Origin of the sequence: Leptolyngbya sp. DQ-M1 (assembly GCF_039962505.1) — a bacterium.
GTDB lineage: Bacteria > Cyanobacteriota > Cyanobacteriia > Leptolyngbyales > Leptolyngbyaceae > Leptolyngbya.
This window is the reverse complement of the sequence record NZ_JAMPLJ010000003.1, coordinates 1-230,686: the sequence shown is the minus strand read 5'-3', so window position 1 is coordinate 230,686 and position 230,686 is coordinate 1. Positions and strand designations below refer to the sequence as shown.

Annotated in this window: 229 protein-coding genes, 1 tRNA gene and 2 pseudogenes (1 of these 232 cut by a window edge); 105 read left to right on the top strand and 127 right to left on the bottom strand. The window is 48.0% G+C overall.

Annotated features, from left to right (window positions below; genetic code table 11):
- Positions 1-1,700: the 3' portion of a single-stranded-DNA-specific exonuclease RecJ gene (gene recJ / locus NC981_RS10885; protein WP_348242849.1), read on the top strand. 598 nt of this gene lie to the left of the window's left edge; 1,700 of the gene's 2,298 nt are visible here — the last part of the coding sequence; the start codon falls outside the window, past its left edge; its stop codon occupies positions 1,698-1,700.
- Here the strand turns inward: recJ and NC981_RS10880 are convergent.
- Entirely contained in the window at positions 1,697-2,116 is a 420-nt protein-coding gene (locus tag NC981_RS10880) for a hypothetical protein (protein ID WP_190377451.1), read from the bottom strand. The two genes, recJ and NC981_RS10880, sit on opposite strands and share 4 nt — an antisense overlap.
- An 80-nt stretch (positions 2,117-2,196) precedes the next feature.
- A complete protein-coding gene (locus tag NC981_RS10875; protein ID WP_348242848.1) occupies positions 2,197-3,939 on the bottom strand; it encodes an N-acetylmuramoyl-L-alanine amidase in 1,743 nt (580 codons plus the stop codon).
- A gap of 195 nt (positions 3,940-4,134) precedes the next feature.
- Here NC981_RS10875 and NC981_RS10870 point away from each other — a divergent pair, with 195 nt between their 5' ends.
- Positions 4,135-4,599, top strand: coding sequence for a hypothetical protein (locus tag NC981_RS10870; RefSeq protein ID WP_348242847.1), 465 nt, complete (start codon positions 4,135-4,137; stop codon positions 4,597-4,599).
- A gap of 6 nt (positions 4,600-4,605) precedes the next feature.
- Positions 4,606-5,157, top strand: a complete 552-nt coding sequence (locus tag NC981_RS10865) for a glutathione S-transferase family protein (protein WP_348242846.1) — start codon at positions 4,606-4,608, stop codon at positions 5,155-5,157.
- Positions 5,158-5,236: 79 nt separating this feature from the next.
- On the opposite strand, the gene NC981_RS10860 is transcribed toward NC981_RS10865, so the two are convergent.
- Positions 5,237-5,374, bottom strand: coding sequence for a photosystem II reaction center protein K (locus tag NC981_RS10860; protein ID WP_190377455.1), 138 nt, complete (start codon positions 5,372-5,374; stop codon positions 5,237-5,239).
- Positions 5,375-5,530: 156 nt separating this feature from the next.
- The gene (tgt, locus tag NC981_RS10855) at positions 5,531-6,649 is read right to left on the bottom strand and encodes a tRNA guanosine(34) transglycosylase Tgt (protein WP_348242845.1); all 1,119 of its coding nucleotides are present in this window, start codon (positions 6,647-6,649) and stop codon (positions 5,531-5,533) included.
- A gap of 220 nt (positions 6,650-6,869) precedes the next feature.
- On the opposite strand from tgt, the gene NC981_RS10850 reads away from it, so the two are divergent.
- Positions 6,870-7,676, top strand: a complete 807-nt coding sequence (locus NC981_RS10850; protein WP_190377457.1) for a metal ABC transporter ATP-binding protein — start codon at positions 6,870-6,872, stop codon at positions 7,674-7,676.
- 2 nt (positions 7,677-7,678) lie between these two features.
- Positions 7,679-8,584 carry a metal ABC transporter permease gene (locus NC981_RS10845; RefSeq protein ID WP_348242844.1) on the top strand — a complete coding sequence of 302 codons (906 nt, stop codon included), beginning with the start codon at positions 7,679-7,681 and terminating at the stop codon, positions 8,582-8,584.
- Here NC981_RS10845 and NC981_RS10840 read toward each other — a convergent pair.
- Entirely contained in the window at positions 8,562-8,855 is a 294-nt protein-coding gene (locus NC981_RS10840) for a hypothetical protein (protein ID WP_190377556.1), read from the bottom strand. The genes NC981_RS10845 and NC981_RS10840 overlap by 23 nt on opposite strands.
- A gap of 161 nt (positions 8,856-9,016) precedes the next feature.
- Between NC981_RS10840 and NC981_RS10835 the strand changes: the two genes are divergently transcribed.
- Positions 9,017-10,495 (top strand): nucleoside transporter C-terminal domain-containing protein, encoded by a 1,479-nt coding sequence (locus NC981_RS10835; RefSeq protein ID WP_348242843.1) that lies wholly within the window; start codon positions 9,017-9,019, stop codon positions 10,493-10,495.
- Positions 10,496-10,636: 141 nt separating this feature from the next.
- Complete coding sequence (locus NC981_RS10830; protein ID WP_277881426.1) at positions 10,637-10,759, top strand: ATP-binding protein; 123 nt, start codon at positions 10,637-10,639, stop codon at positions 10,757-10,759.
- A gap of 74 nt (positions 10,760-10,833) precedes the next feature.
- Here NC981_RS10830 and NC981_RS10825 read toward each other — a convergent pair whose 3' ends face one another.
- The 3 genes from NC981_RS10825 to NC981_RS10815 all read right to left on the bottom strand — a co-directional run bounded on the left by NC981_RS10825 (position 10,834) and on the right by NC981_RS10815 (position 16,009).
- The gene (locus NC981_RS10825) at positions 10,834-13,038 is read right to left on the bottom strand and encodes an ATP-binding protein (RefSeq protein ID WP_348243226.1); all 2,205 of its coding nucleotides are present in this window, start codon (positions 13,036-13,038) and stop codon (positions 10,834-10,836) included.
- 64 nt (positions 13,039-13,102) lie between these two features.
- Positions 13,103-14,299, bottom strand: coding sequence for a chromate efflux transporter (chrA, locus tag NC981_RS10820; RefSeq protein WP_348242842.1), 1,197 nt, complete (start codon positions 14,297-14,299; stop codon positions 13,103-13,105).
- A 75-nt stretch (positions 14,300-14,374) separates the two neighbouring features.
- Positions 14,375-16,009: a CTP synthase gene (locus tag NC981_RS10815; protein WP_348242841.1), complete on the bottom strand. Its 1,635-nt coding sequence runs from the start codon at positions 16,007-16,009 to the stop codon at positions 14,375-14,377.
- 152 nt (positions 16,010-16,161) lie between these two features.
- On the opposite strand from NC981_RS10815, the gene NC981_RS10810 reads away from it, so the two are divergent.
- A complete protein-coding gene (locus tag NC981_RS10810) occupies positions 16,162-16,581 on the top strand; it encodes a XisH family protein (protein WP_348243225.1) in 420 nt (139 codons plus the stop codon).
- The gene (locus NC981_RS10805; protein ID WP_348242840.1) at positions 16,569-16,904 is read left to right on the top strand and encodes a XisI protein; all 336 of its coding nucleotides are present in this window, start codon (positions 16,569-16,571) and stop codon (positions 16,902-16,904) included. The genes NC981_RS10810 and NC981_RS10805 overlap by 13 nt, the downstream gene beginning before the upstream one ends.
- A 590-nt stretch (positions 16,905-17,494) precedes the next feature.
- On the opposite strand, the gene NC981_RS10800 is transcribed toward NC981_RS10805, so the two are convergent.
- The 5 genes from NC981_RS10800 to NC981_RS10780 all read right to left on the bottom strand — a co-directional run bounded on the left by NC981_RS10800 (position 17,495) and on the right by NC981_RS10780 (position 23,659).
- Positions 17,495-19,324, bottom strand: a complete 1,830-nt coding sequence (locus NC981_RS10800; RefSeq protein WP_348242839.1) for a polysaccharide deacetylase family protein — start codon at positions 19,322-19,324, stop codon at positions 17,495-17,497.
- A gap of 125 nt (positions 19,325-19,449) precedes the next feature.
- Positions 19,450-20,127, bottom strand: a complete 678-nt coding sequence (locus tag NC981_RS10795; RefSeq protein WP_348243224.1) for a HEAT repeat domain-containing protein — start codon at positions 20,125-20,127, stop codon at positions 19,450-19,452.
- Between the two features lie 48 nt (positions 20,128-20,175).
- Entirely contained in the window at positions 20,176-21,105 is a 930-nt protein-coding gene (locus NC981_RS10790; RefSeq protein WP_348242838.1) for an NAD-dependent epimerase/dehydratase family protein, read from the bottom strand.
- Between the two features lie 357 nt (positions 21,106-21,462).
- Complete coding sequence (locus tag NC981_RS10785) at positions 21,463-21,777, bottom strand: hypothetical protein (RefSeq protein ID WP_348242837.1); 315 nt, start codon at positions 21,775-21,777, stop codon at positions 21,463-21,465.
- Between the two features lie 103 nt (positions 21,778-21,880).
- On the bottom strand, positions 21,881-23,659 hold the full coding sequence (locus NC981_RS10780; RefSeq protein WP_348242836.1) for an AAA family ATPase: 1,779 nt from the start codon (positions 23,657-23,659) through the stop codon (positions 21,881-21,883).
- A 60-nt stretch (positions 23,660-23,719) separates the two neighbouring features.
- Here NC981_RS10780 and NC981_RS10775 point away from each other — a divergent pair, with 60 nt between their 5' ends.
- The 3 genes from NC981_RS10775 to NC981_RS10765 all read left to right on the top strand — a co-directional run bounded on the left by NC981_RS10775 (position 23,720) and on the right by NC981_RS10765 (position 27,092).
- Entirely contained in the window at positions 23,720-25,537 is a 1,818-nt protein-coding gene (locus NC981_RS10775; RefSeq protein ID WP_348242835.1) for a TRC40/GET3/ArsA family transport-energizing ATPase, read from the top strand.
- 1 nt (position 25,538) lies between these two features.
- The gene (locus NC981_RS10770; RefSeq protein ID WP_348242834.1) at positions 25,539-26,156 is read left to right on the top strand and encodes a Uma2 family endonuclease; all 618 of its coding nucleotides are present in this window, start codon (positions 25,539-25,541) and stop codon (positions 26,154-26,156) included.
- A 66-nt stretch (positions 26,157-26,222) separates the two neighbouring features.
- Entirely contained in the window at positions 26,223-27,092 is an 870-nt protein-coding gene (locus NC981_RS10765) for a 6-carboxytetrahydropterin synthase (protein WP_348242833.1), read from the top strand.
- Between the two features lie 56 nt (positions 27,093-27,148).
- On the opposite strand, the gene phoU is transcribed toward NC981_RS10765, so the two are convergent.
- On the bottom strand, positions 27,149-27,820 hold the full coding sequence (gene phoU, locus NC981_RS10760) for a phosphate signaling complex protein PhoU (protein WP_348242832.1): 672 nt from the start codon (positions 27,818-27,820) through the stop codon (positions 27,149-27,151).
- Between the two features lie 226 nt (positions 27,821-28,046).
- On the opposite strand from phoU, the gene NC981_RS10755 reads away from it, so the two are divergent.
- On the top strand, positions 28,047-28,826 hold the full coding sequence (locus tag NC981_RS10755) for a hypothetical protein (RefSeq protein WP_348242831.1): 780 nt from the start codon (positions 28,047-28,049) through the stop codon (positions 28,824-28,826).
- A 5-nt stretch (positions 28,827-28,831) separates the two neighbouring features.
- Complete coding sequence (locus tag NC981_RS10750) at positions 28,832-29,515, top strand: isochorismatase family cysteine hydrolase (protein WP_348242830.1); 684 nt, start codon at positions 28,832-28,834, stop codon at positions 29,513-29,515.
- Between the two features lie 51 nt (positions 29,516-29,566).
- Here the strand turns inward: NC981_RS10750 and NC981_RS10745 are convergent, their stop codons facing one another.
- The 4 genes from NC981_RS10745 to NC981_RS10730 form a co-directional block, all read right to left on the bottom strand.
- Positions 29,567-29,881, bottom strand: a complete 315-nt coding sequence (locus NC981_RS10745; protein ID WP_348242829.1) for a hypothetical protein — start codon at positions 29,879-29,881, stop codon at positions 29,567-29,569.
- A gap of 127 nt (positions 29,882-30,008) precedes the next feature.
- A complete protein-coding gene (locus tag NC981_RS10740) occupies positions 30,009-32,435 on the bottom strand; it encodes a DUF3656 domain-containing protein (RefSeq protein WP_348243223.1) in 2,427 nt (808 codons plus the stop codon).
- Positions 32,436-32,479: 44 nt separating this feature from the next.
- A complete protein-coding gene (gene cls / locus NC981_RS10735; protein ID WP_348242828.1) occupies positions 32,480-33,922 on the bottom strand; it encodes a cardiolipin synthase in 1,443 nt (480 codons plus the stop codon).
- Positions 33,923-33,930: 8 nt separating this feature from the next.
- Positions 33,931-34,761 carry an endonuclease/exonuclease/phosphatase family protein gene (locus tag NC981_RS10730; RefSeq protein WP_190377473.1) on the bottom strand — a complete coding sequence of 277 codons (831 nt, stop codon included), beginning with the start codon at positions 34,759-34,761 and terminating at the stop codon, positions 33,931-33,933.
- 162 nt (positions 34,762-34,923) lie between these two features.
- Here NC981_RS10730 and NC981_RS10725 point away from each other — a divergent pair, with 162 nt between their 5' ends.
- The 5 genes from NC981_RS10725 (at position 34,924) to NC981_RS10705 (ending at position 38,482) form a co-directional block, all read left to right on the top strand.
- Positions 34,924-36,231: a glutamate-5-semialdehyde dehydrogenase gene (locus NC981_RS10725; RefSeq protein WP_348242827.1), complete on the top strand. Its 1,308-nt coding sequence runs from the start codon at positions 34,924-34,926 to the stop codon at positions 36,229-36,231.
- A complete protein-coding gene (locus NC981_RS10720) occupies positions 36,194-36,484 on the top strand; it encodes a hypothetical protein (protein ID WP_348242826.1) in 291 nt (96 codons plus the stop codon). Before NC981_RS10725 ends, NC981_RS10720 begins: the two co-directional genes overlap by 38 nt.
- On the top strand, positions 36,459-37,376 hold the full coding sequence (locus NC981_RS10715) for a 2-oxoglutarate and iron-dependent oxygenase domain-containing protein (RefSeq protein WP_348242825.1): 918 nt from the start codon (positions 36,459-36,461) through the stop codon (positions 37,374-37,376). The genes NC981_RS10720 and NC981_RS10715 overlap by 26 nt, the downstream gene beginning before the upstream one ends.
- Positions 37,377-37,569: 193 nt before the next feature.
- Positions 37,570-37,917: a hypothetical protein gene (locus NC981_RS10710; protein WP_348242824.1), complete on the top strand. Its 348-nt coding sequence runs from the start codon at positions 37,570-37,572 to the stop codon at positions 37,915-37,917.
- Between the two features lie 7 nt (positions 37,918-37,924).
- Entirely contained in the window at positions 37,925-38,482 is a 558-nt protein-coding gene (locus tag NC981_RS10705) for a DUF1802 family protein (protein WP_348242823.1), read from the top strand.
- Here NC981_RS10705 and NC981_RS10700 read toward each other — a convergent pair whose 3' ends face one another.
- Positions 38,483-39,748, bottom strand: a complete 1,266-nt coding sequence (locus tag NC981_RS10700; RefSeq protein WP_348242822.1) for an HD domain-containing protein — start codon at positions 39,746-39,748, stop codon at positions 38,483-38,485.
- Positions 39,745-40,989 (bottom strand): carboxyl-terminal processing protease CtpA, encoded by a 1,245-nt coding sequence (gene ctpA, locus NC981_RS10695; protein WP_348242821.1) that lies wholly within the window; start codon positions 40,987-40,989, stop codon positions 39,745-39,747. Before ctpA ends, NC981_RS10700 begins: the two co-directional genes overlap by 4 nt.
- A 262-nt stretch (positions 40,990-41,251) precedes the next feature.
- Between ctpA and petB the strand changes: the two genes are divergently transcribed.
- From petB to NC981_RS10675, 4 genes are all read left to right on the top strand, one after another.
- Positions 41,252-41,899, top strand: a complete 648-nt coding sequence (petB, locus tag NC981_RS10690) for a cytochrome b6 (RefSeq protein ID WP_348242820.1) — start codon at positions 41,252-41,254, stop codon at positions 41,897-41,899.
- Positions 41,900-42,004: 105 nt separating this feature from the next.
- Positions 42,005-42,487 (top strand): cytochrome b6-f complex subunit IV, encoded by a 483-nt coding sequence (gene petD, locus NC981_RS10685; protein WP_190377482.1) that lies wholly within the window; start codon positions 42,005-42,007, stop codon positions 42,485-42,487.
- A gap of 78 nt (positions 42,488-42,565) precedes the next feature.
- Positions 42,566-43,186: a Uma2 family endonuclease gene (locus tag NC981_RS10680; protein ID WP_348242819.1), complete on the top strand. Its 621-nt coding sequence runs from the start codon at positions 42,566-42,568 to the stop codon at positions 43,184-43,186.
- Positions 43,187-43,275: 89 nt separating this feature from the next.
- Positions 43,276-44,268 carry an ABC transporter permease gene (locus tag NC981_RS10675; protein WP_348242818.1) on the top strand — a complete coding sequence of 331 codons (993 nt, stop codon included), beginning with the start codon at positions 43,276-43,278 and terminating at the stop codon, positions 44,266-44,268.
- Here the strand turns inward: NC981_RS10675 and NC981_RS10670 are convergent.
- The 3 genes from NC981_RS10670 to NC981_RS10660 form a co-directional block, all read right to left on the bottom strand.
- Entirely contained in the window at positions 44,265-45,443 is a 1,179-nt protein-coding gene (locus tag NC981_RS10670; RefSeq protein WP_348242817.1) for a methyltransferase domain-containing protein, read from the bottom strand. The genes NC981_RS10675 and NC981_RS10670 overlap by 4 nt on opposite strands.
- Before the next feature lie 71 nt (positions 45,444-45,514).
- Positions 45,515-46,603, bottom strand: a complete 1,089-nt coding sequence (hppD, locus tag NC981_RS10665; RefSeq protein ID WP_348242816.1) for a 4-hydroxyphenylpyruvate dioxygenase — start codon at positions 46,601-46,603, stop codon at positions 45,515-45,517.
- Positions 46,604-46,901: 298 nt separating this feature from the next.
- A complete protein-coding gene (locus tag NC981_RS10660) occupies positions 46,902-47,039 on the bottom strand; it encodes a hypothetical protein (RefSeq protein ID WP_348242815.1) in 138 nt (45 codons plus the stop codon).
- 162 nt (positions 47,040-47,201) lie between these two features.
- On the opposite strand from NC981_RS10660, the gene NC981_RS10655 reads away from it, so the two are divergent.
- Positions 47,202-47,459 carry a hypothetical protein gene (locus tag NC981_RS10655; RefSeq protein WP_348242814.1) on the top strand — a complete coding sequence of 86 codons (258 nt, stop codon included), beginning with the start codon at positions 47,202-47,204 and terminating at the stop codon, positions 47,457-47,459.
- On the opposite strand, the gene NC981_RS10650 is transcribed toward NC981_RS10655, so the two are convergent.
- Positions 47,456-48,220 (bottom strand): tetratricopeptide repeat protein, encoded by a 765-nt coding sequence (locus NC981_RS10650; RefSeq protein WP_348242813.1) that lies wholly within the window; start codon positions 48,218-48,220, stop codon positions 47,456-47,458. The two genes, NC981_RS10655 and NC981_RS10650, sit on opposite strands and share 4 nt — an antisense overlap.
- A 678-nt stretch (positions 48,221-48,898) precedes the next feature.
- Between NC981_RS10650 and NC981_RS10645 the strand changes: the two genes are divergently transcribed.
- Positions 48,899-50,074 carry an NDP-sugar synthase gene (locus NC981_RS10645; RefSeq protein WP_190377489.1) on the top strand — a complete coding sequence of 392 codons (1,176 nt, stop codon included), beginning with the start codon at positions 48,899-48,901 and terminating at the stop codon, positions 50,072-50,074.
- Positions 50,075-50,183: 109 nt separating this feature from the next.
- On the opposite strand, the gene NC981_RS10640 is transcribed toward NC981_RS10645, so the two are convergent.
- Positions 50,184-50,972 carry a 2-phosphosulfolactate phosphatase family protein gene (locus NC981_RS10640; RefSeq protein WP_348242812.1) on the bottom strand — a complete coding sequence of 263 codons (789 nt, stop codon included), beginning with the start codon at positions 50,970-50,972 and terminating at the stop codon, positions 50,184-50,186.
- A 290-nt stretch (positions 50,973-51,262) separates the two neighbouring features.
- Here NC981_RS10640 and NC981_RS10635 point away from each other — a divergent pair, with 290 nt between their 5' ends.
- On the top strand, positions 51,263-52,195 hold the full coding sequence (locus tag NC981_RS10635) for a phosphoribulokinase (protein WP_190377491.1): 933 nt from the start codon (positions 51,263-51,265) through the stop codon (positions 52,193-52,195).
- On the opposite strand, the gene NC981_RS10630 is transcribed toward NC981_RS10635, so the two are convergent.
- Entirely contained in the window at positions 52,192-52,386 is a 195-nt protein-coding gene (locus tag NC981_RS10630; protein ID WP_348242811.1) for a hypothetical protein, read from the bottom strand. The two genes, NC981_RS10635 and NC981_RS10630, sit on opposite strands and share 4 nt — an antisense overlap.
- A gap of 110 nt (positions 52,387-52,496) precedes the next feature.
- Positions 52,497-52,997 carry an N-acetyltransferase gene (locus NC981_RS10625; RefSeq protein ID WP_348242810.1) on the bottom strand — a complete coding sequence of 167 codons (501 nt, stop codon included), beginning with the start codon at positions 52,995-52,997 and terminating at the stop codon, positions 52,497-52,499.
- Positions 52,998-53,286: 289 nt separating this feature from the next.
- Between NC981_RS10625 and groES the strand changes: the two genes are divergently transcribed.
- From groES to NC981_RS10600, 5 genes are all read left to right on the top strand, one after another.
- Entirely contained in the window at positions 53,287-53,598 is a 312-nt protein-coding gene (groES, locus tag NC981_RS10620) for a co-chaperone GroES (protein ID WP_348242809.1), read from the top strand.
- A 50-nt stretch (positions 53,599-53,648) separates the two neighbouring features.
- On the top strand, positions 53,649-55,289 hold the full coding sequence (gene groL, locus NC981_RS10615; protein ID WP_348242808.1) for a chaperonin GroEL: 1,641 nt from the start codon (positions 53,649-53,651) through the stop codon (positions 55,287-55,289).
- A 100-nt stretch (positions 55,290-55,389) separates the two neighbouring features.
- Positions 55,390-55,806: a XisH family protein gene (locus tag NC981_RS10610; RefSeq protein ID WP_348242807.1), complete on the top strand. Its 417-nt coding sequence runs from the start codon at positions 55,390-55,392 to the stop codon at positions 55,804-55,806.
- Complete coding sequence (locus NC981_RS10605; RefSeq protein ID WP_348242806.1) at positions 55,794-56,135, top strand: XisI protein; 342 nt, start codon at positions 55,794-55,796, stop codon at positions 56,133-56,135. Before NC981_RS10610 ends, NC981_RS10605 begins: the two co-directional genes overlap by 13 nt.
- A gap of 1,001 nt (positions 56,136-57,136) precedes the next feature.
- Positions 57,137-57,721, top strand: coding sequence for a Uma2 family endonuclease (locus tag NC981_RS10600; RefSeq protein ID WP_348242805.1), 585 nt, complete (start codon positions 57,137-57,139; stop codon positions 57,719-57,721).
- Positions 57,722-57,783: 62 nt separating this feature from the next.
- Here NC981_RS10600 and NC981_RS10595 read toward each other — a convergent pair whose 3' ends face one another.
- The 5 genes from NC981_RS10595 to NC981_RS10575 form a co-directional block, all read right to left on the bottom strand.
- On the bottom strand, positions 57,784-59,046 hold the full coding sequence (locus tag NC981_RS10595) for a SufS family cysteine desulfurase (RefSeq protein WP_348242804.1): 1,263 nt from the start codon (positions 59,044-59,046) through the stop codon (positions 57,784-57,786).
- A gap of 3 nt (positions 59,047-59,049) precedes the next feature.
- Positions 59,050-60,375: a Fe-S cluster assembly protein SufD gene (gene sufD / locus NC981_RS10590; RefSeq protein WP_348242803.1), complete on the bottom strand. Its 1,326-nt coding sequence runs from the start codon at positions 60,373-60,375 to the stop codon at positions 59,050-59,052.
- Positions 60,372-61,154 carry a Fe-S cluster assembly ATPase SufC gene (gene sufC, locus NC981_RS10585; RefSeq protein WP_348242802.1) on the bottom strand — a complete coding sequence of 261 codons (783 nt, stop codon included), beginning with the start codon at positions 61,152-61,154 and terminating at the stop codon, positions 60,372-60,374. Before sufC ends, sufD begins: the two co-directional genes overlap by 4 nt.
- Before the next feature lie 150 nt (positions 61,155-61,304).
- Positions 61,305-62,741 carry a Fe-S cluster assembly protein SufB gene (sufB, locus tag NC981_RS10580; protein WP_348242801.1) on the bottom strand — a complete coding sequence of 479 codons (1,437 nt, stop codon included), beginning with the start codon at positions 62,739-62,741 and terminating at the stop codon, positions 61,305-61,307.
- 51 nt (positions 62,742-62,792) lie between these two features.
- The gene (locus NC981_RS10575; protein WP_190377501.1) at positions 62,793-63,134 is read right to left on the bottom strand and encodes a ferredoxin thioredoxin reductase catalytic beta subunit; all 342 of its coding nucleotides are present in this window, start codon (positions 63,132-63,134) and stop codon (positions 62,793-62,795) included.
- A gap of 281 nt (positions 63,135-63,415) precedes the next feature.
- Here NC981_RS10575 and sufR point away from each other — a divergent pair, with 281 nt between their 5' ends.
- Entirely contained in the window at positions 63,416-64,048 is a 633-nt protein-coding gene (sufR, locus tag NC981_RS10570; RefSeq protein WP_348242800.1) for an iron-sulfur cluster biosynthesis transcriptional regulator SufR, read from the top strand.
- On the opposite strand, the gene NC981_RS10565 is transcribed toward sufR, so the two are convergent.
- The 4 genes from NC981_RS10565 to NC981_RS10550 form a co-directional block, all read right to left on the bottom strand.
- A complete protein-coding gene (locus NC981_RS10565; protein WP_348242799.1) occupies positions 64,036-64,746 on the bottom strand; it encodes a gamma-glutamyl-gamma-aminobutyrate hydrolase family protein in 711 nt (236 codons plus the stop codon). The genes sufR and NC981_RS10565 overlap by 13 nt on opposite strands.
- A 78-nt stretch (positions 64,747-64,824) precedes the next feature.
- Positions 64,825-65,607 carry an ABC transporter permease gene (locus NC981_RS10560; RefSeq protein ID WP_348242798.1) on the bottom strand — a complete coding sequence of 261 codons (783 nt, stop codon included), beginning with the start codon at positions 65,605-65,607 and terminating at the stop codon, positions 64,825-64,827.
- Positions 65,604-66,392, bottom strand: coding sequence for an ABC-2 family transporter protein (locus NC981_RS10555; protein ID WP_348242797.1), 789 nt, complete (start codon positions 66,390-66,392; stop codon positions 65,604-65,606). Before NC981_RS10555 ends, NC981_RS10560 begins: the two co-directional genes overlap by 4 nt.
- Before the next feature lie 45 nt (positions 66,393-66,437).
- Entirely contained in the window at positions 66,438-67,109 is a 672-nt protein-coding gene (locus tag NC981_RS10550) for a GntR family transcriptional regulator (protein ID WP_348242796.1), read from the bottom strand.
- 148 nt (positions 67,110-67,257) lie between these two features.
- On the opposite strand from NC981_RS10550, the gene rnhA reads away from it, so the two are divergent.
- Complete coding sequence (rnhA, locus tag NC981_RS10545) at positions 67,258-68,070, top strand: ribonuclease HI (RefSeq protein ID WP_348242795.1); 813 nt, start codon at positions 67,258-67,260, stop codon at positions 68,068-68,070.
- Positions 68,071-68,124: 54 nt separating this feature from the next.
- Here the strand turns inward: rnhA and NC981_RS10540 are convergent, their stop codons facing one another.
- Both NC981_RS10540 and NC981_RS10535 read right to left on the bottom strand, forming a co-directional pair.
- Entirely contained in the window at positions 68,125-68,526 is a 402-nt protein-coding gene (locus NC981_RS10540; RefSeq protein ID WP_199298585.1) for a ChaB family protein, read from the bottom strand.
- A 118-nt stretch (positions 68,527-68,644) separates the two neighbouring features.
- Positions 68,645-69,508: a DUF6671 family protein gene (locus tag NC981_RS10535; RefSeq protein ID WP_348242794.1), complete on the bottom strand. Its 864-nt coding sequence runs from the start codon at positions 69,506-69,508 to the stop codon at positions 68,645-68,647.
- Between the two features lie 252 nt (positions 69,509-69,760).
- On the opposite strand from NC981_RS10535, the gene NC981_RS10530 reads away from it, so the two are divergent.
- Both NC981_RS10530 and NC981_RS10525 read left to right on the top strand, forming a co-directional pair.
- A complete protein-coding gene (locus NC981_RS10530; RefSeq protein ID WP_190377513.1) occupies positions 69,761-70,774 on the top strand; it encodes a 30S ribosomal protein S1 in 1,014 nt (337 codons plus the stop codon).
- Between the two features lie 74 nt (positions 70,775-70,848).
- The gene (locus NC981_RS10525) at positions 70,849-71,736 is read left to right on the top strand and encodes an HAD family hydrolase (protein WP_348242793.1); all 888 of its coding nucleotides are present in this window, start codon (positions 70,849-70,851) and stop codon (positions 71,734-71,736) included.
- On the opposite strand, the gene NC981_RS10520 is transcribed toward NC981_RS10525, so the two are convergent.
- Positions 71,722-72,111: a response regulator gene (locus NC981_RS10520; RefSeq protein ID WP_348242792.1), complete on the bottom strand. Its 390-nt coding sequence runs from the start codon at positions 72,109-72,111 to the stop codon at positions 71,722-71,724. The two genes, NC981_RS10525 and NC981_RS10520, sit on opposite strands and share 15 nt — an antisense overlap.
- A 303-nt stretch (positions 72,112-72,414) precedes the next feature.
- Here NC981_RS10520 and NC981_RS10515 point away from each other — a divergent pair, with 303 nt between their 5' ends.
- The 3 genes from NC981_RS10515 to NC981_RS10505 all read left to right on the top strand — a co-directional run bounded on the left by NC981_RS10515 (position 72,415) and on the right by NC981_RS10505 (position 75,379).
- Positions 72,415-74,235, top strand: coding sequence for a peptidoglycan DD-metalloendopeptidase family protein (locus NC981_RS10515; protein WP_348242791.1), 1,821 nt, complete (start codon positions 72,415-72,417; stop codon positions 74,233-74,235).
- Positions 74,236-74,617: 382 nt separating this feature from the next.
- The gene (locus NC981_RS10510) at positions 74,618-74,824 is read left to right on the top strand and encodes a chlorophyll a/b-binding protein (protein ID WP_190377516.1); all 207 of its coding nucleotides are present in this window, start codon (positions 74,618-74,620) and stop codon (positions 74,822-74,824) included.
- 237 nt (positions 74,825-75,061) lie between these two features.
- Positions 75,062-75,379, top strand: a complete 318-nt coding sequence (locus NC981_RS10505) for a hypothetical protein (protein WP_190377517.1) — start codon at positions 75,062-75,064, stop codon at positions 75,377-75,379.
- Between the two features lie 52 nt (positions 75,380-75,431).
- Here NC981_RS10505 and NC981_RS10500 read toward each other — a convergent pair whose 3' ends face one another.
- From NC981_RS10500 to cax, 8 genes are all read right to left on the bottom strand, one after another.
- Complete coding sequence (locus tag NC981_RS10500; protein WP_348242790.1) at positions 75,432-76,043, bottom strand: 7-carboxy-7-deazaguanine synthase QueE; 612 nt, start codon at positions 76,041-76,043, stop codon at positions 75,432-75,434.
- Positions 76,044-76,045: 2 nt separating this feature from the next.
- Positions 76,046-76,435: a 6-carboxytetrahydropterin synthase gene (locus NC981_RS10495; protein ID WP_190377519.1), complete on the bottom strand. Its 390-nt coding sequence runs from the start codon at positions 76,433-76,435 to the stop codon at positions 76,046-76,048.
- Between the two features lie 100 nt (positions 76,436-76,535).
- The gene (locus NC981_RS10490) at positions 76,536-77,849 is read right to left on the bottom strand and encodes an APC family permease (protein WP_348242789.1); all 1,314 of its coding nucleotides are present in this window, start codon (positions 77,847-77,849) and stop codon (positions 76,536-76,538) included.
- Between the two features lie 64 nt (positions 77,850-77,913).
- Complete coding sequence (locus tag NC981_RS10485; RefSeq protein WP_348242788.1) at positions 77,914-78,408, bottom strand: DUF427 domain-containing protein; 495 nt, start codon at positions 78,406-78,408, stop codon at positions 77,914-77,916.
- A 20-nt stretch (positions 78,409-78,428) separates the two neighbouring features.
- Positions 78,429-79,304 (bottom strand): peptide chain release factor N(5)-glutamine methyltransferase, encoded by an 876-nt coding sequence (gene prmC / locus NC981_RS10480; protein ID WP_348242787.1) that lies wholly within the window; start codon positions 79,302-79,304, stop codon positions 78,429-78,431.
- 12 nt (positions 79,305-79,316) lie between these two features.
- Entirely contained in the window at positions 79,317-80,096 is a 780-nt protein-coding gene (locus NC981_RS10475; RefSeq protein WP_348242786.1) for a Tic22 family protein, read from the bottom strand.
- A 709-nt stretch (positions 80,097-80,805) separates the two neighbouring features.
- Positions 80,806-81,000, bottom strand: coding sequence for a hypothetical protein (locus NC981_RS10470; RefSeq protein ID WP_190377525.1), 195 nt, complete (start codon positions 80,998-81,000; stop codon positions 80,806-80,808).
- A 111-nt stretch (positions 81,001-81,111) separates the two neighbouring features.
- Complete coding sequence (gene cax, locus NC981_RS10465) at positions 81,112-82,185, bottom strand: calcium/proton exchanger (protein ID WP_348243222.1); 1,074 nt, start codon at positions 82,183-82,185, stop codon at positions 81,112-81,114.
- 349 nt (positions 82,186-82,534) lie between these two features.
- Between cax and NC981_RS10460 the strand changes: the two genes are divergently transcribed.
- From NC981_RS10460 to NC981_RS10445, 4 genes are all read left to right on the top strand, one after another.
- On the top strand, positions 82,535-83,038 hold the full coding sequence (locus NC981_RS10460; protein ID WP_348242785.1) for an HMA2 domain-containing protein: 504 nt from the start codon (positions 82,535-82,537) through the stop codon (positions 83,036-83,038).
- Positions 83,039-83,375: 337 nt separating this feature from the next.
- The gene (locus NC981_RS10455) at positions 83,376-83,747 is read left to right on the top strand and encodes a hypothetical protein (protein ID WP_348242784.1); all 372 of its coding nucleotides are present in this window, start codon (positions 83,376-83,378) and stop codon (positions 83,745-83,747) included.
- 201 nt (positions 83,748-83,948) lie between these two features.
- On the top strand, positions 83,949-85,202 hold the full coding sequence (locus NC981_RS10450) for an FtsX-like permease family protein (RefSeq protein WP_190377565.1): 1,254 nt from the start codon (positions 83,949-83,951) through the stop codon (positions 85,200-85,202).
- A gap of 344 nt (positions 85,203-85,546) precedes the next feature.
- Positions 85,547-86,344, top strand: a complete 798-nt coding sequence (locus tag NC981_RS10445) for an ABC transporter ATP-binding protein (RefSeq protein WP_190377528.1) — start codon at positions 85,547-85,549, stop codon at positions 86,342-86,344.
- Positions 86,345-86,647: 303 nt separating this feature from the next.
- Here NC981_RS10445 and NC981_RS10440 read toward each other — a convergent pair whose 3' ends face one another.
- Both NC981_RS10440 and NC981_RS10435 read right to left on the bottom strand, forming a co-directional pair.
- Positions 86,648-87,271 carry a methyltransferase domain-containing protein gene (locus tag NC981_RS10440; RefSeq protein ID WP_348242783.1) on the bottom strand — a complete coding sequence of 208 codons (624 nt, stop codon included), beginning with the start codon at positions 87,269-87,271 and terminating at the stop codon, positions 86,648-86,650.
- Position 87,272: 1 nt separating this feature from the next.
- Entirely contained in the window at positions 87,273-88,430 is a 1,158-nt protein-coding gene (locus tag NC981_RS10435; protein WP_348242782.1) for a site-specific integrase, read from the bottom strand.
- 220 nt (positions 88,431-88,650) lie between these two features.
- On the opposite strand from NC981_RS10435, the gene hemH reads away from it, so the two are divergent.
- The gene (hemH, locus tag NC981_RS10430; RefSeq protein ID WP_348242781.1) at positions 88,651-89,817 is read left to right on the top strand and encodes a ferrochelatase; all 1,167 of its coding nucleotides are present in this window, start codon (positions 88,651-88,653) and stop codon (positions 89,815-89,817) included.
- Between the two features lie 39 nt (positions 89,818-89,856).
- Here the strand turns inward: hemH and NC981_RS10425 are convergent, their stop codons facing one another.
- The 11 genes from NC981_RS10425 to gvpA all read right to left on the bottom strand — a co-directional run bounded on the left by NC981_RS10425 (position 89,857) and on the right by gvpA (position 97,834).
- Positions 89,857-91,158 carry an ATP-binding protein gene (locus NC981_RS10425; protein ID WP_348242780.1) on the bottom strand — a complete coding sequence of 434 codons (1,302 nt, stop codon included), beginning with the start codon at positions 91,156-91,158 and terminating at the stop codon, positions 89,857-89,859.
- Between the two features lie 186 nt (positions 91,159-91,344).
- Entirely contained in the window at positions 91,345-92,475 is a 1,131-nt protein-coding gene (gene dprA, locus NC981_RS10420; RefSeq protein WP_348242779.1) for a DNA-processing protein DprA, read from the bottom strand.
- An 88-nt stretch (positions 92,476-92,563) separates the two neighbouring features.
- Positions 92,564-93,205, bottom strand: coding sequence for a DUF2301 domain-containing membrane protein (locus NC981_RS10415; RefSeq protein ID WP_348242778.1), 642 nt, complete (start codon positions 93,203-93,205; stop codon positions 92,564-92,566).
- Positions 93,206-93,235: 30 nt separating this feature from the next.
- Positions 93,236-93,463 (bottom strand): gas vesicle protein GvpG, encoded by a 228-nt coding sequence (locus NC981_RS10410; protein ID WP_190377535.1) that lies wholly within the window; start codon positions 93,461-93,463, stop codon positions 93,236-93,238.
- A gap of 3 nt (positions 93,464-93,466) precedes the next feature.
- Positions 93,467-94,204, bottom strand: coding sequence for a GvpL/GvpF family gas vesicle protein (locus NC981_RS10405; protein WP_348242777.1), 738 nt, complete (start codon positions 94,202-94,204; stop codon positions 93,467-93,469).
- A 13-nt stretch (positions 94,205-94,217) separates the two neighbouring features.
- A complete protein-coding gene (locus tag NC981_RS10400; RefSeq protein ID WP_348242776.1) occupies positions 94,218-94,661 on the bottom strand; it encodes a gas vesicle protein K in 444 nt (147 codons plus the stop codon).
- Between the two features lie 24 nt (positions 94,662-94,685).
- Positions 94,686-95,033 (bottom strand): single-stranded DNA-binding protein, encoded by a 348-nt coding sequence (locus NC981_RS10395; RefSeq protein ID WP_190377538.1) that lies wholly within the window; start codon positions 95,031-95,033, stop codon positions 94,686-94,688.
- 36 nt (positions 95,034-95,069) lie between these two features.
- Positions 95,070-95,429: a gas vesicle protein gene (locus tag NC981_RS10390; protein ID WP_190377539.1), complete on the bottom strand. Its 360-nt coding sequence runs from the start codon at positions 95,427-95,429 to the stop codon at positions 95,070-95,072.
- Positions 95,430-95,453: 24 nt separating this feature from the next.
- A complete protein-coding gene (gene gvpN / locus NC981_RS10385) occupies positions 95,454-96,602 on the bottom strand; it encodes a gas vesicle protein GvpN (protein WP_348242775.1) in 1,149 nt (382 codons plus the stop codon).
- A 20-nt stretch (positions 96,603-96,622) separates the two neighbouring features.
- Positions 96,623-97,513: a hypothetical protein gene (locus NC981_RS10380; protein ID WP_348242774.1), complete on the bottom strand. Its 891-nt coding sequence runs from the start codon at positions 97,511-97,513 to the stop codon at positions 96,623-96,625.
- Between the two features lie 102 nt (positions 97,514-97,615).
- Positions 97,616-97,834, bottom strand: a complete 219-nt coding sequence (gene gvpA / locus NC981_RS10375) for a gas vesicle structural protein GvpA (RefSeq protein ID WP_190377542.1) — start codon at positions 97,832-97,834, stop codon at positions 97,616-97,618.
- A gap of 392 nt (positions 97,835-98,226) precedes the next feature.
- Between gvpA and NC981_RS10370 the strand changes: the two genes are divergently transcribed.
- Positions 98,227-99,384, top strand: coding sequence for a putative N-acetylmannosamine-6-phosphate 2-epimerase (locus NC981_RS10370; protein ID WP_348242773.1), 1,158 nt, complete (start codon positions 98,227-98,229; stop codon positions 99,382-99,384).
- A gap of 115 nt (positions 99,385-99,499) precedes the next feature.
- Here the strand turns inward: NC981_RS10370 and NC981_RS10365 are convergent, their stop codons facing one another.
- Positions 99,500-99,784: a hypothetical protein gene (locus NC981_RS10365; protein ID WP_348242772.1), complete on the bottom strand. Its 285-nt coding sequence runs from the start codon at positions 99,782-99,784 to the stop codon at positions 99,500-99,502.
- A gap of 159 nt (positions 99,785-99,943) precedes the next feature.
- Positions 99,944-101,134, bottom strand: coding sequence for a pentapeptide repeat-containing protein (locus NC981_RS10360; RefSeq protein ID WP_348242771.1), 1,191 nt, complete (start codon positions 101,132-101,134; stop codon positions 99,944-99,946).
- A 594-nt stretch (positions 101,135-101,728) separates the two neighbouring features.
- Here NC981_RS10360 and NC981_RS10355 point away from each other — a divergent pair.
- The gene (locus NC981_RS10355) at positions 101,729-102,049 is read left to right on the top strand and encodes a hypothetical protein (protein ID WP_348242770.1); all 321 of its coding nucleotides are present in this window, start codon (positions 101,729-101,731) and stop codon (positions 102,047-102,049) included.
- Here the strand turns inward: NC981_RS10355 and NC981_RS10350 are convergent.
- Positions 102,038-102,403 carry a hypothetical protein gene (locus NC981_RS10350; protein WP_348242769.1) on the bottom strand — a complete coding sequence of 122 codons (366 nt, stop codon included), beginning with the start codon at positions 102,401-102,403 and terminating at the stop codon, positions 102,038-102,040. The genes NC981_RS10355 and NC981_RS10350 overlap by 12 nt on opposite strands.
- Before the next feature lie 125 nt (positions 102,404-102,528).
- Here NC981_RS10350 and NC981_RS10345 point away from each other — a divergent pair, with 125 nt between their 5' ends.
- Positions 102,529-102,675 (top strand): hypothetical protein, encoded by a 147-nt coding sequence (locus NC981_RS10345; protein WP_348242768.1) that lies wholly within the window; start codon positions 102,529-102,531, stop codon positions 102,673-102,675.
- A gap of 185 nt (positions 102,676-102,860) precedes the next feature.
- On the top strand, positions 102,861-103,520 hold the full coding sequence (locus NC981_RS10340) for an HNH endonuclease (protein ID WP_348242767.1): 660 nt from the start codon (positions 102,861-102,863) through the stop codon (positions 103,518-103,520).
- Between the two features lie 115 nt (positions 103,521-103,635).
- Here NC981_RS10340 and NC981_RS10335 read toward each other — a convergent pair whose 3' ends face one another.
- Positions 103,636-104,499, bottom strand: coding sequence for a hypothetical protein (locus NC981_RS10335; RefSeq protein ID WP_348242766.1), 864 nt, complete (start codon positions 104,497-104,499; stop codon positions 103,636-103,638).
- 363 nt (positions 104,500-104,862) lie between these two features.
- On the opposite strand from NC981_RS10335, the gene NC981_RS10330 reads away from it, so the two are divergent.
- On the top strand, positions 104,863-105,813 hold the full coding sequence (locus NC981_RS10330) for an NmrA/HSCARG family protein (protein WP_348242765.1): 951 nt from the start codon (positions 104,863-104,865) through the stop codon (positions 105,811-105,813).
- 384 nt (positions 105,814-106,197) lie between these two features.
- On the opposite strand, the gene NC981_RS10325 is transcribed toward NC981_RS10330, so the two are convergent.
- A complete protein-coding gene (locus NC981_RS10325; protein WP_348242764.1) occupies positions 106,198-106,338 on the bottom strand; it encodes a hypothetical protein in 141 nt (46 codons plus the stop codon).
- 469 nt (positions 106,339-106,807) lie between these two features.
- Here NC981_RS10325 and NC981_RS10320 point away from each other — a divergent pair, with 469 nt between their 5' ends.
- Positions 106,808-107,338 (top strand): hypothetical protein, encoded by a 531-nt coding sequence (locus NC981_RS10320; protein WP_348242763.1) that lies wholly within the window; start codon positions 106,808-106,810, stop codon positions 107,336-107,338.
- Between the two features lie 539 nt (positions 107,339-107,877).
- Here NC981_RS10320 and NC981_RS10315 read toward each other — a convergent pair.
- The gene (locus tag NC981_RS10315) at positions 107,878-108,591 is read right to left on the bottom strand and encodes a GAF domain-containing protein (RefSeq protein WP_348242762.1); all 714 of its coding nucleotides are present in this window, start codon (positions 108,589-108,591) and stop codon (positions 107,878-107,880) included.
- Positions 108,592-109,124: 533 nt separating this feature from the next.
- Between NC981_RS10315 and NC981_RS10310 the strand changes: the two genes are divergently transcribed.
- The 5 genes from NC981_RS10310 to NC981_RS10290 all read left to right on the top strand — a co-directional run bounded on the left by NC981_RS10310 (position 109,125) and on the right by NC981_RS10290 (position 116,723).
- Entirely contained in the window at positions 109,125-111,401 is a 2,277-nt protein-coding gene (locus NC981_RS10310) for a histidine kinase dimerization/phosphoacceptor domain -containing protein (protein ID WP_348242761.1), read from the top strand.
- A 2-nt stretch (positions 111,402-111,403) separates the two neighbouring features.
- Positions 111,404-112,534 (top strand): ATP-binding protein, encoded by a 1,131-nt coding sequence (locus NC981_RS10305; RefSeq protein ID WP_348242760.1) that lies wholly within the window; start codon positions 111,404-111,406, stop codon positions 112,532-112,534.
- 843 nt (positions 112,535-113,377) lie between these two features.
- The gene (locus NC981_RS10300) at positions 113,378-113,626 is read left to right on the top strand and encodes a helix-turn-helix domain-containing protein (RefSeq protein ID WP_348242759.1); all 249 of its coding nucleotides are present in this window, start codon (positions 113,378-113,380) and stop codon (positions 113,624-113,626) included.
- A complete protein-coding gene (locus NC981_RS10295; RefSeq protein WP_348242758.1) occupies positions 113,619-114,929 on the top strand; it encodes a PAS domain S-box protein in 1,311 nt (436 codons plus the stop codon). The genes NC981_RS10300 and NC981_RS10295 overlap by 8 nt, the downstream gene beginning before the upstream one ends.
- Positions 114,930-114,950: 21 nt before the next feature.
- On the top strand, positions 114,951-116,723 hold the full coding sequence (locus NC981_RS10290; protein WP_348242757.1) for an ATP-binding protein: 1,773 nt from the start codon (positions 114,951-114,953) through the stop codon (positions 116,721-116,723).
- Here the strand turns inward: NC981_RS10290 and NC981_RS10285 are convergent.
- The 5 genes from NC981_RS10285 to NC981_RS10265 form a co-directional block, all read right to left on the bottom strand.
- Positions 116,717-117,118, bottom strand: coding sequence for a hypothetical protein (locus NC981_RS10285; protein WP_348242756.1), 402 nt, complete (start codon positions 117,116-117,118; stop codon positions 116,717-116,719). The genes NC981_RS10290 and NC981_RS10285 overlap by 7 nt on opposite strands.
- A gap of 55 nt (positions 117,119-117,173) precedes the next feature.
- Positions 117,174-117,872 carry a Crp/Fnr family transcriptional regulator gene (locus NC981_RS10280; RefSeq protein WP_348242755.1) on the bottom strand — a complete coding sequence of 233 codons (699 nt, stop codon included), beginning with the start codon at positions 117,870-117,872 and terminating at the stop codon, positions 117,174-117,176.
- An 85-nt stretch (positions 117,873-117,957) separates the two neighbouring features.
- Positions 117,958-118,401 (bottom strand): response regulator, encoded by a 444-nt coding sequence (locus NC981_RS10275; protein WP_348242754.1) that lies wholly within the window; start codon positions 118,399-118,401, stop codon positions 117,958-117,960.
- Between the two features lie 153 nt (positions 118,402-118,554).
- Positions 118,555-118,953 (bottom strand): response regulator, encoded by a 399-nt coding sequence (locus NC981_RS10270; protein ID WP_348242753.1) that lies wholly within the window; start codon positions 118,951-118,953, stop codon positions 118,555-118,557.
- A 29-nt stretch (positions 118,954-118,982) separates the two neighbouring features.
- Positions 118,983-119,696 carry a Crp/Fnr family transcriptional regulator gene (locus NC981_RS10265; RefSeq protein ID WP_348242752.1) on the bottom strand — a complete coding sequence of 238 codons (714 nt, stop codon included), beginning with the start codon at positions 119,694-119,696 and terminating at the stop codon, positions 118,983-118,985.
- 844 nt (positions 119,697-120,540) lie between these two features.
- Between NC981_RS10265 and NC981_RS10260 the strand changes: the two genes are divergently transcribed.
- Positions 120,541-120,675, top strand: a complete 135-nt coding sequence (locus tag NC981_RS10260) for a hypothetical protein (RefSeq protein ID WP_348242751.1) — start codon at positions 120,541-120,543, stop codon at positions 120,673-120,675.
- Here the strand turns inward: NC981_RS10260 and NC981_RS10255 are convergent.
- The 3 genes from NC981_RS10255 to NC981_RS10245 all read right to left on the bottom strand — a co-directional run bounded on the left by NC981_RS10255 (position 120,672) and on the right by NC981_RS10245 (position 123,155).
- Positions 120,672-121,271 (bottom strand): FlxA-like family protein, encoded by a 600-nt coding sequence (locus tag NC981_RS10255; protein ID WP_348242750.1) that lies wholly within the window; start codon positions 121,269-121,271, stop codon positions 120,672-120,674. The genes NC981_RS10260 and NC981_RS10255 overlap by 4 nt on opposite strands.
- A gap of 72 nt (positions 121,272-121,343) precedes the next feature.
- The gene (locus NC981_RS10250; protein WP_348242749.1) at positions 121,344-122,075 is read right to left on the bottom strand and encodes a recombinase family protein; all 732 of its coding nucleotides are present in this window, start codon (positions 122,073-122,075) and stop codon (positions 121,344-121,346) included.
- A 144-nt stretch (positions 122,076-122,219) separates the two neighbouring features.
- Positions 122,220-123,155 (bottom strand): serine hydrolase, encoded by a 936-nt coding sequence (locus NC981_RS10245; RefSeq protein ID WP_348242748.1) that lies wholly within the window; start codon positions 123,153-123,155, stop codon positions 122,220-122,222.
- A 26-nt stretch (positions 123,156-123,181) separates the two neighbouring features.
- Between NC981_RS10245 and NC981_RS10240 the strand changes: the two genes are divergently transcribed.
- Both NC981_RS10240 and NC981_RS10235 read left to right on the top strand, forming a co-directional pair.
- Positions 123,182-123,826, top strand: a complete 645-nt coding sequence (locus tag NC981_RS10240) for a C40 family peptidase (RefSeq protein WP_348242747.1) — start codon at positions 123,182-123,184, stop codon at positions 123,824-123,826.
- A gap of 1 nt (position 123,827) precedes the next feature.
- Positions 123,828-124,967, top strand: coding sequence for an alpha/beta hydrolase (locus tag NC981_RS10235; protein WP_348242746.1), 1,140 nt, complete (start codon positions 123,828-123,830; stop codon positions 124,965-124,967).
- On the opposite strand, the gene NC981_RS10230 is transcribed toward NC981_RS10235, so the two are convergent.
- The 3 genes from NC981_RS10230 to NC981_RS10220 form a co-directional block, all read right to left on the bottom strand.
- Complete coding sequence (locus NC981_RS10230; protein WP_348243221.1) at positions 124,960-125,454, bottom strand: Uma2 family endonuclease; 495 nt, start codon at positions 125,452-125,454, stop codon at positions 124,960-124,962. The two genes, NC981_RS10235 and NC981_RS10230, sit on opposite strands and share 8 nt — an antisense overlap.
- Positions 125,455-125,560: 106 nt before the next feature.
- On the bottom strand, positions 125,561-126,511 hold the full coding sequence (locus NC981_RS10225) for an alpha-E domain-containing protein (RefSeq protein WP_348242745.1): 951 nt from the start codon (positions 126,509-126,511) through the stop codon (positions 125,561-125,563).
- 12 nt (positions 126,512-126,523) lie between these two features.
- Positions 126,524-127,954 carry a circularly permuted type 2 ATP-grasp protein gene (locus tag NC981_RS10220; RefSeq protein ID WP_348242744.1) on the bottom strand — a complete coding sequence of 477 codons (1,431 nt, stop codon included), beginning with the start codon at positions 127,952-127,954 and terminating at the stop codon, positions 126,524-126,526.
- A 157-nt stretch (positions 127,955-128,111) separates the two neighbouring features.
- On the opposite strand from NC981_RS10220, the gene NC981_RS10215 reads away from it, so the two are divergent.
- The gene (locus NC981_RS10215) at positions 128,112-128,645 is read left to right on the top strand and encodes a zinc ribbon domain-containing protein (protein WP_348242743.1); all 534 of its coding nucleotides are present in this window, start codon (positions 128,112-128,114) and stop codon (positions 128,643-128,645) included.
- Between the two features lie 113 nt (positions 128,646-128,758).
- Here NC981_RS10215 and NC981_RS10210 read toward each other — a convergent pair whose 3' ends face one another.
- The 5 genes from NC981_RS10210 to NC981_RS10190 all read right to left on the bottom strand — a co-directional run bounded on the left by NC981_RS10210 (position 128,759) and on the right by NC981_RS10190 (position 130,873).
- On the bottom strand, positions 128,759-129,130 hold the full coding sequence (locus NC981_RS10210; protein WP_190377551.1) for a phage holin family protein: 372 nt from the start codon (positions 129,128-129,130) through the stop codon (positions 128,759-128,761).
- A 43-nt stretch (positions 129,131-129,173) separates the two neighbouring features.
- Positions 129,174-129,365: a YqaE/Pmp3 family membrane protein gene (locus NC981_RS10205; RefSeq protein WP_348242742.1), complete on the bottom strand. Its 192-nt coding sequence runs from the start codon at positions 129,363-129,365 to the stop codon at positions 129,174-129,176.
- Between the two features lie 54 nt (positions 129,366-129,419).
- Positions 129,420-129,977, bottom strand: a complete 558-nt coding sequence (locus tag NC981_RS10200) for a hypothetical protein (protein WP_348242741.1) — start codon at positions 129,975-129,977, stop codon at positions 129,420-129,422.
- A gap of 35 nt (positions 129,978-130,012) precedes the next feature.
- Positions 130,013-130,279, bottom strand: coding sequence for a YkvA family protein (locus NC981_RS10195; protein ID WP_348242740.1), 267 nt, complete (start codon positions 130,277-130,279; stop codon positions 130,013-130,015).
- A gap of 195 nt (positions 130,280-130,474) precedes the next feature.
- Positions 130,475-130,873, bottom strand: coding sequence for a hypothetical protein (locus NC981_RS10190; protein WP_348242739.1), 399 nt, complete (start codon positions 130,871-130,873; stop codon positions 130,475-130,477).
- 470 nt (positions 130,874-131,343) lie between these two features.
- Here NC981_RS10190 and NC981_RS10185 point away from each other — a divergent pair, with 470 nt between their 5' ends.
- Both NC981_RS10185 and NC981_RS10180 read left to right on the top strand, forming a co-directional pair.
- Positions 131,344-135,030 (top strand): alkaline phosphatase, encoded by a 3,687-nt coding sequence (locus NC981_RS10185; RefSeq protein ID WP_348242738.1) that lies wholly within the window; start codon positions 131,344-131,346, stop codon positions 135,028-135,030.
- A gap of 155 nt (positions 135,031-135,185) precedes the next feature.
- The gene (locus tag NC981_RS10180) at positions 135,186-135,554 is read left to right on the top strand and encodes a Dethiobiotin synthetase (RefSeq protein WP_348242737.1); all 369 of its coding nucleotides are present in this window, start codon (positions 135,186-135,188) and stop codon (positions 135,552-135,554) included.
- A gap of 21 nt (positions 135,555-135,575) precedes the next feature.
- On the opposite strand, the gene NC981_RS10175 is transcribed toward NC981_RS10180, so the two are convergent.
- Both NC981_RS10175 and NC981_RS10170 read right to left on the bottom strand, forming a co-directional pair.
- Positions 135,576-136,451 (bottom strand): DUF2267 domain-containing protein, encoded by an 876-nt coding sequence (locus tag NC981_RS10175; protein WP_348242736.1) that lies wholly within the window; start codon positions 136,449-136,451, stop codon positions 135,576-135,578.
- 31 nt (positions 136,452-136,482) lie between these two features.
- Entirely contained in the window at positions 136,483-136,656 is a 174-nt protein-coding gene (locus NC981_RS10170; protein ID WP_348242735.1) for a hypothetical protein, read from the bottom strand.
- Positions 136,657-136,694: 38 nt separating this feature from the next.
- Here NC981_RS10170 and NC981_RS10165 point away from each other — a divergent pair, with 38 nt between their 5' ends.
- Positions 136,695-137,183 carry a YbjN domain-containing protein gene (locus NC981_RS10165; RefSeq protein WP_348242734.1) on the top strand — a complete coding sequence of 163 codons (489 nt, stop codon included), beginning with the start codon at positions 136,695-136,697 and terminating at the stop codon, positions 137,181-137,183.
- Between the two features lie 113 nt (positions 137,184-137,296).
- Here NC981_RS10165 and NC981_RS10160 read toward each other — a convergent pair whose 3' ends face one another.
- Entirely contained in the window at positions 137,297-137,770 is a 474-nt protein-coding gene (locus tag NC981_RS10160) for an orange carotenoid protein N-terminal domain-containing protein (RefSeq protein WP_348242733.1), read from the bottom strand.
- Positions 137,771-137,994: 224 nt separating this feature from the next.
- Here NC981_RS10160 and NC981_RS10155 point away from each other — a divergent pair, with 224 nt between their 5' ends.
- Entirely contained in the window at positions 137,995-138,702 is a 708-nt protein-coding gene (locus NC981_RS10155) for a biotin/lipoate A/B protein ligase family protein (RefSeq protein WP_348242732.1), read from the top strand.
- On the opposite strand, the gene NC981_RS10150 is transcribed toward NC981_RS10155, so the two are convergent.
- The 3 genes from NC981_RS10150 to NC981_RS10140 are packed head-to-tail and all read right to left on the bottom strand — an operon-like array spanning position 138,686 to position 140,496.
- On the bottom strand, positions 138,686-139,246 hold the full coding sequence (locus NC981_RS10150) for a molybdenum cofactor guanylyltransferase (RefSeq protein ID WP_348242731.1): 561 nt from the start codon (positions 139,244-139,246) through the stop codon (positions 138,686-138,688). The genes NC981_RS10155 and NC981_RS10150 overlap by 17 nt on opposite strands.
- Positions 139,246-139,638: a TIGR02588 family protein gene (locus NC981_RS10145; RefSeq protein WP_348242730.1), complete on the bottom strand. Its 393-nt coding sequence runs from the start codon at positions 139,636-139,638 to the stop codon at positions 139,246-139,248. The genes NC981_RS10150 and NC981_RS10145 overlap by 1 nt, the downstream gene beginning before the upstream one ends.
- A gap of 9 nt (positions 139,639-139,647) precedes the next feature.
- Positions 139,648-140,496, bottom strand: coding sequence for a TIGR02587 family membrane protein (locus tag NC981_RS10140; RefSeq protein ID WP_348242729.1), 849 nt, complete (start codon positions 140,494-140,496; stop codon positions 139,648-139,650).
- A gap of 75 nt (positions 140,497-140,571) precedes the next feature.
- On the opposite strand from NC981_RS10140, the gene NC981_RS10135 reads away from it, so the two are divergent.
- Both NC981_RS10135 and NC981_RS10130 read left to right on the top strand, forming a co-directional pair.
- A complete protein-coding gene (locus NC981_RS10135; RefSeq protein WP_190376755.1) occupies positions 140,572-140,889 on the top strand; it encodes a TIGR03792 family protein in 318 nt (105 codons plus the stop codon).
- Between the two features lie 50 nt (positions 140,890-140,939).
- On the top strand, positions 140,940-141,290 hold the full coding sequence (locus tag NC981_RS10130) for a zinc ribbon domain-containing protein (RefSeq protein WP_348242728.1): 351 nt from the start codon (positions 140,940-140,942) through the stop codon (positions 141,288-141,290).
- Positions 141,291-141,292: 2 nt separating this feature from the next.
- Here the strand turns inward: NC981_RS10130 and NC981_RS10125 are convergent, their stop codons facing one another.
- From NC981_RS10125 to purC, 7 genes are all read right to left on the bottom strand, one after another.
- On the bottom strand, positions 141,293-141,970 hold the full coding sequence (locus tag NC981_RS10125) for a GvpL/GvpF family gas vesicle protein (RefSeq protein ID WP_190376753.1): 678 nt from the start codon (positions 141,968-141,970) through the stop codon (positions 141,293-141,295).
- 58 nt (positions 141,971-142,028) lie between these two features.
- Positions 142,029-143,222 (bottom strand): lipid-A-disaccharide synthase, encoded by a 1,194-nt coding sequence (lpxB, locus tag NC981_RS10120; protein WP_348242727.1) that lies wholly within the window; start codon positions 143,220-143,222, stop codon positions 142,029-142,031.
- Positions 143,219-144,028, bottom strand: a complete 810-nt coding sequence (gene lpxA, locus NC981_RS10115; protein ID WP_348242726.1) for an acyl-ACP--UDP-N-acetylglucosamine O-acyltransferase — start codon at positions 144,026-144,028, stop codon at positions 143,219-143,221. The genes lpxB and lpxA overlap by 4 nt, the downstream gene beginning before the upstream one ends.
- Before the next feature lie 53 nt (positions 144,029-144,081).
- Entirely contained in the window at positions 144,082-144,585 is a 504-nt protein-coding gene (gene fabZ / locus NC981_RS10110; RefSeq protein ID WP_348242725.1) for a 3-hydroxyacyl-ACP dehydratase FabZ, read from the bottom strand.
- A gap of 35 nt (positions 144,586-144,620) precedes the next feature.
- The gene (gene lpxC, locus NC981_RS10105; protein WP_348242724.1) at positions 144,621-145,475 is read right to left on the bottom strand and encodes a UDP-3-O-acyl-N-acetylglucosamine deacetylase; all 855 of its coding nucleotides are present in this window, start codon (positions 145,473-145,475) and stop codon (positions 144,621-144,623) included.
- Positions 145,476-147,908, bottom strand: coding sequence for a BamA/TamA family outer membrane protein (locus tag NC981_RS10100; protein ID WP_348242723.1), 2,433 nt, complete (start codon positions 147,906-147,908; stop codon positions 145,476-145,478).
- Positions 147,909-148,063: 155 nt separating this feature from the next.
- Positions 148,064-148,792 carry a phosphoribosylaminoimidazolesuccinocarboxamide synthase gene (gene purC / locus NC981_RS10095; protein ID WP_348242722.1) on the bottom strand — a complete coding sequence of 243 codons (729 nt, stop codon included), beginning with the start codon at positions 148,790-148,792 and terminating at the stop codon, positions 148,064-148,066.
- Positions 148,793-149,019: 227 nt separating this feature from the next.
- Between purC and NC981_RS10090 the strand changes: the two genes are divergently transcribed.
- On the top strand, positions 149,020-149,274 hold the full coding sequence (locus NC981_RS10090) for a hypothetical protein (protein WP_348242721.1): 255 nt from the start codon (positions 149,020-149,022) through the stop codon (positions 149,272-149,274).
- A gap of 205 nt (positions 149,275-149,479) precedes the next feature.
- The gene (locus NC981_RS10085; protein WP_348242720.1) at positions 149,480-150,451 is read left to right on the top strand and encodes an ABC transporter substrate-binding protein; all 972 of its coding nucleotides are present in this window, start codon (positions 149,480-149,482) and stop codon (positions 150,449-150,451) included.
- 180 nt (positions 150,452-150,631) lie between these two features.
- Here NC981_RS10085 and NC981_RS10080 read toward each other — a convergent pair whose 3' ends face one another.
- Genes NC981_RS10080 through NC981_RS10070 form a run of 3 tightly spaced genes read right to left on the bottom strand, consistent with a single transcriptional unit; the run spans position 150,632 to position 152,675 of the window.
- Positions 150,632-151,747, bottom strand: coding sequence for a 5-(carboxyamino)imidazole ribonucleotide synthase (locus NC981_RS10080; protein ID WP_348242719.1), 1,116 nt, complete (start codon positions 151,745-151,747; stop codon positions 150,632-150,634).
- Between the two features lie 9 nt (positions 151,748-151,756).
- Complete coding sequence (locus NC981_RS10075; RefSeq protein ID WP_190376743.1) at positions 151,757-152,281, bottom strand: pentapeptide repeat-containing protein; 525 nt, start codon at positions 152,279-152,281, stop codon at positions 151,757-151,759.
- Complete coding sequence (locus NC981_RS10070; protein WP_348242718.1) at positions 152,232-152,675, bottom strand: cobalamin biosynthesis protein; 444 nt, start codon at positions 152,673-152,675, stop codon at positions 152,232-152,234. Before NC981_RS10070 ends, NC981_RS10075 begins: the two co-directional genes overlap by 50 nt.
- Positions 152,676-152,852: 177 nt before the next feature.
- On the opposite strand from NC981_RS10070, the gene NC981_RS10065 reads away from it, so the two are divergent.
- On the top strand, positions 152,853-153,821 hold the full coding sequence (locus tag NC981_RS10065; RefSeq protein ID WP_348242717.1) for a tetratricopeptide repeat protein: 969 nt from the start codon (positions 152,853-152,855) through the stop codon (positions 153,819-153,821).
- Here the strand turns inward: NC981_RS10065 and NC981_RS10060 are convergent.
- The gene (locus NC981_RS10060) at positions 153,818-154,372 is read right to left on the bottom strand and encodes an FHA domain-containing protein (protein WP_348242716.1); all 555 of its coding nucleotides are present in this window, start codon (positions 154,370-154,372) and stop codon (positions 153,818-153,820) included. The genes NC981_RS10065 and NC981_RS10060 overlap by 4 nt on opposite strands.
- A gap of 441 nt (positions 154,373-154,813) precedes the next feature.
- Here NC981_RS10060 and NC981_RS10055 point away from each other — a divergent pair, with 441 nt between their 5' ends.
- On the top strand, positions 154,814-156,034 hold the full coding sequence (locus NC981_RS10055; RefSeq protein WP_348242715.1) for a M28 family metallopeptidase: 1,221 nt from the start codon (positions 154,814-154,816) through the stop codon (positions 156,032-156,034).
- A 120-nt stretch (positions 156,035-156,154) separates the two neighbouring features.
- Here the strand turns inward: NC981_RS10055 and NC981_RS10050 are convergent, their stop codons facing one another.
- Positions 156,155-158,230: a PA14 domain-containing protein gene (locus NC981_RS10050; protein ID WP_348242714.1), complete on the bottom strand. Its 2,076-nt coding sequence runs from the start codon at positions 158,228-158,230 to the stop codon at positions 156,155-156,157.
- Between the two features lie 661 nt (positions 158,231-158,891).
- Here NC981_RS10050 and NC981_RS10045 point away from each other — a divergent pair.
- The 5 genes from NC981_RS10045 (at position 158,892) to NC981_RS10025 (ending at position 165,771) form a co-directional block, all read left to right on the top strand.
- Complete coding sequence (locus NC981_RS10045; protein ID WP_348242713.1) at positions 158,892-160,679, top strand: ABC transporter ATP-binding protein; 1,788 nt, start codon at positions 158,892-158,894, stop codon at positions 160,677-160,679.
- 104 nt (positions 160,680-160,783) lie between these two features.
- Entirely contained in the window at positions 160,784-161,998 is a 1,215-nt protein-coding gene (locus NC981_RS10040; protein ID WP_348242712.1) for a glycosyltransferase, read from the top strand.
- 5 nt (positions 161,999-162,003) lie between these two features.
- Positions 162,004-163,347, top strand: a complete 1,344-nt coding sequence (locus tag NC981_RS10035) for a glycosyltransferase (RefSeq protein WP_348243220.1) — start codon at positions 162,004-162,006, stop codon at positions 163,345-163,347.
- 269 nt (positions 163,348-163,616) lie between these two features.
- Positions 163,617-164,363 carry a class I SAM-dependent methyltransferase gene (locus NC981_RS10030; protein ID WP_348243219.1) on the top strand — a complete coding sequence of 249 codons (747 nt, stop codon included), beginning with the start codon at positions 163,617-163,619 and terminating at the stop codon, positions 164,361-164,363.
- Positions 164,364-164,373: 10 nt separating this feature from the next.
- A complete protein-coding gene (locus NC981_RS10025) occupies positions 164,374-165,771 on the top strand; it encodes a glycosyltransferase family 4 protein (RefSeq protein ID WP_348242711.1) in 1,398 nt (465 codons plus the stop codon).
- 18 nt (positions 165,772-165,789) lie between these two features.
- Here NC981_RS10025 and NC981_RS10020 read toward each other — a convergent pair.
- Positions 165,790-166,087 (bottom strand): annotated as a pseudogene (locus tag NC981_RS10020) (IS1 family transposase); the annotation flags it as partial.
- A 129-nt stretch (positions 166,088-166,216) separates the two neighbouring features.
- Positions 166,217-168,277: an AAA family ATPase gene (locus NC981_RS10015; RefSeq protein WP_348242710.1), complete on the bottom strand. Its 2,061-nt coding sequence runs from the start codon at positions 168,275-168,277 to the stop codon at positions 166,217-166,219.
- 562 nt (positions 168,278-168,839) lie between these two features.
- Between NC981_RS10015 and NC981_RS10010 the strand changes: the two genes are divergently transcribed.
- Positions 168,840-170,171, top strand: coding sequence for an O-antigen ligase family protein (locus NC981_RS10010; RefSeq protein WP_348242709.1), 1,332 nt, complete (start codon positions 168,840-168,842; stop codon positions 170,169-170,171).
- A 291-nt stretch (positions 170,172-170,462) separates the two neighbouring features.
- Here the strand turns inward: NC981_RS10010 and NC981_RS10005 are convergent, their stop codons facing one another.
- Positions 170,463-171,383 (bottom strand): WecB/TagA/CpsF family glycosyltransferase, encoded by a 921-nt coding sequence (locus tag NC981_RS10005; RefSeq protein ID WP_348242708.1) that lies wholly within the window; start codon positions 171,381-171,383, stop codon positions 170,463-170,465.
- 960 nt (positions 171,384-172,343) lie between these two features.
- On the opposite strand from NC981_RS10005, the gene NC981_RS10000 reads away from it, so the two are divergent.
- The 10 genes from NC981_RS10000 to NC981_RS09955 all read left to right on the top strand — a co-directional run bounded on the left by NC981_RS10000 (position 172,344) and on the right by NC981_RS09955 (position 183,668).
- Positions 172,344-173,027: a sugar transferase gene (locus tag NC981_RS10000; protein ID WP_348242707.1), complete on the top strand. Its 684-nt coding sequence runs from the start codon at positions 172,344-172,346 to the stop codon at positions 173,025-173,027.
- An 86-nt stretch (positions 173,028-173,113) separates the two neighbouring features.
- Positions 173,114-174,100, top strand: a complete 987-nt coding sequence (locus NC981_RS09995; protein ID WP_348242706.1) for a glycosyltransferase family A protein — start codon at positions 173,114-173,116, stop codon at positions 174,098-174,100.
- Positions 174,097-175,530, top strand: coding sequence for a lipopolysaccharide biosynthesis protein (locus tag NC981_RS09990; RefSeq protein ID WP_348242705.1), 1,434 nt, complete (start codon positions 174,097-174,099; stop codon positions 175,528-175,530). The genes NC981_RS09995 and NC981_RS09990 overlap by 4 nt, the downstream gene beginning before the upstream one ends.
- A gap of 54 nt (positions 175,531-175,584) precedes the next feature.
- Positions 175,585-176,502 (top strand): DUF6625 family protein, encoded by a 918-nt coding sequence (locus tag NC981_RS09985; protein WP_348242704.1) that lies wholly within the window; start codon positions 175,585-175,587, stop codon positions 176,500-176,502.
- A gap of 82 nt (positions 176,503-176,584) precedes the next feature.
- Positions 176,585-177,742 (top strand): glycosyltransferase family 4 protein, encoded by a 1,158-nt coding sequence (locus tag NC981_RS09980; RefSeq protein WP_348242703.1) that lies wholly within the window; start codon positions 176,585-176,587, stop codon positions 177,740-177,742.
- Positions 177,743-177,785: 43 nt separating this feature from the next.
- Entirely contained in the window at positions 177,786-178,955 is a 1,170-nt protein-coding gene (locus NC981_RS09975) for a glycosyltransferase family 4 protein (protein ID WP_348242702.1), read from the top strand.
- Between the two features lie 48 nt (positions 178,956-179,003).
- Positions 179,004-179,996: a glycosyltransferase gene (locus tag NC981_RS09970; protein ID WP_348242701.1), complete on the top strand. Its 993-nt coding sequence runs from the start codon at positions 179,004-179,006 to the stop codon at positions 179,994-179,996.
- A 9-nt stretch (positions 179,997-180,005) separates the two neighbouring features.
- Complete coding sequence (locus NC981_RS09965) at positions 180,006-180,959, top strand: glycosyltransferase (protein ID WP_348242700.1); 954 nt, start codon at positions 180,006-180,008, stop codon at positions 180,957-180,959.
- Between the two features lie 53 nt (positions 180,960-181,012).
- Positions 181,013-182,191 (top strand): glycosyltransferase, encoded by a 1,179-nt coding sequence (locus tag NC981_RS09960; RefSeq protein ID WP_348242699.1) that lies wholly within the window; start codon positions 181,013-181,015, stop codon positions 182,189-182,191.
- A 43-nt stretch (positions 182,192-182,234) separates the two neighbouring features.
- Complete coding sequence (locus tag NC981_RS09955) at positions 182,235-183,668, top strand: hypothetical protein (protein WP_348242698.1); 1,434 nt, start codon at positions 182,235-182,237, stop codon at positions 183,666-183,668.
- 136 nt (positions 183,669-183,804) lie between these two features.
- Here the strand turns inward: NC981_RS09955 and NC981_RS09950 are convergent, their stop codons facing one another.
- A complete protein-coding gene (locus NC981_RS09950) occupies positions 183,805-185,607 on the bottom strand; it encodes a M3 family metallopeptidase (protein WP_348242697.1) in 1,803 nt (600 codons plus the stop codon).
- Between the two features lie 112 nt (positions 185,608-185,719).
- Between NC981_RS09950 and NC981_RS09945 the strand changes: the two genes are divergently transcribed.
- On the top strand, positions 185,720-186,259 hold the full coding sequence (locus NC981_RS09945; RefSeq protein ID WP_348242696.1) for an NADPH-dependent FMN reductase: 540 nt from the start codon (positions 185,720-185,722) through the stop codon (positions 186,257-186,259).
- 362 nt (positions 186,260-186,621) lie between these two features.
- Here the strand turns inward: NC981_RS09945 and NC981_RS09940 are convergent, their stop codons facing one another.
- Positions 186,622-187,002, bottom strand: a complete 381-nt coding sequence (locus NC981_RS09940; RefSeq protein WP_348242695.1) for an SMP-30/gluconolactonase/LRE family protein — start codon at positions 187,000-187,002, stop codon at positions 186,622-186,624.
- On the opposite strand from NC981_RS09940, the gene NC981_RS09935 reads away from it, so the two are divergent.
- A complete protein-coding gene (locus NC981_RS09935) occupies positions 186,996-187,340 on the top strand; it encodes a hypothetical protein (RefSeq protein WP_348242694.1) in 345 nt (114 codons plus the stop codon). The two genes, NC981_RS09940 and NC981_RS09935, sit on opposite strands and share 7 nt — an antisense overlap.
- A gap of 358 nt (positions 187,341-187,698) precedes the next feature.
- Here the strand turns inward: NC981_RS09935 and NC981_RS09930 are convergent, their stop codons facing one another.
- Complete coding sequence (locus tag NC981_RS09930; RefSeq protein ID WP_348242693.1) at positions 187,699-188,328, bottom strand: DUF1003 domain-containing protein; 630 nt, start codon at positions 188,326-188,328, stop codon at positions 187,699-187,701.
- Between the two features lie 473 nt (positions 188,329-188,801).
- Here NC981_RS09930 and NC981_RS09925 point away from each other — a divergent pair, with 473 nt between their 5' ends.
- Positions 188,802-189,425, top strand: a complete 624-nt coding sequence (locus NC981_RS09925; protein WP_348242692.1) for a hypothetical protein — start codon at positions 188,802-188,804, stop codon at positions 189,423-189,425.
- A gap of 311 nt (positions 189,426-189,736) precedes the next feature.
- Positions 189,737-190,012 carry a hypothetical protein gene (locus tag NC981_RS09920; protein WP_348242691.1) on the top strand — a complete coding sequence of 92 codons (276 nt, stop codon included), beginning with the start codon at positions 189,737-189,739 and terminating at the stop codon, positions 190,010-190,012.
- A gap of 6 nt (positions 190,013-190,018) precedes the next feature.
- On the opposite strand, the gene NC981_RS09915 is transcribed toward NC981_RS09920, so the two are convergent.
- The 5 genes from NC981_RS09915 to NC981_RS09895 form a co-directional block, all read right to left on the bottom strand.
- Positions 190,019-191,185, bottom strand: a complete 1,167-nt coding sequence (locus NC981_RS09915) for a sulfate ABC transporter substrate-binding protein (protein WP_348242690.1) — start codon at positions 191,183-191,185, stop codon at positions 190,019-190,021.
- A gap of 361 nt (positions 191,186-191,546) precedes the next feature.
- Positions 191,547-192,020 (bottom strand): phosphatase PAP2 family protein, encoded by a 474-nt coding sequence (locus NC981_RS09910; RefSeq protein WP_348242689.1) that lies wholly within the window; start codon positions 192,018-192,020, stop codon positions 191,547-191,549.
- A gap of 14 nt (positions 192,021-192,034) precedes the next feature.
- Complete coding sequence (locus NC981_RS09905; RefSeq protein ID WP_348242688.1) at positions 192,035-192,652, bottom strand: hypothetical protein; 618 nt, start codon at positions 192,650-192,652, stop codon at positions 192,035-192,037.
- A gap of 10 nt (positions 192,653-192,662) precedes the next feature.
- A complete protein-coding gene (locus NC981_RS09900) occupies positions 192,663-193,385 on the bottom strand; it encodes a cadmium resistance transporter (RefSeq protein WP_348242687.1) in 723 nt (240 codons plus the stop codon).
- Positions 193,386-193,387: 2 nt separating this feature from the next.
- Entirely contained in the window at positions 193,388-194,845 is a 1,458-nt protein-coding gene (locus NC981_RS09895) for an APC family permease (RefSeq protein ID WP_348242686.1), read from the bottom strand.
- A gap of 1,170 nt (positions 194,846-196,015) precedes the next feature.
- Here NC981_RS09895 and NC981_RS09890 point away from each other — a divergent pair.
- From NC981_RS09890 to metX, 4 genes are all read left to right on the top strand, one after another.
- Positions 196,016-196,990, top strand: a complete 975-nt coding sequence (locus tag NC981_RS09890; RefSeq protein ID WP_348242685.1) for a sulfurtransferase — start codon at positions 196,016-196,018, stop codon at positions 196,988-196,990.
- Positions 196,991-197,349: 359 nt separating this feature from the next.
- Positions 197,350-197,655 (top strand): hypothetical protein, encoded by a 306-nt coding sequence (locus NC981_RS09885; protein ID WP_348242684.1) that lies wholly within the window; start codon positions 197,350-197,352, stop codon positions 197,653-197,655.
- A gap of 90 nt (positions 197,656-197,745) precedes the next feature.
- Positions 197,746-199,047 (top strand): O-acetylhomoserine aminocarboxypropyltransferase/cysteine synthase, encoded by a 1,302-nt coding sequence (locus tag NC981_RS09880; protein ID WP_348242683.1) that lies wholly within the window; start codon positions 197,746-197,748, stop codon positions 199,045-199,047.
- Positions 199,044-200,144, top strand: a complete 1,101-nt coding sequence (gene metX, locus NC981_RS09875; protein WP_348242682.1) for a homoserine O-acetyltransferase — start codon at positions 199,044-199,046, stop codon at positions 200,142-200,144. Before NC981_RS09880 ends, metX begins: the two co-directional genes overlap by 4 nt.
- A 31-nt stretch (positions 200,145-200,175) precedes the next feature.
- Here the strand turns inward: metX and NC981_RS09870 are convergent, their stop codons facing one another.
- Positions 200,176-200,613: an Rrf2 family transcriptional regulator gene (locus NC981_RS09870; RefSeq protein ID WP_348242681.1), complete on the bottom strand. Its 438-nt coding sequence runs from the start codon at positions 200,611-200,613 to the stop codon at positions 200,176-200,178.
- A gap of 666 nt (positions 200,614-201,279) precedes the next feature.
- Between NC981_RS09870 and NC981_RS09865 the strand changes: the two genes are divergently transcribed.
- Positions 201,280-201,600 (top strand): hypothetical protein, encoded by a 321-nt coding sequence (locus NC981_RS09865; RefSeq protein ID WP_348242680.1) that lies wholly within the window; start codon positions 201,280-201,282, stop codon positions 201,598-201,600.
- A 361-nt stretch (positions 201,601-201,961) separates the two neighbouring features.
- Positions 201,962-202,555 carry a Crp/Fnr family transcriptional regulator gene (locus tag NC981_RS09860; RefSeq protein ID WP_348242679.1) on the top strand — a complete coding sequence of 198 codons (594 nt, stop codon included), beginning with the start codon at positions 201,962-201,964 and terminating at the stop codon, positions 202,553-202,555.
- 4 nt (positions 202,556-202,559) lie between these two features.
- On the opposite strand, the gene NC981_RS09855 is transcribed toward NC981_RS09860, so the two are convergent.
- Positions 202,560-202,829, bottom strand: a complete 270-nt coding sequence (locus NC981_RS09855; RefSeq protein ID WP_348242678.1) for a hypothetical protein — start codon at positions 202,827-202,829, stop codon at positions 202,560-202,562.
- A gap of 229 nt (positions 202,830-203,058) precedes the next feature.
- Positions 203,059-204,441 carry an LLM class flavin-dependent oxidoreductase gene (locus NC981_RS09850; protein WP_348242677.1) on the bottom strand — a complete coding sequence of 461 codons (1,383 nt, stop codon included), beginning with the start codon at positions 204,439-204,441 and terminating at the stop codon, positions 203,059-203,061.
- A gap of 313 nt (positions 204,442-204,754) precedes the next feature.
- Here NC981_RS09850 and NC981_RS09845 point away from each other — a divergent pair, with 313 nt between their 5' ends.
- Positions 204,755-205,621, top strand: coding sequence for a lysophospholipase (locus NC981_RS09845; protein ID WP_348242676.1), 867 nt, complete (start codon positions 204,755-204,757; stop codon positions 205,619-205,621).
- A 305-nt stretch (positions 205,622-205,926) separates the two neighbouring features.
- Positions 205,927-207,183: a tetratricopeptide repeat protein gene (locus tag NC981_RS09840; RefSeq protein WP_348242675.1), complete on the top strand. Its 1,257-nt coding sequence runs from the start codon at positions 205,927-205,929 to the stop codon at positions 207,181-207,183.
- Here the strand turns inward: NC981_RS09840 and NC981_RS09835 are convergent.
- Positions 207,170-207,979, bottom strand: coding sequence for a PhnD/SsuA/transferrin family substrate-binding protein (locus NC981_RS09835; protein ID WP_348242674.1), 810 nt, complete (start codon positions 207,977-207,979; stop codon positions 207,170-207,172). The two genes, NC981_RS09840 and NC981_RS09835, sit on opposite strands and share 14 nt — an antisense overlap.
- A gap of 346 nt (positions 207,980-208,325) precedes the next feature.
- Here NC981_RS09835 and NC981_RS09830 point away from each other — a divergent pair, with 346 nt between their 5' ends.
- Complete coding sequence (locus tag NC981_RS09830; protein WP_348242673.1) at positions 208,326-208,916, top strand: pentapeptide repeat-containing protein; 591 nt, start codon at positions 208,326-208,328, stop codon at positions 208,914-208,916.
- 257 nt (positions 208,917-209,173) lie between these two features.
- Here the strand turns inward: NC981_RS09830 and NC981_RS09825 are convergent, their stop codons facing one another.
- The 6 genes from NC981_RS09825 to NC981_RS09800 form a co-directional block, all read right to left on the bottom strand.
- Positions 209,174-209,389 (bottom strand): hypothetical protein, encoded by a 216-nt coding sequence (locus NC981_RS09825; protein ID WP_348242672.1) that lies wholly within the window; start codon positions 209,387-209,389, stop codon positions 209,174-209,176.
- A gap of 36 nt (positions 209,390-209,425) precedes the next feature.
- Positions 209,426-210,577, bottom strand: coding sequence for an FMNH2-dependent alkanesulfonate monooxygenase (gene ssuD / locus NC981_RS09820; protein ID WP_348242671.1), 1,152 nt, complete (start codon positions 210,575-210,577; stop codon positions 209,426-209,428).
- 19 nt (positions 210,578-210,596) lie between these two features.
- Complete coding sequence (locus NC981_RS09815) at positions 210,597-211,388, bottom strand: ATP-binding cassette domain-containing protein (protein WP_348242670.1); 792 nt, start codon at positions 211,386-211,388, stop codon at positions 210,597-210,599.
- Between the two features lie 13 nt (positions 211,389-211,401).
- Positions 211,402-212,184, bottom strand: a complete 783-nt coding sequence (locus NC981_RS09810) for an ABC transporter permease subunit (RefSeq protein ID WP_348242669.1) — start codon at positions 212,182-212,184, stop codon at positions 211,402-211,404.
- A 6-nt stretch (positions 212,185-212,190) separates the two neighbouring features.
- Positions 212,191-213,102: a sulfonate ABC transporter substrate-binding protein gene (locus NC981_RS09805; protein WP_348243218.1), complete on the bottom strand. Its 912-nt coding sequence runs from the start codon at positions 213,100-213,102 to the stop codon at positions 212,191-212,193.
- Positions 213,103-213,530: 428 nt separating this feature from the next.
- A complete protein-coding gene (locus NC981_RS09800; RefSeq protein ID WP_348242668.1) occupies positions 213,531-213,938 on the bottom strand; it encodes a DUF202 domain-containing protein in 408 nt (135 codons plus the stop codon).
- A 444-nt stretch (positions 213,939-214,382) separates the two neighbouring features.
- Between NC981_RS09800 and ssuE the strand changes: the two genes are divergently transcribed.
- From ssuE to NC981_RS09785, 3 genes and pseudogenes are all read left to right on the top strand, one after another.
- Positions 214,383-214,949, top strand: a complete 567-nt coding sequence (ssuE, locus tag NC981_RS09795) for an NADPH-dependent FMN reductase (protein WP_348242667.1) — start codon at positions 214,383-214,385, stop codon at positions 214,947-214,949.
- Between the two features lie 276 nt (positions 214,950-215,225).
- The gene (locus NC981_RS09790) at positions 215,226-215,357 is read left to right on the top strand and encodes a hypothetical protein (RefSeq protein WP_348242666.1); all 132 of its coding nucleotides are present in this window, start codon (positions 215,226-215,228) and stop codon (positions 215,355-215,357) included.
- Between the two features lie 130 nt (positions 215,358-215,487).
- A pseudogene (locus tag NC981_RS09785) lies at positions 215,488-216,753 on the top strand (FAD-binding protein).
- A gap of 30 nt (positions 216,754-216,783) precedes the next feature.
- Here NC981_RS09785 and NC981_RS09780 read toward each other — a convergent pair.
- A tRNA-Gly gene (locus NC981_RS09780) sits at positions 216,784-216,855 on the bottom strand.
- Between the two features lie 218 nt (positions 216,856-217,073).
- Here NC981_RS09780 and NC981_RS09775 point away from each other — a divergent pair.
- Together NC981_RS09775 and NC981_RS09770 are read left to right on the top strand one after the other, a co-directional pair.
- Positions 217,074-217,571, top strand: a complete 498-nt coding sequence (locus tag NC981_RS09775) for a hypothetical protein (protein ID WP_190375671.1) — start codon at positions 217,074-217,076, stop codon at positions 217,569-217,571.
- Between the two features lie 78 nt (positions 217,572-217,649).
- Positions 217,650-218,543, top strand: coding sequence for an alpha/beta fold hydrolase (locus tag NC981_RS09770; RefSeq protein ID WP_348242665.1), 894 nt, complete (start codon positions 217,650-217,652; stop codon positions 218,541-218,543).
- A 26-nt stretch (positions 218,544-218,569) separates the two neighbouring features.
- Here the strand turns inward: NC981_RS09770 and NC981_RS09765 are convergent, their stop codons facing one another.
- A complete protein-coding gene (locus NC981_RS09765; protein WP_348242664.1) occupies positions 218,570-219,394 on the bottom strand; it encodes an SGNH/GDSL hydrolase family protein in 825 nt (274 codons plus the stop codon).
- A gap of 279 nt (positions 219,395-219,673) precedes the next feature.
- The gene (locus NC981_RS09760) at positions 219,674-220,291 is read right to left on the bottom strand and encodes an NYN domain-containing protein (RefSeq protein WP_348242663.1); all 618 of its coding nucleotides are present in this window, start codon (positions 220,289-220,291) and stop codon (positions 219,674-219,676) included.
- 408 nt (positions 220,292-220,699) lie between these two features.
- Between NC981_RS09760 and NC981_RS09755 the strand changes: the two genes are divergently transcribed.
- Positions 220,700-222,205, top strand: a complete 1,506-nt coding sequence (locus NC981_RS09755; RefSeq protein WP_348242662.1) for a site-2 protease family protein — start codon at positions 220,700-220,702, stop codon at positions 222,203-222,205.
- 568 nt (positions 222,206-222,773) lie between these two features.
- Here NC981_RS09755 and NC981_RS09750 read toward each other — a convergent pair.
- Genes NC981_RS09750 through NC981_RS09740 form a run of 3 tightly spaced genes read right to left on the bottom strand, consistent with a single transcriptional unit; the run spans position 222,774 to position 226,482 of the window.
- On the bottom strand, positions 222,774-224,783 hold the full coding sequence (locus NC981_RS09750) for an iron ABC transporter permease (RefSeq protein ID WP_348242661.1): 2,010 nt from the start codon (positions 224,781-224,783) through the stop codon (positions 222,774-222,776).
- Positions 224,780-225,682, bottom strand: coding sequence for an iron-siderophore ABC transporter substrate-binding protein (locus NC981_RS09745; protein WP_348242660.1), 903 nt, complete (start codon positions 225,680-225,682; stop codon positions 224,780-224,782). The genes NC981_RS09750 and NC981_RS09745 overlap by 4 nt, the downstream gene beginning before the upstream one ends.
- A gap of 11 nt (positions 225,683-225,693) precedes the next feature.
- Complete coding sequence (locus NC981_RS09740; RefSeq protein WP_348242659.1) at positions 225,694-226,482, bottom strand: ABC transporter ATP-binding protein; 789 nt, start codon at positions 226,480-226,482, stop codon at positions 225,694-225,696.
- A 92-nt stretch (positions 226,483-226,574) separates the two neighbouring features.
- On the opposite strand from NC981_RS09740, the gene NC981_RS09735 reads away from it, so the two are divergent.
- Both NC981_RS09735 and NC981_RS09730 read left to right on the top strand, forming a co-directional pair.
- Positions 226,575-227,588 carry an AraC family transcriptional regulator gene (locus NC981_RS09735; RefSeq protein ID WP_348242658.1) on the top strand — a complete coding sequence of 338 codons (1,014 nt, stop codon included), beginning with the start codon at positions 226,575-226,577 and terminating at the stop codon, positions 227,586-227,588.
- Between the two features lie 118 nt (positions 227,589-227,706).
- A complete protein-coding gene (locus NC981_RS09730; RefSeq protein WP_348242657.1) occupies positions 227,707-230,232 on the top strand; it encodes a TonB-dependent receptor in 2,526 nt (841 codons plus the stop codon).
- The last annotated feature ends 454 nt before the right edge of the window (positions 230,233-230,686 follow it).

Below are 230,686 nucleotides of genomic sequence, written 5' to 3'. Positions count from 1 at the left end.
CGTTTGCCTCGCTCTCTGGGGTTGCAGTGGCTTACAAACTGGTTGAAGCACTGTACGAAGCTTTACCGGATGTTCCCGAAAAGCCGATCGAGCAGTTATTAGATTTAGTGGCGATCGGCTTGATTGCTGATCTTGTTGAACTCAAAGGAGACTGTCGCTATCTGGCACAGAAAGGAATCGAGCAACTTCAGAAGCAATCGACTAAAGAAGCGACTCGACCGGGAATCACTCGATTATTGGAATTGTGTAAGCGATCGGGCGATCGACCGACTGATATTTCGTTTGGGTTAGGCCCTCGAATCAATGCAGTCAGCCGAATTCAGGGGGATGCTCATTTCTGTGTGGAACTACTTACCAGTCAGGATGTCCAGCGCTGTCGAGAACTTGCAGAACAAACAGAGCTTGCAAACACTCGTAGAAAAGCGTTGCAGAAAGATGTGTTGCAGCAAGCAAAGGCGAAACTGAGTCAGCTTGATCTTTCAACAACAGGTGTGATTGTGCTGTGGGATGAACAATGGAGCGCGGGTGTCCTTGGATTGGTTGCAGGACAGATTGCTCAAGAATACGGTAAGCCAACGATTTTATTAACTATAGATGGAGAGTTTGCCAGAGGATCGGCACGATCGACCAATCAAATTGATCTCTATCAGTTAGTCAAAGATCAAGAGCATCTTTTACATCGCTTTGGGGGGCATCCGTTTGCAGCAGGATTGAGTTTGGCGATCGACAATTTGGAATTATTCGCTCAAGCTATCAATCAGCGATTATTACAATCGAGTGAGCCTCCGATTCCAACCATTCAAGCAGATTTGTGTGTCACCGTCAGCGAACTGAACTTAGAACTCTACAAGGAAATTCGGCTGATCGAGCCTTGTGGCATGGGTAATCCGATTCCTAAGTTACTGATTCGGAATTGTTGGTTCCAAGCCGGACGAAACACTAAACTTCAAGATTTCCGTGGACGCAAAGTAGAATACATTCGCACTCCTTTCACCATTTGGGATGAGACAGTTGAGAAAGGTTTTCCGGGTATTTGGTGGGGACACTATGCGTATGAGCTGCCATCAGGGCGGTGTGATGCGATCGTTGAACTTGAAAACAATGTTCAGCAGAAACGGTATGAGGTTCGCTTAATTGCGGTGCGTGCTTGTGAGCAAGTGAATGTGGCTGCACAGTCACAATGGCTTTTAGATTGGAGAAGCGATCGGACAACTGAAGATGCGTTGCCTCCGGCACACGGAAACGTGCTCGAACTTAAAACTGCTCCTGCAAATTGGATCGAGTTTCAAACCTGGTTTAGACGCGCAATTCATCAGCAACGTCCTTTAGCGATCGCTTATCCTCCCCCAACTTTGATGCCTGCTGCTGAAATTTGGCAGACCTTGGTGGGAATTGCAAAATATCTCAGTCGGACTGGAAAAACAGCAACCCGACAGCAGTTGTACGATCGCTTACACATCGGTGATGTCGCACTCAAAGCAGGCATTCAAGCACTAGAGCAATTTGGATTTCAGGTGACTTATGCCGATCAGCGCTTTAGGATGACGCTGAAAGACTCTGATCAGTCCGTGAACGCTGCGATCGAGCAATTTTTCACCGCAGTCCGCGAGGAACAGTTCTACAGACAATACTTTGCACAAGTTCCGTTTAGCACCCTGCAAGCGGTCGTCGCTCAGTGGGATATTCCAACAAGGAACTAGGATTTGAAAATCGCCAGTTTCCAGTTGTTTGGCTGCTCTAACTGATTGATCTGTCCTTTTGACATCAACCAAAGCGTCGTCCGAGTTCTAAAGAATGCTGTGACTTGACGATCGCCGTTTGCAGCCGAATGTACCACTACATCTCCGCAGTAGGGGCTTGATCCCTCAAACCTCACTACAGCAAACGGAGTCGGATGATAGCCATCAGGAACGTTGAACGTTGCAAAAACATTGTGCCGCCCCTGCCACGGTTCAACGACAATTTGATCGGGATGAACAAACTCTGTTGCAGCTTCGGTCTGTGTCAGTACCCAATCTGGACAGCCAGAAACAACACCGGGTTTACGGGATTGAAGCTTGTTAAATGCGACACACGCGACTGCTACGAATAGCAGCAGAAATAGCATTAGACCCATTCTTTTCACGATCTACCCTTGTCTCAAACAACACACGCTACTAAGGTAGATCATTTCATTCCAATCTGCCAAAGGTCGATCTATTGAGCCTGAGCAAACCAAGTGGTTATACCATTTGCCAGCGTTACTGCTAGTTTCTTTTGTTCCTGCGGGTTGGTAATCCACTCAAACTCGTAAGGGTTAATCATAAATCCCAGTTCTAACAACACAGAGGGTGTCGTCGTGGGGCGAGTCAGGGCAAGATTGTTCCAGTACACACCATAAGAAGGTCGATCGAGTTCTTTCACCAAGTAGTTGTGCAGAAACATCGCCAAATCATGCGCTTGGGGTTGATACCAAAATGTGCCAACCCCTTTGGTATTGATCGCATCGCCATCATCCGGCAGCGCGTTGTAGTGAACTGAAAGCGCGATCGCAGGCTCAGTGTCGTTAATCCGCTTGATGCGATCTGCAAGTTCTACATCAACGTCTGCTTCACGCGTCATGGCAACGGTTGCACCCCGACTCGTCAATTCATCCCGCAGTAATTTGCTCGTAATCAAGGCGACCGATTTCTCTGGATAGCCGTTTCCACCTCTTGATCCCAGGTCTTCGTTTCCGCCATGTCCTGGATCAATCAGAATTTTGATGCCTGAAAGTGATTTCTGCTTGATTCGGGGCGGATGTTTTAGCGATAAAACTAACGTTGTTCCCTCGTATCGCAATTTATATCCCCATTGCTGCTTCGATTTTAAGTCAAAGCGATATTCAATTCTCTCAGGCTCAACTTGTTGCCAGTTGGCTCTAGCAATCACGGGATCATTATCTAATCGGATTGTGTCTGTTTGTGCAGTGGTGTTATATAGCGTAAGCGTGAATCGATTTTGATCCTGTTGTACGGAGAGCGGCACAGGCGTTTGCAGTGGGAATAAAATTTCTGTCCAGCCTTTTACCTGACGAGAAGTAATGCCGCGAATGATCGATCGTGCTGGTGTCGCTCCAGGAACAATTTTGACATCGCTCGATCGAATCCATCCACCATAATCGAGCCGTATCCAATCACCCTCACGCGCTGTAATCGTGGCTCTCGTTCCTTTCGGTAGTGGAGTCAGACGCGAGAAATTCGTACTTGCGCCTGTTCGCGCAGCGCCTTGATCAGCTGTCACTTCTGCGACTTCTAATCGAGCCGGATCAAGAATCACAAGCTTTCCAGGGGCTTCCTGAGTGACATTGCCTAAAAGATAAGTCACTTTTCCCAAATCTCCGATCAATTGCGGTCGAATACAACCAGCATACTGAGTGGCTTGAGTCGAGAGCGGCTGAACCAAGCCCGTTAATACGCCCGAATTTGCGGGGAGATTCGCGATCGGCGTTTGCGGCATCAATGGGATCAGTTGACCTGCAACCTTTGCATTCACCATCACGTTAGGAGGCGCGATCGCGCTGAGGCAGATTGTTTCTCCGGGCGATCGAGTGAGATCCACATCAGGCATGAGCGAATCTTTGGCAAACGTCATGCCAACGGGTGCGGGCGGTTCGATCGGGCTACGCGTGATTTTAAGTTTGAGTTCTTGATCTTGATAGCGCACTGAAAACTGATTTTCACCCAACTGAAGCGGAAGACTCGGTGCAAAATGACCGCCAGGACTGCGTTGAATTGGCTTGCCATTGATCGTCACTTCACCTTTGGGCGGGGCTGAACCGATAAAGAAAATCTGTTTGGCAGTTGTTTCATGCTGGTTTGGCGGATAAACCACGCCCAGAGAAGGCTTCGACCAAGCTGCACCGACAATCAATCCAGTCGTCAACACTGCCAAAATTAACGCGCCGAGAAATCGCTTCATTGCCGCAGACAAAATAAAGAAAGGATAACGGTATCACATCCCGTCCCGTTGACGTGCAAAATTCTTGGAGGTTGCGGCTCGATCGCTTCAATCGCATCAAGATTAAGATTTACATCGTTCTGAAAGTTCGATTCTAAGCGGTTGATACGATCGCAACTGTGCTAAATCCCTTCAATCTGGCTTTCACCACCGCTTATGACTACTACGATCGCTTATCCTCACACTGATGATCTAACCAGCGCTAATTATCTTGTTGTCGGTTTAGCCACTTGTTTTATCAAAGACGATGACGGAGTTCACGAAGTCCGCGTCGTCGAGCCGATTCCCTCTGCTGCACTCGAAGCGATCGTCAAAGGCATTCCGACCTCTTATGAATCGGCAACCGCAACTACGATCGGGGCTGTGATCTCAGAGGACTCCTTGCATCTGCCTGAAAACTTCCCTACTGATGTGCAGTTTTGCGACGATTTCGCCTTTCGCGCCACCGCATCCGCTCGCACCTACAAAGCCAAATCGAGCGCTCAATCTCACATTCCCGCAGGCACAAGCCGCAACGATTTCAATTTTTCGGTCGATCGCAAGCGCGTTCTCAATTCACAACGCATCGTCAAGACCGAAGATAATGTAAAACAACATCAGTACACTCACGAAGTTCTGTAAGACATCATGCTTAAGCTTTATGGCGGTGCGCGGAGTCGGGCATCGATCGTGCAATGGTACCTCGAAGAATTAGAGGTGCCTTATGAATTTGTGCTGCTGGATATGCAATCCGGAGAGCATCAACAAGCCGCATTTCGCGAAATCAATCCGTTTGCCAAAGTTCCTGCGATCGTCGATGGCGATCTCAAACTTTGGGAGTCGGGCGCAATTCTGCTCTATTTGTTTGACAAGTACGGCGATGGGAATGTAAGCGATCGGGCGATCGCGGCTCAGTGGGTGTTATTTGCAAATGCGACTTTAGGCCCTGGAGTCTTTGTTGAAGCGAGTCGAGAGCGCGAAACGCCGCGGCTCATGCAGCCCTTAGACGAGATCCTTGCAAAACAGGAATTTATTGCGGGCGATCGTTTCACCGTTTCTGATGTCGCAGTGGGTTCAATGTTGGCGTATATTCCCATGATGTTGAAGCTTGATCTCAACGACTATCCGAATGTCGTGAATTACATCAAGCGCATGACAGAACGTCCTGCATTTCAAAAAGCGATCGGCGGACGGAAGTAATTCACAGAAGATTCTGCTTAAACAAAAAAGAGAGGGATCAGCTTTGACCCCTCTCTTTTTTATGTTTTGATTCAGCCGTTTATTTGAAACCGACGGCAGCTTGCCATACAAACGCCAGCAAGAGAAAGAAAACAGGAATCACAGGCAGAACATTAACTAACGGATCAAAAATTGCGTAAGCTTCAGGCAATTTTGCAAGTAGCATTGCTGCTTCCATGACGCGATGACCTCTCCAACACAGGACTCATAATTGATACGGATTTTAACACGATTCGAGGAGCGTCTCTAGTTGCCAATTTTTCAGAGATTCACAGATTAAGGTTGAAAGCCTGGAGCAAGCAGTTCGAGAAAATCACGATCGTAGAATTCCATCTCATTCCACGGGTTGAAGCCATGCAGCAAATTCGCTGTGAAACGTGCCGTTAAAGATTGCGGTGCGAATCCGTTGAGTGAAGCGGATCAGTTCGGTGATGTTATGAATTGAGATGAGCGTATAGGCAAGCAATTCTTGCGATCGCAGCAGATGACTGACATAAGCCCGACTAAAATTCTGACAGGTGTAACACGGGCAGGATTCATCGATCGGCGTAAAATCTTCGCGGAATTTCGCATTCTTCAGATTCCAGCGTTCTCCCTGCACCAAAGCCGCTCCGTGCCGTGCTAATCGAGTCGGAATCACACAGTCGAATAAATCCATTCCCGCCGCGATCGCTCGTGCCATTTCGCGATAGGTTCCCACGCCCATTAAGTAGCGTGGTTTATTTTCGGGTAACAACGGCGTTGTCGCTTGAACGACTCGATCGATAATTTCGGGCGCTTCACCCACACTGACACCCCCGATCGCATATCCCGGTAGATCTAAATCCGCTAAGAGGCGAACCGCTTCGGCTCTGAGGTCTAGAAATTCTCCGCCTTGCACAATTCCAAATAAGGCTTGATCTGATCGTTGGTGCGCCTCAATGCAGCGTTTTAGCCAATCGTAAGTGCGAGAAGTCGCCTTCTCGGTGGCATCGCGTCCCACGCTTGGAGGCGGACATTCATCAAACGCCATAATCACATCTGCACCCAGCGCATTTTGAATCTGGATTGACTTCTCTGGCGTAATTTTGATCATCTGACCATCGCGAGGAGAGCGGAAGGTTACGCCTTCATCAGTGATCGATCGCATCTCGCTGAGGCTAAAGACCTGAAAGCCGCCAGAGTCCGTCAGCATCGGCTTTGACCAATTCATGAAACGATGGACACCGCCTGCTTTTTGAACAATATCCTCCCCCGGCTGCAAGTGCAAATGATAGGTATTCGACAGCACCATCTGTGCGCCCGTGGCTTCGAGCTGATCCGGCGTGATGGTTTTCACGTTCGCTAGCGTTCCCACGGGCATGAAGCGCGGCGTTTCGACAATTCCATGTGGGGTGTGAAAAACTCCAGCGCGGGCGTGAGTGTGTTGACAGCGGGCTTGGCAGTGGAAAGAAAATTGATTCAAGGCAGGCATCCGACTTTTGAAACAGAAGCAGATTCCATGATAAGTGTGTCGCGGGGCGAATGCGATCGTCTGCCCGAATGGTGATTGCACTCGATCGATCGCTGCCTACACTCAGGGATAGGATTGAAGCCCTCCAAAGTTTTTCTTAGCTTTCATAATCCTTTCATTTTTCTGCAATACTTTTAGTAATCACGGTTTTCATTTTTTTTTCATTTTCGGAGAACCCGTTATGCAATCGACTCCCTTTTTCGACGATGCCACTCCTAGGTTTACCGTTCATTCTCAAGCCCATCCCCATCAAGCGACATCGAATCTGGTAGTCGAAGATCTCAGCGTTCGATATCGTGCGATCGAAGCTCTGAGCCAAATTAGCTTCTCCGTCAAGCCGGGGCGCTTAATTGGAATTTTTGGTCCGAATGGAGCTGGAAAAAGTACCCTGATCAAAGCCATGTTGGGTCTAATTCCAAGCATCAGCGGTCAAGTTCTTTATCAAGGAAAACCGCTCGTCAATCAGTTGGATCAAGTCGCGTATGTGCCGCAGCGATCGCAAATTGATTGGACATATCCTGTAACCGTCTGGGATGTCGTAATGATGGGACGCACCAGAAAAACTGGATGGTTTCAGCGCTATTCTTCGATTAGTCGGCGATTGGCAACTCAGGCACTCGAACGAGTTGGAATGATCGAATTTCGCGATCGAGCGATTTCTGATCTGTCCGGTGGTCAACAGCAACGGGTATTCCTCGCAAGAGCATTAGCGCAACAAGCAGAAGTGTTTTGTTTCGATGAACCCTTTGTCGGAATTGATCAAAAAACCCAGTCGATTATGTTCGATGTGTTCAAGGAATTGACCCGCGAGAATAAATTAATCTTGGTGGTGAATCATGACCTGGGTGAATCGATTAGGCACTTTGATGATTTGATTTTGTTGAATAAGTCGCTGGTTGCCAGTGGATCTCGTCAGCAAGTCTTGACGCAAGAGAATCTACAACAGGCTTATGGCGGTAAAGTTGTCTTCTTCTCGGATGCTGCATAACTATGGATGCTTTGATTGAGCCTTTGCAATATGGATTCATGCAGCGATCGCTAATCATTGCGATTTTGGTCGGATTAATTTGCGCGATTGTTGGAAGCTACCTGATTGTGCAGCGATTGGCACTGTTGGGTGATGCGATTAGCCATTCTGTACTGCCAGGACTCGCGATTGCGTTTCTATTCGGATTCAATATCTTTGTGGGCGCCTTTATTGCAGGCGTTCTCAGCACCTTAATTATTGCCTGGATACGAACACGATCGCCCATCAAAGAAGATGCCGCAATGGGCATTGTCTTTAGTGCGTTCTTTGCGTTGGGAATTACGTTAATTACTGTGATTCAAAAAGATAACAAAATTGATTTGAATCATTTTCTATTCGGTAACATCTTAGGTGTTACCGCTAGCGATGTTCGAGATACTGCAATTATTGCTGGGATTATTTTAGCGATCGTCTTTCTTTTTTATAAAGAGCTTCTCTTCTATACCTTTGATTCACTGGGCGCACAAGCAGCAGGACTACCGACGAATCTACTCAATTTAGGCTTAATGGTGCTGATTGCTTTAACGATCGTCGCTAGCATGAAAGCCGTCGGTGTGATTCTCGTGTTATCGCTGCTAATTACACCCGGCTCAACGGCTTATCTACTGGTCAAACGATTGCATCATGTGATGATTTTGGGAGCCGCGATCGGAATTGTTTCTAGCATTAGCGGAATGTACCTCAGCTACTTCTACAATCTGCCCTCTGGCGCGGCGATCGTCATGGTGGCATCGGGCTTATTTTTTCTAGCATTTTTACTTAGTCCGCGACACGGAATTCTCACACAGCCTGGATCAAGGACTATGCGTACATTGCCTCTACTGCGCGAACTTAGAGAATTGATGCCTAAAAGTCGTCAAAAGGGTTAAACGAATCCGATCGGCGGCGGAGATCGTCTTCGCGGTTTCCGAATTCGCTTGGAGGTCGCTCACTGCTCCAAGCCCACCACGCCTGACCACATTGACAGTGATAGAACTCCTGCCATTTTTTGCGGTAGTCCTCGGTAAAGACAGGCGATCGGCGATTAATCCAAACGCGATCGGCTTCGATCGCAGGCTTATGACAGGTCGGACAAGCAAACGAGAAAGAATGAACCGCCGTCTGTGTCCAAGTTGGCGGAGTCGGCTCAAAAGCGTCCATCATTTATGCAGGGTCAGTTAACGCTGCAATCATTATGGCTTGGAATTCGGGTTTCAGGATCATTTAGCCTTAAGCCTGAAAGATTATTGCGCCGAAATCGGGAATCTTATGTATCGTGCTATGAACGATGACTTCTCTAGCGTTCTCGCCCGATTCTACCCATGAGCGTACTCAATCTTGTTTCGTTGGCTGGCATCTTTGGCTTGTGTGCGATCGCGTGGCTGTTCTCTGAGGATCGCACGCCTAAGCTGTTTCCTTGGCGAGTGGTGCTGTCTGGGATTCTGCTGCAACTGGTTCTTGGTGCGATGGTTTTTGTGGTGCCAGGAACTCGTGAAGCACTTCAGATTTTTAGTAATTTGCTCGATGGAGTGTTTCTAGCGGCGGACGCTGGAGCGCGTTTTGTGTTCGGGCGAAATATCGTTCCTGTGCTCGGACAACCGAGCGACGTGAATTTAGGATACATTTTTGCGTTTCGTGCTCTGCCAACGGTGATCTTTTTCTCCGGGTTGATGGCACTATTGCAAAATCTCGGTGTGATTCAGGTGATCACCAACGTATTTGCCAAAGCGTTTTATGCGGTGATGCGATTGAGTGGCGCTGAAGCCTTGAGCGGGGCGGCGAATATTTTTGTTGGGATTGAGGCGGCGATCGTGGTTAAGCCTTATTTGCCGAAAATGACTCGCAGCGAACTCTGCGCAATCTTGTCCTGCTGCTTTGGCACCGCCGCTTCATCGACTTTAGCGATCTATGTCAGCTTTCTACGTCCAGTGTTTCCGAATATTCTGGGTCACTTAGTTTCTGCGTCGATTATTGCAATCCCGGCTTGTTTTGTTCTGTCCAAAATCCTTGTTCCTGAGACCGAAAAGCCGTTAACAATGGGTGGCATTCCCAAAGAGGAAGAATATCTCGCTAAAGATGGCGGAATCGTTCAAGCTAAGGAAGAGCGAGTCAGTCCCCTGGATGCAGCAATTCTGGGGGCACTCGACGGGGTGAAAATGGCAGTGTCGATCGCGGCCGTTCTAATCCTGATTCTGGGCTTGGTTTCACTAATCAATCAAATCTTTGGTGGATTGGCAACGCTTCCAGCGCCGATCGGAGATATCTTCAAAGTCGTCACTTTGGCGAATATTACAGGCGTTTTATTTTTGCCGTTTACGTTTCTGACCGGGGTTTCGCTGGACTGGAATGAGCTTTGGGAATCTTCTGTAATCATCGGACGGCGCTTGCTCGAAACAGCAATTCCTCCCTATCAAGCTTTAGCAGCGGCAGCATCCCGACCGGAAAATCCGATTAGCGATCGCGCCGTTCTCATTATCAGCTATGCGCTTTCGGGCTTTGCTCATTTAGCTTCGGTTGGCATCTTTGTGGGAGGAACGATCGCGCTGATTCCCTCACGCCGCAAAGATATCTCTGAGTTGGGATGGAAAGCTTTATTTGTTGGAACTCTAGCCACGATGATGATCGCTTGTGTGGCAGGAGTTTTTGATACAGGCAATCCAGGAATTTTAGGAGAAAAAGCAGCTCCTCGTGCGATCATCGCGCCCAGCCCAAAACCCAGCGTTGTTCCAGTCCCGTCGGTGCCACCCTTGCCCAAAGCGCTGAAAGCTCCAACTCCGAAGCCCAGTTCAAAGCCTCAATAACGATTGATTGAGTTATCAGTTGAATTTGCAGTGATAGCATCTCATAGGTACTGCTATCACTCGTGCCAAATTACTACAATCAATGAAAGGTGCAACAGAGCGGATTAGAGGGATTAGCACGAACCAGCGGTAGGTAAAGGAATGGGACTCGGACTAACGATCGCCCGTCAAATTGTAGAAGAAAACCATGGCGGTCGTTTAGAGGTTCAGTTCGAGCTAGGTCAGGGAATTGAGTTCATGATCCAGTTGCCTATCCTAGCTTAAATCATTAGAGTTGAACATTGGAGGTCGTGGATCATCCGTGATTTGTCTGCAAGATTGCAAGTGCAATCCTGACCTCAGTGCAATCCGACAAGTCTTCGTGCCTGCGGATTTTCTGGATGCGATTGCTGCTGTAGTGGAATCCGGACGATAAACTCTGTTTCCCCAGCGGTGGAAAAGCACTCCAGCTTGCCGTGATGTTGTTCGGTCACGATTTGATAACTGATTGCCATTCCCATTCCGGTTCCTTTACCTAAAGATTTCGTGGTGAAGAATGGATCAAAAATCCGTTGCTGAACGGCTGGAGGAATACCACATCCATTATCGACGATCGCCACCTCAACCCATGTCCTATCAACAACCGAAGTGCGAATTGTAATTTGACCAAGATTGTTGTCGAACGCTTGTTTTGCAATGTTGTCTTCGATTGCGTCGATCGCATTCACCAGGATATTCATAAACACTTGGTTGATTTGTCCCGCATAACATTCGACGTGCGGTAAGGTTGCGTAGTCTTTGATTACCTTAATCTCCGATCGACGAGAGGTCGCTTTAAGGCGGTGCTGTAAAATCAGCAGTGTACTGTCGATGCCTTCGTGGATATCGACCTCTTTGTACTCGGCTTCATCCATGCGCGAGAAAGTCCGCAAAGACAGCACAATCTGGCGAATGCGATCGGTTCCAAGCTGCATCGAAGACAAGACTTTCGGCAGGTCTTGCTGCAAGAACTCTAGATCAATGTCTTCAGACAGGGTTTGAATTTCAGTGACCGGATCGGGATAATAGTGTTGGTACAACTGCACAAACGCTAATAAATCCTGAGCGTATTCCGCAATATGCTTAAGATTGCCGTGAATAAAGTTGACAGGGTTGTTAATCTCATGTGCAACTCCAGCAACTAATTGCCCCAAGCTCGACATTTTCTCGCTTTGCACCATTTGAGCTTGAGTTCGCTGCAATTCTGCCAACGCATCCTTCAGCTTAGCGGTGCGTTCCTCGACGCGATCTTCTAATTCGTTCTTGCTGTGTTCTAGTGCGGTGAATAGCTCATTTAGCCGTCCTGCCATGTGATTGAAAGAGCTGGACAAAGCATTGAGTTCGTTAATGTTGCTAGATTCCACAGTTTGGTCAAGATGACCAACGGCGATCGCTTCACTCGCTCGATTGAGGCGAAGAATCGGACGAGCAATCCAACGAGTTGTGAAGATTCCCATCAACGAGGCAATCACTAATGCACCAAAACAGAGCGCGATCGTCGTGCGTGTATTGGCGTTGATCTGCGCCATAAAGGTCTGCTCCGGTACGCTCACGACTAACAGCCAGTCTAAGCCGTACTCGTCACGCCAGGGCACAACATTGACAAAATGCTGTTCTCCCTGAATCTCAAGCTCAAGCAAAGAGGATTGAGCTATTGACTGAAATCCTTGGGTGCTTTGGATGTGCTTGGCAACGGTTTGGACAATCGGATCGGGGCTATCGATCGCTTGCAAGCGCTGAATTTTGTCGTTAACGAGGGTGAAGGGCTTTGCTGGACTAGAGTTCGCAATTAAGTTGCCGTCGCGCTCAACAATAAACACCTGCCCCGTGTTTAACTGGCGTAGGAAGTCACTCAGTTTCAAGAGATGGATTTCCGCTGTGATAGCGCCGAGTAAGCGATTTTGCACATCATAGATTGGGCGACCCGCAGCCGCAGCGATATAAGGACCGGTTGGCAGGTTAATTGCAAAAGTTCCTCCCCAAATCGGTTTACCCGCCGCCATTGGATTGGTATACCAAGATTCGCTGAAATTGTCAGCAGTCCAACGGCTCTTAATTCCAATCCGGTTGCCCTGGCGATCCGTCGCGTAGCTGGTCAGATTGTTGAGTGATTTTGCAGTCCATTCGTCAACGGTCACAGTGCCATCAAAACGACCTGATCCCGCTCCCGTACCGTCAGTTAATCCAACGCCAATATAACTGAGGTCATACGCCTGCATTTGATCCCAGAAATACCGTCCCATTGCTTCGCGATTCCTTACATCCAGCGTTCCTCGACGAATGGCTGCCGCATTTACCTGATTGAGCTTTTGGGGAACGGCGAGATAGGAGTCTAGATGTTGATCAACAACATCAGTTGTCCGATCGATCAGTTGTTCTGCTAGTTCGTTAACCGCGCTTTGACCGTTCCGAAACGACAAATATCCCACGAGACCCACGGCTGCAAAAGTTTGGAGCACAAAGGGAACGACAAGAACAATCTGTAATGGAAACGACTTACCTTTGAGGAATCGCTGGGGCTTCATTGCGGGAAAGCTCTGAGTAGTCACAATGCCTATAAGATGCCCACGATACTAATCGGAACAACCGTTATCGAACATAGCCTAAGGTGAAGGCAATCCATCCAATTGCAGCTCCTCCCAATACCAGCCAAGCGGCACTGACTCTAAATTGAAGCGCCAACACTGCACTCAGGAGCGCGATCGCAACCGCTAAACCATCAACATAAGGCGCACTTGATTTGCTGAAGGTTGCGATCGCAAGCTGGATAGTTACAACTGTCATCAGCGCCAACGCACTGGCATTCACCGCATCCAGAAATGCAGATGCCCATTTTGAGCGGCGCAAATACGGAATGATTGGGTTTAAGGCAGCGACAAAGATAAAAGAAGGCAGAAAAATTCCCACAGTTGCGACGATCGCGCCCGGAAATCCAGCCATAACGAAGCCGATAAACGTTGCGGTCGAGAGAATTGGGCCTGGAGTAAACTGTCCGATCGCGATCGCATCTAACAACTGCTGCTGCGTTAACCAGCCGTATCCCTGCACAAACTCACCCTGCACAAACGACAGCAACACATAACCACCCCCAAACAAAATGCTGCCGATTTTCAAAAACGATAAACCTAATTGCCACAGTGAGATCTGCGATGCGGCGGTCATTGCTGCCGTTGCCTTCAAGGTGCTGCTAGTGACAATACTTGCGATTAAAATGTTTGCTTCTTCTTTTGCTTGTTGAGGGCGATCGGGAGATCGCAGCCAAATCATTCCCAGCACCCCGCCGATAAGAAGCGCAATGATTTCGCTGATGTTGCCTAACCAAAGCAGCAAAGCAACGGCGATCGCAATCACAAACAATTTGCGCGTTTTGATTGCCTTTTTCCCCAATCGCCACAGGGCATCAACTACGATCGCCAAAACCACAGGCTTGATGCCATACAGCAAAAATGCAAACTGCGGCACCGCACCCAACGCAACATAAACCCAAGCAAACCCAACCGTGATCAAGACCGCCGGGAAAATGAATGCTACGCCCGCCACAATCAAGCCCAGCCAACCCGCATAAATGTAGCCGATATGAATCGCCATCTCGGTCGAGTTAGGTCCTGGAATCAGGTTTGTTGCTCCAAGCAAATCGAGAAAGTGCTCTCGGCTCAGCCATTGGCGTTTGCCCACGACTTCCGCTTCAATCATGGCGATATGGGCATTGGGGCCTCCAAACCCGATTACCCCCAGCTTGAAGAAAAGGGCAGCGAGTTCTTTTAGTCGATCGAGCGATCGTTCCATAGAGAAGTTGAATGGAAGTCAACCTCCATTCAACCGCAAAACTCTCGTCAAAGCAGGTATCCAGCGAAACTCAACTTATGCTTCGACGGGGACTTTACCTCTTGAAATTTCGATTTCTCGATTTAATGCTGCCTGCATGAATCCTCTGAACAAGGGGTGCGGCGTACTCGGACGAGACTGAAACTCTGGGTGAAACTGGGTTGCAATAAAGAACGGATGCCCTGGAAGCTCGATGATTTCAACCAGCCGACCATCGGGAGAAGTTCCACTCACCACATATCCCGATTCTAAAAATAGATTCCGGTATGCGTTGTTAAATTCATAACGATGGCGATGACGTTCGTAGATCACTTCTTTTCCATAAAGCGATAACGTTAGTGTGTTTGGAGTCAAGCGACAAGGATATAAACCGAGTCGCATCGTTCCACCCAAATCGACGACATCTTGCTGCTCTGGCAGTAAGTTAATGACTGCGTTTTTGGCATCAGGAATAAATTCTGCACTGTGAGCATCGTCGATGTGTGCAACATTTCTCGCCCATTCGATCACCGAACACTGCATTCCCAAGCACAATCCGAGGAATGGAATGTTATGAGTACGGGCATATTCGATCGCCGCAATTTTCCCATCGACCCCGCGAATGCCAAATCCACCCGGAACAACAATTCCATCCACGTTTGCAAGGTAATGTTCGGCTCCTTTTTCTTCGATTTCTTCTGAGTTAATCCAGCGCAGGTTTAAGGCGCTTCCGGTTGCGATCGCCGCGTGTTTTAGCGCTTCGACGACCGATAAGTACGCATCGGATAGACGAACATATTTTCCAACGATCGCAATTTCAAGCTCTTGTGAAGGTTGATAAAGACGTTCAACCAAGGTTTGCCACTGGCTGAGATTGGGAGTGCGTTGTTCAAGCTGAAGCAGATCGATCGCTTGCGTTGCGAGTCCTTCTTTTTCCAGGCGTAAGGGGACTTCATAGATACTGCGGGCATCCTGGCAAGTGATCACGCACTCTGCCGGAACATCGCAGAACTCCGACATTTTTTCTTTCATTCCCAATGGCAAAGGACGATCGCAGCGACAGACGAGAATATCGGGTTGAATGCCGATCGATCGTAACTCTTTCACCGAATGTTGAGTCGGCTTTGTCTTCATTTCGCCTGCTGCTGGAATCCAGGGAATCAGCGTGACGTGCATATACATCACGTTCCGCCGCCCCACTTCTTTACGAAATTGACGAATCGCTTCCAGAAAAGGCAGCGATTCAATATCACCAACTGTTCCGCCAATTTCAGTAATCACTACATCGGGATTTGTGTTTTGAGCGACGCGCAGAATTCGCTCTTTGATTTCATTGGTGATGTGCGGGATGACCTGAACGGTTCCACCGTTGTAATCACCCCGTCGCTCTTTATTAATCACCGCTTGATAGATCGATCCGGTTGTGACGCTATTCAACCGCGACATGGATGTATCAGTAAAGCGCTCATAATGTCCCAAGTCGAGGTCTGTTTCTGCACCATCTTCGGTGACGAACACTTCCCCATGTTGAAACGGACTCATCGTGCCCGGATCAACGTTGATATAAGGATCGAGCTTGAGGATCGACACGGAGTAATCTCGTGACTTGAGTAATCGTCCGAGACTCGCGGCTACAATCCCCTTTCCAATGCTAGAAACAACGCCACCCGTAACGAATACAAATTTAGTCATAAACTTCTGTGTCGACCCCGCCAAAACTGCATCCGGTCTATTCTGCCATAGTTGCGCGGAAGTCTGGGGGGAATGTTTGGAGTTTCTCAAGAAATCGCCGCTCGATCGTCAGCCATTTGATAGCATCGGATAAATATCGCAATGCAAATTTAATGTCCGCGAAAGATCGGTATCACAGTGCAGTCAGAAATGCCCTCGTAAAAGAGCAATGGACAATTACGGATGATCCGCTCAAGCTCAAGTTTGAGGACGAAGATGAAGTCAGAATTGATTTGGGTGCAGAACAGCTTCTCGCCGCAGAGAAAGGGACTGATAAGATTGCAGTTGAAATAAAAAGCTTTTTGAGTGAATCAGCCCTTTTTGATTATCATGCTGCTTTGGGACAATTTCTCAACTACCGATTAGTCCTGGAAACTCTAGAACCAGAGCGCGTACTTTACCTGGCAGTTCCGCTCATTGCTTACGAAGAGTTTTTTCAGCGCCCTTTGGCGATTGCTTCTGTGCGAAAGTATGGAGTTAAATTGTTGGTATACGATCCGTTAGCAGAGGTCATTGTGCGATGGAACGAATAGACCAATATCGGCAGGCAATCCGATCGCTGTTGGAACGTTATGCGGCTGAGGAAAATCGCGATGATCAACTAGAAACGCAGGTTGTTTGCGATTCTGAGCATGATCACTATCAACTGGTGAGTTTAGGCTGGCAAGGACAACGGCGATTTTATAGCTGTCTCATGCACTTGGATATAAAAAACGGCAAGATTTGGATTCAGCGCAATCAAACGGATCAATTGATTGCTCAGGAGCTTGTAAAAATGGGGGTAGCGCGAGAGGATATCGTTTTGGGGCTGCAACCTGCTTATGCTAGACCCGATACAGGCTATGGCGTAGCCTAAAATTCCTGCTTGTTCTTTGGAACTCGATTTAAGCCTGAACGATCAAACTGAGATTGTGCGAGTGTCAGAAGTACGATCTCGATAGAGAATAACTTGAGTCTCCAACGAAGACTTATCCTCAGTTTGCTTCAACAAGCGCGATTGTTTCGGTACGCGACCGAAATAGGGCAACATTCCCTTAGTAAGGAAGCTATTTCCGAGGACGCTCGCGAGAGACAGCAAGCCCGTAGACGGCGGAAAACTCACTGATTTTCGTGTCTCGTGCAAGGATCAAGGCAACGCAGTCAGCATGAGTTTCGAGCTTGCAAATTTTGTGCTCGATCAACCGCACTCACTCAACTTTTCGATCACATATCCAAGACAGCCACCGCTGACTCTTCAATCTCGCATTTCTGTGAAGCCGCATGGCATTGGCGTACATTACGCGCTTAATAATCTAGCCCTGCAACAGATTGCTTTGTTTCTGACGTTAGCTGTGAGTTTTCTGTGCTTTTTGCCAGATCTGTATTGGATTGTATTTCGTAAAAATTCCGCAAGTTAGTGCTTTAAAGATGAATGGAGCGCGATCGCACCGATCGCGCTACCTTTACTTACGGATTTGCAGCAGTCTTACAAGATGAGGAATCGGTCTGCACAGGCGGCATCAGCGCCACAATATGCGGCACCGGACGCGGCGTATAACTCATCATCGATTCACCCTTGTACACCAGTGATGCACTCGCCCCAGAATCCAACATTACCGCTTCTTTGAGTCCCGCTTTTGCCAGCGCTTCACCCAGCGCCACCGAGTTGACGTAATCGCCCGAAACTCCAACTAACGGACGATCGGCTTGATCAATTCCCCAAAACGCTCGATCGCGCTCTGCATCAAAACCAAACAGCCCCCGGAAAGTTTCAGCAGATTGCGGTTGCCCATCTTTCACCAACCATGCCCCAGCCACAAACGCATCTTGAACCCCGTCTAATTCAGAGGCAATGCCTTCGCGGGTATTATGCTTCAGCGGGTCAAACGGAACGTATTTGATCGTGCGATCGCTAATCAAAACGAGCGGTCGTCCTTCCAGCTTTGTCAGCGTCCCTTGAGGTGCGGGCACGAACGTTCCAGCTTGAGAACTCATCACAGGGCCAATCATCTTATTCGAGTTCAGCGCCTCTAATGAAAAGAAGCCACCATCAACACCCGCGATCGCCGGAGTGCCTTTCATGATTTCTCCAACCTGGTAACGGCTGTCTGCATGAATTGTAGTTGGCTTTCCACCTGCCGCCATAATCAGGGGCACTTTGTTGACCGTAGTTTTAATCAACTCCACAGGCGCACTAAAGTTCAGTCCATCTTTAATCAACGCCACGGGTGGGCCACCGTTTGCTGCCTCGATCACTTTCTCGATCTGAGATTGTCCAATTCGCGAGACGTTAAATAGGTTTTCGGATTCAGCGGCAAAAAGGTTTGCCTCATCGCTCATTGTCCAAGCTGCTTGATAGCCGGCCGCGATCGCCGCTTGCTGCACCCGCTCATCGTTCTTGCCTTCGGGATAGACAAAATACTTAATCGGAATGCCGAGTTTTTCCTCTAGCGCCCGCTTCGATTCGGTCATTTCAAACGCTAACTTGGCATCCTCCTTGATTTCGCGTAGATCACGCGGATGATTCACACTATGCGAAGCGATCGTTACCAAAGGATCAGCCGACATCTCCTTGATTTGCTCCCAGGTCATGCCGGGACGACCTCTAGGCTTGTCGATTTTGGCAGGATAGATCGCGAATGCTGCGGGGTAGCCGTACTTTTTCAGCAAGGGATAGACAAACTTGTAGTGACCTAAATATCCATCATCAAAGGTGAGCACGATCGGTTTTGCAGGCAGCGGGATTCCCGTCTTCAGATGCTCAACAAGCTGATCAAAGCTAATCGGAGTGAGATTATTTTTCTGGATCAGCTTTAAGTGCGCCTCAAACTCTTCGGGCGTGACATCAAAGAACACTTCTTTCTGCGCCACAATGTCGTGATACATCATGATCGGCACCTTTGCCAATCGCGCCCGCACATTAATTTGCGGAAAGGGTGCTTCTGCAAACTCGGCTTTCCAGGCTTCAGCGAACTGCTTCGATTCAGCGTTAAACGTGACAGGCTTGAAATCTTGAGGAATCGAAGTCGAAGCTTGATAGCCAATCTGCGCCCCTTGCGTACAAATTGGAGCGATCGCAACGTTAAGGCTCGATTTCAGCGTTGGTGGCTTTTCAATCACCTCCATCAAGGTTGGCGGCGCGATCGTTGCCATTTGAGTCGGAATCATTCCAGCGCAAGCCCCAATCGTCACGGTTGCAGCGAGGGACAAACCAAAAAGCGCGAATCGTTTCCAGTGCGATCGAGGAGCAATTCGTTTAGAAAAGCTCGAAAGGCGTGTCCAAAGCGACAATTTCATGATGAAGATGGGGTTAGGGTCAGTTATTAGATGTACTCGATCGGACTGGCATCCCTAAGTCATGCAACTTACACAATTGAAGGGAAGCTTGTCAATCTTTTCTCCCTAGCCCCTGCCTGATCCGGTTAAACCGCTTCAGACTCGCTCAATCGCTTTAAGGCAAGCCGCGCCGATTCTGCCACGTTGGAATTATTGTCTTTCTCCAAATAGCGCAGAGCAGAACGGCTCTTTTCGCTCGGCAGGTTGCCTAATGCTTCTGCAAGCCGCTGCCGCACAAGCCAATCTTCGGACTGGGCGAATCGCAGGATCGCATCGACGGTATCGACGGCTTTAATTTCTCCCAACGCCGCGATCGCAGCTTGTTGCACCACTACTTCTTCGCTGTCTAATGCCTGCAAGAGCACTTCCCGCGCTCGTGAATCTTTCAGGTTTCCCAGCGCCACCGCCGCACTAAAGCGCACCAGCCAATCTGTATCCTCATAAAAGGCACGCACTAACGGCTCGAAGGCTCTGATATCTTCGAGATATCCTAAAGCACCTGCGGCATCTGCGCGAATGCCATAATCTTTCTCGGTTTCAAGAATATTAAGCAAGATTGGAAAGCATTCGTCAGTTTGCTTAATTCCCAGCGCAAAGACTGCCATCGATCGAATTTGTAAACTCTCGTCGTTCAGCACCTTTTTGATCAGCGGTACGGCATCTTCTGCAGGGACTTCTCGCAGGTTCGCTAAAGCAATCATGCGATCGCGACTGGAGGTGCTTTCGAGGTGTTGGGAAATCTGCTGTAGGCTGAAACTCATAATTTTCACAAATCTTCAAGGTGCTGATCTCATTGTGGCAGAATTACACGATTAGAGGACGTATAGATCCCGATGGGCGGTATACCATTCGACAGTTCTTCTCAAACCTTGCTGTAGAGAGGTTTTTGGCTTCCAGCCTAGCTTTGATATTGATTGTGCAATCTTTGCTGCCCGGACTTGTTCCATCGGTCGATCGGGTAATGCTCCAAATTGAGGTCGAATGCTGGGATTAATTAATTGATTAATCTGCTCGACAAGGGTTGAAATTGGGGTTAAGGTGCTTGACCCTAGCTCGAATGTACAGCCTTCGACACCGGGCGCTTGGGCGGTTGCAATCAAGCCATCGACGAGATCCTCGACATAAATCCAGTCGATTTGTCGCTGACCGCTGCTGAGTTCGGGTGCTTTTCCTTCCAGCATCGAAAGCGTCACATAGGGAATTAACTTTTTGATGTCTTTTTGAGCAGGGCCGTACACCATGAAAATTCGCGCATTGACGATCGGCACTTGGTAAAGCTGATAGAACATTTGCGCATAAGCGCTACTCGACCATTTCGCTGCGGCATAGGGTGATGAAGGAATCGGAGCATCGCCTACATCTGGTTCTTCCAGTGACCCTGCCAAAATGATTCTGCGTCCGCCGGCTTCCGCCATTAGGGTTAATAGATTCACGGTGCTGAGGAGATTGTTTTCGAGAGTCGATCGCACAGCATCGATACTGCGTGAACCCGAAACATAGCTCGCTAAGTGAAAGACAATATCGGGCTTAATGCTCGTAAAAATCTGCTGCATTTCATCAAAGTTTCTGACATCTGCCTGTAACCATTGAATCGAACCATCTTCAGAGAATTGCTTATAGCGAGACACGCCATATACAGTGGCATCACAGTGAATCAAGCGCTGGCAAAGATGAGAGCCTATGAAACCCGTTGCGCCAGTTACTAAAACTTTTTGCCCATCAAACGATTGAGGAGAATACATACGAAGATTAGGGGAATTTTTAACGTTGAGAATGACAAACCCAAACAGCGGTAGCCGTCGTGTCGCATCTAGTCTGGAGAGAAACAATGCTTCAGCAAAAATATTAAATTGCTTGTGTTTCTATGAAGACAGTCAGTAATTTTAAGCAGGCTCTAAATTCAGCAACACTGGACATTAATTGATACTCGTCGCTCTAAGGAATAAACCTAGAGTATTAACATTGATGCCAAATTAGCTCTACAACACTGCAGCCTGTAGAAAATTGACCAACCGAAAGCGGCGAAGGCTTGGATTCATTCTGCCTCTCACCGCCGATTAGTTATTGCACTTCTGGTTACTGCACTTCAAACGAAGCAACTAGCTTGGTAAATCGACGCGATTACCGTTGTTATCTTCGTAGTACATCGGGGGTTCAACTGCAAAATTGTTGATCTGACCAGACTCAGTGATTACATAGCCATCGGTTGTCTTTAGATCTGTGTCAGATTCTGCTTCGACTGCTTCTTCAAGCTGATGAATGTTCTTTTCAACATTGACCCCAGAGGGAATGCGTTCATCCGGAGCATTGACATCAGTCGGCTGTGCGGTTTGAACAGCCCAATGATCGTTTCCTGCTGCACCTCTTCCAGGTTGAGCGGTTTCAGGGGAGGATAAGTCTGGATTATTTGTCATAGGTGTTTACTCTGAATTCATTTCTGGTTTAGACGATAGCTCGATCGACCTTTGTAAGATTCTTCCGATCGAGATAACTTGGTAAACCAGAAGACAGACTCCGCTAACGTCGCTGACTGAGTAAGGCTTGATAGGCGATCGCGAAGTCTTCTCCGGTAATCTGTAAGTCAGTCGGTTCGCTCATGCCTAAAGCGCGATAGCGTCGAACAGCTTGCAGCGCGGCTTGATTACTCAAAAGCGCCAAGTCTGCACCGTTCCAGCCTTCGGTTGAATGGGCGATCACGTCTAGATCAACCTCGGCTAAAGGTCGATCGGCATTATGCACTCGGAGAATTTCCAAACGACTGGATTGATCCGGCAGAGACACTTGAATCTGTAAATCTAATCGTCCTGCCCGAAGTAAAGCTGGATCGAGTTCATCGGGGCGATTCGTTGCTCCGATTAATAGCACTGTGCCACAGTCTTGTAATCCGTCGAGTTCAGTCAGGAGTTGACCGACGACGCGATCGCTCACCCCCGAATCGCCGCTAAACTTACCACGCACAGGTGCTAACGTATCAATTTCATCAATGAACACGACGCAGGGCGAAGCTTGACGCGCTTTGCTGAATAAATCGCGAACTTCTTGTTCTGCGGCTCCGACCCAACGACTCATCAACTCTGCACCATTCACCGCAATAAAGTTTGCTCTGGCTTGAGAGGCAACGGCTTTGGCTAACAAAGTTTTACCTGTTCCGGGCAGTCCCCACAGTAAGATGCCGCGAGGTGCTTTCGCTCCAGTGCGCTGGTACAGTTCAGGATAGAGCATTGCACCTTCGACGGCTTCTTGTAAGGTGCGTTTGATGTCTTCGAGTCCGCCGATCTGCTCCCAAGAAACGTTAGGAGATTCAACTTCAACCGATCGCAGTACCGAGGGTTTGATTTCTTTGAGTGCTTGCAGAAAATCCGTCTGTTCGATCATCAATTCATTCGGAACTGCTTCTAATGAAGGTACTTGTCGTCGCAAGGCGGTATAAGCCGCTTTTTGACAAACTGCTTTAAGATCTGCGCCCACCATTCCGACCGTGAGATCTGCGATCGCATCAAGATCCACAGAATTGAGGGGCATCGATCGCGTCAGAATCTTGAGAATTTCTAAGCGTCCGCTGCGATCGGGCACTCGGAATTGGATTTCGCGATCAAAGCGTCCCGGTCGCCGTAGGGCTGGATCGAGATGATCCGGGCGATTCGTTGCTGCGAGAACAATCACACCTTTCGTTTGCGCGAATCCATCCATTAAGGTGAGCAACTGAGCCACAACGCGCTTTTCGACTTCGCCTTCGACTTTGGCGCGATCGGGCGCAAGGCTGTCAATCTCATCGATAAATACAATGCAGGGAGCTGAAGCCGCCGCTTTCTCGAAAATGCTGCGAAGTCGGGCTTCTGCTTCCCCATAATATTTGCCCATGACTTCGGGAGCGGCGATCGCAATGTAGTTCACGCCCAATTCGTCAGCGAGCGATCGAGCGGTCAAGGTTTTTCCGGTACCAGGTGAACCTGTGAGCAAGACTCCGCGAGGAGGTTCAAGCCCTAGCTTTTCTAAAACTTCTGGTCGCTTCAGCGGCAGTTCGACCAATTCCCGCAACTCTTTCAAGACATCACCCAATCCCCCGATGTTTTGTAGCGACACAGGATTTGCAGGTGGGGGCGTAATCACCACCTCTGGAGCAGAAGGCTGAGCGGGTTGAGGGCGGCTCACGCCGATTCCTGTATTGCGAGGAATGCTGCTAAAAGCTGCCCGATTCACTTGCACATTGGCTTTGATTTCACCTTTTTCTGCTTTTTCTTCGAGCAGTTTGGCAAGTTCTAATAGTTGCTCAAATCCTTTAAATAGCTCACTCATGATTGGTCGGGTTTTGGGGAAGACTATGAGTGATTGTGCCCAAACTCGCCCTTCTGAACGATGAAAACTCTAAACTCCTTTAATTCTCTACATTTAGCAATGTTTAGCGGTAAGGGAGGCGTGGGAAAATCGACGCTCTCCAGTGGATTTGCACGACACTGGGCAAAACAGTTTCCCAAGGAGCGAATTTTGCTCCTTTCAACTGATCCAGCGCATTCATTGGGCGATGTGCTGCAAATAGAAGTGAGCAATACGGCTCAAACGGTTGAGGATTTACCCAATTTGAGCGTCAGGGCATTAGATGCGGGACTGCTGCTGAAGGAGTTTAAGGCGAACTATGGTGAGATTCTGGAACGGTTAGTCGAGCGGGGCAGCTTTGCGGAGAAAGGAGATTTGTCTTCGGTGTGGGATCTGGGCTGGTCGGGACTCGATGAACTGATGGGAATTCTCGAAATTCAGCGGCTTCTGAACGATCGCATCGTCGATCGCATTGTGGTAGATATGGCTCCAAGCGGTCACACCTTAGCGCTGTTTAATCTCATGGACTTTCTCCAAGAGTTTCTATCTGCATTGGAACTCTTTCAGCAAAAACATCGCACCATCAGCGAAACCTTTACCGGACGCTACACTCCCGACGAGGTCGATCGTTTTCTCGAATCGATGCAGCGTGACTTAACAGACGGACGGCAATTGTTGCAAGATCGATCGCGCGCTGCTTGCTTTATTGTAGCGATCGCAGAATGGTTGAGTTTATGTGAATCAGAACGCTTTCTAAAATCTCTGGAAACGCTACAGGTTCCATTCGGGGCACTGTTTCTCAACCAAATTAATTCTGAGAGCGAAATGCTGATTGAGAAGTTTCAATACAGCTTTGAACCTGGGTCTATTATCACAATTCCACAACAGCTCGAAGAACCGATCGGAGCAGGCGCGATCGATCGCTTAATCTTGCAAATTGGTCTTTCAGGTTCACTTTTAACTTCTCACTTCGTTGAACCTTCGACTAAATTCGCAGATTTCATCCTAGAAGGTCGCAAGCTGATTTTAGTCGGCGGTAAAGGCGGAGTTGGAAAAACAACTGTTGCAGCCGCGATCGCGCTCAATCTGGCGCAACAGCATCCCGATAAAAAGATTCGGGTGATTTCGATTGATCCAGCACATTCATTAGGCGATGCCTTCGGCACTCAACTCAGACATCAACCCACCGAAATCTTATCCAACCTCAGCGCTCAGGAAATGGATGCGCGTGAAATGCTCGACGAGTTTCGATCGACCTACCTGTGGGAGTTAGCCGACATGATGAGCGGCACAACTCAAGACGAAACTCTGCAAATTGCCTACACTCCGGAGGCATGGCGCAAAATCATGGCGCAAGCCCTCCCCGGAATCGAAGAAATGCTCTCTCTAATTGAGGTGATGGAACTTTTAGACTCGCAAGCTCAAGACCTGATTATTCTGGATACCGCTCCGACGGGACACCTGTTGCGCTTCCTCGAAATGCCTTCCGTTTTGTCAAACTGGTTAGCTTGGATTTTCAAACTCTGGCTGAAATATCAAGATGTTGCTGGACATACGGAACTCATGAGCCGTTTGAGAACTTTGCGTCAGCGAGTTGTGCAAACCCACAAAAAACTGCAAAATCCTGAACATACAGAGTTTATCGCCGTTGTACAAAACCGATCGACCATCCTCGCCGAAACTGAACGTCTGATCAAATCGCTCGAACAGTTGCAAGTCTATCAGCGCTACATCGTTCACAACCGCGCTGATCATCCACTCGATTCGTTTGGGGGTAAAACGATCGTCACACTGCCTAACATCTCTGCGGAACTCCCGCCATTCGCTCAACTGGAGAAAGTCGCCGAACTGCTGAGATAGAATGAAACAACTCCGATCGACGCGCTTGAACACCATGACTCAGGCTCAAACGAAAAAACTCACTTTTGAGGAGTATCTGGCTTACAACGACGGCACAGATACGCGATACGAACTCGTGGACGGAGAACTAATCGAAATGCCGCCAGAATCACAGCAAAATAACGATGTTGCTAAGCGCATCTTTTTTGAGCTTCTCAAGCATTTTCCGATCGGACTGATTGCCTACAAAGATACTGAGATTGAAGTGTCCGGCAGACAAGCCAGATGCCGACTGCCTGATTTAATTCTTCATACTGAGGAGTCTAAGGCAGCACTAAACCAAGCAACACGAGCAACTATCACCCGTGATATGCCGCCCCCCGCGATCGTCATCGAAGTCGTCTCACCCGGCACAGTGAATCGCGATCGGGATTATCGCCACAAACGCACCGAGTATGCCGCTCGCTGCATTCCCGAATATTGGATTATTGATCCGCAAGAACAGCAAATTACTCTCTGTACCTGGGTAAACGGTCAATACGAAGATCAAGTGCTGAGAGGCGATGAGAAAGTTCCATCGTCGATCGTCCCAATGTTTGATCAAAGCGTGAATCAGATTCTAAACGCCCCACAAATTTAAACGCATTCCCAACCGGGAGAGCTTATCCTAAAGGTGTATGAAGTTTTTTAAACTCCCAACCTTTCTATGAAATGTATCATCGATCGCCGCGCCCAGTTTTCGGCAAGCCATCGGTACTATCTGCCAGAACTGAGCGAGGCGGAAAACGTCGAGCGATTCGGGGCTTGTACGCGCGCTCCCGGACATGGGCATAACTATGTCGTGTACGTCTCAATGCTGGGGGATCTAGACGAATATGGCATGGTACTCAATCTGTCGGATGTCAAGCATGTGATCAAGCGCGAAGTCACCAGTCAGCTTGACTTTTCCTATCTAAATGACGCGTGGACAGAGTTCCAGCAAACCCTTCCCACAACTGAAAATATTGCTCGATCGATCTGGTATCGACTCGCACCGCACTTGCCGATTGTCAAAATCCGACTCTACGAACATCCTGAACTCTGGGCAGATTATCTAGGAAACAACATGGAAGCTTACCTCACCATCAGCACTCACTTTAGCGCTGCTCACCGTCTCGCTCGTCCTGATCTGAGTTTTGAGCAGAACTGCGAAATCTACGGCAAATGCGCCCGCCCCAATGGTCACGGTCACAATTATCACCTTGAAGTCACAATCAAAGGTGAAATGGATCAGCGAACGGGAATGATTGCAGATTTAGTCGCATTCCAGAAAGCGGTTGATGATTACGTTGTAGAACCTTTCGACCACACTTTCTTAAACAAAGATATCCCTTATTTTGAGAAAGTTGTGCCCACCGCAGAAAACATCGCCGTTCACATTCGCGACTTGCTTGAGGAGCCGATTTGTCAAATCGGGGCACAGTTGTACAAAGTGAAATTAATCGAGAGTCCGAATAACTCTTGCGAAGTCTATGGTGCAACTGCGATCGATGCAATTGCACCCCTGATGCGTGAACCTGCACTCGCAAAAGCGTAAAACCAGATTGTTTGCATCGGGCGATTGTTTGATTAGATAGAATCGCCCGGAAAAAATTAGCGTTTGCCCGTGACAATGTACGCCACTCGCTTACCGATATTTGCCGCATGATCTGCCATGCGCTCTAAGTGGCGAATGATCAGCACTTGCAGCACGATCGGTTCGATCATGCCCTTTACATCTTTCTGACGCGCCAATAAGTTATAAAGCGTTTCGTAGTCTGAATCCACGACATCATCACGCTGACGCACATCTAAACCCAATTCAGCGTTGAGATCGGACAGCGACTCTAAACTAAGGGCTAACATTGCCCGACAGCGATCGAACATCTGCTGAATTTTACCCAGGTGCGGCGATTCAGGATACGGAAACAACTGCACTGCGACATCGCCTAAATTCTGAGCATAGTCGCCAATTCGCTCTAGGTCGCGGACAAGCTGCATCAAAGCGCTGAGTAGCCTTAGATCTTGAGCCACCGGGGATTGCAGCGCGATTAGATTGACGCAATCGAGTTCGATCTGTTTGTAGAGACGATCGATTTTCTTATCGAGTTTGCGAATTTGGTCAGCGGCAGCGAGATTGCGATCGAATAGGGCTTCGCGAGCGAGACAGCACGATCGTTCGACCAATGCTCCCATCCGCAATACATCGCGTTGGATGCGTTTAATCTGGCGCTCGAAGTGAACCCGAATCGGTTCTTGACCCTCTGGCACGTTTTTGTAAAACATTGAATTGTCAAAGAAATCTGGGGAAAAGCGGTCAGCTGAAGGCTTCACTATAACAATAGAATTTTTAGATGTCAGGTGCTGTACAAAACGTTTCAATTCTTTTTTATTTTAGAGCGATCGAATTTTCAGATCATCCTGTAACCTATAGACTTCCCGATCAAAGCGCCTATATTGTTTCCCTTCTAAAATAAAGATGATCGCGAACCTTATTTCGACAAATTCCGCTATGTTTTCTTCTGCTGACGACCAGATCGCACAATATTCTCAAGGGCACAGCTTATTTGCCCAACTCAGAAGCCGCTTTCCGCAAGGAGCGCTGATTTCGGAACTGGTTCAAATTCATGATGGACAGTTTGTGGTCAGAGCCATCGTCCAGGTTGGAACCACGACGATGGCTACCGGAATGGCGGCGGCTGAAAAAATCGAAGTTGCAGAAGATCGAGCGCGGGTTCGAGCAATGGAGGTGCTAGGAATTTCGCCAACCGGAGGCGCAACTACATTTGATGTGGCGGCGCGATCGATGGAACCTCCTAAAGAAGTCGAACCGAGTTTTACAGCGGCAATTCCCGATCTTCCATTACCCGCCGTTGAAGCGTTGGTTCCTGAAATTCCCAAGAAAACGGTTCGCAAGAAAAAAGAAGAACCAATCGATGAAGTGGCTCCAGTTCCTGATTTGCTGTCATTTCCGGGCTTAGATATGCCAGAGATTAAATCTGCACTGCCAGAAATCACTCGTGAGCCTGCGAACCCGACGATCGATTTCGCGTCGGATTTTGAAGACGATGAGCCAGAACTGCCTGCACCAGAACCGATCGATCTATCCGATGCGATCGCGCAAATTGGTACAGAAATTGAGCGGATTGGCTGGACAAAGAAACAAGGAAGCACGTATCTTCAAGACACTTACGGTAAAAAAACTCGTGCTGAGCTAGATGAGGATGAATTGATCGAGTTTCTGCACTATCTCAAAGCCTTACCATCTAAGGGACAAGGAATTCCCTTCTAGAACCTATGACATTTATTGCCGCACAGCCTTACGAGTATGAGCTACCGATCGATTCGGAAATCGCGTTGATTGTGATTGATATGCAGCGCGATTTTCTTGAATCGGGTGGATTTGGCGAAGTGTTAGGAAATGACGTCGGGCGATTAACGGCGATCGTTCCGACTGTGAAACGCTTGCTCGAAGGCTGTCGCGCTTTCAATGTCCCGATTTTTCATACCCAAGAAGGGCACCAGCCTGACTTATCTGATTGTCCCAAATCGAAGTTGAAGCGCGGTCGGGGAGAGTTGACGATCGGCGATTCTGGCAAATTGGGGAGAATTCTAGTCTTAGGGGAACCTGGAAATGAAATTATTCCAGAACTTGCACCGATGCCTGGAGAAGTCTTGATTCCAAAACCGGGAAAAGGTGCGTTCTACAATACTGATTTAGAGATGCACTTGATTGCGCGCAACGTTACGCATTTATTGATTGCAGGCGTAACAACAGAAGTTTGTGTTCAAACGACGATGCGTGAGGCGAACGATCGTGGTTATGAATGTTTGTTGGTTGAAGATGCAACCGAGAGCTATTTTGCTGAGTTTAAGCAAGCGACCTTAGAAATGATGCGGGCGCAAGGTGGCATCGTCGGATGGACCGCGACGACCGATCAGGTGTTGGAAGGATTGCGATCGTGGAAAGCAGTAGGCTAAGCGATCGAGTTTGAAAGCTCGATCGCCAATGAGAATTGATGCAGAATCTAATTACTTATCACCAACAACCTTCTCAACTGCCGCTTCTGCCTTTTCGATGATGTTGGCTTGATCAGGATTTTCCTTCTTGAAGATCTTGAGATCTTTCTCATATTCTTTGTCTAAGCCCTTCGGATCGTTTGCAGCTTCCATCGCTTTTTCGTAAGCTTCTTGGCGGCTGGAATACTCTTGTCCATCTGGGCTGATGACTTCTTCACTTCCGGGCGGTTGAAGTGTCACATTTGCATAAGCAGGCATAAAGAAGCCTGTCCATGCCATCAAACCGACCACAAGCACTGCAAAGACACGCGCCATTAAACGTTTCATATAAGTCCTCCGAACATAATAATCAATTTGCGTTCGGGGCAATTTTACGAAATTTACGATCGATCCTCCGTCTACCACAGGACAGAAGCAGAAGATTTCAGGACTTGGAGAAAACTTATCAATTGCATCAACCCAATGTGCCGCGTGTAACTCCAAGCTGATTTTGCAGTTTTAGATCGCGCCAAAGTTGTGCGCCTGTGATTTCTCCGTTTAGGAGTTGACGATAGCGATCGATAGTTTGTGTAATTTGATGACTAGATTCGTTGAGGAATTCGATTCTAAATCGTTGTGCGCCACATTGTTGTAGGTGATGTAAGAACTCTGCTCCGGTTTGTGCGGTTCCGTTGAATACGGTATTACGGCAGCCTGCATCAGCCTGTAAAATGTGTTCGATTCCGGTACGATCGCGCAATTTCACTTCATGCTGTTCACAAGGTCTGCCGCAGTTCGTGAAGTCCGTGCCTTCTGAGAGAAATGCACAGAAGACACAATGCTCCATATGAAACATCGGAATGTGTTGGTGAATGGTGATTTCAAGCCAATCGGAGGGACAGCTTTTAATGAGGTGTGTCAGTTGTTCGATATTGAGGTCATACGAAGCGCTGAGGCGTTCTAGACCGAATTGTTTGAAGTAATCGGCAGTAATAACGTTAGCGACATTGAGCGAGAAGTCACCGATTTTGCGATCGTCCTTGAAGTACTTCAAGTGATCATAGTTGCGGATTAAGTATCCGTCTGCATTTGATTTGCGAACTTGGTCTAAAATCCACTGTTCACCAGGCTTTGTAATTCTCGGTGGTGCCACCCAAATTTCTGCATCTGAAGATTGGCGGGTTAACTCAACTGCTTGCCGATAAGCACGAGGATCTTCAAATTCGCAGTAAACAGTTTGAATTCCTGATTTTAAGACGGTTTCTAGTTGTTTAAGATTGCGGACGAGAACAATTAATTCTGGTGTTTCAGATTGTATTATCGCTTTTGGTAATAAGTCTTTGAGCGATCGCGCCTCATCCAATTGCCATTGTTTCGGCTGAATTCGGAGTTGTTCTAATCGATCGACCATTTCCCGCCGCATTCGATTCAGTTCACTCACTGGAATCATTGCGGCATCAGTTAGGCGATTCTCTAATTTACCGAGCTTGAATGGTGTGTTTCCTAGCCGTCCGAATTGTTCCTGTAATCGCTCTGTTGTTAAAGGTTTTGAATGCGCTTCAACTAATTGCATCTCGGATTCAACGCGGGTAATATGTCCCACTGAATCTCTAGCGATCGCAATCAAAGCCTGCCCGATTTCACCATGAATTTCAATCTCAATAGGGCGCTGAAACTTCGGTTGATCGCCTGCATAAGTTTGGCGAATTTGGCGATCGAGATCCGGATCGCTCGTTTTCCAAATCAAATCGCCGGTACTGATGCGACGCAAATTTAACTGATCGCGTCCGAAGGTGAGAATTGTTTTTCCGTTGTGTTGATCGACTGCATAAATCCGTCCGCCTTCTTCTTTAGCTTCTGGATGTCCCGCATCGAAGACAACGCCATCACCGGGTTTTACTGGGGCTTGTGCGGCGATCGTAATCTGTTCTCGGCGAATATCAACGACTTCACCGAGATAAACGCCGCGCTTCTTGCCAAATCTTGCATGGACGAGTTCTTGATTATTAATTCCGTTAAACCATCCCGTATGCAATCCGCGTGAAAATGCCATTTCTAAGTTGTAGCGTTCAGCATTTACATCAGCGATCGCTTGATCAAGTGCATTTCTATAAACTCTAGTGACATTCGCCACATATTCAGGGGCTTTTAACCGTCCTTCGATTTTGAGACAAGACACGCCCGATCGCACCAGTTCCGGCAGTACATCTAATCCGGCTAAATCTTGAGGACTGAGCAAATACCGTCGATCGCCTAAATTTACCGTTTGCTCGTCTGCAATTAACTCATACGGCATTCGACAGGCTTGAGCGCATTCTCCCCGATTCGCCGATCGGCCCCCCAATGCTTCACTGGTCAAACACTGCCCCGAATACGCTACACATAATGCACCATGTACAAACACTTCAAGTGGTAGCGTGATGTTGTTGTCGTTTAACTGCTTTTGAATCTTGTTGATTTCTTTGATCGAACATTCCCGCGCCAATACGACCAACTGACAACCGAGTGACTTTGCAAACTCGACTCCTGCTGCACTCGTCACCGTCATTTGAGTCGAACCATGAATCGGAAAATCTGGCGATAAGTGGCGAATCAAGCGACAAATTCCAATGTCTTGCACAATCACTGCATCGACACCGGAAGTGATAATCGATCGTAAATATTGTTCTGCTTCAGCTAATTCATTCTGAAAAATCAACGTATTTAGCGTGACGTAACCTTTTACGCCGCGCCAGTGTAAAAACTCCATTAACTCTGGCAGATCCGATTCTGTAAAGTTTTCTGCTCGCATTCGTGCATTGAACCGATCTAACCCAAAGTAAATTGCATCTGCGCCATTCTCGATCGCAGCCTTAGCGCATTCCCAATTTCCAGCAGGTGCAAGCAGTTCTGGAGTTTTCATCACATCAATCAGCAAGAGTGCAGATCGCGATCGTAGCAGGTCGATTACAAGATCGGGGCAAATAATCGCGCAATCCGCGCCACTAACCGAAACCACAATGGACGTTTCTGATAGTCTCCAGGTTCAACTAAGCGACAGAGTTCTAAATCGTCTTGCAGCATTTTCTCAACCGATCGCACAAACTCCTGATTCAGCACAAACACGGTGACTTCAAAATTCAGTTGGAACGATCGGTTATCCAAATTAACTGTGCCAACTCCAGCGATCGCATCATCCACCAAAATGATTTTTTGGTGCATAAATCCAGGCTGATAGCGATAAATCTTCACACCCGCAGTTTGCATCTCGTTGTAATACGAAAACGCGCAGAAATACACCATGAAATGATCTGGACGATTTGGCAGCAAAATTCGCACATCGACTCCACGAATCGCGGCAAGTTTGAGTGCGGTTGCGATCGATTCATCCGGCACAAGATAGGGACTCGCAATCCACAACCGTTGTGTTGCTTGATTGATCACATTCAGGAAAAACAACGTACAAGCGGGAACATGATCCGCAGGTCCCGTCGGAAATACGAGCGCAGTTTGGTTAAACTCTGGTTTCGGATCAATGTTCCATTGCACTTTGGGAAGGCTTCGCGTTGCCCAAAACCAGTCGCCTAAAAAACTTCCCTGTAGACATTTCACCGCAGTTCCTTGCACTCTCATGTGCGTGTCGCGCCACGGACTTAAGGGCGGTTTGTAGCCGAGATACTCATCTGCAATATTCAATCCACCGACAAAGCCGATCGCACCATCGATGATCAAAATCTTGCGGTGATTGCGAAAGTTAATTTGCCAGCGGTTTCCCCGTCCTGTTGTGCTTCTAAAGGGTTTGACTTTCACGCCTGCTCGACGAAGCGATCGGAGATATGATCGAGATAATCCCCGCGTGCCAATTCCATCGTAGAGCAAGTACACTCGGACACCCTGAGACGCTTTCTGAATTAAGGCTTTGCAGAATTCATGCCCAATCTCATCATCATCTAACGTATAAGTTTGCAGCAATATATAATCTTTTGCTGATCCAATTGCAGATAGCATTGCTGCAAAGGTTTCCATTCCATTCAGCAACAATTCAAAATGATTTCCCGTTGTGAATGGAATCGTTGTTAACGTATCTGCTAACTTTTGCAGCGAAGCGAATTCTTTGGGTAATTCCGTTTTGTATTCTAAAGCTTCTTGATAAACCTGTTGAGCCAGCGTGTTGTGTTCGACATAAGCGGCATGAAGCGCTTCCGCATAGCCATAAAATCGATTGCGTCCCAAAACCCAGTAGGCTGGAATCGCTAACCACGGAAACGTCAAGAGTGAAATACTCCAAGCCACCGCCCCACGCGACGATCGCACCGTCATCACGGCGTGACCCGCATTGAGGATTCCTAGAACATGAACAACAATTGCGACAATGCTAAAGATCTGAACGGAACCACCGACATCGACCATAGCTTGACTCAGAGATGAAACTCAACCAGCATCGGTTTATGGTCAGACGATTGAATGTGATCGAGAACACGCGCTGCTAGATAATTCTGTCGCAATCCGCGATAGAAAATATGATCGAGCGGTGGAGACAGCAAAAATCGCTTGATTTTTTGAGCATCGGTTGCTGGAAACTCTGCTCTGATTAAACCGAGCCTGCGCGTCATCTTATCAAGCATCTGCCACCTGGATCGATTCCAAGTATTAAAATCCCCCGAAAAGATGACTGCTCCAGAATGATGCGCGATCGCGCTTTCGATTTCGTGCAGTTGCGCCTTGAACTTCTCTAACTCGACAAAATTAATTAGGTGCGAGTTAATCGTCAGCAAGGTTCCTTCAGCAAACGGATGCTCTGTGACCAGAGAAACCTTTGGAGTATTTGAGACAGGTTCAAAATGCTCAGTGACTAGCGCTCGGTGAGCCACACTGGTCGATTGGGAGCCAGTTAAAACCCCTGCATAAATGTTGTGATACTGGTCGATAAAGTTCGGTGCGAAACTCCAGCTTAATTCTGCCAGCTTAAAATTTTTGGAGTGAGCGCACAAACTGAATTCTTGCAGAAAAACCAGATCGGGACGGTAGCGATCGAGAATCCAATCAAAATCGATTTGCCAAGCACGATCGTCATTATTCTTAGCAATGTTCCAATTCAGCACCCGAACCGCTTTTTCGTTTAATGGTGCAGTTTGGTGATGATGGTGATGAATAACGGTTTCATCGGTGCGGACGAATCGATAAAGGGGCAGCAAGTTTTTGAATGGAACGCTACTTGCAAAGCCAGATTCGGACTCTAACTTGATCATTGTTGATTTCCGGATGCAACCGTTTGTAAATCAATCTTAATCTTGATCGCAGCTTTCAGCTTAGCATGCCGACAAATCTCGCTGGATAAAGGCGAGAACATCCCTGAGACGCTGAGCTAAGAATGTATTACGCTGGAAACTGTCGCGAATCGGATTTTTGTCATGACTGCTTCTGTTGCTTCAGTTTCACTCACCACACTCGCACAGCAAACCCAAAATGCAGCGCGTCAACTTGCGGTGCAGCCAACTGAGAAGCGAAACGAGGCAATTACGAAGATTGCCGATGCGCTCGAAGCGAATGCAGCAGAAATTTTGGCGGCAAATGCGGCGGACTGTGAGGCAGCAAAGGCAGAAGGAATTTCTTCGGCGCTGTATGCGCGGTTGAAGTTGGATGAAGCGAAATTGAAGGGCGCGATCGTGGGGGTGCGCGATGTTGGTAAATTAGCCGATCCGATCGGAGCCGTTCAGATTCATCGTGAACTAGATGAGGGTTTGATTCTCAAGCGGGTGACTTGCCCATTGGGTGTGCTGGGCGTGATCTTTGAGGCGCGACCGGATGCGGTGATGCAGATTTCGAGCCTTGCGATTAAGTCGGGGAATGGGGTCATTCTCAAAGGCGGCAAGGAAGCGATTCGATCGTGTGAAGCATTGGTAAAAGCGATTCATCAGGGATTGGTGAATGCAGGAATTGATCCGGCTGCTGTGCAATTGCTGACAACACGCGAGGAAACACTGGAGTTATTGAAACTCGATCAATATGTGGATCTGATTATTCCACGCGGATCAAATTCGTTCGTGAAATTTGTGCAGGATAATACGCGGATTCCGGTGTTAGGTCATGCTGATGGAATCTGTCATTTGTACGTTGATCGTGCTGCCGATATTGGAAAAGCGATCAACATTGCAGTCGATTCTAAAACGCAATATCCTGCGGCTTGCAATGCGATCGAAACGTTGTTAGTGCATTCTGCGATCGCGTCGGAATTTCTGCTCGAAGCGGTTTCAGCATTTCAAGCCAAGAATGTAGAACTGCGCGGAGATGAACGCACTCGCGAAATTCTGAACATTGCAGCAGCAACCGAGGCAGATTGGTCAACAGAATACAGTGATTTAATTCTGGCGATTAAGATTGTTGATTCAACCGAAGACGCGATCGCACATATCAATACTTACGGATCGAAACATACGGATGCGATCGTGACTGAAGATGTAAAAACTGCACAGTTGTTTATGAATCAAGTTGATGCAGCAGGCGTGTATCACAACTGTTCGACGCGATTTGCCGACGGTTTTCGATATGGGTTTGGAGCAGAAGTTGGAATTAGCACGCAGAAAATGCCGCCGCGAGGTCCGGTTGGACTTGAAGGATTGGTGACTTACAAATATCAATTAGTCGGGGATGGACAAATTGCGGCAACCTATTCGGGCGCAAATGCGAAACCGTTTACGCACCGAGATTTGTCGATTTAATCAACAACAAATTGCTCAACTCAATCACGCAATTGCTCAACTCGATTCAACAGGTGCAAAATCAAGTAACGCAATTGCTCAACTCGATCGCGGAAATTCTGATCTTGATCACGGAATTTCTCAACTTGATGCGGAATTTCTGATCTTGAGCGCAAAATTCCTCAACTTGATTCAGCAAATGCAAAATCAAGTTATGCATTTGCTGAATCAATGGAGAAATTACAACAATGCACCAACCAATTCCGGTCGCTGATCTCCAATCCTTTCTATCCGACGATCCAACTCAGCAACAGAATTTCGTGTTGACGATCGGCAAGGCTTTAGAAGACATTGGCTTTTTTGCATTGATCAATCATGGGGTCGATCGCACCCTGATTCAACGCGCCTATCAACTCGCCGAAGCATTCTTTGAACTACCCGCAGACGTGAAATTACGCTACGAAGATCCGAGCCTGAATGGACAGCGAGGATTTACGCGATTTGGCAAAGAACACGCGAAAGATTATCCTGTCCCGGATCTCAAAGAATTTTGGCACGTTGGACGCGAAAATCATCTCCTGAATCTTGACCCGATCGAAGTTCCTGAGTTTCGCTCAACCATGAATCAGCTATATGCCCAACTCGAACACTGTGCTGTCAAATTGCTCGAAGCTTGCGCCTTGTATTTGGGGGAGCAGCGATCGTTTCTCAGCGATACGACGATCAATGCAGATACGATTCTGCGAATTATTCACTATCCGCCCATTCCAGAGGATGTCGATCCCGCGAGTTTACGATCGGCTCCCCACGAAGACATCAACCTGATTACCTTGCTATGTGAAGCAACCGAAAGCGGGTTAGAACTCTTACAGCGTGACGGAACTTGGAGAGCAATTCCGAATGTCGAAGGTCAAATCATTGTCGATAGCGGTGATATGTTGCAGCAACTCACCAATGGACTACTCAAAAGTACAACTCATCGTGTTGTGAATCCAGGAGATCGATCTCGCCGATTTTCGATGCCATTTTTTGTGCATCCCACCAGCAAAACCGATCTTACGCCGCTTCAGGGCTGCATCGATCGTACAGGCGGCACTATCAAATTCCCTAAAATCACCGCGGGCAAATATCTACAGCAGCGACTTGCCGAAATCGGGCTGAAATAAATTAGCCACCCGCCGCAAACGTTGCCATAATTGCCACAGAAAGCAAAATCCCAGGGATTAGCATCACAACCAGCATCAATAAATCGTGAGGGGTCATTTCTCATCGCTCCGAACTTTTGAGTCATCTTTATTCTAAGAAATGCGATCGTGATGTTTTACTACCCAAAGATTGAGAAACCCTTAAGGTTAGACGATGAGTAACTTTTCCTTTGACGACCTGCAAAAGAAAGATTTGCTGACAGCTCTAGGGCTGTGGCTTGTGGTAGAGGCGGTCAGTTTTGTGCTATTTCCCACGCTTGGATTGATTAATCCGGGCGCTAGACTGAGAACGTGGTTTTTGCTGAGTCTCCCGTTTGGCTTGGGTGGGGCGGCGTTAGTGAGTATGAGTTCTCAGTTTGTGGCACAGGTAGGCGATCAACCCAGAAAAAAGCTATCTTCGCTCATTGGGCAGTTTGGTGGTTGGATTGGACTTGCAGGAATCATGTTTCCGTTTTTCGTGGTGTGCTTAGAGTTTTTCTCAACGCTAGATTTACCGAGATAAAACAGTTATGCAGCAGGCACTCAAGGAATGGTCGATCGCAATTAAAGCTTTGGAGCAGGGAGAAACAATTTTGCTGCTTCGCAAAGGTGGGATTCGCGAGGAGAAGGGACGATTTGAGGTGCCATTTCGTCGAGTGTTACTATATCCAACCTACGAGCATCAAGACCCTGCCTTACTCAAGCAACCGAATTTAGTCGATCGTGTTGAATCTGGTTGGCATCCCGAAACGATTGAGATAAGTTCGATCGCCGACATTACTGATGTGCTTCAAGTGAGTGATGCGGATGTGGTGCGATCGTTGCTGCCATTTCACATCTGGAACGATCGATTTGTCGAAGAGCGATTGAAGTGGAAGCCGCGATCGCCGTTGTATTTACTGTTGCTGCGAGTGTTTCGCTTGCCGCAACCGCAAAAGATTGCATATCAAGAAGCTTATGGTGGATGTCGATCGTGGATTGAAATTGAAGATGTTGCGGTTGATCAGACAATCCCGGTGCTGAGTGAAACGGAATATCAGGAGCGGGTGAGTAAGATTCGATCGATAGTGGAGCGATCAATATCTTAATCAAAGTGACAAGCTCGTTTTCTCTACAAAGTTTTTGACTTTTGTATCAATCTCACGCAGATAAATCAACCAAACGTTTTGAATCGGCTGAGTCAACGTTTGCACCAGTGCCGAAAGCTCTCCAATTTCTCGCAATCCAGCCGTTGTTTGAATATTAATTCCACGATCGTACAGCGTATATCCCCGCTTCACAGCAATTCTTAAACCGCAATAGACTGACGAATCAAATCCCGCCTGATCTGTCCAATATTGCGCCTTTTCTAGCAATAACGCTCGACCGCTCTCCTCCAACTGCGAAATATCCAAAGCCTTCAGCAAATCTCGGTTAAGAAAACGTCGAGACAAATCCGCCAAAATTGCATCCTCGTGCGTTTGCCACTGTTGTAAATGATAGATAAACGTTCCATCATCTGTAGCTAAATATTGCGCTAACCCAATTTGATTACACTCTTGATTTAGCCAAGCTTTTACGTTCTGATCCGCATTCAAGTTACCAAGTTTGAATTGATATCTTGCCTGCTCAAACACCTTCAACAATACCCAAGTTGCCGCCACATTTTTACGATGGTTATACACCTGAGCATACATAAAATAACGCACGATCAAATAATGCTCGATCGCCGCCATTCCCTTACGCGCAACCACTAATTGCTGCGTCACCGGATCGTATCGCAACGCCATCAAAATTCGATCGAGATCAATCCGCCCGTAAGATGCCCCAGTAAAGTAACTATCTCGCATTAGATAATCAATGCGATCGCAATCTAACTGGCTCGAAACTAACTGCCAAATCAACGGCAGCGGATATTTCTTCAGTAAAACTGCTTCAATTTGATCAATAAAATCTGGCGAAACACGATCGAACAATTCCCGAATCGGCTCCGACTCCCGCACAATCCGCCGCGTCCAAACCTCATGATCGCTGCCAAAAATTTCCTCAGCCGTATGGCTAAACGCACCATGACCAATATCATGAAGCAACGCTGCACACAGCAGCACCGTTCGATGCGGCGCAAGCTGTGGATAATCCCGCGCCATGCGGTCGAATGCCCGTCTTGCCACCGCCATTACGCCCAATGAATGCGTAAATCTTGACCCTTCCGCCCCGTGAAACGTCAAACTGGCAGGACCTAACTGCCGAATCCGCCGCAATCGCTGAAACGCAGGAGTATCAATCAATTGAATCAAAAGCGCCTCAGTCGAATCGCTCCAGTTCAGCGCGATCGCTCCATGCAGCGGATCATGATAGACGCGCTCAAAGCTCACTTCGCTCCTGCCACAAGAGAAGTCTCAGACAACATATCGATCGCCGCTTGATACTGCTTATCCAACGGTGTTCCAATCTGCTCGATCGTCATCGACTGATCCAGAGGCACAATGCGATCGGGCTGAATTCCTAAACGGTTAATATCTGTGTGATTAGGTGTCTCATACTTCGCAACCGTCACCGCCAACCCTGCACCATCTGATAAATCAAACAGCGATTGAATCAAGCCCTTGCCAAAGGTCTTTTCACCCAAAATCGTTGCCCGTCCGTTATCTTGCAACGCTCCCGCCAAAATCTCGCTCGCACTGGCAGTCCCTTGATTGACGAGCACGACCAGTGGATCTTGAGTTAAGGCTTTGCCCGTCGCCTCAAAGCTGCCGATCGTCCCTTGGCGATTCACGGTATAAACAATTTCGCCCTCATTCAGCCACAATCGCGCAATTTCAATTCCCGCATTCAGCAGTCCACCCGGATTGTTTCGCAGATCGAGAACATAGCGATCGACTCCATCGCGCTCCAGTTTTGAGATCGCATGAGCCACTTCCATCGTTGCGTTCGCGTTAAACTGACTCAATCGCAAATACCCAATCTTTGATCCATCGGCTTGTGGACGCAACTCTGCAATTACTGGATTCACCTCAATGCGATCGCGCACCAAATCAAACTCGCGCTCACCTCCATTCTCGCGAGCGATCTTCAAAGTGACATGACTCCCCACAACACCGCGCATTCTTTCGGCGGCTTCATCAAGGCTCAATCCTTCGGTGGTCACATCATCAATTTTTAGAATCTTGTCCCCTGCAAGAATCCCGGACTTTGCAGCAGGAGAGCCCACGATCGGCGAAATCACCTTCAGTCGCTTCGTTTCCACATCCAGCGCAATCTGCAATCCGACACCCGTCAACTCACCGGACGTACTCGTTTGCAGACTGCGATACTGATCCGGCTTTAATAGCCTGGTAAACGGGTCATCCAGCACCGCCAGCATCTGCGAAATCGCGCCATACGTTGCTTCTCGATTCGGCATCGATTGCTTCAGAGACTTCTCTCGTAGCGCCCACCAATTCTTATGATTGAACGTCGGATCAACATACGCCCGATCGATAATTCGCCACACTTCGTTAATTAACTTCTGCTCCTCGGTCAGCGCTGTTGCAGGGGCTGCCATCAACAAGAGCGCAGCCGCGATCGACAATCCAATGATTGTCAGTGAGCGAAGCCAAATGAATCGTTTTTCCATAGCGATCGATAGTAGCGCTAAATCCAGCAATTTGAAGGAGCAAAATCCCAGTATGATTCACTTTGCCAGAGAAGACCAAATCCGACAAAAGTTTTGCGAAACGAAATTATTCTTCACAAAGGCTTAAGCTTACCGATCGCTGGTCAAACCCCTACGAAATCGGCAAAAACCCTGATAAATTGCCTCTTCGTGCCAAGAAATCCGCCTTATGGATGTGTTACATTTTTTATGAACAGCAATCATCTTTAGGAACGCTTGCTTTATGGCAAATGTGTATGACTGGTTCGATGAGCGCCTCGAAATTGGAGCGCTTGCCGAAGACGTAACCAGCAAGTACGTGCCTCCCCACGTCAACATCTTCTATTGCTTGGGCGGCATTACGCTGACTTGCTTTTTGATCCAGTTTGCGACTGGATTTGCAATGACTTTCTACTACAAGCCAACCGTTGCCGAAGCATTTTCTTCCGTTCAGTACATCATGAACGAAGTCAACTTTGGCTGGCTCATTCGCTCCATTCACCGCTGGTCTGCCAGCATGATGGTGTTGATGATGATTCTGCACGTGTTCCGCGTATACCTCACCGGTGGCTTCAAAAAGCCGCGTGAGTTGACCTGGGTAACGGGTGTCGTTCTTGCCGTCATTACCGTTTCTTTCGGTGTGACTGGCTACTCGCTGCCTTGGGATCAAGTGGGCTACTGGGCGGTGAAAATCGTGTCGGGTGTGCCTGAAGCGATTCCCGTTGTTGGAACCCTGATTGCAGATTTGCTGCGGGGTGGTGCAAGCGTCGGTCAATCGACCTTAACTCGCTACTACAGCGCTCACACTTTTGTCTTACCTTGGTTGATCGCCGTCTTTATGTTGGCGCACTTCCTGATGATCCGAAAGCAAGGAATTTCAGGTCCGTTGTAAGGAATTTTTGGATTCGGGACTTTAGAATTGCGCTTAAGATAAGTTTAAAGTCTCGAATTCAAAAGTGTTTAGCTGATCTCTAGAGTTAAGGAGAACCTTTGTTAAATGGCAACGATTAAAAAGCCGGATCTTAGCGATCCTCAATTGCGTGCAAAGTTGGCGAAAGGTATGGGTCACAATTACTACGGTGAACCTGCTTGGCCCAACGATTTGCTGTATATTTTCCCGGTCGTGATTTTGGGCACGATCGCCCTGTGCGTGGGTTTAGCAGTGCTTGACCCTGCTATGAACGGTGAGCCTGCAAATCCATTTGCAACGCCGCTCGAAATTCTACCTGAGTGGTATCTGTACCCCGTATTCAACATTCTGCGCCTGGTGCCGAACAAACTCTTGGGTGTTGTGTTGATGGGTTCTGTACCTCTGGGCTTGATCGCCGTTCCGTTTATCGAAAACGTAAACAAGTTCCAAAATCCCTTCCGTCGTCCGGTTGCGATGGCGGTATTTCTGTTTGGAACCTTCGTAACGATGTGGCTCGGAATTGGCGCAATCTTCCCGGTAAGCCAAGGTTTGACCCTCGGATTGTTCTAAATCGATCTGAATCAAAATTTGATGCCTGCTCGATAGTTTGAAGAAATTCAAGCTGTTTGGCAGGCATTCTCTTTAAGCATGAATGGGAAAATTTTTAATGAATCAAGCTATTGCACAAGAACAGCGCTCTACACACCAGAAGAATATTTAGATTTAGAAGCAACTGCTGAATTTAGAAGTGAATACGATAACGGAGTGATTACCACAACGACAGGCGGAACCACAAATCATCATAGAATCTGCCGAAATTTGTGTACTGCTCTGGCCATTGGATTGCAAGGACAGAACTTTGAAGTTTTCATTTCAGATGTGAAGGTTTGGATTCCAAATTCCCAAAAGTTTCGCTATCCCGATCTTATGGTGATTGCTGGAGAGCCTGAATATTCTCTCAATCACAAAACAACTGTGACCAATCCACAAGTCGTTATTGAGGTACTCTCAGATTCGACGGAAGAGTTCGATCGAGAAGATAAATTCAAGCTGTATCAATCGATTCCATCACTTCAAGAGTATCTTCTGATTGATCAGAATCAGATTGCGATCGATCACTTCTACAAAACGCAACCGAAACACTGGCAGATTGATCAATTTGACGATCAAGATACTGAAATTCAACTGCGAACCCTACGGGGAGCGGAGCTACCGGTTGAAGCCACATTGTTAATTGCCGATATCTACGAAAAAGTACAGTTTAGTTAAGTCTGAAAAGAAGCTAAATTTTTTACCTTGCCGACGAGTGACATTTGATAGAGTAAGCAAATCTACGCGGTTTCAAAGCTTTTTTGATTATGGATGCGGCTCAACTAATTCCCATTTTTGCAACAGCGATCGCCACTTCAACGCCTTTAGTCTTTGCTACGCTCGGAGAAACGATCGGAGAGCGAGCGGGAGTAATTAACCTCTCGGCAGAAGGCACAATCTTAATGGGTGCGATGACGGGATTTGCGATCGCGAAAACGCTCGAAGCGACCGGAACGGTTCCAAGCTTAATTATCGGATTTGTGGGAGCGGGATTGGTCGGAGCGGCGATCGCGCTGATTGTGGCATTTGGGTCGCTGACTCTGAAACAGTCTCAAGTGGCGATCGGGTTTGTGTTAACGCTATTGGGTGCGAGTTTGTCGTCGTTTCTTGGAAATCCATTTGTGCGAATTCCGGGGCCAACGGTGCCGAGTTTTCGGTTGCCGCTATTGCAGGATATCCCATTGATGGGGCAGTTGTTTTTTCAGAGTGATTTGCTCGTTTATCTCAGCTATTTGGCGATCGCGCTCGTTTGGATTTATTTCTACCGGACTCGCGCTGGATTGATGTTAAGAGCGATCGGAGAACAACCGAATGCGGCATTTGCGAGAGGAACGAATGTCGTTTTAATGCGCTATATTTACACGCTGATCGGGGGCGCAATGATGGGAATGGCTGGGGCAGCATTCTCGCTAAATTTTAAGGCGGGATGGAGTCAGTTGCATACAGCCGGATATGGATGGATTGCGTTAGCGATCGTCATTTTTGGCGGCTGGAATCCGCTCAGAGTTGCAATTAGCTGTTATTTATTTGGCATTTTGCAATCGCTGGCGGGCGTGGCTCAAAGTACGATTCCAGATGTTCCGACTCAAGTGTTTACCGTTGCACCATTTCTATTGATGATTCTATTGTTGGTTTTTACTTCGAGCGATTGGTTAGAGCGATTGCTAAAACTATTACCTTCCCCGATCGACAACACGGCCTCAGAACTGATTCGGAGTACGCCACCTGCCGCGTTGGGGAAGGTATTTGAACAAGATTAACAGCAGCTTGAAGAGCTACAGTCGCCATTGGATTGGTCGATCGTTTCGCGATAATCTGCACCTTTAGTCACACCCGGATCACGAAAGGTATCGCTAGAGCAATCAAATGGTTTTGCTACCTCGAATGAAACTGAATCACGCGGCGGAATCGGAATGATATCAGAATGATAAGCACCCTTGGAATTGGTGTAGATTTGAAACGTTTTATCGCACACTGCCATGCGTTCACCCCGATAGAGGGTGTGTCCGTCGTCATCTTGCACCGACTTCCAAGGGCCGCGATAAATTACAGCTTGATTGCGCTCCCAACATTCGCCTTGTTTCCCCTTGAACGCTTGAACGGTGAGCGATCGGAACTCCACGCCATCAATGACCTGCCACGGCTCAGTCTGACGCGCCAGAATTTCGATTCCATAAAATCCCGCCTGCTCAAACATTTCGAGAAACTCATTTTCACGGAATGCACCCGCAATACAGCCGCTCCACAGTTCCGGATCGTTCAAAATCTTCTCGGTCGGAGCTTCATCACAAACAATATCTGAGATTACAGCGCGTCCACCACGTTTGAGAACACGAAAAATCTCTTGAAACAATTGTTTTTTATCTTGAGGACGAACAAGATTGAGAACACAATTGGAAATTACAACGTCAACGCTATCTGTTGCAATTAAGGGTTGAGTTTGACGTAAGCGATCGCACTCTGTCTCAAACGCCGCAACCTGGTCTACAGAATGGATTGGATGCTGTTCTAACCACTGTTGTACCAGGTCTAGATTCAGCGCTAGGTCTTGAATTTTGCCTTTCACAAATGCGACATTCTCATAGCCTAGCTTCTCGCTTATTGGTGCAATATATTTGCGTGACAAGCTGAGCATTTCATCGTTCATATCCACACCGATGATTTTTCCGGCTGCGCCGACTTTTTGTGCCAAAATGTAGCAGTTTTTTCCGGCTCCAGAACCCAGATCAACGACCGTTTCGCCGGAGTTTACGTAGCGAGTGGGATCGCCACAGCCATAGTCTTTCTCGATGATTTCTTGCGGCAGAATTTCTAAGTAGCGCTGATCATAACCATCCGTTGGGCAGCAAAGCGAGGCTTGAGGTTGCTGTGCGCCTGCTGCATAGCGCTCTCTTACCGCTTGTTCTACGTCGTAGGAAAGTGTCGTATCGGTCATGCTGGTAGCTCTCAATCACTGGGATCTAGTTTAGAGAATACAATCGACGAAACACCCCCCGATCGCAGTTTCTAAAGATTTCCGCGTAAGGCTTGTTCCCGTTCGATCGCTTCAAACAACGATTTGAAATTTCCTTCCCCGAACCCTTGCGCTCCGTGCCGTTCGATGATTTCAAAAAATAAGGTCGGGCGATCTTGCACAGGGCGGGTGAAAATTTGCAGCAAATAGCCTTCACGATCGCGATCAACTAAAATTCCCAGTTCGGCTAATTGGTCGATCGATTGATCAATCTTGCCAATTCGCGCTTCTAAATCTGCATAGTACGATCGGGGAACGCTGAGAAACTCAATTCCTAGGTTTTTCAGCTTCGTCACCGTATCAACAATGCTGTGAGTGAGATAAGCGACATGCTGAACTCCCGCGCCGTGATTGTATTCTAGAAATTCTTGAATTTGAGATTTTCCTTTGCCGATCGCAGGTTCGTTAATGGGAAGTTTGATCGTACCTGTGGCATTCTGCATTACAGAGGAAGTGAGTGCAGAATACTCGGTTGTAATCGTTTTGTCATCAAACTGTATTAATAGACTTAATCCTAAAACGTTCTCAAAAAACTTTACCCAGCGATTCATTTGTCCTTTCTCAACGTTCCCAACAATGTGGTCAATCTTGATTAATCCAGCATCTGTATGAGATTGAGTTAGACGTGGAACAAATTCTGGAGCAAAAACGCCGTGGTAACGATCGCGTTGCACAAATTTAATCAGCGTATTGCCATATCCATAAATTGCAGCATAGCGATAAGTTCCCATTTCGTCTGATTCTTCGGTCACTGGCACTGCTATCAGAGCGCCCCGTGCCATGCTGGTTGCAAAAGCTCGATCAACATCCATCACCCTCAACGCAATAATCGCAACATGATCGCCGTGCTTAGCAGTTTTAAGCGCGATCGGATGATCTGAATCAAGCGCAGAACTCAACACTAAGCGAATTTCGCCTTGCTGCATGACATAGGAGGCAACATCACGGGTTCCAGTGTCGAGTCCTCGATAGGCGATCGACTGAAAGCCAAAAGCGCGGTCGTAAAACATCGCAGCTTGTTTTGCATTGCCGACATAAAGTTCTAAATGATCGAAAGCTTGAATCGAAACAGCATCACTCATGCACACCGTCACTCATAATTGAAGGCGACATCACAGAATTATAAAAATTCATATCATTCCGCAGCAAATAACCCTAGTTTTTTATCTAAAAATGTAGAACCAGACTGAAAATCAGTCTAGTGGCTTTATCAGGCTATGAGCAAATTTAAGACAATAAATATACCTTTAGAGAGATTGCCAAAGCTTTGTACTATTGTGCAAATTGACGTGAACTAATTTCAACACTCGATAATTCAGCTTCGTATGAAGTTCTTGATAACTTTAAAGTTGATGTTGACAATCGCTTTAGCAATCTCACTTATACAGATTTTGCGTAGGTTTGGAATTCGATCGTTTGTAGCTGTTTCTGGTGCTGTTCTAAACTGAACGCTTTAACTTCTGGTTGAGCTTGCGTCGTTTCACGCTGAGATTGAGTTGCTTCTGCACCATTATTCATAAACAGAATGTCCGTCCGTTGAAAACGATCTTAAAACTACTCAAATCTTGGACACTAAACGCATGCTCAGCACTAGCCACGACGATCGCATTTTCTACTCCACAGTTGTTCTAGAATTCATCGTTCCTAATGGTAACAAAGCAGCGTTTCGCAAATGGAGGGATGATCCAGATAAAACTGTTTTCGACCTATGATTGGTTAAAATCGCTGCAATCGTGGTCACCTGCGGTCGTTACGCTGGTCAACAATATCATCATTTCTTCGCTACTCACCTGGGCAGTGATGCCGCAGATGACAAAACAGGTGAATTTCTGGCTACAGCCTGCCTTCCCCGATTCTGGGCGAAAAACAGACCTGATTGGAACTGAGATCGTCTTTATTGCCTTCGCATTTATGGTTTCGCTATTCAGTCGAATCTAATTCGTCAATTCCTGCATCCAGCGATTGACCTGCATCCGCAATCTCTTTTCCGCAATGTCAGCTTCCGGGATGCGCTCTAGGGCGCGGTAATAATCCGCGATCGCAAAATTCCAGTCGCCTGCTAAATGATGTGCCCGACCCCGCGCTCCGTAGAGATGTGCCTCTAGCACCGAGTGATCATTCAGCGGCGAGGAAAGCAGTTGCGTAATTTGCAGCGCCTGTTCAAAATTCTCAATCGCCTGCGAATACAGTTCGAGATCGCGAAACGTAATTCCCTGATTCAGCCAAGCGCGAATATTGGTCGGATCTAGATCAATTGCTCGATCGTAATCTGTGATCGCTTCGATTAAAAGCCCCTGAGAGGCGTAGTAATTAGCGCGGTTGTTGTAGGCACTCGCAAGTTTAGAATTGAGGCAAATTGCCTTGTTATAGTCTTCGATCGCTGCGTCCAAATGCCCACACTGGAAATGCACCAACCCGCGATTATTGTAGTCGGTTGCATTTTCAGGATTGCGATCGATCAAAATGGTCAAACCTGCAATCGCTTCGAGATAGTGACCTTGTTTCGCATCCGTCAGGGATTGCTGGCGCAGTAAGCGATCCTGAGCAACGGGATCAAGCCAGACCGTTTGCGAACGGGTGGACTTTTTGGGCGATGAGCGATCGGCTTTCAGAGAGCGACGACTCACCGCATTCGCACGACCCACATTCACAGTTCGTTGTTTCGATTGCTTGCCATCTAAAAAAGTCCGACCGTTCATACCATCCTCACCATGTCTATGAACTAAACTTACCGACTTACCCCGCTGATGTTTACTGCCCAAGTGCCATAACTGAATATGTCCACGGTCAGATCTTGCGTTTCTTCTCCGTCTTTGGAGCCATTTCCCTGAGCGGATTCTAAGCCTCAGTAATTCCTACACTGCTGATTGATTCGATTTCTGAAACAGCCAAATCGTTCACGAAATCCTGGCGCTTTACAGAAACTTTGTATTAACTTTGCATGATCTTGAACTTTCCCCCGTATAAACACGAACATGCCAACACTCGAAAGATAATCTGTAGAATGGCGATACTGTCTGCGCTTATGCCAAATTTCAAATTGACCCAGGCGAAGTTGATCGCTCACAAAGTGACAGACTCGATCGCAAAACCAAAGCTCTAAAACATTTGCACTGTTAGAACGCTGGAGCGATCAGCGATAATGCAAGAGAGTTTTCTGAACTCGATCGCGCTTTCAGAACATCTTGGAGAAAAACTGAACTTTCAGACGAATTCAAGATCAAACGGGATACGGTAGGGTTGACATAATCTTTGGGCTTCTAGAGCTTGATCGCGCTCTAGGGGCTTGTGATTGAAGCGAGTTTGGCGCGAAATTGTCCAGTTATAGTGTGCGATCGTATGAACATTGACGGCGTAGGGTTGGAGACAAACAATTTATGAAAGCCATGATTCTGGCGGCTGGGAAAGGCACACGGGTTCGACCAATTACGTACACGATTCCTAAGCCGATGATTCCGATCCTGCAAAAACCAGTGATGGAGTTTTTGCTGGAGTTGCTACGTCAACACGGCTTCGACGAAATCATGGTGAATGTGAGCCATTTGGCGAATGAGATCGAAAGCTATTTCAAAGATGGGCAGCGTTTCGGTGTCCAGATTGGCTATTCGTTTGAGGGTCGGATCGTAGACGGAGATCTTGTGGGCGAGGCAGTCGGCTCAGCAGGCGGGATGAAGCGCATTCAAGACTTCTCCCCCTTCTTTGACGATACGTTTGTGGTACTTTGTGGCGATGCTCTAATCGATTTGGATCTCACAGCAGCAGTGAAGTGGCATCGGGAGAAAGGATCGATCGCGACGGTGATTATGAAAACGGTCGATCGATCAGAAGTTCCAAGCTACGGTGTAGTTGTAACCGACGAAGACGGCAGAATCAAGGCATTTCAGGAAAAACCATCGGTTGAAGAAGCCTTAAGCACGAATATCAATACCGGGATCTACATTTTTGAACCCGAAGTTCTAGACTACATTCCATCCGGTGTTGAGTTTGATATCGGTAGCCAGTTATTTCCGAAGCTAGTGGAAATGAATGCACCGTTCTATGGATTGCCGATGGATTTTGAATGGGTCGATATCGGCAAAGTTCCAGATTATTGGCAAGCCATTCGCGGCGTTCTCAAAGGCGAAATCAAAAATGTTCCGATCCCAGGACGTGAAGTGGCTCCGGGAATTTACACGGGGCTAAATGTGTCAGTCAATTGGGACAAAGTGGATATTCAAGGCCCGGTTTACATTGGCAGCATGACTTGTATCGAGGACGGCGCGAAAATTGTAGGCCCTGCAATGATTGGACATAACTGCTGGATTTGTAGCGGTGCGACCGTGGATAACAGTGTCATTTTTGAATGGTCGCGTTTAGGGCCAGGAGTGCGATTGGTCGATAAGCTGGTCTTCGGGCGGTTCTGTGTAGACAAGACAGGCGCAACGATCGATGTCCAAGCCGCTTCACTCGACTGGCTGATCACCGATGCGCGTCATGAAGTGCCAAGACATCCCGCCGCAGAACATCAAGCGATCGCGGAACTGTTGAATGTCGATACCAAGGTTGCAACTTGAGACCCTTACCCTTAAAATTGCCGCGATCGTGAACGAATTAGCCCCCCTAAATCCTGCAAAATCGGGAATTTAGGGGGGCTAAATGGTTGTTTAGAGATGCTTGAAAGAGTTATCTCGAAGCAGCATTAGAGAGCGTTCGGTCAAGCAGTGGACGCACCAACGCTTGATGCTTTACCAAGGTTCCAATCTCAGCTTGAATCGGCAAAACATCGAGCGAATCGAGCGTTGAACAATATTTCAGATCTTCCATGCAGTTCAGCCGCAGCAATCGCTTACCGTGGCTTGCGTGATACATCAAGCTCAGCAAGTTATCTTGCCACTGTTGGTAAAGCGAAACCGCGCCAACCAGTTCATCATTACCGACCAAATCTTCGAGCGGGCAGCCCAGTTGATCCGCCACGCTTTGCACGATCGCACCCGCACAGACGGTATCTTCGAGCGCGAATGATCCTTCCCAGCCAGCCCCGACGATCCAAACCGTTTCGGGTTGATGCTCGACCAGATATTTCACGACAGCGTGACGATTAATCAATGCCGCTGCCAATACAGTCGGACAAGCTTGAATTTTCTGGAGGGCGCGAGTTCCGTTTGTGGTGCTAATAAACAGTTGTTTTCCGCTCATCAAATCGGGCGTACAGTCGAGCGGCGAGTTACCGAGATCGCAGCCTTCTACCTTACTTCCGCCTCGTTCTCCTGCCCGTAAACGCTTCTCCGGGGGTAGCGCCTCGCTTTCTTGGACGAGCTTCTCCATATCGCTGAAAACATGAACTGCATCCGCTCCAGCAAACAGAGCAGTCGCGATCGTGCTGGTTGCTCGCAGTACATCAATCGCGATCGCACAATCAGCAGCGTTTTGTCCAGGTGTGAGTTCGGGCGTGTGGAATACTGAAAATTTCATAGGGTGTAGAGTGTAGTGACTGCGGCAGGAAAACTTCAGGTGAAGAGGAGTCGCCGCTTTCAGGATACTAAATACAAAGACAGAAGACGAAATATATCTTAGCGGGGTTGTTATAGATTCTACTCAATGATACCTCAAAGTGGCTATTGGAAATATAATATGCAGCATTGCTTTCGTTCGCTCCATTTGCGCTTCGAGGAGTCGTAATGATTCTTGAGCAAAACTAGACTCCCTCACCGCTTAGGATGTTTCTAGAGTCAAACCTAATTCTCGAAGGTGTAGAAGCGATCATGTCACAGCGCCCAATTATTCTTGGTATCGTTGGCGATAGTGCGGCTGGGAAGACGACGCTAACTCGTGGAATTGCTCAAGTGCTGGGTGAAGAGAACGTAACGATCATTTGCACCGATGATTATCACAAGTACGATCGCGCTCAACGCGCTCAGATTGGCATCACTGCCCTGCACCCGGACTGTAATCATCTAGACATTATGCAGCAGCATTTAGCGCTGTTGCGATCGGGTCAGCCCATTCTCAAGCCAAATTACAGCCACAAGACTGGAACGTTTGAAGCCCCCACCTATATCAAGCCGAATCGCTTCATCATTATCGAAGGCTTGCTAGGGTATTCGACTCGTACAGCCCGCGATTGCTATGACGTGAAGGTATACCTTGCGCCGCCAGAATCCCTGAGAGCGCAATGGAAAATTAAACGCGATACGCAAAAACGGGGTTACACCGAAGAGCAAGTTTTAGAAGAGTTACGCAAGCGCGAACCGGATTCAGCCGAGTATATTCGTCCGCAACGGGCTTGGGCGGATATGGTCGTCAGTTTTTGTCCACCGGAGCCGTCTCCGAATGTGAATGGTCACTTAAATGTGAAATTGGTGCTACGTCCTACGATTCCGCATCCGGAGCTGACGCGAGTGGTTGGGGATGACGCACCCACACGATCAGCGATTCGATTGGGACTCGATCGCGATATGAGTAAACCTGTCGATGTGTTGGAGATTGACGGACACGCAACAAAAGATCAGGTTGTGGATCTAGAGCACTTTATTTGCGATGAGCTTCCGGCACTGTCGAATGTGTGCAATCCGACTGGTGATACTGAACTCGGGAAGGTATCGGGAACCACGGGCGAGATGATCCAGAGCTATCCCTTAGCCATGACGCAATTGTTGATTGTGTATCACATGCTCAAGGCAACGAAAGCGCTCTAAGGTTGGCTTTCGACATCAGGCGATAGGCTGACGGGCGGACGTTCGATTTCTCCTTCGCTGTAGCCCAGATCGTAAAAACTGGCGGCTTGTGGGTCATGCTCTGGGGGATTCTTCGATCGACCCGCCCAGGCATCCTCTTTTCCACGATCGAACCAGTCTTGGTCAAGCATAGTATCACTACCACTCAGCATGATTAGATTGCTCCTGATACGAACTTTGACCCAATTTAAATTCTTGCAAGCGTGAATGTATCACCCCAATGGTGAGTTATCGAGAAGCTGACTGAATCCTATTGAGATCATTATTCCAGAGCATTAAACTCCGATCGATATCTCACAATTCCCTCGCAGCTATCTAATACACCGCTTTCTAACTCCAGCACCATAAACGCTTCATCTGGGACTGTGTACTCACATCTCAATCCCTTACGCTTAGCTGGAATAAACCCAAAGCGCGAATAATATTCAGGATGACCTAGCACGACAACCGCTTTGCAGCCTAAGCGATCGCACTCCGTTAAACCCTGTTGAATCAGCAATGTTCCAATGCCTTGTCGCTGATAATTGGGTAGAACTGCGACCGGTGCAAGTCCGAAAATAAATAGAGCAGTGTTGTCGATCGCAACTGGACTAAAGAAGATGTGCCCAACAATTTGATCGGATGCAACTGCAACAAGGGAAAGGGTTGGGGTAATGGGGCGCAATCGATCGACTAAATCTGCCTCTCCCGATCGCCCAAACGCAGCAATATTTATTCGACGGACTGCTTCGATATCTTCCAGTCTTTCCGCTCGAACTTGCATAACACCCTTAAAACAGCAATCTCTCAATCAGAATACCTTGAGCAGCCCGATAATCGTCATCGTTCCTTCCGCAACCCCTTCGTTCGGTAAGCCGTACTCTTTCTAAAGTTGCATTCGATCGCTGGCTTCGCTAAATTAGCACTCAGGGAGCGAGAGTGCTAACTCAAAACTCCAAAAGCCTGTAGACTGGTAAACGTTGAAAAAAACCGACAGGCGACCCGGTTGAATCATGTATTCAGCCGCAAGTATTTGATCGTTTGTTGCTCATCTAGATTGTTGGAGGATTTGTATGGCAGCCATCTCTCTTAGCGTGTCCACCGTAACACCGTTGGGCGATCGCGTATTCGTGAAAGTGAGCGAAGCTGAAGAAAAAACCGCAGGCGGCATCATCTTGCCCGACAACGCTAAAGAAAAGCCCCAAGTTGGCGAAATCGTAGCGGTTGGTAATGGCAAGCTCAACGAGAAGGGCGAACGTCAGCCCATGGAAGTGCAAGTCGGTAATAAAGTGCTGTACTCCAAGTATGCCGGAACCGACATCAAACTCGGTGGCGATGATTACGTTTTGCTGTCTGAAAAAGACATTCTGGCAGTCGTTTCATAGTTTTCTTGACTCTCTCTTTTCTGTAAACCTTACAAAGCTTTCAACACACTATGGCTAAGCGCATCATCTACAACGAAAACGCTCGTCGCGCTCTGGAGCGCGGTATGGACATCCTTGCCGAAGCCGTTGCTGTCACTCTAGGCCCTAAAGGTCGCAACGTGGTTCTGGAGAAGAAGTTCGGCGCACCTCAGATCGTGAACGACGGTGTAACGATCGCCAAAGAAATCGAACTCGAAGATCACGTTGAAAACACGGGCGTTTCCTTGATTCGTCAAGCAGCTTCTAAAACCAATGATGCGGCTGGAGACGGAACCACGACTGCAACCGTTTTGGCACACGCGATCGTCAAAGAAGGAATGCGGAACGTTGCCGCAGGTGCAAACGCAATCCTGCTGAAGCGCGGCATGGACAAAGCAACAACCTTCTTGGTAGACAAGATTGCTGCTCATGCGCGTCCAGTTGAAGACTCAAAAGCGATCGCACAAGTCGGTACAATCTCTGCCGGAAACGATGAAGAAGTCGGTCAAATGATCGCGTCCGCAATGGATAAAGTCGGCAAAGAAGGCGTAATCTCGCTGGAAGAAGGCAAGTCGATGACGACTGAACTCGAAGTCACCGAAGGGATGCGCTTTGACAAAGGTTACATCTCGCCCTACTTCGCAACCGACACCGAGCGGATGGAAGCAGTGATGGATGAGCCGTTCTTGCTGATCACCGATAAGAAGATCACCCTGGTTCAAGACCTCGTTCCGGTGCTCGAACAGGTGGCGCGTGCAGGTCGTCCGCTGATCATCATTGCAGAAGACATCGAGAAAGAAGCACTGGCAACTTTGGTTGTGAACCGTTTGCGCGGTGTGCTGAACGTGGCTGCGGTGAAAGCTCCTGGATTCGGCGATCGTCGTAAGGCAATGCTCGAAGATATCGCAGTTCTCACGGGCGGTCAGTTGATCACTGAAGATGCAGGTCTGAAGCTCGACACCACCAAACTCGATCAGTTGGGTAAAGCGCGTCGTGTCACCATCACTAAAGAAAACACGACGATCGTTGCAGAAGGCAATGAAGCACAAGTGAAAGCTCGCGTTGAGCAAATCCGTCGTCAAATGGACGAAACCGATTCTTCCTACGACAAGGAAAAGCTGCAAGAGCGCTTGGCTAAGTTGGCAGGTGGTGTTGCAGTGATCAAAGTTGGTGCAGCAACCGAAACCGAAATGAAGGATCGTAAGCTCCGCCTTGAAGACGCGATCAACGCAACCAAAGCGGCTGTTGAAGAAGGTATCGTTCCCGGTGGTGGTACAACCTTGGCTCACTTGGCTCCGGATCTTGAATCTTGGGCATCGAGCAGCCTCAGCGGCGAAGAGTTGATCGGCGCACAAATCGTGGCTCGTGCATTGACGGCTCCTCTGAAGAGAATTGCTGAAAACGCAGGTCAAAACGGTGCGGTGATTGCTGAGCGCGTCAAAGAGAAAGAATTCAACGTCGGCTACAACGCTGCAACGGGTGAATTCGTTGACATGCTCGAAGCAGGTATCGTTGACCCTGCTAAGGTGACTCGTTCTGCACTTCAGAATGCGGCTTCGATCGCAGCAATGGTGCTGACGACCGAGTGTATTGTGGTTGACAAGCCTGAACCGAAAGATGGTGCTGCGGCTGGCGCTGGTGCTGGCGGCGGTATGGGCGACTTCGATTACTAATTTGAGTCTCTAAAACTGAAAGCGCGATCGTTCTTGAAAGGGAGCGATCGCGCTTTTTGCTATCAAAAACTTTCTACAAACCAAGAAAAACCTGTAAACCATGCCTGCCAAAGATTTGTATCACGATGCGATGAAAAATGCTTTGAGCAAGGATGGTTGGATAATTACAAAAGATCCGCTGACGATTGAATACGAAGAAATTCAGGTTTATGCAGATATGGCAGCAACAAAGCTATTTGCGGCTGAACGGGATGCTAGGAAAATTGCAGTAGAGGTTAAAAGCTTTATTAGTCCTTCTCCAGTTCGAGATTTAGAACTTGCACTGGGGCAGTACATTATCTATCGTAGTTTTCTCACGCTTACTGATCCTGATCGACAAGTCTATCTCGCAATTCGTGAAGAAGTTTTTAACAGCTTCTTCCAGCTCAAAGCAATTCAAACCATAATTGAGCAGAACCAAATTTTCCTGATCGTGATCGACACTACAAACGAGGTCATTGTGCAATGGACAAACTGATCCAGTACCGGACGATTATTAAACAAGTTTTGACTGGTTATCAGAATCTAGTTCCACATTCTCCCGATGATGAAGTCGAAAGCTTACTGGCATTCGATGAGGAGCGTGATCAGTATCTCTGGTTTCGATCGGGTTGGCAAAACAAAAAAAGAGTTCGACACATCACAATTTACATCCGAATCAAAAACGCTAAGGTTTGGGTTGAAGAAGATTGGACAGATTTATGCGTTGTAGACGATTTACTTACAGCAGGAATTCCGGCGACAGACATTGTGCTTGGATTTCAACCACCGGACGTTCGGCAGTATACAGATTTTGCGATCGCGTAATCTCAGAACGATTGATGTTCGACTGCTGACTTCGATCTCTAAACAATTTTGCAATTAATTTGCGAATCACGAAATTAATTCTGCAAATTTCGGTTAATCTGGCTCTAGATCCAAAGAAAGATCGATGGTTCTGATTACCGGGTGTAGCGTGGTGGATAAACATAAGCCGAAAGATGGCGCTGATAGTGATATGGCTGATTTCGATTTCTAAATAAATTTGCAATTAATTTGCGAATTACAAACCCAATCCCGCAAATTCTGGTTAATCTAGCTCTAGATCGAAAGGAAGGTCGATTTTTCAATTGAATAAGAAGAAGACCTGGTTGGAATAAGCCAGGTCTTTGTCTTTCGAGGGCTGCTTCTGTTTAATATTGGTTTTATGGAGAAAAATGTTTAATAACGAATGCGAGCAAAATTTTATATCAAACAGTACGGAATCAGACTGTAGAAGAAAGTTGAGAACTGCAAAGTTAGCACCAAACAATAGGAGATTAGACCATATGAGAGAAAAATCGAGAACCACAATGAAAAGAAAATTGAAAAATATTTTCATAGCTGCGTCGGTATCAGTTATAGCTTGCGGTGCCTTTACGTTTACGGCAAATATTAATAAAATATTAATAAAAATATTCACAACTCCGAAAACTACTCCAGTAACGTCACTAGAGATAACAATAGTAAAGCTAACAGCAGTGAAACAACTTCAGATAATAGTTCTACCATCATTAATAACAATCAGAAGTACACCTATATTATTAACCAGCCCGAAAGAGATTCCTCTCGCGATAACAAGATTGCTGAAGATTGCCCATGTCAAAGCTCTACATCACAACCTGCTCAGCTAAATAGATGTAGTAAGCTTAAAGGCAGTCTGCCAAGCGAAAAGCAGAAATAAGAGACTAGGTGCGTGCTTGCTTCTCAAGGGGGCGCGCCCTATATTTCTATAAGCAAAATCACGATCGAATCACTTACGATTAATCTAGCAGCGTTCAGCAAGTGCCATGACCTTCACAACGCCTGAAGCTTCGATAAAGTTGACTCTTGCGTTAACAGACGACCAGTTTTTTCAACTGTGCCAAGACAATCGGGATTTGCAGTTTGAGCGCACAGCATTGGGAGAAATCATCATTATGCCGCCGACTGGAAGCGAGTCAGGACGACGCAACACTAAAATTACAACGCAAATAGACAATTGGAATGAGCAAACCCAACTCGGAGAAGTTTTCGATTCCTCCAGCGGGTTTACACTTCCGAATGGCGCAAGTTATGCTCCCGATGCAGCTTGGATTCGACGAGAACGATGGGAAGCCCTAACGCCGGAACAACAGGAAAAATTTGCGCCCATTTGTCCTGATGTGGTGATTGAATTGCGGTCTAGAACTGACTCGTTGCCAAAACTGCAAGCGAAGATGCGCGAATACATTGAAAACGGAGCAAAGTTAGGTTGGTTGCTCGATCGACAAAATCAGTGCGTTGAGGTTTATCGCCCTGAAAGAGAAACAGAGATATTGCAAGCCCCTACAACAATCTCGGCTGACGATATTTTGCCTGGATTCACATTAGACCTACAAAAGATTCTCTATTAGCCACACTAAAAAGCGCGATCGTTCCACTTCAAAAACGATCGCGCTCCCTATCTCACATAAACTTAGCCCAGAATGCCGCCGAAGAAGTCGATCGTCTCTTTCAACGCTTCAATGAATCGATCGATCTCCTCGCGAGTATTGTAGAAATACAAACTAGCGCGAGCAGTCCCCGGAGCCTGCAACAATCGGTGTAATGGCTGAGTGCAGTGATGCCCAGATCGGATCGCAATGCCTTCTTGATCCAGCAAAGTCGAAAGATCATGAGGATGTAATGCCCCGGCTGTAAAAGAAGCTAAAGCGGCTCGCCCTCCACCGTCTGCATCTGGCTTGGGTCCGTAGATTCGCAAATTCGGAACTTCTGAAAGTCGCTGGAATAGATATGCTGTCAACTCTTCTTCGTAAGCTCGAATCTTGTCCATGCCGATATTGGTGAGATAGTCAACCGCAGCACCGAGCGCGATCGCTTCTGCAATCGCCGGAGTCCCCGCTTCAAACTTGTGCGGCAAATCAGCATAAGTCGAATGATCTAAATACACATCGGCAATCATCTCACCACCACCGAAAAACGGAGGCATCGATCGTAAAACGTCCAGCTTGCCGTACAAGAACCCGATTCCGGTCGGAGCGCACATTTTATGACCGGATGCGACGAGCCAATCACAATCGATCGCTTGCACATCTACAGGCATATTTGGCACCGCCTGACACGCATCAATCAGAACCTTCGCCCCAATCTTGTGTGCTTCTGCACAAATCTCACGCACCGGATTAATGCAGCCAAGCGTATTGGAAACATAAACGACTGAGACAAGCTTCGTTTTCTCAGATAACAATGACTTGTAATGCTCAAAGTCAAAGCCTTCCGATTCATTCAACTGAACGTGCTTGATCACAGCCCCTGTTCGCGCTGCAATCAACTGCCAGGGCACCAGATTGCTATGATGCTCCATCACAGACAGAACAATCTCATCGCCTGCCTGCAAATTATTCAACCCCCAAGCATAGGCAACAATATTGATCGCTTCACTCGCATTCCGGGTGTAAACGATCTCCTGCCGTGATGCTGCATTTACAAACGCTGCAACTTTATCCCGCGCTGCTTCGTAAGCATCAGTCGCTCTTGCACTCAAGGTATGTGCGCCGCGATGCACATTGGCATTGTCATGCTCATAATAGTGGCGCAGAGCATCGAGAACCGCGATCGGCTTCTGAGAAGTCGCAGCATTGTCGAGATACACTAGCGGCTTGTCATGAATCCGCTCATTCAGAAGCGGGAAGTCCGATCGCACTTGAGCAGCGAGGGTTTTTTCTTGCAGGAAAGTCATGGCTTAGGTGTGTTGGGAACGAATGAATGCAGAGAGTCGATCACGCAAGGTCGGAACTGGAATCTGGTCAATGATTTCGATCGCAAAGGCATAAGTCAGGAGCTTACGCGCTGAGTCTTGATCAATACCACGACTCTGGAGATAAAACACTTCGTCATCTTCAAGCTGACTGACTGTCGCACCATGAGCGCACTTGACGTTATCTGCAACAATCTCTAACTGAGGCTTGGTATCAACTCGCGCTTTCGGAGATAACAATAAGTTGCGGCTCAATTGTCTCGCGTCGGTTTGCTGTGCGGCTTGAGGAACGAAAACCTTACCATTAAAGATTGCATGGGCACGATCGCTCGCAATGGTCTTATTGACTTGATTGCCCACACCATAGGGCTTACTCAGCGATAGCAAACTGTGTGTATCGCCGATGCGATCGCCATCAATCACGGTCAAACCATTCAGCGTCGTCTCGGTCTGCTCCCCGGTCTGATAGACATCTAGATTGTGTCGAGAAAGTCTGCCGCCGAAATTCACAGCAGTGCAGGAATAACGAGAATCTCTCGCTTGCGAAACAGCAGTCCTACCAATGTGAAAGGCAGCATTGCTATCCCTCTGAACTCTAGTATGACGAACTTCTGCGTTTTCTGCGACCGCAATCTCCGTAACGGTATTGGTGAAATATGCGCCCTCAGTCAAGCTGACAAAATCTTCGATTAGCGTGACTCGACTTCCAGTTTCCGCAATCACACACACACGTGGTTGAACGATCGCTTCCGCTTGAGTTGAGACAAACAGCAAATGAATCGGAACCTCAACATCTTGGTTTCTCGGCACAAAGACGATCGCGCTATCCGTCAAGCTTGCAGTGTTCAAAGCGGTGAAGACTTCATCTTCTCCAGGAAGTTTAGCAATATAGTCTTTCACAGATGGCATTAATTCCAAGACTGTTTCAAGATTACTCACCACTACGCCATCAGGTAGATCGTCGATCGCAGACAAATCCGCCGCAAATACGCCATCAACAAAGACTAATCGCGAATTCGTTGTTTCTGGTAGCAGAAAAGCTTCAATCTGCGGAAAGCTTAAACTCGCAGGTTCAGCAATTTTCAGCGACAGCGATAACAAATCAGAAACGTCTGTAAAACGCCATTCTTCGTCGCGAGTTGAGGGAATGGCTCGATCGTGAACCGATGCCGCCGCACGATCGCGAATGTCTTGGAATTTGGAATTGGGCGATCGTAAATTTAGTAATTGGTTGAAGTAAGTGGCGCGATCAATGGTTGCGATCGTGCCTGAATTTCCAATTTCAGAAACGGCTGAAACTTCTACCATCATGCACCTACCGTTTCACCTTCAACAACCCAGTCATACCCTTTCGCTTCAAGCTCTAGCGCCAGTTCCTTACCGCCACTCAGCAGAATTCGTCCATCTGCCATGACGTGAACAAAATCAGGCGTAATGTAATTCAATAAGCGCTGATAGTGCGTGATCACAAGCGTTGCATTTTCTGATGTCGTAATTGCGTTCACACCATTTGCAACGACTTTCAACGCATCGATATCTAAACCAGAATCGATCTCATCCAAAATGCCTAATTTTGGCTCTAACAATGCCATTTGCAGAATTTCATTCCGCTTCTTCTCGCCACCCGAAAAGCCTTCGTTCACGCTACGAGAAAGAAAGCCTGCATCCATCTTGAGCAACTCTAATTTGGAATGCACCACATCATCAAAATCAAACGCATCCAACTCTTCTAAGCCTTCCTGCTTGCGTTTCGCGTTATATGACACGCGCAAGAAATCTACATTCGTCACGCCCGGAATTTCTAGTGGATATTGGAATGCCAAAAACACACCCGAAGTCGCCCGCTCATGCGGTTCGAGTTCGAGTAGATCCTGCCCATGAAACAAAATCTCTCCGCCTGTCACCGTGTAAGCGGGATGCCCTGCCAGAATCTTAGAAAAGGTACTTTTTCCCGATCCATTCGGGCCCATAATCGCGTGAATCTCACCTGCTTTAATTTCGAGATTCATGCCCTTCAAAATCGGTGTGCTATCAATCTCAGCAGTTAGATTCTTAACTGACAGAATTACTTCACCATTTTCAACAATCATGCGCTCCCTCCTAACTGCTGTGTCCTACTTCAATACTGTCTTGGCGCGATCAAGACTTTTAGATTTCACTTTTAGATTTCATAGTTAAAAGGATTGGAAATCAGCACATCCAATCCTACGGGTGAACTGCCATGTCGATCGCGCTAGTAATTAACCCACACTACCTTCGAGCTTCAGGCTGAGAAGCTTATCCGCTTCGACTGCAAACTCCATCGGCAACTGATTAAACACATCCTGACAGAAACCGCTAATCATCATCGAGATTGCATCTTCTGGAGAAATGCCGCGTTGAGCAAAATAGAACAACTGGTCTTCCCCGATCTTTGAGGTCGAAGCTTCATGCTCCACCTTGCCTTGATTGTTCTGCACCTGAATGTACGGGAAAGTATTCGCTTGAGCACGATCGCCAATCAGCATTGAGTCGCACTGCGAATAGTTCCGCGCACCCTTCGCTTGAGGAGAAATCTTCACCAAGCCGCGATAGCTATTTCTCGACTGACCCGCCGAAATCCCTTTCGAGATAATTGTGCTGCGAGTATTCTTGCCGACGTGAATCATCTTGGTTCCGGTGTCCGCCATTTGATGATTGTTCGTCAGCGCCACCGAGTAGAATTCACCGACGGAATTATCCCCAACCAAGACACAACTCGGATACTTCCAAGTGATCGCTGATCCGGTTTCTACCTGCGTCCAGGAAATCTTAGAATTCACACCTTTGCACATTCCGCGCTTGGTAACGAAATTAAAGATACCGCCCTTGCCTTCTGCATCTCCTGCGTACCAGTTCTGCACGGTCGAATACTTGATGTCAGCATTATCGAGTGCTACCAACTCGACAACCGCAGCATGAAGCTGATTCGAGTCGTACATCGGGGCAGTACAGCCTTCGAGATAGCTCACTTGGGCACCTTCTTCTGCCACGATCAATGTCCGCTCGAACTGGCCCGACTCGCCATTATTGATGCGGAAATAGGTCGAGAGTTCCATCGGGCACTTTACGCCTTTGGGAATGAACACAAACGACCCATCACTAAACACCGCAGAGTTCAAAGCGGCGAAATAGTTATCGGCAGACGGAACCACACTACCCAGATACTTCTGAATCAGATCCGGATGCTCCTTCACCGCCTCAGAGAACGAACAGAAGATCACGCCGTCTTTCGCCAGCTTCTCTTTAAATGTCGTCGCGATCGACACGCTATCAAAAATCGCATCTACGGCAACATTGCTCAAGCGCTTCTGCTCAGACAAAGAAATCCCCAGCTTCTCGAAGGTTTCGAGCAGTTCGGGATCGACTTCATCGAGGCTCTTTTTCTTCTCGCTGACCTTGGGAGCCGAATAGTAAATGATGTTTTGATAATCGATCGGCGCGTAGCCAAACTTCGCCCAATTTGGCTCAGTCATCTTCAACCACTGCCGATACGCCTTTAACCGGAAATCGAGCAACCATTCCGGCTCTTCTTTCTTGGCAGAAATCAAACGAATGACATCCTCGCTGAGTCCACGCGGAATCGTTTCGGACTCGATATTCGTGACGAAGCCATACTTGTACGGCTGATTAACGAGCGTTTGGAAGGTTGATGTCATGGCTAGATGTAGTGTTCTCTGTTAGAGGATGAAGGGAGCGATCAATCGGTCTTAACCAAGATTGGTATGCTTGCGAATCTCGTCGAAGGTGATATCTTGTCTTTCGCCTGCAAAGTCATTGTCGGGGGTGAGGAACAGCATACAGTGACATTCCTTGCGCTCACGCATCGGCACACAAGGGCAATTCCAGTAAGCAGCAGCGACCTCGGCTTCTTTGTCTTCGTAGTGCCGACAAGGGCAGAGCGGCGATCCCAAATCTTCCTTGTGCTTCGCCAAGCCTTCGATTACGACGGCAGTGACACCGGGATCAACACAAAAGTAGGTGCCTGTCCGCTTCGCATATTGCTCGGAGAAGTGGCGCATGGCTTCGAGTTGCTTATCTGAGGCTTGCATAAGTCGTGTCCGTAGGAATGAACTGAAAAGCTGTACATCTAATGGATCTTATTACTAAAGCAACACCGATGTTGCGATAGGATCGAGAAAACCTGGACTTGCTCTCGGCAAGCTATAATTTAAACAACTTTATTGTTGCTTATTTCTATTGTAGATTACTTTAGCAACATGAGGGTTGTCAAAGTGGATCTCTCTATCAGTTTCTCTATTTTTGACGGACGAGAGAACGCTAGAAATTCGAGTAAGCTAACGTTACGAATCGTTGACGTGAGACCCCAACCATGACCACGACTCAGCAGCCTTCGACGAAACAGGATATTCTGCATCACCTTCTGAGGCAGGGTGAATCGACCGCGCAAGAGTTGGCGGAACGGTTGCAGGTCAGTCCGCAAGCGATTCGGCGGCACTTGAAAGACTTAGAAACCGAGGGTTTGATCGTTCACAAAGCGATTCAAGTGGGTATGGGTCGCCCGAATTATCTGTATGAACTAAGTCGTGAAGGTCGATCGCAGTTTCCCGATCGCTACGATGATTTTGCCGTGTCGCTGCTTGGAACTTTAGCGGAAACGGTCAGCAAGGATCAAATGAAGTCGATCTTGCAGAAACAATGGCAGCGAAAAGCGATCGAATATCGGGAGCGCATCGGAACGGGTTCAGTGGCGGAACGGGTGGAGAATTTAGTCAAGCTCCGGGTTTCAGAAGGATACATGGCAGAATGTCATCGGATCGAGCCGAATCAATTCGTGCTGACGGAATATCACTGTGCGATTGCGCAAATCGCAGAGTCGTTTCCCAGTGTGTGTGGACACGAGTTGGAAATGTTCGCGATCGCGCTGCCGGATTGCAAAGTGGAGCGGACTCACTGGCAGGTTAACGGTGAGCATCGCTGTGGATACTTGATTCAAGCAGGGTGACGCTGACAAGCTGAAACGAAAGCTTGAAAGAATCGCTGATGCGCGGGGTCTTCCATTGACAATTCTGGATGCCATTGCAGCGCGATCGCCCAAGGGTGAGATAAATGCTCGATCGCTTCGATCACGCCATCACTCGCTCTTGCTGCTAGTTGCCAATCTGAACTAAATTCAGCGATCGCTTGATGATGCCAAGACACAATATTCAATCGAGATTCTGAGAGCAATTGAAACAAGCGGCTTTCTGGCAGAATTTCGACATGGTGAGGAATCGGGCGGCGTGGCTGATCTAATCGATGATCGATCTCGTCTCCAAACACCTCAGGAATGTGCTGAATTAGATTTCCGCCTGTTGCAACGGTTAGCACTTGCATTCCTCGACAAATTCCCAAAACTGGAATTTCTCGTAGCAGCGCTAATTTTGCCAATGTGATCTCGAAGGTATCGCGATCGTCATCAATTCCATAAATCGTCGGGTGATCTTCTCCGTTGTAGTGAATCGGATGAATATCGCCACCACCAGACAAAATTAATCCGTCCAACACATCGAGCAAGGAGTCAGGATTTGATTGTGTAGGCGGTAGTAGGATGGCATTTCCACCGACCGATCGAACGGCATCAACATAAGTTCCAGGAAGGACAACTTCACCTGCTGTATTTCTGCTGTGGCAGGTAATTCCGATAAGCGGAGTGCGAGTCATGGGTTAAGGGTACGAGCATCGATGGCACTAGCTTAACGAGATTCAAGCCGTTCGATCGAGTACATTCGCTACCTTTTGCTAACTTGATGCACTGGTGTAGAACCGGAGCGCAAATCGCCAGAAAAAGCGCGACACAAATAAAAGCACGATCGCTAAAATCCCCGCCCCGATGATCCAGCCAAACTCGGTGCGTCCTAACATTGCTTCGGCTGGAATCGTGGTAAGAAATGCAACCGGAACAATAAACGTGAAAAAGAATTGATAAGCGATCGGATAAGCTGCCATCGGATATCGTCCTGCTTCGATCAATCCGCGCAATACTTCAGTTACATTGTAGATTTTGACAAACCAAATGCTAGTCGCGCCTAACATGAACCACAAGCTATACAAAATTGCTAATCCAAATACCAATGGAATTAGACTAATTAAGTAAGCGCTGGGTCGAATGCCAAGTTTACCACCCGCATAGAAAATGACGATCGCACCAAACAAAATATCCGGCAATCCCCAAGGCGAAATCGTGTGCCCCGATAACCAAAACTGAGAACTAATTGGTTTAAGCAATACAAAATCGAGTGTCCCTTCTTGCACATGACGGACAATTCGATTCAGATTGGGCGCGAGAAACGTACCAGAAAAGCCCTCTAATAGCGTGAAAATTCCCACCACGATCAAGGCTTCTTCCCATTGCCAGCCTGCAAATGTATAGCCTGTCTGATAAAACAAGAACAATCCGAACAAGCTTCCAACCAGCCCGCCGAGACTGGTAAATGCAGAGATGACGAAGTTAATTCGGTACTCCAATTCAGCCGCGATCGCAGTCTGCCAAAACAATTTCAAAACCTGAAAATACCGTTTCATGCCCCCATCCCCGAATATTGCTTCAAACCTTGCCGCCATAGCCAACGATTCAGCACAAAGAATCCTGCACTCCAACCGATCATGACGAGAAATCCTTGCGTCAAATTCGTCGGCAGTCCTACGAGAATACTGGCAGGAAAGTTAACGAGATAAGGGAATGGCGTAAATAATGCGATCGTTCTCACCACAGGCGGAAACACCTCCAATGGTGCAATCACACCAGAGAGAAATAGATAAAACAGAAACCAAAATTCTTGTAGCGAACTTGCTCGCTCTGTCCAAAACGCTAGTAATGCTAACGTATATTGAATCAAAAAATTCAACGTGAATGCTAATGCGATCGACAATGCGAATAAAATCGCCGCTGGAAAGCTTGGAACCCAGATCGCAGCCGGATACAGGAAGAAAAACAGAACAATCAGTAAAAGTGCGAAGGGAATTCGGGCAAATCGTTCTGCTACATGAGAAAAGACATGATGCCACACCGGATCGATCGGCTGCAATAACCGCAGCGATAATTTACCTTCAACGACTTCGCGCTCAAACTCCCAAATCACCCAAACTACAGTTAATTGCCGTACCAAGAAAACTGCTAAAAAGTACCGCGCAAAATCAGTCGAAGATAATCCAAAATTACTCTGGCCCGCCGCTTGCGTCCACACTCCCATCAAAATAATCGGCAGCGATCCCGAAAGCACCCACAAGAGTAGTTCTGCTCGATATTCCACCATGTAGGCGTAATATACCAGCAGCAAAGTTTTAATCACCCGAAAAAGCCGCTTCATGTCCTTTAAACTTCTTGACTGATACTCATGCTAGTTGGAAAAGTTTTAAGTTTCCTGCTTCAATCGTTCGATTTCGTGAATCACACGATCGCGGCTTGCTAACAGATGCGACACGATCGTATTCACTGCCTGACCGGTGTTACGGGATGAGATCGCGTTGTAAATCTCTCGATGTTCCTGCCGGATCTCTAACACTTGAGGATTGTGCTGTAGTGTTTGAATCCGCAAGAGTGCCATTTGATCAAACACTTGATCAAGTAGCGAAGTCAGCCATTGATTTCCGGAGCTGCGGGCGATCGAGCGATGAAATTGATAATCCAAATTCAGCAACTCCGCATTCGTCGAATGCGATCGCTGTGCTTGTTCTGCGGCAACCACTAACTCGTGCAGCGCTGCAATGTCTTTATCACTTGCATTTTTACAAGCTCCAGCAACCGCAAGCTGCTCTAAAGCAATGCGGCAAGTGTAAAGCTGCTCGGCATCTTGCATCGATAAAGTGGCAACTCTGAGCGTTCCGGCGCTGTCGATCGTGATTAAATTCTCTTGCTGAAGTTGGCGAATCGCTTCTCGAATCGGGGTACGACTAACTTGGAGCTGCTTCGCAAGCTGAGTCTCGACCAATCGCGTTCCAGAAGGGATCTCACCGGATAGAATTGCCGATCGCAGTGCTTGATACGCTTGCACCTGCAAAGATTGCCGACGAGCAAGGGGAGCCATCTGCTCAGATTCGCCGGAGCGTGAAGATCGATCTAATCGTTCATTGCCTGACTGCAAGCTACCCTTCCCTTAACTCGACTGAAACACTTTACTCTGAAATATACATTGAGCGCGAATACGGTAGTCTAGATCAGCTTTGGAATTGACCATGACTTCTCGCACAATTCAGAAAATCTACACCGATGGCGCTTGTTCCGGAAATCCAGGGCCAGGCGGTTGGGGCACAGTCGTTTACTTCACCGATGGAGCCGTGCAGGAACTTGGGGGATACGAGCCGGAAACCACTAACAATCGCATGGAGATGCAAGCCGCGATCGCGGCACTCGACTTTTACCGCGCTTCGGGACAGTCCCAAGTTGTCGCCCTCTACACTGACAGCGAATATGTGAAAAACGGGATTACTAAATGGTTGTCCGGCTGGAAGAAAAAAGGTTGGAAAACCTCGACCGGAAAACCTGTGTTGAATCAGGATCTTTGGGAACAACTCGACGAACTCGACTCCCCTAAAGTGGAGTGGCGCTATGTGCGCGGACATTCGGGAGATCCGGGTAACGAGCGCTGTGATGTCATTGCTCGATCGTTTTCCCTGGGCAAACAGCCCCCCCTTAAAACCCCTGATACCCCACTTCCAACTTCCCCACTCCCCACTTCCCCACTCTCCACTTCCCCAGCGTTAGAAGCTCCTATGACTGATGCCTCACAGCCCATTGATTCACCGGACAACCTTCCCCGCGAAGTCCGAGTCGAGCAGCTTCGCAACTTGGTCGATACGCTGCACATGGCAGATGAAATCGCCAGTAAAGGCTATCTGATTAGTAGCTCAGAGCTTGCAGACTTGATGGACATCAATGCGAATGCTGTTACCAGCCGTGGGGATCACTGGGTTTGGCGCAATTGGGTGGTTTCAAGAGTGCGACGAGAAGGCAATCAGATTCTCTGGCAGCTAGAGCGAGTGGATTAGAAACGCAAAAACTCCGACTTAGACAGCCGGAGTTTGATTGAGGCGCAATCGACTCTAGCTTGCGCTACCACCGACCCCAGAACCGAGGGTGCGATCGCCAGGCTCGCTCTTACGGTGCCAGCTTCCATCTTCACTACGATTGAAGCCCTGCTTAACGCTGCTCCAAGCCACCTGCATTGCAGCTTCACGGCTTAGCCCATCATGCTGAGAGTTCTTAAACGCGGTCATAAAGACTTGATCTGCACCGTCCAAGAGCTGATCAGTCACTTCAGCAGGTAGGCTTTCATTTTCTTCGTCAACGTCGTCACGCTGAGCCGCAATTTTATCGGGCGTAGATTTCGGCGTTGCTAAGTTGGCTTGCTCTTCAGGGGTGTCAACGCTATTAACAGCTTCTAGCTGCATATCTTCGGCACTAATCTGGGGATTAGATTGAGTCCGTTCGCTTCCAGTTGGCATAATGTATAACTCCTAGTTGTTAAATCTGGAATCATCCTAGGGGGATCAATTTCTATTCACATCTTTCAAAAGAAAGTTTGTCTCAGAATTGATCTCTATCTGTCTACGGAGATCGTTGTTACGGATTGCAGTAGGAGCAGTACATTGGTTCGGCAGTTCGTTTTTCATCTGGATAAAGCTTATCTTGCTCAAATCCACATTTCTGGCATTGATAAGTCTTGGCTAAAACTAAATCGGTCGGACTGCCGCACCAATCACAAGGTAAGCCCCGCTTCACTGTCGATGCTGTAAATCCGGGCGTTGAGCAGTTTGGACAGCATTGTTTGAGCTTTTCAACGAGATCACGGGTCGCTTGCCCGATCGCTTTCATGCGCGTGGGATTATGCATCGCTCGCATATCTGTCTCAATGTGGATGCTTCCCGTTTGCGATCGTGCCAACGCAATCGATACTGCTTCTCGTAATTGATCAAACTCTGCAATACTTTTAACAATGTCTGCTCGATCAATTGAATCCTTGCGAACCATAACAACTAATTTATGGTCTGGAAAACCTGCCTTCATCGCAAATTCATACGCTTCTTCAAAACTAGAAATGCTACGGTGATTGAAATTTGTTTCGGTTGAGATCGCCTCTCCAATCACTTCTAAACCGTTTAACTGATCAATCAACACAATCACTTCACGATTGCAAGGCAGCATCGGCAACGCAGGATAAGGGGCAAAACTGCCCTCAGAGGCGATCGCTAAATCCATGCCCGTCTGTTCGAGTGCAGACAGCGCTTTTCTTCTTGCAGCCTCTAATTGATCCCCCGATCGTGTAATTTCTCGCGTAAATGTGCCAAACTGATCAGTATTGAAATTCTTTGGAACATGAATTTTTAAGCCAAGTTCGGGTTCTAGAACAGGCGCGATCGCAACCTCTTTATGGTGCATCGTTGCGAGGACTGCGACTCGATTTTGGAACAGATGAGAAGAAGACATGGGCGAAGAAATCCTAAGCGATGTCGATCGTATCGTGATTATTTTCGCTTAATAAAATCATCAAAGAACTTGAGAAACAGAAGATCCGGTTCACCCCGAATTGGGTTATGATGATGCTTCTGAATACTTAATGCGTCTAAATAGATCGCGGCTGAAAAAATCATCAGCGATCGAAGGTGTCGGCTGCACATCTTGTGTGCGTTGCATCGATAGGAGGCAAATTTTAACGGAGACAACTGGGAAACGTTTAGCATGGTCAATCAGAACACAGTAGCGATGGATGTTGGTTTCACTCACGAGGATTTCGCGGCTTTACTGGATAAATACGACTATCACTTCAGTCCGGGAGATGTCGTCGCGGGAACCGTGTTTAGCTTAGAGCCAAGAGGCGCTTTGATTGACATCGGTGCGAAAACAGCGGCATATATTCCGATCCAGGAAATGTCGATCAATCGCATTGATGCCCCGGAAGAAGTGTTGCAGTCGAACGAAACACGCGAATTTTTCATCCTCGCTGATGAGAATGAAGATGGTCAGTTGACCCTCTCTATTCGACGCATTGAGTATATGCGGGCTTGGGAACGAGTGCGCCAACTTCAAGCCGAAGATGCTACGGTACGATCGCTCGTATTTGCGACCAACCGGGGCGGTGCGCTGGTACGGATTGAGGGCTTACGTGGATTTATTCCCGGTTCTCACATTAGCACTCGGAAGCCGAAGGAAGAATTAGTCGGTGAAGAGTTGCCGCTGAAGTTTTTGGAAGTGGACGAAGAGCGCAACCGTTTGGTTCTGAGCCATCGTCGTGCGCTGGTTGAACGCAAGATGAACCGCTTGGAAGTCGGCGAAGTCGTAATCGGTACGGTACGGGGCATCAAGCCTTACGGTGCGTTTATCGATATCGGCGGAGTCAGCGGTCTATTGCACATTTCCGAAATCTCCCACGATCACATCGATACGCCGCATAGCGTGTTCAATGTGAATGATGAAGTGAAAGTCATGATCATCGATCTTGATGCAGAGCGGGGACGGATTTCGCTTTCAACCAAGCAGCTTGAACCGGAACCCGGCGACATGGTGAAGAACCCGCAAGTGGTTTACGACAAAGCTGAGGAAATGGCAGCGAAGTACCGCGAGAACATGAAGCAGCAGCAAGGCGGTGCAGCCCCTGCGATCGAGATTCCGGTTGCAATTGATGCTCCAGCCGCAACTGAGGAAGAGATTGAGGTTGAGATCGAGGCAATTCCTGAAGCGATCGAAGCTGAATAATTCAGTTACACAATTAACTTAAATGAGAGGGAGCAATCCCTCTTTTTTTATGGAGATATGGCTTTTATCGAGATATGGCAAGCATTGTTTGTAACGGCGTTCGCTTTGATGCGATCAGAGCGGTGATTTTCGATAAAGACGGCACACTTGCAGATTCCCGTCAATATTTGTGGCATTTGGGAGAAAAACGGGCAGATGCGATCGTTCAGGCGCTAAAAACTGCGTCATTTGAAAAATTCTGGCTCCGGCCTGGACGGAATGTGCCCCCTAAATTCCCTAAAACGGGGGACTTCAAACCTGTTCTCGTTCAAAGTCCCCCATTTATGGGGGATTTAGGGGGCGACCCGACTTCACAAACGCAGCAAATCAATTCCATCGACCTCGCCCTAAAAACTGCAATTCTCGAAACGTTCGGATGCAATCAAACCTCGATCGATCCGGCTGGACGATTAGCTGTCGGAACACGCGAGGAAAATGAAATCGCGATTGCATCTCTAATTGCAGAAACAGGATACAACCTGAATCAAGCACGATCGCTTGTTCATGCTGCCTTTCTCGCTGCCGATCAACAACTCCCCCGCAAAGCCCCACTAACCCCTCTCTTTGTAGGTGTAATCGAGCTAGTGAAATCACTGAGTCCTCTGAAACTTGGAATTCTCTCAAGTGACACGGAGGCGAATATTCAAGACTTTGTAGAAACCTATCAATTGTCGCCCTACTTCAGCGCGATCGTCGGTGCTCAGACGGGAATCAGTAAACCTAATCCAAAACTACTGGCACTTGCTTGTGAGGCGTTAAACATTGAGCCAGAAACAGCTTTAGTAATTGGAGATACGAGTGCAGACACAAAACTCACTCCTCGTTCGATCGGGGTGACTTGGGGCGGAAGCACGATCGAACAGCTTGACAATGTGGCTGCGGTCGCTGATCAACCCGCTGACATTCAGTTATGCCGCATTTGAGTGAAAGTTTGTGTAGATTGAGACTTTGTTGAGGAGTTCGTCAAAATCGATCGGCTTGCGGATCAAGTCGTTCGCGCCGATTTCGCGGTAAGGTCTCTGAAAATATTCATCGTGGGCAGTTAACAGCACGATCGGCAACGATGCAAACCGCTCATTTTGTCGAACTTGGCGAGTCACATCGTACCCATTCAGACCGGGCATCATAATGTCGAGTAGAACCAGATCAGGATTAGTTTGCTCGATTTTGTCTAGGGCAGCCCTCCCGCTTAGTGCAGTTTCAACAGTGTAGCCCTCCGCCTCTAGGATCGTCTGTAGCAGAATTAGGTTGTCTGCTACATCATCCACAATTAGAACTCGGTGGTTAGTTGACAGCATGATCAAGGGCGTTTCTCACAAACGGATACAGGCAATATCAGTCGCTTAGTTCACCAGGATACTGCTTTCTGGAATACTATCTGCTCTAACCGTGGATGGATTTTCGCAAGTGAATGGAGTAGAAGACTACTTTTGGGGTAGAAGAACAGCTTTATAGTTTCAGTCAAATTACTAGGTCTTTTGGGCAATTTTATGAAGATCCGATGAAGAAAGCCCTGAGATTAACCGAGCTTGTTCGTTTTTTCCTGAATCTTACGGAGGAATGTGTACTAGCTGGATGTCCCTCCATCGGCTGAATTCTTCATGATAGAACTCATCCCTACGCTGCTGGCTCAACAACCTTTAAAGCAGACAGCTATCCCGGCACAACCGATCGAGCCTAGTTCCCAGATTCAATCTCAATCTGCAACCCCGGCTGTAACTCCAGATTCACCGATCGCAATTCCGGAATCTGTTTTCGTTCCAGTCGTAGCCACTCCCAATCCATCTCCGACTGCCACGTCTGCTTCTCAAGCGGCTCCTGTAACCTCAAAGGTTGCATTACCAAAAGTCCCTCAAGCCCGCACCTCCCGCACAACTGTACAATCCATCCCACCCTCCAACCCGCAACCCCTGAATTCACAGACCGCTCCTAGAAATGAGCCTGTTGCACCAAAAGTTAGTTCAACGGCTCCGGTAAAACCGACGGAAAAGCCTGCTCCAAGTATCCCTTCACCTTCTATTACCGTTGAAACTCCTGCTCCGACTGAACAAGCCAAGCCTAGAACATCCAGCAGCATTGAGATTCCCGTTCCAAAGTCAGCAAACCAAGTTGCGCCAGAAGCTTCTCAATCTAGAGTATCCAGCAGCATCGAGATTCCTGTTCCAAAGTCAGCAAACCAAGTTGCGCCAGAAGCTTCTCAATCTAGAGCATCCAGCAGCATCGAGATTCCTGTTCCAAAGCCAGCAAACCAAGTTGCGCCAGAAGCTTCTCAATCTAGAGCATCCAGCAGCATCGAGATTCCTGTTCCAAAGCCAGCAAACCAAGTTGCGCCAGAAGCCTCTCGATCGGGGACACTCGATCGCATCGAAGTTCCTACTCCAAAACCTGCTGCTCAGACCGCTCCTCAGTCTCCCACCCAAGCGCAGAAACAACTTTTAGAACAGCGCCTTGCAGATATCGTCTCTAAAGATCGATCGGTTAAACAAGCGGCTCAGCGTGACACTTTAGTTGCTCGCGCTTACAGCTATGCAACTCAGCGACGATTTGAACAAGCCAGAAAACTGCTGCAAGACCCAGCCATTCCAGCCGAGGTACGGGAACAAATTTCAAGCAATATCAATTCCCTAGAATCTGCTAGTCGTGCGATCGGAGTTACGCCGATTAAAGTACCCGCCGCTAAACGGAATAACGCAGCGGTGATGAGAAGCTCTTCTACGGTGTCTCAGAGAATCCCGATCCGGGTTCCGCGCCCTCAGCAAGCGATTAGCATTCAAGTTCCAAGAGCAATCGGCTCCCTGCCCATTCAGCAAAGACCTCCTGCAACGGATTTCACGTCTCCGATCGCATCAGATGCTGCTAGCGAATACTCTAGTCAGGTGGTTAACCCAAAGAACCTGCAAGCATTCAATCGCAACTTACCTCGGTTAAATTCGACGAGTCAGATTGTTTACCCCTTACCTGAACCTGTTCCCGTCACTTCTCGATTTGGCTGGCGGCGGCATCCTGTGACCGGAGTTCGACGCTTTCATGCAGGCGTGGATTTGGGTGCAGGGCAGGGAACCCCTGTAATTGCATCGCGGGGCGGAAAAGTGAAAATCGCCGATCGTATGGGGGGCTACGGACTTGCGATCGTGCTACAGCAGTCCAATGGATCGCAAGATACCCTTTACGCCCACCTGTCCCAAATTTTCGTGCGTCCGGGGGAAACGATTCAGCCGGGAGCGATTATCGGGCGGGTTGGCAGTACAGGACTCTCGACAGGCCCACATTTGCATTATGAAGCGCGTCGCAAGACTAATTCTGGATGGGTTGCCGTTGATCCAGGAGGGCAGCTTGAGGCGGCACGCGCTCGATTAGTGCAGGCTCGGCGCATTGAAGTACAGTCCTCAGCGAATCGGGGGAGCCATAGCAATCCTATTTGATTTGTAAAACCTGGTTGATTGGATGAGATTGGGGAGATAGGGGCACTTCTCCCTATCTCCCCAATCTCATCAATGATTTAGGACTGCTTTTAGGACTGCTATAGATGGGCGCGAGGGGATTTGCGCTTCGATTCTGACGGATGTGTGCTTTCTGATGTGTGCTTCCTAAAGTCCCTATGAGCTAGGAGCTTTAAGAGTCGATTCGCATCTGACATCTGTGAAAAGACAGCGATCGTAGTAGATCAGGTCTATCAACAGCAAGAGCATTAGATTAACACCATAGAGATATGGAAAGTTGGGCTGTGCTTTCTAAGATGAAATCACGTTGCAAAACAACGTTACAAAACAAGATTTACAAAACACCTCTCTTGGAGCTACAACTATGCAATCTCGAAACAGCACCGATTTACCTCCTGTTGCAACTGAATATAACGGCAAAGACCGTAACGCTTTTCTCTTCGGCTGGAATCCTCAAGCAGAACTCTGGAATGGTCGCCTTGCAATGATTGGCTTCTTGGCCTATTTGGTTTGGGACTTGGCTGGATTCAGCGTTGTGCGTGACATCCTGCATTTGGTTAGCTATCGCTAAGTTAAAAAAAACGTAAGGCAAGACGGTTTAAAAGCTCCTGATACCGATCGTATCAGGAGCTTTTAGTTGTCATCAGTCTTGAGGCAGAAGATAAAGCTTAAAAGCACAGAGCGACACAAACTGATGATGCAGACATACGTACAAGAATTAACAGAACTTGTTACCTTTTGGCGATAAAAAAGAGACTCAGCATTTACAATATTAGTGAATTATTCGCTTAACAGTCTGAGAACGCAAATGGTGAATAGAAAATCCAATGCAGCAGTCAAAGTAAAAACAATGATGCTCGATCAAGCAGCGTCCTTGTTAGATGACCTGCCTGAAAAGCCCGAAGCAACGGTTTCACTCCGACAAGCGATCGAACTTCTACAAGACGATTTGCGGAGTTCGCTCGATAAAGGCTACGACTACGAAGAGTTGGCGGATGTGCTCGCAGAGCGCGGAATCGAAATTAGCCCTTCGACGCTGAAGCGATATTTGGCGCTGAGCCAAAAGGAGTCGGGTCGCCCCCGGCGGCGACGCACCCGACGGGCGAAAGCCGAAAGCGAAGAGTGAGAAGCGCTAGACCACAGAGAGTTCAAAGAGTCTAAACTGTGGTCTGTCAAGCTTATTGAACGCCCAATAGTTTGTGAGTCTGTAAACTGATTCGCCACTCCGGATGCTGTCTGACGTACTCGAAAATCAAATCCAAGCTTTCTTTGCGGCTCCATTCGGGCTGTAAATATCGTAGAACCCGATCGCGGACGTTCTGCGATTGCTGTTCTGCCCAGTCGAAATCCGCAGCTTCAGAAATCACGATTTTGAGTTCATCGGCATGAGGATAAACGCTTTCATGCGGGGGTTTAGATTGTTTCGGGGAAAGTGTGACCCAATCAAATTCGCCGCTAAATGGATGTGCGCCCGATGTTTCTAAATGTAGCCGTAACCCAGTTTGATGCAGCGTTTTTGTGAGTTGAGTTAGATCGTGCATTAACGGTTCGCCTCCGGTAATGACGACGATCGCCGGATTCGCCACGATCGCGCTCTGGGCTAGTTCGTCGATCGACTGTTGCGGGTGGCGTTTGGCGCTCCAGGATTCTTTGGTATCGCAGAACCAGCAGCCGACATCACACAGCGCTAACCGGATAAAAAAGGCGCTCGTTCCTGTCCAAGCGCCTTCACCCTGAACCGAATGGAAGGTTTCAACGATCGGGAGCGTTTGCTTAAGTTGCATCACCATGACTATTCATCCTCGTACTCTGCCCAAGAATTCGGAGTTTCAGAAACCGCAACTTTGAGCTTGATGTCAGTCGGAAGCTCTTTTTTCGTTTTGTCGTAGATGTACTTTGCGATCATTTCTGCGGTGGTGTCGTATCCTTCTGGCAGCACTTCATTCAGAACACAGTGATCGAGTCCCCCTTTGAAGACATCTTTTTTTGCCCAGCGCAATGTTCTAAAGTCTGCAACCATTACCGGATGCGGACAAAATTCTGAGGCGTGGAGTTGAGCCGCGATCGCGCTAATTCTCACGGTGTAGGTGTGACCGTGCATTCGTCCACAAGGACCGTCGTAATCGCGAATCCAGTGAGCCGCATTAAACGTAAATTCAGTGGATAAAGTCCATTTCGGCATAGGGTTTATGGGGCATATCTTTCTTATCCATGCTAAGAGATCGCGATCGTAAGACTCGGTTCCTGCACCGATTTGATCACGATCGCCGCATAAATGACGCTCAAGAGTCTGAGAGCGTCCCTCTCATGAACACATCCCGCAGCACAATCAGCAGCACTCCAACCGCCATAAATGCGAGTCCCAACCCGCGGCTTTCATTTGAGGCAAAGGCAATTAAACCTAAATTGAGCAACAGCGCTAGAACCGGAACGACGATCGGAACCCGAAATCCTCTAGTCTGCGGATCGCGTCGTTTAATCACAAGCAGCGAAACATTGACCAGACAGAACATCACAAGGATTAAGGTTGCAGTCGCACCCGCCAAGAGTTGAATCGTGCCTGAAACAGCAAGTGCGATCGCCATCGGAACAATCACTAGAAATGTACGGTAGGGGGTCGATCGCTCTGGATGCAATCTGCTAAACCAAGCGGGCAGTAAACCTTCACGCGACATTCCATAAATTAATCGCGACGCGGTCACAAAATTTAATAGCGCTGTATTCAGAACTGCGAACGCAGCAATCACCGTAAAAATAACGGGTGGGAAATTGGGTTGTGCGCGGCGTACTACATCTAGCAAGGGCGCTTTCGAGGCAGCCAACGCTGCTGGATCGAGTACCTGAACCGACAGCCACGAAACCAGAATGTAAACCACACCCGCAATGCTTAACGCAATCACGATCGCCCTTGGCACATCGCGTTCAGGATTTTTGGCTTCTTCCGCAACATTCACCAAATCCTCAAACCCGATAAAGGCATAGAACGCGAGCGCGGCTCCCTGGATTACGGCTGACCAACCGATCGACGGTTGCGCGGTTGCTGAAATTGCTGCCGTCGAATTCCCTCCCAGTAGAAAAGCGGATGTGACCAAGATGACAATGATCAGCCCCGAAACTTCGAGCGTTGTACAAACTACATTCAAGGCTGAAGACTCTTTCATGCCTCGAAAGTTCACGAAGGTCAGACCAGCAAACAGCGCTAGAATAATCAACCAGTCTGGCAATCCGGGCGCGATCGCAATTACATAGCCGGCGAACGCTCTAGAAATGGTTGCCATCGAAATAACGCAGGTGCAAAACATCAACCAGCCCACCAGAGTTGAGAGCCAGTTTGTCCGAAATGCCCGATGTACAAAGTAGGCAACGCCACCACTTTTGGGAAATCGACTACCCATTTCGGCATAGCTGAGTGCGGTAAATGCAGCAACGACCATTGCAAGAACGAACGAAGCCCAAACTAAAGCACCGGATAGTCCTGCAATTCTGCCAACGACTGCATAAATTCCAGCGCCTAGAATGTCTCCCACGCCGTAAATAACAAGCATGGGTAAACTAAACACACGCTTGAGTGAATCCGCTTCTGCATTGGGTTCCATAAGCTTTGCTCTTGTCTATACTTTCCGTAAGTATAGAGGGTTCGATCGACTCCTCTAGAGAGATTTACCAACCCCAAGATCCGGGTTCGCCTTTGAAAGGGCCTACCACATCGCTCGTAATCCAACCACCATAGAACTGTCCGGGTTGCGGTGTCACTTTCTCGCCATCGACATAACACGCATCCATTGGAGCAGCGTAAAAAGCGACATAATTTTGGATGGCGCTGAAGTTTGGAGTCGGAGTGCTGTAGTACCAAGCAACATCGATCGCTGTTTTATCCTCAACTTTGACGCTGTAATAGCTTCCTTGTCCTTTCCATTCGCAGAAAGTCGATCGACTCGATGGAATCAGATACTCTTGCTGAATGTCCTCCGGTGGAATGTAGTAGGTCGGTGGATGGCTGGTTTCAAGAACCCGCATTGCCCGTTCTGTGTCTACGATCGTCACACCGTTAAAAACGATCTGAATTCGCTTATTCGCAGGCTCTAAGCGAGGCGGACGGGGATAATTCCAGACCGATTCTTGTCCGGGCTGTGGCTGAATGGGAGTAGGACACATAGATATTATTTACATAGGTTTTACTTTCGGTAAGCGATCGCGAACCGTTCAATCCCAGCGAGGTCTTTGTGGATTGTAATGCGATCGTAGCTGCCTTGGGCTGAAAGCAGGGCTGCGATCGTATCGGCTTGCCCCATCATCATCTCGATCATCCAAACGCCGCCAGAAATTAAGTAATCTGGAGCCGTTTGAATCAAGTGCCGAATACTTTCCAAGCCATCAGTACCCCCATCTAAAGCTAAATGAGGTTCATGCAGTCTAACTTCTGGTTCGAGCGTTGAAACGGTTTCGGTGGGAATGTAAGGCGGATTGGAAACCACGCCGCTGAGCGAATGTTTTAGATGCGCGATCGGCTCAAACCAATTCCCTTGATAAAACTGAATCTTTGCGTTGAGCGATTCAGCGTTTGATTGTGCGATCGCTAAAGCTTCCTCACTGCGATCGACCGCATGAACTGTCGCACTGGGCAGCGATAACGCCAGTCCGATTGCGATCGCACCGCTCCCTGTTCCCAAGTCTACCCACTGACCCGCTTTGAGCCTGGAATCTTGAGCGATCGCAAAATCAATGAGCAATTCTGTTTCGGGTCGCGGGATCAGCACTCCGGGAGCAACTTTTAACTCAAAATTCCGCCACGGAGCAATACCTGCAAGATATTGAACAGGAGTGCGCTCCGCGATGCGTTGTTGCCATGCACGATCGAGATCGCTGAACGACACATTTGACGGAATCGCCTGATCGGGCTGCAAGCGCAAAAAAAGCCGATCGACTCCTGCCAGTTCTTGCAAGAGCCAATCGACTTCATCCGGGGAAATGTCCTGCGCGATCGACTGATTTTTTGCAGTCGATCGCCAGCGCCAAAGCTGAAGCCCAGGAATCAAGAAGTGATCTTTCATCCAGTGTTTTTTCTAACGTCTGGGCGCAGGTTGCGGTGCGGGTCTTTGCTGCGGTTGTTGGGGTCTTTGTTGTTGTTGCCGTTGCACAAATTCCAGCGTTTCTCTCGGTGGAATCAGCACAATCTTATCGAGTTGCGGATCTTTTTCTTTCTGCATCGCCTGCATCACGCCTTCGAGCGGAAAGACCTGGATATCAACCGTTTTAGCGAGATCCGGCTTTTGTTGCTTAAAGCGCTCGACAAGGGGCTGTAAGTCTTCTTTGCTAAAGAACATGGGGATTACAGACTGATTTCCTTCTTGAATCGTCAGAAATCCTTTGTCTTTACCTGCACGGGCAACAAACAGCGGCGTTCCATTGAACTGCGCCACATTCTGACCGCTCGCTTTGAGAATTGCTACCGCAGAATCAAGCTGTTGCTTGGTCGGGACATAGGCAAAATCAAGCTTGTCGGGCTTGCCTTGGCTGCCTTGATTCAGTTGATACACTTCTGCTAGCGACACGGGGACAACTCTGACATCCTTTGCCAGTGCTGGATTTCTTGTCTTCAAGTTTTCGAGAAAAGCGTTGGCATCTCTTTGGCTGATAAACACACCTGCCACCGGATTTCCTTTCTGACCGTTTGGCGGTTGAGCAACCAGCGGCGCACCTTGGTTATTGGCGATCGTAAACACAGGGACAACCTGTAGCTTTTGCTTAATCTGCTCTGGAGTCAGGGCGAGTGCTTGCAATCCGGCAAGCAGGGTTCCGCCTACCAGTGCCGCAGTTGTACTCCAACGAACCAATGATTTCATGTTTGCTCCTGGGTTCAAAAACGATACGTCAACTGAAATCTGAGGCGTTTACTGTCCCGTCGATTCGACTGCGATCGCCTTGATTCAATCGTTGCATCGAATCGGTTTTGTCTAGTTGTGTGACTCTAACCCTTGCAAATTAGTTTCCACACAAATCATTACAAACGTTCAGAATCCTGAACAATTCGTTAAACAATTCTCGGAAATATTAGCACCGTTTGGTCGGGTTGTGGCGTTCAACCTGAAATCATCGATGATTTAGCAATCGCACTGTCTACGTTCTACGCACTTCAAAGTCGCGAGGTTAGGGTTAGATCGAATACATGCAGGAGAAAATTTGCGGCTGAAAGAAACAATCGCCTAACGTTTTGTTAATTCAGGTTGTTTCATCATTCCCACGGGAAGCGAAGCAGAGAAACGACCCTTATCATGGGTACTTTCAGTGTGATCCGTGGGATTGATGGAATGGCTATGATGCTAACCTGATGCTAACCGCAGTAGGTTTAGCGATCGAGGTTGTCAGTACAGCAGCTTGATCGATTTCAGTGGAGTCAGCGATCATAGACAGCTTCCACGACTTCCACTTTCTTTTCTAGGAAAGCTTCTGCATGAACATGCTCTGAACGAATGCCGAGACTGTTAGCGATTTAGCTGTTAGCGATTTAGCATTGTTGCTCATGACTTAGGAGCCACTGCAAGTGGCTCCTCTTTATCGTTGTGTGCCGCTAAAAAGTTCAGCCAGCCATTGCGTCATCTCTGTCATCAAGGTAGCTAGCCATTCTGCAATGTATGTTTGTGCCATTTCTGCAATCCAGCCAACTACAAATTCAGAGAAGAACTGTGCGATCGTCGCTACAATCACTTCTACAACAAATTCAGTAATCCAAACAATAATACTGCTCACAATTTCACCGGATGAATGGTGTACAAGTCACTAGCTTTCATTCAAGCAGAGATTAGCATTCTAGAGCGTTACAGCTAGGTTTCTCGCTCATCAGATTCAATAGAGCTTAATTTAGGGATGAAAATAGAATGCTGCTCCCACTGCTGCATAAGTTACAAGTAGCATTGCACCTTCGAGCCAGTTGGACTTACCATCGCTGCTAATCGAATTTGTTAACAGCACTGCGATCGCCACCGCTAATACTTCAAAGGTATTGAATTCTAAGTTCATCGGCTGTCCTAGAAACCGCCCAATAATCACTAACAATGGCGCAGCGAACATAGCAATCTGTAAGCTCGAACCCATTGCCACGGCAACAGATAAATCCATCTTGTTCTTAACAGCAAACGTTGCGGCTGTAATGTACTCAACTGCACCCCCAAAGATGGGAATCAAGATGACACCTGTAAACAAATCGGTAAATCCGAGTGTCGAGATTGCCTTCTCTAAACTCGAAACCAGCACCTCAGACACAAACACCAGCGCGATCGTACACCCTAACAACACTCCCACTTGTCGCCATAGCTGCGATTTGTCCTGGCCTTCAAAGACGTGCTCAATTTCAGTATCTGCAATCTGATAGATATGACTGTGCGTTTTCATCGAGAACAACAGCATCAATCCGTAAAAGAGCAGTAGCAAAACGGAAAGAACTAGAGAAAAGTCATTTAGCGTCTTTTCCTGCAAGCCGCTAGAAGTAAGATGAATTGCCGCAGGGGTTAACAAGACAACTAGCGCTAGATTCAGCGATGACGCATTGAGCCGCGCTACCGTTGGCTGAAAGCTTTGTTCTTTGTAGCGAAGACCACCTAGCAGAGTTGCAAGTCCCAGTGCTAGGAGCAAGTTTGCCACGATCGTTCCTGTGATACTGGCTTTAACAACGTCCACTAACCCCGCCCGCAATGCCACGATCGACACAATCAGTTCTGTCGCATTTCCAAAGGTGGAATTGAGCAAGCCCCCAAAGGTTGGGCCAATCACCTCAGCAATGCCCTCAGTCGAATGAGCAATTCGCGCCGCCAGTGGAACGATCGCCAATCCTGATGCAATAAACACCAGTACCGGATTTAGCTCCAGCCGTTCTGCAATTAGCGCGATCGGGATAAATACCAGGAAAGAAAGTAATACCAAATCTTTCTTGGACATCTTTGAGTCTTTCGCCACGGTTGTCATGCTTTTGACCTCTGAATCTGCCATTCTGACTTTTGAATATATTGAGGAATTAGAATCGTTGAATCAAGCTAGGAAGAGATGAAATTCAATCTGAGGTTGGGACGTATCGAGTTGTATCAGAAATTTGTCCTGTCCATTATTACGCAGATTAAATACACAGGCTGGAACTGTTGGTTTCCCTTAACAGATGCCCTGCATAATAGACTTTGGTGAATATTAACTTTGGTAGATATTAATTTTGCAATCAGTGTGTCTGCTCTAGGTTTTTTCTCTAAAAGCAGCAGGCTAAAATGTAGTCAACTGACGTTAGATTACAACTCCTTTGGAACCAGTAAGATATCAAATCGTTCATTCGATCGCTGGACGTATTCGCATTCGAGTGCCCTGGATCGAATCCGATCCACAGGCAAGCAGCGATTATCAACGCTTAATTGAAGAATTGAGCGGAGTTAAAACAGTGCGAATTAGTCCACTAGCGCAGTCGATCATTGTGGAATATAACGCTAGGGCGATCAGTATTTCTAAAATGGCAGAGTTAATGATTGCCTTGATGCAACAAGTGAAGCTAACTCCTCCTGCTGATGCCTCAACTGTTGAGCAGGAGCCGTCTTCTGAATCTGCTACCCCCGAATCTTACGAAGTCAGTGATCCAGAGCCAACCCCTGAAGGCTCAGTCCCACCAGAATCCACCACAAACCACTCGACCCTAAAGCACCCTTTTGTAGATGTAGATATAGAGCAAAGTTCTGCACCACTGCCCTCTGAACCAAAACCAACCTTCATTCCTGAGATTCCTTCACCGTGGGATGAAGACATTTCAGGATAAAGTGCGACATCAACGCCAGAAGAACCAGAACCGACGATCGACACACCTACACCTGCTCCAAGTTGTTCGACTGCCTCACTTGCTAAACGCTTAAAGGTGGCTTCGCAAGCCATCACCCGTCGGTGCACCAAATCAGATTTTGCACAAATCAGATTTTGCACAATGGACACAGGTACAAGACCCAGAAGGGATTGCATAGCACTATGACGAACACGATCGCTCATTTCGTTTAGTCGCATCTACACCCTCACAAATCGAATAGCGAAGTTTTAAGCAGACCACCAGCAAACGTATTTCCAAAGCTACAATCAGTATCTCAGTTTGGATTGAAACTCCTATGTCAACCTTGCTTCCGATCATCAGTATGCCGGGATTGCCAGAAGCGCGAGTTACTTTGGACAATCAAGGCTGGATTCCGCTTCCACAGTTGCAAACTCGTGACACCACTGTTCATGCGTTTTTGTCGGTGAATCCGCCCGCGAATGCAGAGGAAACATTCTGGTTGGCAGTGAGAGAGTGTTTAGTCGCTGCCAGTGCAAGTGCAATCATTGCAGGGACGATGACAGGCGGAATTGCAGCACTCCCCACGTTTATGCGTGTGTTCGGAGTGAAGGCAGCAACCAAAGGACTCGAATTAGTTGGAAACCAATTTCAACTCGTCACGAAAACAACATACGGCGAGTGGAACGCTTATGTTGGCTTATCTTAAGTGAGACTCCAAACCCGCGTGAAACTTCTGTTGCACAACTTTTTGAACTTGATTGCTCCTACTCGCCTAAAGGGAACGGTATAACCAGGAAATTGGTCGTACCATTTACTGTAGATTCTCTGATCCATGACCGTTCAACTCGATCGTTCTGCTTCACGCCGTGTTTGCGCTGTCCGACCCACCCTGCTGCCTCTCCGTCCTATGGCTTCGATCGCCCGCAAAAATCTGTTTGAGGACATTCCGCGCTTCCTAGTTGCTCAAGCTGGCATCGTCTTCGCTGTCAGTCTCGTGACGATTCAGGTTGGAGTGTTGCGCGGATTCGATCGCTCCGTTGCTCGACTGGTGGATCAATCCAACGCCGATCTTTGGGTCGCTTCCAAAGACATCGTGCATCTAGAACTCTCTTCTCCGATGCCTGCCCAACGAGTCCAAGACGCACAAAAAATTCCAGGGATCGATCGTGCCGAAGCCTTGATGATCCGAACGAGCATTTGGCGCGACAGTACTGGCAAGATCAACCCGATTCGGATTTTCGGCTTTGACCCAAACAGCCGCATATTTGCGGGATGGCAAGTGAACCAAGGAAGCCTCTCAGCCCTGAATCAGCCCTACACGGTCATGGTCGATTCTAAGAGCGTGAAAGCATTAGGACTGAATCAGTTAAACGATCGCGCTACGATCGGAGCCTTTAATGCCTTACCTGCACAATTTGTCGGCACCACAGAAGATACGCAGTCGATCGCTTCGAGTTCTTTCATCTACACTTCTTTAGAAAACGCGAATGCGTATGGGATCGGCGGAGCCGATACCGGAGTGACCTGTACTCGTCAGGCAGCGGGCGAAATTGCCTGTTTGAACCAAAACCCAGGATTCAATAATCCAGTTGCCAATCCCGCTTCTCCACGTCGCGTCAACGTTCAAGATCCAATCTCTTTCGTTCTCATTCGCGCCAAACCGGGACAAGATCTCAACCAGCTAAAACAACGACTCGAAGCTACCCTACCGAATACCCGCGCTTTTACTCAGTCCGAAATTGCTAATCTCACCCGCTCTTATTGGACAACGCGTACCGGAGTTGGCTTTATCCTCGGACTCGGTGCCACGGTCGGCTTTATTGTCGGGATGGTGATCGTCGGACAGATCCTCTATTCCTCGGTTTCCGACCATATGCGCGAGTTTGGAACTCTCAAAGCAATGGGCGCGTCAAACTGGGTAATCTACAGCGTGATTCTAGAACAAGCGCTCTGGATGGCAGTCTTAGGATACATTCCCAGTATTGCCCTCTGTCTTGGATTGGGTGCGTGGACACAAGCGGCGCAAGGCATCATGATTTTGATCACGCCTGCGACGGGAGCCGGAATGTTTGTATTAACCGTGGTGATGTGCGTTGGATCAGCCTTGTTTGCAGTACAAAAAGTGACCAGGGTTGATCCAGCGATCGTGTTTAAAGCGTGAAGTGGACGAATTTTCCCTGAAACTACGGGGATCAGCGTAAAATCTTCAATAATCTCTTAGATTCTTAACGGGAAGATGGTACTTCTTTTCATGCACTCTCGACATTTGTACACACAACTGTCACATGAATTCATCCGATCGCGAAATTTGAACTTCTAAAATGTATCTAGAGTCTAAGCCTCTAGAGGATGAAATCTTTGCCTCACCCTAACTATGGTTGGAGTAGAGATTTTCACTTGCCTCAGGCTTAGTGAATTGCCCTCCCTGTCACAATTAGAACGTTTTCGACACCGCTCCCCACACTTTATTTCTTCTCAACTGTTTTCCTACCGTCTGTTAAAAGAATGACTGCAACTTCGATTGATTGGATGTTTCGTACTGAGGAGCGGGCGATCGAATCCCGATCCGGTAGTTTGGAGCGGGCGGATAGCGCGATCGCTGCCTCTGGGGTCGAAATGGTGTACCAGACGGGCGGGGAGCGCTATCAAGCACTTAAACAAGTAGATTTGTCGGTACGGTGCGGTGATATTCAGCTTTTGATGGGGCCATCGGGATCAGGCAAAACTACGCTGCTCTCGATTCTGGCGGGGATCTTGACTCCAACTGCGGGAGCGGTGCGTCTCATGGGTCAGGAGATTACCAAGCTCTCCGGTTCTAAGTTAGCCCAATTCCGCCTGGAGAACATCGGCTTTATTTTCCAGGGGTTCAATCTATTTCCAGCCCTAAGCGCGATCGAGAATGTTGAAGTTGCGCTCAATCTCAAAGGAATTCGAGGTAAAGCAGCCCATCAGCAAGCGATGGAATTGCTTGAGCAGGTTGGACTCGCTGATCGCGCCAATCGCCAACCGCGAGACCTCTCTGGCGGTCAGAAACAGCGCGTCGCGATTGCGCGTGCTCTTGCAGGCAATCCTGCTCTCATCATGGCAGATGAGCCAACCGCCGCGCTCGATTCTCAAAATGGTCATGCCGTAATCGAACTGCTGCGATCGTTGGCAAAAGAGAAAGGACGAACGGTACTCATCGTGACGCATGATCCTCGAATTGCTGATGTTGCTGACCACATTGCTTATCTTGAAGATGGCATTTTGCAAAGTGACGGTCAATCGACCGTCGATTATTTTCGAGAAAGTTTGAGTCGATAACTCAGCATTTATTTTCGAGAAAGTTTGAGTCGATGACTCAGCATTTTGGGCGGGATTTTTCTCCCGCTTTTTCCTTTATTCAATTCGGCAATAACCTATCTTCAGGTAGATCGATTTCGTAGGTCACACGTTGTAGTTTATTCATGTGAGCGAAATGCAAGAAGACCTCTTCCAAAGCATCGAGATCACAAGCTGTTTCTATAATTCCGTCCTATAAGAAAAAGTTGATTTATCGAAAAAGCAATTTGCTTTTTCCTAACCCTATCTAAACCATAAGAGCGCTACCCAACGGTGGCGCTCTTATTATTTCTGCGCTTGGATGACCTGTAAACTTCCCCCTGCATAAAGTTGGTAAAACTGCACGTTGAATCCGATTTCTTGTAACAATTCTTTAAGGTCTAAATTGATTAATTTCCAGGCAGTTTCTGTCTCAAATAACCAGAAAAATAGAGCCAATCCAGGAACAAAAATTGGGTTCGTTGGTGCATGAAAATCAACCATCGTAAAGACACCACCCGGTTTTAGAACCCGATGAACTTCCTGTAAAATTTGGCGTAATTGTAACGGCTCCATTTCGTGCATTGCAGCACTGGTATGAACCAGATCAAACGAACGATCGACGATCGGCATTTTTTCCGCAAATGCTTCTATGTATTCCGCTTCGGGGACGTTTTGCTGGGCGCGACGAATCGATAACGGTGAGGCATCGAGTCCGGTAACTTGGCCCGATCGCTGCACCAAAAACCGCGTGGTCTGACCGCTACCACAGCAGAGATCAAGAATTTTCGTTTCTGGCTTGATCTCAATGCCCGTTAATGCCAACTGCCGAAAACGCGCTTCTCCACCCACGCTCAATGCGGCAACTTTTGAAATTCCGTCATACAGCCACTGATATCGATAGCTTAAATCTCTTAAAATCGTTGCCATTTCAATTCCCTTTGCGTCTTCTCAAAGCGTTATCGACCGCTTGCTGCTGATCCCGCTGCGTAATCCACTGATGATACGTCCGCGTGTGAACGAGTACCGAATGTCCCATCATTTTCGCAGCAACCGTATCGGATAACCCAACGTGAATCGTTCTCACTGCCCAAGCATGACGCAGATCGTAAGGAGAAAAGGGTACTCCGTAGCGGCGAAACTGAGCTGTTACCCGTTGCCCCACCTGACGCAAAGTGGTTTTACTTAAATCGGTTTCAACCTGCGGCAATTGAATGTCTCTCAGGTTAAATGCCTCAATCCACTCTGGATAAAATGCCCACACTTGATGGCTTCCGGTTTTCGTCGTCGGCAGCACTTCGATCGAAGTCTCCCCCCGCTCTAGCCCTTTAAAGTTGCAGTAGAACACCTCATGATTTCTCAACCCAAATGTCGCCATGATGGCGTACACAAACCGCCAAGCTGGATTCGGAATTTTTTCCCAAATTGCCAGAATTTCTTCGTCTGAAGGCAATTGACGCGCTTGGGTCTGACCTGCACCATATCGCCCGGAGAGCGTTTTCAGATCAGTCGGAAGTTTGAGGTTCAGAAATTCAGCAAACGCGCCCAAAGCCGTACAGCAGAGTTGGCGACTGCGCGAATGATTTGCAGTGGAGTGAATCGTTTTATAAAGGACTTCCGTTAGCGATAGGGCGGGAGCATCTACCGCGATCGTTACCAGTTTTTTCAGATAAGGGGCGTATGCACTTGTCCAAGTCGTTTTCGTAGCAGCGGGATTGAGCGATCGTTGCGGCTGCTCGAAAAAATACTGCTCAAACGCATCAATCTGCTGACTTAGAGATTGCTGACTTAAGCGTTTGCCGTCGGTAAAACTGAGATATTCCTGCCAGTCGAATTGATTCTGAATGAGCTGGGCAGCAACAATTTTTGCTTCCTGCTCGATTTGCTTGAGTCCGGCTGGAGTTGCCGGAATTCCTAAGCTGAGTCGCTGTTGGTGTGGACGCAAGCGTGAACTTCCCGGACGCGGTGGCAGCGTTCCCCGCAGCGCCAATCGGATGCCTCGCCTCTCTACCTGAAATCCCAATTGCGCGGCTTTCAGTCGCTGATTGGCTTGAGAAATTTTTGCATCTAGCGCCTCTAAATCTGCCATACCTGAACTATGCTAAGAAATGAGAATCAAAAGAATTTCATGTTAAAGGATTTTCATCTTATGCTGAGCCAATCTAATTGTTAATTAAAGTTGACATTTGTATGGATTACTTAGCAGTTTGAATTTTCCTTTGAGTTTGCTTAGACTTGCTTCAACGGGTAAGGGATTTTATTGTTAAAATCGGTAACAAAGCTGAGAAAAAAAGGGACATAACATAGCTATGGGTCGCGTAGGAGTCTTACTGCTAAATCTTGGAGGGCCGGACAAGATCGAGGATGTGCGTCCCTTTCTTTACAACTTGTTCGCCGATCCGGAAATTATTCGACTACCGTTCCCGTGGCTTCAGAGTCCACTCGCCTGGTTAATTTCGACGCTGCGATCGAAAAAATCCCAACAAAACTATCTCCAAATTGGGGGTGGCTCTCCGCTGCGCCGCATTACCGAAGAACAGGCGCAAGCGCTTCAAGAGCAACTCCGCCAGCGCGGTCAAGAAGTGAGCGTCTACATCGGAATGCGTTACTGGCATCCGTTCACCGAAGAAGCAATTTCCAGAATCAAACGCGACCAAATCGACAAGCTGGTAGTTCTGCCGCTCTATCCTCAGTTTTCGATCAGCACCAGCGGATCGAGCTTCCGGCTCTTAGAGCAACTTTGGGAAGAAGATCCCGCCCTGCAAAAGATTGACTACACCGTTATTCCCACTTGGTACGATCGTCCCGGCTACCTGCAAGCAATGGCAGATTTGATCGCTCAAGAACTCGATCGCTTCGAGCATCCAGACGATGTTCACGTTTTCTTCAGCGCTCACGGTGTTCCGGTGAGCTACGTTGAAGAAGCAGGCGATCCCTATCAGCACGAGATTGAACAGTGTACTGCGCTGATTATGAAGACGCTCGCTCGACCCAACTCCTACACCTTGGCGTATCAAAGCCGGGTCGGCCCGGTGGAGTGGCTCAAACCCTATACCGAAGATGCGCTCGAAGAACTCGCGGAAGAAGGAGTAAAAGATCTCGCAGTTGTGCCGATCAGCTTTGTGTCTGAGCATATCGAGACGCTGCAAGAAATTGACATGGAATATCGCGAAGTTGCGGAAGAAGCAGGCATTGAGCGATTTGAGCGAGTTCCGGCTCTCAATACGCACCCAATCTTTATTGGCGAGTTAGCCACGATGGTTACGGATGCGCTGAATGCGCCGTCTGTCCATTTCTCAGAAGTCGCTCGCCCTCAGAAGCGAGTGAAGATGTATCCCCAGGAAGGGTGGGAATGGGGCATGACCACCTCCGCTGAGGTCTGGAACGGACGAGTCGCGATGATTGGCTTGATTGCCTTGATCATTGAGATGATTCTTGGTCGTGGCCCGCTCCACGCTTTTGGACTGCTCGGCTAAGTTATAACTTAATTCTTCTTAGGCCATGACTTAATTTTTCTATAGGGGAAGCTTGATCGTAAATTCTGTTCCCACACCCGGAGCAGAATTGCATATCAGGCTTCCCCCGTGTTTTTCCACAATGATCTGATAGGCGATCGCGAGTCCCAGTCCTGTTCCTTTACCAACGGGCTTAGTGGTAAACGTTGGCTTGAACATTTCCTGCTGCACCGTTTGGGACATCCCAATGCCGTTATCTCGAATCCGAATGACCACCCGACCCGCCTTTAACTCTGTCACAATCTGAATTTGATGGGGATTCGCGGCGATCTCTGCTGGATCTTTCGCGCGATGGGACTCATCGATCGCATCGATCGCATTTGCCAAAAGATTCATAAAAACTTGATTTAACTGTCCTGGATAACACGGTACAGGCGGAATGTCCGCGTAATTACGAGTCACCTGAATCGCAGGGCGTTGCGAATTCGCTTTTAGGCGATGCTGAAGTAGTAAAAGGGTACTGTCTATCCCCTCCTGAATTTGCAGAGCAATCTCGTTTTCGCTATCGTCACGGGAAAAAACTCGAAGCGACTGGCTAATGTGAGCAATGCGATCGGCAGCAACCTGTAGGGTCTTGAGCAGGTGGATTAAATCGGTTTTGAGATATGGCAGATCGATCGCTTCGGCATCTTGCGCGATCTCAGCTACAGGGTCGGGATAAACCTGGTGATACAGCGCTAGATGATTGAGCAAATCCTGGACATATTGCTGGGCATGGGCAAGGTTTCCAGTGATTGAGTTCAAAGGGTTATTAATCTCATGTCCAATCCCCGACACCAGTTGACCGAGCGCGGACATTTTTTCTTGCTGAATTAGTTGTAGTTGAGCGGTTTGTAATTCATCAAGCGATCGCGAAAGTTGGGCGGTTCTCTCAGTCACACGCTGTTCTAATTGCTCGTTCAGTTCCTTTAGCTGACGGGTTTGCTGTCTCAGCCTGAGATGAGTTCGCACACGAGCGAGAACTTCGGCTTGCTGAAACGGCTTTGTGATGTAATCGACTGCTCCAAGTGTCAGCCCTCTCACTTTATTTTCAGGCTGGGTACAAGCTGTAATAAACATGATCGGAATTTCTTCCGTGGTCTCACTGGATTTGATGCGATAGCAGGTCTCAAATCCATCGATTCCCGGCAGCATTACAGCTAACAAGATCAAATCAGGGACAACCTCGCTTAGTTTGGTGATCGCGTCTTCGCCGCTTTTTGCAGCTAAGGTTTCGTATCCAGCGGTCTCCAAGACCTCCAGCAGAACGCACATATCTGTCGCGTTGCTCTCCACTATTAAAATTAGATTCTGTTCCGTCATGCTGTTAAAGTAGCCCGATGAAGCTATTTAAATCGTTTGGTTATCGCAAACTTCTGCCCATTGTAGGATTTTTTCTACAGCGGCGAGATCAGCTAAACTTCCGTATTTTTGTTTAAAGTTCAGAGAAACTGCCGACTTAAACCAGCAAAAATACGTCAATGAGTCCTTTGTCTCAACGAGCTCTTTCTACGATCGCACTTGATACCGCATTCCAGGAACTTGAGTAACGAGCCCGATTAGCTCTAGCTGTAACAATGAACTGGATACGGTTGCAGTAGACATCGCTGCGGTTTGAACAATGAGATCGAATGGAGCCGAAGCGTAGTTAGATTGCTGAGCGATCGTCGAGATGGCTTGTAATACTTGCGATAATTCAGGCGCGAGATCGAGCAGAGGGGGCTGTGTCGATTCGGGTTCTCTCGTTTGATCGAGCGCTGGAATCGCTCCGATCGCTTCAATCAGTTCTGATTCACCCAAAATGATCTGAGCGCCCTTGCTCATTAGCGCTAAACAGCCGCCCGATCTGGGATTATCAAGACTCCCTGGAAGCGCATATACCTCTCGACCGTACTCGTTTGCCAGGGTTGCTGTGATCAGTGCGCCTGATTTGATCGGGGCTTCCATCACTAAGACTGCACGAGATAAGCCCGCAACGATGCGATTGCGCCGGGGGAAGTGAGCGCGATCGGGCTGGGTTCCAGCAGGATATTCGCTCAGAGCCAGTCCGGTTTCAAGCAGTTGATCATACAGGCGGCGATTTTTGTAGGGGTAAACTACGTCTACGCCTGTTCCAAGAACGGCGATCGTTTGACCCCCTGCTTCGAGGCAACTGCTATGAGCTTCAGCATCAATGCCGTCGGCTAAGCCCGACATCACAATAAATCCGTGCTGCGCTAGAGTTTTGCTGAGTTTGCGAGTCCAGCGTCTGCCATAGTCGGAGGGTTGGCGAGTTCCGACGATCGCAACGGCGCTTTGGCGATCGAGGTCTCGAATTAAGCTCAAATCACCTCGGTAGTAGAGAACCGGGGGCGGATCGGGAATTTCAGCGAGGAGCTGTGGATAATCTGGATCAGCAGGCGTGAGAAAGTCTTGAGTTTCGTGGTCTTGCAGGAGGCGATCGACCTGAATTTGATGACGATGAGCGCAGATGGCGATCGCGCTTTGCTTTCCGATACCTTCAACTTCTGCTAATTCTTCTGGTGTAACCGTCCAAGCGGTACTCAAACTGCCAAAATGAGTTTGAATTCGCTTTTGCAAAACGGCTCCGACTCCTGAAACCTTTGACCAAGCTAACCAAAATGCGCGTTCTTCACTCAAGGAATAATCCTCAAAACCCCAGTTTCAGTATTCCCGTATTCAGAGTGAATAGATTACGAGCTGGGTTGTTCGTCGAGCGTGGCGTTTGTTAATTGCTTTCTCTTTTCTCACTCTGAGTCTTGAGATACTCAAACACACTTTTATCCCCGATATCAGGGGGGATGGATTGAATTGATTTCCGCATCGCAAAAATGACGAATAGAACTGCCCAACCTCCTAATAATGCTTGTTCCCACGAGGTTGGTAGCCATCCGGTTAGATGTCCAAGCAATAGCAGTGGCACGATCGGCGTGAGTAATTTTGTCTCAAAGCGATTAAAGCAAACTGCCTCTTTGAAGAAAATTCCGGTTAACGCTGCGAACGTGAATCCAACTCCAAAAATCCAAATGGGATGCTGATACACATACAATCCCAACGGCTCAGAACTCATGAATAAGAGCGCGATCGAAGCGATTCCGCCGATCGCCCAGAATGCCTGAAGTGCTAGATGCAGGGGTTTGAGATAGATATGAATCGTAAATAAACTGACTCCTAATGCTGCCCAAAAGATGAAATAGAGTGGCGTAATCCAAGCGTAATTTTGGAGAAAAGCGAATCCGGCCGCGATCGCAAAACTCAACGCAGCGATCGCGAGTCCAGTGCGGTAGACAATCACGCCTTGTCGATCGTGATCATCGAGCGTGAACGTTCCGAATTGGCCTTGATATACGATCTGTTCTTGAGTTTGCATAAGAGTATCAATGCGACTCTTCTATGCTACTCAAGAGCAATTCTGATCTTCGAGAGCTTGAATTGCCAGCAACAATTCTTCTTCCTGAACTTCAAATTCTTCCTCCGGAATCTCACCCAGATCAAAGGCAAGCTGTAAAGCCAACAACCGCTTATTCAAGTTCTCGGTCTGATCTAGCTCAGCATCAACTCGCTCTTGGATTTGTTCAGCGATCCAACCCAGCCCAGTCACAGGGGCAAATAACAAACGTAAAACCATGCTTCACCCCCGATCGAACTGTGCGAAATTGTAAGGAGCCGTGAAATCGTTGTAGCGAATCTTCAAACGTCCCTCGAACTGTTGATCGAGCCATTCCACTTTTTGACTAAATTCCGATTCCAAATCCCACGGAATTAAGTAGGCTGCATTGTAGATCATTGCTTCTGTCAGCAATTCGTTTTCGACTGCTTCAAGCGCCATCGAATTAAGCGTGGTTTGAAAGGCAGCGACGATCGATTCGCGTCGATCGTTCATCGCTTGTTCGATCGCTTGCCCAATGTGGACAATCTCATCCATACTGAGCGATTTTCCTTCTAAGCTGTCTCGCTTGGCTCTCAGTGCTGCATCTTGCGCCATCAATGCTTTTAGTTCTTCGGCGCTATCCCAAAATAGTTTGATGCTGACTTCTCGGTGTCCTGACAGCTTTTCAAACAGACGGTGAAGATGATCAGAGTGCGGTGCAGTCAGTTGGTGAGCAACGGTTTCCCAAGTGTCGATCGTTAGCCCAAATTGGAGCGGTAATAAGGTGCGATATCCTGCTCTCATCGCTTGTTCTAATACTTTTTCGTGTCCAAGCAGATTGCGCCGACTTGCAAGATAACGGTCTTGTTTTGCTTCAGAGTACAAAAACGCAAATCCGTCTATGATTTCGGTTTGCACAGGCTTTTGGTCTAGTCCTTGAAGTTCAAGGTTTTGAGGGCCGGGAGCGGGGAAAATGCCGTAGAGATAAAGATTGCTCATCGTGAATCGGGGGCTAAAGGGGCTTGGATGTGAGAACCAGTTGGAGTTTGGCGTGAATTAGATCAATGTCAGCAAGTCCCAAATCGAGATCACCTTGCAGCACTACGCCTGTATTGAGTAATCGATCGAGCAGTTCCAAAATTGTGGGGCTCGCTGATCGTTCACCCGGATAGTAACCTCCAGCTTTTGGTAATAACGTGCCCACTTCGCCCAGATCAATATTCAAATCTGCCGGATCAATCTCAAAAATTTCGCACATCCGCACGACTTGTGCCTCTAGTTGGCGCAAACTTTCCGCCGCTCGATCGAGGTCGCGATCGCTCAGTTGTCCGTTGTCCATGCGTCGGATCACTTGTGCTTCCATCAGTTGACGAATCAGTTCAACGACGGTCAACAGCAAGGGTGCGAGTCCTGATTTGTTTGAGGTGGGGGTGAGCTGGCTTGATTGGGGGGACACGGGGGCTTTACTCCTTATCGATCGCTATCGCAAACTCCGCACAACATAATCGGGGAGAGATTCCGCCTCAGCCGAATCTTTGAATGTAATTAACTTCAGGTAACTGGTCTCATCGCCCTCACCTTTGCCATTTGCGCGAGAAAACCAAATTGCTGCTCCAAACTTGCGGTTTTCGCCACTGCGACGGGTGTAGACATGACCACACCACACCACTTTGGTAACACCATGCTCATCCTGACTAATCGGCGTTGCTCCAATCTTTGACCAATCAAAGTCCTTGTAGTTCTTTAACGGACGTTGCCAATTGGGGGGATTGTTACCTGCCAATACTTTCATGACAAGCAGCAGTTCTTTTAGAGTGTCGTCGTTCATGGCGCTGAGTAGTAATTCTGATCTATAGCCATTATGCTACAAATCCTCAAGCAGTGATTCTAGAGTGTTCGTCTGCGTCAATTTTTTCGGCGCTGAGCGGAGGGCTGCGAGTTCTTTTTCCAGCGTGTCAACGCGATCGAGCAGTCGCTGATTCGTTTCGATTAATTCTTTTGGAGGCGAACTGAAGTGGGGATTGTTTTCCCACCAGTTGATCCCCATTTCTTTGGCTTTATCGACGGAAGCAATTAAAAGCCGAATCCGAATCGTCAGTAGCTCGGTGGTGGCAACGGAAACGGAAATGTCTCCCGCGATCACGATTCCTTTGTCTAGAACGCGCTCTAAGACATCGGCTAACGTTGATCCGGTCGCAGTGGGCATGGATTTCTGACTGCTCATTCTCTGACTGCTCTGGGTTGTGAGTTACGCTTCGGATTGGACAGGTGCAACCGCAAAAAAGCGTCGATCGCGATGAACCACAAGTTCTTGAGTCACTAACGATCGCAGCGCTTCTAAAAGTTCTGTCCGAGCCAGACTAAACTCGCTTTCAAGCTCAGTAAGTCCTGCTCCGTCTGATCGCAGTAGATAGCGATAAATCTGCTGTTCTTGAGTCAAGTGTTCAGTGGGCTGATGTGGCAATCCATCGAGTAGTTCTGCTACTTGCGAGGTCAGCGATGGCGGCTCCACCGCGCCGATCATTTCATTCAGCAGTTCCCAGAGTATTTTAGTTGCATCTTCAAGGGGCAGGCTCGCTCGCGACAGCAAGACATCCGAGCAAATATCCCGAAATTCCGAATCTTCAGGCAGAACAGGAATATTGTGTTCCTGGCAAACTTTCGCAATCACTAATGCCGATCGCAGTCCTGATGCTTTGTCTGCCTTGGTTTTTTGCCGAAACGATCGGATTAATCGCACGATCAGGGCTGCACTGAGCCGCTCAATTTCGGTCTTCTGAATCAGAATCTCTTGCTGGGTGAGTTCATCCGGTTCTGGAATGTTGATCGTCACCAGTCGATCCATTAGCGCATCCTGAGTCGAATGCACACCGCAATACTCTTCCGGGTTTGAGGTCAAAATCGCTCGAAACTGGGGATTGACGCGGATATATTCGGTTTGATTGCTCGTCGGAGGCAGCACTAAAAGCTTTTCTTCTAGGGCGGAGAGCAAGACGTTATTCACTTCGGGGCGCGATCGATTGAATTCGTCGTACACCAGCGTAAAACCTTCTCGACAAGCCAGAGTCAATCGCGAATCGACCCAAGTATGCTTCATCTCGTCTTCGACTTTGACGACGCTGTGAATGTAGTTATCCACCACTTTCTTTCGGGTGTATCCTGCTTGTGCCCCGATGAGATCCGAGCTTTTTGAGTCGTCATCTCCATACATCAGCATGATCGGGCGCGATAACAGGTCTGCTAAATGCAGCGCTAAGGTCGTTTTACCGACTCCGGCACAGCCGCGTAAATGGACAGAAAAACCGGATTGCAAATATCGCAAAGCGCGAGTTGCAATCCGTTCGATCGCAGGGGTACTGACAAAACGGCGGGGGCTAGCTCTTAATACAGTCGTCACGGGGGCAATCCTCTACTGGTTTAAACTGGGGTGGAAATCAAATACATCCGATCGCGCTGCGTAATCTTGCCTTGCTGAATTAGCGATCGTAGTCCTTCAACCACTTGAATTCGGGTCATACTGAGCGCGGACTCAAGCTCAGTGAGACGAACGCTTTGCATGACTTCGATGTATTCGTAAATTTTTTCGTTGATCAGGGTTTTGGGTGAAGTGGGGGAGGTGGGGAGTGGGGAGTGGGGAGTTTCACACAGAGCAGGCTGAAGCGCTTGATCGCCCCACATCGTTTGAGCGAGATTGGCGCGGAATTGTTGAAGCTGCGATCGGAACTCTGCTAATTCAGCGAATAATTGAGTCATTTCAGCTTTGCGATCGTGCTGGGCTTGTAGGGCTTTTTCTTGCCGCTCCAATGCTGCATCCGTGAGAAATGCGGCTACATCAGAGCGCAGTTTCTCCACAAAGCAGGTTAAATCGCGAGTGAGTTGAATTCGTTGTTCAATCCGCGCTTGATGTGCGGCTTCTAAATGCGATCGTGTCTCGGTTTGCAATCTTTGAAGATCGGCTTGAAGGCTCTGTTGAAGCGAGGTTACAGTCTCGGTAAGCGTTGCTCGGAATTGGTGTAAGTCGTGCTTCAACTGCTGCGAAGCTAAGTCACGCTCGGCATGAGCGATCGCAAGAAATTCCTGAGTCTGTTGGTGGAGGGATTCACAGTAGTTTTGCAGGGCTTCGCGCCGTACACGGGCATCGTGCGATAGTGTTTCCCGAAATAAACTCAGATCGCTGCGGAGTTGAGATGCCTGCGCTTGACGCTGCTTCTGCGTATCTTGTAAAAGCAGCGAAACGGCTTGGCGACGTTGCACGACCTGTTGAAGTCGGTACTGCCGTTGCTGTTGCCAGGAGTCTTTAAAAGCCATTGCGTTTAATATGATGAATCGTGCAGTTTGCAAGCCTAGAAAACTGGGGAAGCCCGATCGATCCCCCAGTCAACCAGGATCTAGGAGCGATGAACTCGCATCCTATGCAGCAGGAACCGCTGCTTGAGCAGTCAATCCGACCGCTTCAGCATATTTCAGGTAGGTCTCGACCGAAGCGATTACAACTCGTGCTTCAACCGCCAACAGTTCGATGCCGACGAGTGAAACGCGCACCCAAGCATCGACCACAATTCCTTTGTCGAGGATACGATCGACCACTTCTGCCAAGCTGGATGAGGAGTTTACTTTTTCAACAGCCATGATGTAGTTCCGTGTTGAGTAGGGTTGAATGCGGTAGCCCTGTTAATTCAGACATTAATTCAGCGACTTCCATACTTAAGATGCACAGGAAACAACTGTGGACAACTAAGAACAAATACGGAATCTGCATAATGCAGCGATGCAAGCCTCAGCAGTCATACGGATGAAACAAAGCGCTAAAACGGTATTCGCGCATCGAATCTGCCACTTCTGGTAACAAACCCTGAGAAAAGGGAATCAGTTTAAAGCTGTGACCCCAAGTTTGAGCAGAAGCATGGAGCTTTAGTCATTTGATCAAAAGCGCGACGCAGTTTATATTGATACGCAAGGAATTCTCAGGCTTAAATTTCTTCATCGCAGCAAAATCTATGCGATTAGCACCGATTTAGTTCATGACAAACCGCTTTGCCCAACTGGTCAAAACAATGGAATACGGGCTAATTGTTTCTTGTCAAGCCCCGCCTAAGTCTCCCCTCCGGCACCCCTCGATTATTGCAGCCCTTGCAGAAGCCGCGATCGCTGAGAATGCCGTTGCCGTTCGAGTTGATACACCAGAGCATATTACTGCGGTACGTCAGCGCGTTTCTGCTCCTATGATTGGACTGTGGAAGCAGTCTGTTCCAAACTCTGAAATCTATATTACGCCTCAATTTGAACATGCTTGCGCGATCGCTGAAGCTGGGGCTGATTTGATTGCGATCGATGCGACGCTGCGCGATCGCCCCGAACCGGTCGCCACTTTAATCGATCGCATCCACACTGAATTAGATAAACCTGTGGTGGCTGACGTGGATACCCTGGAAGCGGCGATCGCCGCTGCTGAAGCTGGAGCCGATTTCATCGCAACGACGCTCTATGGCTATACCCCAGCCACTCTACAGCAAACACCCCCAGCGCTTAACCTGGTCAGCCAACTTGCGGAGAAGTTAGACACCCCTATTTTGTGTGAGGGCGGTATTGCATCTCCTCAGATGGCAAGACAAGCGCTTGATCTCGGAGCTTATGCCGTTGTGGTTGGCACTGCAATTACTGGCATCGAAGCACAAGTGCAGGCATTTGATCGAGCATTACGGCATAAACCTCCGGCGCTTTTGATTAAGCATGATGAGCGGTATCATTTTGCGCTGTTCTCGCAAGAACATCCTTCTTATCGCAGCTATGTGCGATCGAAACTGCGGCAATACAACGCAGAAAGTACAATCCGGGATGGATGTTTTGAGCAAGGGGCACTGCGGGGAACGCCGATTGAGATTTTTCTGCTTGACGATCGTCAGAAAATTAGAGCTGGAGTAGTTGGGCTAACTCGGTGGAATTGGTTGCTGATTGAAACGCTTTGGGTCGAGGAGTCGCTGCGTCGTCGGGGATTTGGCAAACAATTAATGCTGATGGCAGAACGAGAAGCAAAGCAGCGCGGCTGCACAGAAGCGATCTTGGATACCTTTAGCTGTCAAGCGAAGGGATTTTACGAAAACCTAGGCTACGAAATGTTTGCTCAGGTCGATGACTATCCATCCGGCTATAGCTTCTTTCAGCTTAAGAAGGAACTCTAACATAGCTCCAAAAGCATAGCCCCAAAAGAGAAATAGCCCCTTGCGGGAGCCGAGTTATGGTGCCAAACAACGGTATCAAGCCCGCAACCCTGAAACCCAGGCTGCGGCGGGGATTTCACCACGGAGGAATGCGATGAACGATAAACGTTCCACCATGTTCATCGGGCACGCCGCGCTGCAAGACGACATAAGAGATTTGTTTGTTCTCCGTCTGAAGCTCATAGGTCGCACCGCCCAGCCCGGTCGCTTCACTCACTTCTTCAGGTACAAATTGCGACTCGATCTCGCCTTCAAGCTCACGTAACTTAGAGCAAAGCGATTTGTAATAATTCAGCGCCGCCTCTGCTTGAATTTGCAAACTGACGTACTGATCTAACATCTCTCTGAACTCTGCATCCATCAAAGCCGCCTCCTGAATTCAACCACCACCACAGTAGTTCAAGCGATCCAGGAAGTACCAGAGTAGCGATCGCGTTAAAAAGCTAACGTAGCCGGGATTACTCTTGCTTCAGGTTAGCTATGCCTGCTCGTCCGCGGGCTTGAGTGTATTGGTAGCGTTTTACGGAGACGGCTGTATTTTTTTAGGAGTAGCTGGGCGCTTCGGCTTCTGAGGTTTGGGGGATTTTTGTACAGAAGGCAAGACGAATACTGTCGGCTGGATTGGTGTTATCCCTAACTGCTTCGAGAAGTCGTCGCTGTAGTAAGCTTCGTTCCAGTTCTTAGCCTGTTTGATTTGCTCTGGAGTAATGTTCTTTGCCTTTTTGAAGTCAGCCTGGGAAAGGTTAGCTCTAGTGAGGTTAGCCCCTTGGAGGTTGGCACTACCATACTCGTCATAAAGACGAGCAGCAGTGAAGTCGGCCCATTGGAAGTTTGCATTAGTGAAGTCTCCCTTCCTAAGATTGGCTCCCTGGAGATCGGCTCCGCTGAAGTCCGCACCTTCAAATTGGCTATGAAGTTGGGCACCGCTAAGGTCGGCATTTACAAAATATGTGCCAAGGACTTTTCCTCCAAGGATTAGGACTCCAGTGAGGTTAGCTCCAATGAGGCTAGCACTGCTGAAATTGGCGTTGACAAAACTAGCCCCGCTTAGATTAGTGTCATCCAAGTCCAGCCGAGTATCCGCTCGATCGTTCTGCACCTCTCGTCTGCCGAGCACTGTTAACGCAGACTGTACGTCTGTAGTCACCCTTGGTAACGGCTTGCGCTCCTCTGGCTTAGCTCGCCTCCATCCCTCCGGCAGCGGGGACTTGTTCCTTATATACGCGGTTAATACCTCCATTACCGTCCCGTGGTCTTTAGGTGAGTCCTTAGCAATGCGTTCCAAAGCGTAGATCGCGCCCAGTCGCACATGGATATCCTGGCTACCTAACTGCTCAACTGCTTTGGCAAAGCGATCGGTTACGAGTCGTTCTGTATTGAGTTGGCGCTCCGCCTGAGAGTTCTGATAAGTCAAATACAGCCCCACTCCTGCAAAGAGGGTTGCAATTACACCGAATGCCGAGATTATCACTTTGACGATATCTAGGGCTTCACCAGGTGTTTTTGCGGTAAAGGATAAACGCAAGAATTGCTTGGTCTTCCATACAAGCGATTGCTCTTGCCTTAGCAGCAAGAATGCCGCTACTGTGTAGTCCTCGGGTGTACCTTCTTGCCCGTACTGCTCCCAAAGCTCCTGGGCTCGCTGGATAATCTGCTCTTTTGTAAAGTTATAGCGTCCATATTTCGCGGCGCGGCTTTTCGGTTTCATCATCGGGCTCTTTATTTCTCACCGCAAATCTAACCTACGTGATTGCTGCCTGAGAAGATCCATTGATCCACTCAGCACCAGAGTAGAGATCGCGTTAAAAAGCTCACTTGTGATCTCAGTCCGCGGGGTTCTGATTGTCTGCTCCTTCCTCTTTGTGCCCAAGTAATGTCGAAAACGCCATTCTGGTAGTGTTGTTCGTGTTTGGTCTCTCTAAAAGCTCCCGTAAGTCTTGTTGAAATCTCTCATCGTCAAAGTTTGGTTGATTTCTCAATATCTGAACAAGAGAAACGACTGTAGCCAGAAGCTCGCCAAGATGCTCTCCCACTTTAGTTGCAAAAATTTCGTTATTTCCGGGTGTATTGTCTGCCTAGAATCCTAAAGGTTTACCGGGAGTGACCGCGACTCAGTTTATCAAAAACTCTGTATCGGATTTTGCTTCATTAGGGATTCCCTCTACCTTGACGCTCGTGGAGAAGTTCGGTACGGCAACGAGTGCAGCAGATGACCTCTGAGCGGGCGCGGCGTCACCTAAATCGCACACCTACAGAATAGGCGCTCTAGATAGCTTTAGAGGGACGTTGTGCCACGCCCTGCCTGATGAAACTCAATCCCGAACAGGTTCAGCAGGCCTTCGCCCGGCTCTCTTCAGAGAACGTTTCAGTCAGGAAAATCGCCAAAGACCTAAAAGTGCAGCCGTCCGCGCTGACTTATCGACTGAAGCGGCAATTCGGTGAATCGTATCTCAGCCTCAGCAAAGGTCTAAACTTCTCGCTCCTAAAATCCTTGAAGCAAGATATCCTACCCGGATTGACCGAATCCGAACAGGTCGAGGTGCAAGCGTGGATGACAGAAAACCTGCACCATCTGTCGATGCCTACTTTAGACTCAGGGCGATCGCTTCTGTACTCATCTACCTGAATTATTCTTGAGCGCTTTCATCTGTGCATCCACAGCATTCATATAACCTTGGTCTTGCAAAATGCTCTGCGGCAATAGATTTGCCTTGATCGCCGCTTGCACCACATCATTTGCCGTTAGAGTTCCTTGGTTACATCCATCCGCAAAGGCTCCATAGCTACGCAAGCCCTGCGCCCGGAGGCGGCCTTGGTATCCAGCATACACTAAGTCATACGGCGTTAGAGACGGAACGGCTGCTGTTGTCGCAATGGGAGCAGTCGTTGCATTGGTCGGGGTTGATTCTGCGCGCACGATCGGCATCGGAAGTAAAACAGTAGTCAGAAGCAGTCCTAGCATGAGTTTCCAATTATTCATGTCCTTTCTCCTAAGCATTCGTTGAGTTAGCGCACGCTTTAGCGAGCCAGTTTTACAGCTTAGAGGATGTCTCAGCAGTTGAAAAGTGGTCAGAACACTAAAGCCATCCTCTCAAGGTTGGAACAATGGAAGAATCTCCAGTCAATCTGATGCTCAACTCTGAACCCGCGATCGCGCCCATGACGATCACAGCGTGGCTAATCTTGGCGTTAATGTTTGGGCTAGTGGCTTGGGGATTTCTGGACGCAGAACTCGATCAGGAAAATCGCTGAGCGTTGGGGCAGCGTTGGGGCTACCGAGCGTAATGCAACACGGTTCAAAGTCGCATTCTCTCGTTCAGTAGAGGTACTAGCAGCAGGTGAACGGAGGCGTTAAGTCGCATATTTTCCCTGCGGGGTATCACCGCAAAGTTTATTGGTGGGCACGATAAGTCTGTGATGTTTCAGGGCGAATAATTATGGTTTCCAACTCCTCAAGCTTAGAGGCTCAACTCCATGAGGAAACGATCGCCATTTACCAACATGTAGGGCGTGAGACAGGGTATTGGGCCCACCGCTACCTGCAACGTGTGAAAAGGGTTGGTGGTTTGCAAGCAGCAAAAGATTGGCTTAAGCCGAAAAGCAATCCAACGAGCGGCTTACAGAAATTAGTTGAGATAAATCGGCTGGACTTATCCCTTGAAGCTTTAGTTCTCCGCCAACCTTGGTCAGCTCTTTTTACTAGCGAGGAATTGTCTGTTGCCCAAAAGCGACTAAATACTGTCTCTAGTGTTCGTCTTTCTGAAGAAGTTTCTGACAATCAGAAGCTGGTTGAGGGTTCAGTCTGCCAGGTTACGATCAATTCCTATGAGCGCAATCCTGAAGCCCGCAGGCGTTGCATTGAGTATTACGGTGTAAGTTGCTGCATTTGTGGCTTTAACTTTGAAGAGAAGTTTGGGTCGGTAGCGCAAGGGTTTATCCATGTACATCACTTAAAACCGCTATCGGAAATTCAGCAGGAGTATGAGGTTGATCCAATTGCTGACCTGCGCCCAGTTTGTCCTAATTGTCATGCCATGATTCATTTAGGTGGCAAGACAAGGAGGATGGAAGAGGTGAAATCGTGGTTACAGCATTAGTGCTTGCGACCTAACACTTCACAGCAGTGGACGGACGAAAGCTGCTGGTGCTGAGTTAAAGGCTGCCTGCTGCCGCTGCGCTTTGACGTTATCATTGAATTCGCTTTGCCAAATGCTAGCTAATTGCTGCGCCTTGCAGGAGTCCCATCCGCGCCAGAATTGGTGCATTCAAATCTGCGGCAATGCCAGCATTCCTGAACTCTAGAATGGCTACAAGATGCGGTAGCCCGAACTTAGAGGTTAGCTCACACTTGTAGCAGCAGCCAGCAGCCCGTCCCTCAGCATCGCAAGCTCTGCATGCGCTCCTATAGCACCACCATACCGTCGGTGCCTCAGACTGGCATGCCGCAGGCTCGGGTGGATCAGCGCGACAGCAGTGGTCTGGAAGTCCACTACATCCCGGAACGTCACGCCGGTCTGCACCGGTCCGACTGCATCCAAATGCTTCAGTCCACGCCCCGCTGCCCACGGTGCTAGCTCCGGCGAGAGGACTCCGATCACGGGTGGGACATGAACACCGAGTGTGAGGAGCAACGCCGGACGTTGGACTCGGAGCTGTTCGAGGAGAAACGCCTGGCAATGCGATACAAATTTTGCGTCGTTTGCGCCTGGGAATACGCCTGTTGTGGCAGTTCCCGCACGGAGTCCCATATAGAGATTTGTGAAAAAGCAGTGCTCTGGCACTACCCCCGGCGGACTCGAACAGCTTCAAGAGGTTGCTCCATGTGGGTAGCGTGAGGCGTTCTCCCCCAAGCCGCCGCGACTCAGCGTAGCCAGTCTCTGAGTGGAAGTCATGGCCGAGCACCATGATGCCGCCTACCGGAAAGGCGGGCATCGGGCACCCCTGCTTCATGCCCCACAGTCCGTATCCGCCAGGAAAAAACGCGAGTCTGCTAATTGGCTCCGGTACAGGTAGGACGCCGATCGGGTAGCCGTCCGATGGGTGGTGGCGTGCCCAGAGTGCTTCGGCAGGATGCATAAGCAGGGGGTTAGTCCAGTGTGAGAACGAAATTATGTTACGGAACTTGCATGGATGTAGTATTCCCAACGGATTACAGTTCTAGCCATTCTCGTGAGCCTAGCATTTAGACTGACTGCTTCCGCCCTGAGGATCACCGGCTCGGATGCACCCACTCCCTCCAGCTACGCGCTGGAACAGGCTTCCTACCTCAGGTAGATGCAAGCTCAGGCACAGTAGTGCGGTTAATGGGATGAATGGAATCCGTTGCTGTTCCGGTGGGGAGGAACTCAGCAGTAAAATTAAATTTCCTGTCAGCTCAGCGCTTCATGGGTTGACCAAAGGGGGAATTGAGAGATCGCTTCACAATAAGGAGAATTCATCATGACAGACAGGAAAACCATCGCCATTATTGGCGCAACAGGTGCCCAGGGCGGCGGTCTGGTTCGTGCCATCTTAAACGATACCAACGGGGGGTTCACCGCCCGTGCCATTACCAGAAACGTGCAGTCAGACAAAGCCACCGCTTTAGTCAACCAGGGAGCCAAAGTCGTTGCCGCTGACTTGGATGACATTGATAGCCTGCAACACGCTTTCTCTGATGCTTACGGTGCCTACTGTGTCACCAACTTCTGGGAACACTTCTCACCGGAAAAAGAGCTGATTCAGGCCCAGAACCTGGCCACCGCAGCAAAGCAAGCAGGGGTACAGCACGTCATCTGGTCTACTCTCGAAGACACGCGCCAGTGGGTGCCTCTCAGCGATGACCGGATGCCCACGCTAATGGACAAATACAAAGTGCCGCACCTTGATGCCAAGGGCGAGGCCAATCACTATTTCACCAATCTGGGCGTGCCCACCACCTTTCTGCTGACCTCATTCTACTGGGACAATTTCATTTACTTCGGTATGGAACCCCAAAAAGGCCCCGACGGCAGGTATGCCATTACCCTCCCTATGAGCGACAAGAAGCTGCCGGGAATCGCTTCCGAAGATATTGGCAGATGCGCTTATGGCGTTTTCCAGAAAGGCTCCGAGTTGATTGGTCAAACGGTCGGTATCGCAGGTGAGCACCTGACAGGCGATGAGATGGCGGCGGCATTCTCGCAAGCCCTCGGTCAAACGGTGGCTTACAACAGCGTTGATCCCGCTGTTTACCGCAGCTTTGGTTTTCCAGGGGCGGCAGACCTGGGCAATATGTTCCAGTTCAAGCGCGACTTCAATGACGACTTTTGCGGCGCACGTGATATCAATGTTGCTCGTTCGCTCAATCCTTTATTGCAAGATTTCGCAACCTGGCTCAACCGCAATAAGGACAGGATTCCACTGAAGTAGCGAAGATAATGGTTGATTGGTGATCGATGAATGCAGCGATCACCCCCGATGGTAAGCAACACTCTAAAGTAAGACTGTGGCATTCCCAGTTCTGTGTCAAGCTGCACAGAACTGGGATTTATCTCGTTGTGGTGTTTCTGCTGAACATTTGTACAGTGACTAATCAAATGACATCGGGACAAATTCGTGTCATCCAACCAACCTGAGCACCGTACACTTCAAGGATTGAAAAACTCTTCGGAATTAGTGCTTAACGGAACGCGAACGAGATACTTCGTTTGTCACTAAAAAGTATTTGCGACATAATCTTTTTTTGTGCCCTATCCGTAAACGAGCCTTTTTTGATAAGGCGGTAAGCACTGGCTGTACCCAGTTGCTATCCGTTTACAGTTCCAGTTCATAAATCTGGGCAATTTCCTCGGCTTGAATACCTAGGTAAGCTAGCGTTTGCTGCTGTGTGGCATGTCCAAAGGCTTTTATCAGCGGCGGAATAGCGGTACCGCGCTCCATATGCTGAATTGGCACGAAAAGCAGTATTAATTTCCAGCACAAATAAACACAGGTTCCGCGGTTGGTCACGCATCAAGAAATGGCTGCGTTCGATCGCCTTCTTATCCGAATCGGTTCAGCATTCTGAAGTTTTTTGTAATAGTTAATGAAATAGAAGGAGCAGGTCAATTGGGTCTTCTCGCTTCACAACGGTCAAACACTATTCCGAAATTACTTAGGACGCTTAGTAAACTGACCCTTCTCCTCCTTAACACCCGCTCCCTCGCTCTATAACAGAAGTATGGAACCAGAGCTAAGAGTCTTCCACCTCCACGCTCATCCGGTTTCTCTTCGCACTCACTCGCTTCCCAGCATTCTGGAGTAGTTCGCACCTCTACCTCGGTCTGCTGGTGATACCCAAGAAGTGGTAAGTCGCTCGATGTTTCTTCTCGCTGCCAAATAAGGCAGAAACTCTCTTTTAACTTTCACAACTCTTCAGGTGACTATGAGATCTCTTCAATCTGTGGCAATGCTTTCGGGTCTCGCTGCCTTAGTTGTTTCGCCGCTGTTCCTCGGTGCTGGCGCTGCTTCGGCTCAAACGGCTCCTCGTTATGATCGCAGTTATGTCGGTGCTGGCATTTCTGGCGGTGTCCTTAGCGGTGGGCGCGGTAATGATGACACGTCTTTTGGTGGCAATGTGCAAGGTCGCTTTGCAATTCCCAATACTCCTGTGTCTGCACGTGGTTCGGTCTTGTTTACGGGCGACAATAGTGCGATCGTTCCAACTGTGACCTACGATGTGCGGTTGAACGACAAATCGAATGTGTATGCGGGAGCGGGCTACTCGTTTGTGCAGAATGGTGGAGTAACCTCGCCGATTGGTAATCAAGATGCACCGGTGCTGACGGTGGGAGTGGAATCCCAAGTGGCGAAAGGTGTCGTGGTGTATAGCGATGCCAAGTATGGCATCAATGCCTACCGAGGCAGTGATGCGGGTGCGCTGAGTCTGCAAGCGGGTGTAGGACTAGAGTTCTAAGCGCGTATCGAGCAGACAAAGTTACAGGCTTGACCAATGACTAAGGGACAGGGTTCTCACGTTAAAGTGGGAGCCTTTTCTTTTATCAGTATCTGGCTGAGCAGAGGTTGGCTGCTGAGATTTGCAGATGCAGTTGGTGATCGCACCTTTATTCATTCAGTCTGCACATAATACAGCCGTGTTACAAATCTTTAAAATTTACTACAGTTGTAGATCGCTAAGAGGCGTGACTTGACCCAATCGCTCTATCTTAACTTGAGATTATTCGTCTCAAAATCTCGCGAGACTAAAATCGGACTGAATGTTCGATTTCTCAGTCGCTGAAACGCCCAAAATTCATGAGACTGCCCCTCCCTTCAACTCGGTTGCTCAATTGCCCTCAACACAGTCACGGTAAAGCTTTTCATCTTGTCTCACTTTTCCGAACTTCTGCTGACCGTGCAGCCTTCCCATTCGGTGCTTGCTCACTTTCGCACAGAAACTATGAAAATAATCTGCTTCAACTCGTCTGGCTGAGCCCAAATGCCCGGTCCTTCAACTTATTGAGGGTCTTCGAGCAAGAGCTTTTTTGCGACCTCGGGGAATTGCTGTTGCAGACATGCGTCGCAAATCCCGTGGGTAAACTGCACGTCTGAATGCTGCTTGATGAACTTTTCAACGCTGGACCAATAGCCTTGGTCATCTCGAATGCTTTTGCAGTAAGAGCAAATGGGAATTAATCCTTCCATCAGATCGATCTGGTGAAGGGCTTCAGTTAAACTCGCCAACACTCGCCGCAACTCGAGCTGGGCAATCACCTGCCGCGCCAGTGCTTCCAGAGCCAGCTTCTGGGGCGTGGATAACGCTCGGGGTCGTCGATCGATGACACAAAGCGAACCAAGCGCATGTCCTTCGGGAGTAATCAGCGGTGCACCGGCATAAAACCGAATCCTTGGATCATCGGTGACGAGTGGATTGTCCATAAACCGTTCGTCCAGCAGGGCATCGTTCACCACTAGGGTTTCGGGACTCAAGATAGTATGTCCACAAAACGCGAGATTCCGATCGGTTTCATCCACCTCTAAGCCCACCTTCGACTTGAACCACTGTCGCTCTGCATCGACGAGGCTAATCAGGGCGATCGGAACCTCGCAGATGAACGAGGCTAGCAAGGTGAAGTCGTCATAGGACTGCTCTGCAGGGGTATCTAAGATGCGGTATTGTCTCAGTGCTTCCAGTCTCGCAGCTTCTTGAGCCGGTTTTCGTACTTTCATCGCATAGACCTCTGTTTGTCCTGCAACCAAGGTTGCTGGCGCCAATAGTATTTTAGTATTTTCTATGCAACCGAACGCTGAGAAAGCTCCTCCTTGCTCGTTCTCAAGCAGAACAGTCACTGACGTTTAATCTCATACTTATTGACCATAGCGATTAAACAAAGAAACACGAGAAAATGTGATAGTGCTTAACATGATATTATGCCCAAGTTCTCTTCGCCTCAAAAGCAGGAAGCTGCAAGCATTGGGTCATGTCATTAGGAACAAACCTGATGCTCCATGTTGAACTCAGGATTGATAAAAGGCTAAAAGCGATGGCGAAGGTTGATACTTAGCGCCTTCACATCTCTCTCTCTATCATCGAGGAATTCTAGCGATTTGTAGGTGCTTAACGAAATGTATTACTTATCGAAAGGATTGAAATAACCAAGCTTACCTGGTTTAGGCTGGCAAATCGTATAAAGCTCCATCAAGCGAAATATTTGCAACGCGGTCGTGATCGCTTATATAAAAGTTAATTCAATCCTCCTGCGTTGAGTGATATTCGCTCTACTCGGCTCAGCGAAACGTCCCTGGTTCGAGTCCTGCTGCTCAACATTCATCGCTTTATGCACCCGCAAAATCCATCTACCCCTTTCCTCGCTTTAGACGCTGCCCTTGATCGCCGTGCCTTGATCGTATCTCCAGACACCTCGTTCAGCGAGGCGATCGCGATGATGAGCAAAGCGCAGAGCAGTTGCGTGCTTCCAGGATTGGAGCTCTCGCTCAACACCACTTTGATGAGCGAAGCTCGTGCAAGTGGGCTTCTGATCGTCGAAGGAACGCAACTGCTGGGCGTATTTGCCGAGCGAGATGCGCTTGAGGCGATTGTGTCAGGACAAGACTTAACCGCAATGACCCTCACGGATGTTGTACAGCGATCGATGATTCGCTGCACTGCATCTGAGGATCAAACGGTTTTTACAGCACTCGATCAATTGCGTCAGCATCAAATTCATCACCTGCCCGTTGTGGATGATCAGGGGCAATGGCTCGGACTCATCACCCCCGCGAGTCTTCGTGCTCTCTTACCGCTCGATGAACTTCTGAAGTCAAAGCCGTTAGCCGAAATCGTTTCTCCGCCTGTGATACAGGCTCCGGCAACTACATCTGTACTTAAGTTAGCTCAACTGATGGTTGAGCATGGCGTGGAATGTGTTGTCCTCACAAGCAGCGAGGAGACAGATGCTCAACCTGCCGGATTACTGCTCAGACGGCACATACTCCAGCTTTGGGCACTGGGGTTGGAGTTGTCGCAGATTCCAGCCCAAACCGTGATGAGTGCTCCATTTTTGTGCCTCCCTGCCTCAGAGTCAGTATTAGTGGCTTACTGGGAGATGCAGCAAGCCAAAGTGCAGCGCTTTGGGGTACGTGACGCTGAAGGAAGCCTGTTAGGGGTCATCTCGCCGACGAGTTTTCTTGAGATGCTGGATCTTAACGAGATGCACAGCGCCGTGGATCAGTTGCAGCGATCGATCGAGCAGTTTGAGGTTTCAAAAAGCAAAGCTGACCAAGACCCGCGACCTGATCTTGATCTTCAGCTACTCGAAAATCCAACCGGCTTGCTGGAGCAGTTGCAGTGCAGCCAAATTCTCGCTGCGATGGCACTCCACATCCGGGAGTCCCTCAACCTAACCGATATTCTGCAAAGAAGCGTCGAAGAAGTCCGACAATTCCTTAAAACAGATCGGGTGATTATCTACCAGTTTCACCCCGACTGGAGCGGTACCGTTGTGGTCGAGTCGGTCGCGGACGGTTGGAGACCTGCGCTGCACAGTAGGATTCACGATACGTGCTTTGCACAAAATTATGCCCAAGCCTATAAACGGGGACGAACCCAAGTTTGCGATGACATTTACACTGCAGGGTTAACTCAGTGTCATATCGACATTTTGGTGATCTACGATGTACGAGCCAGCTTGGTCGTTCCGATTCTACAGGGAGACCATCTGTGGGGATTATTGTGTGCCTATCACTGTGCTGGACCTAGACGATGGCGCGCATTTGAAGTCGAGCTTCTGAAGCAACTCGCCACCCATATCGCGATCGCGATTCAGCAATCGGAGCTGTATCAGCAAGTTCAGACCGAATTACAGGAGCGCCGACGCACCGAGGAGCAGCTCAAGCTATCGCTGAAAGAAAAAGAAGCCTTGCTGAAGGAAATTCATCACCGGGTCAAGAATAATCTCCAGGTGATTTCGAGTGTCTTGCGACTACAATCGGATTACATCAAGGATGACCGGGTTCTCGCCCTGTTCAAGGATAGCCAAAATCGCATCCGCTCGATGGCACTGATTCATGAAAAGCTGCATCAATCGAGTGATCTGCTCAAAATTAACTTTGAGGACTACATTCGGGATTTAGCCGACAACTTGCTGCGCTCCTATGCAGCGAATGTACAGGCAGCCACGTTACAAACTGAAGCAGCAGGGGTTTGGCTCAACATTGATACCGCGATTCCTTGTGGCTTGATCATCAATGAGCTTGTGTCCAATGCCTTGAAACATGCCTTTCCCACTCCAGCCCCCGACAATGAAATCCGGGTTGAAATTGTTCCCACTGCAGATCATCGATTGACCTTAACCGTTCGCGATAATGGGGTTGGTTTTCCACCAGATCTGGACTTTCGCAACACCGATTCCCTCGGCTTGGAATTAGTCTGCGTCTTCACTGAGCAACTCGAGGGCACGATCGATCTGGATCGAACTGTAGAATCGGGAACGACTTTGACAATCACATTTTCAGAACTAGACAATACCGGGAAGGCATAATTATGGCTGCTGAAAAGATTTTAGTTGTGGAGGATGAACGCATCGTTGCTCGCGATATCGAAAAGCGCTTGAAGAAGTTGGGGTATGTCGTTCCCGCCTCGGTTGCCTCTGCGGAAGCAGCGATTGAAAAGGTTGCAGAAGTTCGACCGGATCTAGTTCTAATGGATATCCGGCTCAAAGGTCCGATGGATGGCATCGAAGCAGCAGAGCACATTCGCACCGAGTATGAGACACCCGTTATATATTTAACGGCTTACGCTGATGAGGCGACCTTACAACGTGCAAAAGCGACCGAACCCTTTGGGTACATTGTGAAACCCTTTGATGAGCGGGACTTGCATGTGGCGATCGAAGTCGCCCTCCGCCGCCAATTATCAGAAACTGCCATTCGCGTTGCTTTAGAGAAAGAGAAGGAGTTGAGCGAGTTGAAATCCCGGTTTTGGTCGATGGCGGCGCATGAAATTCGCAACCCGATGACCTCGATCCTGGGATGTGCTCAAATGCTGGAGCGTGAGTCCAATTTGCCCGAGGAGCGACGCCGAGAGTTTTTGTACATGATTCAACAGTCGGTTCGGTCGATGGACCAGTTGTTAAACGATTTATTGGAGATTGGTCGCGTTGAAGGCGGCAGTTTGAAGTTCGAGCCTGCGCCTTTGGATTTGGAGCAGTTCTGTCAGCGCTTGGTGGAGGAAATCCAATTTAGCGCGGGTGCTCATCAGCGCATCGTGTTCCATTATCAAGGGGACTGTGAGCGGGCTTACCTCGATCAAAAGCTTCTGAGACACACGCTCACCAATCTCCTCTCCAACGCCATCAAGTATTCCCTCGGAAGCAGCCTGGTTTATTTAGATCTCGTTTGCACAGATCAACAGGTCACCCTCCAAGTTCGAGACACGGGAATTGGTATTCCCCTGGAGGCACAACGGCATCTATTTGAACCGTTTCAGCGGGCGAGCAACGTAGGAAAGGTTCCGGGTACGGGATTGGGGCTGACGATGGTAAAACGATGCGTGGACTTGCAGGGGGGGCAGATTGCGGTTGAGAGTGAAGTGGGTGCCGGAACCACTTTTATTGTTCAACTCCCCCAGCATGAGCCCGTAAATAGCCAACTGCAAAGAACGGTTTCAGGTTGAGAAGAGGCATTCCCAGGGGGACTTCGCTTGACTTAGATTGAGCCATTAGCCCTTCTATTTAGTCGAGAAATTGCGACGACCCGTTGCTCAAATGGAAGTGAGTATATGTCAATCAAGGATGCACCCTAGTATCAAATCCGCTTGATGCGTTGTTACTATCGAGTGTCAGGCAGACTTGTGCCATCTTCGTTCAATAGCAAGCGCTCAAATAATACTCAGACAAAAGTCAGCAGATTGTTTTTATTGCTAAAACAGCTTCAGCAAAAACCAATTAGTTGAGTGTTAATCTCCGACAAATAAGCATTTCCATTTAAATGTGAATAATAGAAACATTGAAAACAGCTGATAGAGCGCTTTGGAAAGGATTTATAAGAATTTGAGCAAGCATCAAAGTTAACGGACTTCACCTGATTTCCCTTCCAAAAGCTAGAACCTCTGTGCACTGAGCATCAGCGCTTTTTGGCATTGAATTCACTTTTCCAAATCTTGGTTAACTGCTGAACATGCAGAGACTCAGCCACTATCTTTTTAAGTCTTTTGCACAGTAAGCACGGAATATCGAGCTATTACAAAAGTCAGACTAGACGTTGATAGCTATCCTTTGTCGTCGCTACAGCTATATATCAGGGTCTCTTTTGGGTTTGAGGGCAGTTTGTACCGGGCGCAAAGCTTAGAAGTAGCCGTTATCTATCAAGCCAATCGAGCCATCTTAAGCACTGTTCAAGGAAAACGTCCTTAACGGCTTGAATCACCCCAATCGGAACCTGCTTTCAAACTCTTTCTCAGGGTTGTAGGCTGCGTTATCCCGTCTGTCCTAGGGTGATACAAGTAATCGGAGTAGCAATGACCCTGACAACATCCTTGCCCATCCCAGACTTAATCCGTCAGCTGCGGCAGCATCTCAATCTGTCGCAGGAGAAGTTTGCAGCCAAATTGGGCGTGTCTTTCAAAACCGTGAATCGGTGGGAGCGGGGACATAGCCTGCCTTCACCGATGGCTCTGAAGCTGATAGAAGCTCAACTGAAAACACTTGGGGAACCTGGGCAAGTCCTGTTACGCCGGTATTTCTTAGAGGGAGAGTTGGATGCCTGAATCGAGATCGTCCGTTAGTTTGGAGGATATTTTTATTACCGAGGTCTTAGCCCAGAGGCCGTCCAGAACCCCTAACTTACAAGCTGAAACGCAGGCTTTTCACACGCTGGCGCGGCAACTCGCAGAACACCCACAAACGATGCTAAGAACCTTAGTGGCTGTCGCGAAGGAGCTGTGTCAAGCAGGAAGTGCTGGCGTGAGTTTACTCGAGGTGACCGCCGATGGAGAAGAAGTCTTTCGCTGGGTTGCCGTCGCGGGAGCCCTAGCCGATTACGAGGGCGGGACAGCGCCGAGAAACTTTAGTCCTTGTGGCACCTGTCTAGACCGCCAATCACCTCAACTTTATACTCATCCGGAACGCTATTTCCCCGACTTCGAGCAAGCGAACCCTCCAGTCGTTGAAGGGTTGGGTATTCCGTTAATGGGTGCATCTCAACCCTTAGGCGTCATTTGGATCGTGTCCCATAACGCAGCCCGACAGTTTGATGCTGAAGACGTGCGGATTATGACGAGTCTGGCGGACTTTACCGCGGCTGCCCTACACAGTATTCAGTTGCGACAAACGGCAGAAGTTGCCTTGCAGCGGGAGCAATCTGCCCGGCGAGAAGCCGAAGCCACCCGTCAAGCCTTAGATGAATCGGCACAACGCGCGATTGAAATTCTGGAAAGTATTACTGATGCTTTTATCTGTGTTGATCAAGACTGGCGCATTACCTATGCCAATCAAGAGGCTGCCCGGTTAACCAAACTGCACCCTGAGGAAATGATGGGTAAGACGCGCCAAGCGTTGCAGTCTGGAGCAAGACGAAGCAGTTCCCCGCCTGAGGTCATTGCCACGGTGATGGAACAAGCTTATCGTCGGATTGTTGCAGCACCAGAGGAAATCCACTTCGAGACGTTTGATGAAGCTTCGCAGCGGTGGCTAGAGATTCATACTTACCCCTGTAAGGTGGGTTTCAGTCTTTATTTTCGCGACATTACTGAGCGCAAACGAGACAAACTCAAACGTCTGCAAGCAGAGACAGCCTTGCGAGAGAGCGAATCGCGCTTTCGTCTGATTGTCGAGAGTGTAAGAGACTATGCCATCTTTACGTTGGATCTAGATGGGCACATCACCAGTTGGAACCCTGGAGCCGAACGGCTGCTCGGTTACAAAGAGGCAGAAATTATCGGTCAACTCGGTCGCATTATCTTTACCCCCGAGGACAATGAGGCTGGAAAAGCTGATGAGGAACTTCAGACGGCGCTGACTCAAGAACGAGCAGAGGATGACCGCTGGCACGTTCGTAAAGATGGAAGTTGATTCTTCGCTAGTGGTTTCATGATGCAACTGCGGGACGAAGCGGGAAATCTTCAGGGATTGGTCAAGATTCTGAGAGACATCACCGAAGCGCATCAAGCCCAAGAGCGGGAGCAGTTTCTATCCAGAGCGAGCGCCGTCTTAGCTGGGACCCTCGATTACAAAATCACGTTGTTTAACATTGCACAGTTAGTTGTGCCGTTTCTGGCTGATGTATGTTTCTTTGACATTCTCAATTCCAATCACCAGATCGAACGAATGGCATGGCATCACGGTGATCCAACCAAGCGGGATTGGTTTGAGCAGGTGCAACGATATACGCCACCTCAAGACCGTGAGAACCACCCGATCTCCACCGTTGTTGCCACAGGTCATGCCAACCTTGTTTCTCATGTAACTGAAACATGGATGCAAGCCGCAGCAGTCAGTGCCGAGCATCTGCAATTCATCCGCGACTTACAGGTGAGATCGTTGATCACTGTGCCCCTGATTGCTCATGGGCGAACGCTTGGAGCTCTAACGGTTTGCTCCACCGCAGACTCGAATCGCCACTACACTCAGTCCGATTTGGCAGTGGCAGAAGAATTAGGACGACGGGCAGCGTTAGCGCTCGATAACGCCCGGCTCTACCAGCAGGCGCAGGAAGTCAACCGAATGAAGGACGAGTTTTTAGCCGTGCTCTCGCATGAGTTGCGCTCGCCGTTGAACCCAATTCTCGGTTGGCTGCAAATGATCCGTCGGGGAAACATGGATGCAGCCAGAACCGAAAAAGCCTGGAACACGATCGAGCGCAATGCCAAGCTGCAAGCCCAACTGGTTGAGGATCTGCTGGATGTTTCCCGGATTCTCCAAGGCAAACTGAGTTTGAATATGGGTCAGGTCAACTTAGCGGTGACGATTCGCGCTGCCTTAGAAACGGTGCAGTTGGCTGCCCAAGCAAAGTCGATTGCGATCGAGACCAGACTTGATTCTCAAATTCCATCGATCCTAGGAGATGCCACCCGTCTACAACAAGTTGTTTGGAATCTCCTCTCGAACGCGATTAAGTTCACCCCGGAAGGAGGGCAGGTCGAGGTGCACTTAGAACGGTTGGATAACCAGGCTCAGATTCGGGTGAGAGACACAGGTGTGGGGATTCCGCCCAGCTTTGTGCCGCACGTGTTTGACTACTTCCGGCAAGCGGATGGAGCGACAACTCGACAATTTGGCGGACTGGGACTGGGATTAGCGATCGTGCGTCAGATTGTGGAGGCGCATGGGGGAACGGTGTGGGCAGAAAGTCCAGGGGAAGCGCAGGGGGCAACATTTACGGTGAGACTGCCGCTGACGCTGGCTCAATCCACAACCACTCCAGAAAGCCAACCCTCTGAAGCGGCTTGTAGTTTGCACGGGACTCAAATTTTAGTGGTCGATAACGAGCCCGATGCGTTAGAGGTTGCTGCGTTCGTCCTGGAACAAGATGGGGCAACAGTGATCACAGCCACGTCCGCCGAGGAAGCGTTGACCGTGTTCAACGAATCGCAACCGGATATATTACTCAGTGATATCGGGATGCCGGAAATAGATGGCTATATGCTAATGGAGCAAGTACGGTGCTTCGAGGCGTTGCAGCAGGAATCGCTGCCCCCTGAGAAGCGGAGAGCGATTCCTGCCATTGCGCTCACTGCTTATGCTGGGGAGATCAATTATCAGCAGGCGATCGCGGCAGGGTTTCAACGGCATCTGGCTAAACCCGTTGATCCAGGGATGTTAGTCCAGACGATTGCAGAATTGCTGAAGCAAAACCCGCGTCAATAGACGGAGCACAACCGCTGGAGGAGGCGTTTCAACTGTTGTCCGTCTTCGAGATAGCTGACATATTCATGGTCACCGATCTCGATATCTTGCCCCTCAAGGTCTGCCCCATAGCGTTCAGCCATGATAATAATTGGAGCACGGCTGTCTACTCCTGAATTTTGGCGAATCTGCTGCCCAATTGCCCTGCATTCATCGATCGTTTGGTTCATCTGATTAATCAAAATCAGATCAAAGCAGTCTTGCCCTCCCTGGGTGCGCTGAATGGCATCCTCTGCATCAAGCGCCATCATCACCTGCCAGCCCCAGGCTTGCAGATTATGCTTCAGCATCGGTCGGGCGTTATCATCGGGTTCCAGGACGAGGATACGAGCGGTGTTTGTGGTGGTCTGATGCATGTCTTTCACTTCTTCATAATTAACAACTGGATGTCAGCGAACCTGGCTTGCCGCGTTATTGCTCGGCCAGTAATCGCTGGTATTGAGCTTTGATAGTTTTGAAACATTCGCAGCCACTCGCTTCTAACCCTGTCTGATTGAGAATGTGCACATTGCCACGCCGATATTGAATCAACCTTCTTTCTTGAAGACTTTGAGCCGTCTGCGTCACCCCGGGTCGCCGCACGCCGAGCATGATCGAGAGAAACTCCTGCGTCAAAGGCAAATGGCTGGAGTTGAGTTGCCATTGGGCTTCGAGTAGCCACCGGCACAGTCGTTGCTCGAGCGGGTGGAGCGCATTGCAAGCCGCGGTCTGAGAGACCTGTGCCAGAAACACCTGAGTGTAGCGCAGCAGCACATCGCGCAGTTCGTCGTTCCGGTTAAATTCTTGTCGCATCACCTGAGCCTCGATCTTCATGGCGTTCCCTGCAACTTGAACAAAGACATCCGTCTGTGCCGCTTCACGGCTGCCCAAGCAGGCGTGAATGCCGACCACATCCCGACTGCCGGCCATACCGACCTCGGCGACCGCCCCATTTTTCATCGTGATCGTGACTGAGAAGAGACTGTCGATCGGAAAATAAAGATGGGATACAGAGTCGCCAGGTCGGTAGATGACTTTGCCTTGCTCTAAGCTGACTGGCTGGAGATGCGGTGCCAGTCGATCGAACACCTCAGCCGAAAGCGTCGCTAATATTTGATTGTCAGGGGGCATAACAGCCTCAAAAGGTGAGTTGGAGAGGCTCTTCGTAGAACACAGCTCAGCATCAAAGGTCAAAGATTGCCGAAACAGGAATTTGCTAGACCGCTTCAACCTGCTCAGTCACGCTTGCCACGGTCGCAATCAGCTCGTCGAAATCGATCGGCTTGGATAAGTGTCGGGAAAATCCGGCGCTGAGCGCCTGAAGCCGATCGGTTGTTCTGGTATAGACGGTCACAGCGATTGCAGGAATTCGGACGTTGAAAGTTGTCTCAAGCGCTTGCACTTGGCGGATGAGCGCATATCCATCCTCCTGGGGCAGGGCAAGCTCGCTGATTAGGAGATCGGGACGAGTTTGGTGAATCTGCTGAATCGCTTCACGGACACAAGTTGCTGTCGTCGTCTCCACACCATAGGAAGCAAACAAGAGCGTCAGTAGCTCAGATGAATCAGCGTTTGCATCGACGACCAGCACTCGTAAACCATTTGGCAGTAAAGCAGAATGACACATATTCGGGTAGCACACGACAAAGTAAGAAACCATGGAACACAAAGTGAGCAGTCCCTGCTTTCCCCAGAAGCAATGCGGTTGAGTTGCTCAACTGTCTCCATCGTAGCGACTGGCAGGATCGAGTTCAGTACGAAACCGTACCAACGGAAAATGTCCCACCGCGAGGATGGGGAAATGCCAATGTCGCTAAAGCGGGCAAAGGGTGTGGAGAAGATGTTTTAACTGTTGCCCATCCTCAAGATACGTCACGTACTCGCTTTCCCCAACCTGGATATCTTTCCCTTCCAATTCGGGACCATACTTCTCAGCCATCACCACAATTGGAATCCGGCGAGAATGATCGGCGTGTTGACGAATCTGCCGCCCCAGGTCAACCGTTTCGTCGATCGACTGCTTGAACTGATTGATCAGAATCAGATCAAAGGACTCACTGCTATACAGAGTTCGCTGGAGCGCATCTGCGCCATCCAAAGTTACCGTCACAAGATAACCCCACTGGTGCAAGTTGTCTCGAAGAGCGGGACGGACTGCATCGTCCGGCTCAACGAGCAAGATAACTTTTAAGGTTGCTGATCTCTGTCCCATATCCCGCTGACTTTGCCAAACACATCACGTTACGAGGGCCCTCCAGGAGCGAGACCCAGCAAGTGATCGTATTCATCCTTGACCGTTTGAAAACACTCGCAGGAAAAGGCTTCTAGCCTCGATCGATCCAGGATATGAATGTGCCTCCGGTGGTAACGAATCAAATCGCGCTCCTGAAGCGATTGGGCGGTTTGGGTAACACCCGCCCGGCGTACCCCCAGCATATCTGCGATAAATTCCTGGGTCAGATCTAGATCATCCCCCTCAACTCGGTCATGCGCTTCTAAGAGCCAGCGAGCCAAGCGTTGGTCTATCCTATGGAGGCTGTTGCAGGCGGTGGTTTGCGAGATCTGGGCGATAAAGGCTTGAGTGTAGCGCAGCAGCACATCACGCAAGTCTTGATTGCGATCAAACTCTTCTCGCAAAATCCGAGCATCAATCTTCAGAGCGCTACCTGGAATCTGCACAATGTAGGTGGTTTGTGTTGTTTCTCGACCGCCCATAAAGGCATTAATCCCAATCACTTCACGCTGACCGACTACTCCCGTCTCAGCAGTTGTGCCATCCTTCATCGTGGTGGTGATAGAAAGAACACAGTTGAGCGGAAAGTAAAGTGTGTGGATCGGTTCACCGGGATTGTGCAGACGATCTCCTTTTGACAACGCCTTTTGTTTCAAGTGTGGAGCAAGCTTGTCACCTAGAGCTTGAGGCATCGCACTGAGCAAGCGGTTTTGAGCGGTCATAGCGCCCTCACAGTTTGTCTTAGCAGCTTACTTCGTCGCGATAGGGAGTACATCCAACACAAGTTAGAAATCATCTGCTAAGCAAAAGGTTTCTCCCACTCTTACCGGATATCTCCTTGTCATCTACCAACCGTCCCACAATTGGCTGTGAGTATTGCTGATACTAAATTCAGGCAGATTTTGTCGCTCGGGAAAAAGCCTGAAAAAGCCGGATTCGGCTTGAAAGAGCATCAATACCGTTAGAAACTATTGACCACTGATTTCTAATAAATAAGCTTTTCTATTTATTAGAACATAAGTGTTATAAAGGCTGAAAGCTCTTTCCACTCTGTCTTAACGGTAATTTACGAGATTTGAGCAGGCATTAAAATTAACCGATCTCACCTGCTTCCCTCTCCGAAAGCTAGACCCTCTGTGCTTTCCAAGAGCAACAGCACTTTTCGACGACTAGTGTAAATTAAATAAACCCAACTGTTTATAGGGCAGTAGGACTGAGTCATATCGCTTCAAATATTTATTATGGCTCTCAAATCTGTTTATTAAAGCTAAGCACCGAAATAAGCTGTACTGCCTGCTATGCAAAAGCTCTGTCTCGTTAACGGTTTTTTAAATAGCTAATGATATCCCTAAAGGTTGATAACACAGATTTCGCGCCAGATATAGCTTTCGGCTCTGATCATAGGTGTCACGACAATAAAGTATTAGGTAGTGCGATCGAGTGTGATCGATCGTATTTAACCCAGCCGCGCCGAGTCCAATTGCACACTCTCAACCCTTATCTAACCAGTAGAAATAAAGCCGCTCCCGATGGTTGGTGGGCGGCTTTTTCGATCTAATTGAACGTATGACCCTAAACAACGAGAACTACCCTGACTGGTTGCAAGCTCTGATCAACGCCTGTGAGCGCGCTAAAGCTAAAGAAGCGAATCAATCTGAGTCTCAACCCAAGAGCGATCGTAAGGGTGACCGCGCCGCCTAATCCGATAATCTCAAGAATGGACTCGGCTTGACGGTCACCACTTTATTCGGTAAGTCCACTATCACTCGATCAATAAAACGCAGGAAGACCGCCCGCTTCTCAGAATCGGTCATCACTTGCCAGGGCTCCGCTCGCACCAGTAGGCTCAGTTCCTGTCGCAGCGCTTGCTGCTGGGCTTGATTTGGAGTTGTGCTTTGTAGATTGGCAATCTTCTGATGCAGCACCCCGATCTGCTGCTCTAGTAATTTCTCCTCATCTCCCATCTCGAGCTGAAACTTCCTCAACTGCCGGATCTGACCCTCGATCCGCTCAACCTCGGGATTCGGTAGACGCTCCGTCTGCGAGGCTTCACTCGCCCGCTCAATCAAGAGATCCGCCCAATCCATCAGGTGATCAATCACGGCGTCTTCCACGTCATCGAAATGAATCGTCTTGCCACACGACGGGCGGTAACTGGACTTACATCGAATATATCGATAATTCCGCCCGCGCTCCGGTGAGCCGCAGACCATCGGGATCTGACACTGCTCACACCAGACCAGCGCGGTTAGCGTCTTCGGTTCTCGAGAAACGTTCGCGCCTCGATAGCGGGACATCCGACTCAACAACTGCTGAACCCGCTCCCACTCTGCCGGGTTGATGATTGCTTCATCGGGGTGGGTATTGAACTAAATCTCCTTATAGGTTCGTTTAGCCTTATCCCAGCCAATCCCGGTATGACCGCGCCAAACCGGATTCGTCAGTAAATCTCGATATGTCTGCGGACTCATCTGTAAGCCGAGTTCCGACACGGCTCGGGCTCGAAGCCGGGAGATATTCCCGTTCTCTTGAAAGAAGATTTCTTTCAACCGAATTGCCGCCTCGATCCGCGCTGGATCACGTTCGTACCGCCGCTCCGTATTTCTCTGGTAACCGAATGGAACTCGGTACGCGGCTAGACTCATGTGTCGATTGAATTCCCACGCGGCGCTGGTTCGATAAGACAACACCCGAGATTCTTTCTCAGCGGCAACCGCACTGGACGCCCAGAACTCCCAGTCCGCCGGGTCTTTCCAATTGATAAAGTCGCCTTCTAATCCTTTATTGCAGACGAACGCACCGACTTCGGTTCTCTCGAACTGTTTCCCCAGTCGCGCCAAGGCTTCCAGGTCGCGTCCCATCCGATCAACCCGGTTAAAGATCACCACATCGGCTGAGCGGTGCTCTAAATACTCGCTAATAATTTGAAAATTCGGTCGATCATTTTTGCGTCCGCTGATAAGATCGCAGTAAATTCGATCCTCGGGTAACTCCGCGCCGATTCGCTTCGCTGCTTGCTTAACGTTATAAATCTGACGTTCAAGCGAGACCCCGTTATTTTGCTCGGCGCGGCTTAATCGGATATAACCTATTGCTCGCAAAGAGAAAGCTACCAACTTGCTAATAAGATCTTACCGCGACTTGGTAGCTAGTTATGGTGATTTGACTCTAGGACACATCGTAATTTTGACCCGATTCGGGATGAAAATCTGTAGCGATCGTTGCTCAAAAGGGGTGCGATCGTCCTAAATTTCTTTCATCGCTTCGCTAATTTTCTGGGTGACAAACGGCAAAATCGCTTCATTGTTGCTATGAGACTTGCCCTCAGTAAAGATAACGAGCAAAAAAGGCTGTAAGTCGGGAAGTTCAACATAAGCTGCATCGTGGCGCACTCGGCTCATTAGTCCGGCTTTTGACCAAACTTTTGCCGTTTGGGGAACACCGCCGCCGATAAAGCCGACCACTTGGTTTTCGGGATCGGCTTCGAGGTCAGATGGATTGAGCGATCGCTGCATCAGCTCCATCATCGAGCGCGATCGTTCCGGTGTAACGGCAACGCCACCGACGATGCTATGCAATAATCTTGCGGTCGCATTGGTTGTGAGCATGTTGCGATTGTCAAAGTTCTCGCCGTAAAACGATCGCTCTCGTCCGTAAGGGCCATCACACCAAGTTTTTTGATTCACGTTAATCGTAGTGAACTCTGACCAGTTGAGCGACTGAAAATAACGATTGACGATGTTGCGCTGGTATTTCCAGGTTTCAAACGGGGCGGGAGGCAGTTCAGGCCCTCCGGTTGTGCCGCTTAGGACATCAACGACGAGTCCGGTTGCATCATTGCTGGAATCGACAATCATATCGCGCATGGCTCGATCGAGTTCGGCAGAGGGTGGAATCATGCCACGTTCTAGCCATTCATGAGCCGCGACGAGGTAAAACAATTTGACCACACTGGCAGGGTAGATATTTTCAACTCCCCGATAAGCAAAGCCTCTGGGCGATCGTTGCCAAAACTCCTCCGGACGAATTGCGCCGCCAGTATTGACGAACACGGGCGAGTCATACACAATCCAGGTCATTGCAATTTGATTTGGAGCGAGTTCCCGAAACTCTGCCCAAGTCGCTTGCAAGACTCGATCGCCCAAAGTTTCTAACCGTTCGTCTTTGTGGAAAAAAGTCATACCCGTCTGAGTGAAATTTCTGTCTTATGCACTATCGCACGATCGCGAATCTCAATCTCTACGATTCACCGAATTTAACCCGATTGGCAACGCAAGCCGCGATCGGTCGTTATCTCAAAATTTTGTCAGATTCGCCGCTTCAGGTGATGACTTGTGAGGATGATTATCCGGGATGGCTTGATCCGCAGGATTTGAAGTTTTTGGAAGAAGCAGAAACTCCGTATCAATCGCCTGTATGGATGGCTCAGGAGGTTCGCGATCGTATTCCTGAAGTTATTGCCTTTACTCAAGCTGCAATGTCCGTTCCAAACGAATATCTATGGGGCGGAACGGTTGCACCGAACTATGATTGTTCTGGATTGATGCAGGCAGCATTTGCTTCGGTTGGGATTCGCTTACCAAGAGATGCTTATCAACAAGAAGCCTTTTTGCAGCCTGTAGAGGAGTTAATTCCAGGGGATTTCGTGTTTTTTGGTACACCTGAGAAAGCCACTCATGTTGGGCTTTATTTGGGGGACGATCGCTACATTCACAGTTCTGGCAAAGACAAAGGACGCAATGGAATCGGGATTGATCTGCTTTCGGAAGAGGGCGATGCTGTGAGTCGCTATTACTATTCGGTGTATCGAGGAGCAGGAAGAGTGATCTCTAGCTATATTCCCCAGCATTAAGATGAGTGTTCTGATTCTGATTTTCTGTTTCGTTAGCTTTTTTATTTCACTTTGGATTGTCATTCCGGCTCCGATTTTTTCGCTATTGCCGTTGAGTGTGGGCGCACCAGAGATTAGTCATTGGCTGGTGTTGACGAATACGATCGCCGCTTTGCTTGCCTTATTTCGCCTCAAATCTCTACCAATTTTCATTGGAATGCTGCTTGCTCTGAGTTTGAGTCTGCTTCCTGCTGTACAGCTTCCCGCAACAGTACAAAAAGCGACAGCCGCGATCAAAGCCAGTTTAGGGGAAATTCGCGTTCTACCTAACTTTCGCTCTGCGCCTTTTGTTGTATTCGATGCGGTTCGCGGAATTCCTCAATCTGAGATTCGCCGGACTCTGAATATTGCGGTTGCAACCCCGGATAATGTGCCGCTCAGGATGAATGTTTATCGTCCGATGCAGTCTGGGAAAAATCCAGCGATCGTCATGATCTACGGTGGCGCTTGGAGAACCGGATCGCCAAATGCGAATGAACAATTTAGTCAATATATGGCAGCACAAGGATATACAGTTTTAACAATCGATTACCGACACGCGCCCCAATACAAATTTCCAACTCAGATTGAGGATATTAAAACTGGATTGAAATTCATTCAGCAACATGCAGATGAATACGAAGTCGATCTCGATCGTATGGCAATCATGGGACGATCGGCAGGCGGGCATCTAGCGATGTTAACGGCTTACGCGATTGATGCCTTTCCCTTTCGAGCCGTAGTCAACTACTACAGCCCAGTTGATCTCATTGAAGGCTATAACAATCCACCTTTTCCTGACCCGATTGATAGTCGAGGAGTGTTACGCGCCTTTCTGGGTGGAACTCCAGTAGAGCTTTGCGATCTCTATCGCAAAGCTTCACCGTATCAACAGGTACGATCGAACCTTCCCCCCACATTACTCATCTATGGTGGACATGATCATGTGGTGCGATCGAGTTTTGGTCGTAGCCTGTATGAGAAATTGAAGCAAAATGGCAATACTGCAATATTCATTGAAATTCCGTGGTCGGATCATGCTTTTGATGCAGTCTTTAATGGAAGTAGTAATCAATTATCGCTCTACTATACTGAACGGTTTTTAGCAACAATGCTTAAATAGTAAATTCAATGTTCTCGTACAAATCAGCGGTTTTGATTTGAATGTTGAAGACATTAAAAGATATAACAGCATTTAAATCGCTGTATAGAGTGAGTAACCATTGGTGAGCACCCGTTTTAACGTAATGCTCAACCTGAACTTTGTACTGATCAATCAAAAGGTACTCGCGAAAAGATTCGATCGTGCAATATGACACACACTTCTCTCCGCGATCGTAGTCTTGGGTTGATTTCGACAGCACTTCCGCGACAAAACAAGGATTCATAACCGTATCGGTGCGTCCTAGCTGAAGCTGAATTGGCTTTTCCAAAACCATCACATCCGGATAAGTGTACAAAGACGAATCAGGAATCCAAAGCCGTTGATCGGTGGCAAAGACGCGATAGGGTTGTCTTCGTAATTCAGATCTTAAAGATGCGGCAAGCGCGATCTCTAATTCATTGTGATCCGGTGTTCCGCCCGTGATCAGAACAATGTCCCCGTTAATATAAGCGTGTCGCTCACGCGAGTTCAGTTCAAACTCTAGATATTCTTCGGGTGTTTTTTCCCAGTTTGAGCAATCACGATCGCATGACTCCTAAACCCTTTGATTTCTAATTTACAGGCTGCATCGCGAAAAAGGTCTCAGAAAGCTTGATGCCAACTTCGTTCGTGCGGCGCTGTAAATTGTCGAGAAATTCATGCAGCCCGGATTCCATCACATCTGAAATCGTAAGGTAATCTAAGTCCGATCGCAGCTTTCCTAAGTACCGCTCAATTTCGGTATTCCAGGTTCCTTCAGGCGTTCCCGTGATTTGATGCAGCGAGCGTTCGGCTTGGCGAATACAATAGCGAATCGATCGAGGAAACTCGCGATCGAGAACTAAAAATTCTGCAACGGAAGTCGGCGTAATCCGGTGTAAGCCGCGTTTGCGGTACATTTCGTAGGCGCTTGCCGATCGCAGTAACGCGATCCACTGCAACTGATCTAACGTTGTGCCAACATCCTTCACCGAAGGCAGAAGAATAAAATACTTCACATCAACAATTCGACTGGTTTTATCTGCCCGCTCTAACAAGCGACCCATCAGCCCAAAGTGCCACCCGTCGTTATGGGTCATCGTGGCGCTGGCGACTCCAGCAAACAAATGGCTAGCTAACTTAACCTCGCTGAAAAAGGTTTGAAAGTTGAGCGTCTCTTCGTTCGCAGCATCGTTGACAAAGTGATAGAAGGCATTAATTTGCTGCCACATTTCGGAGGAGATAATTTCACGAACTGATCGCGCATTCTCCCGCGCTGCATTCAGGCAGGAAATAATCGAATTCGGATACGCTCGATCGAACGTCAGAAATCGAATTACGTTATCTGCGCTTGCTTCTCCGTATCGTTCTTCAAAAATAGGCAAATCGCCTGTGGTCAGCACTAACGGCTTCCATTGTTGTGAAGTTCCGATCGGTGAATCTAGTAATAACGTCAAATTCACATCCACGAATCGCGCAATGTTCTCTGCACGTTCTACATATCGATTCATCCAGTAGATCGAATCTGCTACTCGACTTAACATCTTTTTAATCTCTCAACTCACAACCCAAGTATCCTTATAGCCGCCACCCTGCGAGGAATTCACCACAAGCGACCCTTTCTTCAGCGCCACACGGGTCAATCCTCCCGGAGTCACATAAATATCCTCACCGTACAGAATGTAGGGGCGCAAATCCACATGACAGCCCTCAAACTCATCCCCCATCAACGCGGGAACTCGCGATAAAGATAAGGTCGGCTGAGCAATATAATTGCGTGGAGCCGCTTTAATTTTTGCTGCAAACGCTTCGCGCTCTGCTTGGGTGGACTGCGTTCCGATTAGCATTCCGTACCCGCCCGATTCACTTGCAGATTTGACCACTAACTGATCCAAATTTGCTAAAACATGATCTAACTGCGATCGCTCCCAGCATAGATACGTGGGCACATTCGAGAGAATCGCATCTTCGCCCAGATAATACCGAATCATCTGCGGCACATAAGCGTAAATCACCTTGTCGTCTGCGACTCCGGTTCCGAGCGCATTTGCCAGTCCCAAACGCCCCGATCGATACACCTCCATCAATCCTGGAACACCCAACAACGAATCTGGACGAAACGCCAACGGATCAATAAATTCATCATCAATCCGCCGATAAATCACATCCACGCGCTTCAAGCCTTTTGTGGTTCGCATCTGAAGATAGCCATCGGACACCACGAGATCGCGCCCTTCCACCAGTTCCACGCCCATCTGCTGCGCCAGATAAGAATGCTCAAAATAAGCAGAGTTATAAATTCCAGGCGTGAGTAAGACTACGGTTGGATTATCAATGTAATCGGGTGCAAGATTCAGCAAAGTTTCGAGCAGGTGGCTCGGATACTCTTCGACGGGCTGAATTTGCATTCGGTTAAATACAAGCGGCAGCGTACTTTTCATAATCCGCCGCCCTTCTAGCACATAAGATACCCCAGACGGGCAGCGCAAATTGTCTTCGAGAATGTACCACTCTCCAGTGCGATCGCGCACCAAATCCACGCCGCTAATGTGCGACCAGATGCCTTTGGGGGGCTTGAGATCCATGCACTGCTTGAGAAAACCTTGCGACGAATACACCACATCTGCCGGAATCACACCATCACGGACAATTTTCTGATCGCCGTAAACATCCGCGAGAAACTGATTCAGGGCATAAATTCGCTGCTTCAGTCCTTTTTCTAGGACTTGCCACTCTGAAGCCGCGATCGTCCGGGGCAAAATATCAAACGGAAAGATCTTCTCTGTCCCCTGATTGTCGCGGTACACATTGAAAGTCACACCCATTTTGAACAGCGCAATCTGAGCCGCCTGCTGCCGATGCTGAATTTCTTCAAGCGACAGTGAATTGATGCGATCGACGAGTGGAATCGCTTCCGGGCGAGGCGAACCCGGCGCATGGAATAATTCATCGTAAAAATGCCCCGGATCATAATTTGCTAGCTTCACAGTCAATCACCCAAACAAGCTACTTGATTAATAGGATTGTCTGAACTTTCTAAGCTGTAAAGCTGAATACGAAAATAGTCGTGCCAAAATCAAGAAATATGACAGAATTGCTCGATCGAAGGGTGAACGGTGCAAGGTGAAGGAGTGGAATTCTGCCATGATTGCGATGACTTATGTAGCAGATTTAGGACAAGGACAAACTTTAGCGATCGAGAATGCGAGGACTCAAACTGTGATTACTTGGGAAACCAAGAGCGCAGGACAGCAGCAAAGTCAGCAAATGAGTTTGTCGCTAGGTCAGTGGTCAGCCTCTCCGATCGTGTTTAGAATGTCCTTTGGTTTTATTCTGCAAATTGAGTCGAACCAACGTGCTTATTACATCCGTCTGCAAGCAAATAGCATTAGCTTATTGAGTGAAGTACCCTTGATGCTGGGAGCGCAGGAGATTTCGTTGCGGAATGTTGCAGCTTCTAGCATGAAAGTGTCAGAGATAAAGCCCTTAGAACCGCTCCGAATGGGCAATATGTCGATGCAGATGGAGCCGATGCAGATGAGCATGGGCGAAATGAAGATGAGTATGGCGACTTCTAGCAGTAGTAGTAGTGCGATCGCTCGCTACTGTCGCAACTGTGGCAGAGAGGTAGGAGATCGCGATCGGTTTTGTTCTCAGTGTGGTGCGAAGCTGAGTTAGGGGTTCTAAGTTCATTGGAAATGGCTTTCGTCGATAAAAAAAGCAGTGTCTTCGGCTAGCCGAAGACACTGCACCCTTGTAGAAATAGAACCATTCAAGTCAATTGAAATCTGTTACTGCTTAGCAGGCAACGCACCCATCCCTTTCTCCACAAAGTATCGATCGAGGAATGTGGTAGCAAAAGACAGAACCACAGGTGCCAGAATGAATGCAAGGAACCCGTGAACCGCAAAGCCAGGAACAAACAGTGAAGCCAGCCAGAAACACATCCCGTTAACAACGAGCGAAAACAATCCAAGCGTCAAGATGTTAATCGGCAAAGACAACAAAGAAAGCACAGGCTTAACGAAACTATTGACCAATCCAACCGAGACGGCAGCAATCAACGCAGCAGGGAAGCTTGCGATCGTCACACCCGGAATCACCAGATCTACAACGAGTAAGCCGAGCGCAGTGGTCAACATCGTGAGCAAAAAGGTAAGCATAGGGAGTTCTCCTGGGTAGATAGTTAAACAGAGTGAATCAATGCTAGACAGAGCCTGTAGACTGATTGAGTTTTGCATCTGCCTTAGAGATTGCCCACAGTGCATGAATAATCCCAGGCACCCAGCCGAATAGTGTGAGTGCAATGCTGATCAATAGCGTAAAGCTAAAACCATAGGTAAGAAACACTGCAACAGGGGGCAGAAGAATGGCGAGGAGTAGTCGGAACAGTTGCATAAAATTGTCCTCATCGTGAATGATAAAAATGGGTAAGACTCCAACCTTGATGACTTAGGTTCTATCCGACTGCTGCACTGTGCGAATGGCTGCACTCAGACGTTGCTTAATCTGCTGCCGAATCTGCTGTTCTTTGCGAGCCACCAAAGTACCTTGGTCTGCAACCTTAAGCTCGATTTCAGCTTGTTTTTGCTGCAGTGGAGCGGTCTGGATTGTTGCTGCGTTGGCTCTAGACTTGGCGTACCAGATTCGGAACTGTTCTAAACGCTGTTGAATAGTTGCATATTGATTACGCAGCCGTGCATGATAAGCATCACCATAGCGATCGGTTAGCTTGGCATCTAACTTAAGCAGCAAGCTTTTGATCTGCTTAGCAATTTGGGTTTGAGTAGCCGTTGTCCGGAAAGGCGCTTTGGCTTTCTCTGATGCAGCGTTTTGGCCGGCAGTTGAAGTCGTTTGTGAGTGTGTAGAGCTTTCATCTGTGCCTGCTTTTAGCTCTGTGAGCACGGCCACAGTCGCACTTTGAATGATTCTGAAAATTCTAGCGGTGCGAGTTTCGCTTTCTGCTTTGATTTCTTGCGAGTTAAGGCGATCGTTCGGTTCAGTCATCATTCACCTTCCACCTAAATAAAGGATTGCTAATTGATTCAGTTAGCTGCGATCGAGTCGAGATTGCTCGCTTTAGCTCTGCGGTTTTTGAGTTGCTCAACCAGAATCTGAGAGACTTCGGCTGCTAATACACTCACCACAATGCCATCATCAATCCAACCAAGAACTGGAATTACATCAGTTGCAAAATCAATTGGGCTAACTAAATAAAGCAAGCTTCCGGCAATCACAATCCAACGATATTTAGAGTTGCGGAGAAGTGCGCGGTACCAGTTGTACAGGGGCTGGGCGATGACTTTTTTCACTGAAGGACTCTTTCGACCGACAATACTATCTTGACAGATCTAGAAGCAGCAGTCTGGTGTGGAAAACCCTTGAAGTTGGTGTATTCTTACGACCTACTGGCATTCCTGACAGCGCAGGAATTGAGATCAAAATAGGGTTGCTACGACGATCGTAGCAACCCCGCGAACACTAAGAATTTAAGCGCAAAAAATAGCTTAACTCACAGGTGAAATCTTTAATACCTCATCTAATAGTTGTCTTGCTGCCTGTGCTTTTTCCAATGCTGCTTGATGATCGCTATGAGCGCGAACTAAGCGCATTAAACCTCCAACTCCAGTTTTAAGCTGGTCTAACTCTTCTCCACTGACCAATTCCCCATCCAGCATTCTCAGCAGCAGGGGTTTGATGTCGCCTACTTCCTGCCGCACCTTTTGCAGCTTTTCAACGGTACTGAGCAGGGTTTTTAATGAGTTGAGAATTTCGTCAATATCTTGAGGGGCTTCTGCCGCATCGGGTGAGGTTTCGGCTATCTCGATCGGTATCTCTACATCTTGTTCCTCTAAATCGATCGACGATTCCGGGGTCTCAGCTTTTTGCGCGTTCGTGCGTGGCATATCGTTGTTCCTACAGATAATTCCGAATTTAACTTGCTCAACTTACCTATTAAAGCATCGCGTTGTCTTTGTAGCCTCCTTCCTATTCCCACTCCCTACTTCCCCCCTTTCAGCACTCACAACTCAAACACGCTCGCCATAAAAACCTTCATCTCAGCTTAAAGGCTTGTTCATATTCTGCTTAAGTTATCTTAACGTTGACATGAAATCCTAAAGGATGACCGTAATTTCACCTGCAACTGTCTATTTCTTAGCCATTCACACTCGATTGATTTCAGTAGTATCACTGACTTGTCAGTTTCAGCATTTCATTTTACTCAGCCGTCAACGATCGGAGGCACAGGCTAGATTCAACCCAATCTAGCCTTAACCTGTGTAGCCACTCGTTAGTCATGCGTGGAGGTAGCAGCCTTCTGATTTGCGCTGAACGCAATATCTTCATCACTTAGCTCATTCGTTAAGCAGAAACTATGGCAGGCAATCACGTTATTTTTATCCATCCTGATGGAACAAGTCCGGCTCATTTTGCCTTAGCTCGATTTGTTGATTTAGGGCCAGATGGTCGGCTCAACTGGGATCGTATGGATCAAGCCCGTGTGTATTTAGGACACATGGAAGATCAGTTGACCGGAACCTCGAATGCAGGTGCAGTGACTCACGCAACTGGTGTGAAAGTGTTTGCTGAGTCCTTCGGCTTAGATCGAGCAACTGCGATCGATCTCGATCCCAGTCCCACGGTTTCTCGCTATGAAGATGCACCCCTGCAAGCGCTCTCTGGCAAAGTTAATCAGACGATTATGGAAGAAGCAGTTGCCGCAAGCAAGGCAACCGCGCTGATTAACTCTGGCGCGATCGCAGAACCCGGTACAGGAGCCTTTGTCGCCCAAGTTGGCTACGCAGATGTGCCCCCTGGACTCTCTGGATTTGATGTCTTTCCCCGCGCCCAGTTTGCCCTAATCACAGAACAAGTGGTTCGTTCTGGAGTCGATGTGATTCTAGGGGGTGGCTTGGTGAACTATCTGCCCGTTGGCACCCCGCCGCCATCGGGAGCGAGTGCCTATGTGCAAAGCGCGGCTCAACTTGATGCGATTTCCACCAGTGCCAGCCAGCGTCCCCGAATCAACCTGATTGAACTGGCAGAGTCTCTTGGCTACACGGTGGTCTACACCGGAGCGCAACTGAATCAGGTCGCTGCAAATCCCGCAATCACAAAGGTTCTCGGTATTTTTGCCTCAGAAGACACCTTCAACGACAACATCCGCACTGCTACTGGCAACCTCACCGGCGTAGAAGAAAACCAGAGTGCTACCAATACTCCCCCCTACGTGCCTTCTGCCCCCACAGTGGGCGAGATGTTAGCGGCGGCTCAAACCATTTTAGAGCGCAACCCCAAGTTTCAAAATGGTTCACTCACGGTGCTAGAAGAAGAAGGCACCGACAACTTCGGCAACATCAACAACGCTTCTGGAACGCTAGAGGCTTTGCGCCGGGCGGATGCAGCTTACGGTGTTGCTCTTGACTTTGTAGAAAAGCACCCGAATACCTTAGTAGTTACGGCGGCTGATAGTGATGCGGGCGGTCTGCAAATTGTGGAACCCCTGCCTGCTGACAATGTCGGTACCGTGAATGCTAACCCAACGAACACGACAACGGGCGCAGGTGCTCCCTTTCCTAACCCGTTAGATGGAGTCAACGGTCGCGGAACCGCAACCTTTACCTCGGCTCCGGCTGCGAATGGTCTCGTTTCTAACTTTGGTGTGGGCTGGGTTGGGACACCGGACTTTGCAGGATCGATCGTTGCCAAAGCTCATGGTCTGAATGCAGACAAACTGCCTGCAACGGTAGACAATACTGATATTTATCGGGTGATGTACGAAACTCTGTTTCCCGGAGTGGATCTGCCCGATCGACCTGTGGAAATGCCGATCGCTCCGCCTGCTGCCACTCAAGCCACCGGAAACGTCATTTTCATTCACCCAGATGGACACAGCCCTTCACTGTTTGGTGCGGCTCGGTTTGTGTCAGAAGGCCCCGATGGTCGCCTGAACTGGGATTTGATGACAAATAGCGGAGTTTACCTCGGACACCTCAGCGATCAATTAACTGGCAGTTCCGATGGGAGTGCCGTCGTTCACGCAAACGGGGTGAAGGTGTTTGGCGATTCCTTCGGGCTGAATGCAGACGGGAGCCGCGTCACGTCCCTGTCGGGTAAGCTAGGCACCACGATTTTGGAAGAAGTGCGGGATGCGGGCAAAGCGATTGCGATTATCAACTCCGGTCGCGTTAGCGAACCCGGTTCCGGTGCCTTCTTAGCAGAAGTAGCCAATCGCAGCAACCACAGCGAAATTATTCGCCAGCTAGTCATGGAATCTGGCGCTCAGGTGATCATGGGCGGCGGTGAACGCTGGATGCTGCCGACGGATCAGTCGGGTACATTTGGCGGCGCTTTAAGCGCGATGGGTGCCCGCACTGATGGATTAAACCTGATTACAGAAGCCCAGAATCGCGGTTATCGAGTGATTTATACCCAGGCAGAACTAGCAACGGTGCGCCCGGATGAAAAGATCTTGGGTGTATTTGCTTGGGAAGACACTTACAACAGCAGCAGCGAAGAAGTGCAGGCGGCACAAGGGCGCAATCCCTACGGGCAACCTGGTAATGCAAATCCGGTATCGGTTGCCGAGATGTTGCAGGCTACCCTGACTGCGGTTTCGAGCGATCCAGATGGATTCTTCGTGGTGCTAGAAGAAGAAGGCACCGACAACCTGCCCAATGCCAATAACGCGATCGGTGCAATTCAGGCAACCTTGCGAGCCGATGCCGCGATCGGGGTGGCGCAGGAATTTATTCGCAATGTCAATCCCAATACGCTGTTGCTCACCGCAGCCGACAGTGAAGCCGGAGGATTACAAGTCTGGCAGCCGACTCCCTTCGCGCCTGGCTTACCGTCTACTCCCTTGCCCACCCAACCGACCGTGGGCGTGAATCCTACGAACGTTAGCACACAAAACCTGACCAACCCGCTCGACGGAACCACAGGACGCTTGCAAAGTGGAGTCACCGATGTCCCCGACTCTTGGACAGCGTTTGAGGCACAGCCTGGGCTAGAAGGCCCCGTTGGCAGCTTTGGAGTCGGCTGGGTCAGCACGGGCGACTTCCCCGGCAGCATTGTCGCGAAAGCTTACGGAATGAACGCTGACTTGTTGCCTAGCACCCTAGACAACACCGACATTTATCGCCTGATGTACCGGACTGCTTTTGGGATTGACTTAACGACTTTGACCGATGGCGAAGGCGGACAAAAAACGATTACGATCGAGCAAGGCGAAGGCGTTGCGGTTGTGGTTGACTTTGGCGGAGTTGGGCTGGGGACGCGTCCGAGTGCAGCGACGATCGCTGAAGCCGATACGCTCAAGTTTGAAGGGACAGGACTGACTGCGCGCAATTTGCTGCTGACTCAAGACGGTGCCGATGTGGTGCTTGCGTTTGATGGCGTTGCCAACACCGGCGCAATCCTGCGAAACTTCCAGCTAGAGAACCTAGACAACCTGCTCCAGAAGACTGGCGCAACTGTGGATCTCGGTAATCTCCTGTTCGATGGTCAAGCTCGCGTTGAAGATAGCTTTGATGTCTTTGATGCAGACTCGCTGCAGTCGCGCATTTTCAACCGCAACACCGTCACCTTCCTCAACGACTTGGATAACACGACCAATGGCTTCAGCAACTCGGACGATGTGATCAACGCCCAAGGCGGCGACGATCGTATCTTTGCGTTTGGTGGTGCTGACTTGCTGCGCGGTGGCGAAGGCAACGACTACCTCAACGGTGGCAATGGTAACGACAGCCTGTTCGGTGGCAATGGCAACGACTGGCTAGTGGGTGCGGCAGGCGAGGATCTGCTAGTTGGCGGGGCTGGGCGCGATGTGTTTGTGCTGAAAACAGGCACCGGGACAGACACGATCAGCGACTTTAATTCCGACGAGGACTCGATTGCGCTCTCCGGCGGACTGACGTTTGGGCGGTTGTCGATTCTGCAAGGAACTGGGGCAAATGCAGGCAATGCTTTGATTCAGGCGGGTAGCAGCAACGAGCTACTAGCGATCGTCGCGGGCGTTCAAGCAAGCTCATTGACTAGAGCGAACTTTCTCCTAACCTAAGTCAAAGTGCGATCGCTCGCAGTGCTGCGGGCGATCGCCCCCTAAATTCCCCATTCTGGGGGCTTTGAAGGCTTAGGCAGACTGCGTTAATTCTCACGATCGCGTCTCTCTACCTTCTGTAATCAAATCTAGCAAAATTGCAAATTCGCGCTAAAGTGATACAGTCAATCTTTCTGAAGCGCTCGATCGTGGATTACGAAACTGCTCGTCGGTTACTCATCGATCACACGAATGTTAACGCTGCTGATACCTTCCTCGGACGGTTAAGGCAGGGTCAACCCCCTTTGCCGGGACAAGTTACTGCGATTTTGCTGGCATTGAAGGTTGTGTTTGATGCGCTGAAAGATCAAACGATGATCGATCGACAGCTAGCGACGGCATTATTTCTTGTTTCGAGTGAAGCAAGACAGTTATTTAACGGCGGACTGGCAAAAAGCTTAGAGTGTCCGCCGTTGCTAAATGAGGATTTAGGAAGAATTACGATCGCGGTAAAAAGCATTTTCTCAGGCACTTGGCAGGCTTAATTCCGCGATCGCTGCTATTCGCTACGCTTTTTCCCACAGTTCCCGAACCTTATCGGGCAAGAACTGTGCAACTTCTTGAACGCGCTCTTGTGAAAGCTCATCTTTGGTGGCTGAAAAGACTGCCGAAACGACTTGTTCAGGCGTAGTGTTCGGTTGTAAGCCAGCTTCTTGTTTGACTCGGAACAAGAATGTATCTGCTTTAATTTTCAGAGGCGGACGAATGTGGCTGAGGAAATGCACGATCGGGTTTGTATCTTCCCACAAGTCAGAGACTTGGGTTGCAAGGGGTGTTGCCGTGTAGAGGGTGCGATCGGGGTTGCCTTCATCAAGCGGCACATGCAGCTCTTCGGAGACATGTTCGACGGCTTCATTGGTCATCATGTCGCGCATGGTACGGAAGACCACTTCGGTAATGTCGCGAGCATCATACAGGTCAGAAATTCCGCCTTTGAGGGCGACTTTTTCGAGAAAGGGCGTGTCTTTGGTCGCGATCGGAACCGTTTGCCCCTTTTGCATGGTTTTCGGCGGATTGACTTCCATATCTCGGAGCATATCCCGCCCCCGCTGCGTCAGTTCCGCCTTTTTGAACTCAATTAAATGCGGCAATGGGCCATCAGGCGCACCATAGGTATTGGCAACTCTAAAGCCAAACTCTTCTTCATTCACAGCATTCGGCACGTCGTCTTGATTGCCGTAAGCGTTTCCGGAGAATTCAGCGTTAATGTACTGTCTTTGGTTGAGATAGTCTAAGTGACCGAGAAACTCAGCAGGAGTCATGGGAATGCCAGTAAAGTCGGTTTCAGTAAACTTTACTGGATCAGGGCCAGGGCCTTGATCGCTCTCATCAATCTTTTTCAGCATGATGTAAACCACGTCGTCGCGGATCGTGATCGTCATAATTCTTCTCCTATAAATTGGGACTCCCCAACTATTCCGCGATCGGGCAGAATCCATCATCCATCATGTGAGACATTCGTAACTTTGATCTGCGTCTACCAAAAGTAGGAAGACAAACCGATCGCTGCTCCGCACTTTTATAGTAAAAATGAAGAAATCCCCAAGGCGGAGGTAAACCAGGGGCAGATAGCGCTACCTTAGACACAACTGTAGACACAACTGCGGATTTTTACGAGCGACTGTATGACGAACTATCAACAAACTTTGGAAACTTCTGGCGCAAACACAGCCGCGCTGGGCAGTGAAGCGATCGCTAGCGTTGACCTGATTCAAGTGATCGAAACGGTGATCAGCAGCTTAGACCAGACCGATAGCGCAATGGTTAGCCACACTGAAGGTGAAGGTGGCTATGTTTGGAAGTTCAAATATGGCAGCGTAGAAACCTTCGTGCAGTTGACTGGTACAACTGATGAAGATACGTTGACTGCGTGGGCGAGTGTTCTAAAGCTACCTGTGCAGAATGAGGCGCAATTAACGCGCAAATTGCTGGAGATGAATTGGTTAACGACGCTGGAGGCGCACTTTGCAATCTTTAACGATCAAATCGCAGTGGTTTCTTCGCGCACGGTTGCAGACTTATCGCCGGGTGAGATTTCTCGATTAATTACGCTTGTGGCGACGATCGCAGACGAAAAGGATGATGCTTTACGAGCAGAGTTTGGCAGCGCTTAACTCAGACAAAAGTTCAAGTCCAAAGCTTCAAGTCTAAAAGCTTCAAGTCCAAAAGCTTCAAGTTCAAAAACTCCAAGAGTTCTAAACCCTTGGAGTTTCACAGCATCTAAAAATTATGCTTTCGATGTTGTACCCATACGTTGTACTCCGGCTTGCATGAATCCAACTCGTTCTTCAAAGCTCAGCCCAGAAATAAAATCGCTAAATTCATGGGTTTGTTCTGGCAGTTTGTAGTCTGAAGGAACGTTAATGATCTCGCCGCTTTCCATGCCCTGTCCTAAAAGCAGCCAGACTTCAATTCGCGCACTGTTGCTCATTGCACTATAAGTCTTTCCAAATTCGCTGTCTGCGCCGCTGAGAATATCGCGTTGTACTTGCAGTTGCTGTTCTTGGGGAAGAGCCTTGATTTCACCATAAAGGATATGAGCAAGATTATCCGCAGTTGCAGGGGGAGCAGGTGTTAGCTCATCTTTGATGTCTAGATAGCCATACCACAGTAATGCAAGCTGAGTGTCGATGTCGTAGCGTTGAAACATTGATAACGCGCGCTTAGTATTTTCGCTTTGAGAATCAATTGCGTAAGACATAAAGCTCCTAGAAAATATGTGTGAATGTCTTCACGGTAGTTGTCGGACTCGATCGCTTAACCTTGCAAAAGATAGATACGATACAGTTGCCTTTTAACAGATGTTGGTTCTTAAAGCTGCGACCAGACGAATTGAGCCTATTTTCTCTACAGGCTTTTATCATTGCTACACTTTTATCACTGCTACAATAGAAAAAGAAGAAGCTTAAAACTGAGCTTGATTAGATGAATGAGTGGCGGTTGATTCCCATAATTCAAGCTCCTGGACAATTGCAAATGGCGATCGATACCTGGCTCCTAGAGCAGCATCGATCTGGCTCACATCCACCCACTTTGCGCTTTTATACTTGGTCGCCCGCTGCCATTTCACTCGGCTATCATCAGCGCCATTATCCTGATGCTTGGCAGTCTTTGACTTGGAATGGAGGTGCGATCGATCTTGTGCGCCGTCCAAGCGGAGGTCGAGCCGTGTTGCATCAGGGTGATTTGACTTACGCTGTGATTACGTCTGGCTTGGGACAGAAGCGAATGCAGGCATATCAAGCGATTTGTGAGTTTCTCATTCAGGGATGGAAGCGGTTAGGCATTCAGCTAGAGTACGGGGACGCAGGACGGGGATATATTCATAACCCCAACTGTTTTGGGACTGCGACAGGGGCAGATTTGATCACACTTGACGGGATTAAACTGATTGGAAGTGCTCAGTTGCGGCGAGAGGATGCGATTTTGCAGCATGGCTCAATGCAGATTCAAACAGACGTGGAATTGTTTGAGCAAGTGTTTGGTCAACCATTAACGTTATTGGAGTTAACAGTTTCGATCGAGACGATCATAGAGACGCTGATCGATGCTGCAAGGGATTGTTTTGGAATTGATTTTACAATTCAGCCTTTAACAGAATTGGAATGGAATCAAATTACTGAACTTCTTTGAGATCAGTCGGAGTATTACAGTTTAAGAGCATTTGCCGATCGCGAAGCTGTAATTCCTGCACCGTTTCAGAATCAAGCCACTCCTGAAACGATCGCTTTCCTCCCGCAATGTAGCTTTGCAAGCTGGAGAGTCGATCGCGGCGATAAAATCCACACAAAGGCTCCCATCCTTCCTGGCTTCTCGCGACCACAATAGGCACGTCGGAAAGTTGTGTCGTGCATTCTTTAAGTGCTTCACCTTCTAATCGAGGTAAATCACAAGCCAGCAGTAACACCCAGTCCGTTGAAACTTGCGTTAGAGCTTCAGAAAAGGCAATCAGGGGCGATCGTGGGCTTGTTTCTTGAATCCACTGCACCCCTGAAACAATTGATTGATAGCGATCGCACCAAGAAGTCACGATATAAATCAAATCAGTACAGTGCCTTGCTGCATCACAAGTTCGTTTTAGCAATGGAACGCCATCTACCTCAATCAACGCTTTATCGCGTCCCATGCGGGAACTTTTGCCGCCTGCAAGAACGATCGCACTTAGAGAATGATTCATCACGGAATTTTATAGCTTGCGACTCGGACAACTAATTGACCCTGACGCGGATCGCGCTGAAACACAAATGCACCTTCTTCCTTCTCACCCCTCGATAAGAAATCAATCTGCTGATCACCCGATTCTAAAACGCGATCGCCCGCCTTTAATTCTGCAACCACTTGCACTGATTCTACAGTTTCACCGCCTGTATTCGTCACTTCAAAGGGGACATAAAATTTCCCATTCGTATTACGAATCTCACGCTGTTCGATTGAAATGGCGGCAGGTTCATAGCGATCGCTAACCCACACATAAATCACCAAGCCAGCGATCGTGCCCAAAATGCTGCTCGCAATTCCAAACGTGATCCATTCAGCAGGCGATCGAGTTTCTCGTTTTGCTTGTGGCATCCTTTTCTCCTAAGCTGCTAATCGTCCTGCTGCACCCCCAACCGCCGCAGGCAATCCGAGCAAAACAGTGTATCTTAGCCACAACTGCCACGGATCATCGAAGTGCAGCTTTTGAAAGAACACTAACATCAGCATTGCAGCAAACAATGAGACTAAATAGGCTGCGATCGTTTCACCCCAAGGACGCTGAAACACACCCTTATGCTGATAGCGCTGGGATTGATTTGTGAATCCTGCCGCAAACACAATGCAGTACGACACCAACAAGGATGCTGCAATCATTGCAAGCAACCATCCACCTGTTACAGCTGATGCCAACATGGGAATTTCGTCAGTGGGGGCAATGTTAAATGCAATCACAAGCGCACCGATTAAAGTCGCTGAAATATCCGATAACGTTGCATTACCTTGACGTGCAGGTGGATCATCGCCCGATCGCGATTCATCTTTCCCTAAAAACTGATTCGCCAACGCCACACCGAATGTAAAGGGGACGCTTTCGTAAATCAATTTACCCAGCACTTCAATTAACGGCGCATCGAATCTGATTTCTCGCAGTAATACTAAGGTTGCACCACTACACACTAAACCGATCGCTAAAGCTTTAATCGTATCTTTCACAGCATTGATCGTTCTGATATCGTTGCCGTGACGAAATCCCGAAGCCTGGTTTAATAGCAATACAATTAAGAATGTCAATACTAAAGCAAATAGCATTCTGAATGGACTGACATAGGAACCAATCCACCAAACCTCCATCGTATAAAGCAATGGAATCCCGAGCAAAAAACCACCCGATGCGCCCCGAACTAAATCTGTTAGCTCAGTTTTCCACTGCTTGCTAAGATGAGTCAACATAAGCAATGCCCGAAGCGTTAGACTCTAAACTAATGAGTTTGCGATCGTGGTGTCATTCCTCTACAGATAGAAAGTATGGTTATCGAATGGCTGAAAGTTAAAGTTCCGCTAGAACTTCGGGAAACTTATATTCAAAAAGATGCTGAGATTTGGACAGAAACTTTGTCAAAATATCCAGGCTATGTCGGTAAGGAAATTTGGTTCAATCCCAAAGATGACACCGACTTGATTATGGTGATTTACTGGCAAACCAAAGACGCTTGGAAAGGCATTCCCGCCTCGGTTCTCGAAGAGACTGACCGACGATTCACAGCAGCAATGGGACAATCCTTCCCATTTGCCGAAGAAGGCGAATATCAAGTCCGCAAATTTAGCGAACCCTCTGTGAAGTAAAGCTACGCACTCTATGATTAGCTACGCACTCTATAGTTAGCTACGACTCTATGATTAACTGTCCTCGCTGCGGTCAATCCGTTCGATCCGATGCGATCGCTTGTCCTCGCTGTCGCACCTCACTCAAAGCTCATGGTCATCCCGGCATCGTACTTCATCGCGCTACCGGAACCGAGCCCCTCTGCAAAACCTGTATCTATGATGCAGATGATACTTGCAACTATCCCCAACGCCCTGATGCTTGGGAATGCACGATGTATCACAATGCCACAGTGCCGATCGTTAGCAATCCATCCCGGTATGAAATGACTCCGGCTGCTTGGGCACGACGAAACGCGGGATGGATTGCTTTAGTGATTCTACTTGTATTCAGCTTCGGCTTAGCCTTGTCGCGCCGCTAGTATTACACAAAATGATACGGCGGTAATGCTTCTCCTAATCCTAATTCCCATTGTGGATATTGATTTTGCCATTTACTCAGATGTTGATAAAGCGACATCTCATCCTGTTTATTAATCAATAAATACAGCTTCTCAACCCCATCTGAACCTGCTTTGAGTTTGGCATCCGGATAGACCTGTTCGATTTCTGCCAAAATCTGCTGAAATTCCTGCTGTTGCTGGTCTTTTTGGTCGAGATGCGCTTGATACTGCTGCTTTTTTGCCTGAAAGTAATCCCGTCCTTTCGTGCTGCCATTCATTTCTGGATTGCTTGGTAACTCAAGCTCGATCGGGGTTAGCTTCAGCCGATATTCTGCCTTTCCTTCTAGCTGATTCAGCTTGCCTAAATACTTGTCGCGATTTTCGTTCAGATGAGCAATCAGATGATCGCGAGACAAAAACTGTGTTCCAAACCGAAGCGGCAAAATCGTCACTTGCCAAAACAAATCACAAATCACGCGATCGTGCGCGAGCACGGCTTGCACCAATCGGTCATCATCGTTCTGCACCGCTTCAAACTCTAACTCTGGTTCCACCAAAGCTGCTAAAGCACCCGTTTCAATGACTTCTAAATCCCCGTCAATTCCTGCACTCAGCTGTAGCGGTGTAGTTGGCGTTTTGAAGAAAGCGTAGGTATACATGGCTCGAACGATGCTCCATTCTGAGTCTATGCGATCGTGCAGGTTTTCCTGGTGAACTTCATACGAAAGTTTGAAATTCTGGAGCCTCACAAAATCCTAACCGCGCCAAAATCGATCGCGCGACTCGATCGCAAGCTCCTTCTCCACCTAAAGCCTCTCGCATCTCTTGATAGTCTGCAATCGTTTTCGCTCGATGTTCAGGATTGAGCAACTCTAGTGCCGACTGCGTTAAATTTTCAGACGTGGCAGCATCTTGGATAAATTCGGGCACGATCGCTTTCATGTTGACCAAGTTTGGCGGTGACGCAAACGGTAACTTGAGTTTGAGGATATGCTTTGCCACCCAATACGTAAACGGAGATAAGCGATACATCACGATTTGTGGCACATCGAGCAGGGCAATTTCAAGATTGACTGTGCCAGATTTTGTAATCGCCAGATCTGCTGCTGCAATCGCATTTAACGGTGAACCTTCGACAATTTGAGCTTGCAGTTGGTATTTCTCAATTCCTTGAACAATCTGCGATCGGTATTTTTCTAGCGATAGTGGAACCAGAAACCGTACACCAGGAATCTTTGCTTGAATCTGCTGCGCTGCTTTGAAAATTACAGGCATCATATATTTGATTTCCTGTTGACGCGATGCAGGAAGCAGCACGATCGCGGTTTGATTCGGTGCAATTCCTAATTTCGATCGAGCCGTTGATCGATCGGGTGCGTTGCTCATGCGATCGATCAAGGGATGTCCGACAAATGTAGCGTTCGCGCCGTTTGATTTGTAATAGGCTGCCTCAGACGGAAAAATTGAATAGATGCAATCACTAATTTGCACAATCCACTGCGTTTTTTTCTCGTTAATTCGCAAAACCCATTCTTGCGGTGCAATAAAGTAAGCCGTTGGCACATCAGGCAAGTATTTGCGAATGTGTAGCCCAATACTGATATTAGGATCACTGTAATCAATCATCACCGCAAAATCGGGTGGATTCTCGCGGAGATACTGCTTAGCGCGACGTTGAACGTTCAAGGTCGGCAACAAATACGGTAATCCTTCGATAATTCCAATCGAACCGATTTCCGTTGTATTGCCGAGCAATTTCGCGCCTGCGGCTTCCATCCGAACCCCGCCCAGCGCTAGCACCTCAATTTCCGCTCCCAGTTGTTCCGCTTGGGAATACAGCGCCCTCACCAGCATTGCCCCTTGCAAATCGCCGGACACTTCACCCGTACTGATAAAAATCCGCTTCTTCATGAGCTTCTTACCGCTGCGCTCGGTGTCAGTCCTCTACGCCCGGGCGACAAAGAGAGTTGAATAAACTGCTGCAAATGTTGAATATGCTCGTTTTCAGGCAGCAGATCTAATTGCTCTAGCCCCTGATTCATCGGCAAACCAGACCGAAACACGGTTCGATAGGCTTTTTTCAGCAAATTAATCTCTTCTGCCGAAAAGCCCGATCGCTGCAATCCGATCTGATGAAACGCCCGAATTCGCGAAGGATTGCCCTCGACAATCACAAACGGCGGCACATCGCGATCGATCCGACTCATCCCTCCGATCATCGCGTGTCGTCCAATCCAGACAAACTGATGAATCCCTAAGACCCCACTTAATCTTGCTTTTGATTCGATATGGACGTGACCCGCCATCTGTACCGAATTGGCGATAATCACCTGATCTTCGATCACGCACTCATGCCCGACATGCACATATGCCATCAGCAAATTGCCGTTGCCAATCAGCGTAATGCGATCGGCAAAGGTCGGGCGATGAATCGTGACAAACTCACGAATCTGATTGCCATTGCCAATCCGCACCAAACCGAGTGAGCCATCGTATTTCAGATCCTGCGGCTCAAGCCCGATCGCCGCTCCCGGAAAAATCTGATTGCGCTCTCCCATTTCCGTCCAACCCTCGATCACCACATGATGCCCGACAACCGATCCCGCGCCGATTTTGACATGCTCTCCAATCACCGCATATGCACCAACTTGGACGGTTGGATGAAGTTGAGCATTCGGGTGAATCACAGCAGTCGGGTGAATCAAGGTAGTGGTCATAGATAGAGGGTAGAGGAACAAAGAGAAGGGGAAATCAGCGCATGGGGCTGTCTTCAATCGACGAGCGCAAACATTAAATCACCTTCACAGGCAAGCTGTCCGTCAACTTCGGCACGACCGCGCATCTTCCCAAAACGACGTGCTTTCACCGAGAGCAGTTCCACCGTCATGACCAGTTGATCGCCTGGCACAACCGGACGACGGAATCTGACTCCATCGATCCCAGCAAACATGAAGAGACCGCCTTGCACATCTGCCATTTGAGTAAGGACAACGCCGCCGACCTGCGCCATTGCTTCAACAATCAGCACTCCCGGCATAATCGGACGACCCGGAAAATGTCCTTGAAACTGCGGCTCATTGAACGAGACGTTTTTAATCCCGGTTGCCATTTTGCCAGGAACGTAATCGATGATGCGATCGACGAGCGCAAACGGATAGCGATGCGGCAGCAGTTGATGAATTTCTTCGACGGTGAACGTCGTTTTGATGGCAGTTTCAGCCGGAGCGTCTAGATTCTCGTTCGGGGCAGTGTGGGTTTCAATCAAGGTTGACATGGGCGTTCCAGTTAAAGAGCTAGAAAGGGGCAGACTTAATGAGATGAGAGATTCGACAGTTGACGCACCAGTTGAGTATGTAACCCATGACTCGCCTTGTATGCCAAGAAGTGAGCGGTTGGAAACGTCCCCAGTAAACTGAGATCTCCTATTAAGTCTAGAAGTTTATGGCGTGCTGGTTCATTTGAAAACCGCAATGGTGGATTAATCCATCCCTCAGCGCTACACACTAAGGCATTTTCAAGCGAACCGCCTTTTATTAAACCATTTGCTCGTAACTGTTCGATCTGATGAGCAAATCCAAACGTCCGCGCTGGCGCAATTTCCTCGGCAAACGTGGTGGGATCAAATTGCCAACTGTGCCACTGATTGCCGATCGCGCTCAGTTCAAAGTCAATCCCGTAAGAAAATCGCAGTTCCAGAGCGGGAATCGCTGCCACAAACGCATCCCCTTGCCGCACGAAGACAGGCTCGGTGAGGGAGATCGGTGAAGTCTGTGCCGTTTGCCCGATCGTTCCCGCTTGGAGAATGGCTTCCGTCCACGATCGAGCCGATCCATCGAGGAGCGGCACTTCTGCCCCATCGACTTCAATTCGCACGTCATTGATCCCCAACCCTGCAAGCGCGGCTAGTAGATGCTCAACGGTGCGAACTTTTGCTGCTCCATTCACAAGTTCCGTCGAAAGCATGGTTTCTCGAACTGATTCAATCCGAGCCGGAATCTCCGGAGCATCAGGTAAATCGGTTCTAACGAAATATCGCCCTCGTCCGGGTTCTGCGGGCAAAACTCGCGCCGTTGTCAGGTCTCCAGTATGCAGCCCGATTCCAGAGCAAGAAAAGGATTGAGCAAGCGATCTCGCCTGTGTGGTGCAGCCCTGTGTGTTGACCATTTAGAAGCGTTCTCCAAAGCCAAAGCGAATGTTGCTTCCGCCGCGATCGTTAAAGCCAAAGTCAATCCGAATCGGGCCTAGCGGGCCTGCTTGCACTCGGACTCCGACCCCGTAGCCGAATCCACTTCCGGGCTTACCCCGCGTTCCGGCGGGATCGCCCGGAACCGATCGACCCGATCCTAAATCTGTTGCCGCATCCACAAACAGCGCTCCTGAAATAATCGAGAAGACCGGGAATCGGTACTCTGCGGTAGCTTGCAAGAAGCTGCGACCGCTGCCCAAATCGCCTTCATCGTAGCCGCGCACCGAGTTCGTTCCCCCCAGCGGAAACGCTTCATATGGTGGCAAATCTCCCACGACCGTTCCGGCTTGGACATTAAACGCAAAAGCTTGGGCGCATCGTCCCTGCGGGGTTTGCTGTTGATCTAATCGACGCGGATCGCGATCGCGGCACTCTTGCGTGAATTTAGTCAGGCGCGTCGGAATGTAGAAGCTGTAGCTTCCTCGCAGTCGATTGAACAGAATGCTACCGGAACCAATCGGCACCGATTGCTCGGTACTCAGTTGCAGCACTGATCCACGAGTCGGGCGGAGGAAATCATCGCGTCGATCGCGTCTGACTGAAAGCTGTCCAGTCAACAAGTCATCCTTACCCGATGGGTCAAACGTCAATGGTTTTCCTCGTTCGTCCACGGTGCGACGAATCCCTTCCGCATCGCTCGCGGTAACGCGCTGATACTGCAAACCAAGCGAGGCTGTCCATTCTGCCCGTTCAAACACATTTCTCGATAACGGACGAGCGAAGCTGATGCCGCCTCCGGTGCGATTAATTCGGGGAAGGTCGCGATCGACGTTCGGCAATCGCACTTCTGGGTCGCCCCCGTCGAAAATCAGCGAAATCGTTCTGCGGCGAAACACACTCAAGGTGTAGGAAGTTCGGAACGGATCGCCGCCAATCCACGGGTCGGTAAAGCTCAATTCGTACTGCTGATCTCGCTGACCAATCTGCACCTCAGCGCTGAGCTTTTGATTATTGCCGCCCACGTTTTGCTGTCCATAGCTGACGCTGCCGAATAGACCACTTGCAGAACTAAAGCCGCCCGCAAGTCCGATGTTTCCGGTATTGCGCTCAACCGCATTCACTACCAGAACCACTTTGCGCCGATCTTCACCGACATCAAGAGAGGGACGTAAATCTTCAAACAGCCCCAATCCGAATAATCGCTGGAAGTCCCGCTCTAAAACAGTGCGGTTAAAGACTGATCCTGGCTTCAGTTCAAGTTCGCGAGTGATGATATATTCGCGGGTTCTGCCTCGAATCGGATTGCCTTTTGCATCCTGAGCGTTGCCTTCTTTGTTGATAAATCGCACCTGAATCCGCTCGATTTCTCCTTCTGCAACCTGTAAGATGACGGTTCCATCCGGATTGACCTGGGGCTGCTGCGCGTTAATCACCTGTGCCAGCACAAAACCACGGTCTTGGTAAAACTTCGTAAGTTCTTGAATTCCAGTTTGCAATTCCCGAAAATTCGTGATTTTGCCGTACTGCGGGCTGAAAATTCGGTTTACCTCTTCCGGCGGTACGACTTTACTGCCTTCAAGCTGCACCGATCGTAAGACTGGATTCGCCGCCACTTCAAACGTCACCCGGACTCCAAGCGGTGTATCTGCTGGAGTCGCTCTCACGGTCGAAAAGAATCCGGTTGCAAAAACTGCGTTGATGTCGTTCTGAAGCTGAGTGCGCGTGGTTGTCCGTCCTGCCTGAGTTTGAATCACTCGGTAAACTTCCTGCTGGAGTTCAGGACTCACTCCTGTAACGACGACTTCAGAAACTAGCACTCTAGGTTCATCTGGAGCAGGTTGAGCAGGCTGTGGCGGTTCGGTTGGCTGAGCAGGCTGCTGCGGCTGAGTCGGTTGACCGGGTTGCTGCGGTTGCACCTCAACGGGCGGAGTTTGTTGCCCTTCGGTCGGAGGGGTTGTTGTCCCAGGCGGAGTTTGTTGTCCTTCAGTCGGAGGAGTTGTCGTTGAACCTGGCGGAACACTCGGCGAACTCGGCTGATTGGGAATGGTTGGAATATTTGGAGCCGAGGGCGCGGGGGCAGCAGGCGAGGTATTGATTTGAATGCGATCGGGCGTTTCTTGCTCGATCGAGCTACCCGCTTGAGCTACTTTCTTGAGCGGAGTGAGCGATTGAGTTCCCGCCGAATTTTGCATCACCGGAATCGCTTCGACCACGACATCGGTTCCCACAGGCTTCACGGTTGCGGGGACGCTCTTTACGGTCGATGCCTTTGGCACAGGGGAACCTGCTCGCGTCGTCGATTTTGCCTGCGGTTGGGCTGGCTGATTGGGCGATTTTGCTAGGGCAGAACGAGATAAGCCAAGCGTCGCCGTTAACGCAAACGCAGCCATCACAACAGGAGATAAGCGCATAGTATTCACAGGTTTTCGCACGTCCTCACACTTTTTCTGCTCAATGCAGACACAACATCAAATAGATTCCGATTAAACGGCAAAATTGTACCGCACCCTGAGTATCGTTACTCATTCCGGGTAGGACTGATTTTAAACTGGTCGATGCAGAAGCATCATACAGTTTGGTTGAGTACCCGTTGCATGACTTGCCGATACGCATCTTCAACGTTGCCAAGGTCGCGGCGGAACCGATCTTTGTCCAGGACTCGTCGATCGGGGTCAGTTTCTGCCTGATTCCAGAGCCGACAAGTATCCGGGCTGATTTCATCAGCAAGTAGAAGTTGACCTTGAGCATCGGTGCCAAACTCTAATTTGAAGTCAACGAGCGTAATCCCACATTGCTCAAAAAAGGCTTGTAGCACCGTGTTGATTTGCGTTGCCATGCTCTTAAGCTGATCGACTTTGGCGGCTGATGCTGGATCAACCACTTGTAAGCGATCGAGCGTGAGCAGTGGATCACCCAGCGCATCGTCTTTGAGATAAAACTCGACAAGCGGCGGATTGAGTGGGGTGCCAAGTTCCAGTCCGGTTTGTTGACAGAGACTCCCGGCAGCAATGTTCCTGACCACGACTTCTAATGGAATGATGGTGACGGCGCGAACGAGCATTTCGTTCCCGGAGGGGCGATCGATAAAATGCGTCGGGATGCCGTTTTTCTCCATCAGTTTGAAGAGGTGCGATGCGATCGCGCAGTTGATTTCGCCTTTGCCCTGAATGCTGCCGCGCTTTTGAGCATTGAATGCCGTTGCATCGTCCTTAAAATAGGTCAGCAGCACGCTTGGATCGTCGGTGCTATAGAGAATTTTGGCTTTGCCTTCGTAGAGTTTTTGACCAACAGTCATGGTGGATGGGCTGAATTTTAAGCTTCATCATTCTACCGCCCTCGTAGCAGGGTAATTAATTCAAGCGCTCAAACTCCAGTAGCTCCCGAATCGTTCTACTCGTTGCCTCACTGCAATGTAAATTTCTCATACAACCTCTCCGGCGAAGGATGAGAAACAGTATCATAAGCTACAAAATTATGTTGCGTCTGAGATTCGGCGCACTTTTCGCCTCAGAGAGCTGGATTATGTCACTTGAATCAGAATTTGCTGCGATTAGCAGTTCTATCGCCACATGGGAAAATTTTCATCGATCAATTCCCTGTGCTCCCCGCTTCACGCCGTCGATGTGGGTGCAATTGCTCAAGCCACCGACCGCTTACAGTTTTGATCAAGCCTGGCTGCTGTGCCAATGTGCAGAAGATCAGTGGCTTGCCTGGGTGCCAGACTATGGTGAAGTGTGGCTGACAACCGACGAGTTTTGCAGCCTGACAGAGGATTAGCGGCGCTGCTCCACCCCGGGAAATATAGACAGGATTGTAACTTTAGTCTCTAGCGGAACAAAGTAGGTTTGGTTTCGCTTCTGATTACTGAAGTTCATAATATTCTCGTCCTACAATTAATTGTCCACGTCAGTCTGAGCAGCGTTAATTTGAGTCAATGCTCGTTGGACTGATGGGGTTTTGTATTTCCCAAGGATTCCTGAAAATGTTTAAGCGTCGGTTTGTTAGCCTGCTCGTATTTGCGATCGCTCTATTTTGGACAGTTGCCTGCTCCACTCAAGAACCTCAACCCTTAGCGGTTTCCACCAATCCTTGGTCTGGCTATTCTGGGCATCATGTTGCGCTTAAACAGCAGTTTTACCGGGAAGCAGGATTGCAAATTCAAGACCTGCTGTTTCAGTCAAATACCGAGCAAATCGATGCGTTTTTGGCAGGTAAAACCGATTTGGCTTGGATGACCGCAGGTGATGTGATCCAGATGATTGAAAAATCACCGGATTTAAGAATTATCTTTCTTTGTGACTACTCAAACGGCGCAGATGGCATCCTGGGACGGGGCATCAAAACAGCAGCCGATCTAAAAGGTAAAACGTTAGCGCGTGAAGATGTGCTGTTTGAGAAAGTGTTTCTCCGGGCATTTCTTGAGAAAAACCGACTAACCGAGAAGGATATTAAAATCAAAGATATGCCTGCTCCGGCGGCTGCAACTGCATTTAGCACTCAGCAAGTCGATGCCGCTGTGACTTATGAACCCTTTCTGTCGAAAGCAATCAAAGAAGGCGGCGGAGAAATTATCTTTAGCTCCAAAGGCACTAATTTGATTGCTGATGTCCTGGTGACGCACAAAGATTTGATTGCAAACCGTAGAGAAGATTTGATCAAATTTCTCAAAGCAGCCGACAAAGGGATCAAGCTGCTGAAAGCGAGAAATGAAGAAGCAATTTTTGTCGCCTCTAACCGGTTGGGCATTCAACCTGAAGAACTGCGAGAACAACTGAAGGGAATTACACTATTTGATATTGAGGGCAACAAGGCGATCGCGTTCAATCTAAGCCATCCAAACAATGCGATTAAGAGCTTTAAACTTGTAGCGAAAGCGGCTTATGACTTCAAAGTGGTGCCACAGCCCCTTGATGTTCAGTTACTATACGATGACTCTCTTGTTAAAGCGCTTTAGAAATCGTTAGATCTTCAGGTGCTTCTCTTACTGCTTCAGCAACATCAGTAGACAAGCTCACTTCAATATAAAACCGCTAGATCCGCCCTCACCCTAACCCTCTTCTGCGATAGAGGGAGCCAGAAGTCCAGTTCCCCTTCTTCCTTAAGGAGAAGGGGCGAGGGGATGAGGGTCTTCAGTCTACTGAGAAGAGGGATACCAGAGCGATTCGATCGCACTTGCCACTTCTAAAGCAGATTTCCGCAGATTCACAGCTGAATTCAGTAAAACTGTGACGTGTCCTAGCTTACGACCAGGGCGGGATTCTGACTTGCCATACCAATGAATAAACGAGTTGGGCAGTTGCGCGATCGCCGCTCTTTTGTCTAAATAATCACTTTCTGCCCGCTCAAATCCCAGCAAATTCACCATCACCGCTCCAGGACAAATCAGCGCTGCACTTCCCAAGGGTAAACCACTGACAGCACGAAGCTGCTGTTCAAACTGTGAGGTTTCACAAGCCTCGATTGTATAGTGTCCCGAATTGTGAGTTCGCGGTGCAATTTCATTCACCAAAACGCGATCGTCTTTGGTTAAAAAGAGTTCAATTCCGTAGATTCCGACCACTTCTAGCTGATCGAGCAAGGTATGAGCGATCGCCGAAATCTCCTTTGCAACGGATTCCGAAATTTCAGCCGGAGCAATCACGCGACGACAGACTTGGTTCTCTTGCTGAGTCTCGACAACTGGATAAACAACAATCTCGCCCGTGATCGATCGCGCTGCCATCACTGCCAACTCACGCTCAAACGGAACGAACTCTTCTAGCACGATCGGCACCGCATCGAGTTTTGTCATTGCCAGATCCCAAGCCGCTTGATCTCGAATAATCCAGGTTCCCTGACCGTCATATCCTAAGCGGCGAGTCTTCACAACGATGGGAAATGAAACAGGTTGCTCTCCAGGTTGCCAGAACTTTGGAGTGGGTAAACCATTCGCTTTGAGAAAACAGCGCTGATCATACTTATCTAAAAGCGACTTTAAAGCAGACAGGCTAGGACGAAAGCAAGCCGATCGGATCTGAGACAGAGCAGCGAGATCTACGAATTCGTTTTCAAACGTGATCACATCCACCCGATCGCTTAACTTTGTCGTCGCGGCTGCATCGTTGACGGGCGCAAAGAGGGTATCTTGGGCGATCGCCACTGCCGGATCATCTGAGCTTGGGGTTTGAATCACCAATTCTAGGTTCAATTTTTTAGCGGCATCTGCCATCATCCAGGCTAACTGTCCGCCGCCAATTACTCCAATTCGCATACTCGCCTCCTAAGATGGACACCCGAGCGATTCCCGCGTGTCTGCTCCAGTTTTAGAATTCGTCCCCTGCGCTACTTTGCACAACTCGCGAATCTGAGCGCGATCGAGAATCGCTCCGGTAAAATCTGCCCCCGTGATATTAACATCGAGAAATGCACTCCGCAGCAGCATCGCATCGGTCAGATTCGCATCGCTCAGATCGACGCGCACCATCGGCACTTGATCAACCATCGCCTGCTGCAAATTCGCGCCGTGTAAATTCGTTTCCGTCATATTCGAGGCACTCATTGCTGCACCAGCCAGATCAGCACTCGAAAAATTTGCATCGGTCAAGTTGGCGTTGGTAAATTCGGCAAATCGCAGCGTCTGTCCGGAAAAATCTTGTCCCCTGACATCGGCATTACTGTAGGACAACGGCGGGCGATACTGCTGATCGTAGCGTTTCCCCTGAATGGGATCAGCGATCGCGCTCATCATCCAAACGCTACAGATCAAAATCGTGAGTAGACCGATCGCAAATCGCTGCATCTTCATGTCCTACCGCCAAATCAACACTTTTCAGCTTACCTGGAATTTCCGCGATCGCAAGGGTTACAGCTTTACCGATCGCTTGCTTGGGCACTCGCAAAAACCCCGATCCGGCGGCGCACAGCGCTGCCGCTTCTGCGACACTCCGTGTTCCAATTCGGTCGATCGAGGGATTTGGCACCGGAATCGCCTGAAGCTGCTCGGCTGAAAAAAAAGACAGCGAGAAATTGTAGTCTTGGCAATATTCTAAAAGTCCGGCTTCATCGAATTTGCGCTCGACCGTGGCAATTCCAATAATTTCACACTCGGATAGCTGATACTGCTTTAGAACTAGGGCGATTGCGTCGGCGATCGTTGCTTTTGAAACTCCACGCCGACAGCCGATTCCAATCCAGAGCATCAGTAAAACCCACAAAGACAAAATGAAATTTTCACGAAACCATGATAGAACTTAAAAGTTCGTACAGAGCTACCAGGCTCTATTTTGCATTTCATCTCTCTTAATGCAGAATAAGACGGATCAGGGTGCGATAGATACAGGATTACGACTTGTCACTAACCTATCGAGGCACCAGCAATGCAAGTTTCTAAACGCTCAGTTTTTCCTTTGCTTCTGACCTTAACGGCTGCGGCATTGACCACCGGATGCGACGATGCTTCCGATGCAGTTCGCGCTTCTACCCCACAACTGAAGACCGATCTGGCGCTAGGCGATCCGGCATATTACGTAAACTTGGGTCACGAACTTCAGCAAAGCCGCAAGTACGACGAGGCGATCGCCGTCTATCGTAAAGCAATCGTCCTTGATATGGAAAACGCTGATGCCTATAACGGCTTAGGTGAAGTGTTAACGACTCAGCGCCGTACCGAAGAAGCACTCGCTGCCTACCGCCGCTCGATCGACATCAATCCCAAAAATGCTGCCGCTTATAGCGGGTTGGGAAATGCCCTCGCCGATCGCAAACGACTCGAAGAAGCGATCGCTGCCTACCGTCGCTCCATTGATGCCAACCCGCAGCAGATGAATGCTTATACGGGACTCGGTAATGTCTTGACGCAACAAAAGAAAATTTCGGAAGCGATCGCGTCCTATCAACAAGCCCTAAATGCCCCAGAGAAAACGGAAACAGCGCAAGCGATCGCATTTGTCGGCTTGGGTCGGGCACTACAAACGCAAGGCAGAGTTGACGAAGCCCTCAACCTGTTCTATAAAGCAACAGAAATTGCGCCAGAGTACACGTGGGCGCACGTTTTTCTGGGTCATACGCTGGCGAACCAAGAGCAATTCGATCAGGCGACCGCCGCTTACCAAGCAGTCTTGAGACAGCCGAACGAACGCAAAAGCAACCTCGGCAGCAGTCACGCGATCGCGCACAACGGGCTAGGCGCAGTGCTGCAACGGCAAGGGAAAATGAAAGACGCGATCGCTCAGTTTGAGAAAGCAGTAGAAACGGATTTGAATTACGAGGCTGCACACGCCAATCTGCAACGAGCAAAGCAGCTATCCGCTCAGATCCCGTCGCTGACCGTGAAAAATTCGATCTAAGATCTTTCCGAAGCGCGAGTGGGTTCGTTCCACTCGTCAAACACCTCTTTCGTGCTGACCACAAAAAACTCGATTAGCAGATGACTCAACGAGATCGAATCGCCATCTAGGAGCGATCGCCGCTCTAATGCAGGCAAGCGTTGATGGTTGAGAAAGGTGCCGTTGCTGCTTCCCACATCCATTAGATAGAATCCTTCATTCACACTGTGACCGATGACCGCATGACAGCGTGAAACTGAAGGATCTGGAACCACGATCGCGCACTTGCGGCTCCGACCAATCACCCAAGTAGAAGCAATCGCACTGGGTTGAGAGTGATTTGGATTTGACAGATTTGTGGCGAGAAAAGCGGTTCGTCCGGTCGTGACTGCCTGAATGTAATAGGACGTAGCGCAACGCTTTGGAGCATCAAGAATAGGCTCAACCAGGGTCGAAATTTTATCGATGTCATGTCCGCAATCGACTAGAAGCGATCGCGAAATCGCCGGATAAGTCTGCAAAAACTGGAGCGCACGATCGCCACTATTGTTTGGTTGCGGCAAATTTAACATAGCTGGTGTCCGAGCGTTAAGCGTTGAATAAGGTAAAACATTCTGTTGGACGACGACCCGGTTTTGAATTTAGCGACAACCCACGAAGCTGCAAGATTCCTTAAATATCGACATGAACATCTATAGAACAGAAGTTATAAAAATAATAAATCGCCTGCTTGCGAAAGGTGGGCTAGGTAGAATAAATCCTACCTTTTGATAGGGTGCAAGCATTTGAGGCAGTTTTTCTTACAAGCTTCATACGGAAGCGATTACGGAGAACGTTGTTTAAATTTTTATCAAGTCTAAGTAATCTAGCCACCAGAGTATAACGCTTCTATGAACGCGCTTTACTAAAATTCCAGTGACAAAGTAAATTCAGCGCTCTGTTGATGAGCACGGCTCAAATCGCTGCGGAAATGACTGATTAAGCTAAAACAAACCATACTTCCTGAGATCTTCATGTTCTATTGGTTACATCGAACGCGACGTGTAGTGCGAGCATGGCATACTTGGCTTGGGGGAGCGATCGCGCTCTGTTTGATTACGACTCATGCGCTAGTTGCAGCGGATTTGCTGTATGCCGATGTGCAGGCGCTGGTGAAGATAGGGGCGCGGGCGGCAGGATCTTCTAGGGCAGAGCAGGCAAGCGAGTATTTGATTACTGAATATCGCAAGGCGGGGTATCAGGTTGAAATCCAGACTTTTACCTATCCGAAGTTTGCAGATGCGGGGTCGAGTTTGATCGCCGACGGCAAAACGATCGGAGCTTGGGCACTGGTTCGCTCTGTTGCGGGGAATGTGACAGGTCAGTTAGTCGCTGTGCCGAATTTTGGGCGAGCTGAAGACTTTAAAGCGGTGAATGTACGAAATCGAATTGCGATCGTTCAGCGCGGCGGCAATCTTCAGTTTGCTGAAAAAATCGAGAACGCAGCAGCGGCAGGGGCGCGCGGGATTTTGATTGTGAATAATCAGCCTGGAAATACTCGCGGAATGTTGCTCAAGGCTTCTGCAATCCCCGCAGCATCGCTTTCTCAGGAAGTAGGAACCTCTCTGCTGCAACAAGCTCAAGGTACAAGCATTCTTGCAACCTTGAGGGTTAAAGCACAGCCCAACGCGATCGGGCGAAATGTAATTGCCCATTTGCCGGATATCAAACAACCTCAGTTAATCATCGGCGGACATTACGATTCGGTCGAATACTCTCCGGGCGCGAATGATAACGCATCGGGAACCGCAGTTGTTTTAGGGTTGGCGCGATCGCTCTCAAAATCGCCACAAGCTCGTCAGATTTGGTTTGTGTCGTTTGATGGAGAGGAAGATGGTCTAAAAGGATCGGAGGCGTTTGTCGATCGAGCGACTTCGCAGTTTCTGGCTAGACTCAAAGCAATGCTGAATTTTGATATGGTCGGGATTAATGATCGATTGTTGCTGGAGGGTTCGGGTGCAATGAGCGCGATCGCATCCTCAATCAATGGGCCTGTCAGTTCCAATCAGCTTGGCGGGAGTGATCATCTGTCTTTTAAGGCAAAAAATGTACCCACTTTGTTTTTCTTCCGGGGTAAAGACCCAAACTATCATTCACCGGGAGATACCCTTGTTGAGCCTCGTTTGCTGAGAGAAACCCAAGCAACAGCACTAAAGATCACTTCCACTATTCTCAATCAAGCATCACCAAGATAAAGCGATTCTAAATCAGTTGTGAAGTGGGGCGTGGGGTATCATTCCCTTTCCCGCCCCGTACCCCCTACTTCTTTTAGCGCTCACAACTCAAACAGGATCGCTATCGATCTCATTCGCACATTAGTCAGCAAAAGTTAGCAGAATCACTGAATTACTGGGCACAACAATGCCATTTTTGAGGTTTGACCAGTTGACTGTTTTCTGGCTGTATCCAGAAGCTGACATTGTGTGAGTAGCGACGGATGATTGACGAGGACTCCATCCGGTGAAGCTCGATTGCACCTGTTGTGAATTATTGGATTGATTGATAATCAGAAAGGATTTGTAACCTTGAGCGGTGTTACTCACAGCAAAAGTTGTAATTGCATTTTCGTTGCTCGTTGTGGTCGAAATCCGATCGCCAATCATATAGCGATTTAACAACTGCAAAAATTCCCCACCGGGGCGCAGATTTCCCTGGTCGTCCATCTTGCCATAAATGCCATCTTTTTCATTCCAGGCAAGCGTCCCAGCCGCGCCATTTGTGAGCGCTTGAGCAATACTTAACGCATCAAATACTACCCCTTTGTAGTTAGCCATGCGTGGATCGCGGCTTTCCCACGTCCAGCTAATGTTATATTCACCCAACATCGCCGGAATCGTTCGGTTTGGACTTGCAGCTTTTAACGCTTCAACAATGGTTTTAGTGTAGCCACCGATAAATCGAGTTGCATTAAAGATGTCCTGGTCTGCGGTAGAAGCACTACCACTGGCGTAATAGTGATAGGTAAAAAAGTCTAGATGATCGATCGTTCCCTTGATGAATGGAACATAGAACGGCTGAAGATCTGGACGCGCGACCGCAGGCCCGCCAATTTTGATCGTCGGATCAGCTTGCTTCATTGCAACCGCCGCTTTGTTATAAATCGTGATCAGTTCATTTAAACGATCGGGCTTGCTCGAATCTTTCAATCCACCCCAGCCACTATTGTCCCGGAACTGCACAAAGTAGTCATTGTCTTTTTCATTCGTCACTTCCCAATACTTCACCTTGAGCCGAGCATCCTGGTTGACGATCTTGACTAAATCGGCACAGAGCCGAGCAAAATTATCAAACTGATTGCGATCGAGGAAGCCATCGCGATCGGCATCCATCCAATCGGGCCAAGTCGGAATGTTGATCATGCGCTCCGGTTGATTCTGCCCAAACGCCGCGAATGAAGCAGACAGCGCCGATTTCGCTTTGTTGGCATCCCAAGTTTGACGAGCCGTATCAATGAGACCATCTGAAGTGCTGGAATCCTGCATCGTACTGCCATTGTGAAACCGAATCATACCCGGACTCATGGTTGCCATGTTGCTTTTGTAAGCTGCGCTATCAAACGTTCCCGTCCGGAAGCCTTGATAAGCATTCACGCCATAACCGAAGGCTGTATTTCCTCTCTTGCCGCTATTCCAATCGACGGTAGTCGTGATGCTGTCTTTGCTCATGGCGCTAATAGATGCTGTGGGATCTAAGACAATAGGTTGATTGTCTGAGCCAGCTTGAGGTTGAATGATCGGAGCGACAATAGTATCAAGAGTGACCGGAATCATTGGACTAGTTTGAGGGCTAGTTTGAGGGCTAGTTTGATCGGGTGCAGAAGATATCAGAGCGGGGGCAGCGATCTCATCAAGCTGGCTCTGTGGAATCACTTCTTTAGCCTGACTTGGGCTTGACCACAACAGCTCAATCACAGCATCTCCGCCGTTTTCATAGTATTCTAGCTTGATGTCGTGGGGTTGCCCAGCAGCAAGGGCAATGCTTCCCTGATCCTCAGTTACAGAGTGATCTGTCCAATGATCAATCACAATCTTTCCGTCCACCCACAGTCTCACACCATCGTCAGAGCGCGTATAGAACGTATAGTTTTCAGAATGCTTTGACCAAATTTGTCCCGTCCATCGCACTGAAAAATCGTCCGATTGCAGCGAAGCATCGGGTGCGTCTCTTTTCCAGTCAAAATTCACAGTTGCATCTGTGCGGGTGTGCTTGAGATTGCTGAAGCCTTTTCCCTGGTAATACTGTGCCTGTAGACCATTGCCAGCACTGCTGCGGGTAAGCGGTGAAGTGCTGGTCAGATTGTTTTCAAGCGCGATCTCTCCCGATTGGGGGATAGATTCGATCGCGCTAAGGCTACGGCTTTCTGATGAAAAGCCGGGATCTAAAATTGTCATTGTTTCTTTCCAGGTAGTAATTGTGAGACTAGATTGAACAAGCCAGAACTAAACAAGTCAAACTCGCTCACTTGATACTTTTGCAGCATCAAGTAATGTAAACAGATCGATTTGCGAAAAACTTAGAGTGCAACGAACTAGAGCAAAACCCCTAGGACGAGCAAGCTTGATTCAAGATTTACAAACGCTTCACCAGCTCCCTAATTTTCTTTCATGGCGAACATAAATGTGTTCGTGTAAATTACAACAAGATTGAGTAATCGTGGTAGATGCTGGAACTGAGTATCAGCAATGAATCTGCCGACTGAACTGAAAACTCAGTAGTTTAGTCTTGGACATTCTATACCAACTCGGAAAAACCAACTGCAAAAGTTTGCTTTGTCCATATGTTGTCAGCAGGGAAATTGCAACACTTGAGCCGGATCGCTTTGCTTGTGATATACCCTCGCTATCTCGCGATAGCTATACCGATCGATATTGACACATCTCGTAACATCCATCTTATTGAAGATGTTGAGCAATAATTCTTTGTCTAACATTATTTCCGAAGTTGTTATTTCTTTAACGATAGATATAACCCATGACAGTAAGCTTCTGGATCATGGGATACACTTAACCGGACAATGCAATAAAGACCTCATGGCTTTTCATTAAAAAATTTATGTTGAAAACATTGGAGCCAATTCGAGGACTGCTGCCATTTTTGGAGCTCTATCCTTGGGCAATTCCTACGATCGTGGTGCTGGGAATTTTGTCTTCACTATCAGAAGGACTGGGGATCAGCTTATTTATTCCCTTGTTTGAAAGCCTTCAGCAGCCAGATTCTCAAGGCACCAGCAATTCTTTTCTGCGCTTCCTGACTCAGGTTTTGGGAAATGTTTCGCCGAATCAGCGCTTTTTTCTCATTGCTTTATTTATCTTTGGCTGCATTCTGGTCAAGTCTTGCCTGACTTATGGCAATGCAATTCTGTTTGCTTGGCTTGACTCCCGCATTGGTCATCAGCTGAGATCGAAGATCCATCAGCAGTTAATGAGGGTGAGCTATAGCTTTATTGAAAGCAGCGAGTCGGGTAGGTTCATGAATACTTTAGGCACAGAGACCTGGCAAACCAGTCAAGCGCTGAAAGTGTTTGTGAACTTAATTATTGATATTTGCACTGTTTTGGTGCTTGTTGGTTTTTTGCTGTTGATTTCCTGGCAATTGACTTTGATTGTCAGCGCTGTGATTGGGCTAATTTCGCTCAGTATTCAAACGATTACTCGTCGCGTGAAGCCTTACAGTTATGAGGCTGTAGAAGCCAACAAACGCCTTGCTGGGCGAATGTGGGAAAGCTTAGGCGGAATGCGGGTGATTCGGTCATTTGGACGCGAAAGCTATGAACAAGCTCGATTTGATGCCGCCTCGGGGCAAGTCCGCGACATGTTTTTCAAATTAGCAGTGCTGAGCGGTATTGTCCCCCCCCTGTCGGAACTGCTATCTGCGACTCTCGTATTGTTTATTTTGGTTGTTGCGGTCAATCAAGCCCAAACGACTTTGCCAACCTTGCTGACCTTTGTGTTTATCCTCTATCGACTACAGCCGAAGATCAAACAAATTGATAGCGCTTGTGTATCTTTGCTTGGCCTGACTAGCTCGATCGCTGAAGTGAGTACTTTGCTTGATCGCTCTGATAAGCCTTATCTCCAGTCAGGAGCGCTGCCGTTTCCAGGTTTGCAGCAGTCGATCTCGTTTCGCAATGTTGCATTTCGCTACCCTGCACAGACAAAGCCTGCGGTAGAGGACATTTCAATTTGGATTCCACCCGGTAAAACAACGGCACTCGTTGGTCCCTCTGGAGCAGGAAAATCGACGCTGATCCATTTGCTCTGCCGCTTCTGCGATCCGAGCGAAGGAGAAATCTATGTTAATGGCACTCCCCTGCAAAAATTCAATCTCAATGCTTGGCGCGATCGCTTAGCGATTGTCAGCCAGGATGTGTTTATGTTCAGCAGCACCATCCGCGAAAACATTGCTTACGGACGGCTCGATGCTACAGATGATGAAATTATTGCCGCGGCCCAATTGGCAAATGCTCACAACTTTATTTTGCAACTGCCCTACGGTTATGAAACCGAAATGGGCGATCGCGGTATGCGGTTATCAGGTGGACAACGTCAGCGTATTGCTCTGGCACGGGCGATCGTTCGCGATCCTGACATCCTGATTCTAGATGAAGCCACTAATGCCCTAGATAGCATTTCCGAAGACTTAATCCAGCAGGCGCTGGCAACACTCAGCCAAAACCGTACCGTGATCGTGATAGCACATCGACTCTCGACGATCGAGCAAGCCGATCAAATCATTGTGATGGATCACGGACGAGTGGTGGAGCAAGGAGACCTTCAGCATCTCCTTCAACTGAACGGACTATTCACCAAGATGTACCAGTTGCAATACCGCAGTGCCTAAGACCAATTTTGGATTGAAAAAGCCTTGAGTTACGAGGTTTAAGGTGTTCATCTATCGCTGAATTTTAGAGATTTAGTATAAGTTCAACCCAGAGGAAATCCGAAGTGCCTTACTTATTGCATGAAATTGAAATTACCCAACCTCTACCCACCTTAACGCTATCGGAGGCACAGACGGGCATTGGTTTAATCGTTCGTCGCCGCGATCGTGCCATTGGTTTTTTAATGCAGTCGCTTGCCCCAAATAGTGTGATTCTGCCAGACACGATCGCCGAGTGGATTGCGGCAGAAGTGGGTGAGAAGATTCTGCAAGAGAGCATTGGGGATGAGTTGTCTCTAGATACGAAGCCAGAAACCCTGCCTACGCTCACCGTTGTCATTTGCACTAAAGATCGCCCAGAAGATTTAGCACGGTGCTTGCAGCATTTACTGGCCCTACAGGGTGATCCCGCCGCTTTTGAACTGCTTGTGGTAGACAACGCGCCTTCAGATCAGCGAACTGAAACGCTGGTCGCATCGCTGCCTACAGTGCACTACGTGCAAGAGCCTAAACCGGGTCTTGACTTTGCCCGCAATCGCGCTTTACAGACGGTTCAGACCGAGATGCTGGCGTTTATTGATGATGATGTTGCGGTTGATCGCGGCTGGCTTGCAGGCCTCCGGAGCGCGATCGCCCAGTACCCAGAGGCTGCGGCGTTTACAGGACTGGTGCTACCCTATGAACTAGCAACCGATGCCCAGGTCTTGTTTGAGCAAGCGGGCGGCTTTCGGCGCGGATTTGACAGAATTTACTATGGGCAATCGGAGCCAGATAATCCCTTTTATCCCTGCGGGTCGGGAATTTTTGGAGCAGGCTGCAATATGGCATTTCGCCGCGATGCCTTGCTACAACTGGGTGGATTTGATGATGCGTTAGATACGGGGGCACCGCTTCCAGGAGGGGGCGATTTAGATATCTTTTATCGCGTGGTCAGAGCGGGCTATCCGTTAGTGTATGAGCCGCGCTATCTTGTATTTCATCGCCATCGCCGCGAATATGAAAAGCTACGGCGACAGTATTGGAGTTGGGGATTAGGATTTATGGCGTTTGTGGTGAAGTCCTGCCAAACCGATCCAGCACTGCGCCCAAGATTTTATAGCCTGATTCGCTGGTGGTTCAAAGACCAATTCAGGCAACTTCGTAAGAGCTTTAGTCACGATCGCCGGGTTTTACCGCCTGCAATGGTGGTAGCTCAGTTATGGGGTGGCATTGAGGGGCTGATGGGTGGATATGGTCGATCTCGCAATCGCATTCAACAAATTCGGAGGCAATTTTCGTGAACTCTATGGTTCCCTGTCAAATTCTACACTTAGATCTGAGCGCAGGCTTTCCAGCAGTGCACTTAGAGCCGGGCTATCAAGGGTTATATGTTGTGTTTTGGTGGCGCAACATTCCGCTTGGTCATCGAAAGATTCCAGAGTCACTGTTGCCTCTGTCAGAAGCACAACTCACCGATCTTGCTCTGCAAACGATTACCCCAACGATCGGGAGTTATTTGCTCGATCATGGCTTCAATCCCCCCTTACCAAAAGGTTGCAGAAATGTAATTCCAGCTCCGCCACCTGATTTTGCTACGCTGCAATCGCTCGATCGCCCGTTAGCCTTGCTCGATCAGATTGCAACAGATCGACGAGTGCCAGATGAAACCATTTCGGTCGTGATTTGCACCCGCGATCGACCTGAACAACTTGAACAATGTCTACGATCGCTGCAAAGCCTCACTGTTGCGCCAACCGAAATTTTAGTCGTAGACAGCGCTCCTCGTTCAGATGCCACACGCAAGCTGATGGCGCAGTTTCCCCAAGTTCGATATGTATTAGAGTCGCAACCGGGCTTAAGTCGAGCGCGAAATACTGGCATTGCTCACAGTTGTGGTGATTTGATTGCGTTTACCGATGATGACGTTGTCGTACATCCCGATTGGATCTGGCGACTCATGCAAGGCTTTCACAATCCGAACGTGATGGTCGTGCTGGGGTTGGCGATCGCCGCAGAGCTTGAAACTGAGTCGCAATGGATTTTTGAATCACGTCATAGCTTTAATCGGGGCTATCGCACTCGCGTGTTTGATGCTCAGTTTTTCGAGGGCATGAGATATTGCGGCGCTCCGGTTTGGGAGCTTGGAGCTGGGGCAAATATGGCAATCCGACGCAAAGCGATCGAGCAAGTCGGTGAGTTTGATCCGCGACTCGGCGCTGGAGCCTCTGGGTGTAGCGAAGATTCGGAGTTTTGGTATCGGGTTTTAGCCGCAGGCTGGCTATGTTTATATCATCCGACTGCTGTGGTTTACCATTACCATCGGCAAGACATGGAGAGCTTGCAGCAACAGATGTATGCCTATATGCGCGGAAATAGTGCTGCATTACTGGTTCAGTTTGAGAAGTATCGACATTGGGGAAATCTGCGGCGTTTGCTGGCTACATTCAAGGAGCGCACGCTGAGCTTGCTCAAAGGACTGTTTAAGAACCCCACCGCAGAGCAAAGAGCAGAGCGAAGAACAGTGGAGATTGAGCTTTTGGGCTATCTGGCTGGGGTTGGGTTTTATCTGCGAAACTCTGCACGAAACTCTGCAATTGCGGTCAGCGATGGCAAATCCCAAGCTGAACGTTCCCTACATCGCTATTCTTGATAATTCGCAGTCGCTTATGCAGACCTATTTACGCTTTATCAAGATATTCGGGCACCTGATCGATGTGCAATGGTATGCCGCAGAAATAAGTAGCGATCCGAAGAATTGGTCACTGAGATCAGTGTTGTCTGCCTTACCTGCTCTAACCCTGAGTATCCTGCAAAGAAGGCTACCTCACACAACTCAGTAATCTGCTGCGTTTCCTAGTCGCATTCGGTAGATTCATACTTTTTGAGTAACTTTACTGTCCCAATTTTCCTATGTCTTCTATGAAAACAATGCACAAAGTACCATTACCGCAGTTCTTGTCCCGTAATCCCTTTCCGCATCCGTTGACTCAAGGCTTTTTCTACCGTGAGAAGATGCGGGCAATTTATCGCATTGCACCGGATCGATCGCTCCAGTCCATTCTTGAAGTGGGCGGTGGCTCTAGCGGTCTCACTGCGATGCTTTACCCGAATGCTCAGATTACCAATCTTGATCTGGACCCTGAGCATGAACACTCGCCCTGTAATCAACAAGCGTGGGTGCGGTTTGTCTGTGGTGATGCAACTGCACTGCCGTTTGCAGACCATAGCTTTGATGCAGTGACAATGTTTGATGTGCTAGAACATATCCCCGACCACAAAACTGCCATCCTAGAAGCACAGCGTGTTCTCAAGCCAGGTGGATTTTTGCTAATTAGCACTCCAAATGAAAACTGGCGATTTCCTTACTACCGCTTCATGAAACCCATCTGCCCGGAAGACAAAGAAGTGATGGCAGATTGGGGGCATGTGCGGCGCGGCTACACGATCGAGCAGCTACAAGACTTAATCGCACTTCCTTGTCAAAAGACTGCGACGTTTATTAATCCTCTCACGATCGTCGGGCATGATATTGCTTTTTCACGCTTATCACGCTACACCCGTCAGGCACTCTGTACGCTGCTTAGTCCATTAATGTGGATAGGCTATTGGCTGCATCGACCTGAAGCCACGGGAACAGAAACAGCTTCGATGTGGCAAAAAATCTAAGGAGCAGCACATGACAGCAAGCTCTCCAACTCAAAATTCTCCAACTCAAAACTCCCTAACTCAACCAACGATCGCACTGTTGCCTTGGGGAGATCTGATTGAAGACTTTCTCGACAGCATTGGGGTCTCTCTGGATTCATTTTGTACGCAAATGACGGGAGGTTGGCTGTTTGGCTATGTTGAAGCGCTTAAACGAGTGGGTGTACGAACCGTGGTTTTTTGCATCTCAAACCAGGTCACACAGCCAGAACGACGAATTCACCAACCGACCGGGGCAACGCTTTGCTTCTTGCCTGCCTCAAAGCTCCACAGTGTCGCACGTCGTCCCATGCGTCATCCTTATGGCTGGACGATCGAGGAAACTTTCGGCAAGCAACCTCAGTCGCGTCGTCCAGCATTAAAACTGCTGAAGGATATTGCGCCGTATCTGGCAACGCCTCTTTTGTCTTTAGCAGAGGAGTTAAGGCGTGAACAGTGTCAAGCGATTCTTTGCCAGGAATACGAGTATGCTCGATTTGATCTAAGTGTGCTGCTGGGACAATGGTTGCGGTTGCCTGTATTTGCAACCTTTCAGGGTGGTGATTTTCAGTTGAGCCGCTTAGAACGGTTTGTCCGTCCGTCTTCTCTTCATCACTCTGCTGGACTGATTGTGGCAACTCAAACGGAAATTCAAAGGTTGCAGCAACGCTACCGCATGCCAGGGGCGAAAATTGCGCAAATTTTCAATCCAATGGATGTGCAGGAGTGGCGATCCAGAGATCGCCACTCCTGCCGCGCTGCGCTCGGTCTCCCCATCGAAGCGGATGTCGTCATCAGTCACGGGCGGATTGATTTGCACCGCAAAGGATTAGACATTTTGATCGCAGCTTGGGAGCAGTTATGTCAGAAATACCCGCACCGGGATTTGCGGCTTGTGCTAGTGGGCACGGGGAGCGATGCACAAGCATTAAGTGACTTAATCGCCGCGAAGCAACTGCGCGGAGTTTTGTGGATCAACGAATACGTGCGAGATCGCGGCTTAATTCAGCAGTATCTTTCGGCGGCGGATCTTTACACACTGGCATCGCGTCACGAAGGGTTTCCAGTTGCACCGATCGAGGCAATGGCATTAGGCTTGCCGATTGTTGCCACCGATGCACCCGGCATTCCGGACATTCTCATCGAGCAGGAAAACTCTGGTGGGCTGATCGTGCCGCGTGAAGATGCCTCTGCACTGATGCAGGGCCTTGATCGTGTCTTAAACGAGCCAGAGTTGAGGACTCAACTAGGAGCGCGATCGCGTCAGCGAGCAGAACAAGCCTTCTCACTCGAAGCGATCGGTCAACAATTGAAACAAGTTCTGTTTCCGCACCGATTGCTTGATCAAACGGATGAGAGTTACGAAGGCTCAAGAAGGTTAGGAGAATAGTCTGGCATCAAACAAAAGCTAGCTTGCGTCGTCGTGTCGCCTTGTAGTGGTGCACAAAATGTAGTGATACACAAAATTCCAAATGGCTGAAATGTGGTTGCCTAACTTTTTCGAGAACGACAAGCACTTTCTGACCAACCGGGACACCCGTTATAACTGTCAACCCACCGTCTTTACCGACACTGCGATGTCGTTTCCTGGGTAGCACTGCACCATAAGCGCTCCAATGGTCAGTGTAAATCACTGCGCATTGCCGGTATACAGGCGGCATCGAGTCCCACAACGCTTGAGCCGATACCGCACTCCGATCTCCCAACTGGGTCCCAACGATCTCTCGCGTTTGAGCATTGTCGTCGTCAGTGACTTCCACTCAAAACCTCTTTGATGCCACGCCCTATTCTATCCTGCCCTGAAGGGCACTACCTCATTGAGATGCTTGCGTAGGTCACGAATAACTTGCTAAGGACGAGTTCGATCGATACGCATAAGGGCTTCCCTGAGCTTCTACGCCATTGAGTACCAAGCCAAGTAATCTCGCTTGATGCTGCGTTAACTGCTCTAGACTATCATTCACGGCATTCCGGGCACTAAAACCTGGACGAACCACAAATAGCACGTAAGGCACGATCGCAGCCATCAGCGCAGTTTCGCTAGTTGAGCTAACAGGCGCACTATCGACTAAAACATAGTCATAATCGTTCTGTGCTTCTGCTGCTGCTAAGTAGCGCTCAAACCGTCCTCGCGTTACCAGATCGACAATCTTCCCTTGATGTGGCATTGTTGGCACAAAGTCCAGATTCGGCTGCAACGACACCACGTGACCACTCAGAGCACGATCGTTCTGGAAGTTGCCTAAAGCATTGTGCGGATATCCAAGTTGATGGCTTAACTCGGCTTTACGGAAATCTCCATCGACAAGCAATACTCTAAACCCTAAATCGGTTAAAGCATAAGCAAGCTGGAGAGTGATTGTTGTTTTTCCCTCATCCGCCATCCCACTGGTAATTAACAGACGCGGACTCCTGAGCGATTGCAAACTCACGGCTGATGCCAAGCGCTGAAACTCAATCTCGCTTTCAGTGCCTAGATTCGGGTCGATCGACAATCGCTTGAACATCGGAATCCGAGCCACTAAAGCAAATTTCATCGACTGCAAATCTTTCGGGCTGAGCAGCGGGTTACGAGCCTCCAGAAGTAACAGCAGCGCTATACTACCGATGATTGAAGCCAGGATCGCATTGATCAACATGACCGACCTTTTCGGGCTAGTTGGCTTCGGATCAACTACAGGTGCATTTAATTCCTGAATATTGGGATAAGCATTAAAAGCATCTAGATTCGACTGCTGCACCTGAGCCACTAGCCCTTTGTACAACCCTTCCGTCGCATCTGCTTGTCGCTGCAATGCGGCTAACTTAGCTTGATTCGCAGGAAGCGCGGACAACGATCGTCGTCGTTGTGCGATCTGTCGCCGCAGTTGTTCAGCGCGTTGCTGTTGTCCATTCGCATCGCTTTCTGATAACACCAACTGCTGAATTAATTCAGCGCGTCCTTCTGCTCCGGTTGTGAAGTTGGTATTAGCGTTAATCCGTCCTGCTGCCTGCCCAACATACTGCTGGAGTTGAGACCGGAGACTATTGCGCTCAGCCAGTGCTCTTTGAACTTGAGGAGTACGATCGGTAAAGGTCGCTCTCAATCTACCTAGCGTCGTTTCTACTTCGGTAAGCTTACTGCGAATTTGCTTGTAATCTTCGTTTTGATCCAACCCCAACGCTTGAACTGCGGCAGCGGAAGATAAATTTAATCGGGCTGCTAGCGTATTAGCACGATATCGGTTTGCTCTTGCTTCGGCTTCGGCTTGAGCTTGTTCAGTCTCTAACGTATTGATGGCTGTAACCAGCCCTTTGGTTTGCTCTTCATCATTGACCAAACCTGTAGCCTGCTTAAATCGCGCTAACTCAGTCTGTGCTTTCAGCAGTCTTTGTCGGGCTTGTTCAAGCTGTCTTTGCGTCGTCGCATCACGTGCAGTGCTGTTTGCCTGCCGCAGTTCGCCAAGGCGCTGCTTGTAAGCATTAAGAATCGCGATCGTTCGTTGTTTCGCAACTTCTGGACTCGATCCAGTCACTGCTAGCTCCATAATGCTCGTCTGATCTAAGGTCGTCACGCTGAAGTACTGCCCATAGTGGCGCGGTTTGTCTGACCCAGTACGCTCTGGATCAGCCTTCCAGGCTTTTTCGAGTAAAGCATCACTCGACAACACCGCTTGCTGAATCTTGAGCGGGTTGATTTGAGATGAAAAGCTTGGATCACTCTCTCGATAAGAGCCAAGTGTGCCTAAGTTAGCATCCAGGTTCCCGCCATTTGTTAGGGGTAGAATGAGTTGAGCCGTTGCTGTCCAGCTTTTAGGAGTGGTTGTGATCGCAGCGATTGCTGCGGCTGCAACAAGTGCATTAAGGCCGAGCAGCGCTTTCCAATGCCTAGAAGCAATCGATACTACTTTTTTCATGCGATCGCTCCTAGAAGATTTTCAGGTATCCAAAATAGCAAATTATGGTCAAGCAACAACAATTCCATGTAATTTGTTTGTTAGTTCACTGAGTGTTTGTAGTTCACTGAGTCAGGAAGAGGGTTGCGTTTTTCAAACAAATTGTTTCACACACAAGTGTTCTTTACAGATATTTCTTAACAGGTGAATGTCTCTCATTCCCTTACTTCCGTAGATGCCTGACAAGTCTAGAGTTGACTTATATTTTACGAAGAATGTTACTGTATTCAATATGCAAATAGATAGAATTTTTTTGTTCCAGCAAAGCCAACTTTTGTCAGCAATAGCCAGGTAACCTGAGTTCGGAATCATTCAAGCTTGTGCAATGCATCGATCGGCTGATTTTTTTAATTTGGTTTAAAGTTACCCTTCCCAGACCAGTAGAACTAGCCTTGTCTTTGGTGTGTGATCTGCTTGATCGCGCTGGTTCTCTATCTGAAGTATGGTCTAAAGTACGCTTGTTCTCTATCTAAAGTAATAGAGTGACCCTTTAATCACTAACTGGAACTCCTCTAAAACCCGTATGTTCGATCTGCCTTCGATTAAACCGAAGTTTATCACTCCAGAAATGAGTCCTTTGTCGCGCTCAGAACGCGTAATTTACTGGACAATCATTCTCACACCGCTTTGGTGGTTACTGGGAATTCAGCCCCTTTTCTATCCTGCTCTTGTCATTGGCTTGTTAGCCATTCACTTTAGCCTTGATCACTTGATTCAAAAGTCATTACCCAACTATGTTTGGGCTTGGTTAGCGATGTCGATCGCCATGCTTTGGACAGCAGCACTGGGGATCGACGACATGGGGTTTGATTTAATGGTCGCAGCGGCAGCAGTAGTGACATTTGCAAAAAGCTACTTTCTCATTTTTGCTTGTCTTGCTTTGCCGTTTTTCAATCGGTTACGAGTCGAGATTGTGACGCGAGCGATCGCCTGGATGTCAGCAGGCTATTTGGTGACGATCAGCATTCAAGTTGCCATGCTGATTCTCAACATTGGCGGCGATGGTTACACACCACCATTGGCGCGGTTGCTTCCGGGGGATAAGGGTAGCTTGCGGGTAATGTTTGCAGATTTAGCGCCGTTTTTTGGGGTGCCATTGCCCAGAACAGTTCTCTACACACCTGATCCCCCAATTTTAGGACTGTGTTCGCTTTTGTGTTTTTTGATTTGTTTAGGAGAGCGCGATCAACAACTCCGACGTTTCGCTCTACTTGGTGCGGTTGCCGGATTGACCGTGAGCGCAAGCCGGAGTGCCTGGATTTGTTTGCCGATTGCTTTGTTGGTTGGTGCTTGTCTTGAAAGTGGATTGTTTCGCCAGCTTTCGTTGTGGAGTATGACAGCGACGCTGATGGGATGCAGCATCTTTGGTTTGACGATCGAGGAACTCTTGCGTAAGCCTGCCGAGGGTTTTACACAGGTGCGTGCATCTTCTTCGCAGGAACGTGCGATCGTGGTGCGCGAAACGCTTGAGGCTTGGCAGCAGTCTCCTTGGATTGGCTGGGGTGTAATCCGAGGGAAAGCGCACCTCTACGAAGATGTCTACATTACGCTGGGTTCATTCTCGACCTATGCGGCTGTTCTATATTTGAATGGCATCGTAGGATTTATCGCTTTGATCGCTGCAATGCTTCTGACTCTTTTTGCAGCTTATGCGACTGCCATTCGAGGTAGCGCGAATTGTAAATGGGCATTCGCGGGGCTAATTGCACTCTATATTGCTTGTAATGCCACTCCGCTTAGCTGGATGGCAGTCAATCTGTGGTTTTTCTTTGTCTGGTTAGGAGCGGTACTGTGTGAAGCAGAATGTCAGCACGTTCGCTTCACAAGCTGGGATCAGCTATCTGGACAAGGTTAATTCGGACTCACTCACGCTCATCTACCCAGGTTGCTCCCTCAATTCCTACAGACTCGCTACAAATTCGGGTAAAGACACGAACACCGTAGATGCAGTAAAGCACCTACGGTGTTCGTGTCTTTACGAGAGATTCGCGCCCTTATGGGGTACACGAAGCATCAGTGTGGTGCGTCATACCGAATTAAACATAGAATGCGACAGATCATACTCAAAGTCCCCCAGAATGGGGGATTTAGGGGGCGAGAATCTGTCGCATCCACAAATCAATCTGGTATCACTTAGGATCGCTCTTTATCCAGAGATGGCGTCAGCATCAACCAGTCGATTTTCAGCGGACTTCAACTCTGCTCTAATCGACTCAACTCCTGTGTTAGAAAGCTTTTTAGAGCGGCTAAGCGGCTCCATAAGCTGCACCCTCAGCGAAAACGAATACGCTTTCGCTAAGGCAATATGGAGCAGAAATGCAGGATTGCCTAGTAAATAGCGAGTTGCTAGGCGCTTCGGCTCACGAAACAATCGATACACCCACTCTAATCCCAAATCAGAAAGCAGGGGTGGACAGTCTGGAACGATGCCTGCCAAGCGATCGATCACTGCACCCCCCATCATGATCACATTGACATCCAACTGATCTCGATTGAGGCGAATCCAGTCCTCCTGAATGGGCATTCCCATACCAACCACCAAAATCTGCGGCTTGACTTGATTAATTTGTTGCACGACCTGTCCGTTTGCATCAGGATTGTGAATGTCAAAGTAGCCATGATGCCCACTAACTTGCACATTCGGGTACTGCTGCCGAACTTGTGCGATCGCGGCATCGACACATTCTGGCTTTGCGCCTAGCAGAAAAATCGAAAAATTCTGCTGGTTACAGTGCGACAACAATTTAGGCATCAAAAGGCTGTAGGAAGCACGATACTGCAAGGGTAGCTTCAGACCCATGAAGCCGATCGCTTTGAGAATACCGACGCTATCACAGTGAGCGATCTCGGCGCTTTGAAGAAAGTTATGAAACCACGGAAGCTGCATTGACAAATTGAAGCCGTGAACATTGTAATGTGCCACCGTGAGCTTTGTACCCTCAGTGCAAGCCGTATGAATGGCATCGACAATCGCGGCAACCGTCATACAAGTAATCCGCCGCCCTAGCAAATAGACACTCAAACTGGGTGAATCTTTTAATTGGTGCAATTTTGTTTGTCCGATCATAGCTGCTTGGATGGCTTTATCTAGCGATCGTTAGGGTGAGTTCAGCTAAAGAGTGACTTTAGTTCAAAGCATTCAGGATGCAATTATCGGTAGAAGCACAGCTTAGAGCGCACTCTCCTCCCGAAGCTCTAAGTGATCAACATTGATAAATGATAGCAATTAGCACTCTTATAACCTCTGCCCCAACAGTCAGAACCCGGAAACTACAGAACCATTAAACTGGTTCAGACTGAGTCAAGCTGAGAAGCGAAAGCCGTCTGCGCTGTGTGCAGGAAAGCTTCATACTACACAGTTTATTTTCTCGAATCTCGGAGAGATGGCCTTAATGAAAAACAGGCTCTTTTCCGAAGCACGACTAATTCCTATGCCTAAGCGTAACAGCCCGAATCATAAGAAGCCGCAAATCACAGGAACATCTCCCAAAAGAGGTATGCAGTGAATAAAAACTAGCTTGAATTTAACGCGCGAGTTGCAGAAGCTGTGACTGTGAGCAGGATTGGTCGAATTTAGCTGCTATTTTTCATCCAGCTTTACTTCATTAATTCTTGAAAAATTAATTGAACCTCCTCAAAGCGCAACAGGCATATTTATCAAGGCTTTACAGGAATTTCATAAATCTAGTACGTTATTTATAGTTTTCATGAAGAATTACGGGCTTACACCTTTAGAGGGAGAAGATTCACCCTATTTTTTCCGTATATACGTAGGACGTAACAATTTTTAATCTAGAAATCTTCATTGCATCTTTACAAAAACTGCCTTGTCCCTTTCGTGCTTGCCGCTATGATCTACATTAATACTCAGCATTGCTTTTGATATTCGCTTTTACATCAATATTTTGTTGACACCACAGTGCCTTGTTGACACCACAAGTTTGCTGGAACTATTACTTTTTAAGACAGTCCTAGTTCTTTAATAATCATCGATTAATCTATTTCCTGTTGATGGCGGTGACAAAAAATGAAGATCGTAGCTTTCTCAAATTTGGTGCCTACTGCTAACGATTTGATTCCTGTATCGCTCAATTCATTACCTCAGCATCGTTCTACGGTTTCGGTGTCTAAACGATCGATAGATGTAGTTGGAAGTATTGTCGGTTTATGTATTTTGGCATTGGTCTTTATTCCCATCGCCTTAGCCATTAAGCTAGACAGTAAAGGTTCAATTCTCTATGTACAGAAAAGATTCGGTCTGCGGGGACAGCCCTTCTATATCTGTAAGTTTCGCTCAATGGTGGAGAATGCAGACCTGTTGAAAGACCAAGTTCCCAATGAAGCGCAAGGATTAGTCTTTAAGAATAAGCACGATCCCCGCGTGACAAGAGTAGGACGATTTCTGCGGCGAACTAGCCTAGACGAACTACCCCAGTTTTGGAATGTACTACGCGGAGAGATGAGCTTAGTTGGGACTCGTCCACCTACCGAGGATGAAGTGACTCAATATGAATCGCATCACTGGCAGCGCTTGAACGTTAAGCCAGGTCTTACCGGAGAGTGGCAGGTGAGCGGTCGCTCTGAGATTCATGATTTCGAGCAGATTCTAAAGCTTGATTTTCAGTACCAAGCGAAGTGGACTCCACTCTATGATCTCCAGATCATTGGGAAAACGCTTTGGATTGTGTTCGATCGACGAGGTGCCTACTAGGTTATCAGCGCCGTGATTTTGCTGTGATTTCACGCGCTTGCAGCCTTTAGCGCATGGTGTAGGAGTTTTCGAGGTAAGAAATTTCCATGAGCAAACCTAAAGTTAGCGTCATCATTCCAGCCTATAATGTTGGCGCTTATCTTGAAGAAGCCTTGATATCTCTGGAGCAGCAGTCTCTAAGAGCATTCGAGGCGATCGTGGTCAATGATGGTTCAACCGATCGAACCGTTGAGATCGCTGAGCAGTTTTGTCAACGCGACTCGCGCTTTCAACTGATCACAAAGCCGAATGGGGGTTTGTCATCGGCTCGCAATGCTGGAATTCACAAGGCTCAGGCTGACTATATTGCGCTACTAGACGCAGACGATCGCTACGAACCCGATAAGTTAACCAACCATGTCGAGCGGCTCGATCGTGATCCCAGCGTTGGAATAGTCTACAGTGCTTCACACATCATTCGCGATGATGGGCAGCGCAGTTGGATGTCTTTGAGCGGCAAGCCAATTGCCGCTGATCCATTAGTGTCTTTGATGTATAAGAACTTTGTCGGTCATGGTTCAAATGCCGTGTTTCGTCGAGTTCTGATAGATGAAGTGGGAGAGTTTGACGAAGCCCTGCGTAGTTGTGAAGACATCGATTTTTGGTTACGGGTCGCAGCAACAGGTCGATGGCGTTTCTACCGGGAGCCTCGTCCTTTGTGCTGCTACCGGGTTCGCCCGTCTGGACTTTCGTTTAACGTGGCGGAAATGCAGCGATCGCAAGAACAAGTGCTTCAAGCGGCTTATCAACGCTCTAGAGAACAGCTTGAACCGTACCTACCGACTGCCTATGCCTATATGTATCGTTTCCTAGCTCGTTTGGCGCTAACAGGAGGGGATACCCAACAAGCGCAACAATTGATACAGCAGGCCTGGAAGAGCGATCGCTCTATCTTTTACACTGACCCTCGATCGTTGTTAACGCTGATTGCAGTGAAGCTTTCACCCTTGTCTAAACAATTGATCCGGAGATCGCTTGATGTCTCTCACAATCGATCGACCCCTGCAAAAACAATCCAGAGCAAAAGTCTATGAAATCAACCTCACTGATTAAAAGTGGGTTGTGGATTACCTACGCCACGTTTGTCACTCGAATTTTTGTCTTTCTCAGTAGCGTGGTGTTGGCGCGATTGCTTCAGCCCGCAGACTTTGGCGTAATTGGGATTGCGTATGTGTTTTGGTCACTGTTTACGCTATTTACTCAAGACACAGCCGGAGCCTTTATTATCTACAAGGGCGCGGATAATCCGAAGTATGTTAATACAAGCTACACCGTTAGTTTACTGACGGGTGTGGTACTGGCCTTGGCAATGGTAGTGACTGCTCCCGTAGTTGCTGACTTCTTTCGTGAACCTGCACTGACTGGTATCCTAATTGCATTCTCGTTTAATCTGGTGTTGTCCTCTGCTGCCTATGTTTACAGCGGGATCATGACGCGCCGAATGCAGTACCAAGCGTTAGCGCATATCAGTTTAGTCAGTTCGCTGACTCGATTACTCTGTACTACTGGAGCCGCCTTGCTTGGGTTCAAATACTGGTCGTTTGTGATTGGAGATACTGCTTCTTGGGTGATCAACTGCTTGCTATCGCGGCACTACTCAAGACACCGTTTCCGGCTGCAACTTGATCCAGAGGTACGATCGGAAGTTTTCACCTTTTGTTTGGGTTCTGTGGGGTCAAGTATCGGGCTATATCTTAGCTTTAATGCGGATAACTTCACGGTTGGCAAGATTTTAGGCAGTGCCAGCTTGGGGTTTTATAACCTTGCGTATCAGCTATCAATGACCGTGTCTAGCATTTTGAGTTCTTTGCTCAATCAGTTAGGAATGCCTGTTTTTGCACAGCTTCCGATCGAGGAGCAAGAAGATGCGTTGTTCAAGGTGGTTGAGCAGGTTGCGTTCTTTGCGGCTGCGAGCTACGCGATCATTTTTCTAGTCTTCGATCCCCAATTTGTGACGCTGCTCTTTGGTGCGAACTGGATACCGATTTGTACTGTGCTACCTGGATTATTGTTTTATGGATATTTCCGCGTGGTGAACTCGCCACTTTACTCGATGTTAGTTGCGAAAGGTCGCCCAGATTTGAATGCGAAAGTCAGTCTTCAGATGGCTCCGATTGCGGTGCTTAGCTTTGTGATTGGGGCTTGGCAAGGTGGCATCGTGGGCGTGAGTTTGGCGGTAGCGGTCGTGCTGGGGATCATCTGGACGCTCTTGTACTGGTGGGCTGCGTGTAAACAGTTCCACTGGCCGCTGAGAAAATTTTTGCTTTCCTGCTTTATTCCAGTTCTACTCAGTGTTCCAGGAATTTTAATCTCACTGCAAATGCCTTTGATTCTAAGACCTTTTACCTTCTTACTGACTTATGTGTTATGTCTCCGCTTCTTTGTTCCTGAGCAGTTTTTTCAATATCAACTGTTGCTAACTAAGTTGTTTCATCGCGTGATTGCTTTGCGTCATAGTCGATAGTTCCCACTGTTATCCCGTGTAATTTGATTGTGTAATTCGGTGTGGTTAAGGTTTATGCAGAAAAAGATTATTCTATTAATGCCCTATTTCGGTCAGTGGCCTGAATGGTTTAGGTTTTATCTCGAATCTTGCCGCTGGAATCCGACGATCGATTGGCTTTTCTTTACAGATTGTCCGATTCCTGAGAATGCTCCGACCAACGTTCGGTTTGTTCGGATGAGCTTTCAAGACTATCAACAGATGGCTTCCGATCGCTTGGGAATTAACTTCAACACCCAATCTTCTTATGCTATCTGTAATCTTAGACCTGCGTATGGAGTGATTCATCAAGACTATCTAGAGGGTTATGATTATTTTGGCTTTAGTGACATTGATGTCATCTACGGCAATCTAAGAGCGTTCTACACAGATGAAGCTCTATGCCATAACACCTTGTCAACTCATCCCGATCGCGTCTCTGGACACCTCTTCCTCATCAAGAATAACGAACAATGGATTCATGCTTTCCGTAAGATCCCCGGTTGGCAAGACCTCATGAGCCAACCCTTAATTTCGGGGATAGATGAAGCATTTTTCGGCAAGTTGCTGCTGGGGCATCGGCGACTTCCATCGCCTGTGCGTCGAGCGTGGGCAGTTTTCGATCCCTACAAGCGAAATCATCTCTTTAAAGAGCGCTTCAGCACCATTTTGTCTGATTTTCCGTGGATGGATGGGACATACCGCTATCCGACAAAGTGGTCTTGGTATCAAGGTAAATTAACCGTTGAAACGGGTGAGGAAATGATGTATCTGCACTTCATGAATTGGAAGTCAAGCCGATACCTACAAACGCAGTTTGGGGATCAGGCTGCTTGGGAAAAACTACCTCGACTTGCTGATCCGAGCCTAACTGACTTGAGCCAAGGGTTTTGTATTAGCCCTGAAGGATTTACTCCTTTATCGATCGCAGAGCCAATCAAAGCCAGTATGTAATTGTCACCTAACTTTATTGGCTTGTCGTGTCTTCATCCTTTGTGGCTGTACTTTAACTCGCATAAAACACTCCCATAAAACAATGGAAATTAAATCTCTTTTGGTGACAGGTGAATCGATCTTCTTGGAGCGTCACCAGTTTCTATTCAACGCTTTATCAAGTCATTTTAGTCGGCTAGACTTTCTGCCTCGACAAAGTGAATGGTACGAAGCCAAGTTACCGAGAACAGTTCTCAAAGGACTGCTAACGCTGCGGACAGGCTCTTTAAGTCAAGCAAATGCTGTGTTTCAAAAGAATAAAACGGCGTTTGTACTCAAGTCCCAACAAGCAGAGCGCAGAATTCAGCGCCTGAGCAAACCACCAGATTTCGTGCTTCAGATTTTTGGCACCTATCGTCCGGCGTGGAATAACACCATTCCTTATGCGATGTTGCTAGATTACACAACCGCCCTTGCAGAACGAAATTGGTCTGCTTGGGCGACCTTTTTAAGCGATCGATCCCGTCAGGACTGGTTTGAGTGTGAGCGTTTAGCCTACCACCGAGCAACCCACATTTTTAGTATGAGTCATGTGGTGAAGCGATCGCTGATTCAGGACTATGGCATGCCTGCGGATAAGATAACTGTTGTCGGTTCTTCTGGAGATTTTCAGGAACCTTACGCGGGTGAAAAAACGTTCGGTAGCCGACAGATTCTATTTAACGGTTCAGATTTTGAGCGCAAAGGCGGAGAGATTGTTTTGGCAGCGTTCAGACAAGTTCGGCGCGTGATCCCCGAAGCTAAGCTTGTCGTCGTGGGTAAAAAACTGCCGTTTGAAGAAGCAGGCATTGTGAATCCAGGTCATATCGCCTCGCGTTCGGACTTGCATCAGTTATTTCTGCAATCCGACCTAGTCGTTGCCCCTGCCTATTGCGATCCCTTCCCAACTTTTTTGATGGAAGCGATGAACTATGGTACTCCTTGCATTGTTTCCGATCGCGATGGTATGCCGGAGATTGTTGATCACGACATCAATGGAATTGTTATCGATCAAATAACACCAGAACAACTAGCAGAAGTGATGATCAATACGCTCAATGACCCCCAGAAGCTAACTGTGATGTCTCAGGCAGCACGACACAAAATGAAAACGCAGTTGAACTGGAACACGATCGCGGATCAAATTGCACATACAATCTTTGCTATGGCGGAAGCAGATCGAAGCGATCGAGCATCTGTGAGGCTGCGAGAGCCTGCATAACACAACGATCAGAAATAAGTAATCACAAGAGGTAAAACCTAAAATGCTACAAGCTAATATTCTGGCAACCGGAGAAGCTCCCTATATAGCGAGACACAATTTTCTTTTTCAAGCTTTAGCTTCGCGCTGTAATCAGGTACAAATTTTGCAGCGTGAAAACGAGTGGTATGACGCAAAAATACCAAGACTACTGTTGAAATATGTCTACGCTTTGAGGGTCTTCTCCAAGAGCAAAGCAGACACTTTGTATGAAAAAAACAAACGCGAGTTTATTGCTAAATCTCGGCGGTTTGAGCAGGCAATTAAGCAGCTAGAGTACAAACCAGATTTGGTATTCCACCTTCTTAATACCTTTAGTCCGTTGTGGGATCAGCAAGATATCCCTTATGTCTTGTTGTTAGACTATACAATGCGCCTTTCTGAAAAGAGTGAAATTCCTTGGGGTTACTTTCTCAACCGCACACAACGAGAGGAATGGCTTGAGTGCGAACAACAACTCTTCGAGAAAGCCAAGCATCTATTTGTTCAAAGTCATGTAGTGCGGCGATCGCTGATTGAAGACTATCAAATTCCGTCCGATCGCATCACTGTAGTGGGTGGAGCCGGTGATTTTCTGGAGCCTTATCAAGGCAAAAAAACCTTCGGTAGCCAGCAGATTCTATTTAACGGGTCGGACTTTCAGCGTAAAGGTGGGGATCTCGTTCTCGCTGCTTTCGAGCAGGTCAGACAAGTTTTGCCAGATGCAAAATTAGTGCTAGTTGGCAGAAAGCTACTCAAGCAACGGGCGGGAGTTGAAAATCCAGGAGACATTTCACGCGAACAACTAAAGCAGTTGTTTCTTGCCTCCGATATCGTGGCTGCTCCTGCTCCTTGTGATCCTTTTCCGCGCTTTATTATGGAGGCGATGAATTATGGTGTGCCCTGCATCGTGAGCGATCGGGACGGAATGCCAGAGATTGTAGATCATCAGCACAATGGAATCGTACTTGACCAGCTCACACCTGACGCACTAGCAGCCGCTATGATTGATCTCCTGAGCCATCCTGCTCGTCTAGAGTCAATGTCTCAAGCTGCGCGCCACAAAATCAGAACTCAATTAAACTGGGACGCTGTAGCAGACACGATCGTGCAGGTTTTGTCTGCGGGTACTAACGAAGGCAATTCTGATGAATCCAGTGATTTAGAAAGTAAGCGTGCTAGCTCCTTGTACTAAGCAAATACATTTATTAAGCAAATACATTTATATTGTCAGGTGAAGCAGATGCCCGTAATTTCTGTAATCATTCCAGTGTTCAATGGCGAACATACTATCACAGAAACAGTCCAGTCCGTGTTGAATCAAACCTTCACAGAGCTAGAGATCATTGTGATCGATGATGGGTCACAAGACTCTACCTTAAGCGTGGTTTCCAGTATCACAGACACACGAGTCAAGGTATTCTCCTACGACAATGCAGGAGTATCAACGAGCCGTAATCGTGGATTCGCTCATGCAACAGGAGAGTACATTTCCTTTCTCGATGCGGATGACCTGTGGACACCAAACAAGCTCGAAGCACAATATCAGGCATTACAGTTACATCCTCAAGCAGCAGTCGCCTATAGCTGGGTGGACTACATCGATCAGGACGGGAAGTTCTTTCGCTCCGCGAACCACGTCACAGCAAACGGCAATATTTATGAGCAACTATTGCTAAATAACCTTTTAGAAAATGGGTCTAATCCGCTAATTCGTAGGCAAGCTTTTGCTGATGTAGGCGGCTTTGATCCAACACTAGCTTTCGGAGAAGACTGGGAGATGTGGTTGCGGTTGTCTGCTCGTTATGAGTTTGTTGCAGTGCCTTCGCCTCAAGTTCTATACCGGATGTCTAGTAATTCCGTGTCTTGTAACGTTCAAAGAATGGAAACAGGAAGTTTGAGAATGCTTGAAAAAGCGTTTAGTCAAGCACCCCAATCCCTACAATACCTAAAACGTAATGCTATTGCTAATCTTTATCACTATCTCACCTTTAAGGCGTTTGAAGGCTCTCCGAAGCGGCAAAACGGGCTGATTGCAGCGCGATTTTTCTGGAACGCGATCGCAAATAATCCATCTATGCTCCTCGGCTGGAAAACAGTCCTAAGAGTCTTAGCAAAGATATCTTTGGTGACTCTTCTGCCGCCTGGACACTCATATGCAGCGATCAAAGCAGCAAAGCGAATCGTTCGTTTAGAGATAGCAAAAAAGCCTAAGCCAATCAGCACACAAAGTTAGGTGAAGAAGATGCCAGAGATTTCTGTAATCATCCCAGCATTCAATAGCGAAAAGACAGTTCAAGAAACAATTCGGTCTGTGCTAAATCAAACTTTCACAGACTTTGAAGTGATTGTGGTCGATGATGGTTCAAAAGACTCGACCTTGAACGTAGTTTCTAGCGTCACAGATCCACGAGTTAAAGTGTTCTCCTACAAGAATGCAGGCGTATCAACGAGCCGCAATCGTGGGTTTGCTCAAGCAACGGGAGAGTACGTTTCCTTTCTCGATGCGGACGACCTCTGGACACCAGACAAGCTGGAAGCACAGTACAAAGCATTGCAGAAGAACCCTCAAGCAGCAGTCGCCTATAGCTGGGTGGATTACATTGACCAGAATGGCAAGTTCTTTTGCGCCGGAAATCATGTTACGGCATCGGGCAATATCTATGAGAAGCTATTGCTGCACAATCTTTTAGAAAATGGCTCTAATCCTTTGATTCGTCGACAAGCCTTTGCTGATACGGGTGGCTTTGATCCAGCGTTATCTTCCGTAGCCGACTGGGATATGTGGTTGCGGTTGTCTGCTCACTACGAGTTTGTTGCAGTGCCTTCGCCTCAAGTGCTGTATCGAGTTACGGCGGGTTCGATGTCATCGAACTTCCTAAAACTGGAGGCAGAAGGCTTGCACCTCATTGAAGCGGCATTTAACCAAGCACCCATCTCCCTACAGCACCTGAAAAAGCGCAGCCTTTCTGCCCTCTACCGCTATCTCACCTTCAATTCACTAGGATCTACCCCAAGTCGGCAAAACGGATTGTGTGCGGCTCGATTTCTTTGGAGCGCGATCGCAAACGACTTCTCGATAGTGTTGGAGTGGAAAAGAATGCTGATAGCACTGGTGAAAATTGTCGCATTTGTTTCCTTACCACCCAAACAGTCTCAAGTATTTCTGATTAAAACAAAGCAATTGTTCGCAAGATAATTGCTTTTGTAGCAGCCTATTCGCCCTAGCTTTTTACTCCCCAGCCTAACTCTATGACCATCAATCTCCAGAAGCACAGTCCTCAATCTCAAACTTTACAGCCTGATCGAACATCTCACCCTGCTCCTGATGTTGCGATTTTTCTGCGCGAATTGCATGGAGGTGGAGCGGAAAAAGTATTGCTCAATCTAGCCCGCGGCTTTATCGATCGTGGTTTAAGCGTCGATTTGGTATTGGCTAGAGCGTCAGGACATTATCTATCACAAGTTCCTCCTGAGATTCGCATTGTTGATCTCCAGGCAAAGTGGGTGCCGCTGAGTTTGCCGAAATTAGTTCGCTATCTTCGACAAGTTCAGCCAGAACGACTACTTGCAGCACTACACTACCCTTGTGAGATTGCACTCTGGGCAAAGCGCCTAGCAGGAGTATCGACTCGAATCGTTGTGACAGAACACAATCACTTGTCGATCGAGTCAAAGCGCATTCCTCAGCTATCTGTTCGGCTTACTCCGCTTGCTGCCCGGCTATTTTATCCCTGGGCCGATGAGATTGTTGCTGTGTCTCAGGGAGTGGCTGAGGATTTAAGCCGAATTACTCGGTTGAAGCGCGATCGCATTCAAGTCATCTATAACCCGATTATTCTGCCTGAATTATTCACGCTGGCGCAAGAACCTGTCGAACATCCGTGGTTTCGGTCTGGAGAACCACCCGTTGTTCTGGCTGTCGGCAGGTTGCATCCGCAAAAAGATTTTCCGACCTTGATTCGTGCTTTTGCTCAAGTTCGGCAAGTTCGACCGGCTCGGTTAGCAATCCTGGGTGATGGCCCTGAAAGGGAACGGCTGATCGAATTGATTGAAAGCTTAGGCTTATCGAATGATGTGGCTTTACTTGGGTTTACTCAAAATCCTTATGCTTACATGGCAAAAGCAGCTATGTTGGCGCTGTCTTCTGAGTGGGAAGGATTGCCCACCGTTTTAGTCGAGGCAATGGCACTGGGAACTCCAATCATATCCACCAATTGTAAAAGCGGGCCGGCTGAAATTTTAGCTCAAGGTCGCTACGGTGAACTTACCCCAGTTGGAGATAGTGATGCGATCGCGGCAGCAATTCTCAAGACCTTAGCGGCTCCAAAGCGCATCATTGATCCTGAGTGGTTAAATCAATTCACTTGGGCGACCTGTACGCAGCAATATGCAGACATCCTGGGTGTTTCTCAGCCGAAGATGAAATAGATCAGTTCTATAGTTACTCGTCGTTTCAACTCAATCAAATGTTATGACAAAGAAGAAAGCACTGTTCACTTTTGGAGCCGTATTTACGATATTATTTTGCCTTGAGCTTAGCATTCTAGGCTGGAGCAATCTTCATAGTGTGCTTTCAAACCTTCAGGATCACCATAAACCTTTTCCCAATCAGCTTACGCGATTGCGCATCAATCTAGAGTTTATTGGAGCAACGATCGTCTATATTCTGTGGTTAGCTCAGAAGCAAAAAGAGAATTTTCCAAGCTTTAACAAGCTCCTGAGCGTTTGTGCTCTATTTTTAGTCGTACCCTTTCTGACCTATCCACGCACATTCGATATCTATCAATATCTTCACTACGGGCTGATGGGATTAGCTGGAGTGAATCCTTATCTCAATTCTGCGGATAGTTTTTCTTCTAGCTTATCTTCATTTCTTGCATGGTCACAGTCTTCAACTTATGGCCCTGTTTCACAGTTGATTTTCATGGCGGCAGCAGCAGTTGTGAAAGTTAACTTAGTGGCAGGGATTTATTTCTTCAAACTGCTTTGTCTGATATTTCATGCGGTTAATGGGTTTCTGGTTTGGACATTGCTAAAGAACTCTGCTTGGCGAAGCAAAATTACTATTGCTTACTTAGTAAATCCACTATTGCTGACTGAGCATTTACTCTGCGCTCATATCGATGTGTTTGTTGCAAATGCTTTGCTGCTTTTACTGCTTTTCTTACAGCAGCGTAAGTATTCCCTGCTTGTATTAATGGTTTGGTTAGGATTTTTGGAAAAAACGTTACCGATTATTTGGTTGCCGTTTGTGTTCAGTTTTCTACTATTAAATCGTCGCTGGAAAGACATCGGAGTGTCTATCCTAACCTCGATCGTAGTCATTCTAGTCGTAAGTCTGACGGCTCTACCGACGATCGAAGCCTGGAGAAGCCTACTGAATCCAGGAGTTACAGACAAAACAGCGCTGTCGTTTCATTATCTCCTAAGTGCATCACTGTCATACTTTCCTGGAATGGCGATCGAAACCAAGCAAAACCTACTTTCTCTATTTACGCGCCTGACAACTCTAGGATTTGCCGCTTTCTATGGAATTACGTTACTCAAGTCTTATCTAAAACGGCGCTACTCCGAAACTAATTTAATCTCGGATATTGGTTGGGTAACATTGGTGCTGATTTTGTTTGCGACACCTTGGGTGATGCCCTGGTATGCTTCGATTTTGCTACCGATCGCGGCTGTTAATCTCACTTCGCCTGTGCTTGCTTTAGCGAGCTTAGCGTTTAGTTTATCAAGCAATCTGATCTATCGAGGAGCAGGAAGCGGAGTTTCTATTTTCAGCATTCTGTCTACGCTAACAGTGCTTTTACCGCCGCTCGTTGTATTAGTGTTCGGTTCTAGACTTCGCCACCTCGAACTGATGTCAAGACTGATGCCTGAACGCGAACCTTCTCTGAAGAGTTAACCCTTTTCAGCAGGCTGAGTAATATCTCTTCAAAGTCCCGATTTAGGGAACAAGAAGCTGCTCAAACCGAAGTCAAGAATCTATTGAATATCAATAAAAAGACCTGCGATCGTCGATCACAGGTCTTTCTGCTAAACTACAGGCTTGCTTGTAACTGATCTAACAGCTTCTCAACATAAGTCAATGCACCTCGAATCGTGGCTGGATCTTCAATATCCACACCCACATATTGGCGCAGTGCAGCCACTTGATCTAAGCTACCTCCTGCTGCTAGAAGCTCCAAGTAACCCGGAATAAAGTCTTTACCAACTTCAAGATACTTCTGATAGCAAGCAAGGCTGACAATGTTCGATGCAGTGTACTGATAACAGTAGAACGGCTTGAAATAGATATGTCCAATCCGTGCCCAGTCATACTGATGCTCAGGCAGCACTTCAACCGCATCACCACACAAGGTCTGATATAGCTTCATCCATTCCTCATTCACAAAGGTCTGATCAAAGCTACCTTGAGCCGCTCGATCGTGGATTGCCAATTCCAATCGGCTGATCGTACTCTGCCGGAACAGTAGATTCAATTGATCTTCAAGCTGTCGAGTGATCAACGATTTAGTCAATGCTTTATCGTCTTTCGCCTGCTTCAACAGATAATCCAGTAGTAAGAGTTCATTAAAGGTTGAAGCAATTTCTGCTAGAACCATTGGCGGATTACTATTGAAATAAGTTTGACGATCGTCAATCCAAGCAAAGTGCAGCCCGTGACCCATCTCATGCGCCAAGGTAAACAGCGAATTATAGTCATCGGTGTACGACATCAATAGATAACTATGTTTGCCGTAGGTGTAGGAGCAGAATGCACCCCCCCGTTTACCGGGACGCACCTTCGCATCCACCCAGTTGTTCAAGAAGAACTCTTCTGCACGTCGAGCATAGTTCGGATCGAACTGATCCAGGGCAGACAGTAAAGTCTCAACACCCGCTTGGTAAGTTACAGGGGGAGCGCTTTCGGTTGTCCAAGGGGCGTAAAGATCAGCAGTCCGAATCTTTTGACCCAATGCTTGACCTTTTAGCTGGTAGTAGCGCTGGAATAAATCAAAGCGATCGCCCGTTCCCGTCATAATTGCCCGGAACACTGGTTCAGACACTTCATCAGCTAGCAATTGCTTATGCAGCGTTGACTCATAGCCGCGCATCTGGTTTTCCAGCTTGTGATCCTGGGCAACCGTATTCATGATGTAGGCATACAGCGAATTGTGCTGCTTCATCACTTTGCGAACCGATTGATAAGCAGCAGTGCGAATCTCTGGATCAGGATGATACAGCAGCGCACTCAGTTCGGATTCAGTATTGACCGTGCGACCGTCTGGAGTCGTGACCGGCTCATATTCTTGTTCACCGAGATGCACCGATCGCAGTTGAATAAAGGCTTGTCGTCCAGTCAAACTATCCTGATTACGAGTTTGTTCTACTTCTTCGGACAGCGTATGCGGACGATATTTTGCAATTCGGTTTAGATAGTGTTGATAGGTTGAAAGCACTGAAGCTTTTTGTAGTTGATCAAACTTATCTGCCTCTAAACTTTGAAGCTCTAGATCAAAGAACAGTAATTGGTTTTCAACTCCGGTCAGCGCTTCCATGACTTTGTCGAGGAATTGCTTTGCTTCGGTGTTGCGCGTGTCGGCGGAAAAAATTAGGGATGGGAAAGCGTAGAGATAGCCTGATTTTTCGGCGATCGCTTCTAACGCTTTAAAACATTCGGCTAACTGTTCTGCTGTTAACTCTTTAACTTTGCCGCGAAATGAGTCGCGAAATTCGCTGGCTTGCGTCTGCAACGCCTCTAGATCCTGCGTCAACTTTGGATCGTCAAAACCTCGATAGAGATCGGACAAATCCCATTCTTGAGGACTGTCTAACTGAGTGAGTTGAACTGCTTGCGTCATCGAAAATTCTCCTGTCGTTTTAACCGAATCGCTAAATTACGGCTTAAGGCGTAGTCATTACGAGTTTGTTTTGTTTATGATAATAGCATATCGTCTCCAAGGAATCAGCTCAATGGTAAAAGTAGTTGGCATCGCAGGAAGTTTAAGACCAGGCTCATACAGTCAGAAAGCGCTGAAGGTTGCCACCGATCGCGTTGCAGCCCTGGGTGCAGAGGTAGAGCTCTTGGATTTACGATCGCTTAACCTGCCCTTCTGTGATGGTAGCGACGATTATCCGGATTATCCAGGGGTTGCAAAGCTTAAACAGGCTGTCAGTGAAGCAGATGCCGTGATTTTAGCGACACCGGAGTATCATGGCAGCGTTAGCGGTGTGCTGAAAAACGCGCTTGATTTAATGGGATTTGAGGAATTCACCGGAAAAGTAACCGGCGTGATTAGTGTCTTGGGTGGACAGTCGAACAACAATTCGCTGAATGATCTGCGAATTATTTTACGTTGGATTCACGCTTGGACAATTCCTGAACAGGTTGCGGTTGGACAAGCTTGGAAGGCATTTAGCGAAGACGGTAAGTTACTCGATGAAGGATTGTCGAAGCGCTTTGATGCCTTTGCTCAGAGCTTGGTTGAGAATACTCAGAAATTGAGAGGTTAACGTACTTCCCTTGCAATTCCATGCAGCTTGATATAATACTGTGCCTGAATTAACGTCAGCTCGATGAGTTTTTTCGCTTCGATTTGAACCGACCTGCCCCTAAATCCCCCCTTCTAGCCCTGCTGCTGAAAGGGGGGTTGCAGTGCGCTATCTTCTACCGTTGTCGAAATCACAGACGAAACCTGTGTATCGGGGAAAATGAAACACTGAACTGTTGCTTTGATAGTAGGCCCAATCCTTCGCTCGACCCAAAGTTGCTTTACATCTCTACAGTAGTTCATCAAATCAAACACGAACTCAAAAAGCCAACCACGAATGGGTTCCTCCAATCCGATAATGTTGAAAAGCTTAGAAGTTGCTCGTTACTGCCGGAGGCAGTAAGTCGGTAAGCCAACGCGGTGAGTTGGCAAACCAAATAAATCACCTGAGTAAAAGCTGTCTTCGATTTCTGCCTCACTTAACCCGACGGATGCGGTTGTGATGTAAAGTGTCGTTCGATCGACTCCACCAAACGTACAGGCGGTGGGGCGCTGAACGGGCAGTTTTACGCGCATCATTTCTTTGCCATCGGGATCAAAGCGAATTATGCACCAGCCGTTCACAATGCTTCCCCATGGACGCGCAATGGAAATTCGTCGAGTCCAGTACTCCTCCCATCCGACCAGACGCTTGCCGATTTTCCTTGCCGAATGTATGAGTTGCTCGATACGCTGGAAGAAGTGAAAGGGCGTTGCCTTTGGCACAGCAAAGCTGCCCGCAACTCGATATTCTGCATGACTTGTTAACCACCCTGCCGAATACCACGATTCAAGGGATTGTGACCGATATCCGCGAAGGCGTGACCGAGGGCAGAGTGACGATCATGGGAGTAGTCGCTTGCAAACTTCGCCGCATCCAGTTTGATCTGGGTGATCCAACTTATGAACTCGCGGTCAAAGCCTACCAAGCTCGCATCCCAATTCTTTGCCAAGGCAATTTACTGAAACAGGGGCGCTCCTTTACCTTGCAGCATCCCAAAAACTTCACGCTCGCTCTGGATGCTTGGATAGGTTCACGCGAAGCGGCTCAAGCGCTCAACTAAACAGAGGGTTGAAGTTGAAAGTGCAGCGAACAGCTTCGCTGCGCCAAGGGCGTGCGCAGTAATGGAACAAGTCTGGAGCCAGAAGTTGTTAGATCGGATTGCGCTATGAACGTTTAAGTGCTAGAGATTAAACCTGGCAGCGATGCTAATTCTTGTGAGGTTTGTCTTAGGCACTATCAACTTAACCGGGAGTATTTAAAATTAAGCACTGTAATTCCCTTAATCGTCAGTCTCGCTCAAGTTTACGCAGCATTTTTCATACTAGTGATTTCCCACTAATCTTCTAAGCGTTGGCGCAATGTCATCAGCCATCATTGCTGGCAGAGAAGAGATGACGATTGGTAAAGAGCAAGCTTTGCTAGTTATTAATTTTGACTTTAATATCATCAACCTTCTTGTCAGAATTGACGTAAACCGTGCCCTTCGATAGGTGGTTGAGCAGCGGTAGGGCTGTGTTCATGCTGGAATCGAACTCATTTTTCACTTCAGCCGGTACAAAGACGACTTTGGCTTCACTCTGAGCTTGCTGTTGCTGCTTGATCAACATCGTCAGTTCATCTAGCTTCTTGGAATACTCAGCATCCAACTTTTGGTGAAGTAGTTCGAGATTTTGAGCGGCTTGTACTGTGACCTGGTAGTTGTGATTCGCATTTTCCCGATCTTCCTCTGACTGACGATTTTGGCTCATCAAGACAACCGGAGCAGTGTAAGCAGAGGCAAACGAAAATACCAGGTTCAACAGAATGAAGGGTTGTTCATCCCAGTGAGGCATACCGGGGACGGAGTTAAACGTAATCCAACCCGCTAGCACAGTCGATTGTCCAATCAAAAACGCCCAAGAGCCAACTTTTGCTGCCATTTTGTCTGCTATCTTTTGACCGAGAGTTAAGGGCTTCTTCTCAGGAGGCTGAACCTTTCTAGGATTTATAACAACTGCGGATTGCCGGTTGGTATCGGTATCGGGTGGAGTAGGTTGATTTGAATTCACGGCTGACCTTTCTCGTTAAGTTACTTGAAGTTTCTGATAGATGCAGTGTGTTTTCTACGTGTGCTGCATTCGCTATGGTTTCACTTTACGCAGCTCAAATAATAAGTGCAAATACTCTTCTTTTTTATGTTGATAATTTGAAGTAATGAGCGGGTTGAAGTTGACTGAGCGTAATGCTGTTTGGAAGCTGCTGCCAAAGTATGGGAACTAGCATCTATGATGAGCTGCATGATGTTTTGGCACGAATGTACAGCAATTCACAATCAGTATTGGTGGGACCTGTCTATTAGCTCGCTTCAGGAATTTAATCAAAGGGATTTATTGATTTAACAAAAAATGGTGTTTGCTCTTATCAATCAAGCTTCATAGGATGAATTTATGTGCCTGTAATAGATTCTCAGCAAGTAAAAGCCTCACACTAGATGAAGAAAGCACATTAATAAGATATTTCTGGTGTTTATTGGAGAAAAAATATGAAGACTCTGTTCAAACTTGCGATCGTCATACTGATGTTTTTGGTCAACCTCGCGATCGCTCAACCTTCTTTAGCAGACCCTCCCAAAGTTACTAAAAATCCTGAATATATTGAACTCACACAATCCTTGAATCGTTTGCTGGCTCAAAAAGAAGCTCAAGGTCGTAGCCCCAAACTTCAGCAAAAGATTGATGAGTTGCAGATCCAGAAAGCAGCGATGGAATCTGGCATCACGTGGGGACGGTGTCGCAATGATACGGGTAAAACGATCGCGGTCTATGGTCCTTCTGGTGAAGAATCCAAGGCAGCCTTTGACAGTGAACTGTACTTTCTAGCCAGTGGAGAAAGTACTCCTGAAGGATGGGACTGTAACGGGTTTTATCTTCCCAGTGGCATTCAAGTTGCAGGCGTAGAGGTTACTCAGCCATTAGCCTACAAAGTCTTGAATGGGACTCAACTGGTTGCTAAAACCAATCCAGATACCGGAGAATTGAACCTGAATGTACCGCCTACACAAGTTTTGAAAGCAGGGGACGGCAACTGGGCAGTTCCAAATCTATCTCAGGCGTTTATCGAGTCTCGCATTCCCAGCAACTTAGCAGCGATCGAAGTTGACGACTAGGCAGTGCTAAACAAATTCGGATAAGTCAATGAGAGGCGGGTTTATAAACTCCAAATGCCTGATTAGAACCCGCCTACTTATTAGAAAGGCTACTCTGTAAAGCCTTGCAACCTAATTTAGTCCCACCCAATTGGATTAGGCTAGCAATCATTGGATTGCTGGTTGCTTGGAATTTCTTACGACGATCGCAAGCCCCACTATCGATCGATGCTTCTCCTGTTGTTGTAGAGCCTGTTTTGTTGTAGAGCTTGTTTCGTTCAATCACTTCAATTAACTTTCTTGTTGTTTTTTACTCATTTACGGATTTGATTATGGATGGTTTACTGAGCTCGGTTGATTCACAAGTTGTGTTGATCGCAGCAGCGATCGCAGTCTTGATTCTATCGAGCATGCTAGTGATTAGAATCTTAAAAGCTGGTGCGGGGTTGATTGTAGCAATTGCCGCGATCGTTCTGGTGTTGCAGTATGGCTTTGGCATTAGTTTTAGTCAATTATGGGGGGAGATTACCAATCTCCCCCACGATATGACCCAGCTTGTGCAAGGTTTTGATTTCAATGCTCTGACTTCCGTATTTTCGGAAGGATGAGCCTGATTACGATTTGCTATCTTGCAGAATTCTGTTCGCGACAGCATTTTCACTAAAAAACTTCTTCTCAATTTCAGCCCAGCCACCGTAGCCTTTAGCGGTTGCCAGTGTCTTAACTGGAACAAACTGGCTCTTCAGCTCTTTGACCTGTGCAACGCTGTCGTTCAATGGACGATAGCCAATTTTGGCAAACTCCTGCTGTGCTTCCGATGTGTAGAGAAATTCAATAAAGGCTTGCGCCACCTGACGAGTCCCATGTTTATCAACATTTTTATCCACAATGGCAATAGGATTGTCGATTGAGAAATTCGTTTCAGGAATGATATAGGGCAATTTTTGACCGTTCAGCGCCTTCAAGATCACTTCATTTTCATACGTGATTAGGGCATCTCCTTGCTTCGCTTTAAAGAATGCGTCTGTTGCTTCGCGGGCGCTTTCAGGAAGGACAGGTGTGTTTCGATAAATTTTAGTGACGAACTCTCGTGCTTTCGCTTCACTGCCTCCATTGCTTAACGCCGCATTCCAGAGTGCCAGAAAGTTCCATCTTCCTCCACCAGAAGTTTGGGGATTGGGAGTCCCGACACTTACCCCATCTTTTGCCAAATCAGCCCAAGTTTTAATTCGTTTGGGATTGCCTGCTTTAGTTACGATCGCTACGACTGACCGACTAGCAACGCTCTCATTCGGAAATTTCTTTTCCCATCCGGGTTGAATAAAGCCAGCCTGCTCTAGTTTTTTCACATCTGGAGCCAGTGAGAGGTGAACAATATCAGCCTCTTGTCCCCCCTCAATTACAGCTAGGGCTTGTGGGCCAGAGGCACCATAGCTGGTATTAAATCGAACTGTTTGATTATGTTCTTGCTTCCACTTCTCGACAAATCTGGGAATGATTTTTTCGTGCGCTGCCTGAGTGACTGAAAAAGACACGAGGTTGAGCGTCACATTGGCTTGTTGAACACCTGGTATGCGGCTTGCGTTAGAAGAGGGGTTGCTGGAGCAAGCGCTAAACATCAAGCTCAAACTTATACCAGCTACAAATAGAAGAATAAATGTCCGCACTAATGGGTTGGCTTGCAGAATTTGCACTCTGTGCTTCATGATTCGGGCAGCGAGAGTTAACAAAACTGATTTTCCTTGAATCTGATTTAACACACCTGATCTAAGCTTGCTCATCTGCATCCTCATTGTGTATGTTATTAAGTACGGTAAATTCGTCGAATTACCGTACTTAATTAATACAGCAAGGTGAGGTAGGACAGCTTGTCGTTAATAAATTTTAGTCATCAACGTGACTGCCTATGTCAGACTTCTTTTTTGAGACTGCTTCCCTCATTGCCCTGATGTGATCCAGAAATATGGCAAGGTCGATTGGACTCTTACGGGAGCGATATGATTAGGGCCAATCCCAGGAGTATGGCTGGGAACTGGTTCTGTCAATTCCTTCTACAAAAGTTACTCCGGGCGATCGTTTACTCGATCTTAATGGTGGTGAGTTGAAAATTAGTCGTTTAAGTAATCTATCAAAAGCTGTTCATTATGGTGGACCTAGGGACATACTTGACATTGCGTGTCCACTTGGGAAAGAGAAATCGGTCTGCGGTGTGAGCGTTTCCCATAGATCGGGACGATCGCGATGCAGCCAGATTTTTGCAGTGCGGTTGATTAAAGCACTGCCAAGCAGTGTGATTAATAAATAGGAGAGCGATCGCCAACGCCGTCGATACAGCAATCCAATCGAGATTAGGGTCGCAATGGGGAAAACGCCATAAAACACACCCAACGGAGTAATCGTTACCGCAATTCGATCAAGCATCGATTGAGCGGTGCTGTGAATTGCCGTGAGAATTGCTTGATCCCAAGCAAAAGTACCTTGTTGCCCAATGACGATCGCGAACTGCTCAAAGCCAATGAGTGGCAATACAACACCTGTGAATAAGAGCAGTAATGTGCGCCATCGAGCTGCCAGAATTTGACGAAAGAATTGCGGAAACGATCGGGAAGTTGCCATTGATTTAACGCTGTCTAATCTTCAATTGGAGCATTGGGAGCAGTTGCCTCAACACTAGCTAGGGTTAGATTTGGGATGGGCAAAGTGCTGTCAGGTGATGCAGTCAAAGTTTTTGCGGCGGGTAAGTTAAGCTCAATTTCGCCATCTGGGTTGCTTGTAATCGTGAGTTGGGTTCCACTCACAAATTGCAGCGCGATCGGCTGGGTTAGCTCAGGTTGACCTGCAAGTTTTGCACCTGTGGGCAAGTAGATGCCATCACAGTTCCAATCATCATCTGTAGTTTTTCCAGTTCCGAGATAGTACAAGGTGCTGGGTTGAGGCGTTTTCTTCGCTTTGTGAGCGTAAACGGCGATCGTCTTCCCAGTTTCATTTCGGCATTGTGACCAGTCAGAAGCCGTTTCGAGAATGTACTTCTGTAAGTTCAATGCGCCAAGTTTTTGTTCAATTTCGACGGGACTTAGCTCTGAGTTTTCGGGATCAGATTTAGCGTTGAGCAAATCCGCGATCGCCGTTGTCACTTCAGTATATTCCGGTGTGGTTGTCAATTTAGGTGCATCGGCTAGAGCGGCGGGCACGATCGCGATCTGAATCAACATCACTAAAGCCACTAAGACCAGCTTAAATCCTTTCATCATCATTCTCCTAAAGTTCGTTTTGTTCAGTTTTCGTCAGGGTAGGAACGTTGGTACGCATGAGATGAATCAAACCCATGCTGCTGATCACCAAAGCAATTACGGTGAGTCCTCGATCTTCGAGCGTGTGGCTATCAATCAAAATCAGCACACCCAAGCCGATTAACACAAACGGAACGAGCTGATTCCCGTAGCGAGTAAGAGAATCCGCGATCGCATCAATCCGACTTAATCGGTAGGCGGCATAACACCAAACACCCACCATCGTGAAAAACGTAGTGACAATCACCAATAAACTTTCCCAAGTTGCACTGGCAAACAAAGGGACATAGATGCCAATGTTATCTCCTCCATTCGCGAAAGTCACCGCTGCCACGCTATAAGTTTGCGGAGACAGAAAACTGCTTAACCAATTGCTTTGCGGTTGCTCATTAGATGACTCATCATCAGACTCGTCCGAGTCAGGATTGATCAATCGAACCACACCAAGCGCGATCGGCACAAGTCCGAGCAATCCAATCCAAGGACGCGGAAACAACGCACTTCCAAAGAAGCTGGGCAGGGTTGCTAATACCAGCGCTCCAAATCCCAAATATTGCCCCGCTACAATATGTCTGCGGCGGAACAGAGCATTCACTTGCGCGAAGAACAACATCAGAATCACGATGTCATCTAAGTTTGTGGCAGTGAAAGCGGTGATGCCTGTAGAAAATGCTTTGATCAATTCATTCATCGCTAATCAACCTTTTTTTGCTCTGCGTGATGGTCATGAATGGCTTCAATCGATCGCTGCATTTGTCGAGCTAATCGCGGGAAACGGTAACGCTGGAACACAAACCAGGCAAAACCTACGGCAACATACAACAAAAACAGATAGGGAAAGACATTGGCAGGAGGCTCTGGAGCTGGAAACAAATCGCTGCCAGGAATCCCGATCGTTCCCAAGACGGGAAGCATCATAAATGCAACCCCAAAGACAGAGACGACAATGTTCTTCAGACGGAGTTGACCCAAGCGATGCAGGTACACCGGAGCCGCGATCGAAATCAGAATGTAGACTAGCAAAAAGCCATAGGTGCAAATTGTGCCGAAATAACCTTGACTTTCAAACGGAGTGACCCCAAACAATAAAACGGCAGTCGGGATCGCAAAAGTCAGGAGCGAGGAGAGCGCGATCGCCGTATGCGGTGTGAGATTCTCTTCGTGAGAAGCACCCAGTGAGGTATGAAACACACCATGCCGTGCCATCAGAAACAACACTCGTGCCGTTGGATTGATACAGCCCAGCGTACAAGTAAAGAAACTCAGCAGTGCGCCTAAGCTAATCAAGATGCCCAAAAAATCTACGCCTGCTTGGTGCGCCAGGAAGTCAAGCGGTGCTTCTGTTTTTGCTAGATCGACCGATGCACCTTGAAACCCTAAAACCTCGACGTAAGCCATGAAAATGAAGAACAATCCTGCCAGAATCGTGCTCTGCATGACCGATCTGGGAATGGATTTCAGTGGATTTTTGGCTTCATCTCCAAGCGAAGTCGAGCTTTCAAAGCCCGAAAATCCAAACACAACCAAGACAATTCCCGCCGTGATCCCCCCTGGAGTTGCATTCTGTAATGTGAGTTGAGCGGGATCGATCGCAAAACCCTTATGCCCCCAAATCAGAATGCCGAGCAGCAAAATAGAAGCGATCGATGCGCCTTCCAGCAGCAACATCATTTTGGCAGAGAGTTGAATGTCTTTGTGAGCAGCATACCAAGCCGCAGCCACTCCCACCGCAAACAGCGTCAAGATATGAGTATGAATGCCAACATAACCCAGCAGCTTCTGTCCAAAAATCGCAAAGCCGCACAAAGTAGACATTCCGGTGAACAAGTAAGCCAAAATCAATCCCCAACCGCTCAACATCCCTGCGGTTGGACCTAATCCTTTCACCACATAGGAATAGAGCGATCCCGGAGAAGCAGAGCGGCGGGCAAATTCGTTAATGTTGATGCCCACGAAAAGCAGTCCGATCATCCCCAGCAAAAAGCTGAGCCAAGTGCCATTTCCTGATGAAGCGTAGATTAAGCCCATCACCGCCGCTGGGACTGTCGTTGGAGCAAGCACTGCAAAAGATTGGGCTAACACCTCACCGTAAGAGAGACACTCTCGCTTTAAGCCATGCAGGCTTGGAGAGATAGGAATTTCAGCAGTCATGATAGAGCGTTCCTTGTAATGTTTGAGAGCCGGGGTCTGTCTGTCTGTCTGTCTGTGTGAATGGATAAGGTTTGCCCGATTCAAAATCGATTTAGATTTGTTGTTTTTCACTGTATTCCTATTACTTGATAGAAGCAAGTAGTCTTTCTTGTCAAAACGATAAATTGAGATGATTGAAGCGAAATGTTATAAAAATATGAAATTAATTTTTGCCGTATCTGAGAATAAACCTTTGAATAAAAAGACTTCTAAGGATTTCAAGCAAATAAAATAAGTGCAGAATTTCACCTAATCCAATCACCTTTATAGGCTTTAAAGAGGATAAGAAATACTGAAAAATTTCATTTGCTACTAAAATAATCACCTCAAATTTGACCTAATTACGGGAATTTCTGAACTAGGAAGTTACCGATAGTTTTAAAGCCTTTAGAAGTGCGATCGAGATAATTTTTGAGCGCAAAGATGAGCCTCTGTGTTGCATCGCTCTAGCTTAGATTCTGCAATCAAGTGACTGTGATGCGGATTTTGTCTAGACGGTAGCAGGGTGATCTCCTGCTCGACTGGGGCTGTATGTTTCACAGATTTCAGGATCGTGTTACTATCTAATCTAAGTAAGTACGGTAATTCAATCGGTTTATCGTATTTATTGAGTGATCGCACCGTTGGGTCAAGTAGAAATCTCTAAAAACTCAATGTGAAGATCGCTCAGCACAGCACAATCTCTCCTGTCTATCATCCCGTTCGCTAATTCAATTTCTGCATCTTTGCAAATAGATGAGCCTGTGCCGACCTAGGGCTACCGCGAACCAAAGGGAGAATGAATCCTTGACAGTTGAAAGTTACGAAAACCTTAACCACTGAAATATGGGTCAGGAAATTTGATGAATCGTGCTACTCCCCTTCTCACCCTAACGCTGGTCTGTATCACCACTCTGCTTATCCTGCTGAGCATACTTCTTATTCCCTTGTTCTTTGAAGGGATCAGCTAGAGCATCTATCTACTTAAGTTAGTTAATCTCTGCAGGGTCTAACTTTTCGATGCTGTCGGGCTTGAGATCTTTGTCAATTTGTGGAATTCTAGAAAATAGATTTATCCAGTAAACCGGTCGAAATACCGTATTTTTGGAGCACTCATTCCTTTTACAATCCTCATCATTTCAGGTTAAGGTCATGATTCGGAAATTACTGCGTCTCAGGCTGAAGAAGCCCAAAGTTCTAGCGGTGTTAGCTGCGCTTCTAGTTAGCCTCATTGCCATTCCAGCTTTTTCGGGTTCGCCGTTAATGGCAAGCCAAAGTGCAACCATTCAGTTTGTTTCCCCGGATTGGCTTGCGAAAAATAGCAGCGATCGCAATCTCCGGGTTCTAGATGTTCGCATTAACCCATTGGAGTATTTTGCAGGGCACTTGCCAAATGCCGTTCATATTGCAGACAACACATTTCGCGGTCCCAACGGCTTACTGCCTGTGCAATATTGGAACACAAGCAAGTTAGGGCAGCTTTTCTCGCAAGCAGGGGTATCGAGCAATAGCCGCGTGTTGGTGTACTCGGATGGGCGCGATGTTCTCGGCGCAACTATGGTGGCTTATTTGTTAGAACGATCGGGCGTGAAAGATATTGCCGTGTTAGATGGTGGATTTGCGGCGTACAAGGCATCAGGACAACCTGTAACTCAGGAATTCCCCAAGTATCAACTGACTCGCTTTACCGTTCAGGATAATCCCTTAATTCGAGTGACGCTTGCAGACGTGCGCGGCTTTTTGAATCAACCAACAGTCAAGTTCATTGATCCAAGACCGCCCAAATTGTTTAGTGGTGAAGAGAAGATCTGGACGCGCAATGGTCATATTCCGGGAGCGCGAAACATTCCTTGGGTATCGTTTACAACGGGCAATCCAGCGACGAGCGAAGGAAACTTCCACAAGCTGAAGTCTTTGGATGAAATTAAGCAAATCCTAGCATCAAAAAAGATTACGCCTGCGGACAATGTGATCGTATCGTGTAGCACCGGGCGGGAAGCAACATTACAATACGTCGTGCTGAAGCATCTATTGAAGTATCCCAAAGTGCGAGTTTACGAAGGATCATGGACGGAGTATAGCCAGTCAGATCTACCTGTTGAAACGGGTGCTGATAAGGTGGCTTAACGAGTGTTCTCAATGTAGTGATGCAAGCAGATGCACCTTGTCTGTCAGCAGTTTATTGCTCCTGTACAAGAAGGTAGCTCATGCTTGTATCGCTGCAATTCTGTAGTTCGTTTTGGGTAGGTAACTTACGATGAAATTTATCTTCATTTCTTTGTTGACAGTTGGAGCAGTTGCAGGTTTCACGATCTCTGCCCCAACTTTAACTTCGGATTCGTCTAGATTGCTTGCTTGCACACCGCCTTCTGATCCGCCCCGAAAAGAACCACCCGGATCTTACTAAAAGCTCGAAGCACGATCGTCGCGGGACTGTTTTGCGATCGTGCTTTATCTCGTCTAAATGCAGTGTAATAGGAAAGTTTATGTCCTCAAACATTGAAGAACCAAGCATTGTCAATCGTCTACTCACGATCGCGCCGAAGTTGCTTGAAAATGCTCGTCTTACCTTGCTCCCACTTACAACAACAAATTTGTTGCTGATTCACTGCGAACAGGACGTAACAGTTGATCCAATGCTGTATCTAGAGCTAATTCCGATCGCTCATTTAGTTCAGGAGGAGCTAGGTATTAGTCAAATTTGTATTCACAGTGCTCAACAACAGAGGATTTTTCACTGGAGCAGTGTGGAAATTATTGAAATGGCTAAGAATTTCAATCTAAAGATTTAGCGCTCTGAATCATCTTGCTTATTCAACGATCGTGTTTTACACTATCAAAATACGGTTTTGCGATAGAGATTTCGTATTTTAAGGCATCCCATGAGCCAATCTCATCACTTTGAAACGCTTCAAGTCCACGCTGGACAAGAACCTGCACCCGGAACCAATGCCCGTGCTGTCCCCATTTATCAAACCACTTCTTACGTGTTTGACGATGCGGATCACGGTGCCCGATTGTTTGCTCTGCAAGAGTTTGGCAATATTTACACTCGGATTATGAATCCGACGACTGATGTGTTTGAAAAGCGGATTGCTGCACTCGAAGGCGGAGTAGCAGCGTTGGCGACTTCGAGCGGTCAAGCAGCCCAACTGTTGGCAATTAGTACGATTGCTCAAGCTGGAGATAACATTGTTTCAACCAGCTATCTCTATGGCGGGACTTACAACCAGTTCAAAGTAACGCTGCCAAGGTTGGGGATTAACGTTAAGTTTGTGGATGGGGATGACGCAGAAAGCTTTCGGAGTGCGATCGATGACCGTACTAAAGCCCTGTATGTTGAAACAATCGGCAATCCCCAGTTCAATGTTCCTGACTTCGCTGCATTGGCTCACATTGCCCATGAAAACGGTATTCCATTGATTGTGGACAATACCTTTGGAGCAGGTGGATACTTAGCGCGTCCGATCGAGTATGGAGCCGATATTGTTGTTGAGTCTGCAACAAAGTGGATCGGCGGACATGGAACCTCGATCGGAGGGGTAATTGTGGATTCCGGCAAGTTCGACTGGGGAAATGGGAAGTTTCCACTCTTTACTGAACCTGCTCCGGGCTATCATGGGCTGAACTTTAATGATGTCTTTGGTACACAAAGTCAATTCGGCAATATTGCCTTTATTATTCGCGCTAGGGTCGAAGGACTGCGAGATTTAGGTGCGTGTCTCAGCCCATTTAATGCGTTTTTGCTGCTTCAAGGATTAGAAACCCTCTCCTTGAGAGTTCAGCGTCACGTAGATAATGCTCTAGAACTCGCCCAATGGCTGAAACAGCACTCGAAAGTGGAATGGGTCAACTATCTAGGTCTTCCAGAGCATCCTTATCACGATCGAGCGAAGAAGTATCTGAAACATGGCTTCAGCGGTGTGTTGAACTTTGGGATTAAAGGCGGAATTGAGGCGGGTCGATCGTTTATCAGTCATGTAAAACTTGCCTCTCATCTCGCCAACGTTGGAGATGCAAAAACGTTAGTAATTCACCCTGCCTCCACGACACACCAGCAATTGACGCTGGTGGAACAACGATCAGCAGGCGTGACCCCCGACTTAGTTCGAGTGTCGGTAGGAATTGAACACATTGAGGACATTAAAGCAGACTTTGAGCAGGCTTTTGAGCAGGTCTCATGAACTATCAGCGCTTTGTCTCACCCGAAACGCAGTTCTACCAATTGCTAGAACCATTCGCCTTAGAATCGGGCGATGTTCTGTCTAGAGTTCAGGTGGCATATCGCACTTGGGGAAAGCTCAATGCAACTCAAGATAATGCGGTACTCGTGTGTCATGCGCTCACAGGTTCAGCCGATGTTGATCAATGGTGGGAACCGTTACTGGGTGCAGGACGATCGCTCGACACAGATCAAGACTTCATTATCTGTAGCAACATTCTGGGTAGCTGCTACGGGACAACAGGCGCAACATCAATCAATCCAAATACTGGAAAGCCCTACGGCTCGACGTTTCCGAGAATTACGATCCGCGATATGGTGCGGTTGCAAGCTGTTTTACTTGAAGCCTTGCAAGTTCGATCACTTAAACTTGTCATCGGCGGATCGCTCGGAGGAATGCAGGTACTGGAATGGGCAATTCTATATCCAGAGAAAGTGAAAGCGATCGCGGTCATTGCGGCTGCGGGTCGTCATTCTGCTTGGTGTATTGGCATTAGTGAAGCGCAGCGACAAGCAATCTATGCCGACCCAAATTGGCAGAATGGAAACTATACCGAGCAACCTGCTCAGGGTTTAGCAACGGCTCGCATGATGGCGATGAGCTTTTACCGATCTTGGGCGAGTTTCTCAGATCGATTCGGGCGGCAAGCTAGCAATGCAATCTTTGAGATTGTGGAATACCTGCACTATCAGGGTCGTAAGTTTGTCGATCGCTTTGATGCCAATACTTACATCACACTGACTCATGCAATGGATAACCATGATGTTGCTCGATCTGAGGGCTATAGTTCTGCATTGCAACAGATTTGTCAATCTGCGTTAATTGTCTCAATTAGTTCCGACGTTCTTTATCCTTCGATCGAACAAGAAGAGCTTGCCGCCTTAATTCCGAACGCAACGCTTGCGACACTTCACTCTCCTCATGGTCATGACGCTTTTCTGATGGACATGACTACATTAAATAATCTCGTTGTTCAATTTCGTGGCTCTCTTCAGCAATCACGAAGCGCAATACCAGTAACGAACTCGCTGCACAATTTGTCAGCTGCTCGTCCCTGAATGTATCAATGTAAGCCCATAGCTTAATAATTTAGATGTAGTACATCGTAATGGGTTGCTGGAAATAATTGCGTTTCTCTAAAAGGTCTTGCAAGCTGTTTTTTTCCAGCACGTCATCGGCTGCCTTTCTCACAGTTTGCCAAATTTCAGAAATAGCCCTGACCGAAACAGAGTCAGAATCATCGTTCGCCTCAGATGAATCGCCCCCTTCCATACAGTTGACGATTTCAAGCAGCGTAATTTTCCACGGCGGTCGAGATAAAAGATACCCTCCTTTCTTTCCACGCTCACTCGAAATTAACCCTCCTCGTCTCAGGGTTGCCAGTAATTGCTCTAGGTAGCGATCGGGAATATTCTGAGCAGCTGCGATCTGACGAATTTGGAGCGTCTCGCCACTGTTGTAAATGGAAGCGAGTTCCAGCATCGCCATGAGTGCATATTTTGTTCGACCTGAAAGTTCTAGAAGCATGGCAGAGTTTCGGGAGAATGAGCAAGCCGTTTTAGGGTTAGGGCAAACGTATTTTTCTATTTATCGATCGAGATATAGACTTTTCTCAAGATATAGGGTCTTATTCATAACTTCAAATATTATTTGTTCTTAAAATCATCACCTCAATTTATTATGCACCTGAACGCCTCACTTCAACAAATCCATTGTCTAGGTTGCTACATCAGATATTAAGAAACGTTTTCGATAGAACGAGTACAAGAAACGAGATTCTCAGCAGTCGGGCGGCTTATAGGCTTTTAAAGAAATGATCCCAATTCTCCCAAAAGTCGATTGGATTATGTGGTTATTCCTGGAAGAAGTCAGTAACATAGAGGTAGATGTTTTCTCATTAGAATGACAAATGAGTGCTTGCCCCTGCTGCTCTAACAAACTACTTCGCCATATTCGTAGAACAGGAGTGTACTGGTTTTGTCATACCTGTCGGCAAGAAATGCCTAATCTTCAAGCTACCAGTCAATCAAGGAGCACAAAGCTCACTTCATAAGCCCTACGAAGCAAATATTTTATGATTTGTTAGTTTCATAACTTCCTTCATAACGTGAAGTTATGAAACTAACAAAAAAGAATGCTTGCTTTTATCGTTGTAAATTCTTAGGGTAAAAGCATATCAAATTGATTATGCAAATGATGAACCCTAACATTGATACAAAAATCGATTGGCAACCGTTGCTCGATCGTCTTCAGTTCCAGGGTGAGAAGCACCTGCCTCGATATCCAGGAGATTTGAAAGCTGATCTACTGGCTCATGCAGGGCTAAACGATCACGCCAGAGGTGAAACTGCATATCAGTTAGCAGTAGAGATTGCGCGTCTCACGACCTGCTGCGACCCGGAGATTATTTATTGGTTTTCACGACTGGTTGACTTGATGAGGGTTCAGCCCTCTGAAGCAGAATGTCGAAAAGTCCTGCTTGTTGATAACTCATCGGTTCGCTTTTGTCTTTAAGGCATCAACGATCGAGTTGAACTTAACTTGGCTTGGCTATGGTGTGCATTTGCACAGTTGGAAACTAGAAGCTGTATTGCTCGTTGGAGTTTATCCAGCTCAGAGGATATGAATTTTAGGCTTTTTGTTTCTCGCTAAAGTTTTGCATAGGTACATTTTCTATTGTTAATCCCCTAAACGCGCTGTCTTAAATTCCGAAGAATCAAATTGGTGATGCTTAATGGTTTACAAACAGCGCGATCGTGCTAGTATCAGATCCTATAAATACGGTAAATCGGTCGAATTAATGTGTTTTTCAGATGATCTTTGTTGATCGCCTTATGTAGCTATCCTGCACTTCTGTTAGATCCGAGGCTTGCTCATGCAGTCCATTCTTCCCTCTGTCGTTTCCCGATTGCCAGTCCAACCTGCAACGCGAACGTTTAAACGTCGATCAACAATTCCGCTTCAACAAATTGCGCTTTGGCGAATTGAATCGGGAGTGGTACGAACGCTCAGTTGGCTAGAAGATGGCTCAACCGTCACATTGAGCTTATGTGGCGCAGGAGATGTAGTTGGGAAGTTTCTCTGTGCGATCGATCCCTATCAAATCGAGTGCCTAACTGATGTTGAGGTCACGCCACTTTCTCCGAATGAGTGGCATCCTGATCCTGCTTTTCTACTGGAGCGAGTACAGCAGGCTGAAGAGTTCATGTTGATTCGCAGCCATCGCCGAGTGGAGGAGATGCTGTTAAAGCTACTCACTTGGCTATCGAAGAAGTTTGGGCGTGAAGTGCAGCATGGACACTTGATTGAACTGCGCCTGACGCATCAAGACTTAGCAGAAATGCTAGGAACCACTCGCGTGACGATTACCCGTGTCCTTAAGCAATTCGAGCAGCAAGGCATTGTTCAGCGACTGCCGAATCAGGTGACATTACTGCAACCGGAAGCGATCTGGCACTACGAGATTTAAAGCACTAAGAATCAATCCGCTGAGATTGGGTAGCATCCGGGGCAGGTGGTTCTGGCGTGAAGATAGCGACTGCGGTTGCAAAACTGAGCGCCAAGAGAAATAGAACCGCGATCGTTTCTAAATCTGACTTCAACAGCTTTAACCAAGATTGTTTCTGCCGCCGTCGAGCAGCGACAATAGTCGAGTAAGTATTAAGGCTAAAGTATATTAGTTGCAGATTTAAGTGCAGCTTGATCTGAGGATATTTTACAAGCTTTGGTTTGTGCTTTCCCAAAACAGTACGATAAAGCAGTACGACACAATTTAACCTAAGTAATTTAGCCCAAATCAAATATTTGGGCTTTTAAATTTTGTTGTCTGTACTTTCTACTTTCAGCACTAATTGATTGATAAGCTGGCAGTAGAAAAGTCATCAGAAATTAAGAACTTATATTGTGATCTGGAGAAGGTTTGGATGCCATGATCCTAAGCGCTCATTTCTGATGACAATACTTTTTGCAGTTCTAAACAGGAACCTTAATTGTTGATCGCTGCTGCTCAACGATCGTTAAATGATGTTGATTGACAGGTCTTGGTAATTCAAGATGCTCTCGTAGTGTAGCTCCTTCATACTCCGTCCGGAACAATCCTCGTCGCTGCAATTCCGGGATGACTAGATCCACAAAGTCATCTAGACCACTCGGTAAATAAGGAGGCATGATGTTAAAACCATCTGCGCCTTCATCAATAAACCACTCCTCAAGCTGGTCTGCAATTTGCGCTGCAGTGCCCACGATCGTCCAATGTCCCCGCGCTCCAGCAATCCGAAAATAAAGCTGTCGAATGGTTAGATTCTCTCGGTGAGCGAGTTCGATTAATAGCCTCTGACGGCTCTTTCCACCATTCGTTTCTGGAAGGTCTGGAAGCAAAGCATCAACCTCATAACCTGACAAATCAGCACCGATCATACTTGAAAGCAGTGCGATTCCCACCTGCGGATGAATCAACTCTTGAAGCTGATTGTATTTATCTCTTGCTTCTTGCTCAGTTCTGCCAATGACTGGAAACACTCCCGGCATAATCTTGACGTGATCCGGCGATCGTCCATGCTGTACAACCCGTGCTTTGACATCTGCATAAAACGCTTGAGCATCTTGCAAAGTTTGTTGAGCCGTAAAAATAACTTCTGCGGTCTGTGACGCAAGATTCTTACCATCTTCAGAAGAACCTGCCTGAATAATCACCGGGTAGCCCTGCGGAGGTCGCGCCACATTGAGCGGACCTTTCACCAAGAAATGCTCACCTTTATGATCTGGTATGTGCAACTTATCGGGATCAAAATACAGCCCAGAAGCTTTGTCGCGCAAAAAAGCATCATCTTCCCAACTGTCCCACAAGGCGGTGACAACCTTGAAGAACTCTAGTGCGCGATCGTAGCGTAATGAATGTTCCATATGTCGATCGCGATTAAAGTTCAGGGCTTCCGCTTCAGTTGAGGAGGTTACTAAATTCCATCCTGCGCGACCCTTACTCAGGTAATCGAGTGAAGCAAACTTACGCGCTATATGATACGGCTCATTAAAGGTCGTTGAAGCGGTTGCAGCAAGACCAATTCGCTCTGTAACCACAGACAAGGCAGATAGCAGTGTGAAGGGTTCAAAATAAACCGTGAATTGTCCCAACCGGCTCGAAGCAGGTGTTCCTTGTCCTCGGTCAGCAACGGCAACCACATCCGCAAGAAATAGCATATCGAACTTACCGCGCTCTGCGGTTTGAGCAATCTGCGTATAGTGCTGAAAGTTAAGTCCACCGTCGGCTTGGGCATCAGGATGCCGCCATGCTGCCACATGATGCCCCGATCCTGGCAAGAATGCACCTAGTTTTAATTGCTTTTTGTTTCTATTCATGGCGGATGTCCTAGAGTTCTATAGGCGTAGAAGAGTCAAAACGGTAATGTAGCTGCCGTTTCTGTATTGATTGGGCGATCGCGATTGTTACAGGGTTCACTTTGCGATTAATACGTTGATTGCGAGTGATGAAATAATTTACGATATGTCTATCGATTAAGTCAAGATTAAACTTAAACGGAGAGATAGCAGCATTCCAGCAACATAAGATAGTTCTGATGAACCGAATTGAAGTGATCAAAGTAACAAAGATTTTTGAAATTGCTGTGATTGAATGAGGAATCCTTTTCAGAAACAATCAGAAATTATTACAATGCAACATTCTCAGGGGTTCTTCAAAGGCGTTGGAGGACTCAGACTTTACTATCAAAGTTGGCATCCAGTGCGTGACACTCGTGCAGTCTTAGTCCTACTTCACGGCTTAGGCAGCCACAGTGGTAGATTCAACAATATTGTTCAATACTTAGTTCCTGCTGGATATGCAATCTATGCACTAGACTTACGGGGGCATGGGCACTCATCAGGTCAGCGTGGTCACATCAATTCCTGGTCTGAATTTCGCGCTGATCTAGATCTGTTCTTAAGACAAATTCAATCGACAACGAATCTTCCTTGCTTTGTGCTTGGACATAGTATAGGGGGAATGATTGCCCTGGAGTATGCCTTACACTTTCCGGCTGCTGTTCAAGGTGTAATTACGATCGCTCCTGCCTTTGGATTGAACGGCATTTCAGCGAAAAAGATTCTCCTGGGGCGCATCTTATCGCGAATTTTACCGCGCTTCACACTCAAGGTTGGCATTGATCTCGAAGCGATTTCCCGCGATCGCACGGTTCTCAATGCTTGTGCTCAAGATCCCTTGGTTCACTCTTGTGGCAGTGCCCGTTTGGGAACGGAGTTATTTGCGACGATCGCACGAGTTGAAGCTCAGGCTGCACACTTGCAAGTTCCGATCCTCATTCTGCATGGCGGAGATGACCAGGTTGCTCATCCTGAAGGAAGTCGTGCATTCTTTGAACAGTTATCAGTCCTCGACAAAGAGCGACGGGAATATCCAGGAAGCCGTCATGCGCCTCACAATGACATTAACTATGAAGAACTCCTGATTGATTTGGAGCATTGGTTAAACTGTCGTACAGCAAAATCGATTACATCGTACTCTACACAAAACACACGATGAGCTACAACACTGATTGTTGTAATTGCTGAAACACCCCAGGAACTCTTCTAGCCCATAGTCGCCAGAATGCCATTGAATGGCGTGAACATTAGAGCGATCCAGTATTCGGCTTGATCGTTTTAGTCACGCCACTCAATGATTCTTGTATTGGAGAACCTGAGGAAAGCTTTTCTGCATCACACAGATAATTAGATTTAAGCAATTTTGTAATCCACTTTACTTGCTCAGTCGAATTGCAGTGTGACATACTTGGTGAAATTAAATACGGTAATTCTATCGACTTAACGTAATTTCTAGAATTGTTTATGGTGATTGACACACAAGGGCTAACTGTTCGGACAGATGCGGAGGGCGCGATCGCTGCTCTCGACCGCTTCATCGACCAATCTCTGTACTACGGCAATCAAGCTGAATCCGCAATTTTACAAGCGCTATCCCTCGATCCGACCTGTGCGATCGCGCAAGCGTACGCAGCCGCGTATTACCTTTCTCAAGAAACTGCGATCGCGCATCGCACTGCTATGGCTCATCTCAAAATTGCACAACAGTATGCACCCATCGCAACTGAACGAGAGCAATGGTATATCAGCGCGATCGCGGCTTGGGCGCGGGGGGACATATCTGAAGCCATTAATCTGCATGAAGCGATCGCGCTTCACTATCCCCAAGATTTGATCTCGGTTCAGCAGGGACAATATCACTACTTTTATCGGGGAGATGCGAGACGATTGCTGCGCATTGCTGAAAAAGTGCTGCCTATGAATTTAGACAGCCCGCATCTCCACTATTTATATGGAATGACTGCGTTTGGATTAGAGCAGTGTGGTGAGGTTGATCAGGCGATGAAAGTCGGATTACAGGCGATCGCATTGAATCGTGCTGATCCGTGGGCACAGCACGCGATCGCCCATGTGTTAGAAGAGCAGAACCGACCCGCAGCAGGCATTGCTTGGATGGAGAAGCATTCGGATACTTGGGAGCAATGCAACTCAATGCTATACACCCATAATTGGTGGCACGTTGCACTGTACTACTTAGCGTTAGGCAATGTTGAAAAGGTGTTAGCGCTCTACGATCAACACATTTGGGGAAGAGCGAATTCGTTCTCATCAAAAGATCAAGTTGGAGCGATCGCAACCTTAATCAGATTAGAGTTGCAAGGTGTAGAAGTTGGGCAACGCTGGAACGCGATCGCTCCTTATCTTCATGCACGCTTGCACGAACACAGATTACCGTTTCAAGATTTGCATTATGTTTATGCACTAGCGCGTGCAGGATACACGGATTGGGTGAATGATTTGCTGCACAGTTGGACAAGTCATGCACAACGAGTTACACCTGAATCACAGTCCATTTGGCTTCAGGTCGTTCTTCCTGTTGCAAAAGGGCTGATTGCCCATGCTCAAGGCAATTGGACAATCGCGATCGCGCAATTGCAGCCAAACTTACCAAAGCTACAAGCAGTCGGTGGAAGTCGAACTCAACGGAAATTGTTCGAGCAAATCTATCAACACGCAGTCTTGCAGCATGAATCTCAGTGGCAAGCCTTTAAAGCTGGCTAAATCGAGAATTGATCACAGTGTCATAGATTTTTGCGATCGCATCATAATACTGGGTTGTCACGGCGGCATATCGGCTCACATTCATTCGAGCCATTGCCGCCTTTAATTCTGCATCGGGTTGCAGTAATGCAGTTTGAATTCGATCGATCAAATCTTCACCTAACTGTTGAGAAACAACAATTGGCGGCATCGGACAAGGATCACTCGATTCAACAATACGGATCTGATCTGCAAGTTTGGGAAATACGCGCAGTTCTTGTTCTAAAACGGTGCTGTCGATCGCAGCACAATCGGCTTTTCTCTCAATCACCCAGCGAATTGAGGTCTGATGCGAACCCGATTGAACGGCTTGTCTGAAAAAGTGAGTTGAGCGCTCTTGCAGTAAGCGATACCGAAGTAGATAATAACCGCTATTCGAGCCAGGATCGTTGTAGCAAACCGTAGAATTTGCCAAATCTGAGAAGCGATAGAACGGGCTATCGGCACGAACAATAACATCTGAGAAATAAACTGGACAATTCTGATATCGATCGGCTTGCATCACCGGAGCCGCGATCGCTCTCAATTGTCCCGGTGCAATGCGATCGTTCCGAATAAATGGCAATCCACAAATAAAGGCAAGATCAATCTGACGATCTCGTAGGTCATCGAGCGGATCGTGGTCGCTCGCGAGAAGTTGGATCTCACAGTGAAGCGTTTGACTAATCGAACGTGCGATCGCCTGATAATGCTGCATCCAATTGGGAGCTAAATAAGAAACAGCATTCAATGAAACAAGTTGTGCTTTCTGAATCATTCGAGGCAACTGTAGAACATTCCTTCTGTATAATAATCAAAAATCTACCAAGTTACCGTAGTTATAGATTCAGGTTGATGTCAGGCGCGAAATGATATTGATAGGAGTTTAAAGGTGTTGTTTTCGGATTCTCCCACTACAATCGCGAGCGTCGTCAGCAATACTTTACTGTATTGAACAAGTTCATAGTGTAAACCAGAACTATGACGAGAATTATTCTCCAGTTATTGTTTACTAATAACTTTTACTTGTCGTTTTGACAAACAATAATATTTGCTCTTATGGAATAAGAACAGTACCTTGAGATTATGGCTTGTTTGAACAGATACTAATTTGGGAAAAATCCATGAAACTTACATCTAAAAAGTTATCTCAATGGCTCGTAGCAGCTTTTCTAGTCTTTGTATCAGGAGTCTTTCTGCTTGATCAGCCAAGCGCGTTGGCAGTATCAACGCAGTCTCCTACTCAAACTACGATCTCACCAGATTCATCAATTGCCGCTCAAACCACCGTCCCTCTATCAACGGTTGCAGACAATGTTAGACGTTTACTGGAAACAAAGGAATGTGTGGGCTGTAACCTAGTTGGAGCAGGTTTGAAAGATGCGAATCTACAGGCTGCGAACTTGGAAGGAGCAAATTTGCAGAAGGCGGGATTGGAACGAGCGAACTTACAGGGGACAAACCTGGCTGGGGCAAACCTGCAAGGAGCGGATTTGGGTAAAACGAACATTGCAGGTGCAAACCTTGAAAGAGCCAATCTATTTGATGCGGATCTGGAGAAAGCTAATCTGCAAGGAGCCAACCTACAAGGGGCAAATCTACAGGGAGCAGATCTGGAAAAGACTAACTTGACAAATGCAAGAATCGAAGGCGCAGATCTGCGTGGAGCCGATGTAGAAGGTGCGATCGGCTTTAGAGGAACTACAATTCAGTAGCTCCAATAGGTTACAAACCAGAATCTATATTGTTTGAATTGTTTACCCAAACCAAGATTGGAGCCGCTTCCAAGCGTCTCTGCCTCACGAAGAACGATAATTGGAAGGCATGAGGCGCATCATATTTTGGAGTGAGTGCGGTAGAGCCAGCTACAAGCCGTTTATGCGGTTTCAATCTTGATGTCTGGCTTATAAGCCTCATACAGTTCGGAAATTTGACCTCTTCAGCACTGATGTGTAGAAAAATGAGAACGTTGTTAGCGATCGAAATGACGGGAATATCGGAACTTAGAGGGCGATCGATGGCTCCAGTGCAAATTATGAAAAATTATCTCGCTCGTATTCCGCATTGCTTCTCGTAGGGTTTCAATCTCCCAAACATCACGAACTTTACGTTCATAACTCTCTGATTCCTTCGTCCCCCAAGGTTCACCTGCCGAAATTTCTCGTTCGATCAGATTGTGAAATATCATAGCCCCACCGCATCTAAATTAAGTGAAATGGTGAAATCAGTCTACGGTAGTGATTGATTGTTGCTTTGGAAATTTCTCATTCGCAACAATCTCTCCAAACGGGCTGAACATCACTTGCTGCTCGGTTTGAGTGAAGTGACTTAAAGGCAACTTAGGAAATAGCAATTCTGCGACGCGATAGGCTTCTTCCAAGTGTGGATAGCCTGACAGAATGAAGGTATCAACTCCGATGTTGGAATACTCCAGCATTCGCGCCGCGATCGTATCTGCATCTCCGACTAACGCCGTTCCCGCTCCTCCTCGTACCAAACCGACACCCGCCCACAGATTCGGACTAATTTCCAACGCTTCACGGCTACCATTGTGCAACTGAGTCATGCGTTGCTGTCCTTCAGAATCCATTCGGGCATAAGCTTTCTGTGCAGTCGCGATCGCGTCTTCATCAACATACCGGATCAATTGATTCGCAGCATCCCAAGCTTCACCTTCTGTCTCGCGCACAATAACGTGCAGGCGAATGCCGAATTTTAGCGATCGTCCTTGTTGTTCCGCCAATCGCCGCACCGATTGAATCTTTTCAGCAACCTGTTCTGGTGGTTCACCCCAAGTTAAATAGGTATCGACGTGCTTTGCAGCAATCTCTTTAGCAATCGGTGAAGAACCCCCAAACCAAAGCGGAGGATAAGGTTTCTGAACGGTCGGAAACAGCAGTTTTCCACCCTGAACGTTGAGATGGTCACCTTTCTGAGTGACTTCGTTTCCTTGAGCAATTTCGCGCCAAATCGCTAAAAATTCATCGGTTAAGCGATAGCGATCGTCGTGGCTCAAATGCAGTCCATCACCCGCTAATTCAACTGGATCACCACCTGTTACCACATTGATCAACAAGCGTCCATTCGATAGTCGATCGAAGGTTGCCGCCATCCGAGCAGCAACTCCAGGAGAAACTAATCCCGGACGTACTGCAACCAGAAACCGCATTTGTTGCGTCAACGGCATCAGTGTAGAAGCAACAATCCAGGCATCTTCGCAAGAACGACCTGTTGGCAGCAATGCTCCGAAAAAGCCTAAATGATCGACTGCTTGAGCAATTTGTTTCAAATAATCATAGTCCGTCGCTCGTCCCCCGATCGAGGTTCCAAGGTAACGACCATCTCCGTGAGTTGGAATAAACCAAAGAACTTGCATCAATGCTTCTCCCGATTGTCTATCTGCGTACTGGAACTTCAAAAATTGATAAATCAGCCGAATTCCGAGGCTTAGAAGCCTTCTCTGATTGCATGACTCGTGCTAGAACCTGCTCAACGAGATGGATAAAGGCTGGACTACTGCGATCGCGAGGGCGTGGCAGAGAAATCGGAAGGTCGATCGCAATCTCACCTGCTTCGAGCAAAATCACGCGATCGGCAAGTGCGACTGCTTCATCGACATCGTGTGTCACCAGTAAAGCAGTAAATTGCTGTTCCTGCCAAAGCTGTTCGATCAAGTGCTGCATCTCACGCCGAGTCAGAGCATCTAAAGCACTGAGCGGTTCATCGAGAAGCAGTAGACGCGGATTGCTCACTAACGCTCTTGCTAAAGCAACACGCTGCTTTTGTCCTCCAGAAAGAACTAGTGGAAAGTCCTGCGATCGCTCTTCTAATCCAACTTGCTGCAATGCCCAAATTGCTTTATCTTTCCAGCGATGCCGAACCCCTAATCCCACATTTTGCAGCACTCGCTTCCACGGCAACAATCGCGCATCTTGAAACATGACACGGGCATTGGAATTGAGGGATCGTAAGGGTTCTCCGTTGATCAGAATTTTGCCGCTTGTCGATCGCTCTAATCCTGCGATTAAGCGTAATAACGTGCTTTTGCCGCATCCACTCCGACCGACGATCGCAACGAACTGACCTGCTGCAACCTCTACATTTAAGTCACGCAAAACGCGCTGCTGACCGTAGGTTTGGCTTAACTGCCGGAGTTGTAAGGCTGCTCCTAAACTAGGTGATGTCATTGATTTCCCTGCTTTAAGCAATTTGATAACTAGGGTGCCACTGTAGCAGCTTTGTTTCTAAGAATTTCGCGATTGTATCTGCAACTTTTCCAAGCAACGAATACATCAAAATGCTGAATACCACGACATCTGTTCTCATGAATTCTCTAGCATTCATCGCCATGTATCCGATGCCAGAATCAGAAGCAATGGTTTCAGCAACAATTAGAGTGAGCCACATAAAACCGAGTGCATATCTCAAGCCGACAAGAATCGAGGGAAATGCTCCAGGTAAAATGACCTGCCAAAACAACTCTGTAGAACTTAAGCCGTATACTTTTCCCATTTCAATTAATCCGCGATCGACTGTCCGAACTCCATGAAAGGTATTGAGATAGATGGGAAAAAATACGCCAATTGAAACTAGAAAGAGCTTTGCTTCCTCGCCAATGCCGAACCATAGAATCACAAGAGGAATCATGGCTAAGTGCGGAATGTTTCGCAACATTTGCACTGTAGTATCAAGTAGTCTCTCAGCCACAGGAAGGGAACCTGTTAGCAAGCCTAATCCAAAGCCGATCGATCCGCCGATCACTAAACCTGTAAATGCGCGAGTGGTACTCACCCACAGATTTCGGAACAATTCACCCGTACTGGCTAACTGAATTCCAGCCTGAACCACCGCAGTGGGAGCCGGGAGAACACGAGTGGATAAAATTCCAGCCTGCGCTAATCCCTGCCACAGAACAATCAGCACGATCGGTACTGCCCACGGAACAAGCTGCTTGGCTCTAAACTTACGAAATGTTTTCTGCATGACACCCTATTGCTGAACTTTCGCGACTTCTTGAACTTTCACAGACTTGGGCAGTAATCCCAACTGAAGAAAGGTATCTGCAACTTGCTGCTGATAGCTCACAACATCGGGCTTAATAGCTTGAACGCCCGAAGGACGACGCTCTAACACTTCCTCTAATACAGGTGCTTCAATTCCAAGCTGTGGCGATAGTTGTGCGGCAGCTTCTTTCACATTCGCCCTCGCCCAAGCATCTGCTTTCTCGATTTCTTCCACGATCGCTTTTACTTGCTCTGGATATTTCTCTGTGAATGGTTTTGCAGCTAAATAAAATTCCCGATTTGCAACTAAGCCCTCTCCATCTCGGATCACTCGCGCTTCAGTTGCCCGCTTTGCCGCAGTAAAAAACGGGTCCCAAATGACCCAAGCATCGACCGTTCCTTGTTCAAAGGCTGCTCTTGCATCCGCAGGCGGCAAAAATACAGGCTGAATCTCTTCGTACTTTACACCTGCCTCTTTCAACGCTTGCACCAGAAAAAAGTGAACATTGGAGCCTTTATTGAATGCAACTTTCTTCCCCTTGAGATCTTTCACGGACTGAATCGAAGAATCTTTTCGCACCAAAATCGCCTCTCCCTTTGGGTTTGGGGTTTGATTCGCAATATAAACAAGAGGTGCGCCTGCGGCTTGAGCAAAGACTGGCGGAGCTTCCCCGGTATGTCCAAAATCAATACTGCCTGCATTGAGCGCCTCAAGTAGCTGAGGCCCGGCTGGGAATTGTGTCCATTGCACTAAAACACCTTGTCCTTTTAATCGTTGTTCAAGGTTGCCTTTCGCCTTCAAAATGTTGAGCGTACCGAATTTTTGATACCCCACCCGAATGACTTTGCCTTCAACATTCTGCGTGGTAGACGTATTGGTTGCGGAAGTTGGCGCAATTGCATTAGACGAACTGCTGGCAGAACAAGCGCTTAGGACAACATTGATCCCAAAGCCAAGCGTGCATAACACGGCAAACGATCGTGTCAGACGAAATTGCTCTCGCTTAGCTTGTTTACCTCTATTTTCATCGATCGAGGTTCTTTTCAATGCTGTGAACACTTTTTCTCTCCAAATTTACTACGGTAAATCGATCGGGTTACCGAATTATTTAAGCCAGATTAGCAGCATGACAGATTGATTGCAACTGGATAAAGTACCTTTGTTACAAAACACAGACTATTTTAGGCACAATGATCTTTACAGCCTTTTCTTGCTGCTCGAATTTTGGAACGACCGGGAAAACTGTGCAGGACAATACGATTTTCAACGATCGCAGCTAACACAAATCTGAATCGCAATAGGGATAAAAATAAATCCTCAGAGTTTTATTCGATTACAACAGCATTCAGAAGCTCTAGCGGCACTGTGAAGACGTAATAGATAACTCCCAATCCCAATAGCACGATCGTCAAGCTTGAAAGAATGACCCAGCGATCCGGGGGTTCATAGGTGTCTTCTTCAATGTCGTTGCGAACCGCAAAGTAGTGCTGTGTAGAAAGAAAAACGGATAGAATTCCAGCGATCGCAAAGGCGAGTCCAAGTTTCCAGCCTGCTCCGGGAGGTTGAGGAGCCATTGGGGGGCGCAGAATTCGCAGACGCACGATCAAGACACCGAATCCCATTAGAGCAATACCGCTTCGCATCCAAGCAAGGTAGGTTCGCTCGTTGGCAAGATGATCCCGAATTCGATTGGGATTCAGCTTTTTCGGTTTTTCCTGAAGGTCTGCACTCATAAATTCTCAAGCTTCACTCGTCTTTGATCAGAGCATTCGGGGAGTGGCTTCAACACTAACCACAGTTAGATTTGAACTTTTTTCTCATAAAGCCAAAAGTTCTTGATTGCTAAATCGATAAGTTGAATTGATGCAATGTAGATAGAGATGATTTAAGTTTACCGTGGGAAGCGATTGATAAAGTGAGTGTGTTTGAGCATCCCAACTACTCAACCCTTTGCAACTACAGCATTATTACCGCCTGATTCGGACTGGACTATTGGTATAGAGTTGAATCAGTACACTCATTCTATCGTTGAGTTAAGTTGCCACGAGATTGTTTTGTAACAGGAGTACTTTTCTGGAACTGTAATCTATGACATACTAACAGTTAATGTGCAGTAATTCGGTAGGTTTACCGCAGATTCAGAAATAAAAGTAATTAGTTGATTAGGAGTTCAACTTATGTCTTATGTTTTAGCGATCGCAGGCAGCCCTTCTCACCCTTCAAGAACTTATAGCCTCTTAGAAGAGGCATCTAAACAGCTAGAATCGGCGGCTATTGAAACAAGGATTCTCTCGGTTCGGGATCTGCCTGCGGAAGTTCTGGCGCATGGACAGTACGACAGTCCAGCCTTGGAAGGGCCAAAAGCGTTACTTGAGAAAGCAGCAGGCATTATTATCGCAACTCCGATTTACAAAGCTTCGTATACTGGTGTTCTCAAAGCATTTTTGGATCTGTTACCTCAAAAAGCTCTGGTCGGTAAGATTGTTCTGCCCATTGCGACTGGTGGCACGATCGCTCACTTGTTGTCGATCGAATATGCGCTCAAGCCCGTCTTGTCCGAACTCGGAGCACGTCACTTTATCAGCACAGTTTATGCTGTGGATAAGCAAATTCAGCGACAAGCCGATGGTACGCTTCAACTTGAGGAAGAACTTGAGGAACGTCTAGACCAGTCTTTACAGGAGTTTATTTCCGCAATTCAAAGCACTGCATCTACGTCTCGGGTGCTGGTTTATGCGAGTTAATGCTGGAGACTGATTCTCATCACATTTCAGTAGCGGGTGAGATTGCTCTTGCTCATCTGCTACTTTTCTAAAATGGTTAGAGTTCCTAGTCATTTGCTTTACATATATTTTGATCAAAAACCTTGAGTTCTAGGAAAAGACTTTGTAATAATTTTCATCTACAGTTAATTGATGAATTGATAGTAGATCGGTATCGACAAGTCTTAATTTACCTAAGCATTTCATTAGCGCCATCCTTGCCTACCTCAGAAATAGAGTCAGAGCCGGCAATGCGCTTTGCAAGAAGTCAAAGCGAATCTAGAAGCGTTCTATCAGTTTTTAGCGAAAGTGAGTAACGATCGCTATCCACTACCTGTGATCCAAGAATCCTACGAGATTTCCCCATATCCCGACAACCTTTTACACTAGAAGGTTTGAAGCTGTTGAACTCAGCAAAGCAATTCTTAGCCGAGCAGAAATTGCTGAAATCAGAGTTTGACATCACAGATCGGCAAGTATCAACGCCATAAACATCATCAATTGATAAGGAGAGGTGCCTATGACAGCTAGACAAGTTAGAAGTGGAAAAACTAAAGATAGTGCGCTGACACTAGAAACAGATGTGCTTGTCATTGGAGGTGGACTATCGGGAACCTGGGTTGCATGGGGCGCAGCATCTCAAGGTGCGAAAGTGATTTTAGTTGATAAAGGCTATTGCGGCACAAGTGGATCTTCTGCACCTGTGGGAAATGGTGTGTGGTACGTACAAGCCGATCCAGACTTGCGGGAACAAGCGATGGCAAGCCGAGAAGCATTGGGAGGATTCCTTGCTAATCGTCAGTGGATGAGGAGGGGGGTATCCTTTTCCGATCGACGAGAATGGAGACTCCCAACGTCAGTCAATTCAAGGTCCCGAATATATGCGTCTGATGCGAAAGCAAATCCGGCGAGCAGGTGTAAGAATTTTAGATCATTGTCCTGCTCTGGAATTGCTGATTGATGCAGAAGGCAGAGGTGCAGGAGCAACAGGAATTCAACGCCAAATGGGAGAACAATGGATCATCAAAGCTGGAGCTGTTGTGATTGCAACGGGCGGGTGTGCCTTTTTAAGCAAAGCATTAGGATGTAATGTGCTGACTGGTGATGGCTATTTGATGGCTGCGGAAGCTGGCGCAGAACTTTCTGGACTGGAGTTCTCCAATGCTTATGGGCTTGCACCTGCTTTCCCCTCGGTGACAAAGGGGCGATTCTACTCGTGGGCGAACTTTTACTACGAAGATGGAACCCCGATCGAAGGAGCGGGATCACATCGAGGTCGAGGCATCATTGCGAAAACATTGCTGACACAACCTGTTTACGCTCGATTGGATCAAGAAGGCATCACCGAAGAGGTCAAAGCTTGGATCGAAGAGCACAGCCGAATTTCTTCTTGCCTTTCAAGCGTGTGGGGATTGATCCATTTACTCAACTATTCCCAGTGACGCTGCGATTAGAAGGAACAGTGCGAGGAACTGGAGGATTGAGGATTGCTGATTCAACTTGCGCCACTTCAGTTTTGGGTCTCTATGCGTCTGGAGATGCAGCGACACGAGAACTGATTTGTGGCGGGTTTACCGGAGGTGGTAGCCATAATGCAGCTTGGCCAATCTCCTCAGGACGTTGGGCAGGAGAAGCAGCGGCGGACTATGCTCGGAGTTTGGGTGATCGTATCCATCAGCGATCGCTGCGAGGATTAGGTGAAGCAGGATTGCGCGGAGAAGGTCGGCAGAGTGTCTCGCCGGATGAAATGATTGCGGCAACTCAGGCTGAGGTGTTTCCCCCGTAGAATCAATGCTGTGAGGGACTTCTGCTAGAAAGCGGGTAACGCGATTCGAACGCGCGACATTCACCTTGGCAAGGTGACGCTCTACCACTGAGCTATACCCGCATTTGGTACTTTATTAATATCGCAGACTAAATCGAGTTTGTCAACATTAGCCAACAAAAAAATTAGAAAATTGCCAACCAAGCGCGATTCACTAGGCAAGCACAATACGTAAACCAGCGCCTCAAGGAATAGTTGCCCAAAACTGAGTCAGTCAAATTTGGGTCATCAGAGATAAGATTAGTATGAATATTCTTATTGTCAGTTCACAGCCACACTCAATGGTTCAATATACCCTCGCTCAAAGCCCCGAAATTATTCTCACGGTTTCTGGCAAAGACTCGCCTAAAGCCCGTGAGAAGGCAATGGATCAACTGATGGAGTTGATGGATGAAGGCAAATTGCCAACCGATTTAGCTGATGGTTTTGGTCCGCAAAACTTCATTGAAGTCAAAGATCCGGGAAGCCAGCCTGCAAGTGATGAAGAAGCGATTAACCAGGCTGTGCAAACTCTCAGCAGCCTCGCGACACTGAAACTGAAGGCGCAGGAATCTCGATCGGAAGCCCTACAAGTCCGCAAGCAAATCGATATTCTATTTAATGATGAGCCTGTGACGGAAGAAGAAATTAACGGACTCAAGGAAGGCTTCAAAGTGCTGAAAAGTTATGCACAAACGAATCTGAGATACCGAGAAGCGCGATCGCAAGCCGAAGAAGCGCGTACCGTTCTCGATCGCGCCCTGCAAGCGGCAGAACCCGAACCGAAGAAAAAGTCGTAGCTTCCGAACAGTGGCGCTCTAAAACTTCATCAGCAACTCGTACTATGATGGGAGTAAATTAAGAAGTCTTTACAAAAAATGGCGACGATTGAAGCAAGAGCACTCCCAACGCTGGAAAAGCTGACTTGGGATTGGCAAGGGCACTCGATTCAGTATACGGTGATGGGCGCAGGTCAGCCTCTAGTTCTAGTGCATGGATTTGGGGCCTCGATCGGTCACTGGCGCAAAAATATTCCCGTTCTGGCACAAGCAGGTTATCAGGTCTTTGCGATCGATCTGCTTGGTTTTGGAGGTTCGGCAAAACCTGCTTTAGATTACACAGTCGATCTTTGGGTCGAATTGCTGCGGGATTTTTGGGCAGCGAATATTCAGCAGCCTGCGGTCTTTGTCGGTAACTCGATCGGGGGCTTGCTGTGCTTGATGGTATTGGCGCATCATCCAGAAATTGCAGCAGGTGGAATTTTACTTAATCCGGCAGGTGGATTGAATCACCGTCCAGAGGAACTGAATCCTCCCTTGCGATTGGTGATGGGTACATTCTCGAAGCTGGTTGGCTCTAAGTGGTTTGGGCAGTGGATGTTTAATCAGGTGCGGCAAAAACACCGGATTCGGAACAGTTTGAGACAGGTCTATCGCGATCGCGAAGCGATTACCGACGAACTGGTGGATTTACTGCATGAGCCTTCTTGTCATCCGGGCGCACAGCAAGTTTTTGCTTCGGTGCTGATGGCTCCGCCGGGGCCAAAACCGACAGACCTGCTTCCCAAGATTCAAGTGCCGCTTTTAGTAATTTGGGGAGAAGCTGATCCTTGGACACCGATCGCAGGTTCTAAAGTTTATCAATCGCTGGTAGAAACGCATCCGATCAAGTTCGTCTCGATTCCCGATACTGGACATTGCCCACACGACGAACGTCCGGCAGTGGTGAACGCAGCGATGATTCAGTGGCTCGATCAGCATCATTCAAGCTAAAAATTTTGGCGCGATCGGATTTTGACTTAGCGTAGTCCGATCGCGTCCTGTACCTGTTCAAACGCTAGCTTCCCTAGTACCTTATGAGCGGCAGTTGTGGGATGAATGCCATCCCAGAATAAAAAGCGATCGCAGTTTGCAGAAGAGCCGAGGCAAGCCGATGTAACATTCGTAAATCCGAACTGCTGCGGGTCTGTGATGGCGGTTTGGTAGAGGTTAAACACATCGAGTTCTGCGATCGTTAGGTCAGGCTTTTGTAAGCGATCAAGCGTCGTTTTTAGGTCTTGATTGTACGTGATGGCGAAGTCGGTTAATTTGGCCGAAGTCTCAGTTGTGCGAGTTGCAGGAAGTTTCCCTAGATCCGGTAAGTTTGCCACTAAAAGCCGTTTTGCACCGGCTTGTAAGAGAGATTGCAGCGATCGATCGAGGTTTTTGATCGAAGTTATTGGCGTTTCGGTGCTGAAAAGGTAATCGTTTGAACCTGCCCAAATCACAAAGAGCGCTTGTGGATCGATCTCCGGCTGGGATTGCACAAAGGTTTCAACTTGCGCCAGAACACCCGGAACACGATTGAGACCGTTGATGCCTGTTGTTGCACCTCCCCAAGCAAAATTCTCTACACGATCGTTCGGTAAGTTCAACTTCGCTGCTAGCTCCTCTACCCAGACCCGACCGTTTGAGTGTCGCCCCTGGAAATAAGGCGCGGCTGGCACCTGTCCGCCTGTGGCACGAAACACATTGCCAACATCAGAAAGACTATCTCCGAAGATATAAAGCTGATTGATGGGTTGAACGATATTGATGGGTTGAACGATTTTTTGGGGTTGCTGTAACTGAGGCGAGATTATCATAACGATCGCTGCAATGATTGAAACAGCAATGAAAAACAGGATTGTTTTAGACAGTTGAAACGATCGCTTCATTTCTACTTACGCAACACCTTCTGAACATATAGAAAGGAGCTCCTATTCTGTAGAAACTCCTCTTAACAATATTTAAGAACTTGACTGAGGTAATCTCCCTTTGGACTAATGCAGGGTGCTTCGGCTTCTCATACAGTGTAAAGGAACAATATGGGTCAGTAATCGGGGGTGTTGCAATGTAACACCCTTTTCTGTATCAAGTCTCTCTTAGGGAATAGAGTGGGCGCGGCTCTCAAGCTCATCGCGTTGAATCAGGCTCTTGATTTTTGCCAAATCTGTGTAGCGATCGACGACATTCACCAAACTATCGCTTGTCATGGTCTGCAAACTGACGACTTCAACCTGCACTCCTCGATAGGCAACCGTATTCACGGCATAAGTCAGATCACCATCTCCGCTAAGCAGGATCATTGTGTTGCAGTATCGTGCTAGTTCTAGCATATCGACTGCAATCTCTACATCTAAATTTGCGTGTCTCGTCCCATCCGCGTTGTGTATCAATTCTTTTGTGACCACTCGATAGCCGTGACGACGCATCCAAAGCAGGAAGCCTTGTTGTTTCTCGTTATGTGGATCAACACCTGTATAGAAATACGCTCGTAAGAGTCGCCGCCCGCCTACCAAATATCCTAAAAGTTTGGAGTAATCAATCTCCAAGCCAAGTTGCATCGCGGCGTAAAACAAGTTCGAGCCATCAATGAAAATCGCAACACGATCGACCGTAGCTTCTCGCAAGGTCGCTGATCGATCGGGAAAATGGGGTTCGTAGGCAGTTTGATCAATAAGGGAAGCTGCCCGACGTTGTGGACGGGGTACAAGTTGCATTAGAAATTAAAGGGTAAGGGTGAGTTTATAAAAAGCCTGTTTCCGAGGAAATCTCAATGGGAATCTCAATCTCAAGCCCAGTCAGTTTGGCTTCGACCGCGCCAGAAGTTCACGCTATAGAAGACTGTAGGCGGCTATATCTTGAGGTTGGTGAAAGACCGAGAAAATACAAGACTATTTTTAGGTTTTATCGCATTTTTCCATTTGAAAGCAGATTATTACGCGATCCGATACGATTTTTTATGATTGTTTTCTTTAATTCAGATCAGTTCTGATTGAGTGAGGTAGGGGTTCTTGTTTGGGCTAGAGAAAATCCGAGAATCCTCGATGCCGCGAGATCTAATAGAGTAGATCTTGTAGGACGTTTGGGTTTGTGCAAAGGTTTAGCACGATCGTTTGGGGGTTGAAATGTTTACTGCGCTCACAATTGTTGTCGCCTTGGGGATTTTGGCGTGGGGGTTTAACCGCGCTCGTCCCTACGGAAAAATCGGTATTCTGGCTTGGTTACAGTCGGTCGTGCTGATGGCTCCGTGGATTTTGTTCTTTGGCTTATTTGCTGCCGGAATTTATCTCAATCTGGCGGGAATGCTCCTGCTGTTTGTCGTGTCAACGGGAATTTATATCTGGATTGGACGACAGCTTCGTACCGAAGGACAAGAGTTATTAGCAAAACGGGCGGCGGCAAAAGTGGCGCCGCCCTCGGCAAACGCAAGCGTGACCGAGTCTGCTTTATCCAATGTTGAGGGGGCAACCGAAGCCACGCCAACTCCACCGAGTTCAGTCATTCCCCCGGTTGAGGCAGTTTCGATTCCCGAAGCCGATCTGCAAACGATTAAAAGCATTTTTGGCATCGATACGTTTTTCTTGACGGAAACTATTCCGTATCAAGATGGCGTAATTTTTCGCGGCAATCTGTGGGGTGAGCCAGAAGCGACGCTGGCAAAGCTGACTGAAAAGTTAACAGGACAGTTGGGCGATCGCTATCGGCTCTTTCTCATTGCCAACGAGGATGAGAAGCCCGTCGTCATCGCGCTGCCGAGCAAAAATGATCCAAAACCGCTCACAGTTACACAAACTCTGTTGGCGATCGTGCTATTTGTGGCGACGATCGCGGCGAGTTTGGAAACTGGAGGAATCTTACTCGGATTTGATTTCTATAGTTCTCCGGAGCGGTATCTAGAAGTGTTGCCGTTTAGTTTAGGCATTTTGGGCGTTTTGCTGGCGCATGAGTTGGGTCATTGGATTGCGGCAAAGCGATATCAGGTTCGGTTAAATTTGCCGTTTTTCATTCCGACTTGGCAGATCGGCTCGTTTGGCGCAATCACGCGATTTGCTTCGCTATTGCCGAACCGGACGGCACTGTTTGATATTGCGGTAGCAGGGCCGATCGCAGGCGGATTAGTGGCGTTTGGGATGCTAATTGCAGGATTGCTGCTGTCGCATGAAGGCAGCGGGTTCAAAGTTCCAAGCCAGTTTTTTGAAGGCTCGATTTTGGTGGGGACTCTAGCGCGGGTGATTATGGGTGCTGGAATTCAGCAATCGATCGTCGAAGTCAATCCGCTGGTGGTTCTTGGTTGGATTGGTTTGGTGGTGACGGCGATCAATGTGATGCCTGCGGGACAGCTTGACGGCGGGCGAGTTGTACAGGCGATTTACGGACGTAAGACTGCAAGCTGGGCTACGGTAGCGACGATCGTCATTCTCGGTTTGGCTTCGCTAGTGAATCCGTTGGCGCTGTATTGGGCGATCGTGATTGTGGTGCTGCAACGCAATCCCGAACGTCCGAGCCTGAATGAATTGAGTGAGCCGGATGATGCGCGAGCTGCGATCGGGCTTTTGGTGTTGTTTTTGATGGTGACGATTCTGTTGCCGCTGACTCCGAGCCTTGCAGGTCGTTTGGGCATTGGCGGGTAAGCTACTTTCGACAATTTAACCCAACTTTTAACAGGCGCGGCTTGATATTAGAATCAGGTCGCGCCTGTGCTTTATTCTGCAAACCGATTTCTGCCGGTAGTCAGAATGGTTGCATGATGTGGTCATTGGTCTGTTCATTAATCGCTACGAGTTTGGGTTGCCGATTTAGCGATCGTTCCGCACGTCTAGACCATCACCACAAACTTGAAAGGAAAGCAGTCTTACAGACTGGAGCGAACGAGTTGATTACAAAGCTCTTTTACTTTCAGGATTTATTAACGTGAGTTCGACGAAATTTCTGGTTTCGTTTTAATCGGCTTCTTGCCCCCTAAATCCCCCATTCTGGGGGACTTAGAAAACAGCAATTCCCCAAATTGAAGCGGTTTCTTAACCTTCAAAGTCCCCCACTGGTGGGGGATTTAGGGGGCAACCCAAATCTCCAATCGAAGCGAATACGGTCTGTCGAACTGGCGTTTTATTAGCGACTGTCCAGTCTTTTCTCTAGTCCTGTCCTCAAGTTTAGCTATTATTTGTCACATTTATTTTTTCTAAATCACCGATTAGAAAGCTATTCGTCGCGATTCTGCCAGAGTAACCAGAGAAAATAAGGCGTTCCGATCATTGCGGTGATCAGTCCAGATGGAATTTCCCTTGGTGCTAGAATGGTGCGTCCAATTGTATCTGCAATCACGACCAAAATTGCACCCAGTAAAGCAGATAAAGGGATGAGTTGACGGTGATAATTACCCACAAGCAGACGAGTTGCATGAGGTGCAAGTAAGCCGACAAATCCCAGAGTCCCGACCGTTGCAACGGATGCTGCTGCCAGCATTACCGCGATCGACATCAGAACTAACCGAGCTTGTTGTAGTCGGACTCCCAGCAATTTTGGTAAATCGTCGCCCAGCGCTATCAGATCGAGCCAACGCGCTGTTAGCCAGGCGATCGGTAACAAAACGACTGGAAATACAACTAGCTGACCTAATTCATCCCAAGAACGAGCATAGGTACTACCCGAAAGCCAGACCAATGCTTGAGCTACTTGTAGTCTCGCACTGACGACTAATAGATTGATGCCAGCAGCACAAAAAGCAGAAATTGCGATGCCAACTAAGGCTAAGCGTCCGGGGTCAAATCCATCTCGCCAAGCGATCACACAGACGATCGCAAAAGTCGTAAAGGCTCCGAGCATTGCTGCGATCGGAAGCAACGATACAGGTGCATTGGGTATCAGAATTAAAACGAAGAGTGCGAACAATCCGGCTCCTGATGTGATGCCGATAATTTCAGGCCCCGCTAGTGGATTGCGAATCACACCTTGTAAAAGCAGTCCACTGACAGATAGTGATGCACCTGCTAACATTGCAACTAAAACACGGGACAATCGCAGATCAAATAATACTTGCTGAGAAAACGCATTGCCTTCTAGTGCTTGGAGTACGTCCAATAAGCTGAAGCGAATTTGACCGAATGCAACGCCTGAGAAGAGAGCGAGTAGTAATAAACCGATCGCGATCGTCATCAGTCCCCAATAAGGAAGATACAGCGATGATCCTGGTAAACTGCGGCTTTGCAAACTTCCAACCGAGTCATTCATCGCGCCGCCCTCTGAGGGTGAAGTTCGACGTGCCAGCCAGATTAAAAACGGCGCACCAATCAAAGCTGTTACACTCCCAGCCGCAAGTTCGCTCACATTCGTTGCAACTTGCTGTGCAACGACATCTGCACTGATCAAGAGAACCGCTCCCCAAACTGCTGCTCCAGGTAGCAAAAATAGATGCTGTCGAACACCCATCAATCGCACAAGATGAGGTGCGACTAATCCCACAAAGCCTACTGCACCCACAACACTTACGACGATCGCAGCCAGGAATACCGCAACTACAACCCCAAAAAATCGCGCTGATTGTACTTTTACACCCAGCGATCGCGCTGTTTGATCCTCAAGCAGCAATACATCCCACAATCGAATGAACAGAATCGCGATCGCTGAACCCGCTAAGATTTGCGGCAATGCACTTCTAACCCCGCTCCAGTCGGTTTGAACTAAAGAACCTGCGCCCCACAGAAACAATCCAGCCGTTTCATTCTCATACACAAGCTGTAAGGTTGCTGTAAAGGCTGACAACATTAAGGAGACAGCGACTCCCGCTAAAACTAACCGAGTTGGGGTAACTCGAACACTGGTTGCGATCGCATATACCAGTCCCGCTGCAAGGAGTCCTCCAGCAAATGCAAAAAGTCCAGGCGCGATCGCAAATTGCTGAGGAACAAAAATTGCGCCTGCCACAACCGCAAAATAAGCACCGGAATTAACTCCTAATGTCGTTGGCGATGCAAGCGGATTGCGCGTGATCGTTTGCAGCAATGTTCCTGCAATGCCTAATGCAATTCCAGCTAGAACACCAATCAACGATCGGGGCAATAATAGATAGCGAATTAAGTTCTGTGCTTCACTGTTATCCGGTGAAAAAACTGCCCCAATCACAGTTCCAAAGCTTGCATTTGATTGTCCTTGAGTTAGGTGAACCCATAGCACTATGAGTAATAGGACAATTCCTGTAATCACTGATTTCATGGCTTCTTTGTTAGAGCTGCAATGACTCTTTCAACGATGACTTGCGCCGAGAGTGGGCCTCCAAACAGCCAAGTATCACTTCCGAGTGAAGTCAGTCGATTCTCTCGAACAAATTCAAGTCCTTGCCAGATCGGATTGTTTTGAAGCTTCTTGAATTCTGCATCATTCTCAGGCGCAACATAGAGAAAATGTGCTTTTTGCACAGCAGGCAATGCTTCTAACCAAACAGTGTTAAAGCCATATCGATCGGGCTTACCCTGCCAAGCATTTTTCAGGCTCATTTGATTGAAAATTCTCATTGCCATTGAGTTATCTGTGAACAAACGCAATTGCGGCGTATTTCCTAGAAACTGTCCTAGTAAGATTGGGCGATCGGAAACCCTAGATAAACCCTTAGATGCTTGTGATAGTCGATCGCGCAATTGTGCTAAAACTTGCTCGCCCTGGCTGCGTTGATTGGTTAACTCAGCAATGGATAAGAAAGTCTGCTCCATTTCTTGAAATTGATCAAGCTGTCCTGGTTCGGGATAAGGATTATAGAGCTTTGTAGAAGCAATCTTGGATAGGTCTTGATAGATAGTTTCATGGCGGAGTTGAGTCCCAAAGATCATCTGAGGATTGAGACTTGCGATCGCTTCTAAACTCGGTTCTTGTCGCGTTCCAACATCCGTTGTATTTGGATTTAACGCGGTTGAAATATTAACATACTGTTGATAGCCTCTGATGTCAGCAAGTCCTTTCGGTGCAATTCCAAGCGCCAATAGATTTTCTGCATAAACCCATTCCAGCGCAACAAAGCCTTGTCGATTAGATTGAGTCGATCGAGGTTGACATCCCGTTGCGATCGCAACGGCACTAGCAGCTAGTAAAAAATTCCGCCGATTGTAACGATAGTTCATTGTTCTTATCCCTAAAATTCTTCTGCAACACTGTGCAAGCACATTGGCTTCCCGGTTTGGGGATGCGGCACAATTACTAACTCCGTTCCAAATGTCTCGCGCAAAATTTCAGTCTTCATCACTTGTTCAGAGCGTCCTTGAGCATACACCTGCCCCTGACGCAACAAAATTAACCAGTCGCTAAACATTGCCGCTTGATTAAGATCATGCAGAACCCACCCAACTGTAAGCCCCTGTTCGCGATTTAGCCGCCGCACCAACAATAAAATCTCCTGCTGATGGCGAATATCTAGATAAGTTGTTGGCTCATCGAGGAGTAGCACTTGAGTTTGTTGCGCGAGTGCCATTGCAATCCAAGCCCGCTGCCGCTCTCCGCCTGAAAGGGTATCAACCGATCGATATGCGAGTGACTCTAATCCTGTGATTGTCAGTGCCCAGTCGATCGCGGTTTGATCCTGCGATGAAAGCGGTTTGAATAGTCCTTGATAGGGATAGCGTCCATAAGCAATCAATTCGCGAACTGTAATTCTGCTGGGCGCTTCCTGGGATTGTGGCAGAAAGGCTAATCGACGCGCCAAATCTTTTGTTTTGAGCTTAGCGATATCCCGCCCATCTAAACAAACAACGCCTTGAGTGGGAGAGAGCAAGCGGGAAATCGTTCGTAGAATCGTACTCTTTCCAGAGCCATTTGCCCCAATTAAGGCAGTCACGCCTCCCCGATGCAGTGCGATCGACAAATCAGGCACCACGATCGCATCCCCATAACTGATTTTGAGATGGTTAGTCTTGATCTCAGACAAAGCAGCTTCTCCAACCAACAGCGCTAGATAAAAACATTAGCTTAATGATAGGATTTTTCATTAATTCTACGACGTATTTTGCACCAGATTTTATGTCAAAGCCGATCGCTCAAACTGAATTTGACCAAATCTGGCAAGCAGCCTTGTCTCAAAATGAGATTTGGACGTGGCAAGGCAATCGAGGCTGGCGTAACCTTCCCTCTAAGTTAGGGCAAGGACAACGACAAATTACAACCCTGCGAGACGGGTTTCAGCTTTGGGTCGATGATGTAATTTACGATCGCCCAATTCATCTAGACTATTTGTACCAAATCCCCCAACTGACGCTGACCTTTTATCTGTCCGGCAATTTTCGCATCATCAATCCAGGATTACGACACGAAGAAGATCGTTCAGAAGTGTCTGGAGAAAGCTGCATTTGCTACCTACCAGAAATCCGCTCAATTGAATACTATGCTGAAAAACAATCCCTGCAACGAATGACACTTAGTATTGATGTAGAGTTCTTACGCACGTACTCAGGATGGCAACAGATTCCCGATCGAATTCGCCAGTTAATCGATGGGCGCTCAGTTGAACCGTTTCATCAAACTCTAGGTATCCAATCAGCGCAACATCAGCCAATTCTGCAACAAATTTTGGCTTGTCCGTATCGAGGCGCGATGCGACAGCTTTATTTAGAAAGCAAATCTTTGGAACTGCTGACACTCCAGTTTTGGCGCTGGGCACAGGACGAACAGCCTCCAGCAAAATTACCGCAGTGGAAGCCGCAAGATCTAGAAAAGCTTTATCACGCTCAAGAAATTCTCAGACGCTCTCTTGATAGACCGCAAGTCGATCAACGTCCTCCCTCGCTGCTTGAACTTGCGCGTCAGGTTGGCTTGAATGACTGCAAACTCAAACAAGGATTTCGCCAGGTCTTCGGTACAACTGTATTTGGCTATCTACGAACTTATCAAATGAAACAGGCGCAGCGATTGTTAATCGAGACGGATACAAGCATTACAGAGATTGCTTATGCCGTTGGGTACGGGAGTTTACCTGCGTTTAGCAATGCGTTTTATCGGCAGTTCGGTGTCAGTCCACGCGCATATCGGCAGCAATAATCGCATCTCCGTTTCGATTAAGTCGGCTCCTGATCGCGTAAGACTTTTGGACGGCATTGGTGTAGCCTTCAGATAGTAATAATTCTCAAGAAGCTTCGATTTAGGTGGATGGTGTGAGATGATGTGTCGGTTCTGGATTTATGTCAGTGCAGCGATCGTGGGAGTGATAGGGCAAGCTGTTGCCGCAGCAGAAACTCCAGCAGTCCGCCATTTGCAAGAGGTTCAACAGTTTCCCAAAGCGGCAGAGTTACTGACTCAAGCTCCGCAACTTGCTCAAATTACTAACATTCGTCTTAGTCCTACTTCTGATGGCGTGAATGTCATTCTAGAGACTGCGAACAATCAAACACTACCCCAACCGACGCTCACAGAGGAAAAAACAACACTCACGGCTGAATTTGCAGCGACACTTGCGCTTCCTCAAGGGGAATCGTTTCAAGCAAACAATCCGGCCAGCGGAATTCAATCAGTGATTGTACAAGCGATCGCACCCGATCGTGTTCAAGTCAGAATTATTGGAACAAACGAAGTTCCCTTTGCAGAGGTCACAACGAATCAGGCAGGGCTTACCTTAGCGGTCACAACCGAGATAGCTGAAGAAGAGGTTGTTGTGACTGCCACTCGAACTCGAGAATCAAGTCGGGATGTGCCGCAATCAGTCACGATCCTTAATCAAGAACAGCTACAGCAACAATTTGCGATCTCTCGCGATCTATCGGATGCCTTGAGTAAATTAGTTCCTGGTTTGGCTGCTCCAAATGAACGGAACAATATCTTTGGTCAAACCCTGCGCGGGCGAAATGTAACGGTTTTAATTGATGGAGTTCCGCAATCGACGACTCCCAATGTCTTTCGCGATTTGAGAACGATCGACCCAGGAGCGATCGAACGAGTCGAAGTTCTACGCGGCCCAACTGCAATTTATGGAGATGGCGCAACCGGAGGAGTTGTGAACATTATCACGCGCACTCCTGCTGAAAATCCCCTCACCGCAACAACTGAAATTGGCGTAAATACCTCGCTGACAGGTTCCGAAGGCGCTTGGGGTCAAACGCTTCAGCAAACCTTTTCGGGCACACAAGATAAGCTAGGCTATGTTTTTAGTGTTTCATTAGCAAACATTGGGAGCTTTTTTGATGCACGGGGCGATCGTATTGCTCTCGATCCCACGGGACAGGGCGGATTGTCAAATGCAGAAGCGATTAATCTATTCGGCAAGTTCGTTTACAAACCTGATGCAAATCAGCAGCTTGTTTTTTCTGCGAATCGATTTGATAATAGACAAGACCCAGGATTCACTAGCGATCCAATTGTAAATCGCCTCCCTGGTCGGCAGCGGGCGCGAGTATTAGAAGGGTTAGAACTCGATGATTTACCCGGCACTGCAAATTCACTATTCAATCTTGAATACACCAATCGCAATGTCTTTGGGAGTCGAGTGCGAGGACAAGTTTATTATCGGGATGTGCTGGCGCGATTTTTCCCCTTTGATGCCCGAAATACTGCTAGTCTAGGGCGTTTGATCTTTCAGTCACGAGTAGACTCTCAAAAGTTTGGAACTCGCTTCGACGTGGAAACGCCATTAACAAAAAATGGTGCAGTCAACTTGCTTTGGGGTTTAGACTTTACCAATGAAAATTCTGAACAGCCTGTGTCATTTTTCGATCCGGCTGCGTTTGATGCCAGTCGTGGGCAGGCGTTTCGCAAATTGGGCGATCGAATCTGGACTCCACCCTTAACCATCAACAATCTCGGCGTGTTTGGACAACTCGAAGCGAAGTTGAGCGATCGCTTAATTCTGCGGGGCGGTGTGCGGCATGAGCGGGCTGCTGTGAGTGTGGATGATTTTGTCACGATCGCAAACAACAGTGTTACAGGCGGAAAAGTTAACTATGATGCAACGCTGTTTAATGCTGGAGCCGTTTACAAGCTCACACCGCAACTCAGCGCCTTTGCTAGTTTTTCTCAAGGCTTTTCACTAGCAGATATTGGACGAGTGTTGAGAGCCGCACCGAACAATTTTCAGTTTGAGCAAGTTCGACCCGAACCGCAAAAAGTGAATAACTATGAAATCGGTTTGCGCGGTGAGTGGCGAAATGTGCAGGCTTCGATTTCAGGGTTCTACAATACCTCTGATCTGGGAACAACCTTTGCTGCTAGCTTTGTTGATATTATTCGTGCGCCCGAACAAATCTATGGTGTAGAGGCAACATTAGATGTACAGCCTAGCAAAGCCTGGAATTTAGGATTTACTGCCAGCCTAGTGGAAGGGCGCATTGATGCAAACAATAATGGGGACTATGAAGATTTTCTCGATGGCTTCCGCATCCCGCCATTGAAACTCACTGCTTATGTTGAGAATGAAACACTTCCAGGTTGGCGAAATCGGCTGCAGCTACTCTATTCTGGAAGCCGCGATCGCTTTAACAATAGTTCTGCCTTTGGTCGGCAAGCGGTGAATGATTATTTGACCGTTGATTTTCTGACCAGTGTGAAAGTTGGGAGCGGAACGTTGCAAGTCGCGATCGAGAATCTATTCAATGCAGACTATTTTCCGGTTGTTTCCCAACTACAAACCAGTGACGTGCAATATCTTCCAGGAAGAGGTCGATCGATCAGTGTGCGCTATCAATTTAATTGGTAGGCTCTTTCGGAGGTTGAACGACAATTTTATCAGTTGATTCTCTAGCAAAAATAGTTCAACAAAAATAGTTCAACCTACCGTTACTTAATCGGCAGTTCCAATAGACGGGTTCTGTGCTTTATTTATCTAAATGACACGCGATCGCAATACTTGACAATTATTTGCGCTTTAGTGTAAGACTAAAGCGCAAAAATCATTCTGACTCTCCTAAAGTTGTAGACTTCACTGCAATTCCAATCCATGACGCTGTTCATTGCTGCCGATGATGTCCCTCTCATTAGTCCGAGTACCCGCGAATTGAACCTTGGCAATCCTGAATCTGGGAAGATTTATCGATGGGAGGTAGTCCTAAACAAGTAAGGATAGAATGATAAGCGATGTTTAGGTTTTTCTCGCTGTCATGCTTTCCTGTCCCAGTTGCGAGCCAAAACACACGGTCAAAAATGGCAGAATC

Bases quoted from the DNA above. Each gene is read 5' to 3' on its own strand.
- NC981_RS10085 (WP_348242720.1), top strand. From the start codon at position 149,480: ATGTTTAAGCGTCGGTTTGTTAGCCTGCTCGTATTTGCGATCGCTCTA.
- hemH (WP_348242781.1), top strand. From the start codon at position 88,651: ATGGGTCGCGTAGGAGTCTTACTGCTAAATCTTGGAGGGCCGGACAAG.
- NC981_RS10290 (WP_348242757.1), top strand. From the start codon at position 114,951: ATGCAACTGCGGGACGAAGCGGGAAATCTTCAGGGATTGGTCAAGATT.
- NC981_RS10390 (WP_190377539.1), bottom strand. From the start codon at position 95,429: ATGAGCAGTCAGAAATCCATGCCCACTGCGACCGGATCAACGTTAGCC.
- NC981_RS10145 (WP_348242730.1), bottom strand. From the start codon at position 139,638: ATGCCACAAGCAAAACGAGAAACTCGATCGCCTGCTGAATGGATCACG.
- NC981_RS10765 (WP_348242833.1), top strand. From the start codon at position 26,223: ATGAAATGTATCATCGATCGCCGCGCCCAGTTTTCGGCAAGCCATCGG.
- NC981_RS09895 (WP_348242686.1), bottom strand. From the start codon at position 194,845: ATGACTGCTGAAATTCCTATCTCTCCAAGCCTGCATGGCTTAAAGCGA.
- metX (WP_348242682.1), top strand. From the start codon at position 199,044: ATGAACTATCAGCGCTTTGTCTCACCCGAAACGCAGTTCTACCAATTG.
- NC981_RS10490 (WP_348242789.1), bottom strand. From the start codon at position 77,849: ATGGAACCCAATGCAGAAGCGGATTCACTCAAGCGTGTGTTTAGTTTA.
- NC981_RS10840 (WP_190377556.1), bottom strand. From the start codon at position 8,855: ATGGACGCTTTTGAGCCGACTCCGCCAACTTGGACACAGACGGCGGTT.
- NC981_RS10635 (WP_190377491.1), top strand. From the start codon at position 51,263: ATGTCACAGCGCCCAATTATTCTTGGTATCGTTGGCGATAGTGCGGCT.
- NC981_RS10485 (WP_348242788.1), bottom strand. From the start codon at position 78,408: ATGTGTCCTACTCCCATTCAGCCACAGCCCGGACAAGAATCGGTCTGG.
- NC981_RS10435 (WP_348242782.1), bottom strand. From the start codon at position 88,430: ATGGCAGATTTAGAGGCGCTAGATGCAAAAATTTCTCAAGCCAATCAG.
- ssuD (WP_348242671.1), bottom strand. From the start codon at position 210,577: ATGCAAGTTCTTTGGTTTATTCCAACTCACGGAGATGGTCGTTACCTT.
- NC981_RS10800 (WP_348242839.1), bottom strand. From the start codon at position 19,324: ATGAAATTGTCGCTTTGGACACGCCTTTCGAGCTTTTCTAAACGAATT.
- NC981_RS09830 (WP_348242673.1), top strand. From the start codon at position 208,326: ATGAAACTTACATCTAAAAAGTTATCTCAATGGCTCGTAGCAGCTTTT.
- NC981_RS10285 (WP_348242756.1), bottom strand. From the start codon at position 117,118: ATGCATCAGACCACCACAAACACCGCTCGTATCCTCGTCCTGGAACCC.
- NC981_RS09970 (WP_348242701.1), top strand. From the start codon at position 179,004: ATGCCCGTAATTTCTGTAATCATTCCAGTGTTCAATGGCGAACATACT.
- NC981_RS10050 (WP_348242714.1), bottom strand. From the start codon at position 158,230: ATGACAATTTTAGATCCCGGCTTTTCATCAGAAAGCCGTAGCCTTAGC.
- ssuE (WP_348242667.1), top strand. From the start codon at position 214,383: ATGTCTTATGTTTTAGCGATCGCAGGCAGCCCTTCTCACCCTTCAAGA.
- NC981_RS10755 (WP_348242831.1), top strand. From the start codon at position 28,047: ATGTTTTCTTCTGCTGACGACCAGATCGCACAATATTCTCAAGGGCAC.
- NC981_RS10005 (WP_348242708.1), bottom strand. From the start codon at position 171,383: ATGATCGGACAAACAAAATTGCACCAATTAAAAGATTCACCCAGTTTG.
- NC981_RS10550 (WP_348242796.1), bottom strand. From the start codon at position 67,109: ATGGCTCCCCTTGCTCGTCGGCAATCTTTGCAGGTGCAAGCGTATCAA.
- NC981_RS09980 (WP_348242703.1), top strand. From the start codon at position 176,585: ATGGAAATTAAATCTCTTTTGGTGACAGGTGAATCGATCTTCTTGGAG.
- sufD (WP_348242803.1), bottom strand. From the start codon at position 60,375: ATGATGGTAGAAGTTTCAGCCGTTTCTGAAATTGGAAATTCAGGCACG.
- NC981_RS10520 (WP_348242792.1), bottom strand. From the start codon at position 72,111: ATGCTGTCAACTAACCACCGAGTTCTAATTGTGGATGATGTAGCAGAC.
- NC981_RS10510 (WP_190377516.1), top strand. From the start codon at position 74,618: ATGCAATCTCGAAACAGCACCGATTTACCTCCTGTTGCAACTGAATAT.
- NC981_RS10740 (WP_348243223.1), bottom strand. From the start codon at position 32,435: ATGAAAACTCCAGAACTGCTTGCACCTGCTGGAAATTGGGAATGCGCT.
- NC981_RS09950 (WP_348242697.1), bottom strand. From the start codon at position 185,607: ATGACGCAAGCAGTTCAACTCACTCAGTTAGACAGTCCTCAAGAATGG.
- NC981_RS10725 (WP_348242827.1), top strand. From the start codon at position 34,924: ATGACTGCTTCTGTTGCTTCAGTTTCACTCACCACACTCGCACAGCAA.
- NC981_RS09955 (WP_348242698.1), top strand. From the start codon at position 182,235: ATGACAAAGAAGAAAGCACTGTTCACTTTTGGAGCCGTATTTACGATA.
- NC981_RS10100 (WP_348242723.1), bottom strand. From the start codon at position 147,908: ATGCGCTTATCTCCTGTTGTGATGGCTGCGTTTGCGTTAACGGCGACG.
- NC981_RS10705 (WP_348242823.1), top strand. From the start codon at position 37,925: ATGCAGCAGGCACTCAAGGAATGGTCGATCGCAATTAAAGCTTTGGAG.
- rnhA (WP_348242795.1), top strand. From the start codon at position 67,258: ATGACTTCTCGCACAATTCAGAAAATCTACACCGATGGCGCTTGTTCC.
- NC981_RS10190 (WP_348242739.1), bottom strand. From the start codon at position 130,873: ATGCCACGCACGAACGCGCAAAAAGCTGAGACCCCGGAATCGTCGATC.
- sufC (WP_348242802.1), bottom strand. From the start codon at position 61,154: ATGATTGTTGAAAATGGTGAAGTAATTCTGTCAGTTAAGAATCTAACT.
- phoU (WP_348242832.1), bottom strand. From the start codon at position 27,820: ATGTTTTACAAAAACGTGCCAGAGGGTCAAGAACCGATTCGGGTTCAC.
- NC981_RS10275 (WP_348242754.1), bottom strand. From the start codon at position 118,401: ATGGTTTCTTACTTTGTCGTGTGCTACCCGAATATGTGTCATTCTGCT.
- NC981_RS10865 (WP_348242846.1), top strand. From the start codon at position 4,606: ATGCTTAAGCTTTATGGCGGTGCGCGGAGTCGGGCATCGATCGTGCAA.
- NC981_RS10075 (WP_190376743.1), bottom strand. From the start codon at position 152,281: ATGAAGATGCAGCGATTTGCGATCGGTCTACTCACGATTTTGATCTGT.
- NC981_RS10080 (WP_348242719.1), bottom strand. From the start codon at position 151,747: ATGCGAATTGGAGTAATTGGCGGCGGACAGTTAGCCTGGATGATGGCA.
- NC981_RS10650 (WP_348242813.1), bottom strand. From the start codon at position 48,220: ATGAACGGTCGGACTTTTTTAGATGGCAAGCAATCGAAACAACGAACT.
- NC981_RS10070 (WP_348242718.1), bottom strand. From the start codon at position 152,675: ATGCTCTGGATTGGAATCGGCTGTCGGCGTGGAGTTTCAAAAGCAACG.
- NC981_RS10790 (WP_348242838.1), bottom strand. From the start codon at position 21,105: ATGTATTCTCCTCAATCGTTTGATGGGCAAAAAGTTTTAGTAACTGGC.
- NC981_RS09865 (WP_348242680.1), top strand. From the start codon at position 201,280: ATGATGAACCCTAACATTGATACAAAAATCGATTGGCAACCGTTGCTC.
- NC981_RS10535 (WP_348242794.1), bottom strand. From the start codon at position 69,508: ATGTCTTCTTCTCATCTGTTCCAAAATCGAGTCGCAGTCCTCGCAACG.
- NC981_RS10215 (WP_348242743.1), top strand. From the start codon at position 128,112: ATGATTGCGATGACTTATGTAGCAGATTTAGGACAAGGACAAACTTTA.
- cls (WP_348242828.1), bottom strand. From the start codon at position 33,922: ATGGTCGATGTCGGTGGTTCCGTTCAGATCTTTAGCATTGTCGCAATT.
- NC981_RS10345 (WP_348242768.1), top strand. From the start codon at position 102,529: ATGGAAGAATCTCCAGTCAATCTGATGCTCAACTCTGAACCCGCGATC.
- NC981_RS10425 (WP_348242780.1), bottom strand. From the start codon at position 91,158: ATGACGGAACAGAATCTAATTTTAATAGTGGAGAGCAACGCGACAGAT.
- NC981_RS10830 (WP_277881426.1), top strand. From the start codon at position 10,637: ATGGGACTCGGACTAACGATCGCCCGTCAAATTGTAGAAGAAAACCAT.
- NC981_RS10745 (WP_348242829.1), bottom strand. From the start codon at position 29,881: ATGAAACGTTTAATGGCGCGTGTCTTTGCAGTGCTTGTGGTCGGTTTG.
- NC981_RS10065 (WP_348242717.1), top strand. From the start codon at position 152,853: ATGCAAGTTTCTAAACGCTCAGTTTTTCCTTTGCTTCTGACCTTAACG.
- lpxB (WP_348242727.1), bottom strand. From the start codon at position 143,222: ATGAAGAAGCGGATTTTTATCAGTACGGGTGAAGTGTCCGGCGATTTG.
- NC981_RS09900 (WP_348242687.1), bottom strand. From the start codon at position 193,385: ATGAATGAATTGATCAAAGCATTTTCTACAGGCATCACCGCTTTCACT.
- NC981_RS10260 (WP_348242751.1), top strand. From the start codon at position 120,541: ATGACCCTAAACAACGAGAACTACCCTGACTGGTTGCAAGCTCTGATC.
- NC981_RS10575 (WP_190377501.1), bottom strand. From the start codon at position 63,134: ATGCAAGCCTCAGATAAGCAACTCGAAGCCATGCGCCACTTCTCCGAG.
- NC981_RS10710 (WP_348242824.1), top strand. From the start codon at position 37,570: ATGAGTAACTTTTCCTTTGACGACCTGCAAAAGAAAGATTTGCTGACA.
- NC981_RS10280 (WP_348242755.1), bottom strand. From the start codon at position 117,872: ATGCCCCCTGACAATCAAATATTAGCGACGCTTTCGGCTGAGGTGTTC.
- NC981_RS10715 (WP_348242825.1), top strand. From the start codon at position 36,459: ATGCACCAACCAATTCCGGTCGCTGATCTCCAATCCTTTCTATCCGAC.
- NC981_RS09860 (WP_348242679.1), top strand. From the start codon at position 201,962: ATGCAGTCCATTCTTCCCTCTGTCGTTTCCCGATTGCCAGTCCAACCT.
- NC981_RS09735 (WP_348242658.1), top strand. From the start codon at position 226,575: ATGTCAAAGCCGATCGCTCAAACTGAATTTGACCAAATCTGGCAAGCA.
- NC981_RS09965 (WP_348242700.1), top strand. From the start codon at position 180,006: ATGCCAGAGATTTCTGTAATCATCCCAGCATTCAATAGCGAAAAGACA.
- NC981_RS10130 (WP_348242728.1), top strand. From the start codon at position 140,940: ATGATTAACTGTCCTCGCTGCGGTCAATCCGTTCGATCCGATGCGATC.
- NC981_RS10525 (WP_348242793.1), top strand. From the start codon at position 70,849: ATGGCAAGCATTGTTTGTAACGGCGTTCGCTTTGATGCGATCAGAGCG.
- NC981_RS10605 (WP_348242806.1), top strand. From the start codon at position 55,794: ATGGACAAACTGATCCAGTACCGGACGATTATTAAACAAGTTTTGACT.
- NC981_RS10805 (WP_348242840.1), top strand. From the start codon at position 16,569: ATGGAACGAATAGACCAATATCGGCAGGCAATCCGATCGCTGTTGGAA.
- NC981_RS10640 (WP_348242812.1), bottom strand. From the start codon at position 50,972: ATGAAATTTTCAGTATTCCACACGCCCGAACTCACACCTGGACAAAAC.
- lpxC (WP_348242724.1), bottom strand. From the start codon at position 145,475: ATGGTCAACACACAGGGCTGCACCACACAGGCGAGATCGCTTGCTCAA.
- NC981_RS10200 (WP_348242741.1), bottom strand. From the start codon at position 129,977: ATGATGACTGAACCGAACGATCGCCTTAACTCGCAAGAAATCAAAGCA.
- NC981_RS10625 (WP_348242810.1), bottom strand. From the start codon at position 52,997: ATGCAAGTTCGAGCGGAAAGACTGGAAGATATCGAAGCAGTCCGTCGA.
- purC (WP_348242722.1), bottom strand. From the start codon at position 148,792: ATGACTGTTGGTCAAAAACTCTACGAAGGCAAAGCCAAAATTCTCTAT.
- NC981_RS10810 (WP_348243225.1), top strand. From the start codon at position 16,162: ATGTCCGCGAAAGATCGGTATCACAGTGCAGTCAGAAATGCCCTCGTA.
- tgt (WP_348242845.1), bottom strand. From the start codon at position 6,649: ATGCCTGCCTTGAATCAATTTTCTTTCCACTGCCAAGCCCGCTGTCAA.
- NC981_RS10090 (WP_348242721.1), top strand. From the start codon at position 149,020: ATGTCACTTGAATCAGAATTTGCTGCGATTAGCAGTTCTATCGCCACA.
- cax (WP_348243222.1), bottom strand. From the start codon at position 82,185: ATGTCCAAGAAAGATTTGGTATTACTTTCTTTCCTGGTATTTATCCCG.
- NC981_RS10370 (WP_348242773.1), top strand. From the start codon at position 98,227: ATGACAAACCGCTTTGCCCAACTGGTCAAAACAATGGAATACGGGCTA.
- NC981_RS10135 (WP_190376755.1), top strand. From the start codon at position 140,572: ATGGTTATCGAATGGCTGAAAGTTAAAGTTCCGCTAGAACTTCGGGAA.
- NC981_RS10720 (WP_348242826.1), top strand. From the start codon at position 36,194: ATGCGAAACCGTTTACGCACCGAGATTTGTCGATTTAATCAACAACAA.
- NC981_RS10730 (WP_190377473.1), bottom strand. From the start codon at position 34,761: ATGATCAAGTTAGAGTCCGAATCTGGCTTTGCAAGTAGCGTTCCATTC.
- NC981_RS09760 (WP_348242663.1), bottom strand. From the start codon at position 220,291: ATGCAACTTGTACCCCGTCCACAACGTCGGGCAGCTTCCCTTATTGAT.
- NC981_RS09750 (WP_348242661.1), bottom strand. From the start codon at position 224,783: ATGAAATCAGTGATTACAGGAATTGTCCTATTACTCATAGTGCTATGG.
- NC981_RS09800 (WP_348242668.1), bottom strand. From the start codon at position 213,938: ATGAGTGCAGACCTTCAGGAAAAACCGAAAAAGCTGAATCCCAATCGA.
- NC981_RS10335 (WP_348242766.1), bottom strand. From the start codon at position 104,499: ATGCATCCTGCCGAAGCACTCTGGGCACGCCACCACCCATCGGACGGC.
- NC981_RS10540 (WP_199298585.1), bottom strand. From the start codon at position 68,526: ATGCCAACTGGAAGCGAACGGACTCAATCTAATCCCCAGATTAGTGCC.
- NC981_RS10600 (WP_348242805.1), top strand. From the start codon at position 57,137: ATGACCTTCACAACGCCTGAAGCTTCGATAAAGTTGACTCTTGCGTTA.
- NC981_RS10630 (WP_348242811.1), bottom strand. From the start codon at position 52,386: ATGCTGAGTGGTAGTGATACTATGCTTGACCAAGACTGGTTCGATCGT.
- NC981_RS10560 (WP_348242798.1), bottom strand. From the start codon at position 65,607: ATGAAACGGTATTTTCAGGTTTTGAAATTGTTTTGGCAGACTGCGATC.
- NC981_RS10450 (WP_190377565.1), top strand. From the start codon at position 83,949: ATGGCTTCGATCGCCCGCAAAAATCTGTTTGAGGACATTCCGCGCTTC.
- groES (WP_348242809.1), top strand. From the start codon at position 53,287: ATGGCAGCCATCTCTCTTAGCGTGTCCACCGTAACACCGTTGGGCGAT.
- NC981_RS09880 (WP_348242683.1), top strand. From the start codon at position 197,746: ATGAGCCAATCTCATCACTTTGAAACGCTTCAAGTCCACGCTGGACAA.
- groL (WP_348242808.1), top strand. From the start codon at position 53,649: ATGGCTAAGCGCATCATCTACAACGAAAACGCTCGTCGCGCTCTGGAG.
- NC981_RS10365 (WP_348242772.1), bottom strand. From the start codon at position 99,784: ATGGATGCAGAGTTCAGAGAGATGTTAGATCAGTACGTCAGTTTGCAA.
- NC981_RS10675 (WP_348242818.1), top strand. From the start codon at position 43,276: ATGGATGCGGCTCAACTAATTCCCATTTTTGCAACAGCGATCGCCACT.
- NC981_RS10495 (WP_190377519.1), bottom strand. From the start codon at position 76,435: ATGCCGAAATGGACTTTATCCACTGAATTTACGTTTAATGCGGCTCAC.
- NC981_RS10360 (WP_348242771.1), bottom strand. From the start codon at position 101,134: ATGATGAAACCGAAAAGCCGCGCCGCGAAATATGGACGCTATAACTTT.
- NC981_RS09835 (WP_348242674.1), bottom strand. From the start codon at position 207,979: ATGATTCAGAAAGCACAACTTGTTTCATTGAATGCTGTTTCTTATTTA.
- NC981_RS10500 (WP_348242790.1), bottom strand. From the start codon at position 76,043: ATGGTGATGCAACTTAAGCAAACGCTCCCGATCGTTGAAACCTTCCAT.
- NC981_RS10245 (WP_348242748.1), bottom strand. From the start codon at position 123,155: ATGACTTTTTTCCACAAAGACGAACGGTTAGAAACTTTGGGCGATCGA.
- NC981_RS09995 (WP_348242706.1), top strand. From the start codon at position 173,114: ATGAGCAAACCTAAAGTTAGCGTCATCATTCCAGCCTATAATGTTGGC.
- NC981_RS09870 (WP_348242681.1), bottom strand. From the start codon at position 200,613: ATGCTTCTAGAACTTTCAGGTCGAACAAAATATGCACTCATGGCGATG.
- NC981_RS10415 (WP_348242778.1), bottom strand. From the start codon at position 93,205: ATGCAAACTCAAGAACAGATCGTATATCAAGGCCAATTCGGAACGTTC.
- NC981_RS10785 (WP_348242837.1), bottom strand. From the start codon at position 21,777: ATGACAAATAATCCAGACTTATCCTCCCCTGAAACCGCTCAACCTGGA.
- NC981_RS10125 (WP_190376753.1), bottom strand. From the start codon at position 141,970: ATGTATACCTACGCTTTCTTCAAAACGCCAACTACACCGCTACAGCTG.
- NC981_RS09885 (WP_348242684.1), top strand. From the start codon at position 197,350: ATGTCCTCAAACATTGAAGAACCAAGCATTGTCAATCGTCTACTCACG.
- NC981_RS10555 (WP_348242797.1), bottom strand. From the start codon at position 66,392: ATGAAGCGGCTTTTTCGGGTGATTAAAACTTTGCTGCTGGTATATTAC.
- NC981_RS09945 (WP_348242696.1), top strand. From the start codon at position 185,720: ATGGTAAAAGTAGTTGGCATCGCAGGAAGTTTAAGACCAGGCTCATAC.
- NC981_RS10060 (WP_348242716.1), bottom strand. From the start codon at position 154,372: ATGTTAAATTTGCCGCAACCAAACAATAGTGGCGATCGTGCGCTCCAG.
- NC981_RS10240 (WP_348242747.1), top strand. From the start codon at position 123,182: ATGCACTATCGCACGATCGCGAATCTCAATCTCTACGATTCACCGAAT.
- NC981_RS09915 (WP_348242690.1), bottom strand. From the start codon at position 191,185: ATGAGCAAGCTTAGATCAGGTGTGTTAAATCAGATTCAAGGAAAATCA.
- NC981_RS10380 (WP_348242774.1), bottom strand. From the start codon at position 97,513: ATGGCTTTTAAAGACTCCTGGCAACAGCAACGGCAGTACCGACTTCAA.
- NC981_RS10660 (WP_348242815.1), bottom strand. From the start codon at position 47,039: ATGAATAATGGTGCAGAAGCAACTCAATCTCAGCGTGAAACGACGCAA.
- sufR (WP_348242800.1), top strand. From the start codon at position 63,416: ATGACCACGACTCAGCAGCCTTCGACGAAACAGGATATTCTGCATCAC.
- NC981_RS10670 (WP_348242817.1), bottom strand. From the start codon at position 45,443: ATGACCGATACGACACTTTCCTACGACGTAGAACAAGCGGTAAGAGAG.
- NC981_RS10880 (WP_190377451.1), bottom strand. From the start codon at position 2,116: ATGGGTCTAATGCTATTTCTGCTGCTATTCGTAGCAGTCGCGTGTGTC.
- ctpA (WP_348242821.1), bottom strand. From the start codon at position 40,989: ATGGAAAAACGATTCATTTGGCTTCGCTCACTGACAATCATTGGATTG.
- NC981_RS10870 (WP_348242847.1), top strand. From the start codon at position 4,135: ATGACTACTACGATCGCTTATCCTCACACTGATGATCTAACCAGCGCT.
- NC981_RS10205 (WP_348242742.1), bottom strand. From the start codon at position 129,365: ATGCAACTGTTCCGACTACTCCTCGCCATTCTTCTGCCCCCTGTTGCA.
- NC981_RS09730 (WP_348242657.1), top strand. From the start codon at position 227,707: ATGATGTGTCGGTTCTGGATTTATGTCAGTGCAGCGATCGTGGGAGTG.
- NC981_RS10770 (WP_348242834.1), top strand. From the start codon at position 25,539: ATGAAACAACTCCGATCGACGCGCTTGAACACCATGACTCAGGCTCAA.
- prmC (WP_348242787.1), bottom strand. From the start codon at position 79,304: ATGAAAGATCACTTCTTGATTCCTGGGCTTCAGCTTTGGCGCTGGCGA.
- NC981_RS10295 (WP_348242758.1), top strand. From the start codon at position 113,619: ATGCCTGAATCGAGATCGTCCGTTAGTTTGGAGGATATTTTTATTACC.
- NC981_RS10330 (WP_348242765.1), top strand. From the start codon at position 104,863: ATGACAGACAGGAAAACCATCGCCATTATTGGCGCAACAGGTGCCCAG.
- NC981_RS10255 (WP_348242750.1), bottom strand. From the start codon at position 121,271: ATGTCCCGCTATCGAGGCGCGAACGTTTCTCGAGAACCGAAGACGCTA.
- NC981_RS10270 (WP_348242753.1), bottom strand. From the start codon at position 118,953: ATGGGACAGAGATCAGCAACCTTAAAAGTTATCTTGCTCGTTGAGCCG.
- NC981_RS10405 (WP_348242777.1), bottom strand. From the start codon at position 94,204: ATGAGCAATCTTTATCTCTACGGCATTTTCCCCGCTCCCGGCCCTCAA.
- fabZ (WP_348242725.1), bottom strand. From the start codon at position 144,585: ATGTCAACCTTGATTGAAACCCACACTGCCCCGAACGAGAATCTAGAC.
- NC981_RS10300 (WP_348242759.1), top strand. From the start codon at position 113,378: ATGACCCTGACAACATCCTTGCCCATCCCAGACTTAATCCGTCAGCTG.
- NC981_RS10025 (WP_348242711.1), top strand. From the start codon at position 164,374: ATGACAGCAAGCTCTCCAACTCAAAATTCTCCAACTCAAAACTCCCTA.
- NC981_RS09765 (WP_348242664.1), bottom strand. From the start codon at position 219,394: ATGATAATCTCGCCTCAGTTACAGCAACCCCAAAAAATCGTTCAACCC.
- NC981_RS09975 (WP_348242702.1), top strand. From the start codon at position 177,786: ATGCTACAAGCTAATATTCTGGCAACCGGAGAAGCTCCCTATATAGCG.
- NC981_RS10850 (WP_190377457.1), top strand. From the start codon at position 6,870: ATGCAATCGACTCCCTTTTTCGACGATGCCACTCCTAGGTTTACCGTT.
- gvpA (WP_190377542.1), bottom strand. From the start codon at position 97,834: ATGGCTGTTGAAAAAGTAAACTCCTCATCCAGCTTGGCAGAAGTGGTC.
- NC981_RS09845 (WP_348242676.1), top strand. From the start codon at position 204,755: ATGCAACATTCTCAGGGGTTCTTCAAAGGCGTTGGAGGACTCAGACTT.
- NC981_RS10175 (WP_348242736.1), bottom strand. From the start codon at position 136,451: ATGACGATCACGATCCGCGACGACGTGGTTTACATCATGCTGAAAAAG.
- NC981_RS09925 (WP_348242692.1), top strand. From the start codon at position 188,802: ATGAAGACTCTGTTCAAACTTGCGATCGTCATACTGATGTTTTTGGTC.
- NC981_RS10780 (WP_348242836.1), bottom strand. From the start codon at position 23,659: ATGAGTGAGCTATTTAAAGGATTTGAGCAACTATTAGAACTTGCCAAA.
- hppD (WP_348242816.1), bottom strand. From the start codon at position 46,603: ATGAGTGATGCTGTTTCGATTCAAGCTTTCGATCATTTAGAACTTTAT.
- NC981_RS09840 (WP_348242675.1), top strand. From the start codon at position 205,927: ATGGTGATTGACACACAAGGGCTAACTGTTCGGACAGATGCGGAGGGC.
- NC981_RS10265 (WP_348242752.1), bottom strand. From the start codon at position 119,696: ATGACCGCTCAAAACCGCTTGCTCAGTGCGATGCCTCAAGCTCTAGGT.
- NC981_RS10505 (WP_190377517.1), top strand. From the start codon at position 75,062: ATGGTGAATAGAAAATCCAATGCAGCAGTCAAAGTAAAAACAATGATG.
- NC981_RS09960 (WP_348242699.1), top strand. From the start codon at position 181,013: ATGACCATCAATCTCCAGAAGCACAGTCCTCAATCTCAAACTTTACAG.
- NC981_RS10645 (WP_190377489.1), top strand. From the start codon at position 48,899: ATGAAAGCCATGATTCTGGCGGCTGGGAAAGGCACACGGGTTCGACCA.
- NC981_RS10515 (WP_348242791.1), top strand. From the start codon at position 72,415: ATGATAGAACTCATCCCTACGCTGCTGGCTCAACAACCTTTAAAGCAG.
- NC981_RS10355 (WP_348242770.1), top strand. From the start codon at position 101,729: ATGAAACTCAATCCCGAACAGGTTCAGCAGGCCTTCGCCCGGCTCTCT.
- NC981_RS10185 (WP_348242738.1), top strand. From the start codon at position 131,344: ATGGCAGGCAATCACGTTATTTTTATCCATCCTGATGGAACAAGTCCG.
- NC981_RS10320 (WP_348242763.1), top strand. From the start codon at position 106,808: ATGAGATCTCTTCAATCTGTGGCAATGCTTTCGGGTCTCGCTGCCTTA.
- chrA (WP_348242842.1), bottom strand. From the start codon at position 14,299: ATGGAACGATCGCTCGATCGACTAAAAGAACTCGCTGCCCTTTTCTTC.
- NC981_RS10445 (WP_190377528.1), top strand. From the start codon at position 85,547: ATGACTGCAACTTCGATTGATTGGATGTTTCGTACTGAGGAGCGGGCG.
- NC981_RS09905 (WP_348242688.1), bottom strand. From the start codon at position 192,652: ATGAAAGGATTTAAGCTGGTCTTAGTGGCTTTAGTGATGTTGATTCAG.
- NC981_RS10455 (WP_348242784.1), top strand. From the start codon at position 83,376: ATGTCAACCTTGCTTCCGATCATCAGTATGCCGGGATTGCCAGAAGCG.
- NC981_RS10350 (WP_348242769.1), bottom strand. From the start codon at position 102,403: ATGAATAATTGGAAACTCATGCTAGGACTGCTTCTGACTACTGTTTTA.
- NC981_RS10565 (WP_348242799.1), bottom strand. From the start codon at position 64,746: ATGACTCGCACTCCGCTTATCGGAATTACCTGCCACAGCAGAAATACA.
- NC981_RS10835 (WP_348242843.1), top strand. From the start codon at position 9,017: ATGAGCGTACTCAATCTTGTTTCGTTGGCTGGCATCTTTGGCTTGTGT.
- NC981_RS10030 (WP_348243219.1), top strand. From the start codon at position 163,617: ATGAAAACAATGCACAAAGTACCATTACCGCAGTTCTTGTCCCGTAAT.
- petB (WP_348242820.1), top strand. From the start codon at position 41,252: ATGGCAAATGTGTATGACTGGTTCGATGAGCGCCTCGAAATTGGAGCG.
- lpxA (WP_348242726.1), bottom strand. From the start codon at position 144,028: ATGACCACTACCTTGATTCACCCGACTGCTGTGATTCACCCGAATGCT.
- NC981_RS09825 (WP_348242672.1), bottom strand. From the start codon at position 209,389: ATGATATTTCACAATCTGATCGAACGAGAAATTTCGGCAGGTGAACCT.
- NC981_RS10775 (WP_348242835.1), top strand. From the start codon at position 23,720: ATGAAAACTCTAAACTCCTTTAATTCTCTACATTTAGCAATGTTTAGC.
- NC981_RS10395 (WP_190377538.1), bottom strand. From the start codon at position 95,033: ATGAACGACGACACTCTAAAAGAACTGCTGCTTGTCATGAAAGTATTG.
- NC981_RS10015 (WP_348242710.1), bottom strand. From the start codon at position 168,277: ATGAAAAAAGTAGTATCGATTGCTTCTAGGCATTGGAAAGCGCTGCTC.
- NC981_RS09755 (WP_348242662.1), top strand. From the start codon at position 220,700: ATGTTTACTGCGCTCACAATTGTTGTCGCCTTGGGGATTTTGGCGTGG.
- NC981_RS10155 (WP_348242732.1), top strand. From the start codon at position 137,995: ATGAATGAGTGGCGGTTGATTCCCATAATTCAAGCTCCTGGACAATTG.
- petD (WP_190377482.1), top strand. From the start codon at position 42,005: ATGGCAACGATTAAAAAGCCGGATCTTAGCGATCCTCAATTGCGTGCA.
- NC981_RS09985 (WP_348242704.1), top strand. From the start codon at position 175,585: ATGCAGAAAAAGATTATTCTATTAATGCCCTATTTCGGTCAGTGGCCT.
- NC981_RS10000 (WP_348242707.1), top strand. From the start codon at position 172,344: ATGAAGATCGTAGCTTTCTCAAATTTGGTGCCTACTGCTAACGATTTG.
- NC981_RS10530 (WP_190377513.1), top strand. From the start codon at position 69,761: ATGGTCAATCAGAACACAGTAGCGATGGATGTTGGTTTCACTCACGAG.
- NC981_RS09815 (WP_348242670.1), bottom strand. From the start codon at position 211,388: ATGACATCACCTAGTTTAGGAGCAGCCTTACAACTCCGGCAGTTAAGC.
- NC981_RS10750 (WP_348242830.1), top strand. From the start codon at position 28,832: ATGACATTTATTGCCGCACAGCCTTACGAGTATGAGCTACCGATCGAT.
- NC981_RS09810 (WP_348242669.1), bottom strand. From the start codon at position 212,184: ATGCAGAAAACATTTCGTAAGTTTAGAGCCAAGCAGCTTGTTCCGTGG.
- NC981_RS10010 (WP_348242709.1), top strand. From the start codon at position 168,840: ATGTTCGATCTGCCTTCGATTAAACCGAAGTTTATCACTCCAGAAATG.
- NC981_RS10225 (WP_348242745.1), bottom strand. From the start codon at position 126,511: ATGTTAAGTCGAGTAGCAGATTCGATCTACTGGATGAATCGATATGTA.
- NC981_RS10655 (WP_348242814.1), top strand. From the start codon at position 47,202: ATGATCCAGATAAAACTGTTTTCGACCTATGATTGGTTAAAATCGCTG.
- NC981_RS09990 (WP_348242705.1), top strand. From the start codon at position 174,097: ATGAAATCAACCTCACTGATTAAAAGTGGGTTGTGGATTACCTACGCC.
- NC981_RS10035 (WP_348243220.1), top strand. From the start codon at position 162,004: ATGGTTCCCTGTCAAATTCTACACTTAGATCTGAGCGCAGGCTTTCCA.
- NC981_RS10475 (WP_348242786.1), bottom strand. From the start codon at position 80,096: ATGAAATCATTGGTTCGTTGGAGTACAACTGCGGCACTGGTAGGCGGA.
- NC981_RS10825 (WP_348243226.1), bottom strand. From the start codon at position 13,038: ATGAAGCCCCAGCGATTCCTCAAAGGTAAGTCGTTTCCATTACAGATT.
- NC981_RS10595 (WP_348242804.1), bottom strand. From the start codon at position 59,046: ATGACTTTCCTGCAAGAAAAAACCCTCGCTGCTCAAGTGCGATCGGAC.
- NC981_RS10140 (WP_348242729.1), bottom strand. From the start codon at position 140,496: ATGTTGACTCATCTTAGCAAGCAGTGGAAAACTGAGCTAACAGATTTA.
- NC981_RS10055 (WP_348242715.1), top strand. From the start codon at position 154,814: ATGTTCTATTGGTTACATCGAACGCGACGTGTAGTGCGAGCATGGCAT.
- NC981_RS10845 (WP_348242844.1), top strand. From the start codon at position 7,679: ATGGATGCTTTGATTGAGCCTTTGCAATATGGATTCATGCAGCGATCG.
- NC981_RS10410 (WP_190377535.1), bottom strand. From the start codon at position 93,463: ATGGTTTTACGTTTGTTATTTGCCCCTGTGACTGGGCTGGGTTGGATC.
- NC981_RS10160 (WP_348242733.1), bottom strand. From the start codon at position 137,770: ATGTCTTACGCAATTGATTCTCAAAGCGAAAATACTAAGCGCGCGTTA.
- NC981_RS10315 (WP_348242762.1), bottom strand. From the start codon at position 108,591: ATGAAAGTACGAAAACCGGCTCAAGAAGCTGCGAGACTGGAAGCACTG.
- NC981_RS09890 (WP_348242685.1), top strand. From the start codon at position 196,016: ATGATTCGGAAATTACTGCGTCTCAGGCTGAAGAAGCCCAAAGTTCTA.
- NC981_RS10340 (WP_348242767.1), top strand. From the start codon at position 102,861: ATGGTTTCCAACTCCTCAAGCTTAGAGGCTCAACTCCATGAGGAAACG.
- NC981_RS09775 (WP_190375671.1), top strand. From the start codon at position 217,074: ATGGTTCAATATACCCTCGCTCAAAGCCCCGAAATTATTCTCACGGTT.
- NC981_RS10680 (WP_348242819.1), top strand. From the start codon at position 42,566: ATGAATGGGAAAATTTTTAATGAATCAAGCTATTGCACAAGAACAGCG.
- NC981_RS10860 (WP_190377455.1), bottom strand. From the start codon at position 5,374: ATGGAAGCAGCAATGCTACTTGCAAAATTGCCTGAAGCTTACGCAATT.
- NC981_RS09850 (WP_348242677.1), bottom strand. From the start codon at position 204,441: ATGAATAGAAACAAAAAGCAATTAAAACTAGGTGCATTCTTGCCAGGA.
- NC981_RS10875 (WP_348242848.1), bottom strand. From the start codon at position 3,939: ATGAAGCGATTTCTCGGCGCGTTAATTTTGGCAGTGTTGACGACTGGA.
- NC981_RS09770 (WP_348242665.1), top strand. From the start codon at position 217,650: ATGGCGACGATTGAAGCAAGAGCACTCCCAACGCTGGAAAAGCTGACT.
- NC981_RS10045 (WP_348242713.1), top strand. From the start codon at position 158,892: ATGTTGAAAACATTGGAGCCAATTCGAGGACTGCTGCCATTTTTGGAG.
- NC981_RS10235 (WP_348242746.1), top strand. From the start codon at position 123,828: ATGAGTGTTCTGATTCTGATTTTCTGTTTCGTTAGCTTTTTTATTTCA.
- NC981_RS10210 (WP_190377551.1), bottom strand. From the start codon at position 129,130: ATGCTTACCTTTTTGCTCACGATGTTGACCACTGCGCTCGGCTTACTC.
- NC981_RS10305 (WP_348242760.1), top strand. From the start codon at position 111,404: ATGGCTGCTGAAAAGATTTTAGTTGTGGAGGATGAACGCATCGTTGCT.
- NC981_RS09745 (WP_348242660.1), bottom strand. From the start codon at position 225,682: ATGAACTATCGTTACAATCGGCGGAATTTTTTACTAGCTGCTAGTGCC.
- NC981_RS10440 (WP_348242783.1), bottom strand. From the start codon at position 87,271: ATGGCAACGATTTTAAGAGATTTAAGCTATCGATATCAGTGGCTGTAT.
- sufB (WP_348242801.1), bottom strand. From the start codon at position 62,741: ATGACATCAACCTTCCAAACGCTCGTTAATCAGCCGTACAAGTATGGC.
- NC981_RS10165 (WP_348242734.1), top strand. From the start codon at position 136,695: ATGACGAACTATCAACAAACTTTGGAAACTTCTGGCGCAAACACAGCC.
- NC981_RS09910 (WP_348242689.1), bottom strand. From the start codon at position 192,020: ATGGCAACTTCCCGATCGTTTCCGCAATTCTTTCGTCAAATTCTGGCA.
- NC981_RS09920 (WP_348242691.1), top strand. From the start codon at position 189,737: ATGGATGGTTTACTGAGCTCGGTTGATTCACAAGTTGTGTTGATCGCA.
- NC981_RS10610 (WP_348242807.1), top strand. From the start codon at position 55,390: ATGCCTGCCAAAGATTTGTATCACGATGCGATGAAAAATGCTTTGAGC.
- NC981_RS10815 (WP_348242841.1), bottom strand. From the start codon at position 16,009: ATGACTAAATTTGTATTCGTTACGGGTGGCGTTGTTTCTAGCATTGGA.
- NC981_RS10150 (WP_348242731.1), bottom strand. From the start codon at position 139,246: ATGAATCATTCTCTAAGTGCGATCGTTCTTGCAGGCGGCAAAAGTTCC.